This is a genomic window from Kocuria rosea (genome assembly GCF_023715525.1).
Lineage (GTDB): Bacteria > Actinomycetota > Actinomycetes > Actinomycetales > Micrococcaceae > Kocuria > Kocuria rosea_A.
In genome coordinates this window covers 1-176,755 of record NZ_JAMBOG010000007.1, presented here as the reverse complement: position 1 = coordinate 176,755, position 176,755 = coordinate 1, and the positions used below count along the sequence as shown (strand labels likewise).

At 72.0% G+C, this 176,755-nt stretch carries 160 protein-coding genes, 4 tRNA genes, 2 pseudogenes and 2 riboswitches; of the genes and pseudogenes, 39 read left to right on the top strand and 127 right to left on the bottom strand.

Annotated features, from left to right (window positions below; genetic code table 11):
• The 4 genes and pseudogenes from M3185_RS07355 to groES form a co-directional block, all read right to left on the bottom strand.
• A pseudogene (locus tag M3185_RS07355) lies at positions 1–283 on the bottom strand (acyltransferase family protein); the annotation flags it as partial.
• Between the two features lie 158 nt (positions 284–441).
• A complete protein-coding gene (locus M3185_RS07350; protein WP_251333008.1) occupies positions 442–2,511 on the bottom strand; it encodes an acyltransferase family protein in 2,070 nt (689 codons plus the stop codon).
• Positions 2,512–2,667: 156 nt separating this feature from the next.
• Positions 2,668–4,281 carry a chaperonin GroEL gene (groL, locus tag M3185_RS07345; RefSeq protein ID WP_251333007.1) on the bottom strand — a complete coding sequence of 538 codons (1,614 nt, stop codon included), beginning with the start codon at positions 4,279–4,281 and terminating at the stop codon, positions 2,668–2,670.
• A 143-nt stretch (positions 4,282–4,424) separates the two neighbouring features.
• On the bottom strand, positions 4,425–4,721 hold the full coding sequence (groES, locus tag M3185_RS07340) for a co-chaperone GroES (protein ID WP_251333006.1): 297 nt from the start codon (positions 4,719–4,721) through the stop codon (positions 4,425–4,427).
• Positions 4,722–5,152: 431 nt separating this feature from the next.
• On the opposite strand from groES, the gene M3185_RS07335 reads away from it, so the two are divergent.
• The 6 genes from M3185_RS07335 to M3185_RS07310 all read left to right on the top strand — a co-directional run bounded on the left by M3185_RS07335 (position 5,153) and on the right by M3185_RS07310 (position 11,624).
• Positions 5,153–6,115: a siderophore ABC transporter substrate-binding protein gene (locus tag M3185_RS07335; RefSeq protein WP_251333005.1), complete on the top strand. Its 963-nt coding sequence runs from the start codon at positions 5,153–5,155 to the stop codon at positions 6,113–6,115.
• A gap of 148 nt (positions 6,116–6,263) precedes the next feature.
• Positions 6,264–7,352, top strand: coding sequence for an ABC transporter permease (locus tag M3185_RS07330; RefSeq protein WP_251333004.1), 1,089 nt, complete (start codon positions 6,264–6,266; stop codon positions 7,350–7,352).
• On the top strand, positions 7,349–8,362 hold the full coding sequence (locus M3185_RS07325; protein WP_251333003.1) for an iron chelate uptake ABC transporter family permease subunit: 1,014 nt from the start codon (positions 7,349–7,351) through the stop codon (positions 8,360–8,362). Before M3185_RS07330 ends, M3185_RS07325 begins: the two co-directional genes overlap by 4 nt.
• Positions 8,363–8,387: 25 nt before the next feature.
• The gene (locus M3185_RS07320) at positions 8,388–9,146 is read left to right on the top strand and encodes an iron ABC transporter ATP-binding protein (protein ID WP_251333002.1); all 759 of its coding nucleotides are present in this window, start codon (positions 8,388–8,390) and stop codon (positions 9,144–9,146) included.
• Between the two features lie 7 nt (positions 9,147–9,153).
• Positions 9,154–10,407 (top strand): THUMP-like domain-containing protein, encoded by a 1,254-nt coding sequence (locus M3185_RS07315; RefSeq protein WP_251333001.1) that lies wholly within the window; start codon positions 9,154–9,156, stop codon positions 10,405–10,407.
• Between the two features lie 71 nt (positions 10,408–10,478).
• Positions 10,479–11,624, top strand: coding sequence for a glutamate--cysteine ligase (locus M3185_RS07310; protein WP_251333000.1), 1,146 nt, complete (start codon positions 10,479–10,481; stop codon positions 11,622–11,624).
• Positions 11,625–11,650: 26 nt separating this feature from the next.
• On the opposite strand, the gene tsaD is transcribed toward M3185_RS07310, so the two are convergent.
• From tsaD to alr, 5 genes are read right to left on the bottom strand one after another with little or no spacing between them, the layout of a single operon-like run.
• Positions 11,651–12,748 carry a tRNA (adenosine(37)-N6)-threonylcarbamoyltransferase complex transferase subunit TsaD gene (tsaD, locus tag M3185_RS07305; RefSeq protein WP_251332999.1) on the bottom strand — a complete coding sequence of 366 codons (1,098 nt, stop codon included), beginning with the start codon at positions 12,746–12,748 and terminating at the stop codon, positions 11,651–11,653.
• Positions 12,745–13,257, bottom strand: coding sequence for a ribosomal protein S18-alanine N-acetyltransferase (gene rimI / locus M3185_RS07300; protein ID WP_251333017.1), 513 nt, complete (start codon positions 13,255–13,257; stop codon positions 12,745–12,747). The genes tsaD and rimI overlap by 4 nt, the downstream gene beginning before the upstream one ends.
• A 32-nt stretch (positions 13,258–13,289) precedes the next feature.
• Positions 13,290–13,967: a tRNA (adenosine(37)-N6)-threonylcarbamoyltransferase complex dimerization subunit type 1 TsaB gene (tsaB, locus tag M3185_RS07295; RefSeq protein WP_251332998.1), complete on the bottom strand. Its 678-nt coding sequence runs from the start codon at positions 13,965–13,967 to the stop codon at positions 13,290–13,292.
• Between the two features lie 42 nt (positions 13,968–14,009).
• Complete coding sequence (tsaE, locus tag M3185_RS07290) at positions 14,010–14,579, bottom strand: tRNA (adenosine(37)-N6)-threonylcarbamoyltransferase complex ATPase subunit type 1 TsaE (protein WP_251332997.1); 570 nt, start codon at positions 14,577–14,579, stop codon at positions 14,010–14,012.
• Entirely contained in the window at positions 14,576–15,802 is a 1,227-nt protein-coding gene (gene alr / locus M3185_RS07285) for an alanine racemase (protein ID WP_374238477.1), read from the bottom strand. Before alr ends, tsaE begins: the two co-directional genes overlap by 4 nt.
• Before the next feature lie 127 nt (positions 15,803–15,929).
• On the opposite strand from alr, the gene M3185_RS07280 reads away from it, so the two are divergent.
• Positions 15,930–17,219, top strand: a complete 1,290-nt coding sequence (locus M3185_RS07280; protein WP_251332996.1) for a glycosyltransferase — start codon at positions 15,930–15,932, stop codon at positions 17,217–17,219.
• On the top strand, positions 17,216–18,004 hold the full coding sequence (locus M3185_RS07275; protein WP_251332995.1) for a phosphatase: 789 nt from the start codon (positions 17,216–17,218) through the stop codon (positions 18,002–18,004). The genes M3185_RS07280 and M3185_RS07275 overlap by 4 nt, the downstream gene beginning before the upstream one ends.
• 37 nt (positions 18,005–18,041) lie before the next feature.
• Here M3185_RS07275 and M3185_RS07270 read toward each other — a convergent pair whose 3' ends face one another.
• The 12 genes from M3185_RS07270 to M3185_RS07215 form a co-directional block, all read right to left on the bottom strand.
• Complete coding sequence (locus M3185_RS07270; protein WP_251332994.1) at positions 18,042–18,581, bottom strand: hypothetical protein; 540 nt, start codon at positions 18,579–18,581, stop codon at positions 18,042–18,044.
• Positions 18,582–18,788: 207 nt separating this feature from the next.
• Positions 18,789–19,331 (bottom strand): hypothetical protein, encoded by a 543-nt coding sequence (locus tag M3185_RS07265; protein WP_251332993.1) that lies wholly within the window; start codon positions 19,329–19,331, stop codon positions 18,789–18,791.
• A 134-nt stretch (positions 19,332–19,465) separates the two neighbouring features.
• A complete protein-coding gene (locus M3185_RS07260; RefSeq protein ID WP_251332992.1) occupies positions 19,466–20,140 on the bottom strand; it encodes a LysE family translocator in 675 nt (224 codons plus the stop codon).
• 20 nt (positions 20,141–20,160) lie between these two features.
• On the bottom strand, positions 20,161–21,249 hold the full coding sequence (gene mgrA, locus M3185_RS07255; protein WP_251332991.1) for an L-glyceraldehyde 3-phosphate reductase: 1,089 nt from the start codon (positions 21,247–21,249) through the stop codon (positions 20,161–20,163).
• 70 nt (positions 21,250–21,319) lie between these two features.
• A complete protein-coding gene (gene treZ, locus M3185_RS07250; RefSeq protein ID WP_251332990.1) occupies positions 21,320–23,194 on the bottom strand; it encodes a malto-oligosyltrehalose trehalohydrolase in 1,875 nt (624 codons plus the stop codon).
• A 4-nt stretch (positions 23,195–23,198) separates the two neighbouring features.
• Positions 23,199–25,556, bottom strand: coding sequence for a malto-oligosyltrehalose synthase (treY, locus tag M3185_RS07245; RefSeq protein ID WP_251332989.1), 2,358 nt, complete (start codon positions 25,554–25,556; stop codon positions 23,199–23,201).
• A gap of 120 nt (positions 25,557–25,676) precedes the next feature.
• Positions 25,677–27,863 (bottom strand): glycogen debranching protein GlgX, encoded by a 2,187-nt coding sequence (gene glgX / locus M3185_RS07240; protein ID WP_251332988.1) that lies wholly within the window; start codon positions 27,861–27,863, stop codon positions 25,677–25,679.
• A 164-nt stretch (positions 27,864–28,027) separates the two neighbouring features.
• On the bottom strand, positions 28,028–29,611 hold the full coding sequence (locus M3185_RS07235) for an NAD(P)H-hydrate epimerase (protein ID WP_251332987.1): 1,584 nt from the start codon (positions 29,609–29,611) through the stop codon (positions 28,028–28,030).
• The gene (locus M3185_RS07230; protein ID WP_251332986.1) at positions 29,608–29,973 is read right to left on the bottom strand and encodes a holo-ACP synthase; all 366 of its coding nucleotides are present in this window, start codon (positions 29,971–29,973) and stop codon (positions 29,608–29,610) included. The genes M3185_RS07235 and M3185_RS07230 overlap by 4 nt, the downstream gene beginning before the upstream one ends.
• 68 nt (positions 29,974–30,041) lie before the next feature.
• Positions 30,042–31,934 (bottom strand): glutamine--fructose-6-phosphate transaminase (isomerizing), encoded by a 1,893-nt coding sequence (glmS, locus tag M3185_RS07225; RefSeq protein ID WP_251332985.1) that lies wholly within the window; start codon positions 31,932–31,934, stop codon positions 30,042–30,044.
• Positions 31,935–32,107: 173 nt separating this feature from the next.
• A complete protein-coding gene (locus M3185_RS07220; protein ID WP_251332984.1) occupies positions 32,108–33,253 on the bottom strand; it encodes a mannitol-1-phosphate 5-dehydrogenase in 1,146 nt (381 codons plus the stop codon).
• Positions 33,253–35,337, bottom strand: coding sequence for a PTS mannitol transporter subunit IICBA (locus tag M3185_RS07215; protein WP_285859581.1), 2,085 nt, complete (start codon positions 35,335–35,337; stop codon positions 33,253–33,255). Before M3185_RS07215 ends, M3185_RS07220 begins: the two co-directional genes overlap by 1 nt.
• Positions 35,338–35,500: 163 nt before the next feature.
• Between M3185_RS07215 and coaA the strand changes: the two genes are divergently transcribed.
• Both coaA and M3185_RS07205 read left to right on the top strand, forming a co-directional pair.
• Complete coding sequence (gene coaA / locus M3185_RS07210) at positions 35,501–36,457, top strand: type I pantothenate kinase (protein ID WP_251332983.1); 957 nt, start codon at positions 35,501–35,503, stop codon at positions 36,455–36,457.
• The gene (locus tag M3185_RS07205) at positions 36,457–37,263 is read left to right on the top strand and encodes a M15 family metallopeptidase (protein ID WP_251332982.1); all 807 of its coding nucleotides are present in this window, start codon (positions 36,457–36,459) and stop codon (positions 37,261–37,263) included. The genes coaA and M3185_RS07205 overlap by 1 nt, the downstream gene beginning before the upstream one ends.
• 101 nt (positions 37,264–37,364) lie before the next feature.
• Here the strand turns inward: M3185_RS07205 and glmM are convergent, their stop codons facing one another.
• The 61 genes and pseudogenes from glmM to M3185_RS06900 form a co-directional block, all read right to left on the bottom strand.
• Positions 37,365–38,720, bottom strand: a complete 1,356-nt coding sequence (gene glmM, locus M3185_RS07200; RefSeq protein WP_251332981.1) for a phosphoglucosamine mutase — start codon at positions 38,718–38,720, stop codon at positions 37,365–37,367.
• A 238-nt stretch (positions 38,721–38,958) separates the two neighbouring features.
• On the bottom strand, positions 38,959–39,465 hold the full coding sequence (gene rpsI, locus M3185_RS07195; protein WP_251332980.1) for a 30S ribosomal protein S9: 507 nt from the start codon (positions 39,463–39,465) through the stop codon (positions 38,959–38,961).
• A 38-nt stretch (positions 39,466–39,503) separates the two neighbouring features.
• Positions 39,504–39,947, bottom strand: coding sequence for a 50S ribosomal protein L13 (rplM, locus tag M3185_RS07190; RefSeq protein WP_251332979.1), 444 nt, complete (start codon positions 39,945–39,947; stop codon positions 39,504–39,506).
• Positions 39,948–40,206: 259 nt separating this feature from the next.
• Positions 40,207–41,136, bottom strand: a complete 930-nt coding sequence (gene truA, locus M3185_RS07185) for a tRNA pseudouridine(38-40) synthase TruA (RefSeq protein WP_251332978.1) — start codon at positions 41,134–41,136, stop codon at positions 40,207–40,209.
• Between the two features lie 143 nt (positions 41,137–41,279).
• Positions 41,280–42,041 (bottom strand): 50S ribosomal protein L17, sunset domain variant, encoded by a 762-nt coding sequence (gene rplQ / locus M3185_RS07180; protein WP_251332977.1) that lies wholly within the window; start codon positions 42,039–42,041, stop codon positions 41,280–41,282.
• Between the two features lie 66 nt (positions 42,042–42,107).
• Positions 42,108–43,115 (bottom strand): DNA-directed RNA polymerase subunit alpha, encoded by a 1,008-nt coding sequence (locus tag M3185_RS07175; RefSeq protein WP_251332976.1) that lies wholly within the window; start codon positions 43,113–43,115, stop codon positions 42,108–42,110.
• Positions 43,116–43,257: 142 nt separating this feature from the next.
• Positions 43,258–43,662, bottom strand: coding sequence for a 30S ribosomal protein S11 (gene rpsK, locus M3185_RS07170; RefSeq protein WP_251332975.1), 405 nt, complete (start codon positions 43,660–43,662; stop codon positions 43,258–43,260).
• A 91-nt stretch (positions 43,663–43,753) separates the two neighbouring features.
• Positions 43,754–44,122, bottom strand: coding sequence for a 30S ribosomal protein S13 (rpsM, locus tag M3185_RS07165; RefSeq protein WP_251332974.1), 369 nt, complete (start codon positions 44,120–44,122; stop codon positions 43,754–43,756).
• Positions 44,123–44,291: 169 nt separating this feature from the next.
• On the bottom strand, positions 44,292–44,405 hold the full coding sequence (rpmJ, locus tag M3185_RS07160) for a 50S ribosomal protein L36 (protein ID WP_017833320.1): 114 nt from the start codon (positions 44,403–44,405) through the stop codon (positions 44,292–44,294).
• A gap of 66 nt (positions 44,406–44,471) precedes the next feature.
• The gene (infA, locus tag M3185_RS07155) at positions 44,472–44,693 is read right to left on the bottom strand and encodes a translation initiation factor IF-1 (RefSeq protein ID WP_017833319.1); all 222 of its coding nucleotides are present in this window, start codon (positions 44,691–44,693) and stop codon (positions 44,472–44,474) included.
• Positions 44,694–44,945: 252 nt separating this feature from the next.
• A complete protein-coding gene (gene rlmN, locus M3185_RS07150) occupies positions 44,946–46,094 on the bottom strand; it encodes a 23S rRNA (adenine(2503)-C(2))-methyltransferase RlmN (protein WP_251332973.1) in 1,149 nt (382 codons plus the stop codon).
• A gap of 62 nt (positions 46,095–46,156) precedes the next feature.
• Positions 46,157–46,987, bottom strand: a complete 831-nt coding sequence (map, locus tag M3185_RS07145) for a type I methionyl aminopeptidase (RefSeq protein ID WP_251332972.1) — start codon at positions 46,985–46,987, stop codon at positions 46,157–46,159.
• Between the two features lie 116 nt (positions 46,988–47,103).
• Positions 47,104–47,667, bottom strand: a complete 564-nt coding sequence (locus M3185_RS07140) for an adenylate kinase (RefSeq protein ID WP_251332971.1) — start codon at positions 47,665–47,667, stop codon at positions 47,104–47,106.
• 107 nt (positions 47,668–47,774) lie between these two features.
• The gene (gene secY, locus M3185_RS07135; RefSeq protein WP_251332970.1) at positions 47,775–49,085 is read right to left on the bottom strand and encodes a preprotein translocase subunit SecY; all 1,311 of its coding nucleotides are present in this window, start codon (positions 49,083–49,085) and stop codon (positions 47,775–47,777) included.
• A 282-nt stretch (positions 49,086–49,367) separates the two neighbouring features.
• On the bottom strand, positions 49,368–49,844 hold the full coding sequence (gene rplO / locus M3185_RS07130; protein ID WP_251332969.1) for a 50S ribosomal protein L15: 477 nt from the start codon (positions 49,842–49,844) through the stop codon (positions 49,368–49,370).
• Between the two features lie 2 nt (positions 49,845–49,846).
• Positions 49,847–50,056, bottom strand: coding sequence for a 50S ribosomal protein L30 (rpmD, locus tag M3185_RS07125; RefSeq protein WP_251332968.1), 210 nt, complete (start codon positions 50,054–50,056; stop codon positions 49,847–49,849).
• Entirely contained in the window at positions 50,056–50,769 is a 714-nt protein-coding gene (rpsE, locus tag M3185_RS07120; protein ID WP_251332967.1) for a 30S ribosomal protein S5, read from the bottom strand. The genes rpmD and rpsE overlap by 1 nt, the downstream gene beginning before the upstream one ends.
• Positions 50,766–51,137 (bottom strand): 50S ribosomal protein L18, encoded by a 372-nt coding sequence (gene rplR / locus M3185_RS07115; RefSeq protein ID WP_251332966.1) that lies wholly within the window; start codon positions 51,135–51,137, stop codon positions 50,766–50,768. Before rplR ends, rpsE begins: the two co-directional genes overlap by 4 nt.
• A gap of 2 nt (positions 51,138–51,139) precedes the next feature.
• Entirely contained in the window at positions 51,140–51,676 is a 537-nt protein-coding gene (gene rplF, locus M3185_RS07110; protein ID WP_251332965.1) for a 50S ribosomal protein L6, read from the bottom strand.
• Positions 51,677–51,699: 23 nt separating this feature from the next.
• Positions 51,700–52,098: a 30S ribosomal protein S8 gene (rpsH, locus tag M3185_RS07105; protein WP_251332964.1), complete on the bottom strand. Its 399-nt coding sequence runs from the start codon at positions 52,096–52,098 to the stop codon at positions 51,700–51,702.
• 79 nt (positions 52,099–52,177) lie between these two features.
• Positions 52,178–52,747, bottom strand: coding sequence for a 50S ribosomal protein L5 (rplE, locus tag M3185_RS07100; protein ID WP_251332963.1), 570 nt, complete (start codon positions 52,745–52,747; stop codon positions 52,178–52,180).
• Positions 52,747–53,091, bottom strand: coding sequence for a 50S ribosomal protein L24 (gene rplX / locus M3185_RS07095; protein ID WP_251332962.1), 345 nt, complete (start codon positions 53,089–53,091; stop codon positions 52,747–52,749). Before rplX ends, rplE begins: the two co-directional genes overlap by 1 nt.
• 2 nt (positions 53,092–53,093) lie before the next feature.
• Complete coding sequence (rplN, locus tag M3185_RS07090) at positions 53,094–53,462, bottom strand: 50S ribosomal protein L14 (protein ID WP_017833306.1); 369 nt, start codon at positions 53,460–53,462, stop codon at positions 53,094–53,096.
• 375 nt (positions 53,463–53,837) lie between these two features.
• Positions 53,838–54,128, bottom strand: a complete 291-nt coding sequence (gene rpsQ / locus M3185_RS07085) for a 30S ribosomal protein S17 (RefSeq protein WP_308222179.1) — start codon at positions 54,126–54,128, stop codon at positions 53,838–53,840.
• A complete protein-coding gene (gene rpmC / locus M3185_RS17120) occupies positions 54,125–54,400 on the bottom strand; it encodes a 50S ribosomal protein L29 (RefSeq protein WP_285859579.1) in 276 nt (91 codons plus the stop codon). Before rpmC ends, rpsQ begins: the two co-directional genes overlap by 4 nt.
• Positions 54,401–54,402: 2 nt before the next feature.
• A complete protein-coding gene (rplP, locus tag M3185_RS07075; protein WP_058859358.1) occupies positions 54,403–54,819 on the bottom strand; it encodes a 50S ribosomal protein L16 in 417 nt (138 codons plus the stop codon).
• On the bottom strand, positions 54,820–55,668 hold the full coding sequence (rpsC, locus tag M3185_RS07070; RefSeq protein WP_251332961.1) for a 30S ribosomal protein S3: 849 nt from the start codon (positions 55,666–55,668) through the stop codon (positions 54,820–54,822).
• Positions 55,669–56,034 (bottom strand): 50S ribosomal protein L22, encoded by a 366-nt coding sequence (gene rplV / locus M3185_RS07065; RefSeq protein WP_251332960.1) that lies wholly within the window; start codon positions 56,032–56,034, stop codon positions 55,669–55,671.
• Between the two features lie 53 nt (positions 56,035–56,087).
• Positions 56,088–56,369 (bottom strand): 30S ribosomal protein S19, encoded by a 282-nt coding sequence (gene rpsS, locus M3185_RS07060; RefSeq protein WP_017833300.1) that lies wholly within the window; start codon positions 56,367–56,369, stop codon positions 56,088–56,090.
• Positions 56,370–56,381: 12 nt separating this feature from the next.
• The gene (gene rplB, locus M3185_RS07055; protein ID WP_251332959.1) at positions 56,382–57,221 is read right to left on the bottom strand and encodes a 50S ribosomal protein L2; all 840 of its coding nucleotides are present in this window, start codon (positions 57,219–57,221) and stop codon (positions 56,382–56,384) included.
• Between the two features lie 31 nt (positions 57,222–57,252).
• Positions 57,253–57,558 carry a 50S ribosomal protein L23 gene (gene rplW / locus M3185_RS07050; RefSeq protein WP_251332958.1) on the bottom strand — a complete coding sequence of 102 codons (306 nt, stop codon included), beginning with the start codon at positions 57,556–57,558 and terminating at the stop codon, positions 57,253–57,255.
• Positions 57,555–58,178, bottom strand: a complete 624-nt coding sequence (gene rplD / locus M3185_RS07045) for a 50S ribosomal protein L4 (protein WP_251332957.1) — start codon at positions 58,176–58,178, stop codon at positions 57,555–57,557. Before rplD ends, rplW begins: the two co-directional genes overlap by 4 nt.
• Positions 58,179–58,182: 4 nt before the next feature.
• Positions 58,183–58,839, bottom strand: a complete 657-nt coding sequence (rplC, locus tag M3185_RS07040) for a 50S ribosomal protein L3 (RefSeq protein WP_251332956.1) — start codon at positions 58,837–58,839, stop codon at positions 58,183–58,185.
• A gap of 16 nt (positions 58,840–58,855) precedes the next feature.
• Positions 58,856–59,164, bottom strand: a complete 309-nt coding sequence (rpsJ, locus tag M3185_RS07035) for a 30S ribosomal protein S10 (RefSeq protein WP_003803825.1) — start codon at positions 59,162–59,164, stop codon at positions 58,856–58,858.
• 529 nt (positions 59,165–59,693) lie between these two features.
• Complete coding sequence (gene tuf, locus M3185_RS07030) at positions 59,694–60,884, bottom strand: elongation factor Tu (protein ID WP_251332955.1); 1,191 nt, start codon at positions 60,882–60,884, stop codon at positions 59,694–59,696.
• A 160-nt stretch (positions 60,885–61,044) separates the two neighbouring features.
• Positions 61,045–63,159, bottom strand: coding sequence for an elongation factor G (fusA, locus tag M3185_RS07025; protein ID WP_251332954.1), 2,115 nt, complete (start codon positions 63,157–63,159; stop codon positions 61,045–61,047).
• Positions 63,160–63,229: 70 nt separating this feature from the next.
• Entirely contained in the window at positions 63,230–63,700 is a 471-nt protein-coding gene (gene rpsG / locus M3185_RS07020) for a 30S ribosomal protein S7 (RefSeq protein WP_047803917.1), read from the bottom strand.
• On the bottom strand, positions 63,700–64,074 hold the full coding sequence (rpsL, locus tag M3185_RS07015) for a 30S ribosomal protein S12 (RefSeq protein WP_062734959.1): 375 nt from the start codon (positions 64,072–64,074) through the stop codon (positions 63,700–63,702). Before rpsL ends, rpsG begins: the two co-directional genes overlap by 1 nt.
• A gap of 333 nt (positions 64,075–64,407) precedes the next feature.
• Positions 64,408–65,220 carry an IclR family transcriptional regulator domain-containing protein gene (locus M3185_RS07010; protein ID WP_251333013.1) on the bottom strand — a complete coding sequence of 271 codons (813 nt, stop codon included), beginning with the start codon at positions 65,218–65,220 and terminating at the stop codon, positions 64,408–64,410.
• A gap of 21 nt (positions 65,221–65,241) precedes the next feature.
• Positions 65,242–65,925: pseudogene (locus M3185_RS07005) on the bottom strand (3-oxoacid CoA-transferase subunit B); the annotation flags it as partial.
• A gap of 2 nt (positions 65,926–65,927) precedes the next feature.
• Positions 65,928–66,620 carry a 3-oxoacid CoA-transferase subunit A gene (locus tag M3185_RS07000; RefSeq protein ID WP_251332953.1) on the bottom strand — a complete coding sequence of 231 codons (693 nt, stop codon included), beginning with the start codon at positions 66,618–66,620 and terminating at the stop codon, positions 65,928–65,930.
• A gap of 79 nt (positions 66,621–66,699) precedes the next feature.
• A complete protein-coding gene (locus M3185_RS06995; RefSeq protein WP_251332952.1) occupies positions 66,700–67,893 on the bottom strand; it encodes a thiolase family protein in 1,194 nt (397 codons plus the stop codon).
• Positions 67,894–67,924: 31 nt separating this feature from the next.
• A complete protein-coding gene (pcaC, locus tag M3185_RS06990) occupies positions 67,925–68,359 on the bottom strand; it encodes a 4-carboxymuconolactone decarboxylase (protein WP_251332951.1) in 435 nt (144 codons plus the stop codon).
• Positions 68,356–69,192: an alpha/beta fold hydrolase gene (locus tag M3185_RS06985; RefSeq protein ID WP_251332950.1), complete on the bottom strand. Its 837-nt coding sequence runs from the start codon at positions 69,190–69,192 to the stop codon at positions 68,356–68,358. The genes pcaC and M3185_RS06985 overlap by 4 nt, the downstream gene beginning before the upstream one ends.
• Positions 69,189–70,631: a lyase family protein gene (locus M3185_RS06980; RefSeq protein WP_251332949.1), complete on the bottom strand. Its 1,443-nt coding sequence runs from the start codon at positions 70,629–70,631 to the stop codon at positions 69,189–69,191. The genes M3185_RS06985 and M3185_RS06980 overlap by 4 nt, the downstream gene beginning before the upstream one ends.
• A 130-nt stretch (positions 70,632–70,761) precedes the next feature.
• A complete protein-coding gene (gene pcaG / locus M3185_RS06975; RefSeq protein ID WP_251332948.1) occupies positions 70,762–71,346 on the bottom strand; it encodes a protocatechuate 3,4-dioxygenase subunit alpha in 585 nt (194 codons plus the stop codon).
• Positions 71,339–72,166 (bottom strand): protocatechuate 3,4-dioxygenase subunit beta, encoded by an 828-nt coding sequence (gene pcaH / locus M3185_RS06970; RefSeq protein WP_251332947.1) that lies wholly within the window; start codon positions 72,164–72,166, stop codon positions 71,339–71,341. The genes pcaG and pcaH overlap by 8 nt, the downstream gene beginning before the upstream one ends.
• A 190-nt stretch (positions 72,167–72,356) precedes the next feature.
• Positions 72,357–73,553, bottom strand: a complete 1,197-nt coding sequence (locus M3185_RS06965; protein WP_251332946.1) for a 4-hydroxybenzoate 3-monooxygenase — start codon at positions 73,551–73,553, stop codon at positions 72,357–72,359.
• A gap of 112 nt (positions 73,554–73,665) precedes the next feature.
• Positions 73,666–74,430: an IclR family transcriptional regulator gene (locus tag M3185_RS06960; protein WP_251332945.1), complete on the bottom strand. Its 765-nt coding sequence runs from the start codon at positions 74,428–74,430 to the stop codon at positions 73,666–73,668.
• Between the two features lie 134 nt (positions 74,431–74,564).
• Positions 74,565–78,455: a DNA-directed RNA polymerase subunit beta' gene (locus M3185_RS06955; protein ID WP_251332944.1), complete on the bottom strand. Its 3,891-nt coding sequence runs from the start codon at positions 78,453–78,455 to the stop codon at positions 74,565–74,567.
• Between the two features lie 61 nt (positions 78,456–78,516).
• Complete coding sequence (gene rpoB, locus M3185_RS06950) at positions 78,517–82,026, bottom strand: DNA-directed RNA polymerase subunit beta (protein ID WP_251332943.1); 3,510 nt, start codon at positions 82,024–82,026, stop codon at positions 78,517–78,519.
• Positions 82,027–82,301: 275 nt separating this feature from the next.
• Positions 82,302–83,411: a glycine cleavage system aminomethyltransferase GcvT gene (gcvT, locus tag M3185_RS06945; protein ID WP_251332942.1), complete on the bottom strand. Its 1,110-nt coding sequence runs from the start codon at positions 83,409–83,411 to the stop codon at positions 82,302–82,304.
• Positions 83,408–86,299 (bottom strand): aminomethyl-transferring glycine dehydrogenase, encoded by a 2,892-nt coding sequence (gene gcvP / locus M3185_RS06940; RefSeq protein ID WP_251332941.1) that lies wholly within the window; start codon positions 86,297–86,299, stop codon positions 83,408–83,410. The genes gcvT and gcvP overlap by 4 nt, the downstream gene beginning before the upstream one ends.
• Before the next feature lie 42 nt (positions 86,300–86,341).
• A riboswitch (glycine riboswitch) is annotated at positions 86,342–86,458 on the bottom strand.
• Between the two features lies 1 nt (position 86,459).
• Positions 86,460–86,566, bottom strand: a riboswitch (glycine riboswitch).
• Between the two features lie 129 nt (positions 86,567–86,695).
• Positions 86,696–87,079 (bottom strand): 50S ribosomal protein L7/L12, encoded by a 384-nt coding sequence (rplL, locus tag M3185_RS06935; RefSeq protein ID WP_251332940.1) that lies wholly within the window; start codon positions 87,077–87,079, stop codon positions 86,696–86,698.
• 96 nt (positions 87,080–87,175) lie between these two features.
• Positions 87,176–87,700 (bottom strand): 50S ribosomal protein L10, encoded by a 525-nt coding sequence (gene rplJ, locus M3185_RS06930; RefSeq protein WP_251332939.1) that lies wholly within the window; start codon positions 87,698–87,700, stop codon positions 87,176–87,178.
• Between the two features lie 289 nt (positions 87,701–87,989).
• On the bottom strand, positions 87,990–89,138 hold the full coding sequence (locus M3185_RS06925) for a GNAT family N-acetyltransferase (protein ID WP_251332938.1): 1,149 nt from the start codon (positions 89,136–89,138) through the stop codon (positions 87,990–87,992).
• Positions 89,139–89,263: 125 nt separating this feature from the next.
• A complete protein-coding gene (rplA, locus tag M3185_RS06920) occupies positions 89,264–89,971 on the bottom strand; it encodes a 50S ribosomal protein L1 (RefSeq protein ID WP_251332937.1) in 708 nt (235 codons plus the stop codon).
• A 94-nt stretch (positions 89,972–90,065) separates the two neighbouring features.
• A complete protein-coding gene (gene rplK, locus M3185_RS06915) occupies positions 90,066–90,497 on the bottom strand; it encodes a 50S ribosomal protein L11 (protein ID WP_251332936.1) in 432 nt (143 codons plus the stop codon).
• 145 nt (positions 90,498–90,642) lie between these two features.
• Positions 90,643–91,386, bottom strand: a complete 744-nt coding sequence (nusG, locus tag M3185_RS06910; RefSeq protein ID WP_251332935.1) for a transcription termination/antitermination protein NusG — start codon at positions 91,384–91,386, stop codon at positions 90,643–90,645.
• An 82-nt stretch (positions 91,387–91,468) separates the two neighbouring features.
• Entirely contained in the window at positions 91,469–91,747 is a 279-nt protein-coding gene (gene secE, locus M3185_RS06905) for a preprotein translocase subunit SecE (RefSeq protein ID WP_251332934.1), read from the bottom strand.
• A gap of 133 nt (positions 91,748–91,880) precedes the next feature.
• Positions 91,881–91,953, bottom strand: a tRNA-Trp gene (locus M3185_RS06900).
• Positions 91,954–92,238: 285 nt separating this feature from the next.
• Between M3185_RS06900 and M3185_RS06895 the strand changes: the two genes are divergently transcribed.
• A complete protein-coding gene (locus tag M3185_RS06895) occupies positions 92,239–93,444 on the top strand; it encodes a pyridoxal phosphate-dependent aminotransferase (RefSeq protein ID WP_251332933.1) in 1,206 nt (401 codons plus the stop codon).
• Positions 93,441–93,767, top strand: coding sequence for a hypothetical protein (locus tag M3185_RS06890; RefSeq protein WP_251332932.1), 327 nt, complete (start codon positions 93,441–93,443; stop codon positions 93,765–93,767). The genes M3185_RS06895 and M3185_RS06890 overlap by 4 nt, the downstream gene beginning before the upstream one ends.
• Before the next feature lie 71 nt (positions 93,768–93,838).
• On the opposite strand, the gene ppk2 is transcribed toward M3185_RS06890, so the two are convergent.
• Positions 93,839–94,750 carry a polyphosphate kinase 2 gene (ppk2, locus tag M3185_RS06885; RefSeq protein ID WP_251332931.1) on the bottom strand — a complete coding sequence of 304 codons (912 nt, stop codon included), beginning with the start codon at positions 94,748–94,750 and terminating at the stop codon, positions 93,839–93,841.
• A 221-nt stretch (positions 94,751–94,971) separates the two neighbouring features.
• Between ppk2 and M3185_RS06880 the strand changes: the two genes are divergently transcribed.
• Positions 94,972–96,003, top strand: a complete 1,032-nt coding sequence (locus M3185_RS06880) for a 6-phosphofructokinase (RefSeq protein WP_251332930.1) — start codon at positions 94,972–94,974, stop codon at positions 96,001–96,003.
• A 25-nt stretch (positions 96,004–96,028) separates the two neighbouring features.
• Here M3185_RS06880 and ygfZ read toward each other — a convergent pair whose 3' ends face one another.
• The 3 genes from ygfZ to M3185_RS06865 all read right to left on the bottom strand — a co-directional run bounded on the left by ygfZ (position 96,029) and on the right by M3185_RS06865 (position 98,453).
• Positions 96,029–97,126, bottom strand: coding sequence for a CAF17-like 4Fe-4S cluster assembly/insertion protein YgfZ (ygfZ, locus tag M3185_RS06875; RefSeq protein ID WP_251332929.1), 1,098 nt, complete (start codon positions 97,124–97,126; stop codon positions 96,029–96,031).
• A gap of 4 nt (positions 97,127–97,130) precedes the next feature.
• Positions 97,131–97,730, bottom strand: a complete 600-nt coding sequence (locus M3185_RS06870) for a nitrobindin family protein (protein ID WP_251332928.1) — start codon at positions 97,728–97,730, stop codon at positions 97,131–97,133.
• A gap of 117 nt (positions 97,731–97,847) precedes the next feature.
• Complete coding sequence (locus M3185_RS06865; RefSeq protein WP_251332927.1) at positions 97,848–98,453, bottom strand: hypothetical protein; 606 nt, start codon at positions 98,451–98,453, stop codon at positions 97,848–97,850.
• Positions 98,454–98,654: 201 nt separating this feature from the next.
• Here M3185_RS06865 and M3185_RS06860 point away from each other — a divergent pair, with 201 nt between their 5' ends.
• The 9 genes from M3185_RS06860 to M3185_RS06820 all read left to right on the top strand — a co-directional run bounded on the left by M3185_RS06860 (position 98,655) and on the right by M3185_RS06820 (position 107,173).
• Complete coding sequence (locus tag M3185_RS06860; RefSeq protein ID WP_251332926.1) at positions 98,655–99,338, top strand: response regulator transcription factor; 684 nt, start codon at positions 98,655–98,657, stop codon at positions 99,336–99,338.
• Positions 99,339–99,393: 55 nt separating this feature from the next.
• Positions 99,394–100,359 (top strand): mycothiol synthase, encoded by a 966-nt coding sequence (mshD, locus tag M3185_RS06855; protein WP_251332925.1) that lies wholly within the window; start codon positions 99,394–99,396, stop codon positions 100,357–100,359.
• Positions 100,356–102,602 carry an RNA degradosome polyphosphate kinase gene (locus M3185_RS06850; protein ID WP_251332924.1) on the top strand — a complete coding sequence of 749 codons (2,247 nt, stop codon included), beginning with the start codon at positions 100,356–100,358 and terminating at the stop codon, positions 102,600–102,602. The genes mshD and M3185_RS06850 overlap by 4 nt, the downstream gene beginning before the upstream one ends.
• 92 nt (positions 102,603–102,694) lie before the next feature.
• On the top strand, positions 102,695–103,702 hold the full coding sequence (locus M3185_RS06845; RefSeq protein WP_251332923.1) for an NUDIX hydrolase: 1,008 nt from the start codon (positions 102,695–102,697) through the stop codon (positions 103,700–103,702).
• Positions 103,703–103,733: 31 nt separating this feature from the next.
• Positions 103,734–104,570 (top strand): thymidylate synthase, encoded by an 837-nt coding sequence (locus tag M3185_RS06840; RefSeq protein WP_251332922.1) that lies wholly within the window; start codon positions 103,734–103,736, stop codon positions 104,568–104,570.
• A complete protein-coding gene (locus tag M3185_RS06835; protein ID WP_251332921.1) occupies positions 104,567–105,124 on the top strand; it encodes a dihydrofolate reductase in 558 nt (185 codons plus the stop codon). Before M3185_RS06840 ends, M3185_RS06835 begins: the two co-directional genes overlap by 4 nt.
• Before the next feature lie 82 nt (positions 105,125–105,206).
• Positions 105,207–105,599: a GNAT family N-acetyltransferase gene (locus M3185_RS06830; RefSeq protein WP_251332920.1), complete on the top strand. Its 393-nt coding sequence runs from the start codon at positions 105,207–105,209 to the stop codon at positions 105,597–105,599.
• Positions 105,600–105,609: 10 nt separating this feature from the next.
• On the top strand, positions 105,610–106,758 hold the full coding sequence (gene asd / locus M3185_RS06825) for an aspartate-semialdehyde dehydrogenase (RefSeq protein ID WP_251332919.1): 1,149 nt from the start codon (positions 105,610–105,612) through the stop codon (positions 106,756–106,758).
• Positions 106,759–106,762: 4 nt separating this feature from the next.
• On the top strand, positions 106,763–107,173 hold the full coding sequence (locus tag M3185_RS06820; protein ID WP_251332918.1) for a GntR family transcriptional regulator: 411 nt from the start codon (positions 106,763–106,765) through the stop codon (positions 107,171–107,173).
• Between the two features lie 24 nt (positions 107,174–107,197).
• Here the strand turns inward: M3185_RS06820 and M3185_RS06815 are convergent, their stop codons facing one another.
• The 10 genes from M3185_RS06815 to M3185_RS06770 form a co-directional block, all read right to left on the bottom strand.
• The gene (locus tag M3185_RS06815) at positions 107,198–107,593 is read right to left on the bottom strand and encodes a TIGR02611 family protein (protein ID WP_251332917.1); all 396 of its coding nucleotides are present in this window, start codon (positions 107,591–107,593) and stop codon (positions 107,198–107,200) included.
• Between the two features lie 7 nt (positions 107,594–107,600).
• Positions 107,601–108,716, bottom strand: coding sequence for a UDP-N-acetylmuramate dehydrogenase (locus M3185_RS06810; protein ID WP_251332916.1), 1,116 nt, complete (start codon positions 108,714–108,716; stop codon positions 107,601–107,603).
• Positions 108,717–108,726: 10 nt separating this feature from the next.
• Positions 108,727–109,956: an MFS transporter gene (locus M3185_RS06805; RefSeq protein ID WP_251332915.1), complete on the bottom strand. Its 1,230-nt coding sequence runs from the start codon at positions 109,954–109,956 to the stop codon at positions 108,727–108,729.
• Positions 109,953–110,438, bottom strand: a complete 486-nt coding sequence (locus M3185_RS06800; protein ID WP_251332914.1) for a MaoC family dehydratase — start codon at positions 110,436–110,438, stop codon at positions 109,953–109,955. Before M3185_RS06800 ends, M3185_RS06805 begins: the two co-directional genes overlap by 4 nt.
• A 2-nt stretch (positions 110,439–110,440) precedes the next feature.
• Positions 110,441–110,890 (bottom strand): MaoC family dehydratase N-terminal domain-containing protein, encoded by a 450-nt coding sequence (locus M3185_RS06795; RefSeq protein ID WP_251332913.1) that lies wholly within the window; start codon positions 110,888–110,890, stop codon positions 110,441–110,443.
• Positions 110,891–111,027: 137 nt separating this feature from the next.
• Positions 111,028–111,101: transfer RNA gene (locus M3185_RS06790), tRNA-Met, on the bottom strand.
• A gap of 60 nt (positions 111,102–111,161) precedes the next feature.
• Positions 111,162–111,233 (bottom strand) — tRNA-Thr (locus M3185_RS06785).
• A 466-nt stretch (positions 111,234–111,699) separates the two neighbouring features.
• Complete coding sequence (locus M3185_RS06780) at positions 111,700–112,479, bottom strand: hypothetical protein (protein ID WP_251332912.1); 780 nt, start codon at positions 112,477–112,479, stop codon at positions 111,700–111,702.
• 183 nt (positions 112,480–112,662) lie between these two features.
• Positions 112,663–114,525 (bottom strand): DEAD/DEAH box helicase, encoded by a 1,863-nt coding sequence (locus M3185_RS06775; protein WP_251332911.1) that lies wholly within the window; start codon positions 114,523–114,525, stop codon positions 112,663–112,665.
• Between the two features lie 246 nt (positions 114,526–114,771).
• Complete coding sequence (locus tag M3185_RS06770) at positions 114,772–116,217, bottom strand: DUF2079 domain-containing protein (RefSeq protein ID WP_251332910.1); 1,446 nt, start codon at positions 116,215–116,217, stop codon at positions 114,772–114,774.
• A gap of 68 nt (positions 116,218–116,285) precedes the next feature.
• Between M3185_RS06770 and M3185_RS06765 the strand changes: the two genes are divergently transcribed.
• A complete protein-coding gene (locus M3185_RS06765; protein ID WP_251332909.1) occupies positions 116,286–117,278 on the top strand; it encodes a DNA-3-methyladenine glycosylase family protein in 993 nt (330 codons plus the stop codon).
• Positions 117,279–117,346: 68 nt separating this feature from the next.
• Complete coding sequence (locus tag M3185_RS06760; protein WP_251332908.1) at positions 117,347–118,150, top strand: VIT1/CCC1 transporter family protein; 804 nt, start codon at positions 117,347–117,349, stop codon at positions 118,148–118,150.
• Here the strand turns inward: M3185_RS06760 and M3185_RS06755 are convergent.
• Positions 118,080–118,457: a thioredoxin family protein gene (locus M3185_RS06755; protein WP_251332907.1), complete on the bottom strand. Its 378-nt coding sequence runs from the start codon at positions 118,455–118,457 to the stop codon at positions 118,080–118,082. The genes M3185_RS06760 and M3185_RS06755 overlap by 71 nt on opposite strands.
• A 121-nt stretch (positions 118,458–118,578) precedes the next feature.
• Here M3185_RS06755 and M3185_RS06750 point away from each other — a divergent pair, with 121 nt between their 5' ends.
• The gene (locus M3185_RS06750; RefSeq protein ID WP_251332906.1) at positions 118,579–119,616 is read left to right on the top strand and encodes an LLM class flavin-dependent oxidoreductase; all 1,038 of its coding nucleotides are present in this window, start codon (positions 118,579–118,581) and stop codon (positions 119,614–119,616) included.
• Between the two features lie 29 nt (positions 119,617–119,645).
• Here M3185_RS06750 and M3185_RS06745 read toward each other — a convergent pair whose 3' ends face one another.
• The 13 genes from M3185_RS06745 to M3185_RS06680 all read right to left on the bottom strand — a co-directional run bounded on the left by M3185_RS06745 (position 119,646) and on the right by M3185_RS06680 (position 143,277).
• A complete protein-coding gene (locus M3185_RS06745; protein ID WP_251332905.1) occupies positions 119,646–120,314 on the bottom strand; it encodes a class F sortase in 669 nt (222 codons plus the stop codon).
• Between the two features lie 93 nt (positions 120,315–120,407).
• Positions 120,408–121,082, bottom strand: coding sequence for a hypothetical protein (locus tag M3185_RS06740; RefSeq protein ID WP_251332904.1), 675 nt, complete (start codon positions 121,080–121,082; stop codon positions 120,408–120,410).
• Positions 121,083–121,935: 853 nt separating this feature from the next.
• On the bottom strand, positions 121,936–124,035 hold the full coding sequence (locus M3185_RS06730; RefSeq protein ID WP_251332903.1) for a DEAD/DEAH box helicase: 2,100 nt from the start codon (positions 124,033–124,035) through the stop codon (positions 121,936–121,938).
• Between the two features lie 4 nt (positions 124,036–124,039).
• Complete coding sequence (gene brxD, locus M3185_RS06725; protein WP_251332902.1) at positions 124,040–125,377, bottom strand: BREX system ATP-binding protein BrxD; 1,338 nt, start codon at positions 125,375–125,377, stop codon at positions 124,040–124,042.
• Positions 125,377–128,064 (bottom strand): BREX-2 system phosphatase PglZ, encoded by a 2,688-nt coding sequence (gene pglZ / locus M3185_RS06720; RefSeq protein WP_251332901.1) that lies wholly within the window; start codon positions 128,062–128,064, stop codon positions 125,377–125,379. The genes brxD and pglZ overlap by 1 nt, the downstream gene beginning before the upstream one ends.
• Positions 128,061–131,900: a DUF6079 family protein gene (locus M3185_RS06715; RefSeq protein ID WP_251332900.1), complete on the bottom strand. Its 3,840-nt coding sequence runs from the start codon at positions 131,898–131,900 to the stop codon at positions 128,061–128,063. Before M3185_RS06715 ends, pglZ begins: the two co-directional genes overlap by 4 nt.
• Positions 131,901–131,967: 67 nt before the next feature.
• Positions 131,968–135,555, bottom strand: coding sequence for a BREX-2 system adenine-specific DNA-methyltransferase PglX (gene pglX / locus M3185_RS06710; protein WP_251332899.1), 3,588 nt, complete (start codon positions 135,553–135,555; stop codon positions 131,968–131,970).
• Positions 135,552–139,721, bottom strand: a complete 4,170-nt coding sequence (gene pglW / locus M3185_RS06705; RefSeq protein ID WP_251332898.1) for a BREX system serine/threonine kinase PglW — start codon at positions 139,719–139,721, stop codon at positions 135,552–135,554. Before pglW ends, pglX begins: the two co-directional genes overlap by 4 nt.
• A 359-nt stretch (positions 139,722–140,080) precedes the next feature.
• Positions 140,081–140,701 carry a hypothetical protein gene (locus M3185_RS06700; protein ID WP_251332897.1) on the bottom strand — a complete coding sequence of 207 codons (621 nt, stop codon included), beginning with the start codon at positions 140,699–140,701 and terminating at the stop codon, positions 140,081–140,083.
• Between the two features lie 119 nt (positions 140,702–140,820).
• Positions 140,821–141,027, bottom strand: a complete 207-nt coding sequence (locus tag M3185_RS06695; RefSeq protein WP_251332896.1) for a hypothetical protein — start codon at positions 141,025–141,027, stop codon at positions 140,821–140,823.
• Between the two features lie 438 nt (positions 141,028–141,465).
• Complete coding sequence (locus M3185_RS06690) at positions 141,466–142,683, bottom strand: AAA family ATPase (RefSeq protein ID WP_251332895.1); 1,218 nt, start codon at positions 142,681–142,683, stop codon at positions 141,466–141,468.
• Positions 142,680–142,982 carry a hypothetical protein gene (locus M3185_RS06685; RefSeq protein ID WP_251332894.1) on the bottom strand — a complete coding sequence of 101 codons (303 nt, stop codon included), beginning with the start codon at positions 142,980–142,982 and terminating at the stop codon, positions 142,680–142,682. The genes M3185_RS06690 and M3185_RS06685 overlap by 4 nt, the downstream gene beginning before the upstream one ends.
• A gap of 88 nt (positions 142,983–143,070) precedes the next feature.
• Positions 143,071–143,277, bottom strand: coding sequence for a helix-turn-helix transcriptional regulator (locus M3185_RS06680; protein ID WP_251332893.1), 207 nt, complete (start codon positions 143,275–143,277; stop codon positions 143,071–143,073).
• Between the two features lie 125 nt (positions 143,278–143,402).
• Here M3185_RS06680 and M3185_RS06675 point away from each other — a divergent pair, with 125 nt between their 5' ends.
• Together M3185_RS06675 and M3185_RS06670 are read left to right on the top strand one after the other, a co-directional pair.
• On the top strand, positions 143,403–144,023 hold the full coding sequence (locus M3185_RS06675; RefSeq protein ID WP_285859578.1) for a helix-turn-helix domain-containing protein: 621 nt from the start codon (positions 143,403–143,405) through the stop codon (positions 144,021–144,023).
• A gap of 11 nt (positions 144,024–144,034) precedes the next feature.
• Positions 144,035–145,345 (top strand): site-specific integrase, encoded by a 1,311-nt coding sequence (locus M3185_RS06670; protein ID WP_251332892.1) that lies wholly within the window; start codon positions 144,035–144,037, stop codon positions 145,343–145,345.
• A gap of 110 nt (positions 145,346–145,455) precedes the next feature.
• Here the strand turns inward: M3185_RS06670 and M3185_RS06665 are convergent.
• Together M3185_RS06665 and M3185_RS06660 are read right to left on the bottom strand one after the other, a co-directional pair.
• Positions 145,456–145,537 (bottom strand) — tRNA-Tyr (locus tag M3185_RS06665).
• Between the two features lie 139 nt (positions 145,538–145,676).
• A complete protein-coding gene (locus tag M3185_RS06660) occupies positions 145,677–146,000 on the bottom strand; it encodes a hypothetical protein (protein ID WP_251332891.1) in 324 nt (107 codons plus the stop codon).
• A 139-nt stretch (positions 146,001–146,139) separates the two neighbouring features.
• Here M3185_RS06660 and M3185_RS06655 point away from each other — a divergent pair, with 139 nt between their 5' ends.
• Complete coding sequence (locus M3185_RS06655) at positions 146,140–146,631, top strand: YajQ family cyclic di-GMP-binding protein (protein WP_251332890.1); 492 nt, start codon at positions 146,140–146,142, stop codon at positions 146,629–146,631.
• A gap of 724 nt (positions 146,632–147,355) precedes the next feature.
• Here M3185_RS06655 and M3185_RS06650 read toward each other — a convergent pair.
• From M3185_RS06650 to M3185_RS06640, 3 genes are all read right to left on the bottom strand, one after another.
• On the bottom strand, positions 147,356–148,402 hold the full coding sequence (locus M3185_RS06650; RefSeq protein WP_251332889.1) for a hypothetical protein: 1,047 nt from the start codon (positions 148,400–148,402) through the stop codon (positions 147,356–147,358).
• Positions 148,403–149,363: 961 nt separating this feature from the next.
• The gene (locus tag M3185_RS06645) at positions 149,364–149,588 is read right to left on the bottom strand and encodes a hypothetical protein (protein WP_251332888.1); all 225 of its coding nucleotides are present in this window, start codon (positions 149,586–149,588) and stop codon (positions 149,364–149,366) included.
• 343 nt (positions 149,589–149,931) lie between these two features.
• On the bottom strand, positions 149,932–150,234 hold the full coding sequence (locus M3185_RS06640; protein ID WP_251332887.1) for a hypothetical protein: 303 nt from the start codon (positions 150,232–150,234) through the stop codon (positions 149,932–149,934).
• Positions 150,235–150,655: 421 nt separating this feature from the next.
• On the opposite strand from M3185_RS06640, the gene M3185_RS06635 reads away from it, so the two are divergent.
• A complete protein-coding gene (locus M3185_RS06635; RefSeq protein ID WP_251332886.1) occupies positions 150,656–150,922 on the top strand; it encodes a hypothetical protein in 267 nt (88 codons plus the stop codon).
• Between the two features lie 100 nt (positions 150,923–151,022).
• Here the strand turns inward: M3185_RS06635 and htpX are convergent, their stop codons facing one another.
• Positions 151,023–151,904: a zinc metalloprotease HtpX gene (gene htpX, locus M3185_RS06630; RefSeq protein WP_251333011.1), complete on the bottom strand. Its 882-nt coding sequence runs from the start codon at positions 151,902–151,904 to the stop codon at positions 151,023–151,025.
• Positions 151,905–152,103: 199 nt separating this feature from the next.
• On the opposite strand from htpX, the gene M3185_RS06625 reads away from it, so the two are divergent.
• A complete protein-coding gene (locus M3185_RS06625; RefSeq protein ID WP_251332885.1) occupies positions 152,104–152,592 on the top strand; it encodes a Fur family transcriptional regulator in 489 nt (162 codons plus the stop codon).
• 10 nt (positions 152,593–152,602) lie between these two features.
• On the opposite strand, the gene M3185_RS06620 is transcribed toward M3185_RS06625, so the two are convergent.
• Entirely contained in the window at positions 152,603–154,009 is a 1,407-nt protein-coding gene (locus M3185_RS06620; RefSeq protein ID WP_251332884.1) for an SseB family protein, read from the bottom strand.
• Positions 154,010–154,232: 223 nt separating this feature from the next.
• Between M3185_RS06620 and M3185_RS06615 the strand changes: the two genes are divergently transcribed.
• The gene (locus M3185_RS06615; RefSeq protein ID WP_251332883.1) at positions 154,233–155,549 is read left to right on the top strand and encodes a DUF6882 domain-containing protein; all 1,317 of its coding nucleotides are present in this window, start codon (positions 154,233–154,235) and stop codon (positions 155,547–155,549) included.
• A gap of 21 nt (positions 155,550–155,570) precedes the next feature.
• Positions 155,571–156,503: an EamA family transporter RarD gene (gene rarD / locus M3185_RS06610; protein ID WP_251332882.1), complete on the top strand. Its 933-nt coding sequence runs from the start codon at positions 155,571–155,573 to the stop codon at positions 156,501–156,503.
• 175 nt (positions 156,504–156,678) lie between these two features.
• Here the strand turns inward: rarD and M3185_RS06605 are convergent, their stop codons facing one another.
• The 5 genes from M3185_RS06605 to M3185_RS06585 all read right to left on the bottom strand — a co-directional run bounded on the left by M3185_RS06605 (position 156,679) and on the right by M3185_RS06585 (position 161,795).
• Positions 156,679–156,828, bottom strand: coding sequence for a methionine/alanine import family NSS transporter small subunit (locus tag M3185_RS06605; RefSeq protein WP_251332881.1), 150 nt, complete (start codon positions 156,826–156,828; stop codon positions 156,679–156,681).
• The gene (locus M3185_RS06600; RefSeq protein WP_251332880.1) at positions 156,825–158,609 is read right to left on the bottom strand and encodes a sodium-dependent transporter; all 1,785 of its coding nucleotides are present in this window, start codon (positions 158,607–158,609) and stop codon (positions 156,825–156,827) included. The genes M3185_RS06605 and M3185_RS06600 overlap by 4 nt, the downstream gene beginning before the upstream one ends.
• Positions 158,610–158,695: 86 nt before the next feature.
• The gene (locus tag M3185_RS06595) at positions 158,696–159,775 is read right to left on the bottom strand and encodes a polyprenyl synthetase family protein (RefSeq protein ID WP_374238476.1); all 1,080 of its coding nucleotides are present in this window, start codon (positions 159,773–159,775) and stop codon (positions 158,696–158,698) included.
• Positions 159,776–159,786: 11 nt separating this feature from the next.
• Positions 159,787–161,082 carry a geranylgeranyl reductase family protein gene (locus M3185_RS06590; protein ID WP_251332879.1) on the bottom strand — a complete coding sequence of 432 codons (1,296 nt, stop codon included), beginning with the start codon at positions 161,080–161,082 and terminating at the stop codon, positions 159,787–159,789.
• Positions 161,079–161,795: a demethylmenaquinone methyltransferase gene (locus M3185_RS06585; RefSeq protein WP_251332878.1), complete on the bottom strand. Its 717-nt coding sequence runs from the start codon at positions 161,793–161,795 to the stop codon at positions 161,079–161,081. The genes M3185_RS06590 and M3185_RS06585 overlap by 4 nt, the downstream gene beginning before the upstream one ends.
• 114 nt (positions 161,796–161,909) lie before the next feature.
• Here M3185_RS06585 and M3185_RS06580 point away from each other — a divergent pair, with 114 nt between their 5' ends.
• The 5 genes from M3185_RS06580 to M3185_RS06560 all read left to right on the top strand — a co-directional run bounded on the left by M3185_RS06580 (position 161,910) and on the right by M3185_RS06560 (position 166,894).
• Positions 161,910–163,364 (top strand): isochorismate synthase, encoded by a 1,455-nt coding sequence (locus M3185_RS06580; protein WP_251332877.1) that lies wholly within the window; start codon positions 161,910–161,912, stop codon positions 163,362–163,364.
• Between the two features lie 125 nt (positions 163,365–163,489).
• Complete coding sequence (locus M3185_RS06575) at positions 163,490–164,314, top strand: ABC transporter substrate-binding protein (RefSeq protein ID WP_251332876.1); 825 nt, start codon at positions 163,490–163,492, stop codon at positions 164,312–164,314.
• A 46-nt stretch (positions 164,315–164,360) separates the two neighbouring features.
• A complete protein-coding gene (locus M3185_RS06570) occupies positions 164,361–165,197 on the top strand; it encodes an ABC transporter substrate-binding protein (protein WP_251332875.1) in 837 nt (278 codons plus the stop codon).
• Between the two features lie 76 nt (positions 165,198–165,273).
• Positions 165,274–166,068, top strand: coding sequence for an amino acid ABC transporter permease (locus M3185_RS06565; protein WP_251332874.1), 795 nt, complete (start codon positions 165,274–165,276; stop codon positions 166,066–166,068).
• A 10-nt stretch (positions 166,069–166,078) separates the two neighbouring features.
• Positions 166,079–166,894 carry an amino acid ABC transporter ATP-binding protein gene (locus M3185_RS06560; RefSeq protein WP_251332873.1) on the top strand — a complete coding sequence of 272 codons (816 nt, stop codon included), beginning with the start codon at positions 166,079–166,081 and terminating at the stop codon, positions 166,892–166,894.
• Positions 166,895–167,001: 107 nt separating this feature from the next.
• On the opposite strand, the gene menD is transcribed toward M3185_RS06560, so the two are convergent.
• The 3 genes from menD to M3185_RS06545 all read right to left on the bottom strand — a co-directional run bounded on the left by menD (position 167,002) and on the right by M3185_RS06545 (position 172,170).
• Entirely contained in the window at positions 167,002–168,705 is a 1,704-nt protein-coding gene (gene menD / locus M3185_RS06555) for a 2-succinyl-5-enolpyruvyl-6-hydroxy-3-cyclohexene-1-carboxylic-acid synthase (RefSeq protein WP_251332872.1), read from the bottom strand.
• 73 nt (positions 168,706–168,778) lie between these two features.
• Positions 168,779–170,968 carry a PhoX family protein gene (locus tag M3185_RS06550; protein WP_251332871.1) on the bottom strand — a complete coding sequence of 730 codons (2,190 nt, stop codon included), beginning with the start codon at positions 170,966–170,968 and terminating at the stop codon, positions 168,779–168,781.
• 146 nt (positions 170,969–171,114) lie between these two features.
• Positions 171,115–172,170 carry an o-succinylbenzoate synthase gene (locus tag M3185_RS06545; protein ID WP_251332870.1) on the bottom strand — a complete coding sequence of 352 codons (1,056 nt, stop codon included), beginning with the start codon at positions 172,168–172,170 and terminating at the stop codon, positions 171,115–171,117.
• A 122-nt stretch (positions 172,171–172,292) separates the two neighbouring features.
• Between M3185_RS06545 and M3185_RS06540 the strand changes: the two genes are divergently transcribed.
• Positions 172,293–173,141, top strand: coding sequence for a phosphatase PAP2 family protein (locus M3185_RS06540; protein WP_251332869.1), 849 nt, complete (start codon positions 172,293–172,295; stop codon positions 173,139–173,141).
• Here M3185_RS06540 and M3185_RS06535 read toward each other — a convergent pair.
• Positions 173,074–173,967, bottom strand: a complete 894-nt coding sequence (locus tag M3185_RS06535; protein WP_251332868.1) for an MBL fold metallo-hydrolase — start codon at positions 173,965–173,967, stop codon at positions 173,074–173,076. The genes M3185_RS06540 and M3185_RS06535 overlap by 68 nt on opposite strands.
• A gap of 40 nt (positions 173,968–174,007) precedes the next feature.
• Here M3185_RS06535 and gluQRS point away from each other — a divergent pair, with 40 nt between their 5' ends.
• Complete coding sequence (gluQRS, locus tag M3185_RS06530) at positions 174,008–174,946, top strand: tRNA glutamyl-Q(34) synthetase GluQRS (RefSeq protein ID WP_251332867.1); 939 nt, start codon at positions 174,008–174,010, stop codon at positions 174,944–174,946.
• Here gluQRS and aceB read toward each other — a convergent pair.
• Complete coding sequence (gene aceB / locus M3185_RS06525) at positions 174,931–176,607, bottom strand: malate synthase A (protein WP_251333009.1); 1,677 nt, start codon at positions 176,605–176,607, stop codon at positions 174,931–174,933. The two genes, gluQRS and aceB, sit on opposite strands and share 16 nt — an antisense overlap.
• Positions 176,608–176,755 lie beyond the last annotated feature (148 nt).

Genomic DNA, 176,755 nt, shown 5'->3' with positions numbered 1-176,755 from the left:
CGTGCAGCCAGTACCGGCCCAGCCCCAGCGCCCGGCCCGACTCGAGCTTGCGCGTGAAGGACAGGGTGAGGAAGAACGCCGAGATCAGCAAGAAGACGTCCACGCCCCCCGAGACCCGCCCGAGGAACACGTGGTAGACCACCACCAGCAGCACCGCCACCGCCCGCAGCCCCTCGACCTCCGGACGGAACCCCGAGTACCGGGACCCACGCCGCCGGGGCGTCCCGTGGTCCTCGGCGGTCCCGGGCTCCGGCTGCGGAGCGGTGACGTGCACAGTGGCCACGGGGTACCTCCAGGGGACTGCTCCGGCGCGGCCGCGCCGCGTCACGGGGGGGGGGGGGGGGGGAAGAACAGCGGGCGTGAGGGGCGCCCGTCGAGACCCTATCGCACCACCGGCGCCGAACCCGGGCGGACGGGCCCCGGGACCTGCCCCGGGTTCCGTCAGGGCCGGATGCCGCCGTCCGCCAGGGCCGCCAGGAGCCGCTGCCCGAAGGCCGTGGCCGTGCTCTCGGAATAGACCCGGCTCAGGTGGTCGTCGTCCCAGTACACGTAGACGTTGCCGATGACCGGCGGGCACTGACCGTCGGGGCAGATGAGGTCGGTGAGGTCCATGGTCGAGTAGAGGGCCAGCTCCTCCGCGAGCGGGGTCGCGGGATCGGGGGTGCCCACCATGGGGTGGGTGAACGTGCACCGGGGATCGTCCGCCCCGTTCGTGACGGCGCACTCCGCCGGCGCCTCGGGGAAGCGGGGGGTGTCGCGGATCCCGACGACGGGAATGCCGGCGCCGGTCAGCTCGCGCACCCGCTCCTCCAGCCCGGGCCGAAGAGCTTCCTCCCGGGTGTCGGTGAAGGTGGACTGGACCAGCACGAGCCCGGGGCCCACGGAGGCGATCATGTCGTCGGTGCTCTCGAACCACAACCGGCAGCTCTCCGAGCCCGGCTGCTCCTCGGCGGAGGTGTAGAAGCAGCCCGGCTGGATGAAGGTCAGGACCCGCCAGCGGTTGGCCTCGGCGACGGGGCGCAGGGCGGGCAGCCAGTGCTGGAGGTGGCTGTTGCCGACCACGAGCACGGTCCGTTCCGGGTTCTCCTGGGCGACGCTCTCATGGCAGAACCGGCGGTACTGCTCCGCCAGGGCGACGTCCGCGGGGCAGGCGTCGCCGAGGGAGGCCGGCTGCTTCGGCAGGTCCTCGGGCAGGGGCAGGGTCGGGGCGTCGGGGTCGCCCTGGTACTGGAAGCCGGGCTGCAGCACCGCCGCGCCGGGGTTGTTCCGCGCGGCCGAGGCGGCCAGCTGCGCCGCCCGCCGTGCATCGGCCTGCTGCCAGGCGAGCACCGGCACGACCACCAGCGCCAGGCAGACGGCGACGGACAGGGCCAGGCGCCGTTTGCGCTGCTCCGGCCACGCCCAGGCCTTCAGCGGCTTCTCGACCCAGCGGGTCAGCGCCACCGCGGCCACCAGCGAGACCACGATCAGCACCACCCCCGAGCGCGGTCCTGCCATCGGCCGGTCGCGCAGCACCAGATAGGTGATCAGCAGCGGCCAGTGGATCAGGTACAGCGCGTAGGAGGCATCCCCCAGCCGGACCAGCGGCCGCGAGGACAGGACCCGGTCCAGGCCGAACCGGGAGCCGGACTGGCCGGCGACGATGATCGCCGCCGCCGAGGCCAGCGGCCACAGCGCGATCCACCCGGGGAAGGCCCCCTGCACGTCGACCAGCACCCCCACGCTGATCATGCTCAGCAGGCCCAGCCACCCCAGCACCACCCGCACGGGCCGGGAGAGCCGCACGAACGGCACCACCAGGGCCAGCAGGGACCCCAGGGCGAACTCCCACAGCCGGGCCCGGGTGTCGAAGTAGGCGAACTGCTGCTGGGTGGCCGTCGAGTGCACCGACCAGGCCAGCGAGACGACGAAGACCGCCCCGAAGGCCACCGCGAGCACCGGCACCGGCCGCAGACGGGTCCGGCGGGTGATCAGCGCGGCCGCGGCGAAGACCAGCGGCCACAGCAGGAACACCTGCCCCTGCACCGACAACGACCAGAAGTGCTGGAACGGCGAGGCCGTGGAGTCGTCGACCGCGTAGTAGTCCACGGCGTTGAAGGCCAGGGCCCAGTTCTGGACGTAGAGCACCGAGGAGAGGGCCTCCGAGCGCCACTGCCCGATGTCGTAGTCGGGGTAGAACAGCTCGACCAGCACCAAGGTGCCCAGGATGACCAGCACGGCCAGGGGCAGCAACCGCTTGAACACGTGCAGCCAGTACCGGCCCAGCCCCAGCGCCCGGCCCGACTCGAGCTTGCGCGTGAAGGACAGGGTGAGGAAGAACGCCGAGATCAGCAAGAAGACGTCCACGCCCCCCGAGACCCGGTCCAGGAACACGTGGTACAGCACGACCAGCAGCACCGCCACGAAGCGCAGTCCCTGCACCTCCGGGCGGAATCCCGAGTACCGCGCCACCCGCTGCGCCGTCGACGCGTCGAGACCCACGGGGGCGGCCCGTTCGCGAAGGCTGGTCATGGGCATCTCCTGGGAACAGCGTGCCGCCGAGGGGCGCGGGCAGTGGTCGGGCCGACCCCAGCACTCTACCGGAGGCCGCCGAGCGGGGGCCGGACGCAACGACGGACCCGCCCCACCGGTGGTGGAACGGGTCCGTCGGCGCCGCGGGGGCGGAGGTCAGTGCTGGTGGCCGTGCTGGTGGCCGTGCTCCGCGGGCTCGGCGGGCTTGTCCGCCACCAGCGTCTCGGTGGTCAGCACGAGCGCCGCGATGGACGCGGCGTTCTGCAGGGCCGAGCGGGTGACCTTCACCGGGTCGATGATGCCCGCGCCGACCATGTCGACGTACTCGCCGGTGGCCGCGTCGTAGCCGTGGCCCAGCGCGAGGTCCGCCACCCGGGACGCCACCACGGCGCCGTCCTGGCCCGCGTTGTCCGCGATCCAGTACAGCGGCTGCTGGAGGGCGCGGCGGACGATCTGGAGCGCGGTGGCCGCGTCCCCGGTGAGCCCGAGGTCGCTCTCGTCCAGGACCTTCGCGGCCTGGATGAGGGCCGTGCCGCCGCCGGAGACGATGCCCTGCTCGAGGGCGGCGCGGGTCGAGGACACGGCGTCCTCGATGCGGTGCTTGCGCTCCTTCGCCTCGACCTCGGTGGCCGCGCCGACCTTGATGACCGACACGCCGCCGGCGAGGCGGGCGAGGCGCTCCTGGAGCTTCTCGCGGTCCCACTCGGAGTCGGTGCGCTCGACCTCGGCGCGGATCGCGGCGACCCGCTCCTGGATCTGGGCCTCGGTGCCGCCGCCGTCCACCACGGTGGTGGTGTTCTTGGTGACCGTCACGCGGCGGGCGGTGCCCAGCTGCTCGAGGGTGACCTGCTCGAGGGTGATCCCCAGCTCGGTGGTGATGACCTGGCCGCCGGTGAGCACGGCGAGGTCCTGCAGGATCGCCTTGCGGCGGTCGCCGAAGCCGGGGGCCTTGAGGGCCACGACGTCGAGGGTGCCGCGCAGCTTGTTGACCACGAGGGTGGACAGGGCCTCGCCCTCGACGTCCTCGGCGATGATCGTCAGGGGCTTCTTGGCCTGGAGGACCTTCTCCAGCACCGGCATGATCTCCGGCACGGAGGAGATCTTGCCCTGGTACAGCAGCACCAGGGAGTTCTCCATGACCGCTTCCTGGCGCTCGAGGTCGGTGACGAAGGACGGGGAGAGGTAGCCCTTGTCGAACTGCATGCCCTCGGTGACGTCGAGCTCGACCTCGGTGGAGGAGCCGTCCTCGATGGTGATCACGCCGTCCTTGCCGACCGTGTCGAAGGCCTGGGCGATGAGCTCGCCGATGGCCGGGTCCTGGGCGGAGATCGTCGCGACGTGGGCGACGTTGACGCCCTCGACGGGGCGGGCGTTCTCGAGCAGGCGCTCGGAGACGGCCGCGACGGCCGCCTCGATGCCGCGCTTGAGGCTCAGGGGGTCGGCGCCGGCGGCCACGTTGCGCAGGCCCTCCTTGACCAGGGCCTGGGCGAGGACGGTCGCGGTGGTGGTGCCGTCACCGGCGACGTCGTTGGTCTTGGTCGCGACCTCCTTGGCGAGCTGGGCGCCGAGGTTCTCGTACGCGTCGTCGAGCTCCACCTCGCGGGCGATGGTCACGCCGTCGTTGGTGATGGTCGGTGCGCCCCACTTCTTGTCGAGCACGACGTTGCGCCCGCGCGGGCCGAGGGTGACCTTGACGGTGTCGGCGAGCTTGTTGACGCCGTTCTCGAGGGACTTGCGGGCGGCATCGTTGAATGCCAGCTGCTTGGCCATGGACGATGGCTCCTTCTGGGTGGCTGGGGGTCCAGCGGGGAATTCTGGGGACGGGAGCGGCGAAGGGTGCCGGCCGCGGGCCCGCCGGGAAGCGGGGCGCGCGGCGGGCACCCTTCGTCAGGTCTGCGTGGTGTGCGCCGAGCCTACTTCTCGACGACGGCGAGCACGTCGCGGGCCGGGAGCACCAGGTACTCCTCGCCGCCGTACTTGACCTCGGTCCCGCCGTACTTCGAGAAGATCACGACGTCGCCCTCCTTGACGTCGACCGGGATGCGGTTGCCGGAGTCGTCGACGCGACCCGGGCCCACGGCCAGGACCTTGCCCTCCTGGGGCTTCTCCTTGGCGGTGTCCGGGATGACGAGGCCGGACGCGGTGGTCTGCTCGGCCGCGAGCGGCTGGACGACGATGCGATCCTCGAGGGGCTTGATGGAGACCGACACGATCTCTCCCTTTCTGTAGGCGTGCAAAACGGTGGGCGACCGCGGGCGGGGCCCGCTGCCGTGCTTCGGGCCGGTTGGCGCACCAACCGTCGTCGCGGTGCCGATCGATCGCCTGGCCCTTAGCACCCTCACCCGGAGAGTGCCAAGGCCCACTGTAGGAGCGGCCTGGCAGTCGGTCAAGGCGAGTGCCAGCGCGCCGGAGAGTCCGGCGCAGGAGCGGGACCGCCCTCCGAATTAGGACACACCGGAGTTGTCCAATGATTTGCCTCACCCGCGGTACACCCTCTAGGTTGAGTGGTAAGGCAACCCTTACCTCGGCCGAGACACGGTGCCCCTCGCGACCTCCTGCGCGCTGCGCGGGCGGGTCGTGCCCATCGGACCCTCGCCGTCGCCCCGCCCGGGCGCCCGCGACCTCTGTACAAAGGAACACCATGCCCCGCACCCTCCTGCAGCGCTCCACGGCCGCGCTCACGGCCGTCTCGGCCCTCGCCCTCGCCGGCTGCTCGACCTCCGGCGCCGCGTCCGCCGACGCCCCGGAGAGCTCGGCGGCGGAGACCGTCGCCGTGGAGCACGCCCAGGGCACCACGGACGTGCCCGTCGCCCCCGAGAACGTCATCACCTTCGACCTCGGCGTCCTCGACTCGCTCGAGGCGATCGACGAGGACGTGCAGGGCCTGCCCCAGGCCAACCTGCCGGAGCGGTTCTCGCAGTACGCCACGGACGAGTACGTCAATGCCGGCTCCCTCAAGGAGCCGGACCTCGAGGCCGTGGCCGAGGCCGACCCGGACCTGATCATCATCACCGGGCGCACCGCCGACTTCTACGACGAGCTCTCCGAGATCGCCCCGACCGTGGACCTGTCCATCGACGAGGCCGACGCCCTGGCCTCCTTCACCGAGCAGTCCGAGACGCTCGGGAAGATCTTCGGCAAGGAGGCCGAGGTCGAGGAGAAGCTCACCGCGATCGACGAGCGGATCGCCGAGACCAAGGAGCAGGCCGCGGGCGCGGGCTCCGCGATGTTCCTGCTGACCAACGCCGGTGAGGTCAACGCCTACGGCCCGAACTCGCGCTTCGGCAACATCGTCTTCGACGTGCTGGGCGTCGAGGCCGCCGGCGACGTCCGGGCCGAGGGCACCCACGGCGAGGCCGTCTCCTTCGAGGCGATCGCCGACGCCGCCCCGGACCGCCTCTACGTCCTCGACCGCGACACCGCCGTCGGCCAGTCCGGCGGCGAGGCCGCCCAGCAGGTGCTCGACAACGAGCTCGTCGGCGGCACCCCCGCCGCGCAGCAGGACCGGATCACCTACCTGGACAGCTCCAGCTGGTACCTGGTCGGCTTCGGCCTGAACAACTTCCCGTCCATGATCACCGAGATCCAGGACTCCCTCTCCTGATCCCGGCCGACGGGCAGGCCCTCGGGGCGCCCCGCGCGGCGATCGCCGCCGTCCGCGCGGGGCGCCGGGCCCGTTCCCGGCCCCGGCGCCCCGCCCCTAGAATCGGAAGGCCCCCGATGACCGCCAACGCGAAACGATGAGCACCGTCGTGACCACACCACCGACCACCGCGACCGCCTGCCCCGGGCCGGCGGACCCGTCGTCGGCGGGCTCCTCGGCCGGCTCCACGTCCGCGGACCCCCGGGCCGCCGCCGCCCGCGACGCCCGCCGCCTCGCCGCGGCGGGCGTCGCCGTGCTCCTGCTGGCCGTGGTGAGCACGTTCGTCGGCGTCCTCGACGTCACCCCCTGGTCCCTGTGGCACCAGCTCGCCACCGGCGACCTCGAGGGCTTCTGGTCCTCCGTGGAGGTCCTCGCCGTCTCCCGCTTCCCCCGCACCGCCTCGGTGGTCCTCGCCGGCCTGGCCCTGGCCGTGGCCGGGCTCATCATGCAGCTCATGGCCCGGAACAAGTTCGTGGAGCCCTCGACCGTCGGCACCGTCGAGTCCGCGCAGGCCGGCCTGCTCGTGGTGACGCTGCTCCTGCCGGCGGCGCCCCTCATGGTGAAGATGGGCTTCGCCTCGGTGTTCGCCGTCGCGGGCACCGGCCTGTTCCTGCTGGTCCTCCAGCGCATCCCCCTGCGCAACACGCTGCTGGTGCCCCTGGTGGGCATCATGCTCGGCAACGTGATCTCCTCGGTCACGACGTTCTTCGCCTACCGCTTCGACCTGCTGCAGAGCCTCAACGCCTGGATGCTCGGGGACTTCTCCGGCGTGATCCGCGGCCGCTACGAGCTGCTGTGGATCGTCCTGGCCCTGACGGTCGTGGGCTACGTCGCCGCCGACCGGTTCACGGTCGCCGGCATGGGCCAGGAGTTCACCACGAACCTCGGCATCGACTACCGCCGGGTGATGGTGCTGGGCATGACGCTCGTGGCGCTGGTCTCCGCCGTCGTCGTCGTGACGATCGGCTCCGTGCCGTTCCTCGGCCTCGTGGTCCCCAACCTCGTCTCCATGCTCGTGGGCGACAACGTCCGCCGCACGGTGCCCTGGGTCGCCGTCCTCGGCGCCGGGTTCGTGCTGGCGTGCGACATCATCGCCCGCGTGATCCGCTACCCCTACGAGATCCCCGTGGGCACCATCGTCGCCGTCGTCGGCGGCGTGCTGTTCCTCGCCCTGCTGCTGCGCGGGCGCCACCGATGAGCACGCGGACCTCTCCCCTGCCGGCCGCCCCGGTCCTGCGCCGCCGGGGCCCGCGCACGCCCCTGTCCCCGGCCGCCTGGATCGGGATCCTCGCCGCGCTCGCCGCCGCGTCCGTGGCCGTCTACCTCACGGTGGACCTCAGCGGCAGCCTCGACTACGTCCTGCCCCGGCGGGTCAACCGGGTGCTGACGATGGTCCTCGTCGCGTACGCGGTGGGCGTGTCCACCGTGCTGTTCCAGACGATCACCGACAACCGCATCCTCACGCCGTCCATCATGGGCTTCGACGCGCTGTACATGCTCATCCAGACGGTGCTGGTGTTCGTCATCGGCTCCACGGGCGTGGCCGCCCTCGGCGACGGCACCCGGTTCGGGGCCGAGCTCGTCCTCATGGTCGCGTTCAGCTGGCTGATCTACCGCTGGCTGTTCACCGGCAGCGGCAGGTCCCTGCACCTCGTGCTGCTGGTCGGCATCGTCTTCGGCACCGTGTTCCGCGGGATCTCCTCCCTGCTGCAGCGGCTGCTCGAGCCCAGCGAGTTCATGGTCCTGCAGGACGCGATGTTCGCGTCCTTCGGCAACGTGGACGTCGGCCTGCTGCGCCTGTCCGCGCTGCTCATCGGGCTGGCCACCCTCGTGGTCGTGGCGATGCGCCGCCACCTCGACGTGCTGGCCCTGGGCCGGGACACCGCCGTCAGCCTCGGCGTGGACCACACCCGGGTCGTCACCGGGGTGCTCGTGGTCTGCTCCGTGTTCGTGGGCGTGTGCACCGCCCTGGTCGGGCCGATCACGTTCTTCGGCCTGATCGTCGCCAACGTCGCCTACGCGCTGTGCCGCAACTTCCGCCACCGCCACGTGCTGCCCATGGCCGTCCTGCTGGGCGTCGTCGCCCTCGTGGGCGGACAGGTGGTCCTCGAGCAGGTGTTCGCGTTCGACACCGCGCTGAGCATCGTCATCGAGTTCGTGGGCGGCGTGCTGTTCCTGGTCATGCTGCTGCGCGGGACCGTCAGATGAGCGCCACAACGAGAAGGAGTGCACCGTGATCGAACTGACCGGCCTCACCAAGAGGTACGGGTCCCGGACCGTGGTCGACGGCGTCTCGGGGACCATCGAGGCGGGCGGGCTCGTGTCGATCATCGGCGCCAACGGCGCCGGGAAGTCCACCCTCCTGTCCATGGCCGCCCGGCTGCTGCCGATGGACGAGGGCTCGGTCTTCGTGGACGAGCTCGACGTCCTCTCCACCCCGTCCGACCAGCTCGCCCGCAAGCTGTCCATCCTGCGCCAGGAGAACACCCTCAGCGTGCGGCTGAGCGTGCGCGACCTCGTGGCCTTCGGCCGGCACCCGCACACCAAGGGCCGGCCCACCGCCGAGGACCGCGAGCACGTCGAGCGGGCCCTGCGCTACCTCCAGCTCGAGGAGCTCGCGGACCGCTACGTCGACGAGCTCTCCGGCGGGCAGCGCCAGCGCGCGTTCATCGCCATGGTCATCGCCCAGGACACCGACTACGTCCTGCTGGACGAGCCGCTGAACAACCTCGACATGAAGCACGCCGTCGAGATGATGCGCCTGCTGCGGCAGATGGCCCACGACTTCGGCAAGACCGTCGTGCTGGTGATCCACGACATCAACTTCGCGTCCTGCTACTCCGACCGGATCATGGCCATGAAGGACGGGGCCCTGCTCCACCACGGCACCCCCGAGGAGATCATGCGCCCCGAGGTGCTGCGGGAGATCTACGGCATCGACATCCGCGTCGAGGACGTCGGCGGCCACCGCATCGGCATCTACTTCGCCTGAGCCCCCGATGACCTCCGACACCCCCGCGGACCCCCGCGACATCGCGCCCCTGCTCACCGCCGAGGGCATGGCCCTGCTCGACGCGCTCGGGCCCTACGACGAGGCCGACGCCCTGCGCACGGCCTCCCGGCTGCGCGCGGAGGGCCGCTCCCCGGAGCTCGTCTCCGCCGCCCTCACCCAGTCGAAGCTGCGCACCCGCGCCCGCGAGAAGTTCGGCGACTTCTCCGGGCGCATGCTCTTCACCCGGGCCGGGCTCGAGCAGGCCACCCGGCTGCGCGTGGCGGCCCTGCACGCCCGGCGCTTCGCGGCGGCGGGCCTCGCCCACGTCGCGGACCTCGGCTGCGGGATCGGCGCGGACGCGATGGCCCTGGCAGCCCTCGACCGGCGCGTCACGGCGGTCGAGCTCGACGAGACCACCGCCGCGGTCGCCACCCTCAACCTCGTCCCCTTCCCGGAGGCCACGGTCCTGCACGCCGACGCCGCGGCCCTGGACCTGGCCGCCCTGCCGGGCGGGATGCCCGACGGGGTGTGGCTGGACCCGGCGCGGCGCACGACGTCGTCGTCCGGCACCCGGCGGATCTTCGACCCCGAGGCGTTCTCCCCTCCCCTGTCCTTCGTGGAGGCGCTCGCGGCCCGCGGCCTGCCCGTGGGCGTGAAGCTGGGCCCCGGCATCCCCCACGAGGCGGTGCCGCCCGGCTGCGAGGCCCAGTGGGTCTCCGACCGCGGCGACGTCGTGGAGGCGGTGCTGTGGTTCAACGCCGTGGCACGTCCCGGGGTGCGGCGGGCCGCGCTCGTCCTCGGGGAGCACGGCTCCGCGGAGCTGACCAGCCCGCACGACGCCGATCCCGCCCACGAGGACGCCGAGGTGGGCCCGGTGGGCGCGTACCTCCACGAGCCCGACGGCGCGGTGATCCGCGCCGGCCTGGTCGCCGACCTCGCCCGGGACCTCGGGGCGCGGCTGGTCCACCCCCGGATCGCGTACCTGAGCTCGGACGAGCCGGTGCCCACGCCCCTGGCGCGGACCTACCGGGTGCGGGAGGTGCTCCCGCACACCGTCAAGGTGCTCAAGCGGTGGGTCCGGGAGCACGAGGTGGGCACCCTCGAGATCAAGAAGCGCGGCACCGACGTGACGCCCGAGCAGCTGCGCCGCCAGCTCGCGCCCCGCGGCCCGCACCGGGCGACGTTCGTGGTGACCCGCACGCAGGCGGAGCCCGGGGCGCCGGAGCGGCGCGTCGTGCTGGTCGTCGAAACCGTAGACTGAGGGCGCCGCGGGCGATTCCGTCCGCGCTCCGACCGGGCCCCCGCCCGCCGACGCACGTAAGGACCTGCCGCGTGGAGATCTCGTTCGCCCGCTCCGACCAGTCGACGCTGGGCGTCGAGTGGGAAGTCGCCCTCGTGGACGGCACCACCGGTGACCTCGTCCCCCGGGGCCGGGAGACCTACGAGGCGGTCCTCGCGGAGCACCCGGAGTGGGCGGAGGACGGGAACCACCCGCACCTGACGGGCGAGTTCCTGCTCAACACCGTGGAGCTGGTCACCGGGGTGTGCCGGGACGTGGCCGCCTCCACGGAGCAGCTGTCCACGATGATGGACGAGATCCGCCGGGTGGCCGACCCCCGGGGGCTCGAGATCTTCGCCGCCGGCACCCATCCCTTCGCCCGCTGGCAGGATCAGCAGGTCACCGACAAGCAGCGCTACCACAAGCTCGTGGACCGCACCCAGTACTGGGGCCGGCAGATGGTCATCTACGGGGTGCACGTGCACGTGGGCCTGGACTCGCGGGCCAAGGCGCTGCCGGTGCTCGACGGGCTGCTCACCTACTACCCGCACCTGCTCGCCCTGTCGGCGAACTCCCCGTACTGGGCCGGTGAGGACACCGGCTACGCGTCCCACCGCTCGATGATCTTCCAGCAGCTGTCCACCGCCGGGCTGCCCTACCAGTTCGGCTCCTGGGACGAGTACGAGCGCTGCGTCGCCGACATGATCGCCACGGGCATCATCGAGGAGCTCAGCGAGTGCCGGTGGGACGTGCGCCCCGTCCCCCGGCTGGGCACGAACGAGGTCCGCTTCTGCGACGGGCTCTCCACCCTGTGGGAGGTCGGGGCGCTGACGGCCCTCACCCAGTGCCTCGTGCACTCCCTGTCCGCGGACGTCGAGGCGGGCCGGGAGCCGGTCCGCCTGCAGCCGTGGCACGTGCGCGAGAACAAGTGGCGCGCGGCCCGCTACGGCCTGGAGGCACAGGTGATCACCGACTCCCGGAACACGGAGCGGGACCTGTGCGAGGACCTCGCCCTGCTGCTGGACCGGCTCGAGCCGGTCGCCGCGCGGCTGGGCTGCTCGCGCGAGCTCTCCGACGTGGAGCGGATCTTCCGGGACGGCGCCGGCTACCAGCGCCAGCGGGCCGTGGCCGAGGCCCACGGCGGCGAGCTGCGCGCCGTCGCCCTCGACATCGTCCGCCGCACCCGCGAGAACGCCTGACCGGACGGGGCGGTCGGCCGGCGGGCTCAGACCGACACGGTGGTGACCGGCAGCGAGGAGTCCGCCGCGAAGCCCAGGCCGGAGGGCGCCCGGCCCTGCGCGACGACGCGGGCCGCGAGCGCGGCGACCATGGCGCCGTTGTCCGTGCACAGCGACAGCTTGGGGATCACCAGCTCGACGCCGTGCTCGGCGCAGCGCTGGGCGGTGAGCTCCCGCAGCCGGGAGTTCGCGGCCACGCCGCCGCCCAGCAGCAGGGTGGTCAGCCCGTGCTCGGTGCAGGCGAGCATCGCCTTGCGGGTGACCACGTCGGCCACCGACTCCTGGAAGGACGCGGCGACGTCGGCGACGGGGACCCGCTCCCCCCGCGCCTCGAACGCCTCGACGACGCGGGCCACCGCGGTCTTGAGCCCGGAGAACGAGAAGTCGTAGCGGTGCGGGCCCGGCCGGTCGGCGGAGCCCATGTACTTGCCGGCGGTGAGCCCGCGGGGGAAGCGGAAGGCGGTGGGGTCCCCCGCCCGCGCGGCGGCGTCGATCGCCGGGCCGCCCGGGTAGTCGAGGCCGAGCACGCGGGCGACCTTGTCGTAGGCCTCCCCGGCGGCGTCGTCGATGGTCGCCCCGAGCAGGCGCACGTCCCGGGTGAGGTCGTCGACGGCGAGGATCTCGGTGTGCCCGCCGGAGACGAGCAGGGCCCCGAGGCCGCGGGGCAGCCCCTCGTCGAAGGCTCCCCGGAAGCCCTCGACGGCCGAGTCCTCGAGCACGCCCACGCCCACGTGGGCGACGAGGTGGTTGATGGCGTACAGGGGCTTGCCGGTCGCCACGGCGAGCGCCTTCGCGGCGGCGACGCCCACCATGAGCGCCCCGGCCAGGCCGGGCCCGGAGGTCACGGCGATGGCGTCGAGGTCGTCCAGGCCGACGCCGGCCTCCGCGAGGGCGGCGCGCAGGGTGGGGACCATCGCGTCGAGGTGGGCGCGGGAGGCGATCTCCGGGATCACGCCGCCGAAGCGGACGTGCTCGTCCATCGAGGAGGACACGACGTTGGCGAGCAGGGTGCGCCCGCGCACGACGCCCACGCCGGTCTCGTCGCAGGAGGACTCGATGCCGAGCACCAGGGGTCCGTCGGTCATCGGGGGTCCTCCTCGGGGGTGGTCGCGGGGGTGGTCGCGGGGGTGGTCGCGGGGGTGGTCGCGGGCGCCGTGCCGGGGTCCTCCCCGGGGGGCAGGGCGCAGCGCATGATCAGGGCGTCGGCGCCGTCGCGGTAGTAGCGGGGCCGGACGTGGATCTGCTCGTAGCCGAAGCGGCGGTAGAGCCGCTGGGCGCGGGGGTTGTCGGCGCGGACCTCGAGCAGCATCTCCTGGGCCCCCAGCCGCCGCGCCTGCTCGTGCAGGGTGCGCAGCAGGGCGGAGCCGATGCCGCGGCCCTCGTGCTCGGGGACCACCGCGATGGTCTGGACGTCGCCCACGGGGGGGATGCACATCAGCCCCGCGTAGCCGACGATCGCGCCGTCCAGCTCGGCGACCCAGTACCAGCAGATCGGCTGGGCGAGCTCGGCGAAGAACATCTCGAGCGGCCAGGCGTCGACGGGGAACAGCTGCTGCTCGAGGGCGTGCACCGCCCCCACGTCCTCGGCGGTCATCCGGCGCAGGGCCCAGTCGCCCCCGGCCCCGCTCACGCGCCGGCCCGCTTCCGGGGCCCGGGGACCTTCGCGTCGGACTCGCGCAGGTACAGCGGGGTCGTGTCGGGGTCCAGGGCCTCCCCGCGGGCGGCGCGCCGCACGGCGGCCAGCCCCAGCGACGACGCCGTGGGCTGCGCCTCGGCGAACCCGGGCACCACCCGGGCCAGGCGCTCGGCGTAGAGGCCCGCGCCGCGCCCGTAGGCGGGCAGCCCGGGCAGGTCCTCGGCCGCGGCCACGCCCGGTCCCCCGGCCGGCCGGGGGCCGTCCGCGCCGAGGACGAAGCGGGCCCAGTAGACCTCCTTGCGCCGGGCGTCGGTGAGCACGAGGAACTCGTCGTGCCCGGCGTCCCGGGCCGCCGCCGCGGCGTCCTGGGCGACCGCCTCGAGGCTCATCAGCCCGTGCAGCGGCACGTCCCAGGCGAAGGCCAGCGCGCGCGCGGTCGCGATCCCGGCGCGCAGGCCCGTGAAGGGCCCGGGCCCGGTGCCCACGAGCACGGCGTCCACGGCGGCGCCGTCGAGGCCGGCCCCCGCCAGCAGGTCGCGCACGGCCGGGGCCAGGACCTCGGCGTGGGACCGGGTGTCGGGGCTCGCGAAGGATCCGAGGACCTCGCCCCCGCCCGTCACGAGGGCGGCCGAGGCGACGGCGGAGGAGTCCAGGCACAGGAGAAGCACCCGGCCATTGTAGTGCCCCCGCCGCGGGGACGGGCCCGGGGCTCAGCCCTGCCGCGGGGGCGGGCCCAGCCGAGGCGGCCCGTCCGCCCAGCGGGGACCGACGCCGGTGAGGGTGATCCGGCGGGGCTCGGCGTCGTCGTCCTCGCCGTCGTCCTCGCCGGTGAGGCCGTCGGCGGGCTCGCCGGCGTCCCCGGGGGTGAGCGGATCGGCGCCCACGGCGCGCTCGATGGTGATCTCCAGGCGGGAGTCCGCGAGGTGCTCCACCTTGCCCGTGCCCCACTCCACCACGGTCACGGCGGCGTCGAGCGTGTCCTCGAGGTCGACGTCGTCCACCTCCGCCGCCGAGGACAGCCGGTAGGCGTCGACGTGGACGAGGTCCGGCCCGCCGACCAGGCTCGGGTGGCGGCGCACCAGCACGAACGTGGGCGAGATGATCCCCTCGCGCACGCCCAGGCCGCGGCCCAGGCCCTGCGTGAAGGTCGTCTTCCCGGCCCCGAGCTCGCCCGTGAGCACGAGCAGGTCCCCGGCGCGCAGCTGGGCCCCGAGGGTCTCGGCGAGCGCCCGGGTCTGCTCGGGCCCGTCCACGAGCAGGCTCCGCGTCCAGGCGCTCACGGGCGCTGCTCCGTGTCCACGTGCACGCGCGGCACGCGCGGGGAGATCCGGGTGACGATCTCGTAGTTGATGGTCCCGGCCGCGTCCGCCCACTCGCTCGCGGAGGGATCGTCCCCCGCCCCGAACAGGACGGCCTCGGCCCCCAGCAGCCCGTGCTCGGGCGCGGACAGCCCCGGCTCCCCGAGGTCCACGACGATCTGGTCCATCGCCACCCGCCCGACCTCCGGGTAGGTGCGGCCCTGGATCCGCACCGGCCCGCCGGTGCCGGCCCGCGGCACGCCGTCGGCGTAGCCGAGGGGGACCAGCGCGAGGGTGGTGGGCCGGTCGGTGACGTAGCGCAGCCCGTAGGAGACCCCCTGCCCCGCCGGGACCTCCTTGACGGCGCTGACGGTGGTGCGCAGCGTCATGGCCGGCACGAGGCCCAGCTGCTCCGGGGTGCGCTCGGCGAAGGGCGAGAGCCCGTAGACGGACACGCCCACCCGGACCATGTCCAGGAGCATCTCCTCGGGCCGCTCGAGCTGCGCGGCGGAGAACAGCCCGGGCGAGTTCGCCGCGTGCCGCAGCCGCGGGCGCAGCCCGGCGGCGCGGGCGGCGTCGACGGCGGCGCGGAACCGGGCGAGCTGCCGGCCGGTCTCGGGGCGGGCGGGCTCGTCGGCCACGGCCAGGTGGGTGAAGATCCCGACGACGCGCACGAGCCCCTGCGCCTCCGCGGCCGCGGCCGCGCGCACCAGCTGCGGCCACAGGTCCTCCGTGGCGCCGTTGCGGCCCAGCCCGGTGTCGATCTTGAGGTGGATCCGGGCGGTCGTGCCGAGGGCGCGGGCGGCCTCCGCGACCGGGGCGAGCTCCCAGCCGCTGACCCCGAGCTCGACGTCCTGCGCCAGCGCGGCACCGAAGTCCGTGTCCACGGTGTGCAGCCACGCCAGGACGGGTGCGCCGATCCCCGCGGCGCGCAGCTGGAGCGCCTCGGCCACGTGGGCGACACCGAGGGCGTCGGCCCCCGCCCCGAGCGCCGCCCGGGCCACGGGCACCGCGCCGTGGCCGTAGGCGTCGGCCTTGACGACGGCCATGAGCCGTGCGGGGGCCGCGACCTCCTTGATCCGGCGCACGTTGTGGCGCACCGCGGCGAGGTCCACGACGGCGCTGCGCTCGGGCCGGGCGGGAGGGGGGAAGACCGCGGCGGGCGCGGGGGGCTGGAGGGGTTCGGCACGGTTCACGGACCCCATTGTCGCACCGGGCGCGGCCGGGCCCGTCGGGCTCGATCCGCACGGCCACGGTGTCGCCGTCGTCATCGCTCCCGCGCACCCGCACCGGCACCCGGCACCGGCCCCCGGGGCCGACTACAGTGGGTCCGTGCCCGATGCCGCCCTCCACGTCCTCCTCATCAGCCTGCACACCTCGCCCCTGGAGCAGCCCGGGTCCGGGGACGCCGGGGGGATGAACGTCTACGTCCGCCACCTCGCCGAGGGCCTGGTGGCCGCCGGGCACACCGTGGACATGGCCGTCCTCGACCGCTCCCCGGCCGCCCCGGCCGCCCCGGGGCTGCGGACCCGGATCGTGGGCCCGGGGCTGCGGCTGCTCACCGTGACCCTGCCGGGGGCCGCCGGGGCCGACAAGGAGGACCTGCCCCGCTTCGTCGACTGCTTCGCCGCGGTCCTGGGCAGCGTGGACCGGCGCCCCGACGTCGTGCACGCCCACTACTGGCTCTCCGGGGCCGCCGGCCGCCAGGTCGCCGAGGCCTGGGGCGTGCCCCTGGTCCTGAGCCTGCACACCACCGCGCGGGCCAAGAACCTCCGGGCCGCCCGGGGCGAGGGCTCGGAGCCGGAGGCGCGGGCCGCGGCCGAGACCGAGCTGATCGCCCGCGCGGACCTCACGGTGGTCAACACCGACACCGAGGCCACGCAGATGGTGGAGCTCTACGACGCCGACCCCGAGCGGCTCGCCGTCGTCGCCCCCGGGGTGGACCTGCGGGTCTTCCACCCCCCGCACGGCCCCGCGGACCGTCCGGGCGGACCGGCGGACGGGCAGCCGGGCCCCGGCACGCCCGGGCGGCCCCTGCGGCTGCTGTTCGCCGGCCGGCTGCAGGCGCTCAAGGGCCCGCAGGTGCTGGTGGAGGCGCTCGCCCTGCTCCCGGGCCTCGCCCCCGGGCTCGCGGTCGAGCTGGAGATCGCCGGGGTGGGCGCGCCCGGGTTCGCGGCGCGGCTGCGGGAGCGGGTCCGGTCGCTGGGCCTCGGCGGCGCCGTGTCCTTCGCCCCCGCGCTGCCCGCGCCGGAGCTGGCCGAGCGGATGCGCCGCGCCGACCTCGTCGCCGTCCCCTCGTCGTCGGAGACGTTCGGGCTCGTGGCCCTCGAGGCCCAGGCGTGCGGGACGCCCGTGCTGGCCACGGACGTCGACGGGCTGCGCGTCGCCGTCCTGGACGGGGTCACGGGCCGGCTCGTCGCGGACCGCTCCCCGGCTGCCTGGGCGCGCGCGGTCGCTGACCTGGCCCGGGAGCCCGGCGCCCTGCGGCGCGCGGGCGGGGCCGCGGCGTACCGGGCGCGCGCCTACTCCTGGGAGCGCACCGCGCAGATCACGGCCGGGCTCTACGCCCGGGCCGGGATACGCGACGGTAGCCGCGTGTCCCTGAATACACTCGAACGGTGACGACCACCCCCCTCTCCCCCCACGACCTCGCCCGCCACCTCGACGAGCACCGCCTCACCGGACTCGTCGCGACCCGGCGGGAGGCCAACCTGCGCAACATCCAGGGCTTCCTCGACGGCGACCAGCACCAGCACATGGGCGTGGTGCGCACCCGCGAGTGGACCTTCGACGAGGTCTTCGCGCTCATGTGCGAGCGCGTCGGCATCTCCCCCGACCCGGCCCACGTGGAGGGGCAGGACACGATCTCGGCGGCGCTGGCCGTGGCGGGGCTGGAGCGCTACGCGCAGGTCTTCGGGGAGGTCGTCGCCGCCGGCGGGCGCCTGCTCTTCGCCACGGGCCACCCCGCGGGCCTGTTCCCCGTCTACGCGCAGCTGGCGCGCGTGGCCCGCCGGGCCGGGGCCCACCTCGTGCAGGTCCCGGACGGGTTCCCCTTCGAGGACGGCGACGTCCGCCAGATCGAGCACGTCGTGATGGTCGAGCAGTACGGGGGGCTGCGGCACACCCACTTCCCCGGGCCCATGGTCCTCGCCCTGGACAAGCTGCGCCGCGACGGGCAGAACCCGCCCGACCTCGTGGTCGCCGACCACGGCCTCGCGGGCGCGGCCGGCTCCCGCGGGCTGCGGACCGTCGCGATCGCGGACTGCAACGACCCCGGGGTGTTCGTGGCCGAGGCGCAGGGCCAGGTCGAGGTCGCCGTGCCCCTCGACGACAACCTCCCGCCGCGCGTCTACGACCCCGTCACGGCCTTCGTGATCCACCGGGCAGGCCTCGAGGACTACGTCTGAGCCGGCCTCCGGGCCTCCCGGTCCCGGCCCGCCGCGGCTACCGCGGCAGCCTGCGCAGCACGTGCCGGGGCCGCTGCAGCCCGCCGTGCTCGGCCCCCAGCACGATCACGGCGCCGGCGAGCGCGGGGTTGACCCACTGCAGCACCTTGAGCCGGCGCTGGGCGGCGGCCAGCTCGGGCGAGGCACCGGGCCGCGGCTCGGTGGCCCCCTGACCGCCCTCCTCGGCGCGGGCCTCCACCTGGCGTCCCAGGTACCCGGAGTACGCCGAGGCCGCGACGCCGGCCACGGTCACCGCGGCCTGGGCGACGGCGGTCCGCCCGGCGCCCTCGCGGGCGGCGGCCCGGCCCCGGTCGGCCCGGAGCAGCCAGGCGCCGGCGAGCCCGTGGGCGACGAGCGCGGCCGTCTCGACGGGGCGCCACTTCTTCCAGCCCAGCGCGGACAGGCGGGTGCGCTCCCGGGGGTCGCGGGCGGCGCCGGCGGCGCCGTCGACCCCGACGGCGCCCATGAGGGTGCCGCCGAACCAGGCGGCGGCGGTGAGGTCGTGGACGGAACGGGCGAGACGGTCGGCGGTGGTCATCGTGCACTTCCTCGGGGTCGTCGGTGCCGTGGCGGCCGGACGGGCCGGACGGCGGGCGTGGGGGTCCCGTCGTCGCCGAGCAGCGGCGGGAACCGAACGGTCCCCGGGGCGCGACCCGGCCGTTCCCCCACGGACCGGGCCCCCGCACCGGGTGGTGCGGGGGCCCGGTGGGCCGGCGGCGGGCGCCGGGTCCGCCCCGGGGTGGAGCTACTTCTTCAGCAACCCCTGGAGGATGTTGCGGGGACGCTGCATCTCGCCGTGCTTGGCCCCCAGCACGATCACCGTGCCGGCCATCGCCGGGATGACCCACTGCAGGACCTTGAGCTGCTTCTGGGCGGAGGCCAGCTCGGGCGAGGCGCCGGCGCGGGGCTCGGTGGCGCCCTCGGCGCCCTCGTGGGCCAGGGCCTCGACCTTCTTGCCGACCACGCGGGAGTACAGCGTCAGGCCCGCCCCCACGACGGTGACGGCGGCCTTGGAGACGGTGTTGCGCGTGACGCCCTCCTGGCCGGCCAGGCGGCCCTTGTTCTGGTAGATCAGCGCCGCTCCCGCCACCCCGTGGGCGAGCAGCGCGGCCGTCTGCACGGGCGCCCACTTCTTCCAGCCGATGTTCGACAGGCGAGTGCGCTCCTGGGGCAGCTGGGCGGCCGCGGCCGCCCCGTTGACGCCGATGGCGCCCATCAGCGAGCCGCCGAACCAGGCGGCGGCGGTGAGGTCGTGGATGGATCGGGCAAGGTACTCGTTGTCGGACATGTCGCGGGTCCTCCGTGTCGTGTGGACTGGTGGGGTCGAGCATGGGACGTGCAGGACATCAGCGTGCTTACTCTTCTTACCAGCCCAGCGCGCCGAGCTGAACCCCCTGGACCGGAATTACTCGGCCGCCCCGCTCACAGCGCGCCGACCAGCAGGCCCACGGCGAGGGCCAGGAAGAGCGCGCCGGAGCCGAGCTCCACGGCGGCCCCGCGCCGGCGGAAGCCCGCGGCGAGCCGCTCGACGGAGCCCGTCCACGCGACGGCGGTGAACCAGGCCAGGCCCACCGCGAGCAGCAGCACCAGCACGAGCAGCGACTCCCACCAGCGGGCCCCGGCGGGGACCACGTTGGCGAACAGCGCCACGAAGAACACGATGGCCTTGGGGTTGGACAGGTTGGTCACGAGCCCGAGCCCGAAGGCCCGCGCGGGGGTCGGCGCCCGGCCCGGCGGGGACTGCGGCAGTCCCGCTCCCGCGCCGTCCGCGGAACCGGTCCGGGCACCGGCCGGGACGCGGGTGCGGGCGGCGAGGCCCGCCCGCACCCCGCCCACGCCCAGCCAGCCGAGGAACAGGGCCCCGGCCACCTGGAGGACGCGCTGCACCGTGTCGTCCTGGCCGATCAGCACGGTCACGCCCGTGAGGGAGAGCTTGATCCACAGGAGGTTGCCCGTCATCACGCCCACGGCCGTGAGCACCCCGGCCCGGCGGGAGCCCAGCGAGGAGCTGCGCAGGATCACCAGCACGTCCGGGCCGGGGGCGGCGATCCCGGCGATCCACAGCCCGAGCAGGGCGAGGTACTGCGAGAGCTCCATGGGCTAGGGCGTCCCGCCGCTCACTCGTGCTTGGAGTCCTGGGCGCCGGCCCAGATGTTGATCCCCGAGTCCGTGGCGAGCTCGTCGATCGCGTCGAGCTCCTGCGGCGTGAACTCCAGCCGGCGCACGGCCGCGACGTTCTCCTCGACCTGGGCGGGCGAGGAGGCGCCGATCAGGGCGGTGGTGACCTGGCCGTCCGGCTGCTCGCGCAGCACCCACGCCAGGGCCATCTGGGCCAGGGACTGGCCCCGCTCGGCGGCGATCGCGTGCAGGCCGCGGACCTTCTCCAGCGCGGTGTCGGTCAGCCACTGGGGGTCGAGGGACTTCCCCGCGGCGGCGCGGGAGCCCGCGGGCACGCCGTCGAGGTAGCGGTCGGTGAGCATGCCCTGGGCCAGCGGGGTGAACACGATCGAGCCCATCCCCGACCGCGTGAGCGCCGCGAGCAGGGACGTCCCGCCCGCCTGCTCCGAGGGCGCCTCGATCCAGCGGTTGAGCATCGAGTAGGACGGCTGGTGGATGAGCAGCGGGGTGCCGAGCTCGCGCATGAGCTCCTGCGCCCGCAGCGTCAGGGCCGCGCTGTAGGAGGAGATCCCCACGTAGTGCGCCCGGCCCGAGCGCACGATGTGGTCCAGGGCCCGCATGGTCTCCTCGAGCGGGGTCTCGGGGTCCGGGCGGTGGTGGTAGAAGATGTCCACGTAGTCCAGGCCCATGCGCTGCAGGGACTGGTCGAGGGAGGCCAGCAGGTACTTGCGGGACCCGCCGAAGCCGTACGGCCCGGGCCACATGTCCCAGCCGGCCTTCGAGGAGATGACCAGCTCGTCCCGGTAGTGGGCGAAGTCCTGGCGGAGGATCGAACCGAAGTTCAGCTCGGCCGCGCCGGCGGGGGGGCCGTAGTTGTTGGCGAGGTCGAAGTGGGTCACGCCCAGGTCGAAGGCCCGCCGGAGGGTGGCCCGCTGGGTTCCCAGGGGCTTGTCGTCGCCGAAGTTGTGCCACAGCCCCAGGGAGATCGCGGGCAGCTTCAGCCCGGACGCGCCGACCCGGCGGTAGGGCATGGTCTCGTAGCGGTCCTCGGCGGGGACGTAGTGGGCATCGGGTCCGTAGGTGTGCATACCGGTCCTTCGTCGGCTCGGAGGTCGTGGGCGGGGGCGGGCGGGCCGCGCGGCGGCGGCCCGCCCGGCCTCAGTAGCGCAGGACGGCGGCGCCGTGGCCGGGCAGCACGGCGGCGGCGGTCCCGGCCTCCCCGGTGCGGAGCGAGACCTCTCCCGAGCGGAAGAGCACCTCGGCGTCCGCGGGCCCGGTGAACGGCACGGTCGCCTCCGCGGCCGCGAAGTTCAGCAGCACCGCCACCCCGTGCGGGGAGCCGGGGTGCGTGGCCCGCTGGAGCACGAACCAGCGGGCGTCGTCGTCCCGGGCGGTGGCGATCGTCGCGAAGCGCGGGTCGGTGAGCTCGGGCACCGAGCGGCGCAGCGCGATGAGCTCGCGGTAGGCGGCGAGGACCCGGGCGTGCTCGCCCTGCCCGGGCTCGGACCAGTCCAGCTTGGAGTCGGTGAAGGTGGAGGGCGCCTGCGGGTCCGGCACCGTCGACTCGTCCCAGCCCATGGCCGCGAACTCCCCCTTGCGGCCCTTGGCCACGGCCTCGCCGAGCTCGGGCTCGGGGTGGGCGGTGAAGAACTGCCACGGGGTGGAGGCCCCCCACTCCTCCCCCATGAACAGCATGGGGGTGAACGGCTGGGTCAGCAGCAGCGTGGCCCCCAGCACGAGCTGGTCGGCCGAGAGGCTCGCGCTGATCCGGTCCCCGGCCGCGCGGTTGCCGACCTGGTCGTGGTTCTGGATGAAGGTCACGAACTGCCACGGGCGCACCCGCTGCTTGTCGACGGGACGGCCGTGGTGGCGGCCGCGGAACGTCGACATGGTCCCGGTGTGGTAGTAGGCGTCGCGCGTCGCCTTGTCGAGGGTCTCGAGGGAGGCGAAGTCGGCGTAGTAGCCCTGCGTCTCGCCGGTGAGGGCGACGTGCGCGGCGTGGTGGAAGTCGTCGAGCCACTGCCCGGTCATGCCCAGGCCGTTGGCCGAGGCCGGCGTGATCATCCGGGGGTCGTTGAGGTCGGACTCCGCGACGGTGAACAGCGGCTTGCCGGTCTCGACGGCCACCCGGTCCACGCGCTCGGCGATCTCCTCGAGGATGTGCACCGCCCGGTGGTCCTGCAGGGCGTGCACGGCGTCGAGGCGGAAGCCGTCCACGTGGTAGTCCCGCAGCCACATCTCCACGTTGTCCAGGATGTAGTCGCGCACCCCGTCGGAGCCCCAGCCGTCGAGGTTGATGAGGTCCCCCCAGGTGCTGGCGCCGGGCTTGAAGTAGTCGGCGAACAGGGGCAGGTAGTTCCCGGAGGGGCCGAGGTGGTTGTAGACCACGTCCTGGATCACGCCGATCCCCCGCTGGTGGCAGGCGTCCACGAAGCGCTGGTAGGCGGCGGGCCCGCCGTAGGACTCGTCCACGGTGTACCACAGCACGCCGTCGTAGCCCCAGTTGTGCTCGCCGTTGAACCCGTTGACGGGCAGCAGCTCCACGAAGTCCACGCCGAGGTCCACGAGGTGGTCCAGGCGCTCGATCGCGGAGTCGAGGGTGCCCTCGGGGGTGAACGTGCCGAGGTGCAGCTCGTAGAGCACCGCCCCGGCCAGGGTGCGGCCCTTCCACGCGCCGTCGCCCCACGCGTGCTCGGCGGGGTCGAAGGTGCAGGAGAGGTCGTGCACGCCCTGCGGCTGACGGCGCGAGCGCGGGTCGGGCAGGACGTCCGAGACCTGCGTGCGCTCCTTGGGGGTGCCCTCGTCGAACGTCTTGGTGAGCAGGTAGCCGTAGCGCACGGTCCCGGGGGGGACGCCGGCGTCGTCGGGCAGGGTCCACCAGCCGGGGCGGCGGGCCGCGGGGCCCTCGGGGGCGCCCTCGGGCCGGGAGTCGGCCGGGACCATGGGGTGGTCCACGCCCTCGATCCGCACCGTCACGCCCTTGGCGTGGGGCGCCCAGACGTCGAACCGGTTCAGGTGCTCACGGGTCTTCATGGATTCAGGAGTCCTTCCGGCGCAGCAGCGCCACGGGGTAGTCGGCCAGCAGGTCGGAGACGGCCGCGGCACCGGCGTGCGGGCGCCCGGTCAGCACGTCCTCCCAGTCGCCCTCGGGCAGGGGCAGGGCCTCGTCGGCGAACCCGCCGCGCTCGGCCAGGCCCAGCGGGAGCCGGGTGGCCACGGTCACGGCGCCGCCGCGGTCGAACGCGAACACGTGCTCGGCCAGGGGGCCGGTCGCGCTCAGGGGGGTGTAGCCGGTGAACAGCTCGGGGCTGTCCCGGCGCAGCCGCAGGGCCCGGCTCGTGACGAGCAGCTTGGCGGCGGCGTCCGGGCCCACGGCCGGGGTCGCCTCCGGCGTGCCGGGCTGCGCGGCGTCGAGGCGGGCGAGCATCGCGGTGCGCGCCTCGAAGTCCACGGGACGGCGGTTGTCGGGGTCCACGAGGGACTCGGCCCACAGCTCGGCGCCCTGGTAGACGTCGGGGACGCCGGGCATCGTCAGCTGGATCAGCTTGGCGGAGAGCCCGTTGGCCCAGCCGGCCGCGGTGACGTGCTCCGCGAAGCCCTCGACGACGGCCCGCATCTCGGGGTCGTGCAGGACGTGGTCGATGAACCGGAGCAGGCGCTCCTCGAAGTCGGCGTCGCCGTCGACCCACGCGGTGGAGTTGCCCGCCTCGCGGGCGGCCTTGAGGGCGTAGTCCGTGATGCGCTCCTGCTCGACGGGCCACGCGCCCACGACCGCCTGCAGGACGAGGTTCACGAGGGGCCCGTCGCCCACCCGGGTCCCGGACTCCTCGGCCAGCCGCTTGACGGTGCCGACCACGCCCGCCCACTGCTCGGCGGCCTCGGCCAGCACCGTGATCCGGGCCCGCACCGCCTCGGAGCGCTTGGTGTCGTGGGTCGACAGGGTGGTCATGGCCAGGGGCTCGTCGGCGGCGCGGCGGGCCAGCTCGGCGTGCGCCTCGTCCGGCGCCAGGGAGAAGTGGGAGGGGTCGCCGCCCACCTCGGTCAGGGAGGTCAGGCGGGGGAACCGGTAGAACGCCGTGTCCTCGACGCCCTTGGCCATGACCATGCCGGAGGTCTGCTGGAAGCGGCGCGCGAGCTCGCCGAGCTCGGTGTCGTCGCCCGCCTCGACCCCCAGCAGCCGGCCCAGGGAGACGAGCGTGTCCGCGAGGTCGGGCCGCTGCGCGCGGGCGGCGTCGAGGGCGTGGCGCAGGTGCTCGGCGCCCTCGGGCAGGTAGCTGCGGTAGACGGGGAAGTTCGCGAGGACCTCGGCGAGCCCGTCCACGGCCTCGTCGTGGGCGAGGCCGGCGTCGGCGGGCACCAGGCGGGCGAGGCGCTGGACCTCGGCGTGCAGCGCGCCGTCGGCCATGGCGCGCTTCGTGCCGTGGACCATCTCCGCCCAGTTGACGGGCTCCCCGCCGCGCAGCCGGGCGTCGAGGCTGGTGAGGGCGTACTCCCCCGCCGGGTCGGTGAGCAGCCGGTCGATGGTGCCGAGGGCGTCGTAGCCGGTGGTGCCCTGCGTGGCCCAGTCCGCGGGGAGGAGCTCGCCGGGCTCCAGGATCTTCTCGACGACGACGTAGGCGCCGCCGGTGAGCTCCTTGAGCCGGTCCAGGTACTCCCCCGGGTCCCGCAGCCCGTCGGGGTGGTCGATGCGCAGCCCGTCGACGAGGCCCTCGTCGATCCACCGCCGGATCTCCGCGTGGGACTCCTCGAAGACCCCGGGGTCCTCCACGCGCACGCCGGCGAGCGTGGCCACCGTGAAGAAGCGGCGGTAGTTCAGCTCCGCGTCCCCGCGCCGCCAGTTGATCAGCTCGTAGTGCTGCCGGGCGTGGACGTCCCTGGGGTCGTCGCCCGGCGCCCACGTGCCCTCGGCGAGCGGGTAGACGTTCTCGTAGTAGCGCAGCGTGCCGTCCTCGACGCGCAGCTGCTCCAGCTCGCCGTCGCCGTCCCCGAGCACGGGGATGAGCACCTTCCCGCCGCCCGCGGCCCAGTCCACGTCGAAGGCCTGCGCGTAGCGCGAGCCCTGGCCCTCGGCGAGCAGGGACCACCACCACGGGTTCTCCTGCGGGACGGCCACACCCTGGTGGTTGGGGACGATGTCGACGATCACCCCCATCCCCTTCGCGTGGGCGGCGTCCGCGAGCGCCTTGAGCCCGGCCGGGCCGCCCCGGACCGGGTCCACCTCGGCGGGCGAGGCGACGTCGTAGCCGTGGTCGGAGCCGCCGACGGCTCGCAGGATGGGCGAGAGGTAGACCCAGTCGGCGCCGAGGTCGTGGAGGTAGTCCACGAGCCCGGCCGTCCGGTCCAGGGTGAGGTCGGAGGTGATCTGCAGTCGGTACGTCGAAGTCGGTGTGCGCACCGGACCAGTCTGTCGGGACGGCCCGGAAAAAGCCAGTAGGCTTCCCACCCGTGTCCGGGCCGGAAGCCTACTGGTGGGGCGCGGTGCGGCGGGACGCCCCGGGGGCGCCCCGCCACCGCGTCACTGGTCCTGCGGCGACTTCGCGTAGGCGGCCACGGAGGCGGCGACCGACGCGTCGGGCTCCTCCTCCGGCTCCTCGTAGGCGCGCAGCACCACCATGGACCGGCCGTCCAGGGTGATCGAGCTGCGGGCGTTGCGGATCTGCCCGTCGGAGTGCTGGCCCGCGGTGTCCAGGACCGCCTCCCAGCGCCGGCCGTAGCGCACCGGGGGCAGCTTGAACTTCACGGCCTCCGGGGCGGAGTTGAAGTACATGATGAAGTTCACGTCCGTGATGGACCGCCCGCGCGTGTCCACCCCGGCGATGCCGTGGCCGTTGAGCCACATGCCCATGGCCCGGGACAGCGGCTCGTCCCAGTCCGTCGGGCGCATCGGGGAGCCGTCGGCGTTGAGCCACGCGATGTCCGGCATGGGCCGGCGGGTGTCCTCCTCGTCCATCTCCACGGGCCGGCCGTCGAAGAAGTCGGAGCGGCGGAACGTCGGGTGGGCGTGGCGCAGGTGGATCACGGCGGAGACGAACTCGGTCAGCGGGCCGTCCATGGTCTCCCAGTCGATCCAGGAGAGCTCGTTGTCCTGGCAGTACGTGTTGTTGTTGCCGCCGGTGGACCGGCCCAGCTCGTCGCCGTGCAGGACCATGGGCGTGCCCTGGGACAGCAGGAGCGTCGCGAGGAAGTTGCGCTGCTGGCGGGAGCGCAGGGCCAGGACCTCGGGGTCGTCCGTGGGACCCTCCACGCCGCAGTTCCAGGAGCGGTTGTGGGACTCGCCGTCGTTGTTGTCCTCGCCGTTGGCCTCGTTGTGCTTCTCGTTGTAGGACACGAGGTCGCGCAGGGTGAAGCCGTCGTGGGCGGTGACGAAGTTGATCGACGCGAACGGCCGGCGGCTGCTGTGCTCGTAGAGGTCCGCGGAGCCCGTGATGCGCGAGGCGAACTCGCCGAGCGTCGCGGGCTCCCCGCGCCAGAAGTCGCGCACGGTGTCGCGGTACTTGCCGTTCCACTCGGTCCACTGGGGCGGGAAGTTGCCCACCTGGTAGCCGCCGGGGCCGACGTCCCACGGCTCGGCGATGAGCTTCACCTGGGACACGACCGGGTCCTGCTGGACGAGCTCGAAGAACGTGGCCAGCCGGTCCACGTCGTAGAACTCGCGGGCCAGGGCGGAGGCGAGGTCGAAGCGGAAGCCGTCGACGTGCATCTCGGTCACCCAGTAGCGCAGGGAGTCCATGATCAGCTGCAGCGAGTGCGGGTGCCGGACGTTGAGGGTGTTGCCGGTGCCCGTGTAGTCCATGTAGTACTTCTGGTCGCCCTCGACGGTCCGGTAGTACGCCTGGTTGTCGATGCCCTTCATGGACAGCGTGGGCCCCATGTGGTTGCCCTCGGCCGTGTGGTTGTACACCACGTCGAGGATGACCTCGATGTCTGCCTGGTGCAGGGCCTTGACCATGGCCTTGAACTCCTGGACCTGGCCGCCGAGGTCGTTGGTGGAGTTGTACTCGTTGTGGGGGGCGAAGAACCCGATGGTGTTGTAGCCCCAGTAGTTGCGCAGGCCCTTGTCGAGCAGCGTGCTGTCCTGGACGAACTGGTGCACGGGCATCAGCTCGATGGCCGTGATCCCCAGCTTCTGCAGGTGGGCGATGACGGCGGGGTGGGCCACGCCGGCGTAGGTGCCGCGCTGCTCCTCCGGGACCTCGGGGTGCTGCTCGGTGAGGCCCTTGACGTGGGCCTCGTAGATCACGGACTTGTGGTACGGGGTGCGCGGGGTGCGGTCGCCCTCCCAGTTGAAGAACGGGTTGATCACCACGCCCATCGCCATATGGGGGGCCGAGTCCTCGTCGTTGAACGAGTCCTCGTCGCCGAAGTTGTACGAGAACAGCGGCTGGGCCCAGTCGAACTGGCCGGCGACGGCCTTGGCGTAGGGGTCCAGCAGCAGCTTGGACGGGTTGCAGCGCTGCCCCTGGGCGGGGTTCCACGGCCCGTGCACGCGGTAGCCGTAGCGCTGGCCCGGCTGGACCTGCGGCAGGTAGCAGTGCCACACGTAGCCGTCCTGCGCGCCGACCTCGATCCGGGTCTCGGTGCCGTCCTCCTCGAAGAGGCACAGCTCGACCTTCTCCGCGATCTCGCTGAAGAGGGCGAAGTTCGTGCCGTTGCCGTCGAAGGTGGCTCCGAGGGGGTAGGGCTGTCCTGGCCAGACTTCCATGCGTGTTCCTCCTGTCGAGTCCGCCGGGCGGGGGCCCGGCGGACGGGGATGTAGCGGCGTGGGGTTAACCGTAACCCGGCTGAGGATTTCCTCCACCCTCGGACCAGCGCCGACGGCCGCGGGATCGCCCGCCGCGAACACGGGACGGAGCGCTCCGGGGTGGCTCAGCGGCCGAAGCGCAGTACGGAGCGCACGGCCGCCGACAGCGCGGTGGGCGGCACGGGGCCGAGCCCGTCGGCGCGGGAGGCGTAGCCGTGCACGGCCACCGCGAGCGCCGCGGCCACGGCGAAGCGGGCGTCCCCGCGCGCCCACTCGCCCGCGGCGGCGAAGAGGTCGGGGTGCTCCGCGCAGTGCGCGAGGGCCGTGCCCATGATCCCGGCGAGGGTGTCGCCGCTGCCGGCGGTGGCCAGCCAGGGGCTGCCGTCGGCCTGCGAGAGCACCAGTCCTCCCGGGTCGGCCACGAGCGTCGTGGCGCCCTTGAGCACCACCACCGCCCCCGTGGCCCGGGCGGCCGCGCGTGCCCAGCGCAGCGGCTCCGCCTCGACCTGGGCCCGGTCGGGGGCGTCCTCGCCCACGCCCAGGGCCGCGAGCCAGGCCAGGACCTGGGCCAGCTCCCCGGCGTGCGGGGTGAGGACCTTGCCGGGGCCCAGCGCGCCGTCGGCGGCGGCCCGGGCGGCCGCGGTGAGCGCCCCGGCGTCCACGACGGCCGGGTGCGGGCCCGTGAGCACCGCGTCGATCCGGGCCTCCTGGGCCGGGTCGCCGACGGCGCCGGGCCCGACGACCCAGGCCTGCACGCGCACGTCGTGGGGGTGGTCCTCCGAGGCGACGACCTCGGGGCTGGTGAGGCAGACCAGGGCGCGGGTGGCGCTGTCGCCGAGGTGGCGGACCATCCCGGCGCCGGCGTCCACCGCCGCGCGCGTGCACATCAGCGCCGCCCCGGGGTAGGTGGGCGAGCCGGCGACGACGCCCACGACGCCCCGGGAGTACTTGTGCGCCCCGGCCGCGGGCCGCGGCCACAGCGCGGCCACGTCGTCGCGCTCCAGGCGCCGCAGGCCCGGCGCGGGCAGGGCGGCCTCGATGCCGAGGGGGACCGTGCGCACGCGCCCGCAGAGCTGCTCCCCGGGGGCGCTGAACTGGCCGGCCTTGGCCGCGCCGAAGGTCACGGTGACGTCCGCGGGCAGCACGGGCGCGGAGACGGCGCCCGTGTCCGCGGACACCCCGGAGGGAACGTCGCAGGCCACGACGACCGGCGCCCCGGTCCCGGGCCACCGCTCGAGCACCGTCCGCACGAGCCCGGCCGCGGCCCCGCGCAGCCCGCCCCGCGCCCCGGTGCCGAGCACCGCGTCGAGGACGAGGTCGGCGCGCAGCACGTGCTCGGCCGCCCGGGCGAGGGCGTCCCCGGCGGCCGGTCCATCGGTCCCGTCCAGCCGCAGCACCCGGCCCCCCGCCGCGGCGAACGCCGCGGCGCCCTCGGGGTGCAGGCGCTCGCCCACCGCGACGGCGAGCGCCGCCGCGCCCCGGCGGGCGAGCTCCGCGGCGGCCCACAGCCCGTCCCCGCCGTTGTTGCCGGTCCCGGCCAGGACCACCACCCGGGCCCCGGCCACGGCCCCGCGCCGGTCGCGCAGCTGCTCCGCGCCCGCGAGCGCCAGGCCGTGGGCGGCACGGCGCATGAGGGCCGGGCCCTGCCCGGCCGCCAGGAACGGGGCCTCGGCCGCGCGGACCTGCTCGCCGGTGAAGGCCTCGATCATGCCCGCTCCTCGTCGCGCTCGGCGATGACCATGGCCATGGCGATCCCGCCGTCGTGGGTCATGGTCAGGTGCCAGCGGTCGATCCCCTGCCGGCGGGCCTCCTCGGCGACCGTCCCCTCGGTGCGCAGCACCGGGGCGCCCGCCGGGTCCTTCTCGATCCAGCAGTGCTGCCAGATCATCCCGGGCGGGGCCTTGAGGGCCTTGGCCGCGGCCTCCTTCGCCGCGAAGCGTGCGGCCAGCGACCGCACGTGCAGGCCGCGCTCGGCGGGGGTGAACAGCCGGTCCACGAGGCCGGGGGTCCGCGCGATCTGCGCCTCGAAGCGGGTGATGTCCACGACGTCGATGCCGGTGCCGATGATCATGCCCCCAGCCTAACGACCGCCGGCGGGGACGCCGGGCCGGGGGCGGTCCGGGCGGGGTGCGCCCGGGCCTACTCGACGGTGACGGACTTGGCGAGGTTGCGCGGCTGGTCGACGTCGTAGCCCTTCGCGGTGGCGAGCTCGCACGCGAAGATCTGCAGCGGGACCGTGGCGAGCAGGGGCTGGAGCAGGGTCGGGGCCTGCGGGACGCGGAAGACGTGGTTCGCGTAGTCGGCCACGGACTCGTCCCCCTCCTCGGCGATGACGATGGTCACGGCGCCGCGGGCCCGGATCTCCTGGATGTTCGAGACCACCTTGGCGTGCAGCGAGTCGCGGCCCCGCGGGGACGGCACGATCACGAACACGGGCTGGCCCTCCTCGATCAGGGCGATCGGGCCGTGCTTGAGCTCGCCCGCGGCGAAGCCCTCGGCGTGGATGTACGCGATCTCCTTGAGCTTGAGCGCGCCCTCCAGGGCCACCGGGTAGCCGACGTGGCGGCCCAGGAACAGCACCGAGCTCGCGTCCTTCATCGCCTGCGCGAGCTCCTTGACCCCGGCCTGGTCGTCGATGACCTGCTGGATCTTCGCGGGCATCGCCTCGAGGTCAGCGAGGATCTCCGCGATCTCGTCCTTGAACTTGTTGCCCCGCAGCTGGGCGAGGTACAGGCCCAGGAGGTAGGCGGCCGTGATCTGGGCGAGGAACGCCTTGGTGGAGGCGACCGCGATCTCCGGGCCGGCGTGCGTGTACAGCGCGGCGTCGGCCTCGCGCGGGATGGTGGAGCCGTTGGTGTTGCAGATCGCCACGACCTTGGCCCCCTGCTCCTGGGCGTGCCGCACGGCCATCAGGGTGTCCATGGTCTCGCCCGACTGGGACAGGGCGACGACGAGGGTCCGCTCGTTGACGATCGGGTCGCGGTAGCGGAACTCGTGGGCGAGCTCCACCTCGGTGGGGATCCGGCACCAGTGCTCGATCGCGTACCGGGCGACCTGGCCCGCGTAGGCGGCGGTGCCGCAGGCGACGACGACGATCTTGTCGACGGAGCGCAGCATCGACTCGTCGATCTTCAGCTCGTCGAGCACGAGGTTGCCGTCCAGGTCCGTGCGGCCCATGAGGGTCTGCTCCACGGCGGCGGGCTGCTCGTTGATCTCCTTCTCCATGAAGGAGGGGAAGCCGCCCTTCTCGGCGGCGGCGGCGTCCCAGCGGACCTCGAAGTGCTTGCCCTCGGCCGGGCTGCCGTGGAAGTCCGTGATGCTGTAGTCGTCCGCGGTGAGGGTGACGACCTGGTCCTGGCCGAGCTCGACGGCGTCCCGGGTGTAGTCGATGAACCCGGAGACGTCGGAGCCCAGGAACATCTCGCCCTGCCCCACGCCCACGACGAGCGGGGAGTTGCGGCGGGCGGCCACGACGCGGCCCGGGTGGTCGACGTGCACGGCCAGGAGGGTGAACGCGCCCTCGAGCCGGCGGCACACGGCCTGCATGGCGGCGGTGAGGTCCTGGTCGCCCAGGTCGTTGTAGGTGTCGGCGAGCAGGACGGCGGCGACCTCCGTGTCCGTCTCGGAGACGAACTCGTGCCCCTGCTCGCGCAGCTCCTTCTTGAGCTCCGCGAAGTTCTCGATGATGCCGTTGTGGATCATCGCCAGGCGGCCGCCGTCGACGACGTGCGGGTGGGCGTTGCTGTCGGAGGGCCCGCCGTGGGTGGCCCAGCGGGTGTGGCCGATGCCGGTGGCCGCGGAGGGCAGGGGGTGCTCGCGCAGCTCCTCCTCCAGGTTCAGCAGCTTGCCGGCCTTCTTGCGGTGGCCGATCGCCCCGTCGGCCACGACGGCGACGCCCGCCGAGTCGTAGCCGCGGTACTCCAGCCGTCGGAGCCCCTCGACGAGGACGTCGAGGGCGTCGTGCCCGGAGCTCGCGCCGGCCTCGGCCGGGCGCTGGGGGGCCGGTCCCACATATCCAACAATTCCACACATGCGCCTCAGGTTACCGCATGGCCCAGAGGCCCCCGGGCGCGCCGCGCGGGCCGCGCTGTCGGCTCTTCCGGGGGCATCCGTCCCGCCCCGCACGTCCCGTGGAGCGGCCCGGGACGACCGGTCCGGGGCCTGCCGCGGCGGGCCCCGGACCCGTCTGCGGGCAGGTCCGGGGCTCAGCCGCGGCGCTCCTGGGCGGCCGCGGCCACCAGCTCCTCGACCGGCGGGAAGAGGGGGTGCTCGGGGGCCAGGCCGGTGATCTCCTGCACGGCCTCGGCCGGCGGGAGGGTGTCCAAGATCTCCCCCAGCCGGGCGACGTCGGGGTCGCCCTCCGCGTCGAAGCGCAGGGCCGCCGCCATGGCCGCGCGCAGCCCCTCGGTGCCCATGCCCCGCTCGGCGAGCGCCGCCGCGGGCCCGACGAAGCGCTCGTGGCGGCCGAGCTTGCGCAGCGGGGCGCGCCCGACGCGCTCGACGGTGTCGGGCAGGTGCTCGTTGGCGAAGCGTCCGAGGATCTTCTGGACGTAGCCGGCGTGCTCCTGCGGGTCGAAGCCGTGCTTGGCCACCAGCAGCGCCTGGGTCTCCCCGAGCGCCGCCGCGACCCGGCTGCGGATCGACGGGTCGGCGACGGCCTCGGCGATGCGGTGCTTGCCCGCCTGGTGGCCGAAGTAGGCGGCCGCCGCATGGCCCGTGTTGACGGTGAACAGCTTCCGCTCGATGTACGGGATCAGGTCGTCCACGTAGGTGGCGCCCTCGATGGGCGGCTCCTGCCCGCCGAAGGGGCTCCGGTCGATGACCCACTCGTGGAACTGCTCCACGACGACGTCGAGACCGGCGCCCTCCTGCTGCGGCACGATCCGGTCGACCGCGGTGTTGGCGAAGACCGCCCGCCGGTCGAGGTCCTCGCCCTCGTAGTGCTCCCGCACCGCCTCGGCGAGCAGGTCCGTGGCCGAGATGGCGTTCTCGCACGCCATGACCGCCACGGGCGCCGCGTCCGCCGCGCGGGCCGCGAGGCCGCGGGCGACCAGGGGGGCGAGGAACTTCAGGACGTTCGGGCCCACGGCGGTGGTCACCACGTCCGCCGTGGCGATCTCCGCGACGACCGCCTCGGGCTCCGCGGCGGAGTTGACCGCCCGGTACCCGTCCACGGTGGTGTCCCGGGAGCCGGCGCCGACCTCGTGCACCGTGTAGCTGGGGGTGGTCTGCAGCGCCTCGATCAGGGGGACGGCCACGTCGGCGAAGACCACCTCGTAGCCGGAGCGGTGCATCAGCAGCCCCACGAACCCCCGGCCGATGTTCCCGGCCCCGAAATGCACGCACTTCATCAGTCGTTCACCTTCCCCAGCAGGTCCAGGACCTCGTCGGCCGTCCGCGCCTCGTTGAGGCGGCGGACCTGCTCCTTGTTGCCGAAGATCTTGGCGATCCGGGACAGGATACCCAGGTGCTCGTTGTCCTTGCCGGCGATGCCCACGACCCAGGTGACCGGCTTGCCGTTCCAGTCCAGGCCCTCCGGGTAGCGGACCACGCACAGGGCCGAGCGCCGGATGGCGTCCTTCGCGGCGTTGGTGCCGTGCGGGATGGCCAGCCCGTTGCCCATGAACGTGGACACCGACTGCTCCCGCTCGTGCATCGAGCGCACGTAGTCGTCCGTCACGGCCCCGGCGGCCACGAGCAGGCCGCCCGCCTCGTCGATGGCCTGCTGCGCGTTCTGCGCGCCGCCGTCCATCAGGATCCGCTCGCGCGTGAGGACCGCGGCCTCGGCGGGTCCCGACGAGCCGTCGGCCTCCGCCGGGCGGTGGGCCCCGTCGCCGCCGGCCGCGGGCCCGCCCGTCGCGGCCCCTGCGTCCGCCGCCGTCGCCGCGGTCCCCGCCGCCGCCGGCACGGTGGCCCCGTTGCGCCGGCGGACGGCCTCGACGATCTCGTCGTAGCGGGGGCTGCCCATGAAGTTGTCGACCGTCACGAGGGAGGCGCTGGGCACCCGGGGACGGGCGCGCGGGGCGAGGTCCTGGTGGGTGACGACGATGTCGAAGTCGTCGGTGAGGTTCATGATGGCCGCGTTGGTGACCTTCACGTCGCCGAACCCGGCCGCCTTGACCTTGTTGCGCAGCACCGAGGCCCCCATGGCGGAGGAGCCCATGCCGGCGTCGCAGGCGAAGACGATCTTCTGCACCGGCCCGCCGGCGGCCAGCCCGTCGGCGCCGGCCTCCCCGGCGTCGGCGCCGCCGCTGGTGCCGACCAGGGCGGAGGTCACGGAGCTCTTCTTGCCCTTCATCGACTCCATGCTCGCGGTGGCCGCCGCGAGGTCGCCCTCGCCCTTGTCCTTGGAGGCCTTGAGGATGACCGCGGCCACCAGGAAGGACACCACCGTGGCCACCAGCACCGCCAGGGCCACCCCCAGGTAGCTGCCCGGAGGGGTCTGGGCGAAGACCGCCAGGATCGAGCCCGGCGCGGCCGGGGCGCGCAGCCCGGCGTTGAACAGCGTCAGGGTGAAGATCCCGGACGCCCCGCCGGCGATGGCCGCCAGGATCAGCGCCGGCTTCATCAGCACGTAGGGGAAGTAGATCTCGTGGATGCCGCCCACGAAGTGGATCAGCGCCGCCCCCGGGGCCGAGGCGCGGGCCGCACCCCGGCCGAAGACCGTGTAGGCGAGCAGGATGCCCAGGCCGGGGCCGGGGTTGGCCTCGAGCAGGAACAGGATGGACTTGCCCTGCTCCAGCGCCTGGGCGGTGCCCAGCGGGGTGAGGATGCCGTGGTTGATCGCGTTGTTGAGGAACAGGACCTTGGCCGGTTCGATCAGGATCGAGGTCAGCGGCAGCAGCCCCCGGGAGACCAGGAAGTCCACCACCCCGGCGGCGGCGTTGGAGAAGGCCAGCACCGCCGGGCCCACGACGAAGAACCCCACGATGGCCATCAGCGCGGCGAAGATGCCGGCGGAGAAGTTGTTGACCAGCATCTCGAAGCCGGGCTTGATCTTCCCGTCCCAGATGCTGTCGATCTTCTTCATCAACCACGCCGTGAGCGGGCCCATGATCATCGCCCCGATGAACATCGGGATGTCGGTGCCCACGATCACGCCCATGGTCGCGATCGCCCCGACCACCCCGCCGCGCACGTCGTAGACCATCCGCCCGCCGGTGTAGGCGATCAGCAGCGGCAGCAGGTAGGTGATCATCGGGCCCACCAGACCGGTGTGCGGATTGCCCTCGGCGTCCGTGCCCCACCCGCCCAGCGGGCCGTAGGGGGTGAAGCCGGCCTCGATGAAGAAGGCCGTGATCAGCCCCCAGGCGATGAACGCCCCGATGTTGGGCATGATCATCCCGGAGAGGAACGTCCCGAAGCGCTGAACGTGCGCCCGGGTGGCGGCCTGCCGGGATGGGGCCGCGGTCTCTGTCGTGGCGGTGGTGGCCATGGTGCCGTCCTGACTCTCGAACGAGGTGGCGGCCACCGGCGGCGCGGACGAGCGCTCCGTCGTGTGAGCCGCATGACTTACCCTGCCGGGGTGCGCACAAATCTACACCGGGGCGTAGCTTCTGTCGCGGACTCCCGGCTTCGAGGCGTCTAGACTGGGTCCGATGACCGCCTCAACGCTGAGCGAGCGCACCTCGCCGTTCGTGGAGCTCGACCGGCAGACCTGGTCGAGGCTCTCCCACGAGATCGACGTGCCCCTCACCTCTCGGGAGATCGAGAACCTGCGCGGCCTCGGCGACCGGCTCGACGTCGCGGAGGTCCGCGAGGTGTACCTGCCGCTGTCCCGGCTCCTCACCCTCTACGACTCCTCGGCGAACGGGCTCAACGCGTCCACCAACGCCTTCCTGGGCGAGGAGCACGCCCGGACACCGTTCGTCATCGGCATCGCCGGGTCGGTGGCCGCGGGCAAGTCCACCACGGCCCGCCTGCTGCGCGAGCTGCTCTCCCGCTGGCCGTCGACCCCGGACGTCCAGCTCGTGACCACCGACGGGTTCCTCTACCCCAACGCCGAGCTGCGGCGCCGGGGGCTGATGGACCGCAAGGGCTTCCCCGAGTCCTACGACCGCCGGGCGCTGCTGCGCTTCGTCGCGAAGATCAAGTCGGGGGTGCCGGAGGTCCGCGCCCCCCGCTACTCCCACCACACCTACGACATCGTCCCCGGCGAGGAGATCGTCGTCAGCCGCCCCGACGTCGTCATCGTGGAAGGGCTCAACGTGCTCGCGCCGGCCAAGGTGGGTCCCGGGGACCGGGCGGCCCTCGCGCTGAGCGACTTCTTCGACTTCTCGATCTACGTGGACGCGCGCACCGCCGACATCGAGCGCTGGTACGTGGAGCGCTTCCAGGCGCTGCGCTACTCGGCGTTCTCCGACCCGGGCTCCTACTTCCACCGCTACGCCGACCTCTCCGACACCGAGGCCGAGGCCACGGCACTGGGCATCTGGCGCCGGATCAACGAGCCCAACCTCGTGGAGAACGTCCTACCCACGCGCGGGCGGGCCCGCCTGATCCTCTCCAAGGACTCGGACCACTCGATCCGCCGCGTGCTGCTGCGCAAGAACTGATGCTCGCGCACCGGGCCGGGGCGGTCCTGCTCGCCCTCGCACTGCTCACCGGGTGCGGTCCCCGTCCCGGCATCGGCTCGTCCCCCGCTCCCCCGGGGTCCTCCCCGGCGACCTCGCCGGCCGCTGCGACCTCCGCCCCGGCCCCGGCGGGGTCCCCGTCACCGGGCCGGTCCACGGCCCCGCCGACCCCCGCACCGGTCCCCTCGCCGCCCCCGAGCGCCACGGCGGACCTCGGCGACCCCGCCTCCCTCGCGGTGGTCGTCAACAAGCGCCGCCCCCTGGAGCCGCGCGACTGGGCCCCGCGGGACCTCGAGCAGGTCGAGGGCCGGCGGCTGCGCCCGGAGGCCGCGCGGGCCGCCCGGGAGCTGCTCGCTGCGGCGCGGGCGGACGGCGTGCGGATCGTGCTCGTCTCCGGCTACCGCTCCTACGACGAGCAGGCGGCCACCTACGCCGGGTGGGTCGCCCAGCAGGGGCAGGCGGCGGCGGACACCGCCTCCGCCCGGCCCGGCCACTCGGAGCACCAGACCGGCCTGGCGGTGGACGTCGGCGAGGGCTCGGGCTGCGACCTGCAGGTGTGCTTCGCGGACACCGCGGCGGCGGCGTGGGTCGCCGACCACGCCGCCGAGCACGGCTTCGTGGTCCGCTACCCCCGGGGGGCGCAGGCGGTCACCGGGTACTGGTACGAGCCCTGGCACCTGCGCTACCTCGGCGCGCAACGGGCCCGGGAGCTGGTGCGCTCGGGCGCCGCCACCCTCGAGGAGTTCTCGGGCCTGCCCCCGGCCCCGGACTACGCGCCCGTCCGCTGACCCGGCGCCGCCGGCGCGAGGACGGGACTGGGGACGACGCAGGCCCGCACCGTGGCGGTGCGGGCCTGCGTCGTCGCCGGACCCTGGTCGGGCCTTCGGCGTCACACGGTGAGGGAGAGCTCCTGCTCCACGACGGAGGCCAGGTACTCGGCCTCCTCCTGGGCGGTCTCCTGCGTGGCGGCCTCGACCATCACGCGGACCACGGGCTCGGTGCCGGAGGGGCGCAGCAGCACCCGGCCGGTCTCGCCGAGGCGCTGCTCGACCGCGCTCACGGCGGCGAGCACGGCCCCGTTGGACGCCACGGCCGCGCGGTCCACGCCCCGGACGTTGAGCAGGACCTGCGGCAGGCGGGTCATCACGGTGGCGAGCTCGGCCAGCGGCGTCCCGGTCTGCGCGACGCGGGACGCGAGCATGAGCCCGGTGAGCAGGCCGTCACCGGTCGTGGCGTAGTCGGACATGATGACGTGCCCGGACTGCTCCCCGCCCAGGTTGTAGCCGTGCTCGGTCATGGTCTCGAGGACGTAGCGGTCTCCCACGGCGGTCTCCCGCAGCTCGATCCCGGCCTCCCGCAGCGCGATCTTCAGCCCCAGGTTGCTCATGACGGTGGCCACCAGGGTGCCGTCCACCAGCCGGCCCGACTCCTGCAGGGCGAGGGCGAGGATCGCCATGATCTGGTCGCCGTCGACCTCCCGGCCGGTGTGGTCCACCGCGAGGCAGCGGTCGGCGTCGCCGTCGTGGGCGATCCCGAGGTCCGCCCCGAGGTCCCCGACGGCGCGGCGCAGGGGGTCCAGGTGGGTCGAGCCGCAGCCGTCGTTGATGTTCAGCCCGTCGGGCTCCGCGCCGATGACGTGCACGGTGGCGCCCGCCGCGCGGAAGGCGTCCGGCGACACGGCGCTCGCGGCGCCGTTGGCGCAGTCCAGGACGACCGTCAGGCCCTCGAGGCGGTGCGGGATCGCCCCGACCAGGTGCAGGACGTAGCGGTCCTCGGCGTCGCTGAAGCGGCTGACGCGTCCGACGCCGGCGCCCGTGGGGTGCTGGAAGCGGCGCGCCTCGTAGACGGCCTGGATCTCGTCCTCGACCCGGTCCGGCAGCTTCTTGCCGCCGCGGGCCAGGAACTTGATCCCGTTGTCCGGGGCCGGGTTGTGGGAGGCGGAGATCATCACGCCGAAGTCGGCGTCGAGATCGGCCACGAGGTAGGCCAGGGCCGGGGTCGGCAGCACGCCGGCGTCGCGGACGTCGACTCCGGAGCCCGCCAGCCCTGCCGTGACCGCGGCGCTGAGGAACTCCCCGCTGGCGCGGCCGTCCTGCGCGACGACCGCGGTGGGCCGGCGGCCCCCGGGCGCCCGGCCGTGGCCGAGGACGACGGCGGCCGCCTGGGCCAGCTCCAGGGTCATGTTGGCTGTGAGGAGGTCGTTCGCGAGCCCGCGCACGCCGTCCGTTCCGAATAATCTAGACATCGTTCCCCATCCTATGTTCTGTCCGGCGCGACCCGCAGGCATGCGCCGCCGGCGGCCGTCTCCCCGCGGCCAGGCGTGTGCTAATGCTAACTCTTCTGGGGCCGGCGATCACCCCTGGCGGTCCGGGCGGCCCCGGAACGACGGAACCCCGCCCGCGCCGGGGCGCGGACGGGGTCCGACTGCTGCAGGGGCGGCCCGGGCACGGCGCCGAGACGCGGTGCCCGGGCAGGTCCGCCGATCAGCGCTTGGAGTACTGCGGGGCCTTGCGGGCCTTCTTGAGACCGGCCTTCTTGCGCTCGGTGACGCGGGCGTCACGGGTGAGGAAGCCGGCCTTCTTGAGCGACGGGCGGTTGTTCTCCACGTCGATCTCGTTCAGGGCACGGGCCACGCCGAGGCGCAGGGCGCCGGCCTGGCCGGAGGGGCCACCGCCGTGGATGCGGGCGATGACGTCGTAGGCGCCCTCGAGCTCCAGCAGCCGGAAGGGCTCGTTGACCTCCTGCTGGTGCAGCTTGTTGGGGAAGTAGTTGTCCAGGGACCGGCCGTTGACGATCCACTGGCCGGTGCCGGGGACGACGCGCACGCGGGCGACGGCCTCCTTGCGGCGGCCCACGGCCTGGCCGGAGACGGTCAGGGCCGGGCGCTCGGCGGCGGCGGGGGCCTCGGTCGCGGGGGCGGACTCGGAGGTGTAGCTGGTCAGCTGCTCCTCGCCCTCGGCGGTGTACTGCTCGTCAGTGTTCTGAGCCACGATTCTCCTAATTCAGTTCTTGTCTCGTAGGCCCGGAATTACTGGGCGACCTGGGTGAACTCGAAGGCCTGCGGCTGCTGGGCACCGTGCGGGTGCTCGGGGCCGGCGTAGACCTTCAGCTTGGACATCTGCTGGGAGGCCAGCTTGTTCTTCGGCAGCATCCCGCGGATGGCCTTCTCCACGGCGCGGACCGGGTTCTTCTCGAGCAGCTCGGCGTAGGAGGTCGAGGTCAGACCGCCCGGGTAGCCGGAGTGGCGGTAGGCCCGCTTCTTCTCGAGCTTGGAGCCGGTCAGGGCGACCTTCTCGGCATTGACGATGATGACGAAATCACCGGCGTCCACGTGGGGAGCAAAGGTCGGCTTGTGCTTTCCGCGCAGCAGCGTTGCGGTCTGGCTGGCAAGACGACCCAGGACGACGTCGGTGGCATCGATGACGTGCCACTGGCGCTGAATGTCACCGGGCTTCGGGGTGTACGTACGCACGTTAGTTTGCCTTCGTTCGGGTTCTCTCGGTGGCGCTAGTTGGGATCACGCCGTTACTCGGTGTGCCGTCCGGGGCTCGGGTGAGGACCGAGCTGCATCCGGTGCCCGAGACCCCGGTGCACCGGACCGCCATGCGTCCTGCAACTGGACGGCGGAGCCGGGTACACGTGAACCGAGGCGGGACACGCACAACAGCACTCCACGTTACCGGATGCACCGCCCAAACACCACTCGGGCATACACCCGCGACCTGCGGCCGTCAATTCTGGGGGCCGGCCGGCCCCGGGTGCAGCGGGTCCCGGCGGGCCCGGGTCAGCTCGGCCCGCTCCCGCAGGGCGGCGTCCCCGGGATAGCGGACCTCCTCGAGGACCAGCGCGTGGGCGGGGGCCATGAGCACCCCGGCGTCGCGCACCCGGTCCGCCAGCCGCCGGCCGAGCCAGCCGGGCTCCTCCCGGCCGGCCCCGACCCGGGCGGCGGCGCCGACGATCGAGCGGACCATGTGGTGGCAGAAGGCGTCCGCCTCGATGCCCAGCACCACGAGCCCGCCGGCGTCGCGCTCGACCGTCACGTCCAGGACCTCCCGCACGGTCGTGGCGCCCTCCCGGGGGCGGCAGAAGGACAGGAAGTCGTGCAGGCCCACGAGCTCCTGCGCGGCCGCCGCCATGACGTCGGCGTCGAGGACGTCCTTCGTCCACCACGTGAGGTGGCGGGTGAGCGGATCCCGGCCGGCGGCGCCGTCGTCGATCCGGTAGCTGTAGCGCCGGGCCACGGCGGAGAAGCGGGCGTCGAAGCCGGCGGGTGCGGCGGCGGCGCGCCGCACGACGATCGCGCCCGGGCACTCGGGCAGCCCCTGCTCGCGGCGGGCCCGGCCCAGCACGTGCGCGAGGGCGCCGCTCAGGCGCCGCCCGAGCGCCGTGGCCGGCTCCTCGGCGCGGCCGCGCGCGAGGGCGGTCCACTCCCCCGCCGTCAGGTCGAGGTGGACGACCTGCCCGCGCGCGTGCACCCCGGTGTCCGTGCGCCCGGCCACGACCACCCGGACCTCGCGGCGCACGAGCACCGCCAGGGCGTCCTCGAGGGCCCCCTGGACCGTGGGCAGGACGGGCTGGCGAGCCCATCCGGAGAAGGGCGCGCCGTCGTAGGCGAGGTCGATGCGCACGCGCACGGGTGCGTCGGGCACGGTCCCGGTCACGGGCGGCTCCTGTCGGCGTCGGGGCCCGGGTCGCGGGCCCGCGGGGTGGGGCGGGGGCGGGCGGACGGTGCCCGGGCACGGCGACGCCGCCGGGGACGAGGTCCCCGGCGGCGTGCGCGGTGTCTGTCCGGAGGGTGCTCCGGTCAGCGCAGCTTCTGCGCGGCGGAGCCACCGGCCGGCTGGAAGCCGGCGGCCTCGGCGTTGGCCGGCGAGTCGAACCAGATCTCCGCGGTGGTGCCCGCGTACCAGCGCGAGCCGGGCACGTGGTACTTCATGGAGTTCTTGTTGCCCTTGATGGTGAAGCCCTCGGGGGTCTCACCGGACTCCAGCGGCGCGTGCGAGCCCGGGAACCCGGCCTCGGCGTTGTCCGCGGCGACCGCGGCGGCCTGCTCGGAGCCGACCTCGGGGGCCTGCTCCGCGGCGGGGATCTCCTCGGCGGAGACCTCCTCGAGGGTGCTGTCCGCCGGGGTGTCGACCGGGGCGGCGGGCGCCGGGGCGGCCTGGGCGGTGGCGCGCTCGGCCTCGGCCACGGTGGCCTTGGTCGCGACGGGCTCCATCACGAGCTCGATGACGGCCATGGGGGCGTTGTCGCCCTTGCGGTTGCCGATCTTGGTGATGCGGGTGTAGCCGCCGTTGCGGTCCTCCATCGCCGAGGCGATGGTGGTGAACAGCTCGTGCACCACGGACTTGTCGGTCAGCTGCGCCAGCACGCGCCGGCGGGCGGCCAGGTCACCGCGCTTGGCGAAGGTGATCAGGCGCTCGGCGTAGGGGCGCATGCGCTTGGCCTTGGTGACCGTGGTGGTGATGCGCTTGTGCTCGAACAGCTGCTGGGACAGGTTCGCCAGCATCAGGCGCTCGTGGGCGGGGCCGCCTCCGAGACGGGGACCCTTGGTGGGAGTAGGCATGGTTGTTGATCTCCTGGAAGTTCGTCCCCTCCGGTCCGGGCGGCCGGCGGGACGGAGCGGGAAGGATTACTGGTCGACGTCGTCGAACGGGTTCTCGTCGTCGATCGCGGCGGCACGGGCGGCGAGGTCGAACCCGGGGGGCGAGTCCTTGAGGGACAGCCCGAGGTCGACGAGCTTGGCCTTGACCTCGTCGATCGACTTGGCGCCGAAGTTGCGGATGTCCATCAGGTCCGCCTCGGAACGGCCCACGAGCTCACCCACGGTGTGGATGCCCTCGCGCTTGAGGCAGTTGTACGAGCGCACGGTCAGCTCGAGGTCCTCGATCGGCAGCGCCATGTCCGCGGCCATCGCCGCGTCCGTCGGCGACGGGCCGATCTCGATGCCCTCGGCGGCCGTGTTCAGCTCGCGCGCCAGGCCGAACAGCTCGACCAGGGTGGTGCCGGCGGAGGCCACGGCGTCCCGGGGGGAGATGGCCTCCTTGGTCTCCACGTCCAGGACCAGCTTGTCGAAGTCGGTGCGCTGCTCCACACGGGTGGCCTCCACACGGAAGGTCACCTTCAGGACGGGCGAGTAGATCGAGTCGACCGGGATCCGGCCGATCTCGGCGTCCCCCGCCTTGTTCTGGGCGGCGGAGACGTACCCGCGGCCGCGCTCGATGGTCAGCTCGAGCTCGAGCTGGCCCTTCGCGTTGAGGGTCGCGATGTGCAGGTCCGGGTTGTGGATCTCCACACCGGCCGGGGCCGTGATGTCCGCGGCGGTGACGACGCCCGGGCCCTGCTTGCGCAGGTAGGCGACGACGGGCTCGTCCTGCTCCGAGGAGACGGCGAGCTTCTTGATGTTGAGGATGATCTCGGTCACGTCCTCCTTGACGCCCTCCACGGTGGAGAACTCGTGGAGCACGCCGTCGAGCCGGATGCTGGTCACGGCGGCACCGGGGATCGAGGACAGCAGGGTGCGGCGGAGGGAGTTGCCGAGGGTGTAGCCGAAGCCGGGCTCGAGCGGTTCGATCACGAAGCGCGACCGGTTGTCGGCCACGACCTCTTCAGAGAGGGTGGGGCGCTGTGCGATGAGCACTGATGTTTCCTTTCAGCGGGCATCCGCTATATGACGCGCGCAGGTGGTGGAAAACAGTTGATGGGTGCGGACCGGTGCGCGGTCCGTTGTCGGCACGCCGACCGGGCCCCGTGTGCCACGGGACCCGGTCGGCGCACTCGCATCAGACGCGGCGGCGCTTCGGCGGGCGGCACCCGTTGTGCGCGCTCGGGGTGACGTCCGAGATGGAGCCGACCTCGAGGCCGGTGGCCTGCAGGGAGCGGATGGCGGTCTCGCGCCCGGAGCCCGGGCCCTTGACGAACACGTCGACCTTGCGCACGCCGTGCTCCTGCGCGCGCTTGGCGGCGGCCTCGGCGGCCATCTGGGCGGCGAACGGGGTGGACTTGCGCGAGCCCTTGAAACCCATCTCGCCGGCGGAGGACCAGGAGAGGACGGCGCCGGTGGGGTCGGTGATGGTGACGATGGTGTTGTTGAACGTCGACTTGATGTGGGCCTGGCCCTGGACGACGTTCTTCTTGTCCTTGCGACGGGGCTTGCGAGAAGCCGCTGCGCGAGTCTTCGGGGGCATGGAGTTCTCCTACAAAGTGTTCAGGAAGAGCGAAGAGTGGTGGTGGGCCGCTCGGGGGACCCGCGGGTCCGGTCGCACGAGCGGCAGCCGGCTACTTCTTCTTGCCGGCGACCGTGCGCTTCGGGCCCTTGCGGGTGCGCGCGTTGGTCTTGGTGCGCTGACCGTGCACCGGCAGGCCGCGACGGTGCCGCAGACCCTGGTAGCTGCCGATCTCGACCTTGCGTCGGATGTCGGCGGCCACCTCGCGGCGGAGGTCGCCCTCAACCTTGTAGTTGCCCTCGATGTAGTCGCGCAGCTCCACGAGCTGGGCATCGGTGAGCTCGCGCACGCGCAGGTTGCCCGAGATGCCGGTGGCCTCGAGGGTTTCGTGCGCGCGGGTGCGGCCCACGCCGTAGATGTAGGTGAGCGCTACTTCCAGCCGCTTCTCACGGGGAAGGTCAACGCCTGCGAGACGAGCCATATCGGCGGTTCTCCTTGTTGTTCTCCAGAGGTCTTGAGCATCGCTGCCCGGTCGCGGACGTCGTGTCCGGCCGCCGGTCCCCGGCCTCTGTACCGGGGGCACCCGCCTGGATCTCTCCGGTCGGGAGCGGTGCCTTCGTCAATCCACTTGCGTGGGACAGGTCGGGGGCTCAGCCCTGACGCTGTTTGTGGCGCGGGTTCTCGCAGATCACCATGACCCGGCCGTTGCGGCGGATCACCTTGCACTTGTCGCAGATCGGCTTCACGCTCGGTTGGACCTTCATCGCATTCCTTCGCGTCGTTCTCTTGAGTGGTGGTGCGTAGGACGGCCGGTTGCCCGACCGCCGGTCCTACTTGTAGCGGTAGACGATACGACCGCGGGTGAGGTCGTACGGGCTCAGCTCCACCACCACACGGTCCTCAGGCAGGATCCGGATGTAGTGCTGGCGCATCTTGCCCGAGATGTGGGCGAGGACCAGGTGACCGTTGTTCAGCTCAACGCGGAACATCGCGTTGGGCAGAGCCTCGACCACAGTGCCTTCGATCTCGATGACTCCGTCTTTCTTGGCCATATCCTCCGCTAACTTCAGGTGCCCCCCGCCGGGGCGACGGGCAGGTTTTCAGGTCTTCCAGTTCGTTAAACGCCGCAACGGACCCGTACGCGTGCACCATCACCGTTCGTGGAGCGGAGAGGGGTCGGCGTGGTCCGAGAAGTGCGGAATCGCTTGAGCACAGACAACCAACAGAACACTCTACGCGATCACGGGCGCCCGCCGCAACGCGGCGGGCTCCCGCGGTCGCCCCGCCCGGCGGGGCGGCGACGCTCAGACGGTCGCGGCGAGCTGTCCGCACGCACCGTCGATGTCGGAGCCGCGGGTGTCGCGCACGGTCGTGGGGATCCCGTGGGCGCGCAGCCGCTCCACGAAGTTCTGCTCGACGCCGGGGCGGGAGGCCGTCCACTTGGACCCGGGGGTGGGGTTGAGCGGGATGGGGTTGACGTGCACCCAGCCGGTGCCGCGGGCGTTGAGCTTCTCCCCCAGCAGGTCGGCGCGCCAGCCGTGGTCGTTGATGTCGCGGATGAGCGCGTACTCGATGGACACGCGCCGGCCGGTGGCGTCGTAGTAGTCGCGGGCGGCGTCGAGCGCCTCGTCGACCTTCCACCGGGTGTTGATGGGGATGAGCTCGTCCCGCAGCTCGTCGTCCGGGGCGTGCAGGGACAGGGCGAGCGTGACCGGCAGCTTCTCCTGGGTGAACTTCCGGATGCCGGGCACCAGGCCCACGGTGGACATGGTGATGCCGCGGGCCGAGAGGCCGAGGCCCTCCGGGGACGGGTCGATGAGCCGGTGCACGGCCCCGATCGAGGCCTTGTAGTTGGCCAGCGCCTCCCCCATGCCCATGAACACGATGTTGGACACGCGCAGCGGCTCCTGCTCCGCCCGCCCCACGCGCCCGCCGCGGAGCAGGCGCGCGCCCTGCACGACCTGCTCGACGATCTCGGCGGTGGAGAGGTTGCGGGTCAGCCCCGCCTGGCCGGTCGCGCAGAAGGGGCAGTTCATCCCGCACCCGGCCTGGGAGGAGATGCACATCGTCACCCGGTTGGGGTAGCGCATGAGCACCGACTCGACGGTGGCGCCGTCGAAGAGCCGGTGCACGCTCTTGAGCGTGGCCCCCTGGTCCGCCTCGAGGGTGCGCACGGTCGACAGCAGCGGCGGCATGGCCTGGGCGACGAGCTCCTCGCGCCCCTCCGCCGGCAGGTCGGTCATGTCCGCGGCGTCCACGGCGAGCCGGTCGAAGTAGTGCCGGGAGAGCTGGCCGGCGCGGAACGGCTTGTGCCCCAGCTCGGCCAGGAACTCGCGGCGCCCGGCCATGTCGAAGTCGGCGATGTGCCGGGGCGGCTTGCCGCGGCGGGGCGCGGTGAAGGTCAGCTGGCCGGGCTTCGGGCGGACCGTGAGCTCGATGGGTGTCGCGGACACGTGGTTCTCCTCGTGCGGTGGTGGCTCGTGCGGTGGTGGCCCCCGGTCGGGCGGTGGGCCGGTCAGTCCTCGGGGACGGGGACGGGCGTGACGCCGAGAGGCTCCAGCTCGGAGGCGCCGCCGTCCTCGGCGGTCAGCACCCAGATGCCCTCGGTGTGCAGGGCGACGGAGTGCTCCCACTGGCTGGAGCGGGCGCCGTCGGTGGTGACCACGGTCCAGTCGTCGTCCAGCACGCGCGTGCCGATCCCCCCGCGCACGAGCATGGGCTCGATCGCCAGCGCCATCCCGGCCTTCAGCCGGGGCCCGCGGTCGTTGCTGCGGAAGTTGAGGACGTCGGGAGCCATGTGCATCTTGGAACCGATCCCGTGGCCCACGTATTCCTCGAGGATGCCGAAGCGGTGCCCGGAGACCTCGCGCACGTAGTCCTCGACGGCCGCGCCGATGTCGCCCACGTGGGTGCCGGTGGCCACGGCGGCGATCCCGCGCCACATGGCCTGGCGGGTGACCTCGGACAGCTCGGCGTCCGCGGGGTCGGCCCGGCCGAGGAGCACGGTGCGCGCCGAGTCCCCGTGCCAGCCGTCGACGATCGCGCCGCCGTCGATGGAGAGGATGTCCCCCGCGGCGAGCACCTGCTCCCCCGGGATGCCGTGGACGACGACGTCGTTGACCGACACGCACACGGTGGCGGGGTAGCCGAAGTAGCCGAGGAAGTTCGAGGTGGCCCCGTGCTCCTCGAGGACGGAGCGGAACACCCCATCGAGGGAGGCGGTGGTGGCCCCGGGCACGGCGGCGGCCACGGCGGCGTCGAGGGCACGCGAGGTCACCACCCCGGCGCGCTGCATGGCGCGCAGCTGAACGTTGGTCTTGTACTCGATCCGGCGGCGGCCGAACATGCGGTGGTCCTTCCCGTCCGCCGCCCCCGGGAGCCGCGGGCGGACGGTCGTGTGTTAAACGTGAGACCCCCGGGTCGGTCCGGGGGTGTCACGGTGCGGTCAATGCGGGGCGGCTCTCAGGAGAGCACCGCCATGATGCGGTCGGTGACCTCGTCGACGGACCCGAGCCCGTCGACCTCGCGGACGATCCCGCGCTGGTCGTAGAGGTCGACGACGACAGCGGTCTCGGCGTCGTAGACATCGAGTCGGTGGCGGATGACGGACTCGGTGTCGTCGGTCCGCCCCTCCTTCTGCGCGCGGCCCAGCAGCCGCTGCACGAGCTCGTCGGTGTCGGCGGTCAGCTGGAGGACGACGTCGAGGTCGTGGCCCAGCTCGGCGAGGATCGAGTCGAGCTCCGTCACCTGCGCGGCGTTGCGCGGGTAGCCGTCGAGCAGGAAGCCGTCGGCGGTGTCGGTCTCCGCGAGGCGGGCGCGCACCATGCGGTTGGTCACGGAGTCGGGCACGAGGTCGCCGGCGTCGATGTAGCCCTTGGCCTCGCGCCCGAGCTCGGTCTGCTCCTTGATGTTGGCCCGGAAGATGTCACCGGTGGAGATCGCCGGGACGCCCAGCTTCTCCGAGATGCGCACGGCCTGGGTGCCCTTGCCTGCGCCGGGGGGGCCGATGATGAGCATGCGGGTCATGGAGTCTCCTTGCGGTCGGTGATGGCTGCGGGCCCAGTCTAGCGGCCGGTCCGCGACCGGCCCGGGCCGCCCGGACTCCGCGCGGGCCGGACCGGGCGCCGTCCGGCTCAGCGCAGCAGGCCCTCGTAGTGGCGCTGCTGCAGCTGGGCCTCGATCTGCTTCACGGTGTCCAGGCCCACGCCCACCATGATCAGCAGGGAGGGCCCGCCGAACGGGAAGTTCTGGTTGGCGTCGACCACCACGAGGGCGATCAGCGGGATCATCGACACGATGCCGAGGTACAGGGCCCCCGGGAACGTGATGCGGCTCAGCACGTACTGCAGGTACTTCTCGGTGGGCCGCCCGGCGCGGATCCCCGGGATGAACCCGCCGTAGCGCTTCATGTTGTTGGAGACCTCCTCCGGGTTGAAGGTGATCGACACGTAGAAGTACGTGAAGAACACGATCATCAGGAAGTACAGCGCCATGTAGACGGGGTGGTCCCCGGAGACCAGGTAGGTGTTGATCCAGTTGACCCAGCCGGGGACGTCGCTGCCGTCGTCGGGCATCCCGAACTGGGCGAGCATGCCCGGAAGCATCAGCATCGAGGACGCGAAGATGATCGGGATGACGCCGGCCATGTTGACCTTGAGCGGGATGTAGGTCGTGGTCCCGCCGATCGTGCGGCGGCCCACCATGCGCTTGGCGTACTGGACGGGCACGCGGCGCTGGGACTGCTCCACGAACACGACGCAGGTGATCACCACGAGCCCCACGGCGAGCACGGTGAGGAACACGCCCCACCCCCGGGTGCGCAGGATCTCGCCGAGCGCGGCCGGGAACGTCGCCGCGATGGACGTGAAGATCAGCAGGGACATGCCGTTGCCGACGCCCCGCTCCGTGATCCGCTCGCCGAGCCACATGATGATCGCGGTGCCCGCGGTCATGGTGATGACCATGATGACCACGGTGAGGACCGTGTCGTCCGGGATGATCGGCAGGGGGCAGTTGCCCAGCAGCGCGCCCGAGCGGGCGAGCGAGACGACGGTGGTCGCGTTGAGCAGCGCCAGCCCGATCGTCAGGTAGCGCGTGTACTGGGTGAGCTTGGTCTGGCCCTGCGCCCCCTCCTCGTGCAGCTCCTGGAAGCGCGGGATCACCACGCGCAGCAGCTGCACGATGATGCTCGCCGTGATGTAGGGCATCACGCCCAGGGCGAAGATGGACAGCTGCAGCAGGGCGCCGCCGCTGAAGAGGTTGACCATGTCGTAGACGCCGCCCGTGGTGGTCCCCAGGTCGAGGCACTGCTGCACGTTGGCGTAGTCCACGCCCGGCGCCGGGATGAACGTGCCCAGGCGGTAGAGCACGATGAGGGCGAGGGTGAACCCCAGCTTGCGTCGCAGGTCGGGGGTTCGCAACGCCCGTCCGAAAGCGCTGAGCACATGTCCTCCTAGAGACTGGGTCCGACCGGGATCCGGCCGCGTAGGTGGTGTGGGCGGGAGCTCGGTTCCCGTCCGCGCGCGGGCGGGCACGGACGACTCCGGGCCAAGTCTAGCGAACGCACCGCGCACGGGCCCCCGGCCGGAGGTGCGCGTCGGCGCGGCGGGCCGCGGCGCGAGGGGCGCCGGCCCGCCGGTACGGGTCAGGCCCCGCCCACGCTGGCGTGGACGGGGCCTGACCCGCGCGCCGCGGGACCGGGGCGCGCCCGGTCCCGCGGCCCGCGCTCACAGCGCGGTGGTGCTGCCGCCGGCGGCGGCGATCTTCTCGGCGGCGGAGCCGGAGAAGGCGTGCGCCTTCACGTTGACCGCGACCGCGATCTCGCCGGAGCCCAGGACCTTGACGGGCTGGTTCTTGCGGACCGCGCCCTTGGCCACGAGCGAGTCGACGGTCACGTCGCCGCCCTGCGGGTACAGCTCGGTGAGCTTGTCCAGGTTGACCACCTGGTACTCCACGCGGAACGGGTTCTTGAACCCGCGCAGCTTCGGCAGCCGCATGTGCAGCGGCAGCTGCCCGCCCGCGAAGCCCGCCTTGACCTGGTACCGGGCGCTGGTGCCCTTGGTGCCGCGGCCGGCGGTCTTGCCCTTGGAGCCCTCACCGCGACCCACACGGGTCTTCGCGGTCTTGGCGCCCGGTGCCGGACGCAGGTGGTGCACCTTCAGTGCGTGCACCTTCTCGTTGTTCTCAGCAGTGTTCTCTGCCATGGTTACTTGGCCTCCTCGACCTTGACCAGGTGGGCGACGGTGTTGACCATGCCCGCGGTCACGCCGTCGGCCTTGCGGACGACCACGTGGCCGGGCCGCTTCAGGCCGAGCGAGCGCAGGGTCTCACGCATGTTCTGCTTCTGGCCGACCACGGAACGGATCTGCGTGATCCGCAGCTCCGCGCCGTCGGGCTGGATACGCTTGCCGGACATCAGGCACCTGCCTTCTGGATCGAGCGCAGCAACGGACCGGGAACGACCTCGTCGATGGGCAGGCCGCGGCGCGCCGCGACGGCCGCCGGCTCCTCGAGCTGACGGAGCGCCTCGATGGTTGCGTGCACGATGTTGATCTGGTTCGACGAGCCCAGGGACTTGGAGAGCACGTCGTGGATGCCGGCGCACTCGAGCACGGCGCGGACCGGACCACCGGCGATCACACCGGTACCCGGGGTGGCCGGGCGCAGCATGACGACACCGGCAGCGGCCTCGCCCTGCACACGGTGCGGGATGGTGCGGTCCTCGATGCGGGGGACGCGGAAGAAGTTCTTCTTCGCCTCCTCGACACCCTTGGAGATCGCGGCCGGCACCTCCTTGGCCTTGCCGTAGCCGACACCGACCATGCCGTTGCCGTCGCCGACGACGACGAGGGCGGTGAAGCTGAAGCGACGGCCGCCCTTGACGACCTTCGACACGCGGTTGATGGTCACGACGCGCTCGAGGAACTTGTCCTTCTCCTCCTCGCGACCGCCGCGGCCACCACGACCGCCGCGCTCACCGCGACCGCCGCGCTCGCCCCGGCCCCCGCGGTCGCCGCGGGAGTCCTGGGAGCGGTTGGCGTCGGTGCTCTGCTGGGCCCCGGTCGCCTCCGTGGAGGCAGTGCTGGCTTCGGTCACCTGGGTTTCCTTCTCGTTGTTCTGCTCGCTCACAGTGCCAGACCTCCCTCGCGGGCGCCGTCGGCGACGGCCGCCACGCGACCGTGGTACTTGTTGCCGCCGCGGTCGAACACGACGGCCTCGACACCGGCGGCCTTGGCGCGCTCGGCCACGAGCTCGCCCACGCGCTTCGCCTTCGCGGTCTTGTCCGCGTCGGCGCCGCGCAGGTCGGCCTCCATGGTGGACGCCGAGGCGACGGTGACACCCTTGGTGTCGTCGACGACCTGGACGAACATGTGGCGGGCCGAGCGGTTGACCACCAGGCGCGGGCGGGCCGCGGTGCCGGTGAGGTGCTTGCGCACGCGCACGTGGCGGCGGCTGCGGGCGGCAGCCTTGGACTTGCCCTTGATCTTCAGAGCCATGATTACTTACCAGCCTTTCCGGCCTTGCGGCGGATCTGCTCGCCGGCGTACCGCACGCCCTTGCCCTTGTAGGGCTCGGGGGCACGCAGCTTGCGGATGTTCGCGGCGACCTCGCCGACCTGCTGCTTGTCGATGCCGTTGACGGTCAGCCGGTTGACGCCCTCGACCGTGAACGAGATGCCGTCCGGGGCCTTGAAGGTGATCGGGTGGCTGTAGCCGAGGGCGAACTCGAGGTCCTGGCCCTTGGCCGCCACGCGGTAGCCGGTGCCCACGATCTCGAGGCCCTTGCTGTAGCCCTGCGTGACGCCCTGGATCATGTTGGCGATCAGGGTGCGGGTGAGGCCGTGCAGCGAGCGGGACTCCCGCTCGTCGTTCGGCCGGGTGACCGTGAGGGTGCTGTCCTCCAGCACCACGGCGATGGGGCTGGCGACGGTGTGCCGCAGCTCGCCCTTGGCGCCCTTGACGGCGACGACGTTGCCGTCGACCGTGACCTCCACACCGGCCGGCACAGAGATGGGGAGACGTCCGATACGTGACATGTTCTCTTCCTTTCTGTTCCGGGTTACCAGACGTACGCGAGGACTTCGCCGCCCACGCCCTTCTTCGCGGCCTGCTTGTCGGTCAGCAGCCCGGAGGAGGTGGACAGGATGGCGATGCCCAGGCCGCCCAGAACCTTGGGGAGGTTGGTGGACTTGGCGTAGACGCGCAGGCCCGGCTTGGAGATGCGCCGGACGCCCGCGATCGAGCGCTCACGGTTGGGGCCGAACTTCAGGGACAGGGTGAGGGTCTTGCCGACCTCGGCCGGCGCCTCCGTCCAGTCCGCGATGTAGCCCTCGGCCTTGAGGATGTCCGCCACGCGGGCCTTGAGCTTGGAGTACGGCATGCTCACGGAGTCGTGGTAGGCGGAGTTGGCGTTGCGCAGACGCGTCAGCATGTCCGCAACAGGATCTGTCATTGTCATTTTGGGGGCACGTGCCCTTCCTCGTCCCGGTTTCCGCCGGCGCCGGGGGCGCTCGGTGCGGACCTGGAACGTAGCAGGATTAGTTGGTCTTGAAGGGGAACCCGAGCGCCTTCAGCAGCGCACGGCCCTCGTCGTCGGTCTTCGCGGTGGTGACCACCGTGATGTCCATGCCGCGGACGCGGTCGATCCGGTCCTGGTCGATCTCGTGGAACATGGACTGCTCGGTGAGGCCGAAGGTGTAGTTGCCGTTGCCGTCGAACTGGCGGTCGGACAGACCGCGGAAGTCGCGGATGCGCGGCAGGGCCAGGGTCACCAGGCGGTCGAGGAACTCCCACATGCGGTCGCCGCGCAGCGTGGTGTGCGCGCCGATCGGCATGCCCTCGCGCAGCTTGAACTGCGCGATGGACTTCTTGGCCCGGGTCACGAGCGGCTTCTGGCCGGTGATCGCGGTGAGGTCGCGCACGGCGCCGTCGATGAGCTTGGAGTCCTTGGCGGCGTCACCGACACCCATGTTCACGACGACCTTGACGACGCGCGGGATCTCCATGACGTTGGCGTAGGAGAACTGCTCCTGCAGCGCGGGAACGACGGTCTCCTGGTACTTGGCCTTGAAGCGCGGGGACACGCTGATCTCGGTGGTTTCGCTCATCACAGGTCCTTGCCGGTGCTCTTGGAGACGCGGACGCGGACGGTCTTCTGGCGCCCGTCGCGCTCCACGGTCTCGGTGCGGTAGCCGACGCGGGTCGGCTTCTTGGTCTCCGGGTCCACGAGCGCCACGTTGGACACGTGGATCGGGGCCTCGACCTTCTCGATGCCGCCGGCCTCGCCCTGCATGGAGGCCTTGCGGTGGCGGGTCACGACGTTGATGCCCTCGACGAGCACGCGGGACGTCTCCGGGAACACGCGCAGGACCTTGCCCTGCTTGCCCTTGTTGTCCTTGCTGCCCGAGATGACCTGCACCAGGTCACCGGTCTTGATCTTGAACTTCGCCATGGTCAGAGCACCTCCGGAGCCAGCGAGATGATCTTCATGAACTTCTTGTCGCGCAGCTCGCGGCCCACGGGGCCGAAGATGCGAGTGCCACGGGGGTCCCCGTCGTTCTTCAGGATCACTGCGGCGTTCTCGTCGAACTTGATGTAGGAGCCGTCCGGACGACGGCGCTCCTTCTTGGTACGGACGATGACGGCCTTGACCACGTCGCCCTTCTTGACGTTCCCGCCCGGGATCGCGTCCTTGACGGTGGCGACGATGATGTCGCCGATGCCTGCGTAGCGACGTCCGGATCCACCGAGAACGCGGATGGTCAGGATTTCCTTCGCACCCGTGTTGTCGGCGACCTTCAGTCGCGACTCCTGCTGAATCACTGATTACTCCTGTCGTCACGCCGGTTCCAACACCGATCGAGAGCACGGTGCGGGCCTTGCGGAACAGCTTGTCGGATGATGTGCCCTCCCCCGGCGTCGCACGCCGGACCGGGCCCAGCCCTCCATGCCAGGAGCATCTGAACCCGCCACCAGGTGGCACGGGGGCGCCCTGCACGCGGTCATTATGCGCTGGCACGAAGAGCTGTGGGTCGTACGGGCAGACGAATTGGCCCATACAAGCTCACCAGCCTAGCACAGACCGGAGGGCCTGTGCGCGGCCGGCAACGGACGACGGCCCGCCCCTCGGAGGAGGAGCGGGCCGTCGTGCCGGGGCGGTTCCAGCGGGGCCGGAGCCGCCTGCTTGTCCTGCTTGGCCTACTTGGCCTTCTCGATGATCTCCACGATCCGCCACCGCTTGGTGGCGGACAGCGGACGGGTCTCGGAGATCAGGACGAGGTCGCCGACGCCGGCCGTGTTGGCCTCGTCGTGGGCCTTGACCTTCGACGAGCGGCGGATGACCTTGCCGTACAGGGCGTGCTTGACGTTGTCCTGCAGCTGGACGACGACGGTCTTGTCCATCTTGTCGGAGACCACGTAGCCGCGGCGGGTCTTGCGGTCACCGCGCTCGGCGGCCTGCTCGGCGCCGGTGTTGATCTGCTCGGTCACTTGGCGTCCTCCTCGGAGGTGTTCTCGGCGGTCGTCTCGGCGGACTCGGCCTGGGGCCGGATGCCGAGCTCGCGCTCGCGCAGCACCGTGTAGATGCGGGCGATGTCGCGCTTGACGGCCTTGAGGCGGCCGTTGTTCTCGAGCTGACCGGTTGCGGACTGGAAGCGGAGGTTGAACAGCTCCTCCTTGGCCTTGCGCAGCGCCTCACCCAGAGAGTCGTTGTCGAGGGCCGCGAGGTTCTCGATGTTCAGATCCTTGGATCCAACAGCCATTCTCATTCACCACCTTCGCGACGCACGATACGTGCCTTCATCGGGAGCTTGTGGATCGCCAGGCGCAGGGCCTCGCGTGCGACCTCTTCGGAGACACCGGAGAGCTCGAACATCACGCGGCCGGGCTTGACGTTGGCGACCCACCATTCGGGCGAGCCCTTACCGGAACCCATGCGGGTCTCGGCGGGCTTCTTGGTCAGGGGACGGTCCGGGTAGATGTTGATCCAGACCTTGCCGCCACGCTTGATGTGGCGGGTCATGGCGATACGGGCGGCCTCGATCTGACGGTTCGTCACGTAGGCCGGCGTGAGCGCCTGGATGCCCCACTCGCCGAAGGCGACGGTGGTGCCGCCCTTGGCAGCACCGGACCGCTTGGGGTGGTGCTGCTTGCGGTACTTCACACGACGTGGGATGAGCATTTACTTACCACCCTCTGCGTTGGTCGCCTCGGCGGCCGGGGCCTGCGAGGCGGTGGCGTCGGGACGCTCACGGCGCCCGCCACGGTCGTTACGGTCGGTGCGACGGCGCTCACCGGCGCCGCCGCGGCGCTCCCCGGGGCCGCCGCGGCGGTCGCGGTCGCCGCCGCGGCCACGGGACGGGGCGGCGGCCTGCTGGGCCGCCAGTTCCTTCGAGGTGAGGTCGCCCTTGTAGATCCAGACCTTCACGCCGATGCGGCCGAAGGTGGTCTTGGCCTCGAAGAACCCGTAGTCGATGTTCGCGCGCAGGGTGTGCAGGGGCACACGGCCTTCGCGGTAGAACTCCGAGCGGCTCATCTCGGCCCCGCCGAGGCGGCCGGAGCACTGGATCCGGATGCCCTTGGCGCCGGCGCGCTGCGCCGACTGGATGGCCTTCTTCATGGCGCGGCGGAACGCCACGCGGGAGGCGAGCTGCTCGGCGACACCCTGCGCGACCAGCTGGGCGTCGATCTCGGGGTTCTTGACCTCGAGGATGTTCAGCTGGATCTGCTTGCCGGTGAGCTTCTCGAGCTCGCCGCGGATGCGGTCGGCCTCGGCGCCGCGGCGGCCGATGACGATGCCCGGGCGGGCGGTGTGGATGTCCACCCGCACGCGGTCACGGGTGCGCTCGATCTCGACCTTGGAGATGCCGGCGCGCTCCATGCCCGTGGACATGAGCTGGCGGATCTTCACGTCCTCGCGGACGTAGTCCTTGTAGCGCTGGCCCTCCTTGGTGGAGTCCGCGTACCAGTGCGACACGTGGTCGGTGGTGATGCCCAGCCGGAACCCGTGCGGGTTGATCTTCTGTCCCACTTAGCGGACCTCCTCGATCTCCGGGGTCGCCACGATCACGGTGATGTGGCTCGTGCGCTTGTTGATGCGGAAGGCGCGCCCCTGGGCACGCGGCTGGAACCGCTTCATGGTCGGGCCCTCGTCGACGAAGGCCTCGCTCACGAAGAGCTCCTCCTCCTTGAACGGCCGGCCGTCACGGTCCGCCAGCTGCCGCGCGTTGGCGACGGCCGACTGGAGGACCTTGAACACCGGCTCCGAAGCGCCCTGGGGGGCGAACTTCAGAATCGCCAGAGCCTCATTCGCCTGTTGGCCACGAATCAGGTTGACGACGCGCCGGGCCTTCATAGGCGTCACGCGGATGTAGCGCGCAGATGCCTTGGCTTCCATTGCTTTCCTTCTCTCGTCTTCTCGAAGTGCTCACGCTGCGCGATCCGTGAGGATCAGCGGCGCTTGCCCTTCTTGTCGTCCTTCACATGGCCGCGGAAGGTCCGCGTGGGAGCGAACTCGCCGAGCTTGTGCCCGACCATCGACTCGGTGATGAACACGGGGATGTGCTTGCGTCCGTCGTGCACGGCGATCGTGTGCCCGAGCATGTCGGGGACGATCATCGAGCGGCGGGACCACGTCTTGATGACGTTCTTGGTGCCCTTGTCGTTCTCCTTGGCGACCTTCAGGAAAAGGTGCTGATCGACGAAAGGGCCCTTCTTCAGGCTGCGTGGCATGTGTCAGGCTCCTTAGCGCTTGTTCTTGCCGGTACGACGACGGCGGACGATGAGCTTGTCGCTCTCCTTGTTGGGGCGACGGGTGCGGCCCTCGGGCTTGCCGTTGGGGTTGACCGGGTGGCGGCCACCGGAGGTCTTGCCCTCACCACCACCGTGCGGGTGGTCGACCGGGTTCATGACCACACCACGGACGGTCGGGCGGATGCCCTTCCAGCGGTTGCGGCCGGCCTTGCCCCAGTTGATGTTCGACTGCTCGGCGTTGCCGACCTCGCCGACGGTCGCGCGGCAGCGCACGTCGACGTTGCGGATCTCGCCGGAGGGCAGACGGAGCTGGCCGTACTTGCCCTCCTTCGCGACGAGCTGCACGGACGCGCCGGCCGAGCGGGCCAGCTTGGCGCCGCCGCCCGGGCGCAGCTCGACGGCGTGGATCACGGTGCCGACGGGGATGTTGCGCAGCGGCAGGTTGTTGCCGGGCTTGATGTCGGCACCGGGGCCGGACTCGACGATGTCGCCCTGGGACAGCTTGTTCGGCGCGACGATGTAGCGCTTGGAGCCGTCCACGTAGTGCAGCAGCGCGATGCGCGCGGTGCGGTTCGGGTCGTACTCGATGTGCGCGACCTTGGCGTCGACGCCGTCCTTGTCGTGGCGACGGAAGTCGATGACGCGGTACTGGCGCTTGTGCCCGCCGCCCTTGTGCCGGGTGGTGATGCGGCCGGCGTTGTTGCGCCCGCCCTTCTTGGGCAGCGGCCGGACCAGCGACTTCTCGGGGGTCGTGCGCGTGATTTCTGCGAAGTCGGCAACGGACGAGCCGCGACGGCCCGGGGTTGTCGGCTTGTGCTTGCGGATAGCCATGGTGTCAGTTCCTCGTTAAAGTGGTCTCCGCTCAGGCGAGCGGACCGCCGAAGATGTCGATGGTGCCTTCCTTGAGGGTCACAACGGCACGCTTGGTGCCCTTGCGCTGACCCCAGCCGAAGCGCGTGCGCTTCCGCTTGCCGGCACGGTTGATGGTGTTCACGGACTCGACCTTGACGCCGAAGACCTGCTCGACGGCGTACTTGATCTCGGTCTTGTTCGCGTCGGTCGCCACGAAGAACGTGTAGCGACCCTCGTCGATGAGCCCGTAGGACTTCTCCGAGACGACGGGGGCGATGATGACGTCGCGGGGGTCCTTGATGCTGGTCGCGCTCACTTGGCGTCCTCCTGCTTCTTCTTGCTGGCCGCGGCCACGAAGGACTCGTAGGCGGCCCGGGTGAAGACCACGTCGTCGGAGACCAGCACGTCGTACGTGTTGAGCTGGTCCGCGTAGATGGTGTGGACGTCGGCCAGGTTGCGGATCGACAGGGCGGCCGCGTCGTCCGTGCGGGCCAGGACGACCAGCAGGTTCTTGCGGTCGGTCAGCCCGCGCAGCGTCGCCTGGGCGGCCTTCGTGTTCGGGACGGTGCCCTCGACGATGGACTCCACGACGTGGATGCGGTTGTTGCGCGCCCGGTCGGACAGGGCACCGCGCAGGGCGGCGGCCTTCATCTTCTTGGGGGTGCGCTGGCTGTAGTCGCGCGGGGTCGGGCCGTGCACGACGCCACCGCCGGTCATGTGCGGGGCGCGGATCGAGCCCTGGCGGGCGCGGCCGGTGCCCTTCTGCTTGAAGGGCTTGCGGCCGGCGCCGGAGACCTCGGCGCGGTTCTTGGTCTTGTGCGTGCCCTGGCGGGCCGCGGCCAGCTGAGCGACGACGACCTGGTGCAGCAGCGGCACGTTGGTCTGGACGTCGAAGATCTCGGCGGGCAGGTCGACGTTGACGGTCTGAGTTGCCATGGTGTCAGGCTCCCTTCACTGCGGTGCGGACGAGGACGACCGAACCCTTGGGGCCCGGCAGGGCGCCCTTGATGAGCAGCAGGGAGTTCTCGGCGTCCACGGCGTGAACGGTGAGGTTCTGGGTCGTGTGCCGCGCGTTGCCCATGCGGCCCGCCATGCGCATGCCCTTGAACACGCGAGCGGGGTAGGACGCGCCGCCGATGGATCCCGGCTTGCGGTGGTTCTTGTGGGCACCGTGGGAGGCGCCGACGCCGGAGAAGCCGTGACGCTTCATCACACCGGCCGTGCCCTTGCCCTTGGTGGTGCCGATGACGTCGACCTTCTGGCCGGCCTCGAAGAGCTCGACGGAGAGCTCCTGGCCGAGCTCGTACGACTCGGCGTCGGCCGTGCGCAGCTCGACGACGTGGCGGCGGGGGGTCACGCCGGCCTTCTCGAAGTGACCGGCCAGCGGCTTGGTCACCTTGCGGGGGTCGATCGCACCGTACCCGATCTGCACGGCCGAGTAGCCGTCACGGTCCTGGTTGCGCAGCTGGGTCACGACGTTGGAGTCCGCCTTGACGACGGTCACCGGCACGAACTTCCCGTTCTCGTCCCAGACCTGGGTCATGCCGAGCTTCGTGCCCAGCAGGCCCTTCACCTGGCGTTCGAAAGTGGTAGTCATTGGGATGCGATCCTCTTTACAGCTTGATTTCGATGTTCACGTCGGCCGGCAGGTCGAGCCGCATGAGCGAGTCGACGGCCTTCGGCGTGGGGTCGATGATGTCGATCAGCCGCTTGTGGGTGCGCATCTCGAAGTGCTCACGGCTGTCCTTGTACTTGTGCGGCGAGCGGATGACGCAGTACACGTTCTTCTCCGTCGGCAGCGGCACGGGGCCGACCACCGTGGCGCCTGCGCGCGTCACCGTCTCAACGATCTTCCGGGCCGAGACGTCGATGACCTCGTGGTCATAAGACTTCAGCCGGATGCGGATTTTCTGTCCCGCCATGGCGTCGTGACTCTCTTTCTTCAAGTACTTCCCTGTGACGGAGCTCGCGCTCCTTGTACATGGCGCCGAGGTGCGGGCGCCGCTCCACGCAGGCTGAATCCGGGGAACCCGGGTTCCTCACCCTGCTGGAGCACCGACCCCCGAACTCGGGCGTGTCGCCTCGTGCAGCACACGAGGGCGCACCGGATCCATCTGTCGGGGCGGGCTGTATGTGGTCCGTACGTGGCAGCGTCTCGGGCTGCTGGCCCTCGGTTCTGCTTCGGAGGCCCGTCCTGGGGACTCGCCGGTTCGAACCGCTGAGAGCACACGTCGGCGCTTGAACAACGTCGTCCATCCTGCCAGAGATCCCGGCCCGGTGCAAACGCACGCCTCCCCCGCCGGCGGCGGCAGCGGCGGGGCGCCGGCGCGCCGGGGCCGGCAGCCGCACGCACGGCCGGCGGCACGGGCCGTGCGGGTCCGGACGTGCGAGAACCCCCCGCCGCGCGAGGCGACGGGGGGTTCTGCCGATCGTCGGTGAGCCCGGGAGGACCTACTTGATGATCTTGGTCACGCGGCCGGAGCCGACGGTGCGACCGCCCTCGCGGATGGCGAAGCCGAGGCCCTCCTCCATCGCGATCGGCTGGATGAGCGCGACGGTCATCTCGGTGTTGTCACCGGGCATGACCATCTCGGTGCCCTCCGGCAGGGTGATGACGCCGGTGACGTCGGTGGTCCGGAAGTAGAACTGCGGACGGTAGTTCGAGTAGAACGGGTTGTGACGGCCGCCCTCCTCCTTGGAGAGGATGTAGACGTTCGCCTCGAAGTCGGTGTGCGGGGTGATGGAACCCGGCTTGCACACGACCTGACCGCGCTCGACGTCGTCACGCTTGAGACCGCGCAGCAGCAGGCCGCAGTTCTCGCCCGCCATGGCCTCGTCCATCTGCTTGTGGAACATCTCGATGCCGGTGACGGTGGTCTTCTGGACCGGGCGGATGCCGACGATCTCGACCTCGGAGTTGATCGGCAGGGTGCCGCGCTCGGCACGGCCGGTCACCACGGTGCCGCGACCGGTGATGGTGAAGACGTCCTCGATCGGCATGAGGAACGGCTTGTCCATCTCGCGGACGGGGTCCGGGACGGACTCGTCCACGGCGTCCATGAGCTCCTCGATCTTGGAGACCCACTCCGGGTCGCCCTCGAGGGCCTTGAGCGCGGAGACGCGCACGACCGGGGCGTCGTCACCGTCGAAGCCCTGGTCGGAGAGGAGCTCGCGCACCTCCATCTCGACGAGGTCCAGCAGCTCCTCGTCGTCGACCATGTCGGACTTGTTCAGGGCCACGAGCAGGTAGGGCACGCCCACCTGGCGGGCGAGCAGCACGTGCTCGCGGGTCTGGGCCATGGGGCCGTCGGTGGCCGCGACCACCAGGATGGCGCCGTCCATCTGCGCCGCACCGGTGATCATGTTCTTGACGTAGTCGGCGTGGCCCGGGGCGTCCACGTGGGCGTAGTGCCGCTTCTCCGTCTGGTACTCGATGTGCGCGATGTTGATGGTGATACCGCGCTGCTTCTCCTCCGGAGCGGAGTCGATGGCGCCGAAGTCGCGCTGCTCGTTGAGGTCCGGGTACTTGTCGTGCAGGACCTTGGAGATGGCAGCCGTGAGCGTCGTCTTGCCGTGGTCGACGTGGCCGATGGTGCCGATGTTGACGTGCGGCTTGGTGCGCTCGAACTTGGCCTTCGCCATGGTTGTTCCTCCTAGAACATGTGTGGAAACTTGCTCAGCATGTCCCCGCCGCGTGGGTTCCGGGGGGATCTGAGGCGATCAGCAGTACTGAAACCTCTGCAAGTCTACGTGGGCTGTGGTTGTTTGATGAAATTCCCGGCCGGAGCCGAGGGGTGGTGCCTTACTCGCCGCGGTTCTTCTGGACGATCTCCTCGGCGACGGCCTTGGGGACCTCCGAGTAGCTGTCGAACTGCATCGAGTACACGGCGCGGCCCTGGGTCTTGGAGCGCAGGTCGCCGATGTAGCCGAACATCTCGGACAGCGGCACGAGCGCCTTGACCAGCTTCACGCCGGTGACGTCCTCCATGGACTGGATCTGGCCGCGGCGGGAGTTCAGGTCGCCGATGACCTCGCCCATGTACTCCTCGGGGGTGCGCACCTCGACGGCCATCAGCGGCTCGAGCAGAACCGGCTGGGCCTTGCGGGCGCCCTCCTTGAAGACCATGGAGCCGGCGATCTTGAACGCCATCTCGGAGGAGTCGACGTCGTGGTAGGCGCCGTCGAGCAGCGTGGCCTTGACGCCCACGACCGGGTACCCGGCGAGGATGCCGAGACGCATCGCGTCCTGGATGCCGGCGTCCACGGAGGGGATGTACTCGCGCGGAACGCGGCCACCGGTGACCTTGTTGTCGAACTCGTAGAGCTCCTCGGCGTCCAGCGGGATCGGCTCGAAGGCCACCTGCACCTTGGCGAACTGGCCGGAGCCGCCGGTCTGCTTCTTGTGCGTGTAGTCGATCTTGTCGACGGCCTTCTTGATCGTCTCGCGGTAGGCCACCTGCGGCTTGCCGACGTTCGCCTCGACCTTGAACTCGCGCTTCATGCGGTCCACCAGGATGTCCAGGTGGAGCTCGCCCATGCCGCCGATCTCGGTCTGGCCGGTCTCCTCGTTGAGGGACACGGTGAACGTGGGGTCCTCGGCGGAGAGCTTCTGGATGGCGACGGACAGCTTCTCCTGGTCGCCCTTGGTCTTCGGCTCGATGGCCACGGAGATCACGGGGTCCGGGAAGGACATCGACTCGAGCACGATCGGGTTCTGCAGGTCGCACAGGGTGTCACCGGTGGTGGTGTCCTTGAGCCCGATCGCGGCGTAGATGTGACCGGCCTGGATCGTGTCGACCGGGTTCTCCTTGTTGGAGTGCATCTGGAACAGCTTGCCGATGCGCTCCTTCTTACCCTTGGTGGAGTTCAGCACCTGGTCGCCGTTGCCGGCCTTGCCGGAGTAGACGCGGATGTAGGTCAGCTGCCCGTAGAACGGGTGGGTGGCGACCTTGAACGCCAGGGCCGAGAACGGCGCGCTGGCGTCGACCGGACGGGTGAGGATCTCCTCCTCGTCGTTCAGGGCGTGGCCCTCGACGTTCGGGACGTCCAGCGGGGACGGCAGGAAGTCGATGACGGCGTCGAGCATCGGCTGCACACCGCGGTTCTTGAACGCGGAGCCGCACAGCACCGGGTAGGCCTGCGAGGAGATCGTGAGCTGGCGGATGCCGGCCTTGAGCTCCTCGACGGTGAGCTCCTCGCCGCCGAGGTACTTCTCCATGAGCTCGTCGGTGGACTCGGCCACCGTCTCGACCAGCTGGTTGCGGTACTCCTCGGCCTTCTCCTGGAGGTCGGCCGGGATCTCCTGGATCTCGTACTTGGCGCCCATGGAGACGTCGCCCTTGGCGTCGCCCGGCCACACGAAGGCCTTCATGGTCAGCAGGTCCACGACGCCGGTGAAGGCGGACTCGGAGCCGATCGGCAGCTGCATCACCAGCGGCTTGGCACCGAGGCGGTTGATGATGGTGTCGACGGTGAAGTAGAAGTCGGCGCCCAGCTTGTCCATCTTGTTGACGAAGCAGATGCGGGGGACGTCGTACTTGTCGGCCTGGCGCCAGACGGTCTCCGACTGGGGCTCGACGCCCTCCTTGCCGTCGAAGACCGCGACGGCGCCGTCGAGCACGCGCAGGGAGCGCTCGACCTCGACCGTGAAGTCCACGTGACCGGGGGTGTCGATGATGTTGATCTGGTTGTCGTGCCAGTAGCAGGTCGTCGCGGCCGACGTGATGGTGATGCCGCGCTCCTGCTCCTGCGCCATCCAGTCCATGGTGGAGGCACCATCGTGGGTCTCGCCGATCTTGTGGGAGATACCGGTGTAGAACAGGATGCGCTCGGTGGTGGTGGTCTTGCCGGCATCGATGTGGGCCATGATGCCGATGTTGCGGACCTTCTTGAGGTCGGTAAGCACGTCAAGTGCCACGGTGTTTCCCTTCAGGTGATGGTGCCGGCGGCCTGTCGGCCCGGGTGGGGCCGACAGGCCGAAGAAGATTCTACCAGCGGTAGTGAGCGAAGGCCTTGTTGGACTCCGCCATCTTGTGGGTGTCCTCGCGGCGCTTCACGGCGGCACCGAGACCGTTGGACGCGTCCAGGATCTCGTTCTGCAGACGCTCCGTCATGGTGTTCTCGCGGCGGAGCTTGGAGTAGCCGACCAGCCAGCGCAGGGACAGCGCCTGGGCACGGCCCGGCTTGACCTCGACGGGGACCTGGTAGGTCGCGCCGCCGACGCGGCGGGACTTGACCTCGAGGGCCGGCTTGACGTTCTCCAGGGCCTTCTTGAGCGTGGCCACCGGGTCGGCGCCGGTCTTGCCGCGCACGCCCTCGAGGGCGCCGTAGACGATGCGCTCGGCGGTGGACTTCTTGCCGTCCTGGAGGACCTTGTTGATCAGCTGCGTGACGACCGGGCTGCTGTAGACCGGGTCGACGACGAGCGGGCGCTTGGGAGCGGGACCCTTACGAGGCATTACTTCTTCTCCTTCTTGGCGCCGTAGCGGGAACGGGCCTGCTGGCGGCCCTTGACACCCTGGGTGTCGAGCGCGCCGCGGACGATCTTGTAGCGGACACCGGGGAGGTCCTTCACGCGACCGCCGCGGACGAGCACGATGGAGTGCTCCTGCAGGTTGTGGCCCTCACCGGGGATGTAGGCGGTGACCTCGATGCCGCCGTTGAGCTTCACGCGGGCGACCTTGCGCAGCGCGGAGTTCGGCTTCTTCGGGGTGGTGGTGTACACGCGGGTGCACACACCGCGCTTCATGGGGCTGCCCTTGAGCGCGGGAGCCTTGGTCTTGACGACCTTCGGGGTCCGGCCCTTGCGGACCAGCTGCTGGATTGTAGGCACAGTGTCTCCTGGTTGCGCGGGCCGCGGACGGCCCGCTGGGATGTTCCGCTCCCCCACCCTCCGGCCGGGGCCGGGAACGGGGCGGGGGCTGACGATAAGCCTGGCGGACGAGTACCACGGTCGCGGCGCCGGGAGCACCTGGGCAGACGAAAAGAATGGCATTCAGGCACACACCGCGTGCCAGAGGACCGAGTCCGTTCTGCCATTGATCTTCCCGGCCCCGTCGGCGTGTCGAGCGCCGACGCATGACCGTGCAATTCCTCGACAGCCTATCAGACCGCGGCCGGCCGGGAAAGCCGGGGCCGCCCCGCCGGTGCCCGGGCCGGCGGGGGGTCAGCGTCCGGTCGCGGCCAGGTCGGCGGAGATCCGCCCGGCGCACTCGAGCAGCGGGGGGACGACGTCGCGCACCGGGTCGCCGGCGCTGGCGCCGGGCATGCCCACGCGCATGGACACGTTCACGGCGGCGACGACCCGCCCCGCGCTGTCGGTCACGGGCGCGGCCGCCGAGCGCAGCCCGACCTCCAGCTCCTGGTCCACGATCGCCCAGCCCTGGGCGCGCACGCGCCGCAGGTCGGCCTCGAGGCGCTCCCGGTCCGTGAGCGTCAGCTCGGTGAAGGCCTCGAGGGTGGTCGTGCGGAAGTAGTGCTCCAGCTGCGCGGGCTCCAGCCCGGCGAGCAGGACGCGGCCCATCGACGTCGCGTGGGCGGGGAAGCGGGTGCCGACGGCGATGGCGACGGTCATGATCCGGTGCGTGGAGACGCGGGCCACGTAGACGATCTCGGAGCCGTCGAGCACGGACGCGGAGGTGGACTCCTGCAGCCGCTCGGAGAGCGCCTCGAGGTGGGGCGTGGCCAGCGCGGGTAGCGACAGCGAGGAGAGGTAGGAGTAGCCGAGCTGCAGCACCTTGGGGGTGAGCTCGAACAGCCGCCCGTCGGTGCGCACGAAGCCCAGCTCCTCGAGGGTGAGCAGGAACCGGCGCGCGGTGGCGCGGGTGAGGCCGGTGCGCCGGGCGACATCGCTGAGGCTCATGCGCGGGTGCTGGGCGTCGAACGCGGAGATTACCCCGAGCCCGCGGGCCAGGGACTGCACGAACTGTCCCGCCGGGCCCCGCTCCCCCTCGGGGGCGGTCGGGTCCTGCTCGGTCATGGGGATCTCCTCGGGGCCTGGGGCGGGCCGCAGCGGGATGCCGACGATCTGCTGGATCTGGGCGAAGCTCGTGCCGAAGGTCTCGCGCACCGCCACGCCGTCGGCCTCGATCAGGAACACGGCCTGGTCGGTGTAGACGCGCGAGACGCAGCCCACGCCCGTCAGGGGCATGGTGCACTGCGCCACGAGCTTGGACGCACCCTTCTTCGTCTGCAGGGTCATCATGACGAAGGTCTGCCTGGCGCCGGTGGCCAGGTCCATGGCCCCGCCCACCGCCGGGATGGCGTCGGGCTTACCGGTGTGCCAGTTGGCGAGGTTGCCCTGGGCGTCGACCTGGAACGCCCCGAGCACGCAGCAGTCCAGGTGGCCTCCGCGCATCATGGCGAACGAGTCCGCGTGGTGGAAGTAGGAGCAGCCCGGTGTCTCGACCACGGGGATCTTCCCGGCGTTGATCAAATCGGGGTCCACCGCCTCGCCGTGGGCCTCCGGGCCCATGCCGAGCATGCCGTTCTCGGTGTGCAGGGTGACGTCGTCCTCCGTAGAGAGGTAGTTCGACACCAGGGTCGGCTGGCCGATGCCCAGGTTGACGTAGGACCCGGCGGGGATGTCCCGGGCGACGAGGCGGGCGAGCTCCTCGGGGGTCAGCGGGGCCTCGGACGTCCTGGGCACGGTGCCGGTCTGCTCGGTGCCGGTCTGCTCGCTCATGATCACAGCTCCTCTCGGGGGTCGGCCTGGGCCTGGCCGTCGACCTGCACGACGGTGTCCACGTAGATGCCCGGCGTCACCACGGTCTCGGGGTCGATCCCGCCGCGGTCGACGATGCGGGCGACCTGGACGATGGACGTGGTGGCGGCGGCGGCCATGATGGGGCCGAAGTTGCGCGCGGTCTTGCGGTAGACGAGGTTGCCCGCCCGGTCCGCGACGTGGGCCTTGGTCAGGGAGAAGTCCGCCTTGATCGGGTGCTCCAGGACGTAGTGGCGGCCGTCGATCTCGCGCACCTCCTTGCCCTGCCCCAGCGGGGTGCCGTAGCCGGTGGGGGTGAAGAAGCCGCCGATCCCGGCCCCGGCCGCACGGATGCGCTCGGCGAGGTTGCCCTGGGGCACGACCTCGAGCTCGATCTGCCCCGCCCGGTACTTCGCGTCGAAGTGCCAGGAGTCGGACTGGCGGGGGAAGGAGCAGATGATCCTGGCCACCCGGCCGAGCTGGATCAGCTTGGCCAGGCCGACGTCGCCGTTGCCGGCGTTGTTGTTCACCACCGTCAGGCCGGTGGCGCCGGTCTCAATGAGCGCGTCGATGAGCTCCACGGGCTGCCCGGCCACGCCGAAGCCGCCGATCATGACGGTCGCGCCGTCGTGGATCGGCGCCACGGCTTGCGCGCAGCTGGCTGCGATGTTCAGCATGCGGGGTGCCTTCCTGGGGTGGTCTTCTCCGGGGTGGTCTTCTCCGGGGTGGTCCGGTGCGCGGGTTCCGTCACGGGGCTCACGCGTTCTGGTTCTCGAGCACGACGGCCAGGCCCTGGCCCACGCCGATGCAGATCGCCGCCACGCCCCAGCGGGCCCCCGAGGCGCGCAGGGACTTGGCCAGGGTGCCGAGGATGCGGGTGCCGGAAGCACCCAGCGGGTGGCCGATCGCGATCGCCCCGCCGTGCCGGTTGACGATGCCCGGGTCGATCCCCCAGGCATCCACGCAGGCCAGGGACTGGGCGGCGAAGGCCTCGTTGAGCTCCACGGCCGCGACGTCTCCCCACGTGATCCCGGCCCGTTGCAGCGCGAGGTTCGCGGCCGCCACCGGGGCGTAGCCGAAGTACTGGGGCTCGTTGGCGGCCGCACCCCGCCCGGCGATGCGGGCGATCGGCGTCAGCCCGGTGAGCTCGGCGGCCCGCGCCGAGCCCAGCAGCGCCGCCGAGGCGCCGTCGTTGAGCGGGGAGGCGTTGCCGGCGGTCACGGTGCCGCCCTGCTCCTGGGCGCGGAAGACGGTCTTGAGCCCGTTCAGCTTCTCGACCGTGGAGGAGGCGCGCACGGACTCGTCGCGGGTCAGCTCGGTGCCGGGCACCTGAACGGTGAGATCGTCGTAGAAGCCCGCCTCCCAGGCCTGCTGGGTGCGCTGGTGGGAGGTGAACGCGAACTCGTCCATCCGCTCGCGGGTGATCCCGTGGCGTTCGGCCAGCTGCTCGGTGGCCTCCCCCAGCGAGACCGTCCAGGCCGGGTTCATCCTCTTGTTGACCAGGCGCCAGCCCAGTGTGGTGGAGGCCAGGGCCATGTCCCCGGCCGGGTAGGGCCTCTCCGTCTTGGGCAGCACCCAGGGGGCCCGGCTCATGGACTCCACCCCGCCCACGAGCACCACCTCGGCCTCGCCGGCGTTGATCTGGCGGGAGGCGATGATCGCCGCGTCCAGGGAGGACCCGCACAGGCGGTTGACGGTGGTGCCGGGCAGCTGAACGGGCAGTCCCGCCAGCAGGGTGGCCATCCGGGCGACGTTGCGGTTCTCCTCCCCGGCGCCGTTGGCGTTGCCCAGCACCACCTCGTCGATCGCCGCCGGGTCCAGCCCCGGGGCGCGCCTCACCTGCTCGCCGACGACGAGGGCGGCCAGGTCGTCCGGGCGCACGCCCGCCAGCGCACCCCCGAACCGGCCGAACGGGGTGCGGACGGCGTCGTAGATGTAGGCCTCGGTCATGGTGCTCCTCGCTTGCGTCGGTGCTCGTCGGTCACGGGCGGGTGGGGTCCGCGGCGGCGCGCCCGCCCTCGGCGTCGAGGGCGTCGAGGACCTGCCGGGCGTGCTTGAAGGCGTTGTTGGCGGCGGGCACGGACAGGTAGATCGCCGACTGCAGCAGGATCTCCTTGATCTCGTCGCGCGTCAGGCCGTTGCGCAGCGCGGCGCGCACGTGCATCTCGAACTCCTCCCAGTGCCCGGCCGCGATCAGCGCCGTGAGGGTGATGGCGCTGCGCATCCGGCGGTCCAGGCCGGGGCGGGTCCAGATCTCGCCCCACGCGTAGCGGGAGATGAAGTCCTGGAACTCGGCGGTGAACTCGTCCTTGGTCGCCTCGGCGCGGTCCACGTGGGCGTCGGAGAGCACCTCGCGGCGCACCACCATGCCGTCGGCGTGGGCCTGCCGCTCGGTGCGGGAGGGGTTGCTGCTCATGCTCGTGCTCCTTCGGTGCCGCGGCAGAGGTGGGGGCTGAAGTGCTCGGCCAGCAGGCGGGCCACGTCCTGCGGGGCCTCGGCGGGGATCAGGTGCGCGGCGCCGGCGAGCACCACGGCGCGCCCGCCGGTGGCCTCGGCGACGCCGGCGACGGCCTCGGGCGGGGTCGCGACGTCGTGCGCGCCGGCCACGGTCAGGACCGGGGTGCGGACCCCGCCCAGACGCCCCCGCAGGTCGAACGCGCCGAGGGCCTCGCAGGCGCGGGCGTAGGAGAGCCGGTCGGCGTCCTGGAGGTCGTGGAGCAGTCCGGTGGTGGTGACGGCGTCCTGCTCGATGAAGCCGGGGGCGAACCAGCGCTGCGCGGAGCCGGTCACCTGGGTGGGCGTGCCGGCGGCGGCCACGAGCTGCGCGCGCTCGGCCCACGCGGCGGGCTCGCCCACCCGGGCGGCGGTCCCCAGTAGGACCGCGGCGTGCACGCGCTCCGGCGCGTCGAGCAGCAGCTGCTGGCCGACGCAGCCGCCGATGGAGTTGCCCGCGTAGCAGAACGGTCGTTCGACCGGCTCGCCGAGGGACCGGAGGTGGCCGTCGACGGCGGCGAGCACGCCCCGGGCGAGCTCGGCGATCGTGAACGGGTCGTCCGTCGGGGCGGAGCCGCCGTGGCCGGGCAGGTCCCAGCCGACGACGCGGAGGTCCCCGGCGAGCCGCCGCGCGACGCCGGACCAGAGGGAGGCCGCGGACGTGCCCAGCGACGGGCCGAGCACCACGAGGGGCGCCTGCGACGAGGGGGCGGGCCGGTCGGTGAACTCGACCAGGGCCAGGACGGGGACGGTCATGCGGGGTCTCCTGGAGTGGTCCGGGACGTGGACGGACGATCGTTCGCGCCGCGGCGGTGCCGCTCGAGCACCTGGTCGATGAGCAGGTCGTTGGCGCCGAGGTAGCCGGCGGGGTCGAGCAGCCCGGCCACGAAGGACTCGTCGACGGGGCGCCCGCCGGGCAGGGCGGCGCCCTCCGCGAGGCGCACGAGGGCCCGGGCCATGCCGGCCCGGTCGGTGGCGTGCTCCCGCACGACGGCCTGCACCCGCTGCTTGCCCGTGGCGCCGTCGGCGGTGGGCAGCAGGGGGGCGAGCGCCGCGCTGATCCGCTCGGCGAGGACGGCCGGGCCCGAGGCGTCGAGGTTGGCACGCATCCGGGCCGGGTCCACGACGAGGCCCCCGGTCAGCTCGGCCGCGTGCGACGAGGCCGCGACCGCCAGGCGCGCGAGCTCCCGCAGCGCGGGCCACTCGGTGTGCCAGGAGCCGTCGGGGCGCTCGTCGACGACGAGGGACGCGGCGACGTGGAGCTGGGCGGCGAGCTGGGGGGCGCTCAGGGCGGTGCGCTTGAGCAGCACCGACAGGACGGGGTTCTGCTTCTGGGGCATCGCGGAGGACACGCCGCGGCCCTCGGCCGCGGGCTCGCGCAGCTCCCCCAGCTCGGGGCGGCTGAGCAGCAGGACGTCGTTGGCGATCCGCCCCAGCGCCGAGCAGACGGCTGCGAGGGTGTCCCCGGCCCGCAGCACGGGCCAGCGGGCGGTGTGCCACACGTGCGGGGGCAGGTCGAGGCCGAGCTCCCCGGCCCAGCGCCGGGCCAGGTCGAGGGCGCGCACGTCGGCGTCGGGGGCGTCCGGGAACAGGGCGAGGCTCGCCGCGAGGGAGCCCGCGGCCCCGCCGTAGGAGACGGGTAGGCGGCGCAGCCGCCCGAGGTCCTCCTCGAGGTCCTGCAGGCCGGCGAGCCAGTGCGCGGCCTTGAGCCCGAAGGTGGTGGGCAGGGCGTGTTGGGTCAGGGTCCGGGCGGCCTGGACGGTGCCGCGGTGGGCGGCGGCGAGGCGGGCGAGGGACTCCTGGACGGCGGCCAGCTGCCGGGTGAGCGGCTCGGCGGCGCGGTGGACCAGCAGCATCAGGGCGGTGTCCATGACGTCCTGGCTGGTGAGGCCGCGGTGGACGAAGCGCACGGCGGCGGGGTCCAGCTGTCCCAGCCGGTGGCGGTAGTCGGCGAGCAGCGGGATCACGGGGTTGCCGCCGCCCTCGGCGCGCAGGGCCACGTCCGCGGCGTCGTAGTCGGCGGCGCGGGCGGCGGCCCGTGCGGAGGCGGCGGCGCCGGCGGGGGCGAGACCGGCCGAGGCCTGGGCGGCGACCCACGACGCCTCGGCGTCGAGCAGCGCCTGGAGCACCGCGGTGTCGTCCGTGTGCTCGGCGCCGCGGTGGGCCCCGGGGCTGAGCAGCCCGACGTCGCTCATGCGCGTCCTCCTGGGAAGTCGTCCGGACCGCGGTCCGGGTGGTCGTCGTGTGCCGGTCCGCGGACGCCGTCCGCGGCCGCACCGGGGGTGCAGGGGCCCCGGCCGTGCGGCCCGGGCCCCTGCACGGGCGTCACCGCTCGAGGTTGGGGTAGGTGAGGAAGACCGTCTCCCCCTCCCCCTGGAGCCGGATGTCGAAGCGCAGGGAGCCGTCGGCCTCGCGCTCGGCGATCAGCGTGCGCCGCCGCTGCTCCGGCAGGGAGCTCAGCAGCGGGTCGCTCGCCAGCGCCTCGGCGTCCTCGGGCAGGTACACGCGCGTGAACAGCCGGTTGGTCACCCCGCGGCCGAAGAGCGTCAGGGCGATGAAGGGGGCCTTGCCCGGCTCGGTGGGGCCCGGGTTCAGCGTGGTGAACGTGTAGTGCCCGGCGTTGTCCACGGCGGCGCGGCCGAAGCCGGTGAAGGTGTAGCCGTCGCGCACGAGGGAGCCGTCCGCGGTGGGGACGCCGCCCTGCTCGTCGGCCTGCCAGATCTCGAGCAGCGCGTCGGGGACGACGGCGCCGGCGCCGTCGGTGACCACGCCGTGCAGGCGCACCGCCCGCGGGTGCCCGAGCGGCACGAGCTGCTCGCCCTTCTCGTAGGGCAGCGCGTAGCCGAAGAAGGGGCCGACGGTCTGGCCGGGAGTGGCCACGAGCTTGGTGGTCGAGGAGTTCTCAGACATCGGAGTCGCCTTCCGTCCAGGTGCGGTGGGAGCCGCTGAGCACGATGTCCCAGCGGTAGCCGAGCAGCCACTCGTGCTCGGAGATCCCGTGGTCGTACGCGGCCACGAGCCGCTCGCGCGCCTTGGGATCGACGATGGACTGGTAGATCGGGTCCAGGGCGAACAGCGGGTCGGACGGGAAGTACATCTGGGTGATTATCCGCTGGGTGAAGTCCGTGCCGAACAGGGAGAAGTGCACGTGCGCGGGCCGCCAGGCGTTGTGGTGGTTCTTCCAGGGGTACGGGCCCGGCTTGATGGTGAGGAACTCGTACGAGCCGTCGTCACCGGTGAGGCACCGGCCCACGCCCGTGAAGTTCGGGTCGATCGGGGCCGGGTGCTGGTCCCGCTTGTGGATGTAGCGCCCGGCGGCGTTGGCCTGCCAGATCTCCACGAGCTGGTTGCGCACGGGCCGGCCGTCGCCGTCGAGGACGCGGCCGCGGATCTTGATCCGCTCGCCGATCGGCTCCCCGCCGGACTGGATGGTCAGGTCGGACTCGAGCGGGTGCACGTCCCGCTGCCCGAAGGCCGGGGCGTGGAGCTCGATGGTCTCCGGGTCCGCGTGGTGCGGGTCCTTGGTGGGGTGGCGCAGGATCGAGCTGCGGTACGGGGCGTAGTCCAGGCGCGGCTGCGTCTCGACGGCGCCCGAGGCCTCGTAGTCGGCGACGATCCCGGCCATCTCCCGGTCCAGGTCGGCCTGGGTCTCGGCGGCGTCGTCGGCCCCCTTGCTCCAGGCGACGGGCACGAAGGCGCTCTCGATGTCGCTCCGGTCTTCCTCTGCCATGGTCGGCTCCTCTGTTCTGCAGCAGTGGCGGGTGGGTCGTGGCGGGCGCGGCGGCCGGCCGGGGGTGCGCTGCGGGAGAACTCTCCGACCATAGCGCACCCGTACAGCATCCGTACAACTGTTCGCAGAGCGAACACCTGTGACGCAACACTGGGATCCGGGACGGCCGCCGGGGCGGCCGGGTGGTGGGTCAGTCGTCGGGCCAGCCCGTGTACGACTCGGCGAAGTAGGCGGAGCCGTGCTCGGAGGAGGTGATCGCGCGGAACTCGCCGAGCCGGCGCTTCTGGTTGAAGGGGTTCTCCCCCGGCTGGACGTGCATGAGGTTGGTGGCCCAGTAGGAGAAGTTCTGGGCCTTCCAGATCCGCTCCAGGGCCTTGGCCGAGTACCCGGCCAGACCGGACGCGTCCCCGTGCCGGAAGTGCTCGACCAGGGCCGGGGCCAGCACGCGGACGTCGCAGAACGCGAGGTTGAGGCCCTTCGCGCCCGTCGGGGGAACGGTGTGCCCGGCGTCGCCGACGAGGAACATGTTGCCGTGGCGCAGGGGCTCGCACACGTAGGAGCGGAACTTCAGCACCGTCTTGTCGAAGATCGGCCCGCGCTGCAGCTGCAGCCCGTCCGGCCCGTCGACGCGGCGCTGCAGCTCGGCCCAGATCCGCTCCTCGTCCCAGTCGTCGACGTTCTCCTCGGGGTCGCACTGGAAGTACATGCGCTGGACCGTCTCGCTGCGCGAGGAGATCAGGGCGAAGCCGTGCTCGGAGTTGGCGTAGATCAGCTCCGGGGCGCTCGGCGGGGCCTCGGCGAGGATGCCGAACCAGGCGAAGGGGTACTGGATGAAGTTGTCGGTGCGCTCCTCCTGGGGGATCGCCCGGCGGCAGATGCTCTGGGAGCCGTCGGCGCCCACGAGGATCTCGCACCGGACCTCGACCGGGGTGCCGTCGGCGTCGGTGAAGCGGATCTTCGGCCGGTCGGTGGCGAGGTCGGCGACCTCGGTGTCGGCGACCCCCCACCGGACGTCGCCGCCGTCGCGCTCCCGCGCGCCGGCGAGGTCCCAGAACACCTCGTTCTGGGGGTAGAGCCACACGGACTGGCCGACGAGCTTCTTGAAGTCGATGCGGTGGCTCCGTCCCTGGAAGCGCAGGACGGTGCCCTCGTGCTCGTGGCCCTCGGTGAGGACGCGCCCGTCGACGCCGGAGTCGGTGAGCATCCGCACCGTGCCCGACTCGAGGATGCCGGCCCGGTGGGTGTTGTGGATCGTGTCCTTGTCCCGCTTCTCGACGACGATGCTGTCGATCCCGGCGCGGCCGAGCAGGTGCGCGAGCATCAGGCCGGCGGGGCCGCCGCCGACGATGCCGACTTGGGTGGTGACAACGGTGCGCGATGCGCCCATGAGTGCTCCTGGTGATACGGCGATGGACCGTGTCCAGTGTCTCAGCGCCCTGTGGGCGGCACCACACTCGTCCCGTTCAACGGGATCGGGGTCGGTGCCGGGCCGCCCGGGCTCAGCGCCCGGTCTCGCGCAGCGTCCGGCGGATGCCGTGGGCGGCGGTGTGCAGGGCCTGGACGATGGCGCCCGCGCGGGCGGCGGGATCCCCGGCGCGGGTCACGACGCCGAGCCCGGCGACGACCTGGTCGCCGCGCCCGCGCACGGGGACCGCGATGCCGGTCGTGTCGGGCTCGAGGTAGCCGGTCTGCACGGCGTGGCCCTGGACCCGGATGCGCTCGAGGTCGGCGGCGAGCACCGCGGGGTCGGTGGGCGAGAGCCCGGTCACCGAGGAGAGCGGGGCCTCCAGGTAGGCCTGCTGGTGCTCCCGCGGGCCGTGGGCGAGCAGCACCAGCCCCGTGGCCGACAGGTGCAGGGGCAGCCGCCCCGCCACGGACGCCCGCACGGGCACGGCGCCGGGCTGCGAGAGCCGCTCGACGAGGAGCACCTCGCGGCCGTCGACGATGCCGAGCTGCACGTGCTGGCGCAGCGCGGCGTGGATGTCGCCCATGAACGGGCGGGCCGTGCGGGCGAGGTCGAGCTCCCGGGAGGAGCGGTTGGCCAGCTCCCACAGCCGGGTGCCCACCACGTAGTGGCCGCCCTCGACCCGCTCGAGCCAGCCCCGGCGGGCCATGTCGCGGGCCAGCCGGTGGGCCGTGGCGGTGGGCAGGCCGGTGAGGGCAGCGATCTGCCCGCCCGTGAGCCGGGAGTCCTCCGCGGTGAACGCCGCGAGGATCCGGTCCACCCGCTCGAGCACGGACTCCCCGGTGGGTGAGTTGGCCATGGTCCTCCGACCTCTCGTGGGGGCCGGGGGCCCGGTCGGGGCCGCCCGGCCCCCGGGACGGCGGCAGCCCCGTCCCGGACCGGGGTCCGGGGCGGGGCTGCCGTGGTGATCATGCGGTGATCACGACGCCGGCGTCAGTTCGAGCCGAAGTCGTAGTCCTCCAGCGGGATCGCCTGGAACTCGGCGGGCGCGTGCCCGGAGTTCTCCTCGGCGTAGCTGAAGTCCGAGAACGCGCCCGGCTCCGTGAACAGCGAGGCCTTCGCCTCGTCCGTGGGCTCCACGTCGATGTTGTTGTACCGCGCGAGCCCGGTGCCGGCCGGGATGAGCTTGCCGATGATGACGTTCTCCTTGAGCCCCACCAGCGGGTCGGACTTGCCCTCCATGGCGGCCTGCGTGAGCACGCGGGTCGTCTCCTGGAAGGACGCGGCCGACAGCCACGAGTCGGTGGCCAGGGAGGCCTTGGTGATGCCCATCAGCTCCGGACGGCCGGCGGCCGGGCGGCTGCCCTCGGCGACGGCCTTCCGGTTCGCCTCCAGGAAGCGCACGTTCTCGACGAGCTCGCCCGGCAGGAGGTCGGTCTCGCCGGACTCGATGATCGTCACGCGGCGCAGCATCTGCCGCACGATGACCTCGACGTGCTTGTCGTGGATGCCCACGCCCTGGGAGCGGTACACGCGTTGGACCTCGTCCACGAGGTGCTTCTGCGCCTGCCGCGGACCGCGGATGCGCAGCACCTCCTTGGGGTCGACCGCGCCGGAGACCAGCTGCTGGCCGACCTCCACGTGGTCGCCCTCGGCCACCAGCAGCTTCGCGCGGCGCAGCACCGGGTAGGCGATCGCCTCGTCCCCGTTGTCCGGGGTCACGACGAGCTTCAGCGCCTTCTCGGTGTCCTCGATGGTCACCCGGCCGGCGACCTCCGAGATCGGGGCGACGCCCTTCGGGGTGCGCGCCTCGAACAGCTCCTGGATACGGGGCAGACCCTGGGTGATGTCACCGTCCGAGGACGCGACACCACCGGTGTGGAAGGTGCGCATGGTCAGCTGGGTGCCGGGCTCACCGATCGACTGGGCCGCGATGATGCCCACGGCCTCCCCGATGTCCACCAGCTGGTTGGAGGCCAGCGAGCGGCCGTAGCACGACGCGCACACGCCGACCGCGGACTCGCAGGTCAGCACGGAGCGCACGCGCACCGTGTCGACGCCCGCGGTGAACAGGGCGTGGATCAGCGCGTCGGAGAGGTCGGCACCGGCCTCGGCCACGATCTCGCCGTTGGCGTCGGCCACGTCCACCGCGAGCACGCGCCCGTGCACCGTGTTCTCGATGTCCTCGTGCAGCGTGCGCGCCCCGGAGCCGGCCACGTCCGCGATCGGCAGGACCAGGCCGCGCTCGGTCATGCAGTCCGCCTCGCGCACGATGACGTCCTGCGAGACGTCCACGAGACGACGGGTGAGGTACCCGGAGTTCGCGGTGCGCAGCGCGGTGTCGGCCAGGCCCTTGCGGGCGCCGTGGGTCGCGATGAAGTACTCCAGCACCGACAGGCCCTCGCGGTAGGAGGACTTGATCGGGCGGGGCATGATCTCGCCCTTGGGGTTGGACACGAGCCCGCGGATGCCGGCGATCTGGCGGACCTGCATCCAGTTGCCCCGGGCCCCGGAGGACACCATGCGGTTGATGGTGTTCAGCGCGGTCATGTTGTCGCGCATCGCCTGGGCGACCTCGTCGGTGGCCTTCGTCCAGATGTCGATCAGCTCGGAGCGGCGCTCGTCGTCGTCGATCAGACCCCGGTCGTACTGGCCCTGGATCTTCGCGGCCTGCGCCTCGTAGCCCTCCATGATGGCGGGCTTCTCCGGCGGGGTCGCGATGTCAGAGATCGCCACGGTCACGCCCGAGCGGGCCGCCCAGTGGAACCCGGCGTCCTTGAGCTCGTCCAGCGTGTGCGCGACAGTCACCATCGGGTACCGCTCCGCGAGGTCGTTGACCAGCGCCGAGAGGTGCTTCTTGTCGGCGACGGCCTCGTCCCAGGGGTAGTCCTCGGGCAGGGTGTCGTTGAACAGCACGCGGCCCAGGGTGGTCTGCACGACCACCGGCCGGCCCGGCTCCCAGCCCTCAGGGGCCTCCCAGCCCTCGAACGGCACGAAGTCGTCCAGCTCGATCCGGCACAGCGCGTTGAGGTGCAGCTGCCCGGCGTCGTGCGCCATGATCGCCTCGGCCACCGAGGAGAACGACCGGCCCTCCCCGACCTCGCCCTCGCGGACGGTGGTCAGGTGGTACAGGCCGATGATCATGTCCTGCGAGGGCAGGGCGATCGGCTTGCCGTCCGAGGGCTTCAGGATGTTGTTCGAGGACAGCATCAGGATGCGCGCCTCGGCCTGGGCCTCCGGGGACAGGGGCAGGTGCACGGCCATCTGGTCGCCGTCGAAGTCGGCGTTGAACGCGCCGCACACGAGCGGGTGGAGCTGGATGGCCTTGCCCTCGACGAGCTGCGGCTCGAACGCCTGGATGCCCAGGCGGTGCAGGGTGGGGGCGCGGTTGAGCAGCACCGGGTGCTCGGTGATGACCTCCTCCAGCACGTCCCACACCTGCGGGCGGTAGCGCTCCACCATGCGCTTGGCCGACTTGATGTTCTGCGCGTGGTTGAGGTCCACCAGGCGCTTCATCACGAACGGCTTGAACAGCTCGAGGGCCATCTGCTTGGGCAGACCGCACTGGTGCAGCTTCAGCTGCGGGCCGACCACGATGACCGAACGGCCCGAGTAGTCGACGCGCTTGCCGAGCAGGTTCTGGCGGAACCGGCCCTGCTTGCCCTTGAGCATGTCGGACAGCGACTTCAGGGCGCGGTTGCCCGGGCCCGTGACCGGGCGGCCGCGGCGGCCGTTGTCGAACAGCGAGTCCACGGCCTCCTGGAGCATCCGCTTCTCGTTGTTGACGATGATCTCGGGGGCGCCGAGGTCCAGCAGCCGCTTGAGGCGGTTGTTGCGGTTGATCACGCGCCGGTAGAGGTCGTTGAGGTCCGAGGTGGCGAAGCGGCCGCCGTCGAGCTGGACCATCGGGCGCAGCTCCGGCGGGATCACCGGGACGGCGTCCAGGACCATGCCCAGCGGGGAGTTGTCCGTGGTGAGGAACGCGTTGACGACCTTGAGCCGCTTCAGGGCGCGGGTCTTGCGCTGGCCCTTGCCGGTGGCGATGGTCTCGCGCAGGGACTCGGCCTCGGCCTCGAGGTCGAAGGTCTCGAGGCGCTTCTTGATCGCCTCGGCGCCCATGGAGCCCTCGAAGTACATGCCGTAGCGGTCCACCATCTGGCGGTAGAGCGCCTCGTCGCCCTCGAGGTCGTTGACCTTGAGGTTCTTGAACCGGTCCCAGACCTGCTCGAGGCGGTCGATCTCCACGTTGGCGCGCTTGCGCACGTTCGCCATCTGGCGGTCGGCGGAGTCGCGGAGCTTGCGCTTCTCCGCGGCCTTGCCGCCCTCCTCCTCGACGCGGGAGAGCTCGGTCTCGAGGTCACGGGCGATCGCCGCGATGTCGGCGTCGCGGGTGGACTCCAGCTGCGCCTTCTCCCGGTCCACGGCGGCCTGCAGGTTCGGCAGGTCGTCGTGGCGGGCGGCCTCGTCCACCGACGTGATCATGTAGGCGGCGAAGTAGATGACCTTCTCCAGGTCCTTCGGCGCCAAGTCCAGCAGGTAGCCCAGCCGGGAGGGGACGCCCTTGAAGTACCAGATGTGGGTCACGGGGGCGGCGAGCTCGATGTGGCCCATCCGCTCGCGGCGCACCTTGGCGCGGGTCACCTCGACGCCGCAGCGCTCGCAGATGATGCCCTTGTAGCGCACGCGCTTGTACTTGCCGCAGTAGCACTCCCAGTCCCGGGTGGGGCCGAAGATCTTCTCGCAGAAGAGCCCGTCCTTCTCCGGCTTCAGGGTGCGGTAGTTGATGGTCTCCGGCTTCTTGACCTCGCCGTAGGACCAGGTCCGGATGTCCTCGGCGGTCGCAAGACCGATCCGCATGAGTCCGAGTGAAGATTCGTTGGACATGAGGGTCCTTTATCTCTTTCTCTAGAAAGCTTGACGTCTCGTCGGGGTGGAGCGGAGGGGCTCAGACCTCTTCGACCGAGCTGGGCTCGGAGTGGGAGAGGTCGATGCCGAGCTCCTCGGCCGCCCGGAAGACCTCGTCGTCCGAGTCGCGCATCTCGATCGTGTTGCCGTCGGCCGAGAGGACCTCGACGTTCAGGCACAGGGACTGCATCTCCTTGATGAGCACCTTGAAGGACTCGGGCACGCCCGGCTCGGGGATGTTCTCGCCCTTGACGATGGCCTCGTAGACCTTCACGCGCCCGTGCACGTCGTCGGACTTGACCGTCAGCAGCTCCTGCAGTGTGTAGGCCGCGCCGTACGCCTCGAGGGCCCAGACCTCCATCTCGCCGAAGCGCTGGCCGCCGAACTGCGCCTTACCGCCCAGCGGCTGCTGGGTGATCATGGAGTAGGGGCCGGTGGAGCGCGCGTGGATCTTGTCGTCCACGAGGTGGTGCAGCTTCAGGATGTACTGGTAGCCCACGGAGATCGGGTCCGGGAACGGCTCGCCGGAGCGGCCGTCGAACAGCCGCGCCTTGCCGGAGCGGTCGATCAGGCGGACGCCGTCGCGCGTCGGGTTGGTGTGGTCGAGCAGGTCGAAGATCTCCTCCTCGCGGGCGCCGTCGAACACCGGGGTCGCCACGTTGGTGGGACCGGACTGCGTCGGGAAGTTCGGCAGCTTGTTCAGCCACTCCGGGCTGCCCTCGATGTTCCAGCCCTGCTTGGCCAGCCAGCCGGTGTGCACCTCGAGCACCTGCCCGAGGTTCATGCGGCCGGGCACGCCCAGCGGGTTGAGGATGATGTCCACGGGGGTGCCGTCCTCCAGGAACGGCATGTCCTCCAGCGGCAGGATCTTCGAGATGACGCCCTTGTTGCCGTGGCGGCCGGCGAGCTTGTCGCCGTCGGTGATCTTGCGCTTCTGGGCCACGTAGACCCGGACCACCTGGTTGACGCCGGCGGGCAGGTCGTCGTCCTCGTCGTCCCGGTCGAACACGCGCACGCCGATGACCGTGCCGGACTCGCCGTGGGGCACCTTCAGGGAGGTGTCGCGGACCTCGCGGGACTTCTCGCCGAAGATCGCGCGCAGCAGCCGCTCCTCCGGGGTCAGCTCGGTCTCGCCCTTCGGGGTGACCTTGCCGACCAGGATGTCGCCCGCCTGGACCTCGGCGCCGATGTGGATGATGCCGCGCTCGTCGAGGGCGGACAGCACCTCCTCGGACACGTTGGGGATGTCGCGGGTGATCTCCTCGGCGCCCAGCTTGGTGTCGCGGGCGTCGATCTCGTGCTCCTCGATGTGGATCGAGGTGAGCACGTCCTCGGAGACCATGCGCTGGGACAGGATGATGGCGTCCTCGTAGTTGAGGCCCTCCCAGGACATGTAGGCGACCAGCAGGTTCTTGCCCAGGGCCAGCTCGCCGTGGTCGGTGGAGGGGCCGTCGGCGATGACCGAGCGCTCCTCGACGCGGTCGCCCTCGGAGACGATGACGCGCTGGTTGTAGGTGTTGCCCGGGTTGGAGCGCACGAACTTGTTGATCGGGTAGACCGTGGTCGTCCCGTCGTCGTTGAGCACGCGCACCAGGTTGGCGGAGACCTCCTCGACCACGCCGGCCTTGCGGGCCAGCACGGAGTCCCCGGCGTCGAGCGCCGCGTAGCGCTCCATGCCGGTGCCCACCAGCGGGGCCTCGGACTCGAGCAGCGGCACGGCCTGGCGCTGCATGTTCGCGCCCATGAGCGCGCGGTTGGCGTCGTCGTGCTCGAGGTACGGGATGAGGGCGGTCGCCACGGACACCATCTGTCGCGGGGAGACGTCCATGTACTGCACGGCGCTGGGGTCGACCAGCACGGCCTCGCCCGAGCCGTCGGAGGCGCGCGCGAGCACGGCGTCCTCGGCGAAGCGGTTCTCGTCGGTCAGCGGCGCGTTGGCCTGCGCGATCGTCACCCCGCGCTCGTCGTCGGCGGTGAGGTACTCGACCTGGTCGGTCACCACGCCGCCCACGACTTTGCGGTACGGGGTCTCGATGAAGCCGAACGGGTTGATCCGCCCGTAGGTCGCGAGCGAGCCGATGAGACCGATGTTGGAGCCTTCAGGGGTCTCGATCGGGCACATCCGGCCGTAGTGCGACGGGTGGACGTCACGGACCTCCATGCCGGCGCGGTCGCGGGAGAGACCGCCCGGGCCGAGCGCGGACAGGCGCCGCTTGTGGGTCAGGCCCGCGAGCGGGTTGTTCTGGTCCATGAACTGCGACAGCTGCGAGGTGCCGAAGAACTCCTTGATCGCCGCCACCACGGGGCGGATGTTGATCAGGGTCTGCGGGGTGATCGCCTCGACGTCCTGGGTGGTCATGCGCTCGCGCACGACGCGCTCCATCCGGGACAGGCCGGTGCGGATCTGGTTCTCGATCAGCTCGCCCACCGCGCGGATGCGGCGGTTGCCGAAGTGGTCGATGTCGTCGACGTCCACGACGATCTCGCGGGGCTCGCCGTTGCGCACGCCCTGGATCGTCCCGCCGCCGGCGTGCAGGGTGACGAGGTAGCGGATCATCGCCACGATGTCGTCGACCGAGAGCACGGAGGCGTCGTCGTCGTCGAAGGACTTGTCGAGACCCAGCTTCCGGTTGAGCTTGTAGCGGCCCACCTTGGCGAGGTCGTAGCGCTTCGAGTTGAAGTACATGTTGTCGAGCAGCGCCTGCGCGGCGTCGACCGTGGGCGGCTCCCCCGGGCGCAGCTTGCGGTAGATGTCCAGCAGCGCGTCCTCGCGGGACTCGACGGTGTCCTTCTCGAGGGTGGCGCGGATCGAGTCGTAGTCCCCGAACTCCTCGAGGATGCGGGCCTCGGTCCAGCCCAGGGCCTTGAGCAGCACGGTCACGGACTGCTTGCGCTTGCGGTCCAGGCGCACGCCGACCTGGTCGCGCTTGTCGATCTCGAGCTCGAACCAGGCACCGCGCGAGGGAATGATCTTCGCGGAGTAGATGTCCTTGTCCGAGGTGCGGTCCTGGCCGCGCTCGAAGTAGGCGCCCGGGGAGCGCACGAGCTGGGACACGACGACACGCTCGGTGCCGTTGATGACGAACGTGCCCTTCTCGGTCATCAGCGGGAAGTCGCCCATGAACACGGTCTGCTGCTTGATCTCGCCCGTGTTGTTGTTCATGAACTCGGCCTTGACGTACAGCGGCGCCGAGTAGGTGGCGTCGCGGTCCTTGCACTCGTCCATGGTGTACTTGGGCTCGTAGAACTCGGGCTCCGAGAAGGACAGGGACATGGTGCCCTGGAAGTCCTCGATGGGGGAGATCTCCTCGAAGATGTCCGCCAGGCCGGAGGTCGTGGCGATGCCCTTCTCGCCGTTCTCGAGGGCCTGCTGGACGCGTGCCTGCCAGCGCTCGTTGCCGACGAGACGGTCGAAGCTGTCCGTCTGGAGGGCCAGCAGGTTCGGCACGTCCAGCGGTTCGTGGATCTTGGCGAAGGAGATGCGGCGCGGGATGTTCCCGTCGGCCGGTCGGTTAGCGGTTACGTTCGAATCGGTGCTCGAGGCGACCAAGATGGATTCCTTCCACAGACCTGCAGTTGAATCGCGCAGTTCCCGATCGGGTCTACGGGAGCGCGAGGACCAGCGTCCTGATCTGCTGGTTCGCTTCCCGGGGGCGCCCACCGCTATATGAAGGCACGCAGAATGAGGGACAACGCAAATGTCCAGCATAGGCGCCGTCCGCCGATCTGTCCACACGGCCGGTGGACGCGAGCGCCCACCGGCCGTAGGATGAGGAATTTCGTGTCCTGGATCTCAGCGGCCCCGCGGGGCCGCCCGCGGAGGCCTCAGTCCCGCCGGTAGAACGGCAGCCGCGCGAGTTCGACGGGGGCGCGCCGGCCCCGGACGTCCACCTCGAGGGCCGTGCCCGCCCCGGCCGCGTCGGCGCGCACGAGGGCCATGGCGACCGGGTGCCCCAGCGTCGGGGAGGGCACTCCGGAGGTGACCTCCCCGACCACGTCCCCGGCCGCCAGCACGGGGTTGCCTGCGCGCACGGGGCGGCGGGTGAGGCCCCGCAGGCCCACGAGCACCCGCTGCGGCGGCGCCGCGGCCTGCGCCTCGAGCGCCGCCCGGCCCGTGAACTCCTCCTTGGTCCGCAGCGCCGTCTCGACGATCCGGCCCAGGCCCGCCTCGAACGGGGTGACCCCCGGGCCGAGCTCGTGGCCGTAGAGCGGCATCCCGGCCTCCAGGCGCAGGGAGTCGCGCGCGGCCAGCCCCGCCGGGACCGCGCCGTGCTCCTCCCCCGCCGCGAGCAGCGCGTCCCACACGGTGCGCGCGTGCTCGGGGGTGGTGTAGAGCTCGAAGCCGTCCTCCCCCGTGTACCCGGTGCGGGCCACGAGCGCGGGGACCCCGGCCACCCGGGTGGGCACGCACGCGTAGTAGCGCAGCCCGCGCACGGCGTCCGGGTCGGCGCAGCCGGCGGCGAGCAGGACGTCCTGGGCCGCGGGGCCCTGCACGGCGACGAGCGCCGTGGCGTCCGTGCGGTCCTCGACGGCGACGTCGAAGCCGGCGGCGCGCTCCCGCAGGGCCTGCAGCACCACCGCCGTGTTCGCGGCGTTGGGCACCACGAGGTAGCGGTCCTCGGCGAGGCGGTAGGTGATGAGGTCGTCGAGCACGCGCCCGGCCTCGTCCACCAGCAGGGAGTACTTCGCCCGGCCCAGCGCCAGGGTGCTGAGCCGGGACACGAGGGCGGCGTCGAGGAACGCCGCGGCCTGCGGGCCCTCCACGGCGACCTCGCCCATGTGGGAGAGGTCGAAGAGCCCGGCGGCCCGGCGCACCGCGTGGTGCTCGGCGACGTCGTTGGCGTACTTCAGCGGCATCTGCCAGCCCCCGAAGTCCGTGAACACGGCGCCGGCCTCGCGGTGGGCCGCCTCCAGGGGGGTGGTCCGGGCGCTCATCGGGCCGCCTCCGCGTTCTGGGCGGCGCCGGCGGCGAACGCCTCGACGGGCGGGCAGCTGCAGACGAGGTTGCGGTCCCCGGCCGCGTTCTCGACCCGTCCCACGGGCACCCAGTACTTGGCCAGGCGCAGCTCGGGCAGCGGGTAGGCGGCCTGGGAGCGCGGGTAGGCGCGCCCCCACTCGTCGGCGGTCAGCGCCTCGGCGGTGTGCGGGGCGTGGCGCAGCACGGAGTCCTCCAGCGCGACCTCGCCGTCGGCCACCGCGGCCATCTCGGCGTGGATCGCGCGCATGGCCGTCACGAACCGGTCGAGCTCCGCGAGGTTCTCGGACTCCGTGGGCTCGACCATGAGGGTCCCGGCCACGGGGAACGCGAGGGTGGGGGCGTGGAAGCCGTAGTCGATGAGGCGCTTGCACACGTCCTCGGCGGTCGCCCCGGAGGTCTTGGTGAGCGGGCGCAGGTCCAGGACGCACTCGTGGGCCACGAGCCCGCCCGGACCGGTGTACAGGGTCGGGAAGACGTCCGCGAGCCGCGCCGAGACGTAGTTCGCGGACAGGATCGCCGTGCGCGACGACGCGGTGAGGCCCTCGCCGCCGGTCATGGCGATGTACATCCACGAGATGGGCAGCACCCCGGCGGAGCCGTAGCGGGCCTGGGAGATCGGGAACGCGTCGGCGTCCGGGTCCCCGGCCACGGCCGCGGCGTCCTCGGGCAGGAAGGGCACGAGGTGCTCGGCCACGGCCACCGGGCCGACGCCGGGCCCGCCGCCCCCGTGGGGGATGCAGAAGGTCTTGTGCAGGTTCAGGTGCGAGACGTCCCCGCCGAAGCGCCCCGGCCGGGCCAGGCCCATCAGGGCGTTGAGGTTGGCGCCGTCCACGTAGACCTGCCCGCCGGCGTCGTGCACCGCCGCGCACACCTCGGTGACCTGCTCCTCGAACACGCCGTGCGTGGAGGGGTAGGTGATCATGATCCCCGCGAGCTCGTCGCCGACCGCGGCGATCTTCGCCCGCAGGTCCTCGAGGTCCACGGAGCCGTCCGGGGCGGTGGCCACGACGACGACCTTCAGGTCCGCGAGCACCGCGGAGGCCGCGTTGGTGCCGTGGGCCGAGGACGGGATGAGGATCGTGGTGCGCTGGGCGTCCCCGCGGGAGAGGTGGTAGCGGTGGATCGCCAGCAGCCCGGCGAGCTCCCCCTGGGAGCCCGCGTTGGGCTGGACGGAGACCGCGGCGTAGCCGGTGATCTCGGTCAGCCACGCCTCGAGCTGGGCGATGAGCTCGCGCCAGCCGAGGGTCTGGTCCTCCGGGGCCAGCGGGTGGATCCCGGCGAACTCCGGCCAGCTGATGGGCTCCATCTCGGCGGCGGCGTTGAGCTTCATCGTGCACGAGCCCAGGGGGATCATGGTCCGGTCCAGGGCCAGGTCCTTGTCCGCGAGGGAGCGCAGCCAGCGCATCATCGCGGTCTCGGAGCGGTGCAGGGTGAACACCGGGTGGACGAGGTAGGAGTCGGTGCGCAGCAGCGCTGCCGGCAGCTCCCACGCCGCGTCGGGCGCGGTGCCGGGCGCGGCGTCCGGCCCGGTCTCCGGCCCGGCGGGGGCGGCGCCGAAGGCGGCGAGCACGGCGTCGACGTCGCGCTCGTCGTGGGGCTCGCCCACGGACACGGAGACGTGGTCGGCGTCGACCCCGCGGACGTTGATCCCCCGCTCGGCCGCGGCGGCCACGACCGCGTCGGCCCGGCCGGGCACCTCGGCCAGGACGGTGTCGAAGAACCGGTCGTGGACCACGGTGGTGCCGGCCGCGCTCAGCCCGGCGGCGAGGCGCGCGGCGAGTCCGTGCAGGCGCTCGGCGATCGCCCGCAGCCCGTCGGCGCCGTGGTACGCGGCGTACGCCCCGGCGACGATGGCCAGCAGCGCCTGGGCCGTGCAGATGTTGGAGGTGGCCTTCTCGCGGCGGATGTGCTGCTCGCGGGTCTGCAGCGCCAGCCGGTAGGCGGGCCGGCCCGAGGAGTCGACCGAGACGCCCACGAGGCGCCCGGGCAGGTTGCGCTCGAGGCCCTTGCGGCAGGCGAGGAACGCGGCGTGCGGGCCGCCGAAGAACAGGGGCACGCCGAAGCGCTGCGCGGAGCCGACGGCGATGTCCGCGCCCTGCTCCCCCGGGGAGCGCAGCAGGGCCAGGGCGAGCAGGTCGGTCGTCACCGTGACGAGGGCCCCGGCGGCGTGCGCCTCCTCGGTGCGGTCGGCGAGCCCGGCGACGTCGCCGTCGACGCCCACCTGGGCGAGGACCACGCCGAAGCACCCGCCCTCGGGCAGCCCCGCGGCGAGGTCCGCGACCACGAGCTCCACGCCCACGGCCCGGCAGCGGCCCCGCAGCACGGCGAGGGTCTGCGGGAGGGTGCGGGAGTCCACCACGACGCGCCGGCTCGTGGACTTCCGGTTGGCCCGGCGCATCATCAGCACGGCCTCGGCCACGGCGGTGGCCTCGTCGAGCAGGGACGCGTTGGCGAGGTCGAGGCCGGTGAGGTCCATGACGGCGTTCTGGAAGGTCAGCAGGGCCTCGAGGCGGCCCTGCGAGATCTCCGGCTGGTACGGGGTGTAGGAGGTGTACCAGGCCGGGTTCTCGAGGATGTTGCGGCGCAGCACGGGCGGGGTGACGGTGTCCGCGTAGCCCTGGCCGATCATCTGGGTCATCACCCGGTTCTTGGCGGCGATCCGGCGCAGCGCGCTCAGCGCCTCGTGCTCGGCCATCGGGGCCGGCAGCCGCAGGGGCCGGTCCGCGGCGATGGTGGCGGGCACGGCGCGGGCGACGAGCTCGTCGAGGTCGGCGGCACCGACCGTCTCGAGCATGATCCGCGCCTCGGCCGCGTCCGGTCCGATGTGGCGTGACAGGAAGGACAAGGTCAGCTCCTCGTGGTCGGAGGCCCGGTGGGGCCCGTCCTGCCTCCCCGCTCTGTTCACTGACCTGAGAGTTTTCGCCGGCTCCGCACGGGAGGGGCTTGCACCGTCGGTGGCCCGGACCCGGCCGGCGGCCGGGGAGGACGGACCTCTTCAGAGTGGCCTGCTCGCAGCGGTACGGGGGCCTGAGAGATTCCCGGGGAGGATTTGCTCCTTCGGCGCCGGCGTCGTCCGGCAGCGGACGACGACGGACTCTCCCGCCGCGGGTGGACGGCCGATGTGGTTGTGCCTCCAGTGTCCCACATCCGGGAACGGCGCGAGGCCCCGGACGGCGTGCGTCCGGGGCCTCGCAGGAAGCGTTCGCGAGAACGCGTTCCGGGTGAAGCGGTTCCGAGGAACTTACTTGAGGGTGACGGTGGCGCCGGCGCCCTCGAGGGCCTCCTTGGCCTTCTCCGCGGCCTCCTTGTTGGCGCCCTCGAGGACGGCCTTGGGGGCGGAGTCGACGAGGTCCTTGGCCTCCTTCAGGCCGAGGGAGGTCAGCGCGCGGACCTCCTTGATGACCTGGATCTTCTTCTCGCCGGCGGCCTCGAGGACGACGTCGAACTCGGTCTGCTCCTCGGCCTCCTCGGCGGCGGCGGCCGGAGCGGCGGCACCGGCGACGGCCACGGGGGCGGCGGCGGTGACGTCGAAGGTCTCCTCGAACGCCTTGACGAACTCGGAGAGCTCGATGAGGGAAAGCTCCTTGAAGGCGTCGATCAGTTCGTCGGTGGTGAGCTTGGCCATGGTTGTGGCTCCTTTTCGATGTGGTGCCCCGACCGGGTTCGTCGGCGCGGGACGTTCTGGTTCCGTGGTGAGAATGTGCCTCGCGGCGGGGGCTGGCTAGGCTGCCTGCTCCTCGACCTTGGCGCGCAGCGCCTCGGCCGTGCGGACCGCCTTGGACAGCGGGGCCTGGAACAGCGCGGCGGCCCTGGACAGCGACGCCTGGGTGACACCGGCCACCTTGGCGAGCAGCACCTCGCGGGACTCGAGGTCCGCGAGCCGCGTGATCTCGGCCTCGCTGAGCGCCTTGCCCTCGAGGTAACCGCTCTTCAGGACGAGCTGCGGGTTCGCCTTGGCGAAGTCACGCAGGCTCTTGGCGGCCTCGACGGGGTCTCCCGAGATGAAGGCGATGGCGCTCGGCCCGGAGAGGTGGCCGTCGAACGCGTCGATGCCCATCTCCTTGGCCGCGATCGCGGTCAGCGTGTTCTTCACCACGGCGTATTCGGCGTTCTCACCGAGCGAGCGGCGCAGCTCCTTGAGCTGGGCCACGGTGAGACCGCGGTACTCAGTCAGGACAGCAGCGTCCGAGTTGGAGAACAGCTCCTTCAACTCGGCGACCGCGGCTGCCTTTTCCGGGTTCGCCATGGTACTCCTTCCGGTCTTCGATGCCGGGCGCTGCCGGAAGGGCTCGGGCACAGAAAAAGCCCCGCGCAGATGCCCGGGGCTCGACGGCACGGTCCGTGCAGGACGGAGCGTGCTGGCTGTGCTGGATCACCTGCGCTGGCCGTTCCTGGCGGAACTCTTACGGCTGCTCCCCCGTCCTGCGCCTCCCGAACGGGACGCGACGGGCAGGGGGAACCACGACCGGCGGTCTTTGGTACGCCCCAGGCTACCCTACGTCCCCGCCCCGGCCAAATCGGGGCGGGGACGCCCGTCAGGGGGCGGGGACCTCGCGGGACCAGACGCCGCTGCGCCCGGCCACGCGGAAGCCGAGCCGGTTGTTGACCCGGTTCATCCGGTCGTCGCCGCTGTGGCTCCACGAGTAGAGCGTGCGCACGGACGGGGCCGTGCGGGCGAGCTGCTGGAGGTTGGCCAGCTTGAGCCGGGTGCCCAGCCAGCGGCGGCGGTGCTCGCGCAGCACCACGGTCTCGTCCTGCATCCCGATGGCGGGCTCGTCGCCCGTCAGGACGATCTCGGTCATCCCCACGAGCCGGCCCGTGGCCTCGTGCTCGGCCACGGCGAACAGCGAGCGGTGGCCGGCCTCGGCGCGCAGCTGCTCGGTGCGGCGCACCCGCTCGGCGTCCCAGGGGTCGGGGTGGGCGGCGACGGGGGGCAGGAAGGTGTCGGCGGCCATGCGCGAGTGCAGCACGGCGAGCTGGTCGAGCCACCGCTCGGGGGCGGGCCCGTCCCAGGTGTGGATCCGGTAGGCCTCCGGCGGGGGCGAGGCCGTCGTCTCGCGCAGCAGCGCCTCCTCCCGCGCGGGCGGGAGCGGGACCTCGAGGACGGCGAAGTCGCTGACCGACTCGAGCCGGTAGCCGGCGTTGAGGGCGAAGCGGGTCTGCCGGTTGGACACGGGCAGCCGGCCGGAGCCGTCGGCGGCGTCGACCCACTCGACCATCCCGGGCGTGATGACGGGGAAGACGCCGGTGACGCTGCCGTCGCCCTCGATCTCCTCGGGGCCGGGGTGCTCGGTCTGGATCCGGATGTGCCGGCGGGACTCGCCCACGGCCAGCTGCTCGGCGGCGGCCAGCAGCTCGCTGCCGGTGCCCTGGGAGGTGACCTCCGGGTCGACGTCCACCACGACGTGCGCGGAGCCGGTGAAGCTCACGAGCGGCAGGCGCACCTCGGCGCGGCCCGCGAGCCGGCCGTCCGTCCAGGCCAGCAGGATGACGACGCGCTCGAAGGGGTCCTTGAGGTCGCGGTAGAGCTCCTGGGCGTCACCGGTGAGATCGGAGATCCCCCAGACGTGCTGCCGGGAGCGGCGCACGAGGTCCGCGACCCGGCCCAGCAGGCGCTGCGCGTCGTCGTCGAACTCGTCGGGGATGCGCATCTGCTCGATGCGCACCGGGAGGTGCTCGGTCACGGGGAACTCCCTTCCGGAGGCGCAGGCGCACTCCGCGGGCTCAGGCGGGGCGGAACGGCAAGGGGCCCGGCCGCAGCGGCCGGGCCCCCACCCGTGGGACTCTCGAGGGGTCCCGGATCACGGCGTCACGCGCCGACGACGACCTCGGTGGCGTTCGGGTCGACCGGGATGCCCGGGCCGAACGTCGTGGAGACGGTCGCCTTGGTGATGTAGCGGCCCTTGGACGCGGACGGCTTCAGGCGCAGGATCTCCTCGAGCGCCGCGGCGTAGTTCTCCGCGAGTTTGGCGGTCTCGAAGGACGTCTTGCCCACGATGAAGTGCAGGTTCGAGTGCTTGTCGACGCGGAAGTCGATCTTGCCGCCCTTGATGTCGGCGACGGCCTTGGCGACGTCCATGGTCACGGTGCCGGTCTTGGGGTTCGGCATGAGGTTGCGGGGACCGAGCACCTTGCCCAGGCGCCCGACCTTGCCCATCATGTCCGGGGTGGCCACGGCGGCGTCGAAGTCGGTCCAGCCGCCCTGGATGCGGGCGATCAGGTCGTCCGAGCCGACGTAGTCCGCACCGGCCTCCTCGGCGGCGGCGGCCTTGTCGCCGGTCGCGAAGACGACGACGCGGGCGGTCTTGCCGGTGCCGTTGGGCAGGTTCACGGTGCCGCGGACCATCTGGTCGGCCTTGCGGGGGTCGACGCCGAGGCGGAGGACGACCTCCACGGTGGAGTCGGTCTTGGCGCTGTCGATCTCCTTGGCCAGGGCGACGGCCTCGGCCGGGGCGTAGAACTTGCCCTCCTCGATCTTGGCGACAGCCGCCTGGTACGCCTTGCTGCGCTTTGCCATCTGCTTCTTCTCCTTGTGCAGTTGTGGTCTGCGGGCCGCGCTCGGCCCTGCCACGGGGAATTCGGTGGGTGGGTGGGTGATCAGCGGACGCTGATCACTCGACCTCGATGCCCATGGAGCGGGCGGTGCCGGCGATGATCTTCGCCGCGGCGTCGATGTCGTTGGCGTTGAGGTCTTCCTTCTTGGTCTCGGCGATCTCCCGGACCTGGTCCATGGTGAGCTTGCCGACCTTCTGGGTGTGCGGGACACCGGAGCCCTTGGCGACGCCGGCGGCCTTCTTGATCAGCTGCGCGGCGGGCGGGGTCTTCGTGACGAAGGTGAAGGAGCGGTCCTCGTAGACCGTGATCTCCACGGGGATGATGTTGCCGCGCTGGGATTCCGTGGCCGCGTTGTAGGCCTTGCAGAATTCCATGATGTTGACGCCGTGCTGACCGAGAGCCGGACCCACGGGAGGCGCCGGGTTGGCGGCGCCTGCCTGGATCTGCAGCTTGATCAGGCCGGAGACCTTTTTCTTCTTGGGAGCCATGTGCTGGTCCTTCTCTTGCTGGACGTACCGGCGCACAGGAGCGTACGGCGGCGGGTGGCCGCCGTGGCGCGGCGGCCGGTCGGCCCCCTCGGCGAAGCGTGCGCCGCGGAGGCCGGGACTGGTGGGCGGGCGGTGCCCGCGGGGGTCAGATCTTGGAGACCTGGTTGAAGCCGAGGGTCACGGGGGTCTCGCGCTCGAAGATCGACACGAGCACGACGAGCTGCTGGGACTCGACCTTGATCTCGGAGATCGTGGCGGGAAGGGTCTCGAACGGGCCCTCCTTGACGATCACGGACTCGCCGACCTCGAAGTCCACGTCGATCTGCGGCTGCGCGCTGGGCTGGGCCGCGGCCTCGGTGCCGGCGGGGGCCTCGAAGGTGGGGTTGAGCATCTCGAAGACCTCGTCGAGGCGCAGCGGGACGGGGTTGTACGCGTCCTGGCCGACGAAGCCGGTCACGCCGGGGGTGTGGCGCACGGCGCCCCACGAGGCGTCGGTGAGGTTCATCCGCACCAGCACGTAGCCCGGGATCCGCACGCGGCGGACGGTCTTGCGCTGGGCGTTCTTGATCTCGACGACCTCCTCCATCGGCACCTCGATCTGGAAGATGTCGTCCTCCATGTTGAGGGACTGGATGCGGGTCTCGAGGTTCGTCTTCACGCGGTTCTCGTAGCCGGCGTAGGTGTGGATGACGTACCAGTCGCCCTCCTGCCGGCGCAGCTTGGCCTTGAACTCCTCGACGGGGTCCACGGCCGGCTCGGCGGCGTCCTGGGCGGGGGCCTCCTCGGCGCCGAGGTCCTGCTCGGGGGCCGCGGCCTCCGGGGCCTGCTCGTCGACGTCGGCCGCCGCCTCGGCGGTCTCGATGCCGTTGTCGAGCTCGTGCTCGGTCACTGGATCTCCCTGCTCTCTGTGGATGTCGTGCTCTGGTGTGCCGCGGCGCCCGGTCCGCGCCGGCCGGTGCACTCCCCGGGGGTCAGCCGCCGGCGGCGTCGCTCCCCTGCCCGAAGATCCACAGCGCGGCCTGCCCGAACGCGAGGTCCAGGACGGAGATGAGCACCATCATGAACGCGACGAACACGAGCACGACCAGCACGTAGTTGACGAGCTCGCGCCGGGTGGGGGTGACGACCTTCTTGAGCTCGCCCACCACCTGGCGCAGGAAGAGGAAGAGCCGCCCGAAGAGCCCGCGGGGGCTCTCGGCGTCCCGCCCCGAGGGCTGACCCGAGGCCTTGCCGGCGGTGGTCTGCGACATCGGCTCTCCCTGTGTGGACTCGTGCGTGCCGTGCGGCGACGCCGTCTCGCCCGGACGGCGGCACCGGTGCCCGGGCCGCCGCGGGCCGGGCCCGGCGCTCCACGGGGAGCGCCGGATCCGACCCGGACTGGAGCAGGGCAGACAGGACTCGAACCTGCAACCTGCGGTTTTGGAGACCGCTGCGCTACCAATTGCGCCACTGCCCTTCGTGCCTCGCGAGGGCTCCCGGCGTGCGCACGCCGGGGTCGATCGCTCGGACCCGGTCACCGACTCTACCATCCGGCCCCGCGGCAACGGCGCGGCCGGGCAGGCGTCGGCGACACCAGTGGACCATCCTAGGGGACGGGGGCGCGGGCGTGCAATCCGGGCCCGGCCCGGGCGCGGCGCCCCCGGCCCGTCCCGGGGGCCCCCGAGTAGCATGGGCCCCACGCCAGCCCACCTGCTCCCGCCCCGGCGGGACCCGCCCGTCCCCTTCCAGGAGGCCCCCGCTCATGACCTCACCCCGCATCTCCCGGCGCGTCGGCGCCATCGCAGAGTCCGCGACGCTCGCGGTGGACGCCAAGGCGAAGGCGCTCAAGGCCGCCGGCCGGCCCGTGATCGGCTTCGGCGCCGGGGAGCCCGACTTCCCCACCCCGCAGTACATCGTGGACGCCGCGGCGGCGGCCCTGCAGGACCCGGCGAACTTCCGGTACACCCCGGCCGCGGGCCTGCCCGAGCTGCGCCGGGCGGTCGCCGAGCAGACCGCCCGGGACGACGGGTACACGGTCGACCCGTTCCAGGTGCTCATCACCAACGGCGGCAAGCAGGCCGTCTTCCAGGCCTTCGCCACGGTCGTGGACGAGGGCGACGACGTGCTGCTGCCCGCCCCCTACTGGACCACCTACCCGGAGGCCGTCAAGCTCGCCGGCGGCAACCCCGTGGAGGTCTTCGCCGGCCCGGAGCTCGGCTACAAGGTGACGCCCGAGCTGCTGGAGGCCGCGTACACGGAGCGCACCAAGGCCCTGCTGTTCTGCTCCCCGTCCAACCCCACGGGCGCGGTGTACTCCCCCGAGGAGACCGCGGCCGTGGGCCGCTGGGCGGCCGGGAAGGGCATCTTCGTGCTCACCGACGAGATCTACCAGCACCTGACCTACGACGGCGTCCCGTTCACCTCGATCGCCGCCGCGGTCCCGGAGCTGGGCGAGAACGTGGTCGTCCTCAACGGCGTGGCCAAGACCTACGCCATGACCGGCTGGCGCGTGGGCTGGATGATCGGCGCCCCCGACGTCGTCAAGGCGGCCACGAACCTGCAGTCGCACCTGACCTCGAACGTCAACAACGTCGCCCAGCGCGCGGCGCTCGCGGCCGTGTCGGGCCCGCTCGACGAGGCGCACCGGATGCGGGAGGCCTTCGACCGCCGGCGCCGGGCCATGGTCGAGGCGCTCAACGCGATCGAGGGCGTGGAGTGCCCCGTCCCGACCGGGGCGTTCTACGCCTACGCGGACGTGCGCGGGCTGCTCGGCAAGCGCTTCGGCGACGCCGTGCCGCAGACCTCCGCGGAGCTCGCCGAGCTGATCCTGGAACGGGCCGAGGTGGCCGTCGTGCCCGGTGAGGCGTTCGGCCCGTCCGGCTTCCTGCGCCTGTCCTACGCCCTGGGCGACGACGACCTCGCCGAGGGCCTGGGCCGGCTCCAGGACTTCCTGGGCGGCGCCGCGTGAGCGCGGCCACGACGGCCCTGGACGCCGTCCCCGCCTCCGCGGCCGTCACCGCGGGCCTGGTCGGCGGCTACGCGACCGCCCGCGCCACGGGCAACCGCCCCCTGGGCGGGGCCGTGCTGGCGGGCGCCGGGGCCGTGGCCGCGCACTCGTGGTGGCACCGGCGCGGGCCGGCCACGGCCGCCGCGCTCGGCGGGCTCTACGTCCTGGGCTTCGGGCTCTCCCACCCGCTGGCGAAGCGGATCGGCGCGTGGCCGTCCGTGCTCGCCGTCACCGCCGTCAACGCCGCCGCCGGCTGGGCCCTCGTGGACCGCGCCGGCCGCTGAGCCCGGACCCGGCCACGCACGACGCCGCCCGCCCCCGGCCGGGGGCGGGCGGCGTCGTCGGAGGCCGGGGCTCAGTCGCCCACGGCCTCCCGGCCGCGGCGCACCAGCAGCGGATCGGGGCCGTAGACCACGGAGGGGTCCTTGTCCTCGTAGTCGAACTGGTTCAGGAACCAGCGCATCGCGTTGAGCCGCGCCCGCTTCTTGTCGTTGGACTTGATGGTGATCCAGGGGGCGTGGTCGGTGTCGGTGCGCAGGAACATCTCCTCCTTCGCCTCCGTGTAGTCCTCCCACCGGTCCAGGGACGCCAGGTCCATGGGCGAGAGCTTCCACCGCCGCACCGGGTCGATCTGGCGGATCGCGAAGCGGGTGCGCTGCTCGTGTTGGGTGACCGAGAACCAGAACTTGGTGAGGTGGATCCCGGAGTCCACCAGCATCTTCTCGAACACCGGGGCCTGCTCCATGAACCGGTGGTACTCGTCGTCGGTGCAGAAGCCCATCACCCGCTCCACGTTGGCGCGGTTGTACCAGGAGCGGTCGAACATCACGATCTCCCCGGCGGTGGGCAGGTGCTGGATGTAGCGCTGGAAGTACCACTGGCCGCGCTCGCGGTCCGAGGGCTTCGTCAGCGCCACCACCCGGGCCGCACGGGGGTTGAGGTGCTCGGTGAAGCGCTTGATGGTCCCGCCCTTGCCGGCGGCGTCGCGGCCCTCGAACACGATCACGTGCTTGAGGTCGTGGTCCTGGCCCCAGTACTGGAACTTCAGCAGCTCGATCTGCAGCTGGTACTTCTCCAGCTCGTAGTCCTCCCGGGACATCCGCTCCGGGTACGGGTAGTCCTCCCGCCAGGTCTCCACGGCGGAGCCCCCGGGGTCGATGAGGTCGGGGTCCGGGGACTGCCCGTCGCGCACCGTGTACCCCTCGTCCACCAGCTTGTCGATGAACTCGCGCAGGTTCTCCCGGACCGGCTCCATGTCCTCGGCCATCGCGGACCTCCTTCCGGCCCGGACGGGCCCTCCAGGGAAGTGTAGGCACGACGGGGCCGCGCGCGTGCTGGTCCGCCGCGGAGGCCGACTCACTAGACTGGCCGTGCCGGGTGCGCCCGGCACGGCCGGACCCGCACGACCCCGCCACCACGACCGCCACCCACGACCGGCGCCCACCCACCGGTGGCCCGCGCCCGGCGACCTCGGAGGAGACTGCACGGATGAAGATCGGACTGCTGACCAGCGGCGGGGACTGCCCCGGGCTCAACGCCGTGATCCGCGGCGCGGTGCTGCACGGGATCAAGACCTACGACCACGAGTTCGTCGGCTTCCGCGACGGCTGGCGCGGGGTGCTCGAGGGCGACATCATGGACCTGCCCCGCACCAAGGTCCGCGGCCTGGCACGGGAGGGCGGGACCATCCTGGGCACCTCCCGCACCAACCCCTTCGACGGGCCCCTCGGGGGCCCGGAGAAGATCTCGGTGATGCTCGAGCGCCACGCCGTCGACGCGATCGTGGCCATCGGCGGGGAGGGAACCCTGGCCGGGGCCAAGCGCCTGGCCGACGCCGGGCTGCCGGTGGTGGGGGTGCCCAAGACCATCGACAACGACCTGCAGGCCACCGACTACACCTTCGGCTTCGACACCGCCGTGCAGATCGCCACCGACGCCATGGACCGGCTGCGCACCACCGGGGAGTCCCACCACCGGTGCATGGTCGCCGAGGTCATGGGCCGCCACGTCGGGTGGATCGCCCTGCACTCGGGGATGTCCGCCGGGGCCCACGCGGTGCTGATCCCGGAGCAGTCGGTGTCCATGGAGCAGGTCTGCGAGTGGGTCTCGGAGGTCTACGAGCGCGGCCGGTCCCCGCTGGTGGTCGTGGCCGAGGGCTTCATCCCCGAGGGCTTCGACCAGGTGGTCGCCGAGAAGGGCGCGGAGGCCTCCGGCCGCCCGCGCCTGGGCGGGGTCGGGGAGTACGTCACCGAGGAGATCGAGCGGATGACCGGGATCGAGACCCGCAACACCACCCTGGGCCACATCCAGCGCGGCGGGGCCCCGACCGGCTTCGACCGGGTGCTGGCCACCCGCTTCGGGATGGCCGTGGTGGACCTGGTGCACCAGAAGCAGTGGGGCAAGATGGTCGCCCTGCGCGGCACCGACATGGTGCGGGTGGACTTCTCCGAGGCCCTCGACGGGCTCAAGACCGTGCCCCAGCACCGCTGGGACGAGGCCCGCGTCCTCTTCGGCCGCTGACGCGCCGCCCCGCGGGGCGCGGCTGCTACGGGCGCGTCCCGCGGGGCCCGCGCAGGAAGCCGTCCTGGCGGCGGCCGACGACCTGCCCGGCGTCGGGGGCCACGATCACCTGCTGCGCGGCGGCCCAGCGGTCCTCGCCGTCCGCGACCACGAGCGCGGCGGCGGGATCCACCGAGCGCTTGAGCACGGCCAGGGCGATGGGACCTTCCTCGTGGTGCAGCTGCACCGAGGTGACCCGCCCGACCGTGCGCTCCCCGGCGAGCACCGGGGAGCCCGCGGCCGGCAGCCCGTGCTCGGAGCCGTCGAGGTCAAGCAGGGCCAGGCGGCGCGGGGGGTGGCCGAGGTTGTGCACGCGCGCGACCGTCTCCTGGCCCTTGTAGCAGCCCTTGGCCAGGTGCACCGCGGTGCGCAGCAGGTCGAGCTCGTGCGGGATGGTCTTCTCGTCGGTCTCGGTGCCCCAGCGCGGGCGCCACGCGGCGATGCGCAGGGCCTCCGCGGCCCAGGAGCCCGCGAGCGGGAGGTCCTCGGTGATGCGGGCGAGGTCGGCGCGCGGCACGAGCCGCTCGTACCAGGTGCGCTCCTCCCCGGGGTGCGGACCGTCGAGCAGGGCGTAGCTCCACCCGCCGGGGGCCACCTGCGGCCAGGGGTCGCGCCAGGCGACGCCCTCGACGCCGGGCACGGGGCCGGTTGAGCCGAGCACGGCCCACTCGTCCGTGCGGTCGGCGATCTCGACGCGCAGGGCGAAGCGCATGGACTGCAGCCACGCCACCAGGGGGGCGGTCTCGTCGGCCTCCGTGAGGAGCCACGTGGTGGCGCCGTCGTCGACGACGTGCGGGGCGGTCTCGATGCGGCCCTGCACGGACAGGAAGAGGGTCTCGGTGCCGCGGCCGGGCTCGAGACCGGTGAGCACCTGGGAGGAGAGCGTGGTGAGCCAGCTGAGCCGGTCGGGACCGCCGACGGTGACGACGCCCTTGTGGGAGAGGTCCACCACGGTGCCGGTCACGCGCACGAGGGCGCGCTGCTCGCGCACCGGGTCGCCGTAGTGCGCGGCGACCCCGCGGTCGGGACCGGCGGCCTCGACGGCGCCGGGCCGGCCCAGGAGGGGTGAGCGGTGCTCGCCCACGGGCTCAGCCCACCTTCTTGAGCTGGGCGGAGGCGTGCGTGGCCAGCGGTGCGCCGAAGGCGGCCATGTCCCACGCCCAGAAGAGGTCGCCGTGCACGAGCCCGTACATGCGGGTGGACGCGGCGTACTCCTTGGCCCCGCGGGCGCGGACCACGGCGTCGGTCGCGAGGTCGATCCGCGGGCCCTTGATCTGCCCGACGTAGAGCTCCGCGACGCCGCCGGGGTGGGTGAGGGTGACGAGGATGTCGAAGCCGCCGTCGGCGTTGCGCAGCCGCTCCACGTCCTCGGCGCCCTTGAGCACCGGCACGACGTCGGCCGGGAGCATCCCGGGGCCGACGTCGCCGTCCTCGAGCGTGCGGTCGATCTGCCAGAAGCCCTGCTCGACGGTGGCCGGGCGCATCGGCTGCCCCTCCTCGTCGAGGAGCGTCGCCTCCGCCCGGTACTGCAGGAACGGCAGGCCGTTCTGCTCGAACGTCACGCGCTGGCGGAAGGGTCTCTGCTCGGCCTCGCCGTAGCCCAGGAAGCCGTCACCCTCCCACTCGCCCAGCAACCAGGCGAAGGGGACGAGCTCGGGGGTCAGATCCGAGGGGATCTCGATCGGCACGGAACTAGTGCTGGCCCTTGAACAGACCGGTGATCACCTTCCAGGAGATCCCGAGGATGAACAGGCCGGCGATCCCCAGCAGGACGAGGTAGAAGATCTCGAGTGCAAGCATGGTCCCTAAGCTACCACGGTGCTCACCAGCCGGGCCGTGAAGAGCGCCCCCACGCCGAGGAACGCCACGGGGCTCACGCCCAGGGCCACGACCCCCCGCTTCGGGGAGCGCTTCGGGGCGGCCGCGATCACGCGGGCGCCCACCAGGGCCACCACCCCGGCGAGGACCGCGCCCACCACGACGAGCAGCCGAGGGTCCGCGCCGCTGGCCCGGTAGTCCTCCGCCAGGGCGATCCACCCGGAGGAGCTGACGGCCGCGAGCATCCCCGCCGTCGAGGCGACCGCGGACTCCAGCCGGTGCCCGGCGCCCTCGCCGCGGGCGAGCTCCGCGGCGAACACGGTCATCAGGGCCACGCCCACCACCGCGGGCAGCCACACGAGCTGCTGTCCCGGTCCGAGCTGGACGACCGCCGCCGCGACGATCCCGGCGGCGCTCATGATGACGGTGTGCCGGTGCCGGGCGGCGATGCCGGTGGCCGCGGGCCACCCCACGCCGATCACCACGGACATGCCGACGGCCAGCAGCAGCGGGGCGGGCGGGCCGACCACGACCGCGGTGAGGCCCGCCGCGAGGCTGAGCACGCTGCAGGCGGCGATCATGGCGTATCTCATGGGGCGGATGTTCCTGCACTGGTCGGGGTCGGGGCCGGTGTCCGGGGACGGGGCACGGGGCCGGACACGTGCAACGATAGCCGCTCGCCCCGCGGGAGCTCCCGGGGCGACGCTCCTGCGCCGCGCCGCGCCCGCGCGGGGCGACGGGACCCGGGACTTATACTGACAGCTCAGTCCGTACGCAAGAGTGGAGAAGTCTGAGTGTTCCAGATCCTGATGCTGACCGACGCGGACGGACCTTCGGCATCGGTGCTGCCGGCCCTCGACCTGCTCAACCACAAGGTGGCCGTCGCGCCCACGCGCACGGCCTCGGGCAGCCTCGACGGGCACGAGCCCGACGTGGTCGTCCTGGACGGCCGCACGGATCTGATCACCGCCCGCAACCTCGCCCAGCTGCTCACGGCCAAGGGCCTGGCGGCCCCGCTGCTCATGGTGCTCACGGAGGGCGGGATGGCGGCGGTGGCCGCCAACTGGATGGTCGACGACGTCGTGCTCGACACCGCCGGGCCCGCCGAGGTCGAGGCCCGCCTGCGCCTGGCCTCCTCGCGCACCGCCGAGGAGCCGGAGGACGACACGCGGATCCGCGTGGGCTCCGTGGTCATCGACGACGCCGCCTACTCCGCCCACGTCAACGGCCACCCCCTGAACCTGACGTACAAGGAGTTCGAGCTGCTGAAGTTCCTGGCCCAGCACGCCGGCCGCGTCTTCACCCGCGCCCAGCTGCTGAGCGAGGTCTGGGGCTACGACTACTACGGCGGCACCCGCACGGTGGACGTGCACGTGCGGCGGCTGCGCGCCAAGCTGGGCGCCGACCACGAGCACCTGATCACCACGGTGCGTAACGTGGGCTACAGCTTCACCACGGGCCGCGGCCGGGAGGACTGACCCGCCCGTCCGCCCCGTCCCGCCGCACCGCCCGCCCCGTCCTGCAGGAGGCCCCATGTCCCGGTCCGCGCCGTACGTCCTGGAGCGCCCCGCCGCGCCGCCGGTCGAGGAGATCACCGCGCTCGCGTCCCGCGCCGCCGCCGCCGACGGCGACCCGCCCTTCTCCGACCAGACGCTCGTGGACCTGCGGGCCGCCGGCGACCGGGTGCGCACCGTCCTCGCCCGCTCCTCCGAGGGGGAGCTCGTGGGGGCGGCCGTGCGCGTGCGCGAGCCGGACGAGGACGGTGTCCCCTCGCACCTGCTGGAACTGGTCGTGGACCCCGCCCACCGCCGCCGCGGGGTCGGCGGGTCCCTGGCCGCCGCGCTGGCCGAGGACCTCGCCGGGACGGTGCACGCGTGGGCGCACGGCGGCCACCCCGGCGCGGTGGCGCTGGCCGCCCGCCACGGACTGGCCCCCGTCCGGGACCTGCACCGGCTGCTGCGCCCGCTGCGGGGCGCGGAGGACGTCCCCCTGCCGGAGACGATGCCCGCCGGCTTCCGGCTGCGGGCGTTCGAGCCCGGCCGCGACGAGCAGGAGTGGCTGCGGGTCAACGCGGCCGCGTTCGCCGCGCACCCCGAGCAGGGCCGGATGAGCCTCGAGGACCTGCGGCAGCGGGAGGCCGAGCCCTGGTTCGACCCCGCGGGCTTCCTCCTGGCCGTCCCGGAGGCGGAGCCCGCGAGGGTGGCCGGTTTCCACTGGACCAAGGTCCACCCCGGCGACGGCGAGCACGCGGCGCTGGGCGAGGTCTACGCCGTCGGCATCGCCCCGGAGCACCAGGGCACCGGCCTGGGCCGGGCGCTGACGGCCGCGGGCGTCAACCACCTCGCGGCGCAGGGCCTGGCCGAGGTCATGCTCTACGTGGACGGGGACAACACCCCGGCCATGCGCCTCTACGAGCGCCTCGGCTTCCGCCCGTGGCACCTCGACGTCATGTACGCCGGCACCGTCACCCCCTGCCCCGACCAGACAGGACCGTCATGACCACGAAGCAGCAGGAAAGCCCGGAGCCCGCGCCCGCCCCGGAGACCCCGGGCGCCGCGCGGGCGTCAGCGACCGGGCCCGGCGGGGCCCACGGGGACCGGGACCGGATCGGCGACCCCGTCCCCGCCGTCCCGCAGGTCCTCGAGGGGCTGCACGGCCCCGAGCGCTTCCTCGACCGCGAGGCCAGCTGGATCGCGTTCAACTCCCGGGTCCTGGAGCTCGCCGAGGACCCGGAGCTCCACCTGCTGGAGCGGGTGCAGTTCCTGTCCATCGTGGCCTCCAACCTGGACGAGTTCTTCATGGTCCGGGTCGCCGGGCTGAAGCGGCGGATCGCCACGGGCATCGCCCGCCCGGCCGCCTCCGGGCTCTCCCCCGCGGAGCAGATGGAGGCGATCAGCCTCCGCGCCCACGAGCTCCAGGACCGCCACGCGCGCGCCTTCCACGAGCTGGTGCGCCCGGAGCTGGCCCGCGAGAGCATCCACCTGGTCGGCTGGGGCGACCTCGACGCCGCCACCCGGGAGCGGATCACCCGGGACTTCCACCAGCGGGTCTTCCCGATCCTCACCCCGCTGGCCGTGGACCCGGCCCACCCGTTCCCGTACATCTCGGGGCTCAGCCTCAACCTCGCCGTGATGGTGCGCAACCCGCAGTCCGGCAAGCGGCTCTTCGCCCGCGTCAAGGTCCCGGACCAGCTGCCGCGGCTGCTGTCCGTGGACGGCCCGCGGGCCCGGCACGCGCCGGGCCAGGAGGCCCGGTTCATCCCGCTGGAGGACGTGATCGCCCAGCACCTGGACGACCTGTTCCCGGGGATGGACGTCGAGGAGCACCAGGTCTTCCGCGTCACCCGCAACGAGGACCTGGAGGTCGAGGAGGACGACGCCGAGAACCTCCTGCAGGCCCTCGAGAAGGAGCTGCTGCGCCGCCGCTTCGGCCCGGCCGTGCGGCTCGAGGTCACCGACAGCATCAGCGGGGAGGTCCTGGAGCTGCTGGTGTCCGAGCTGGGCATCGACGAGTCCGAGATCTACCGGCTCCCCGCCCCCCTGGACCTGCGGGGCCTGGGCGTGATCGCCGGGATCGACCGCCCGGAGCTGCACTACTCGCGCCACGTGGCCCACACCTCCCGCTACCTCAACGCGGCGGAGACCGCGAAGGCCGCCGACGTCTTCGCCGCGACCCGCGCCCGCGACGTGCTGCTGCACCACCCCTACGACTCCTTCGCCACGAGCGTGCAGGCGTTCCTGGAGCAGGCCGCGGCGGACCCGAAGGTGCAGGCGATCAAGCAGACCCTCTACCGCACCTCGGGGGACTCCCCCATCGTGGACGCCCTCATCGACGCGGCCGAGGCCGGCAAGCAGGTCCTCGCCCTGGTGGAGATCAAGGCCCGCTTCGACGAGCAGGCCAACATCACGTGGGCCCGCAAGCTCGAGCAGGCCGGGGTGCACGTGGTCTACGGCATCGTGGGGCTGAAGACCCACTGCAAGCTCTCGCTCGTGGTGCGCCAGGAGGAGCACGGGCTGCGCCGCTACGTGCACATCGGCACCGGCAACTACCATCCCTCCACCGCGCGCTTCTACGAGGACCTGGGGCTGCTCACCTGCGACCCGGAGGTCGGGGAGGACGTCTCGAGGCTGTTCAACCAGCTCTCCGGCTACGCCCCGAAGACCGAGTTCCAGCGCCTGCTCGTGGCCCCGCGCTCGGTGCGCTCCGGGCTGGTGGGCCTCGTGGAGGCGGAGATCCGCAACCACCGGGCGGGCCGGCCGGCCCGGATCCAGCTCAAGTGCAACTCGATCGTGGACGAGGCGGTGATCGACGCCCTCTACCGGGCCTCGCAGGCCGGGGTGCCGGTCGACGTCGTGGTCCGGGGCATCTGCGCCCTGCGCCCCGGGGTCCCGGGCCTGAGCGAGACGATCCGCGTGCGCTCGGTGCTGGGCCGGTTCCTGGAGCACTCCCGCATGTTCACGTTCTGCAACGCGGGCGACCCCCTCGTCTACATCGGCTCCGCGGACATGATGCACCGCAACCTGGACCGCCGCGTGGAGACGCTGGTGCGGATCACGGACCCGCACCAGGCCGCGGCGCTGGTGCGGATGCTCGAGCGCTACGTCTCGGACGCCACGAGCAGCTGGCACCTGGACGCGCACGGCGAGTGGACCCGTCACCACCGGGACGCCGAGGGGCGGCCCCTGGAGGACATCCAGGACTACCTGCTGCGCAGCCGGGCCACCGGGCTGCGGACCCTCTGAGCACCGGTACCATCGTGGGGGCGCGACCCGCCGGCCCCGGCCGCGGGTCCGCGCCCGCCCACGCACCACGGACAGGGGACGAGAGAGCCGCCATGCCCAAGACCGCCCAGAAGAGCACCGAGAAGAGCACCGAGAAGACCGCCGAGAAGAGCAGCGAGAAGCCCACCGGCCGGGGCTCCGCGGACGTCCTCGCGGCCGGGTGCCTGTGCTGGCGGCGGGCGGGCGACGGCGTGGAGGTGCTCCTCATCCACCGGCCCCGCTACGACGACTGGTCCTTCCCGAAGGGCAAGCAGGACGCCGGGGAGACCCTGCCGGAGACCGCCTACCGGGAGGTGCAGGAGGAGATCGGGCTGCTCGCCCGGCTCGGCGTGCCCCTGCCCACCATCCGCTACGAGGTCAAGGACGGGGTCAAGGACGTGCACTACTGGGCCGCGGAGTTCGGCCCCGGGGCGCGCCCGACGCCGGACGGCCGGGAGGTCGACGAGGTCCGCTGGGTGAGCCCCGACGAGGCGCGGCGGATGCTCACCAACCGCTCCGACCGCGAGCCCCTGGCCGCGCTCGTCGAGCTGCACGGGCGCGGTGACCTGGCCACCCGCCCGGCGATCGTGGTGCGCCACGCCAAGGCGAAGCCGCGCTCCGCGTGGTCCCGCGCCGAGGGCGACCGCCCGCTGGCCGCGACGGGCAAGCGCCAGGCCCTCGCCGTGACCCGCCTGCTCCAGGTCTGGTCCCCGGAGCGCGTGATCACCTCGCCGTGGCTGCGCTGCCTGTCCACCGTCGTGCCCTACGCCCGCAAGGCCGGCGTGAAGGTGCGCGAGCGCCCCCAGCTGACCGAGGCCGCGCACAAGCGCCACCCCCGGCGGGCGGCCGCCGTGGTGGAGACGATGTTCGACAAGGACGCGCCCGTGGCCCTGTGCACCCACCGCCCGGTGCTGCCCACGGTGCTCAAGGTCCTCGCCCGGCACATGCCCCAGGAGCTGGCCGGGCAGCTCCCCGCCAAGGACCCGTACCTGTCCCCCGGGGAGATGATCGTCCTGCAGGTCGCCCGCCGGGACCGCCGGCGCGTGGTCTCCGTGGAGCTCGTGAAGCCGTACGACGACTGACCACCCACGACCCCCTCCCGAGGAGTCCCCGATGACCGTCCCCTCCCGCGCGCCCGTGCCGACCCCCTACGAGGACCTCCTGCGCGAGGTCCTCGCCGAGGGCGTGCACAAGGCCGACCGCACCGGCACCGGCACCCGCAGCGTGTTCGGCCGCCAGATCCGCTTCGACCTCGCCGAGTCCTTCCCGCTGCTGACCACCAAGCGGGTGCACTTCAAGTCCCTGGCCCTCGAGCTGCTGTGGTTCCTGCGCGGGGACTCGAACGTGCGCTGGCTGCAGGAGCGCGGCGTGTCCATCTGGGACGAGTGGGCCGACGAGAACGGGGAGCTCGGGCCCGTCTACGGCGTGCAGTGGCGGTCCTGGCCCACCCCCGGCGGCGGGTCGATCGACCAGATCGCCAAGGTCGTGGAGTCGATCCGCACGAACCCCGACTCCCGCCGCCACGTGGTGACCGCCTGGAACCCCGCCGAGGTGGACGAGATGGCCCTGCCGCCGTGCCACGCCCTGTTCCAGTTCTACGTCGAGCCCCGGCCCGAGGGCCCGGGACGACTCTCGTGCCAGCTCTACCAGCGCTCGGCGGACATGTTCCTGGGCGTGCCGTTCAACATCGCCTCCTACGCCCTGCTCACGGTGATGGTGGCCCAGCAGACGGACCTGCTGCCCGGGGAGTTCGTGTGGACCGGCGGCGACTGCCACGTCTACGACAACCACCTGGACCAGGTCGTGGAGCAGCTCTCGCGCGAGCCCTTCCCCTACCCCCGGCTGCGCCTGGCGCGGCGGCCGGCGTCGGTCTTCGACTACGAGTACGAGGACTTCGAGGTCCTCGACTACCGCCACCACCCCGCGATCAAGGCCCCGGTGGCGGTGTGAGCGCCGGCGAGCAGCGCCCCGCGGACCGGCCCGTGATCGGCGCGATCTGGGCGCAGACCACGAACGGGGTCATCGGCCGGGACGGCGGGATGCCCTGGTCCCTGCCCGAGGACATGGCCTTCTTCCGGCGCACGACGACGGGCCACCCCGTGATCATGGGCCGGCGCACCTGGGAGTCCTTCCCCGAGCGGTTCCGCCCGCTGCCCGGGCGCACCAACATCGTCGTCACCTCCGCCCCGGAGCGGGTCACGGCCGGCGCGGCCCCCGGCGCCGTGCTGACCGCCGCCTCCTGGGCGCAGGCCGTGGAGCTCGCGCTGGACAGCCCCGGGGCGGAGCGGATCTGGGTGATCGGCGGCGGGGAGCTCTACCGGCACGCCCTCGCGGACCCCGGGCACCCCGTGACGGAGGCCCTCGTGACGGTCATCGACCTGGACACCGACGGCGACACCCACGCCCCCGGGCTCGGCGGGGAGTGGGCCGCGGAGCCGGTCGTGGCGCCGTCGGTCTCCCGCACCGGGCTGGGCTACCGCATCGACCGGCGCACCCGCCGCTGAGCCCGGGGCCGGGGGCGGGGCGCTGTTCCGTCCGCGGGGGCCCTCCGGTAGCGTGAGCCCCACCACGAGCAGGAGGCCGACCGTGACCCAGCAGCACCCCCAGCCGCAGATCCACGACGACCCGCGGCTGCGCGTCGTCGACAACGCCGACCGGGAGCGCTACGAGCTGTGGCGCGGGGAGGACTTCGTGGGCTTCGAGGAGTACGAGAAGCGCCCGGACGGCACGGTGGAGCTGCGCAACACGATCATCGGCGAGCGGTTCGGCCGGCAGGGCTACGCCCGGACGCTGGTCACGATGCTCCTGGACCGCTTCCGCGAGGAAGGCGTGCCCGTGCGCCCCGTCTGCCCCTACGTCCAGGACTACCTGCACCGCTTTCCGCAGTACCAGCAGCTGATGGCCCCCGGTGTGGAGCTGCCCCCGGTCCAGTACGTGAAGGAGAAGCGCCGGCGCCGGCTGTCATTTCGCGCCCACTAGACTGGGGGCCATGACTTTTCGCTCGGGTGATTCGGTAGGGTTCGTCGGCTGGCGGGGCATGGTGGGCTCCGTGCTGATGCAGCGCATGCAGGAGGAGGGGGACTTCGCGGGCATCGCCCCCGTCTTCTTCTCCACCTCGAGCGCGGGCCGGCCGGCCCCCTCCTTCCCCGGCGCCGGGGACACCGGCACGCTGCAGGACGCCCACGACCTCGAGGCCCTCGCCAAGCTGCCGATCGTCGTTACCGCCCAGGGCGGGGACTACACCAAGGACGTGCACGGGAGGCTGCGCGCCGCCGGGTGGGACGGGCTGTGGATCGACGCCGCGTCCACCCTGCGGATGAACGACGACGCCATCATCGTGCTGGACCCCGTCAACCGCGACGTCATCGACGCGGGCCTCGCCCGCGGCGTGAAGGACTTCGTGGGCGGCAACTGCACCGTCTCCTGCCTGCTCATGGGCCTCGGCGGGCTGTTCCGCAACGACCTCGTCGAGTGGGCGACGTCCATGACCTACCAGGCGGCCTCCGGCGGCGGGGCCCGGCACATGCGGGAGGTCCTGCGGCAGTTCGGCGACCTCCACGGCGTGGTGGCCGACGAGCTCGCCGACCCCGCCTCCGCGATCCTCGACATCGACCGCCGGGTGCTCGAGGCCCAGCGCGGCGACGCCCTGGACTCCTCGATGTTCGGCGTGCCCCTCTCCGGCTCCCTCATCCCCTGGATCGACGCGGACCTCGGCAACGGGCAGTCCCGCGAGGAGTGGAAGGCCGCCGCGGAGACCAACAAGATCCTGGGCCGCACCGACGAGTACGCCCAGGACTGGGTGCCCATGGACGGGCTGTGCGTGCGCATCGCCACGATGCGCTCCCACTCCCAGGCCCTGACGGTCAAGCTGCGCGAGGACCTGCCGGTCGAGGAGATCGAGCGGCTCATCGACGCCGACAACGAGTGGGCCACCGTGGTGCCCAACACCAAGGAGGACTCGATGCGGGACCTCACCCCCGTGGCGACCTCCGGGACCCTGCGCATCCCCGTGGGCCGGATCCGCAAGCTGTCCATGGGGTCGGGCTACATCAGCGCCTTCACCATCGGCGACCAGCTGCTGTGGGGGGCGGCGGAGCCGCTGCGCCGCATGCTGCGGATCGCCACCGGCACCCTCTGACCCGGTGAGCGACAGCCCCGGCAACGACCGCCCCGTGGACGGCCCCGCGCTCCCGCCGGGGCTCGCGGTCGACCCCGCCGACCCGCACCCGCCGTACGAGCAGATCAAGCGCGCCGTGCTGCGCGGGCGGGAGGACGGCGGCCTGCCCGCCGGCACGCGGCTCCCGCCGGTGCGCCGGCTCGCGGACGGCCTCGGCCTGGCCGCCAGCACGGTGGCCAAGGCCTACCGCGAGCTCGAGGCCGCCGGCGTGATCGAGACCCGGGGCCGGCAGGGCAGCTTCGTGCGGGCCGCGGACCGGACCGAGGACCTGGCCGTGCAGGCCGCCGAGCGCTACGCCGCCGAGGCCCGCGCCCTCGGGCTGGCCCCCGACCGCGCGGTCGCGCTCGTGGCGGCCGTGCTGGGCCGCCTCGCCTGAACCGCCCCGGGCGGACGGCGGGCCTCAGGGGCGGGTGGCGCGCAGGTGGCGCGGCCCGGGCACGAGGTCGCCGGGCCCCGCGAGGGCGCGGCGGTGGCGCCGCTCGTCCAGCAGGTGCTGCGACCGGCGCCACCAGCTCATCACCTGGCGCTTGGCCCACCGGTTGAGCCGGCGCGCCCAGTGGAACTCGGTGCCCAGGATGCCGAGGCCCAGGAAGATCGCGAGCCACCCCGGGCCGGGGAGCACGAGCATCGCGATCCCCAGCAGCACGAAGAGCACGCCCAGCACCGTGACGACCGTCTTGTAGACGACGCGCAGCACGGGGTGGTGGACGGTCCAGCGCCGGAAGCGCGCGAGCCACCGGTGCATCCGCCCCTGGGTCCGCTCCCCCTGGGCGATCTCCTCCTCGAGGCTGCTCACGGCGGCCTCAGACCGCCGTGCCCACGATGACCGGCTCGGCGACGAGGTCCACCCCGTAGACGGAGGCGACGCCGTCGCGCACGGTCCGGGCCAGGAGCATGAGGTCCTCCGCGGAGGCCCCGCCCCGGTTGGTCAGCGCGAGCGTGTGCTTGGTGGACAGCGACGCCCGGCCGCCGGCGACCGCGGCGCCGTCGAGGCCCAGGACCTCGTTGCGGGTCCCGGGCAGCCCGAAGCCCTTGCCGAACCCGGCGTGGTCGATCAGCCACGCGGCGGAGAGCTTCACCCGGTCCTCGAGCAGGCGCCCGGCGGCGTCCGCGACGGGGAAGCGGGGGGCGTCGGCGGGGACCCGGTCCCCCAGCAGGTCCGCGGGCAGGATCGGGTTCGTGAAGAACGAGCCGGTGCTGTAGGTGTCCCGGTCGGCGGGGTCGAGGACCATGCCCTTGCCCGCGCGCAGGGCCAGGACGGTGTCCCGCACCGCAGCCAGCGGGGCGCGCTCCCCCACCGCGACGCCCAGGCGCCGGGCGAGCTCGGCGTAGCGCACCGGGGCGCTCTCGGCGCCCCGTGCGAGCCGGAAGCGCACGGCGAGGACCACGAACCGGGGCGAGCCCTCCACGGTGGTGCGCTTGAGCACCGAGTCCCGGTAGGAGAACGCCAGCTCGGCGGGCGTGAACTCGCGCACGCGCGCCTCGTGCCGGTCCCAGGCGCGCACGAGCTCGACGGTCTGCGCCACCTCCTGGCCGTAGGCCCCGACGTTCTGCACGGGGGTGGCCCCGGTCGTGCCGGGGATCCCGGAGAGCGCCTCGATGCCCACCAGGCCCTGCGCCACGGCGGCGGCGACGAGGTCGTCCCACGGGTGGCCGGCCTGGACCTCCAGGACCGCGGCCCCGGGCTCCTCGGCCACGACGTCGGCGCCCCGGGAGGCCACGTGCACGACGGTGCCCGCGAAGCCGGCGTCGGCCGCGATGAGGTTCGAGCCCCCGCCCACGACCAGCACGGGGCGGCCTTCGGCGTCGGCGGCCGCGACGGCGTCGACGACGTCCTGCTCGGCGTCCGCGCGCACGTAGTGGTGGGCGGGTCCGCCCACGGCGGCCGTGGTGAGCTCTGCGATGCGAGGGGAGTCCATGGCCGCCAGTTTATCGGCCGCGGCCGGCCGGCCGGTGCGCCGTCGCCGGCGCGCGCAGGGCGGGGACGAGCAGCAGGGACACGACGACGAGCGCCGCGACGGCGGCCAGGGCGTACCGCACGCCGACGGCCTCCCCGAGCAGGCCCAGCAGCGGCGGCCCGCCCAGGAACGCCCCGTAGCCCAGGGTGGAGACCACGGAGACGTTGGCCGCGGCGTTGTGGCGGTCGTCCGAGGCCGCGGACATGCCCACGGGGAAGCCGAGGGAGGCGCCGAGGCCCCACAGGAACAGACCCGCGATCCCCAGTTCCAGCCACGGGGAGACGATGAAGACCGCCAGGCCCACGAGGGCCAGCGAGCACGCCGCGCGCAGGATGGCGACCCGCCCGAACCGGTCGAGCAGCGGCGTCCCGGCGAGCCGGCCCGTGGTCATGGCGGCGACGAAGACCCCGTAGCCGACCGCGCCGAGCGCCTCGCTCGTGCCGTAGCCGGTGGTCAGGGCGAGGGCCACCCAGTCGTTGGCGGCGCCCTCCGCGAGGGCCACGCCGAGGGTGAAGACGCCGATGAGGACGGTCCGCGGATCGCGCCACGCCGCCCGCATCCCCCGGGCGGGGCGGTCCGCGGCCAGCGCCGCGAGGTCGATCGAGCCGGTGTCCGTCCGGGGCTCCTCCGGCCGGACCCGGGTGCCCTCGCCGCGCAGGAACGGCAGGGAGCCCCACACCAGGGCGAGGACCACCGCGGCCATGCCGCCGACGTGCCACACGACCGGCACGCGCGCGGCGGAGGCCAGGGCACCGACGGCGGCGCCGAGCACGGTGCCGATCGAGAAGAACGCGTGCATCACGGGCATGACGTGCTTGCCCAACCCGCTCTCAAGCGCTGCGCCCTCCACGTTGGCGGCCACGTTCCAGGTGGCCGACCCGAGACCGAACAGCAGCATCCCGGCGACCGTCACCGGCAGCGACGCGAACACGGACACGCCGAGGCCGATCAGCACGAGCCCGGCCACGACGACCGCCGACGTCAGCCGCAGGGTCAGGGACGCGCCGAGGCGCAGCACGGTCATCCCGGACGTGGAGACGGAGACGAAGGCGGCGACGGTCTGGGTGAGCAGCACGGCGCCCAGCGTGGCCGGGGACAGCCCGAGAGCGTCCGCGATGGCGGGCAGGCGGGTCAGCCAGGCGGAGACCGCGAGCCCCGATGCCAGGTACCCGGCGAGGACGGCGTTGCGCCAGGCCCTCACGCCAGCCGCACCACGGCCTGGGCCTTGACCAGCACCTTGAGGGGGGCCGCCGTCGCCGGGTCGGCGCCGGGGGCGGAGAGGTCGGGGGCCGTCACCGTGAGGTCGACGCGCGCGGTGCGCGCCGCGTCGTCGAGCGCACCGATCCTCCCGGAGACCGTCAGGGCCGTGGAGGGCTCCACCGCGGTGCCGTACCGGTTGGGCACGACGACCGGCTTGGTGAAACGGGTCTGGTAGTCGACGACGGCGCCCGGGTCGCCCGCCCAGTCGACGACGAGCTGGACGGCGGCGCCCATCGTGAGCATGCCGTGGGCGATGACGTCGGGCAGGTCCACGGAGCGGGCGAACTCCTCGTTCCAGTGGATCGGGTTGAGGTCCCCGGACGCGCCCGCGTACCTCACGAGGTCCGCCCGGGAGAGCTCGATGCGGCGCTCGCCGATGTCCTGGCCCTTCTCGAGGCCGTCGAAGGCAATGGTGGTGTGCACGGTCACTGGTCCTCTCCGCGTACCAGCAGGGACGAGACGGTGGTGGCGACCGGCTCCCCGGCCACGGTGCTGATCTCGGCGCGCGAGGTGATCATCGCCCCGGAGCCCATCGCGCGGACCTGGTCCACGTGCAGCTCGGCCACGAGCTCGTCGCCGGCGACGATCGGGCGGTGGTGGGTGAAGCGCTGGTCGGCGTGGACCACGCGCGAGAAGTCGATGCCGGCCTCGGGGTCGGCGATCAACGCCGCGTCGGCGCGCTGGGCCACGACGATCGCGAAGGTGGGGGGTGCGACGAGGTCCGCGTGGCCGAGGGCGCGGGCGGCGTCGACGTCGTGGTGCGCGGCGTGGCCGGCCTGCACGGCGCGGGCGAACTCGCGGATCGCCTCCCGGCCGACGCTGTAGGTCTCGGCCGGCGGGTACGTCCGCCCGACCAGGTCGGGGTTGACGGGCATGGCAGCTCCTCGGGGACGGGGCCGCCCGCCGGGCGGCGGGCGCCCGACCAGTCTACGGCGGAGCCCCACGGCACCGGGGGAACGGGCGGGGGAACGACAAAAGCCCGTGACCGGCAAGGATCACGGGCTTGTCGCCGTAGCGGTGGACGGGCTCGATCCGTCGACCTCACGATTATGAGTCGTGCGCTCTAACCAGCTGAGCTACACCGCCAGGTAGATGAGAACCCGTGGGAACCGGCCGGAGGGCCGGGCCACGGGAGCTCATCATGAGAGCCCCGACCGGGAATCGATCCCGGGACCTCCATCTTACCAAGATGGCGCTCTACCACTGAGCTATCGGGGCAACGACGAAGACTCTACCAGCACGTTTCGGCAAAACAAAAATCGGCCCGGGCGTCCCCGGCGGGGGCCCCCGGGGACCCGGACCGGTCCCGACCAGGACCTCAGCCGTCGTCCCCGTCGCTGACGGGCGGAGCGGGCCGCACGGGCACCGGCACCTGCGCCGGTGGAGCGGGAGGTGCCGCAGGCGCGGCCGGCCCGCCCGTCGCGCCCGTCGCGCCCGTCGCGCTCCTCGCCCCGACCGGGGACGGGCCCCCGGACGGGTCCGCGCCGGGGGCGGCGGAGCCCCCTGCCGTCCCGGGCAGCCTCCGGCGAGCCGTCCGGGGAGCGGTCCGGGGAGGATCCGGGTGCGCCCGTGACGGCGACCCCGTCGCGCACGACCTCGACCCGCTCCGTGCCGGTGGCGGCGCCCCACAGCAGCACCGCGAGGACCGTGACGACCACGAGGGAGAGGGCCGGCCAGAGGATCTTCATGGCGCCCGGTGTCCCGGAACGGCGTGAGACGGGCATGAGAACATGCGGGCCCCCTCACCGGCGGGAGGTCCGCCCGCGAGGAGGTCGTCGAGCAGCTGCTGGGCCAGGCCCCGCCGGCGCGGGCGGAAGGTGCAGACGCACGCGGGGCGCAGGCGGGTGACGGGGGCGGTGACCCGGCCGACCATGACACAGGCGGCCGGCCCGGCGACGACCATCGTCAGCCCCGCGATGACGAGGTAGCGCCACAGGGACGCCAGCACGATGTCCCGCTGGGCGCTCATGTCGAAGCCCACCACGAGGTAGCCCTGCCGGGGGTCCTCGTCGAGGCGCACGGAGATCACCCCCAGGCGCAGCGCGCGCCCGTCCTGCTCGTGGTCGAAGACGACCGTCCGGCCCGGGCGGGCGCGCTCGGCGACCGCGGCGACGGTGGCCGGGGCGTCGAGCTGGAATCGGGACCGGTGCGCGTGCTCGAAGGCCGGCTTCCCGTCGACGAGCACGAGGATGCTCTCGTGCTCCCCCGGCACGGTCGTGGTCATGAACGTGCAGAACAGCTGGGCGACGTCGGTGAACGGCTCCTCGGCCGTGGCGTCGAGGTCCTCGGACGGGGACGCGTCGGGGCCCAGCGGACCGCGCTGGGCCAGCCGCTGCAGCTCCCCGGCCTCCTGCACGATGTCCTGGCGCACGGACTCGTCGAGGTCCACGAGCCGCAGGTAGTGGGTGAGCCCGCCCACCAGGAGCAGGGCCGCGGCGAGGAAGCCGAGGGTGGTGGCCAGCACGCGGGAACGGACGGACCTCAGCTCCGTCCGCGGCCTCTCCCAGCGTGCGCCCGCCATGCGCCTCACCCCGGCGGCGGCGTGTGAGCGGCAGATGAAGGAACCGGACGAGGGGGACGGGCCGCTCGGCCCGTCCCCCTCGTCCTGTTCCCGTCGCCGTCCTCGGGGCGCGCTCGCGCCGCCGGGTCAGTACTTCTTCTGGCGCGGCTTGCGGAAGGGCCGGTCGCCGTCGCGGTCGGCCCGCTTGCCCTGGTAGCCGCCGCGGGAATCCCCGCCACGGGACTCCCCGCCGCGGGCGGGGGCGTTGCGGCGCGGCCGGTCCTGGTAGGAGGAGGTGCCCTTCGGGCGGGGACGCCCTCCGGCGGCCGGGCCGTGGTCGGCCTCGAGGTGGATCAGCTCGCCGTTGATCCGGGTGCCGGCGAGACGGTCCAGGGTCGAGGCGGGCAGGTTCTCGGGCAGGCCCACGAGGGTGTGGGTGGAGCGGATGTCGATCGCGCCGATCTGGCCGCCGCTCAGGCCGCCCTCGTTGGTGAGGGCGCCCACGACGGAGCCGGGCGAGACGCGGTGGCGGTGGCCGACGGCCAGCCGGTAGGTGGCCATGCCCTTCTCCACGCGCGGCTCCCGGCGCGGGCGCTCGTCGCCGTCCCGGCCGCGGTCGCGGGTGCGCTGGACCGGCTCGGGGAGCTCCTCCACGAAGAAGGGCCGCCCGTCCTGGGCCATCACGGCGATCGCGGCGGCGATCTCCACCGCGTCGACGTCGTGCTCGTCCTGGTACTGCTCCACGAGCTCGCGGAACTGGGTGAGGTCCTCGGACTCCATGGTGTCGGTGATCTGCTGCGCGAACCGGTCCTTGCGGGTCTGGTTCACGTCCTCGGTGGAGGGCATGCGCATGAGCTCCACCGGCTGGCGGGTGGCCTTCTCGATGGCCCGCAGCAGGTACTTCTCCCGGGGGGTCATGAACAGGATGGCCTCACCGGAGCGCCCGGCGCGGCCGGTGCGCCCGATCCGGTGCACGTAGGACTCGGTGTCGTGGGGGATGTCGTAGTTGACCACGAGGGAGATCCGCTCGACGTCGAGGCCGCGGGCGGCGACGTCGGTGGCCACGAGGATGTCGATCTTGCCGTCGCGCAGGGCCTCGACGGTGCGCTCGCGCATGTTCTGCGGGATGTCGCCGTTGATGGCGGCGGCGGTGTAGCCGCGGCTCTTGAGCCGGTCGGCGACCTCCTCCGTGGCGGCCTTGGTGCGCACGAAGACGATGACGCCGTCGTAGTCGCCGACCTCGAGGATGCGGGTCATGGCCTCCATCTTGTGGGAGCCCATCACCTGCAGGTAGCGCTGGCGGGTGTTCGTGCCGGTCGTGGTCTTGCCCTTGACCGCAATCTCCTGCGGGTCGCGCAGGTACTGCTTGGCGATCTTGCGGATGGCGGGAGGCATGGTCGCGGAGAACAGGGCGACCTGCTTCTCGACGGGCGTCTGGGAGAGGATCTCCTCGACGTCCTCGGCGAAGCCCATGCGCAGCATCTCGTCGGCCTCGTCGAGGACCACGTACTGCAGGTGGGACAGGTCCAGGGAGCCCTTCTTGAGGTGGTCGATCACGCGCCCGGGAGTGCCGACGACGACCTGGGCGCCGCGGCGCAGGCCGGCCAGCTGGGGGCCGTAGGGCGAGCCGCCGTAGACGGGCAGGACGGTGAAGTCCTCGAGGTGGGTGGCGTAGGAGGAGAACGCCTCGCCGACCTGGAGGGCGAGCTCGCGGGTCGGGGCGAGCACGAGCACCTGGGTGTCGCGGGAGACGCCGTTGACGTCGGCGAGCTCGGCGAGCCGGGACAGGGCGGGGATCGCGAACGCGGCGGTCTTGCCGGTGCCGGTCTGGGCCAGGCCCACGACGTCGTTGCCGCGGAGCAGCACCGGGATGGTGGCTTCCTGGATCGGCGTGGGCGTCTCGTAGCCGAGGTCCTCGACGGCGGAGAGCACGCGGGGGTCGATGCCGAGGTCGGCGAACGTGGTGGTGGGCTCGTCGGCGGTCTCGGGGGTGGCGGGGGTGTCGGACATGCAGGTTCCTCGTTCTGTGCGGGTGGCGGCCCGGGCGGTACCGGGTGGGGTGCCGGGGGCTGCGGCCACGGTGGGTGTCCGGACGTCCCTGCCAACCACTGGGTTCCCGCCTGCGGCGGGAGCGTCGGACACGGCGCGCGCGCGGCGCGGCCGAACACGATGCGCCTGGAGCGGCATCGCGTTGCACGAGAAAGTGAGGGAGTGACCGGATTCGGTCCTGTCAGTCTATCGCACGGGGGGCCCGGCTCAGCCCTGCCGCCGCACGACCACGAGGTGCTCCTCGTCACGCACGACGGCGTAGGGCGCGCCGTAGGCCTCCGTCGCGTACGCGGCGACGTCCCCGGGCGGGTTGCCGCCCCACGCGGCGCCCAGCCGGTCCACCACCACGTAGTCGGGGGGCGGGTCCCCCGCGTTGCCGATCCAGTGCACGTCCGTGGTGGGCACCAGGTGGTGGAGCAGCGTCAGGTCCGTGCTCACGCTGGCCCCCTGGGGCAGGGCCGCGACGACCGCGGCCTTGGCCGCGGCCCGCGGGTCCGCCCGGTAGGCGGCCGGGTCGGCGAGGTCGCCGAGCGGGCGGCCGGGGACCAGCAGGAGCGCGACGGCGAGGGCCGCCCACGGGGCGGCCCTCGCCGCGCGCCGCAGCGGCCGGTGCGGGCCGCGGCGCAGCCGGAGCACCGCGTCGACCAGGGCGGCGAGCACGACCGGCATGACCACGGCGTTGTAGTGCCACTCCGTGCCCCAGTAGCCGTGGTTCGGGGAGAGCATCCGCCACAGCAGGGTCGGCAGGGCCACGAGCGCCAGCGGCGAGCGGAGCACGACCCCCACGCCCACGAGCAGCGTGGTCAGCCAGGTCAGGGCCTTCTGCGCGGGCACGACGAGGGAGACCACGGCGGCCAGCGGGTCGGCGAGCGCGGCCCCGGCGTCGAGCCGGTCGGCGTAGGCGAACTCCCCCGCGGGGTTGAGGGCGGGCAGCACCACGGCCACGGCGAGGACGGACCACGCCGTGCCCCAGGCCGCGAGCACGAATCCCAGTGCCGCCGCGCGGCGGTCCCCGGGGGCCTCCCGGCGCGCGCGCCAGGCCAGGACGAGCCCGAGCACGGCGACCGTGACGCCGAGGTCCTCCTTGACGAACGCGACGGGCGCGGCCCACGCCGCCGCGCCCGTCCAGCGCCGCTCCACGAGCGCGCCCAGGGACAGCGCGAGCAGGGGCAGGGCGAAGGCCACCTCGTGGAACTGCACGGCCACGGCCGCCTGCACCCCGAAGCTCAGCCCGTAGGCGAGGCCCAGCGCGGTGCCCGGCGCAGCCCCGAGGGCGCGCACCGCGCACCGGGTCAGGGCCCACGCCGAGACGGCCACGAGCACGTCCTGGACCACGAGCAGCGTCAGGGCCGAGGGGAACAGCGCGTAGACCGGCCCCAGCAGGACCAGCAGCGGATGGAAGTGGTCGCCCAGCAGGTTGTAGCCGTGGCCCTTGATGTCCACACGGGGACCCTCGCCGGCGGCGTAGGACTTCGCGAGCTGCGTGAAGATGCCCAGGTCCCAGGACGGCACCTCCCAGCGGTGCCACTGCAGCAGCGACCACCAGAGGTAGAGGACCAGCACGAGGACGCCCACGGCCGCCGGCAGCAGGCGCGCCCCGCGGCCCGGGGCGGTCGCGGGGCCCGCGGGGCGCGGGAGGGCGGTGGCGGGCATGGCGCGGGGCTTCCTCGGGGACCGTCCGGGGGCGCACGGACGTCGGACAGGACTGCCATCATGGTCTCATGCCCTCCTCCGCCTCCCCCGCGCCGGCCGCGCCCGCGCGCCCGGCCGCGGACGGCGAGCTCGTCTGGGACCCGGACGGTCCCGTGCACCTGGGCCAGACCCTCGGGGTGCTCTCCCGCGGCGCCGCGGACCCCCTGGTGCGGGTGCTCGCCCCCGACGTCGTGTGGGTCGTGGCCCGCACCGCCGCCGGGCCGGTCTCGGCGCGCTTCTCCCGCGCCGGGACGGGGTCCCCGCTGCACCGGCCCGTGCTCGTGCGCACGTGGGGCCCGGGGGCCGAGCAGTTCCTGGCGGAGGCCCCGCGCTGGGCCGGGGCGGAGGACTCCTGGGCGCGCTTCGAGGCCTCCGAGGCCTTCCGCGCCCTGCCCCACCGGCTGGTCGCCGCCCGGCACCACCACCCCGGGCTGCGGCTGCCCTCCACGGGCCGGGTCCTGGACCGCGCCGTGGTCTCGGTGCTGGAGCAGCGCGTCACGGTCCGGGAGGCCGTGGCCGCCCACCGGCAGCTCGTGCGCCGGTACGGCGAACCCGCCCCGGGGCCCGCCCCCGGCGGGATGCGCGTCCCGCCGACCGCCGGGGCGTGGGCGGCCGTGCCCGTGTGGGAGTGGCACCGCGCCGGGGTCGACGGCGCCCGTGCGGCCACGGTGCGGCGCGTCGCCGAGCGGGCGGCGGCCCTGGAGCGGCTGGGCCGGGCGCCGCTGGACGCGGACCTGCACCGCGGCCTGCGCTCGATCCCCGGCCTGGGGCCGTGGACGGTCGCCGAGATCGTCCAGTGCACGCACGGGGACCCGGACTCGGTGAGCGTCTTCGACTTCCACCTCGCCACGTGGGTGTGCTGGTTCTTCGACCGCCGCCCCGGCGACGACCGCCGGATGCTCGAGCTGCTCGAGCCGTGGCGGGGCGACCGGCAGCGGGTCGTGCGGCTGCTGCGCGCCTCGGGCTTCCGCAAGCCGTCGTTCGCGCCGCGGCTGCACCCGGAGGACCACCGGAGGCGGTGAGCCCCCGGGCAGGTGAGGCAATCCTGTCCTTGCTGGCACGGTCCCGCCCACGGGCGTTGAATGGTGCCATGACCCAGGACCACCTCCTCACCGAGCCCCACGCCACCGGCTACACCGAGCGGATGAACAAGCTGCGCGCCGGGGTGCTCGGCGCCAACGACGGCATCGTCTCGGTCGCCGCGGTCGTGGTGGGCGTGGCCGGTGCCACGACGAGCACCGGCGCGATCCTCGTCGCCGGGACCGCGGCCCTGGTGGGCGGGGCCCTGTCCATGGCCCAGGGCGAGTACGTGTCGGTCTCCAGCCAGTCGGACTCCCAGCGGGCCCTGATCGCCAAGGAGAGGCGGGAGCTGGCGGAGATGCCCGAGGCCGAGCTCGAGGAGCTCGCGGAGATCTACGAGGCCAAGGGCCTGTCCGCCGAGACCGCCCACCGGGTGGCCCGGGAGCTCACCGCGCACGACGCCCTCGCCGCGCACCTCGACGCCGAGCTGAACATCAGCGAGGAGGACGTCGTCAGCCCGTGGAACGCCGCGGTCGCCTCCGCGCTGTCCTTCTTCCTCGGAGCCCTGCTGCCCATGCTCGCCATCCTCCTCCCGCCCGACGCGTGGCGGATCCCGGTGACGTTCGTCGCCGTGCTCGCCGCGCTCGGCCTCACAGGCTGGCTGGGCGCCAGGCTCGGCGAGGCCCCCCAGCGCGGCCGCGCGGCCCTGCGCATGGTGGTGGGCGGGGCGCTCGCCCTGGTCGCCACGTTCGCCATCGGATCGCTGCTCGGCGTCACCGCCGTCGTCCGGGGGCGGGGGCCGCTCAGGCGCCCGGCGCGTCCGGGGACTGCTTGGCGACCTCGGCGCGGACCTCCTCCATGTCGAGGCCCTTGACGGCGTCGATCACCTGCTCGAGGGCGGAGGCGGGCAGCGCGCCCGGCTGGGAGAAGACGAGGATGCCCTCGCGGAAGGCCATCAGGGTGGGGATCGAGGAGATCTGCGCGGACGCGGCGAGCATCTGCTGGTCCTCGGTGTCGACCTTCCCGAACACGACGTCCGAGTGCTTCTCCGAGGCCGCCTCGTAGGTGGGGGCGAACTGCTTGCAGGGGCCGCACCAGTCGGCCCACCAGTCGAGCAGGACGATGTCGTTCTCGGCGATGGTCTGGCCCAGGGTGTCCTGGGTGATGTCAACGGTAGCCATGCCTCCAGCGTAGGCGCCGGGCCGCGCGCGGGCACAGCATTTCACTCGTGGCACAAGGCCGGCCCGCCGGGCGCGAGGCGCGCTCCCTAGACTGGAGACCGGACCCGCGTTCGGAGGCGCCATGAGCTTCGAGATCGGCATCTTCTCCCTGGGCGAGGTCGCCCCGGATCCCGTCTCGGGCGCCCGCCCGGACAGCCGGCAGCGCCTGCGGGACATCATCGAGCAGGCCGAGGCCGCCGAGGACGCCGGGCTGGCCGTGATGGGCGTCGGGGAGAACCACGGCACGGACGTGGTGGCGGCCTCCCCCGTGGTGCTGCTGTCCGCGATGGCCGGGCGCACCCGGCGGCTGCGGCTGACCACCGCCGTCTCCGTGCTCCCGGCCGGTGACCCCGTGCGGCTCTACGAGCAGATCGCCATGCTGGACAACATCTCGGGCGGGCGCGCCGAGATGATCGTGGGCCGGGGGGCGTCCGAGAGGGTGCTGCGGGCGCTGGGGCTCGGGGGCCAGGACCCCGACGCCCTGTTCGAGGAGAAGCTGCTGCAGCTGCTGCAGGTGCTCGAGACGAGCCCCGTCACCTTCGACGGCGCCCTCACCCGTCACGCCGCGGAGCTGGACATCGAGCCGCGGCCCCTCCAGGAGGGGCTGCCCCTGTGGGTCGCCTCCTCCGGGAACCTGCGCTCCGTCGTGCGCGCCGCCGCGCTCGGCCTCCCCCTGGCCCTGCTGCGCACCCACGGCCCGTACGCCGAGGCGGTGGAGACGGTGGCCGTCTACCGCCGGTCCCTGGGCGAGTTCGGCCGCGACACCGCCACACCGGTGAGCCTCAACGTGCCCGGGTTCGTGGCCCGCACCACGGAGCAGGCACGGGAGGCGAGCTATCCGTACTTCGCCGCCGGCGCCCGCAGCCACGGGCCCATCGTGCCGGAGGACCCGCGCTGGAGCCGGGCGGAGTACGACCGGGAGTGCGCCCCCGAGGGGTCCCTCGTGGTGGGCGACGTCGACGAGGTCGTGGCGAAGATCGTGGCCCAGCAGCGTGCCCTGGGGCACGAGCGGCTGCTGCTGCGGATGGACGCCGGCGGGGTCCCGCACCCCCTGACGATCGACGCGATCGCCCTGCTCGGGACGGAGGTGCTCCCGCGCGTGCGCTCGGCGCTGGGCTGAGCCGGCCCCGCCGGCTCAGGGGATCCGGGTCAGCGGGCGGGGGACGCCGTGACGACGACGTTGCGGCCCCACAGGTCCTCGGTGTAGCAGCTGATGATCACGAGCCGGTTGGGCACGACGTTCCAGATGTCGCTGTCCTTGAGGGTGTCCTTGTCGTGGGTGACCACGGAGTCCACCACGTAGTCCACCGTCCCGGTCTCCGTGCGGACCTGGACCTCGCTGCCGATCAGGGACGGGTCGCTCAGGGCGTTGAAGGGGGCCTCGCGGCCCTCGAAGCTGTGCCCGGCGATGTAGGTGGTGTTCCGGGAGCCCGCGCCGGGCGTGCCGTACGGGGTGAGCCAGTAGCCGTCGGGCGTCTCCGGCGGGACCAGGGACTGGGCGGCGAGGTCCTGCTCGGTGGGGGTGAGCGGCAGGACGGGGACGTCGAGGCCCGCGTCCGGCACGCTGAGCCCCACGGGCGCGGCCGCCCGCGGCGCGTCCCCCGGGGGCTCCGGCGCGGTCGTCGCCGAGGTCCCGCCCGGGCCGGGCGTCCGGCTCGCGGACACGGACGGCGCCGCGGGGTCGGCGGCGGAGGGCTCCCCCTCCCAGGGCTGGGCCACGAGGACGGCGGCGCCCAGCGCGAGCGCGCCCAGGGCCGCGGCGGGGGCGGCCCAGCGCGGGCGGCGCGCCGGCGGTTCCGTGGGCTGTGCGGGATCCATGCGGACGGCTCCTGGGGCAGGGGTGGGGGTCGGGGACAATGCTATGCCCCGGTGCCGCAGGGCAGCGGCACCGGGGCGGTCGGCATCGTGGGATCAGACGCGCGCGCGGCGGCGCATCCGCAGGGCCACGGCGGCGGAGGCTGCGGCACCGGCGGCCAGGAGGGCGGCCAGCGGGGCGGCGTCGGTCTCCTCGGCCTGGGCGGTGTCCACGTTCAGACCGGTGTTGGTGCCGGTGTCCGTGCCGCTCCCGTCGTCCTCGCCCGAGTCGACGGTGCCGGCCGGGGCCAGCCCGCCGCAGCTCGCCTCGAACAGCGCCACGAGGTCGGCGCCGTTCTCCATGAACACCAGGCCCTCGGCGCGGGCGTCCAGGGCGACGGCCTGGAAGTGGGCCGCGGCGGCGGCGGAGGCCGCGTAGGCGTCGTCGACCGCCGGGTCGTCGGTGGACTCAGCGTAGGACTGCTGCAGGTCCGCGATCGCGGTCCAGGCACCCTGGGCGCGGTCGAGGGTGGAGTCGTTCACGATGGCGTCCTCCAGCACGGCCTGCTGGGCCTGGAGCTGCGCGAGGACGCCCTCGTCGGCCACGAGGGAGTTGAAGTGCACGCCCGTGTCGTGGAGCTCGTCGGCGGCGGTGATCAGGTTGCTCACCGTGGTCCCGGCCCCGGGAGCGGTGCAGGTGTCGGCGTAGGCGGCCGGGGTGCCCAGGAACAGGCCTCCCGCCAGGACAGCGGCCGACGAACCGGCGGCCACCCATTTCTTCACAGCAGTCATGTCGGTGTATCTCCTCAGTCGTGTCGGCCCCCTGGGCCCGCCCGCAGGCGGCAGCGCCCGGCAGACCGACCCATGGCGTCCCGGGCGCGCACCAGGGACCGTCGCAGGAGTCGTCGTGCTGCCGGTCATCCGGTGCGGGGGGTTCCCACGGTCAGCTCGGCGATGCTGAACCGTGCCCGGATGACTGCTGCACTCCCCAACATATAGGAAATCTCATACTGTTCGCATCGGTTAACGCAGTGTTTGCACAGCGTCGCGTCACAGTCGGGGCCGTCACCGCCGGGGTTCCGGGCCCCACCAGGGCCGTCACCCCTCACCGGACGGAAGGCGCCGCGCCCGGGCGAGGAGGCGGCCCGCGCCGCGACGGGACCCAGCGTCCCGGAGGGGAGGGACCGCGCGGGCACGGCCCCGGCGCCGCGGCACGGCTTCGGCGCTGCGGGGCCCTGGGAAGACAGAAGCACCCCGGACCGGTCGTCCGGGGTGCTTCGCGATGTCCTGCGACATCACCCGTGGCAGATGAGGGATTCGAACCCCCGTAGGCATTGCCAGCTGATTTACAGTTCGCTAACTCCCGTGCTTTGCTGGATCATCTTAAGCTAAGTTATGCTATCGCACCTGGTCAGATTGGGTTTTCGCACTTTTTAGTACTGGCCGGTGATGGCGAAGACTGCCGAATCCTCTAACAATTCCCTACCACTCAGACGTGGACCAGCAGATCGGGCCGCGGACATCGGGAACTTGGACAGCGTTGCGGGTCCTGCTGGCCGCCCGACTGCAGATGGATCATCAGCGCACCGCCAACCGCAACGCACTCACCGCGCTGCTACGCGGCCTCGACCTGGACATCGACGCTTCAGGACTCGCTCCGATCGGCCACGTGGGTCTTGTGCTCCGCTGCAGCCGTTGCTGCACCTACCCGGTCAGCGAAACGCTCCGAAAGCGTCTTCACAGCGGTCGCTTCTGGCAGCGCTGCCGAGAACTTCAGCTTCTCGACCATCTCCACAGGGACGCGCGGTAACACGTCGTCGAACGAAATATCTGCGAGCTGCCACAGATCCCCCGCATCGCGCAGAATCATGACGTCGTTGTACGACGGCCCCTCCGCCCCTCCAAGGCCGGCGCGCAGTGTCTCGTTGGCCTTGAGCCCGGCCCAGGTCCACAGGTGCGTGTCGTGCCCCGACCGTTCGAGGACGATCCCGTCCCCTGAGACCTGGTTGAACCGCATCTCGCGGACGAGGTCCAGCCGCTCGCTCGCTCGCCGTGACAGCGGCACATCTGGCGTCTCGCCGAGGACCACATCGCGTTGCGCTCGCATCATCTCGAACGACAGCGCGATTGCATCACTATGCCATCGGACGTCGCCCTTGTAGGTCACCGGGCTGACGACGACTTCGAACCGTTCCCAGTTCACGTGCTCGACGCGCCAGGCCCGACCGTTCATGAGGATGGGCTTGGCGTCGAGCTTCTCGGAGCCCTCGCGCGGCAACGCGAGTGGTGAGATGAACCCAAGTTCCTTGTTCCCACTCACGACGCGCAGTTCCTTCTCGGCGTCGAATGAGGTGAGCAGCTCCATGAAGTGGCGGCGGCCGAACGCCTTCTCGGCGGCCGGCCCAATCATCAGCAGTCCGCCGTCCTCGACGAGGAAGCCTTCGTCTCGCAGGTATGCGAGCACTTCATCGCCGTCGTCCATCAGTTCCAGTGATCCCCACCATTCCCGCCAGGTGTGGGCCCCGTAAGCGCCTTCTTGCAACGCGAGCGCCAGAAGCTGCTGGGCGGTGAGGTGCCGCGGGTGTGGCGGTGGCGTGATGGGCTCGACGAAGCCGCGCTTCCACAACAGAAGGAGGCCTGCGGCCTCGAGGAACGTGTCCGAGCTGGTGGCGAGGAACAACATGTTGCGCCTCGTCCCGGCCCGGCGTCCCGTGCGCCCGAGCCTCTGGAGGAATGAGGCAACAGTTCGGGGCGCGTCGATCTGGATGACACGGTCGAGATCTCCAATGTCGATGCCCAGCTCGAGCGTGGAGGTGGCGACGATGACGGTGTTCTGAGCCTCAGCGAATGCCTGCTCGGACCTGCGCCTCTCCTCTGCGGAGAGCGACGAGTGCGACACGAACGTCTCGACCCCGAGCGCGCGCAGCTCGAAGGCAAGCTGCTCGCTGACACGGCGTGACTCGCAAAAGACGAGCCGCTTCTCACCGCGGTGAAGTGCTGTGACGACCTTCGCCGCGTTCGCCACCGAGCCGACATAGTCGAGCAGCACCTCAGGCTCGGGAGCAGACGCCGCATTCTCCTCAAAGACCACCCGAAGTTTCCGTTCCCCCAGCCTGGTTGTGGTCTGGCCACTTTGTAGCCAGCGCCCGATCGCCTGTGGGTTGCCGACCGTCGCCGACAAGCCGACCCGCTGGATCGGCCGCCCTGCTATCCGTTCCAGGCGAGCCAGAACGCCGAGCAAGTGCCACCCGCGGTCAGAGGCCGCGAACGAGTGCAGTTCGTCGACGACGATGGCCCGCAGCCCTGGGAACAACCGGTTGTGGTCCACACGTCGCGACACGAGCATCGCTTCGATCGACTCGGGTGTGGTCAGCAGGATGTCCGGCGGGTCGGCGAGGATACGCCTGCGCGCGGTGTCGCTGACGTCGCCATGCCACAGTCCGACGCGGCGGCCAAGCCAGTCGCCGTACTTGGTGATGCGTGGGTGCAGGTTGTTCAGCAACGCCCGTAGCGGTGTCACGTAGAGGACGGACAGGCCGTGCCACTCTTCCTGGACCATTGAGGAGAGCAGCGGGAAGACGGCGGCCTCAGTCTTGCCACCGGCCGTGGGTGCAATGAGCACGCAGTCGGCGCCCGATCGCACGGGCTCGACGGAGGCCGCCTGCAGGGGGCGCAGGTTGGACCATCCCAGCGAGTTGACGACGTGGTACTCGATGGCCTCGTCGAGGCCGGTGCCGCTTGTCATGGCGCTAGAAGCCTAGATCGACGTCGTCGACCGACACCGCGGCGCGCAGGTCGCCCCGTGTCTGCGCTTCCCGCTCGACGTCGGTGAGCTCGGAGGCGCTAAGCGTGAGCTCGTAGTGCTGGCGCGGGTCGAAGTCCGGGAACTGATCGACGCGATCGAGTACGTCGGCGACCAGCTTCTTGAGGAAAACCCGAGGCGCCACCCCGGTCCGGCTGCCGAGTTCCCCAGCGACTGCACCGGCGAGGTCAGCGATGTAGGCGTCATCGACGACTGCGTGGATGCGCTCGGCCGCCTCGGTCCCCGCGGCGTAGATGTCGCGGACGCGGCTGCCGATCTCTACCAGCGACTCAGGCGTGAACCCGTGCAGGCGGATCTGCGTCGCCCGCGGGTTGTCGAATCGTACGTCGGTCGCGAAGTCGGTCTGCACCCGCTGGGCGAGAGGCGCAAGTCGTTGGACGCCCTGATGGCCGTCGTAGAAGGCGGGCGTGCCCGTCATGAGGAGGTAGAGACCCGGGAAGCGCCCGCTGTCGACCTCGTCCATGAGCTGGCGCAGCGCGTTGAGCGACTTCTCGCGCACGTCGGATCGCATGCGCTGAAGGGTCTCGACCTCGTCCAGGACGAGTACGAGTCCCGCGTAGTCCGAGTCGCGCAACACGGTCAGGAGCCCTTGGAGGAACCCGAGCGCGCCAAAGTGGTCGAGCTCGCCTCGCACGCCGGCCGACCGGCGTGCACTGGCAGAGACGTGCGGCTGGCCACCGAGCCACGCCAGCAGGGCATCCGCCTCGGCGTTCTTCGCGCTTGCGCTCATCTGGCGGTAGGCGCGCAGTGCCATGGCGAACGCGGGCGCTTCCTTCGACACCGATGCAAGGCGCTTTTCGAGCAACTCATCGGTCCGATGCTGGATGTCAGCAGAGTCGACGGTGCCGGCCGCCTGGACGTCCTGTCCGAGAACGTACAGCCAGCCGTCGATGACGTCGCGGAAGGCTCCGCTGGAGACGGTTGGCGTCGAAAGGTTCTCGACGATGCGCCGGTAGACCTTCTCGAGCTTGTACAGCGGCGTCTCGGTCTCGGAGATCTGGATCTCGGCGGTCGCGAAGTTCTTCTTCTTGGCCCGCTCGGTGAGCCAGCGGGAGAAAAACGTCTTGCCGGAGCCGTATTCACCCCGGACCGCTTTGAACTGAGCCGCGCCTTGCTTGACTGCGTCCAGCTCGCCGTCAATCGCGGTCTCGAATCTGCCGAGCCCTACGGCCAGGACATCAAGCCCTTGCTGCGGCACGGTGCCGCGGCGTAGGGCGTCGATGATCTCCCTGCGCCGCCGCGGGCTGATCGCAACATCCGCCATCACACCACTCCGAACTGGTCCTTGAGCATGTCGACGTCGAGCCGCAGGGTCTCACCATCGCTGTCGTAGGACAGGATGTCGTAGCCCTCGACGTTCAGGACGCGTTTGACCACGGCCAGCCCTTGCCCAATGCCGGCGTAAGGCAGCCCGGCGGCCGACGCGACCGTGTCCTGGTGCGCTCGCCCACCGCGGTGCACGAGAGTGCGTAGCACCGTCTCCACGAGCGGTCCGGCCCCGGTGGCTGCGCGCCCGGCGAGGCCCATCTGGTCAGAGTAGACCGACGACGCAAGCACTCTGGTAACAAGGTCGTCCGTCTTTGCCGCCACGGGAGTCTGCGGCTCGTCGACCTCGAACAACGTGGGCGCCGCCTTGCCGACGGCAGGCTTCTTGCGCGCCTTCGTCGCCGGAGCAGCCGTAGGCGCGGGTAGCGTCTCAACGACCGGGTCGTTCCACCACGCGGGCGCCTGCGGTGGCGCCGCCTCCCAACCGTCTGGCGCCGACTGCGCCAGCGACCGCTGGTAGACCAGCACTGGCACGGTCAGCTCGGCCAACGACGCGCCACCGTGGTACCCAGCCCGAGTCGGCCCGTACCGTGCGTCGTCGCGCCACAGGAGGATCGCCTCGCCGGCGTCGAGCGCAACGCGCGGCCCGCTCACCAGCACCTCGCCATCTCGGACCGGGCCCGAAGTTGCCGGTCGCCAGCGCGCATCGCCTCCAGCCACGGCGGGAAGCATCTCGGTCTGCCTTTCAACGACGTGGCCGTGGTCGGAGGTGAGCACGACGGCGCGTCCGGCGATCGACGCGGCATTGAGCAGCGCTCGCAGCGGCTCTAGGTCGCCCATGGCCCAGGACCGGCCGGCAGTGTCGTTCTTGTGCGTCGCGTCGTCGATGGCGTTGATGACCACGCCGACCACCGGTACGGTCGGGTCGGCGATCGCCAACCCGACGTCTTCCGCGAGCTGGGCCCCACCTGTGGCTCGTAACTCGCCCTTGTGGAACACCCGCGCGCCAGGGAACGCCATGGCAAGTCCGGACTTCTCCGTCGCCGAGTTGCCTCGGCGAATCTCACCGCAGAACAGGCTGGTTCGTGAAAGCCCGGTCATCGACGGCAACGATGCCACAGCGGCAAGGCGGCGCTTGGTCACTGCAGGGACCCACTCGACGAGACCTGAGCGACCGACCTCGGTAGCGAGATCGACCGCCACTGTGCCGCTCATCCCGTCCAAGACCACAAGCAGCACTCCGCCGTAAGACTTCCACGGATTGACTACCGTGCGCAGGACGTCCTCGATGCCCAGGGGTGGTCCGTCATTTAGTAGATCTGCCAGCGAACGCATCACCCCAGAGTCGGCGAGGTGCGCCGCAGCGACCTCGTCGCGCTTGCGACGCCGGTCGCGCACATGCTCAATCAGCCGCCCGTACGCGGCACCCACCTCAGCGTCAGACGAGCCGCTCCACAACACACCGATCGCGGAGTCGACCCATGCGCCATCGTCGAGCTGCCGCTGGAGATCTCCCCCGAGACTGTGGACCTCGGACTCCGGTGAGGCCAGCCAACGGGAGAGCCGGACGGCCATCCGCGGTGCAAGGTCCTGGCCGGCGAGGGCTGCCTCGCGGTGGTCGAGAACTGCCGCCAGTGCTTCCTCAGCACTAGAACCCTCGTCGAGTGCCTTGCCAAGCGCGCGCAGGCGGGCTGTGAATCCGGGGCGCAGGATCGACGAGCGCTCGGCCCCGGCGGGCCAGCCGAGATTGTCGCGCAGCAGCGCCTCGGCCTGATCGAGTACCACGCCGAGCCGTCCCTCGGGGTCACCCTCTCTCGACAGGCGCAGCACAGCGGACACCGAGGCGTTGGCGATCTCCCGCGCCTGCAGCGGTGTGATGGATCTGCCGCCCACGTAGCGCTCGAGCAACCGGGTGCGCGCGGCAACCTGCTCTTCGGTGAGATCGCCGGCAGGGTGAGGCCACAGCACGTCGATGGCCAGCCCGAGCGCGAGGGGCTTGACGAGTCCGCCCGGGGAAGCGGTCGTGCGGAGCGCGAACCCCGCGGCGGTGCCGTACTGCTGCTCGGCCCACTCGATCAGGTGCTCCTGCAGCTCTGGACCCACCGCAGACCAGGGAGCGCGGGACCCGTTGCTCAGCGTGGTGAGGATGACGGCGCCGTCCAGATCGCCTGAGTCAAGCTCCAACAGGTGCGCCAACAGGCCGCCGATGGCGTGCTCGGCCGTCACGGCGAGATCGGTCGACGGTGCCCATCCCTCGGCAGGCTCGTGGTCGAGCAGTGCAGTTGCTGCCCAGTCAAGCCTGCGCAGCTCGCGGCTAACTTCACGCGCCCCACGGAACAGCGCCGGGACACTCCCCCACTCGTCAGGGTCCTCGATCTGCTGGCGGTAAGCGCGGGCAAGCACCGTGTCACCGAGATCAGTGCGTGGCCGGTCGGTGAGTACTACCAGGTACTCGTCATCGGACTGCGCGGCGTAGGCGTCAAGGATGGCCAGCTGGGAGATGCCCTCGACCACCCGGACGCGATAACCGTCGACCGCCAGCTCACCGCCGTGCCAGTGCGGTTGGGCACGGATCACAAGCACGCGCGAGTCTCCCCCCTTGGCGATGAGCTCGGCTGCGCGCGACCGCACGAGCGCCTCAGAGACGGCGACGGTGCGCGCTGCTTCGGTCGGAGAGCTGGTCACTCCCACCTCCAGCTCACTCGCAGTTTCTTGCCCGGAACCGGGTTGGCCAGCTCGTCGCTGATCTTCTGCCCTATCTCTTGGACCTCGACGACGCGCGCGACCACCCGGCTCTTCTCAGCTGTCCGCCGCCGCTGACGCTCCTCCTCTTCTAGGCGGATGCGGTTAAGCTCGGCGAGCTTACTGGCGATCTCCGCCTCGCGCTCCTCCTGCTCGCGGCGCTGGGCCTCGAGCCGTTCTTGCTCACGCTGGAGCTGCGCCTCACGAGCCGCGCGCTCCGCGGCCGCCTTGCGCTCGGCCTCTTCTCGCTGCCGTTGGGCTTCCTCCTCGCGGAGACGCCGCTCCGCTTCCTCCCGTCGACGCCGCTCGATCTCGTCCGGGTCGTCAACCAGAGCCGTGGTCGCCTCACGCGCTGCAACGTCGAGGGCCGGCTTGAGCGGGGCGTGCAGTTCTGCCTGCCGTGCGACCTCTCGCAGCTGCGCCAGCGCGCGGGCCGCGCGGTCGCCGCCAAGCGCGGGCAGCTTGTTGATCAGCTCCCAGTTCGCGCCGCGCAGCGCGGCTACAACGTCGCCGGACGCGCTGATCGATCTAGCGATGGACTGCGACTCGGCAGGGAGGTCGAACTGGGCAAGTGCCTCGATCCTTGCCACTGGTCCATCGGCCGCGGCAAGGACGGCGACCAGATCCCGTGCGCGCGTCACCGTCTGCCACCGCGGCGCGGTCTCGTCCAGCCCCAGAGTCTCGGAGTGCGCAGACAGCTCCGCCGCGGCGTCCTCCGTCGTGTGTAGCATCGGACGGACCTTGCCCTTGAGCGCGTCGCTCACGCGCTGCAGCGCGGCGGTCGAGAGGTGGTACTCGTCAGCTCCCACGCCGAACAGCGCCTTGGCCCGAGTCAGCGCAACCTTCCATTCCTCCTCGGACGGCAGCACGGGCTCGCGCAGGAGCATGTCCGCAGTGAGCGCACCGATGCCAGGCTCGGATGTGCGGGCGCCAGCACGGTACCACTCGCGGTCGGTGACCTTGGCCCACGCCAGAACAAGCAGGTCCATGGCATCGGTCGTCATGCCACGCTCAGCCAACAGGCCGCGCAGAGTCCCGATGGTCACGTCGCCGGTGCCCGCGGCGCGGGTGAACTCGTCGAAGAACGCGAAGTGCTGGGCGTCGAGCGCGTAGGTGGTCTCGCGCAAGGCTCCAACGCCGTAGGCAGTCACCACACGGCGCACGCGGGTCCCGGTGGCACGGTCAATGTTGGCCAGACGTCCACCTGCGTCCACGGCTCTGCGCGCCAGGTCGAGCACGGCGTTCAGCTCGGCCCGGCGCACCTCCTCGGTGCCACGCTCGATTTCCGGGTGCTTGGGGTAGCGGGCGGTCAGCGCCGAGCCGAGTACGCCGACGACGGCGTCGCGCAATGTCGCCACCGAGGGCTGCGTCGGTGTGAACCCGTCGGCGAGGGTGACGAAGTTGGTCCCAGCGACTAAGGTCCCGAGGTTTTCTTCGTTCTTGGCGTCGATGCCGTAGGCCTGGCGCAGGAGCGCGGCCAGCTGGCTGCGCAGCGAGTCGCGCTGACCCGTCAGCAGCCGGCGCGCTGGCTCACGGTCGTTGACCGGCAGGTTCGCGGCGTACTGGTCGAACCGGTCGCCGGTGAGCAGGTACTCGAGCTGAACTAGCTTGCCCACGTCCTCCATGCGCTGCGTGGTCAGGAAGTGCGGCACCCACGCGATCGTGTCACTGAGGATTCCTTCCTGCCGAAGCGTGTAAATGCGCTCGACGTCGTCGGACGGTCCGCGGTCATCCATGTCGTCGAACGGGAAGTCGACCACGAGCTTCCACCGCCCGTCCGACGCCTTGAGTGCCTCGACGGGGAGCGCGACCTTGTCCCGGACGTTCCCGAACACGACGTCGACCGTCTGCTTTTGGCCCCGCCAGATGTGCTCGACCATGTACTCGCCTGCGTACGAACCAGTGACGACGGCGCCGATCTCGGCGACGAGCGTGTCGCGGATAAGTCGACGGCGGTTCGCGTGGGAGTCCTCCTGCGTGACGTGCGCGAGGATCGCGTCGAAGTCCACGCCCGTCAGCTGCAGGCTGATCACCGGGTCCGCGGTCGAGCTGACGGTGATCTCGGAGAACTTGGCCTGCCACTCAGTGGCCAGGGTCACGACCTGCCCGGACACATTCCCGCCGAACATCGACACGACGCTGCCGAAGTTGAGTGCGGCGAGCTTGGACGCCGTCAAATCTTTCAGCGACGTGGCCCCGGGTGCGATCGCCGCGACAAGGAGGGTCTTGGCGAGGCGGTCCTCGCGGCGGAACACGTGGTTGCGGTCGAGAGTCCGGGCGTCCGCGTCGGTGACGTGGTGCTTGTCCAGCAGGTACGGGCGCATCTTGCCGCGGTAGAAAGAGGCGGCCGCCTCGAAGACCTTGACCATGTCGTCAGTCAGCGGCTTGGCATCACCGAGCACGACAACGTCGAACAGGTCGCCGACTGGAATGACGTCTCCGACGGTGAGTTCTTCACGTCCGCGGTACAGCAGCTCGCTCATGATCTTCAGCGCGGTGCGCTCGCGCTGCATGATTGCCGACAGCGCGACCATCGCGTCCACGAGCGCCGGGGAGAACGGGTACACCTTCTCGAAGTCAACGGCGCCCGAGCCGGCCGCATCCGTCAGCAGGTGCCTCCAGTCCGTCGGGTTGGCACGCACGCGGGCGACGGCAGCGGCAAGTGCGGTCGCGCCGGCCTCCGACGTGGGCGTCAGCAAGCGCTTGTTGACGATCTCTGGAAGGTCGGCGGCGGCAAGGGTGATCTTGTCGAATCGGTCTTCCCACCACTGAAACGAGTCCTCGAGCGCGACTTGCTCGGCGCCGACGTTGCCCCCACCAAGGAACTCCTTAAGTGCTCGCTGCCGCGCGACGAACGAAATCATCGGGACCGCCATCTGCCCCGACCCGGTCTCGACTAGTTTGGCTACCTTGGAGGTCTCGTTCTGGATGAACGCCGAGTCGCGCAGGTGGTTGGCTAGCCACAGCACCAACTCGTCCAGGAACAAGACCAGTCCGTCGTAGCCCAGGTCTTTGGCGTGGGCGGTCATGATCCGCAGGCCCTGGTCGATCGGTAGCCAGGCCGAAGTGGAGGTGTAGGCCGGGAAGTAGGTCTCCACAAGCTTCACAGTCACCGCCTGCCGGTCGCGGTCGCTCGCTGTGCCATTGGCGGCCGCGTCGAGCTCGACGGGGGTCAACCCGCCCTCGCTGAGGGTGCCGAGCACGGGATCGAAGTCAGCCTCAAACTTCGAGAAGAAAAGCTCGTCGCCTATCTGCGCCCGCAGCGCTTGAGCATTCTGGAACAACAAGTCGCTCTGGTGGAGCACAGGGGCGGCAGCCTCCGGATGCTTCGCCTTGACAGTGTTGATGTACCCAGAGAACAGAGCACTTTCGAAGGACTCGGCCCCGATGAGGTGATAGTCGACCGCGAGGAACCTCCTTGCCATGACGTCCGCATGCTCGGCCACGACGTCTTGCAGCCCCTCCAGCGCACGCGCGTGCGGGTTTCCGGTCAGGAGCAAGTGCATCACAGCCATGTAGTGCGACTTACCGGCACCGAACGAGCCGTGGATGAACGCACCCTTGGCGTTGCCGCGAGTGAGCGCGGACTTCACCAAGGTCAGGCCCTCACCGAACGCCTCGGCGATTTTCTCCGTGACGACATAGTCCTTGAGGGTCTGCTCGGCGGCAGGGACGCCCTCATGGATGCGCATGACGAAGTCGTCGTCGTGGACGGCTCCGGGCACGTGAATCGCGTCGCGCAGCATCATCGCCAGGGCGCCCGCAGTGGGGGTGCTCATCGGTAAAAAACTCCGTTCATCAAGTACGTCACCTCTCGTCTACTACGGCGTGTGAAACCACGGTCGATCAGGCGCTGCGACGTCGCCCTCGCGTCACCGCCGGCGGACGCCACGCGTTCACGGCATCGCGGGTCATTTGCAACTGGGCCAGGAACTGGTCGATCTGACTGGTGACCGCTTGCGCCGCACTGGACCCGAACTCCGGTTCGAGCTCGGTGTGCCATTGGTGTAGCCACGGCTCCAGCTCGACGAGCCCAGCAACCATGGGTACCAGGGCTTCGTTCGACGCACCGAGGGCCTGCTGGTTCATGATCTCGCGAACCAGGGCAACCGCTTGGTCACGGTGGCTCCAGCCGGCCCAGCCGAGCACGAGGCTGTTGTCTCCCTCTCGCCCGACGCCCGGATACAGCACAAACCGCTCTTTAGGCACGTCGAGCTTGCCGCGGGCCTTCCAGTACTCAACTTTGTGAAAGTCCGTCGTCGAGTACTTCGGTGGAACCGGGATCGTCACCCTCTCCCCCGCGTCCTCGCGCCGCTGCAGATCCCAGACCGCCTGCCACTCACGGAACTTCTCTATGCCTGAGGGCTTGTACCGGTAGGCCGCGAGATAGGCAACCCCTTCCGTCGGCGCAAGCGAACCGATGACTGCCCGGAGATCAGGCTCGGCGCTACCAGTCAGAACTCGTGCGAGTTCGAGCAGGACGTCATCGTTTCGCAACAAATCCGCCAGCTCAGTTACCGAACGTGTGCTCGGCCCCTGGTAGTCGCGCCACAGCTCCGCGTCCTCAAGTCGTTCGAGAATCACAGCCTTCAGTGCATCTTGGAGGCGCTTGTCCCATGGCACGAAGTCCCAGGGCCGCTTGAAATCTGGCGTCTCAAGGAGCCGTATCGCGCGGTCACTATCGATCAGTTCCAGACGCGCTCGCACTAGGTCGCAATAGTCTGAGGGCCACCAATTCGGGATGGTGGTGGTTGTTACCTCCGCAAAGTCGCTAAACCACCTCGTCTTCACCTCCCCTCTCGACACCTTCTGCGCGAGCGAAATCTCGAACGCCCTCTCACCCACTGACAGTTCTCCGAAATTGCCGTGATACACGAGGTTCGACGTTCCAATATTGAAATGCTCGTAAATCTCCCAGTCGAGTTCTTCCTGCTGAAAGATCATTCGACGGCGGATGGATTTCCATCGCTCCGCGGCTGCTACGAGTTGGGCCTCAAGATTTCCAGTCCCCACATCGTTGAGCCACTTTGAGATGACTACCCGAGGCGACTGCTCCTCCATATCTCGAGCGAGCGAATCAAGCTTAGCCGCTCGATCCCTCGGCAAGGTGGCGGGCAGCGGGAAGTCCTGAAGCTTCGTACCTGTGAACTCATAAAAGTCACGCCACTTCTCGTCCTTCGAACTGCCACCACCAGGGCCGCCCTTGTTGTGGCTCACCTGCTTGAGCCAGAAACACGCCACCGAGCTATTGAGCACGGCAAGCAGCTGGAGATGCTGCTCCTCCGTCGCACCCTCTGGCAGCTTGATTACGGGTGCCGACTGCTTGAACACCTTCCCGCCCCAGTCCAGCACGAAATGGTTGTGCGTTGCGACGAACGCTAGAGTGATAACCGGTCCATCAACGCGGTCGAGGCCGAGCTGATGCCATTCCCACCAAGTGCGTCCTTCTTCACGGTAGGTCTTCTTGGAGAACGTTGCTCGGTTCCAAGCCTCCGTACGTACGGGCCACACCCACCTGTACGCGCCAGGGAATTTATGAATGTCGAGCAACCCCCGTGAGGTATACGGAAAGAAGACGTGATCGCCACCGTTGATGCCATAGTCGCGGACGAGGTCTCCCGTTACCAGGTAGCGAACAAGGTCGGGCTCGACCCGCCTCCTAGCGAACGCCTCACGCGGCGCTAGAAATGCGTCGTCGATATTGGTCATCCCCATCACTCCGACGAGTCGGATTACTGCCGCGAGCGGTTGAGCGGCCCCGTCGTCGAGGGCCTTCTTCAGGTCGCTGGCACCACCGCCGCTCAGCGACCACGGGAACGTAAACATGGTCTCCCGAGCGAGGTCAGCGACACTCACGTACGTGCCGTCGAAGCCCGGATTGTCGATATGGGCGACCAGTTCACTCCAGACGAGCCCCTTCGTCGGATCCTCCGGGGTGCCCGGCTCGCCACGGACGCCGAGGACTGCCCGCACCTTGCTGGCGACGGGCCGACGTCGCCGTCCGATGAGGATGACGGTCGGTGTGCCGTGGCCCGGAATGTAGGCGCCCGAGGTGTCGATGACGTGGGTGAGGTCGACAGGGTTGTCGAGGTGGTATCCCGCGAAGAGGTCCTCGATGACCTTCTTGCCGAACTCACGTTTCATGAACGAGTTGGACGTGATCTTCCCGACGTGCCCGGCGCCCTGTCCCGGTCCGCCCTTGACTGCGAGACGAAAGAACAGTTCCATGAACGGCACCGACAGCGCATACTTGCCGGCCGCCGTTGTGTAGGCCTTTCGGTAGATTTGGTTGAGGACTTTGTCCTTGACGGTGATGTAGGGCGGGTTGCCCACGACGACGTGGTACCGCCCGGGCTTGAGGATGTCGGTGTGATCGCCCAGGTCCTCGGTGTCATAGGTATACGTACCGTCGCCGAAGAGAGCTTTGGTGCCGCCTTGCTCGCCGAGGAGCGAGTCTCCGATAGCCAGGTGGAATCCCCACTCCTCGACGCCGACCAAAGAGGTCTCGCCTGCGGCCAGAATTCCCGCGACACTAAGGCGGAAGCGGGCGATGGCGACGGCGAAGGGATTGAGATCTACGCCATGGATGGAGTTCATCGCCTTGCGCACGCGCTGCTTGGGGTCCATGCCGGGCGCCTCGCCGGCCCACTGTTGGTTGAGGCGCTCGAACGCTCCGAGCAGGAAGTGGCCGGATCCGCAGGTCGGGTCGATCAACTTGAGCCCGTCAACACCAAATTCGGCGATTGCGGGCATCAAGGTGCGATCGAGGATGAACTCTTCGACGAACACCGGCGTCTGCAGCAGCGCGTAGGTCTTCTTTGCGTGGTCGGACAGGTCCTGGTACAGGTCACCGAGGAAGCGGGTGTCCAGGTTGGGGTCGGTGAAGTCGTGCACCAGCGCGCCGTCGTCGTCAGTGCGGCGCCAGAAGTCGACGAGACCCTTGGCGGCCTCGGCGCTGATCTCTGCGGTCCAGACCGGGTTGTGCTGGGGATCAACGAGCGATGCTCCGGCGGGCTGGGCTGCCAGCACGCGGAAGGACTGCTGGAGCCAGTCACGGTCGTGGTGGCTGGTGTTAACGCGGAAGTAGGCGGTCTGGTTCTCGCGTGCGCGGAGGATACGGTCGCCGGGCCCGGCGATCCAGCCGACTGGGACGGGCATTCCGTCGAGGGTGGCGCCGACGAGCAGGTCGTTATCCTCGCAGAACCGGACAAACGTCGTCGCGACGATCCATGCGACGGCCGCCTGATCGACTTCATTGTCTCGCCACGCACCCCAAGACAGCCCTGTGCGCTCGCGCTGCAGTGCTTCGGCGTACTCCCGCTGGAGAGCTCCACCCCAAGTGGTGGTTGGGTCGTCGGCGCGCTCCTTCAAGTCGGCCTGCAGGATCCGCCGCTGTACCTTGAGGGCGGCGAGGAGGGCAAAAGAGTCGATCATGCACAGTCTCCGGGATTGCTGGATTGAAGTTCGGTGGTCTTGTCGTCAGCGAGCTGGGCCATTTCGCGCGGAAGGTCTATCCAGCCGCTCGGGCCCAGTGGTACCGACCGACTTTCCAAGAGTGGGGCGCGGGCGTCGCCAGCCTTAGCGACCAGCAGCCAGCGGGCGGCAGGCCGCCTGGTGCCGGTATCCAGCAAGGTGGCAAGCAGCGAGGTCATGCCGTAGCGCACCAGCGGGCCGGCGTTCGTCAGCAGAAGCGGTCGGTGTGCGCTGAGTCGTTCTGCCCAGACGGGTTCGACCGACCTCTGGACGACACCCTCGAGTGCCTTCCACTGCTTGCTGTCATGGTCCAGGGAGTCATAGACGAGCAGACCGCTCCAGATACCACCGGCCTGCTCGATTTGCTCCTTGGTAGCGCTGATGACGAGCTCGGCGACGTCGAGCACATCTATATCGAACTTCGAGGCCAGCGCCCTCGCGGCGGCGACGTACCGCTTGGGCGTGACGGTGAGAGTGAGCGCCGAGTGCCTTTCGAGCGACTCAGTGAGCTTGCGCGCGACCTCAGTGGCAGGTGTTGGCGCGAACTGCGTCGTCGAGACCGTGCCCGTGGTGTACAGCCCGGTGTTCTTGGGCGCATAGATACCGTTCCGGTTCACCAGCTCGGGGTACAGCTCGCGCATGAGCGCGTTGAGCCGGTCGGAACTCGGCAGCGGCTCGGTCAGGTGCGGGAACCGCGCACTGAGCGTGCGCCGCACCGCCATCTGGCTGATTGAGCGGCCGGGCTTGCCGCGCATCGCGTACCCCAATGCCTCCTTGATGGGCAGTGCCCGTGGGTACAGCTCCTGAAACCCCGACACTGCCGCCGTCTGGCTCGCAGCCGCGGCCAATCGCAGGATGCGTGCATCGGTCACCTGCCACTGGCCGGTACCATCGAGGTCGTCGACGACGCCACGGAGCGCGGTGATCGCCGTACTGGCGGCGACGACGCCATCGGCAACCAGGTCGTCGGCCATGCTACCGAGCTCGCCGGCCAGGTCGGCGAGCAGGTCTGCAGGCGGGACAACTCCGCCGTCCTCCGCGGTCGCGGCGTGCTCGCTCAGTGCCAACAGGTCTACCTTGGCGCCGGCACGGCGGCGCAGCACGAACACAGGATGGGTGTCGCGTGCGTCGAACTCGACGATCGCCCGAACGAGCGCAGTGCCGTAGGTTAAACGTTCGGCGCCGTCAAGCGTGGAGCCGCGCAAGGTAAGGAGCGCGGCGACCGCCTCACGCAAGGTCATGACGCGCCCGGCGTTCGCAACGATGTTGGTCAGCTCGCTGCGCGCGGCGAGGAACGGCTTGTCCCTCGACCACTCGCCGACTGCGTCGTCGAGCATGCTGGTGACGCGTTCGCGCGTGGTCTGGAAGCTGGCCGCAACCTCGGCCGCCGTGGGCCACGACGTGCCGTCGCCGAGGCCGAGTAGGCCATGCGCAAGCGGCTTGTCCGCCGCTGGAAGCATTTCGAGCAGGTTGTCGATCACGCGGTCGACGCCGAGCGCTACCTCAACCCCCGGAGCAGGCTCGGCGGAGCCCAGTGCGGTGCGCCATTGCGCGATACGGGCCTGGATCTCCTTGCGGTAGGTCTCCCCCAGCCCGCGGATGCCGTTGATCTTGACCGGGTGCACGCCCAGCACGTCCGCGACCGTGACCACGCCGTCCAGGCGGCGCAGGGCGGACAGGGCCTGCGCGGACAAGCCTGACTGCTCCAACGGCGTCTCCAAGGTGACCTTGGAAGCGAGCTCATCGTCCTTCCGCCGGGCGTCCTCGTCCAGTGCAAGGCTCGCAAAGGCCTCGCCCCAGGCGTGCAGCAGGTCTTCGACGTTCCCGAACCGCTCCTTAACGTCGGGCGACAGGGCCTTGCGGAACAGCTCGGTGAGGCGCGCGCTCACAGCAGGGTCGAACGACGTCGGCTCCACCACCGGACGGTCCGTAGCGGAGGCAGGTGCGCCCGCGCCATTGGGCCACCACGGCAGCACACCAGTCGCCATCTCGAACAACGTTACCGAGATCGCCCATAATTCCGCCGCCCGGTCATAGCGGGTGCGACGTCCCTTTCCCAGGTATGGGTCGAGGTATCCGGGCGTGCCGGAGGAGACGTTGTCCAGAGGCTCGCGGGCGAGCGAGAAGTCAAAGAGCGTCAGGTGTGGTTTGCGATAACCGGGGTCCGGGGCGATACCGAGGTTCGCGGGCTTGATGTCGCGGTGGAAGACGCCCTTGACGTCCACCAGGTACGCCATGGCCTCCAGCAGGTCGGTGCCCCACCGCTGCAGCTGCTCCAGGGTCGACTGGCCTTCCTTGATCAGGCGCGTGGCGAGGGTCTCCTTGCCGGCGTCGGACATGAGCAAGGCACTTCGGCCACCGAGTTCGAGCGTCTCGATGAATCGGACGACGCGCGGGTGCTCAAGCCCTGCGAGCACCTCGGCCTCGATGTCGAGCCTGCGACCCGCGGCGTCGTCGCGAGCGACCTTGAGAATGAGCTCCCTGTCGTCGCCTGCTTCGTCATCCAGCACGGCGAGGGCCACGCCGGACGATCCCTCGCCGCGGCGACCGGCCACGAGGAAGCGGCCACCGATCATGTCGCCGGTTTGGGCGTCGAGCGGGTCCATGATCTCCGCGGGCGGGGCTTGGTCGTCCGGTCGGCGCACCTCGTCCCACGCGATGCGGACCAGCTCGAGCGCGTCCTCGACCGACGCCGGCCGCTCGGCCTCGTCGACAGCCGTCAGGTCGCCCACAACCTCGGCGAGGGAGTCCGGCAGTCCGGCGGTGACTGCGCGCAGGTCGAACCGTCCAGCCTGCTGCTGGATCTCCTGGACATCAGCGATCGTCGTGGCCGGTGCCTTTCCGGTCAGGATGAGGAAGGCCACGGCTCCAAACCCGAAGACATCCAGAGGCGCACCAGGTACGTCGGTGACTGACTGTCGGGCTTCGGGAGCGAGCCACACCAGGTCCTCCGCGCCCGCGACACCGAGCAGGTCTGTCACACCGCGGCTGATGACGGTCCACCGGGTCGTTGCGGCCGTCTCACGGTCCTTCTGCGCCGAATACCAGTCGCGAACTTCCAAGCGCGGGCCGTTAGGCGATGGTCGAACCCATACACGCTGCGGCGACAGCGCTCGGTGGAACAGGTGACGGTTGTGGGCGTACCGAAGGATGTCGCCGAGCTGCTCGACCATCGCGACCCGGTGGTCGAGCGTCAACGCGGCACCCTCGTCGGCGAGGAACGCGTCGAGCGGTCGTTCAGCGTCTTGGTATTCGAAGACCAGCGCCGGGCCGTCATCGGTCACCAGGAACTGCTGCGGGACGGCGATGCCCTCGTGGCGGATCCCGAAGGTGAGCTGGTACTCGCGCTGGGCGAGTTGCTCGATGCGCTTGCGCTCCGACGCGGATGCCCTGGGGTGCACGTCGTACAAACGCAGTCGTTGCTTGATCTTTGGCAGGTTCGGGTGCGTGACCACCACGTCCTGCCAGTCGACTCCTTCAGCGACGGGATCGGACTCGGCGACAGCGAAGTCGCCCACCATCCGCGTCTTCGGCGTCGGGCGGAAGTCCGCCTTCTCGCACAGGTGCCGCACGAGTTGGGCACGCTGCGGGTCGATGTTGTCCTTCGGATTCGCCGGCGGAGTAGCGAGGAAGTCGCTGAGCCGGAGCAGCGGAGGCTTGGAGCTGACGGAGTATCCGTCAAGCTTGACCACACCGGCGCGGCCGGAGGCGTCGACCGCGAACGTGGAGCCCTCGCCGTGCAGCACGACGAGCGCTTTGACCCAGGGGACGCGCTCCATCAGCTGGCCCGACGCGTACGACTTGAGTAGCGAGGCGAGGCGCTTGCTCTTGCGGTCGGTGACCAGGAACGGGTTCAAGTGCGTTTTGCCCGGCTGGTACCAGCGCTGGGAGTTGCCGGTGATGGTCCCGTGCCAGCCCTTGAGCTCGACGCAGAACAGGCCCACCGGCGTCAGGAGTAGGACGTCGACCTCGGCGGTGCGGTTGTTGGTATCAATGAAGGTCAGGTTGACCCACGCAGTCGTGCGCCCGTCGTCGGGCAGAACCTCGCGGAAGGCTTCGAGGGCGGCCGCCTCCTCCGCCGTCGCGGGCGGGCCCATCACCTTCCAGTTGGGCGAATCAGCCTTCATCGGTTTATCGGTGCTCCAGGGATTGCGGCGTGGGGGGGTCCTGCAGGCCAGTGTGCTGCACCGTTAGCCTAGTCCGAGGCGTCAGCGCGCGCGGTTCACAACACCCGAGGATGCGCCAATGTCGCCATCCAAGTAACTCACCGTGGCGCCAACCAGCTGCAGCTTGTCGGTCGGACCACGCCCGCTTCGCCAGGCTCTGAGCGAGTTCTGCTCAGCGTCGACGCACGCCTGTGGTTTCGGCGGAGGTCGGTGGGACAAATCACCGAGCAGACCAAACCTTTAGCAGTCCCCATGTCATATCCCTTGGACAGGACAGTTGGAAGCCAAAGAAATGCCCTTGATGCGCTCGACCATGGATTTCAGGACTGTTGCCGCCAATCCAGCCATGGGCTGAGGTTAGAAGCTGTGAACAGGATGTTGCCTCGCAGCAGCCTTCCCTCTTCCCCGAAGGAGTACGCCGCGTCGGGCTTCCAATTGGGGCTGAGGAAGACGAGGGATGCGTGCCTGGGAACTTGACCGACCGGCTTCAGGTCCGTGGGAAGGAACTCCACTGGGGTGTCGTCGAGCGACATGACGGTGAGGATCCCCGGTCCGGCATCCGGAGTCGCCCCATTGTCGCTGCTACCTGATCCCGCCGCTGCGCTTCCGCTGTGACCGAGAATCTTGGCGCGGGACTCAATCAGCTTCCGCCGCAAATCCAGGGCCCGGAGGATGTCACCCACCCCGACCCCGGGTGCGGTGACAACGGTGGCAACCGCGGCATCTACCTGGTCGAGCTGTTCCAGGGACAAGGCCACAAGCTCGTCGGCACCGAGCGTGGCGCGGCGCTCCAGCCCCCGCCGCAGAGCTTTGGCGACTCCGGAACGGGTGGTGATGCCCACTGTGGGGTCGCGGGCAATCTGCTCCAGAGTCTTACCTTGGGCGCGGAGCTCGAGGACGCGGGCCTCGTTCTGCAAGGCGATCTCCTGGTGCCTGCGCATGCTTGGGTCCTCCCTTAGGTGTCCCGGTTCGTGTCCTGGTGGGCGATAAGCTGCAGCTCTTGCTTTCGCGGAATCGGCACCACTTCGCTGATGGCCGCCGTCGCGCCCTTGGCGATCCCTCATCCTTCCTCCCTCCGGATTCCATGAGCGAGCACGATGTCGGCGTACCGCGCGGGATCGATGGCTTGGAAGTTTTCGTCCATGGCGCGAAGGTCACGATGGGCGCCACCGCGGTCAAAGTCCTCAGGATCGAGACCACGAGTGACGAGCCATTGGTAGAGGTGAGTCAGTTGCTTGAGGTCGCGCGAAAACGGGGCTGTGGTCATGGTGGGGTTCTCCTGGGAGAGATGGCTGGCGTGGATGTGGTGGAAGCGCCGCACGGTGACCTAATGTGCAGGCCGAACACAGGTACTTGCCACAGGAGAGGTGACAATAGGAGGTCGTAGCCCATGCTGGCCGCAGCCCTGCGAGGCCACTGGGAACCAAAACGAAGCAAGCGGTGAGTGCGCCGATCGCCGTGACGGATAGGGGTAGCCCGCGGTTCCCCACCGGGTCTCCCGGAAGTGCACAGGGAGTGCTCGGGGCCGCAAAGGACCGGGCGGAGCCGAGATCGACAGATCGGATACCACTGTCCGGTGATCGGAATGTCGTGACCGCAATGATCAGTGACGCAGCGGAGGTCAGTGAGGGGATCTGTGTCACGTTGTCCCTGCCGTTCGGCGTGGCACTGCGAGCATGGGAGCCAGATGGCGCCGTGGGGACAGTCAACGGGTGACGCCCTGTTCCTGCCTTAGCGGCCCCTCCAGGTTCCTCTCCCCCATGGACTCTTCATGGATCCCATGGATTCCTTCGTGCCAGGCGCGAGAATCCATGGGATCCATGGAGCTGTCAGTGGGATCCATGGGTGCGACGACAGGGACCTTGATTGCCCAGACGTACTTCGCCCCCTTGCCGTAGCCGCTCCGCCCGGTCGTGACCTCCGGATTTTTCATCTCTTTCCGGCGCCTCTGCAGGGTCTTGACGTTGAAGCCAGCAGCGGCTGCTGCCTTCTGCACTTCAGCGGCCGGCGCCGTGCCGCCTTCTTCGCTCAGGTACTCAATGATGAAGCGTTCGTAGATGTCACGATCATCCCCAGCGTCCTCCCGATGGCCCTCACGGTGGAGCAGTTCGGCCACGGTCACCTCAGACTCTCCGAGAAACCGAACTCGAGCCACGCTGGTCGGCCCGTCGCTGGTGGGCACATCGACCGATTCAAGGGCGAACCGGTAGGAGCCACTGCCAGTGCCGTAGTTGTTCTTGTCCTGGCTGAGGATTCGTTCCCCGCTCTGCTCGTCGGTGGCGAAGGCCAGGTAGGAGCGGGTGACGTCGCGCCAGGCGTGGGAGCCGGAGAGCCTGTTGCTCACCGAGCCGGCAGCCTTGCCGAAGTGGTTGATCAAAACCATGGCGGCTTGGTACTTCTGAGCGAGCGCCATCAGCGGTCCGTAGGCCGCACGGACGTCCTGGACCTTGTTCATGTCGCCGTACATCAGAGCAGGGGCTGGATCGACGAGGACCAGGCGCGCCCCGGTCTCCGACATGGCAATCTCGAGCTGAACAGAATCTAGGGGGAAGCGCAGTTCCCGCCGCATGGCCAGGGTGTCCGTGACAGTTTCCACCTCGATGGCGTACACGTGGTCGAGGTCGGCGCCGGCGGCGAGGAGGCGGGGCACCATGATGGAGTCCCAGTCGTCCTCCGGCCCAAGGATGATCACAGTGCCACGGGTCCCGTAGAGGTCACCGGGTAGCTCACCGCGGGTAAGTTGTGCCGCGAGATCCAACATGAAGGTGGTCTTGCCCTCCCCGCCCTTGCCGGCACAGATGGTCCCTGTGCCCAACGGGATCACGCCAGCATCCCCAGGCGCCCAGAACCACTTCTGCCGACGCGGGGTGATCATGGACGCCGGGGTCAGGAGGAGACGCTCGGTGGCTTCCTGCGCCGTCACGCGACCGGCCCCCTTCTCAAGTAGGCGGTCTGGGGCGGGAGCGGGCGAGACTCGTTGTTCTGGTCCTCAGCCAGGCGCTCCAGGAAGTCGTCGGCCGCGAGCGCGGCTTTTCCCCCTGCCTGATGCTCTCCGTCCGCAAAGCCGTGGTGGCGACCATGCTGATATGCCGCACAGACGACGGGATCGGCAGCCCAGATCAGCTTCTCGGCAAGATGGGTCACGGCGATTTCGGCGCGCACGACAGCTTCGACTCGGAGATCGCTGGAGACAGAAGTCTCGGAAGACTTCGAGATTGACATCGTAGTGATCCTGTTCAGGGGACAGAGTCGTCGGATTCCGACTGTGGCCGGACGGCGGCGCTCGAGCGCAGGAATGGTCACCGAAGGCTCACGCTTCGTCGTGCGGGTCGACGCCGAGGAAGTGGTAGAGCTCGGCGGTCGGGACCCGGAGCTTGCGTCCGAGACGGAGAACCCGAATGGGAAACTGCCCCAGCCTGACGAGCTCGTAGGCGGTGGAACGGCCGATGCCGAGAGCTTGGGCGGCATCGGGCCATAGGGGGATGGTGAGGGGCCGAGGACCGATCTGGTGCTTCATGTACACAACCTCCGAGTTGATGACCCGCAGGATGTCAGCGAGTCGCTCCAGAAGTACCACATCGTGCTGGACGATGCCACTTTCTCCATGTAGCGTGCACTGCAAGCACAACGAAGGGTGATTCCATGACTGAGTGGGCGACTGAGACCACACATCGGATCGGGCGTAACGTCGCCCTCGCACGGAACCGCAGGGGAATGTCCGCTCAGGAGCTGGCCGAAGTGTGTACCCAGCTGGGAGTGCCAATGAAACGGACATCCATTGCCAATCTTGAGAACGGGCGACGCGACAGCATAAGCGTGACTGATCTCATCGCTATCGCTAACGCCTTGGACGTCCCTCCCATTACCCTCATCTATCCCCACGATCAAGCAGGGGCAAAGATTGAGGCAGTACCCGGCTTACCTGTCATGACCTTCGACGCGCTGACGTGGTTCAGTGGAGAAAGACCGAGCTTGTTTGGTGGGGGTGACGCCGCTTCGGACCCGGAGTACTCCATACTCCGGAACCTCCGCAACATCCTGGCGGCCGAAGCTTCGGCGCGCCATTTTCTTCGTCACGAAACAGACGACTTCGAACTGCAGAAGCAGATGGTGAAGCACGCCGTCTCTGCCCTGCGGGGGGCGCTCTCCTACCGGGAAACATGCAACCAACTACTCGCCCATCCACTTCCAATCCCTGATGATCTGGCCCTGGTGTACATCCAGGCCAAGGCACACGAATTCAGCAGCCCGGAGGTTCTCTAATGGCCGGGTCCGTGTTCAAGCGCTGCACGTGCACCGCACTGGCTCTGACCGATCCGAAGAGTGGAAAAAGGCGGGTCTGCACTAAGTCGCACGGGTCCTGGTACTTCAACGTGCTCACCGGTACCACCGATCCCATCACCGGGAAGCGGAAACAAGTCGTCCGCAGTGGATTCAAGACCAAGCGGGAAGCTGAAGCAGCGCTCGTCGATTTCGTGTCCCAAATGAACGCCGGCACCTGGACCGACGATCGGGGCCTGACCACGGGAGCGTGGCTGAACACCTGGCTGGAGCGGAAGGTCGAAAACGGCCTTCGCCCTGCCACGGAGCGGCTCTATCGGCAGCATATTGACGACTACCTCATCCCGGGCCTCGGGAGTCTGCGATTGCGGGACTTGCGTCCCGGCCACGTGTCCGACTTCCTGGCCCACCTCCAGGCGACACCGGGGCGATGCGGGAGGCCATTGTCCGCAAACACGGTGACGCGGGTGCACGCCTGCCTCCGCTCTGCCCTGGCGACCGCGCTGAAGATGCGACTGGTCAGCTTTAACGCGGCCCGGGACGTGGAGTTGCCCAAGGTGCAGCGGGCCCGAGTGCGGCCATGGGAGCCATGGGAGCTGGGGGCATTCTTGGACGGAGTGCAGGGTGACCGGCTGGCACCGCTATTCGAGGTAATCGCCGGCACTGGGTTACGACGCGGCGAGTCCCTGGGATTGCGGTGGGAGGACGTCGACCTGACCAAGGGTGTGGTGACGGTCCGGCAGCAATTGACGGAGCGCTCAGGAACTGAGGTCGAGTGCCTCAGCTGCGAGTCGGTGCATCGGGGGTTGAGATTCGGGACGCCAAAGACGGATTCGGGCGAGTATCGGCGAATCGAGCTGGATGCCGGAACCACTGGCGTGCTACTCAGCCACCGCCTCACCCAGGACTGCGAGCGCCAAGAGTGGGGCTCGGAGTACGCGGATCACGACCTGGTCTTCTGTGCCGAGGACGGCAATCCCCTACGTCCCGAACGGGTGGACCGGCTGTTCCACCGGCTGACGGAGACGGTTCTGGTCCCCGCCAACCGCGATGACCCGAATGGGCCGAAGGTACCTCTACGGAAAGTACGGTTGCACGATCTCCGCCACGGACAGGCGAGCCTGCTCATGGCCGCAGGCGTGGACATGAATGTTATTTCCAAGCGACTTGGGCACTCCCGGTCGTCATTCACAGCGGACGTGTACGCGCACTTGCTGGAAGGGGTGGGGCGGGACGCAGCAGAGCGCGCGGCGGCGTTGATTCCGAGGCGGTCCTCGGCTGCTACCCCTGACGGGCAGTTCTAACATCCTTCTAACAAATCGGTCCCCGGGAGCCGCGGGGGGAGTGTCGCCTGACAGCAGAAAACCCCGGTTCCTAGGTGTTTCTCCTAGTGAACCGGGGTTTTCCCGTGCCGTGGCAGATGAGGGATTCGAACCCCCGTAGGCATTGCCAGCTGATTTACAGTCAGCCCCCTTTGGCCGCTCGGGTAATCTGCCGGGGTTGCACTGCCGGGCCTCGCGGACCGGCAACGGCGGCCCCCGCATGCGGGAGCACTTCAACAGTACAGAAGATCGGGCGGGATGCGAAATTGCCGCCGCGCCCCGCGGCGGGCCCGTCGGCCCGGCCGTCGACCCCTCAGCCGGCGATCCTGCGGCTCACCTGCTGGAGGAACGCCGCGGCCTGGAGCTCGGTGATCTCGCCGTGGGTGATGGCCTCCGCCAGGTCCTGGGCCACGCCCGCGAGCCGCTCCGCCACCTCGGGGTCCAGCTCTCCCGCCCCCGTCGGCGCGGAGCCCGGGGCTCCGTACGGGGACGCCGTCAGGGTGGCCGTGGCCATGGCCGGGGACAGGCCCAGGCCCGTCAGCAGGAGGACCGCCAGGGCGGTCGCCGCGACGGCGGGGCCGCGCCGGGTCCGGGAGGAACGGGGCACCACGTCGTCGGGATCCGTCGCTCTGCTCATGCCGCCATCCTCGGAGGCCGACCTGGACGGACCCTTGGGCGAAGGTCACGAAACGGTGACGGGACGCTCCCGGTAAACTGGAGGGCGAGTCCGGCGGGCACCCACCGGCCGCCCGCATCCCCGCAGCACAGGAGGCAGCATGGCCAGCGATTCCTCGTTCGACGTCGTCAGCAAGGTCGACAAGCAGGAGGTGTCCAACGCCCTGAACCAGGCGCAGAAGGAGATCGCCCAGCGGTACGACTTCAAGGGCGTCGGCGCCGACATCGACTTCTCCGGCGAGAAGATCCTCATGAAGGCGAACTCCGAGGAGCGCGTGAACGCCGTGCTGGACGTCTTCCAGTCCAAGCTCGTCAAGCGCGGGATCTCCCTGAAGTCCCTCGACGCCGGCGAGCCCTTCGCCTCCGGCAAGGAGTACCGCATCGAGGCGTCCGTCAAGGAGGGCATCGCCCAGGACCAGGCGAAGAAGATCACCAAGCTCATCCGCGACGAAGGGCCCAAGGGCGTCAAGGCGACCATCCAGGGCGACGAGCTGCGGGTCTCCTCCAAGTCCCGCGACGACCTGCAGGACGTCATCGCGCTGCTCAAGGGCTCGGAGCTCGAGGTCGACCTGCAGTTCATCAACTACCGCTGATCCGGGGCATCAGCCCCGGTCGGCGACGCGGGACCTCCCCGGAGTCCGCACGGAGTCCGCAGGAGCTCCGAGAACCTGCTGACCCATGGGGCCGGCGGCATCCCCGCGCGTGGTGTCCTCCGCGGTCGGCCCGGAGGCGCACAAGTGCCGGAGGTCGTGCAGTGGAGCGACCCCCGTCGGCCGGACCGGGGTGACGCTGGTTCCGTGGAGTCCCGTTTCTGCATTCCTGGGCCAGGGTGGTGTGCGCCCGTTCGCACGCAACCGGTGAGACCCGGCCCAGCGCGCAGTGGCGCCTGCGCCGGCTCCCGAGGTGGTCGGAGATCGCGTTGGCCCGCTCGAGCCTCGCCCTCCAGCGGTGCCGGTCGAGCAGCTCGACCGGCACGCGCGACCCGGAGCTCTCCCTGAGACCGTTGCCGCAGCAGCCAGCGATCGATCCCCTCGAGGGAACGAGCCCGGACTCCCCGGCCCGCTGGATGAACGCCCGGGAGCCAATCTGCACTGACGTGCTCGGCAGGGGATCACCATCCCCCGCCGCCGGGGTGCGGTTCTGCACGGCCATCGACATCGCACTGATCCTCGGCGCGGCGGACTCCTGCGGCACCGCCTCCCGGATCGGCTCCACGGCCCGCGGGTGCTTGCCGTTCCGAGGGGCGGACACCGGCGCCCGCCCACCGCGCGATCCCTTCCACCGGCGGTGTCCCTGCCGGCCGGCCGGCTCCTCGGATCACCGCAGCCGCGCCTGCACCGTGCTCCCCGGCTGGCCGGAGAGCAGGCCCAGTTCCGCGCCCGGCCCGGTGAGGTAGCGGTGGAGACCGTGGGCGACGATGGTGTTGCCCAGTGCGTTCAGATGTCGGCGGTCACTGCCGACGATCGACCGCGGAGGCAGGCCCATCGCCAGCCACCGCCGGTCGTGGCGCGACGCACCGATGCGGTACGGGCGCAGGGCAGGCAGGTCCCACAGCTCCGGATCGCGCAGGTCGGCCATGACGTCGTGGTACTGCGCCCCGTACCGGCGGCGGTGGGCGGCGTTGACCTCCTGCACCCGGTCCCAGCCGACCGTGCCGCGCCGGTCGGTGTAGGTGCACCACTGGCCCATGACCACCGAGGTGGCCGGCTCCACGGCATGGGTCGCCGCGGTGTCCGCGAGGACCCGGGGAATGTCCTCGATGTTGTTCTTGCCCATCCACAGCAGGTGCAGCCGGCCGCGGTCGGCTTCCTCCAGGCCGGTGTGCCACCGGACGGCCGCGCCCGGCTCCAGCGCGACCTCGTCCCCCGGCACGTCGCGGTGCAGGAACACCGCGCCGCTGCGGCCCGGCACCGACTGGATCGAGCAGCGCACCCCTGCGACCGTGCCCGGGATCGGCCCGCACCTGCCGGGCACGCGCCCGTCGGCGCTCGCCACGGTGACCGAGCCCCGGCCCGGCAGGCTTCCGGTCCCCGTACCGGAGGCCAGGTCCAGGACGTAGGGGTGGTCGTGGCTGCGCATCGACAGGGTCTGCCACGAGACGTCACCGCTGACCGCCCGCGTGGTGCCGGGCACGTCGAGCAGTTCGGACAGCAGGCCCTCGATGCGCACGGGGCGGTAGCCGGGCGGGTGCTGCCGGGCCAGCTGGCTGGCGGCGGAGGACGATCCCCACAGCACGAACCCGTGGGGTGGCGCGCTGGGCGCCGGGAGGCGCCCCCCCAGGACCGTGACGGCCGCGAGCAGCACCCCGCCACTGAGCAGGGCCCGACGCGACGTCGCCGCGCCCCCCGGTCCGTTGCCGGACATGCGGTGCTTCGGTCCGTGCGCAGTATTGCGCGCTGCGAACGGCTCGGCGAACTCCCCTGACACGACGCCCCCTACGATTCCCCCCGACCATGCTGTTAACTATGGTGAATTATTGAGGTGGCCCCGGCTGTCCACTCTTCTGCCCCGCGCCCGCCGGTGTCGCGCTCTCCTCTGCCACGCCCTCGGTCTCCTCGTCCCCGCACGGGCGCTCCAGGGACTGGCGCCCCGGACCATCGGCGGGCGACCCGAGGCCGTGTTGCGGCCACCAGCACCCGGCTCCAAGGCCCGTGGGAGACGGGCCATGGGCGCGCCCCGACGAGATCGCAGCAGGGCCCGCCGCTCGTGGCGACGGGCGTTCGCCATACCCGGCGACTGGTCCCCTGGTCGGTGCCGTCCCGGTGGGACGTCCATGCGGAGGCTCCGGGAGGCGGGGCCGTGACCGCAGGAGCCGACATCGGCCGACGGAGCGCTCCGGTGGAACACGGCCCCGCCATCCTGGGCCGAACCGGGCCGGCGGACCCTTCACGGGCTCTGCGGCCCGGCCGAGGACGGAGCCACCGACGACGGCGTGGCTGCCGCAGCCCCGGGGAACTCGCCCTCCACCGTGCCGTCCGTGGAGCACCCCCGGTGGACCGCTGCTGCACACCGACCCCGGAGCATCCGGCACCCATGGCGGCGCACTCCCCTGAGCCACCTGCGTGACATCTCGACGCTGCACGCCCACGGTGACGGCATGGTCGGCCCGGGTCCGGGACGAGGCGCCACCGTGGCGTGCGCCGGCTCCGCCGCCCCGACCACAGGCTGCGGCCTCCGGCGGACCGTCAGGGCTTCTCCACCACGTCCTCGTCGTCACGCAAGGCACTGTGAACCACTCCCCCGGCGGACGGGCAACGACGGATCAGCTCCCGGAACCCCACCTAGGGGCAGACCGGGTGGTGGCCCCTGGGGTGCGCGTGGCCGTTCAGTAGATCGGCCACGGGTCGCCCTGGAGGTCGTCGAGGGCGCCCGGGGCATCCTCGCCCGGCTCTCCCGCTGGTGCAGCGCGGTGCTCGGCAGTGGAGTGGAGACCGGCTCGCACAGGGAAGTAATAGACGAGGACGACAGCGCACAGCAGCACCAGGGCATAGACACAGGCGACGCCGGTCGGAGCGTCCAAGAACGAAAACGATGTTTGCAGGGCCCCCATGGTGGTCAGTATGTGCGCGTTTCCATGCAGGGCGCGTCCGCTCTGCAGCCCACAAGGAGTGGGGCGCCCACCGGTCCCCGGACGGCAGGAGGACCGGGCGGACCCCTGGGGATCGTGCATCCGCGGGCTCACCGGCTCCGCAGCGAGTCCGCGGACGACCGGTCACGGCAATCCCCGAACCACGCGGCCGGGAGGCGTCGGCAGGAACCGCCGAGCGCCCGGACCCGGCTCGCCGACGACCGCTGATCCGAGCCGTCCGCCCCGGTCGGCGAAAGCTCCGGGAGCCTGCCCCAGCACGGCCGGCCCGCGCGGCACCGGCGCCCGGGGACATGTCCAAACGGCCTCAGGCGACGTGGGGCGCCTGTCGCACGGCGGCGAGACGGCGCAGCTGCGCCAGCGCCTCGTTGTCGCCGACGCCGAACCCGCGCTCCCACTGCGCGGCGCACTCCGCCGCCTCGTCCTCGGTGACGTCGGCCTGCGGGTACACCCCGGGCGCCCAGGGGTTGACGCGGATGGCCGCCAGGAGGGCGCTCCACTGCCCGGCCGGCCGGTCGAAGTCGTTCATCAGCATCCGGTGGTTCCATCCGGCGCGGCGGCCCATCCTCTGCGCGTCGGTGATGCGGGCGATGTGCATCGGGGTGGTCATCGGTACCAGCCTCCAGGGATCGGATGGACCGGACACCCGCCCGTCAGGGACGAGCGCCCGTCGTGCTCGACCGTCCACCTGCCGCCCACGTCCCCTGCGCGCATCGACACTGCACGACGCGCGGATCCGTGCGAGCCGGCAGGAACCGGTTCATCTGTGCCTCCAGCAAGCCAGAACGCCGGTGAGCGCGGAAGCCCCCAGAAATGCCCCGTTGCCTGCGCCCGGAAGCGCGGCGAAGATCGGAGCAACCACGGCCACCTGTGCCGAAGCGAGCGCCGACGCGGGCACTGCTCCCCGGACACCCCTCCGGCCGCGCACCATCGGCGTCACAGTCGCGAATACCGCGGGTCCACGCCTTATCTTTAGTAACACTGGATCACACGGCCGGGGGGCAACTGTGAAGGCATGGAAGAGGACAGCGGTGGGGGTGCTGACGTCCGGCGCGCTCGTGGCCGGCGCCTGGGTGACGCCGGCGGCCGCGGCGGACGGCAAGGTCGACGTGGCCGTCGGCACGAAGGTCGTCCTGGAGAACGCGAGCATCAAGCGCGCCGCGGCCCGGGCCGCGCGCCTGTGCGGGGGCGAGGCCAGCGATTTCACGGAGGCGGCGCACAAGGCAGACCGCACCGGCAAGCACGTGATCGTCTGCACGGCCAAGGGGTCGAAGAAGCACGTGTCCTTCAGGTCCTGACCTGCCGCCCGCCCGGGCCGGGGAACCCGGACCCCGACGACGATGACGGCGCCCCTCACCTTCCGTGGTCAGGGGCGCCGTCGCCTCGTCGGGGTGCGCGTCAGCGGCGCAGGCCGGCCATGCCCTCGAGCCGCGCCACCCGGTCGGCCGTCGGCGGGTGGGTGCGGAAGAGGCCCGCCACCCCGCCGCCGCGGAACGGGTTGGAGATCATCAGGTGGGAGGTGTTGACCAGCTTCTGGTCGGCCGGGTCCAGCGGCCGGGCGCTCGTGCCCATCTCGATCTTGCGCAGGGCCGAGGCCAGGGCCAGCGGGTCGCCGGTGAGCCGCGCGCCGTCCTCGTCGGCGTCGTACTCGCGCGTGCGGGAGACGGCCAGCTGGATGACGGTGGCGGCGACGGGCGCGAGGAACGCCATGAGCAGCCCCACCAGGGGGTTGCCGCGCTCGTCGCCCCGGCCGGCGCCGAAGATGGCCGCGAACTGCAGGGCCTGGGCCGCGGACGTGATGATGCCGGCGACGGCCGCGGCGATCGACGACGTCAGGATGTCCCGGTTGTAGACGTGCATCAGCTCGTGGCCGAGCACCCCGCGCAGCTCGCGCTCGTCGAGGATCTGCAGGATCCCCTCGGTGACGCACACGGCCGCGTTCTGCGGGTCGCGCCCGGTGGCGAAGGCGTTCGGGCTCATCGTGGGGGCGATGTACAGGCGTGGCATCGGCCGGTCCGCCCGCTGGGAGAGCTCCCGCACGATCCGGTAGTACCCCGGCGCCTGCTGCTCCGTGACGGGGATGGCCCGCATGGAGCGCAGGGCGATCTTGTCGCTGTTCCAGTAGCTGTAGGCGGTCGAGAGCAGCCCGATCAGGGCGAAGACCCAGATGAAGAGGCTGCTGCGCATGCTGCTCGCGACGACCCAGCCGATGGCGAGCAGCACCGCCCACATGCCGCCGAGCAGCAGGACGGTCTTGAGTCCATTGTTGTGGTGGTGCATCACGGGCACGGCTCCTTCTGCCGGTGGCGTGGGGTCTGCGCTCAGCACAACGGCGGCGGAGGGCGCCGTCTTCCCGCTCCACCGTCCGCGCAGGCAGTTCCCAGGTCATTCCGAGCGTGTGTCCGGGCCCACCCCGTCCCGCCGCCGGAGGACCCGCCTCGCTATTGTGAGTCCGTCGTGATAACGCTACGGTGGGGGCATGCAGACAACGGATCGTCCCGCACCCGCGGACTCCGGCCGGGCTGCGACGTGGTCGGACCGGCTGCGCTCCTCCGGTCGCCGCGTCACCAAGCAGCGGCTGGCCGTCCTCGACGCGGTCGACCGCCGTCCCCACTCGACCGCCGAGGACGTCGTCGCGGCGGTGCGCGAGGTGCTGCCGACGATCACGGTGCAGTCCGTGTACGTGGTGCTGTCCGATCTCACCGCCGTCGGGATGCTGCGCAAGTTCGAGCCGCCGGCCTCCCCGGCGCTGTACGAGACCCGCACCGAGGACAACCACCACCACGCGTACTGCGTGCGCTGCGGCGCGGTCTCCGACGTCGACTGCGCCGTCGGCCGCACGCCCTGCCTCACGCCCTCCGACGCCCACGGGATGCGCATGCTCTCCGCCGACGTGGTCTACCGCGGCATCTGCGCGAGCTGCCTCGCCGCCGAGGGCGAGCCCGCCGGCGGGCTCCCCGCCGCCTGAGCGGCCCCGCTCAGCCGCGTCCGGCGCCCCCGCCGGCGTCCTTCTCCGTGCCGGCCGCCGGGTCCGCGCCCGCGGCCGGGTCCGTTCCCGCGGTCCGGTCGACCAGCGCCAGCAGCTCGCGCAGCTGCTCGGCCGTCAGTGTGGCCACCGGGGGCCGGGCGTTGAGGCAGATCTTCTTCGCCCCGGCGTCGAGGGCGAAGCGCAGCGCCTGCCGCGACGGCGCGGAGCGCACCTCCAGCGCCGGGTCCAGTGCGGCGATCTCCGCCGCGGACGTGAACAGCAGCAGGGTGTCCGGGGCCGCGCCCTCCTCCTCCGGCTTCGCGTAGACGGGCACCGCGCGCCCGCCCCGCACCCGGGCCCCGAGCAGCAGCACCGCGTCGGGGGCGAGCAGCCCCGCGAGCAGCTGCGGCATGCTGTTGTCGAGCAGCGCGGCCTTGACGGCGTCGTTGCGGGGCGAGCGCATGGCCCACTCCACCTGGGGGCGCCCGATCCGGCAGCCCTGCCGCGCCGGGTCGATCACGAGGTGGTCGTACTGGGCGTCGTCCACGAGCATCTGCAGGACCTTCACGGCGGGCTCGCGCAGCAGCACGGGCTGCCCGCCGCCCTCGTGGTGGCGCTCGAACATGGCCTGCGCCTCGGCGGCCGAGGTGTAGGCGGCCAGCGAGCGCGTCCCGTCCGCCTCGCCGAGCGTCTGGACCCGCAGCTGGGAGCCGGGGCCCACGGTCTCGCCGCCGGGACCCTCGACGAGGGTGCTCGCCGTGACGTCCAGCAGCAGGGACCCCGCCATGCACTGCCGGACGACCTCGATCATCCCGGCGTCGTCCGGGGCGCTCGCGAACCGGTCGATCGCGGCCCGCACCAGGGGGTGGACCACGCCCTCGCGCTCCGCCGCGCGCTCGGCGCCGGGCTCGAGCACCGGCAGCTCCACACCGTCCCGCCGCGCGAGCTCGCCCGCCCACGCGGGAGTCCGGGCCCGGGTGCGCGGAAACCGCTCCAGGTGCTCGAGCAGGTCCCGCGCCGTGTAAGGCCCCTCCGTGCCCCACGTGCCGGGCTCGCCGTCGAAGTCGTAGGTCCCGCCGATCCGGTAGGCGGGTTCGGGCCAGCCCTGCGCGAGGATCGCGACGGTCGCGGTGAACCAGGTCCCGCGGCCCGGCAGGTAGGAGCGCTCCCGCAGTTGCCGGACGGCGGGGATGACAGCGCTGTCCTCCTTGACGGGGCCCGCGGTGCCGGGGACCACCTGCTCGCCGCGCTGCTCGCGCACGCGCAGGTGCACGCGCCCGCCCTGGACCTTGAGGTCCACGATCATCCGGTCCCACCCCGGCTCGGTGCGCAGCACCGACAGCACCCACGAGCCGATGGTGTTGAGCAGCTCCTGCTGGCTGGGGCCGGAGGTGGCAGCGGCGGGGTTCTCGCTCATGCGGTGGCTCGTTCCCGGCCCGCACGGGGCCTGTTCGGATCGGGTGGACACGGGGCGGGGGCGGGCGGCCGGGCACGGCGGCGCCGGTCCGCACGCCTCGCGCCCACCCTACCGAAACGGGTGCCGCCCACCCCGGGCCGGGCCCGTGTCCCGGGGGCCGGGGACGCACCGGGCGCTTCCGCGGTGACGCCGGGGCGCGCGGGAGAATTGCTAGCCTTGGCGCATGACGAAAACGCTGCAGGACCTGATCGACGAGTCGATCTTCATCTCCACCGAGTACCAGGCCAGGCTGGCCGAGCTGACCCAGGGCGCCGGGTGGGACGTCGACTTCTCCGCGCCAGCGTTCACCCTGCAGACCGAGCCCCCCGTGACCCTGACCCCGTACCTGCTGGGCACCGACTCCGCCTCCCGCGGGTCGTGGATCTGGTCCTGGCAGGAGCTGGGGCACTTCCCCGCCGCCGTGGTCTCCGCCGCGGTCCAGGCCCGGGAGGCCGGCACCCGGCTGGGCGTGGCGGAGCTGTCCACCGACGAGCTGCCCGTGGCGGAGGGCCTGGCCCGCCGCCTGACCCTCGCGGCGAAGGCCGTCACGGGGATCTACGCGCACTACCCGGCGACCGCCGGCGGCGGGGTGACCGCGTGGCTGCTGCTGGAGGGGCCCGAGTTCGAGCTGCCCGAGCTGACCGTGGAGCGGATGATGCGGGTCATCGCGGAGGCCCTCACCACGGACACCGCCGTGGACCACAACCTGGCCGTGGACTCCTACGCCAAGCTGCGCGGCGCCCACATCGAGTGGGACACCGAGGCCACGTGCGTGGTGACCGTCGCCGACGGCGCCCAGCGCTTCTGGTTCGACGACCACCAGATCTCGGGCGTGGAGCCGGCCGAGCCGTCGGTCGGCCCCGAGATCCTCGCGGACCTCGCCGCGGACGCCCGGGCCCGCGCCGCCACCCTGCGCGAGGACCGCGCGGCGGCGGAGGCCACGGCCGCCCGCCGGGAGGCCGAGCCGCAGCGCGCCGCCGCGCCCGCCGAGGCGCCGGCCCCGCAGCCCGCCGCGCCGGTCGAGCAGACCGTGCCGGCGTCCCCGGAGCAGCCCGAGCCGCTCGAGGTGCCGGACTTCGTGGAGACCGAGCACGCCGAGCGCCCGGCCGAGCGGGAGCCGGAGGAGCAGCCGGCGGCCTACGCCGGGGCGGCCGAGGCCGACCTGCCGTTCGATCAGGAGCCCTCGGACCGCGACGTGCGTCCCGGCCGGGTGAGCACCACCGTGGTGCCCGGCCCCGAGCCCGTCCGGGCGGAGCCGGCCCGGGCGGCCGCCCCCGAGCGGGTGGCCGAGCCCGTCGCGGAGCCCGTCGCGGAGCCCGTCGCGGAGCCCGTCGCGGAGCCCGTCGCCGAGCGGGAGGTCGAGCGCGAGGTCGTCGCCGGCCCCGGTGTCCCCGGCAGCGCCACCGCGGAGCCCGTGGTGGACGGCGAGGAGGCGGCCGAGGAGCGCGAGGAGCAGGCCGAGCGCAAGAAGGGCTTCTTCAGCCGGTTCTTCGGGCTCTGAGCCCGGGCGGTACCCTCGAGCGTGACCGCATACAACACCGCACCCGGCCCGGGTCCCGACGCGCAGGCGAGGACCCGGGCCGGACTGCTGTCCGGGTTCGGCGCCTACGGCATCTGGGGCCTGTTGCCCCTCTACTTCGTGCTCCTCGAGCCAGCCACCCCGGTGGAGATCGTGGCGATGCGCGTGCTGTTCTCCCTCGTCTTCTGCCTGGCCGTGCTCGCCCTCACCGGCGGGCTGGGCCCGCTGGGCCGGGTGCTGCGCTCGCCCCGCACGATCGGGGCCCTGACCGTGGCGGGCCTGCTCGTGGGGAGCAACTGGTTCCTGTACACGGTCGCCACGACCACGGGCAACACGCTGGAGGCCTCCCTGGGCTACTTCATCAACCCCCTGGTGGCCGTCCTGCTGGGCGTGGTCGTGCTGCGCGAGCGGATGCGCCCGCTGCAGTGGGCGGCCGTGGGCGTGGGCCTCGCCGCCGTCGTCGTCATGGCGGTCTTCTACGGCGAGGTGCCGTGGCTGTCGCTGGGCCTGGCGTTCTCCTTCGGCTTCTACGGGCTCGTGAAGAACATGGTGGGCGGGGCCTACCCGGCGATCGTGACGCTCACGGTCGAGACGCTGGCCCTGGCCCCCGTCGCCGCCGCCGTCGTCGGGTCGCTGGCGGCCCGGGACCGGCTGAGCCTCGCCACGGAGGGGACCGGGCACTTCCTGCTGCTGCTCTCGTCCGGCGTGATCACCGCCGTGCCGCTGATCCTCTTCGGCGTCGCCGCGACCCGCCTGCCCCTGAGCACTGTCGGCATGATCCAGTACGTGGCCCCGATCATGCAGTTCCTCCTCGCCGTGCTGGTGCTCGGCGAGCGGATGCCGTTCGTGCGCTGGGTGGGCTTCGGGTTCGTGTGGTGCGCCGTGCTGCTGCTGGTGCTCGACGCGGTGCGCGCCCCGCGGGCCGTCCGCGCCTGACGGCGAGCCCGCCCCGGCCACGGGCGGTGACCGACCACGAGGAAGGACCGACCACGAGGAAGGACCGGGCACGAGGAAGGACCGGGCACGAGGAAGGGCCGGGCACGAGGAAGGGCCCCCGGCGCGGTGCGCCGGGGGCCCTTCCTGCGTTCCGGGCCTGGGGCCCGGGAGCGGATCAGGTGGTGCGGACGTAGTCGTCGGCACCGAAGCCCTGGTCGTCGTCGGGGACCTCGGGGGTGCGCCTGAGGTGCACCAGGGCGGCGACGAAGCCGCCCCACACCGTCAGCACGGCGATGAGCATCATGACGATCGCGACGGGGGTCATCGGGGGTCCTCCTCGGTCCGGGTGGGGGTGGTGGCGCCTTCGGCGCCGGACGTCCAGGGCGCGGTCTCGGAGGGCTCGGCCGCCGCGTGCCGGCCGGAGGAGGACGCGACGGTCCCCTCCTGGACGGTGCGGTAGGAGAACTCCTGGTCCAGGGCGGGCGTGCGCAGGGCGGAGTCCGACCAGCGGGACAGCGGACTGCCGTGGCGGAGCCGGTGCCGGTCGACGTGGGCGTCGAGGATCGCCGGGGACGGGCTGAGCTCGGACGCCCGGGAGGCCGCCGGCCAGGGGAGCTTCGAGAGCAGGTACGCGATCACGACCAGCCCGATGGCCATGCCCCAGCCGAACGTGCCGACGAACCACGTGGGCATCCCGCCGTAGCCCTCCGCGATGGTCGTGGTGAGCGTGTCGATGAGGATGTAGCCCAGCACGATCGGCGTGATGCCACCGGCCACGACCATCCACGTGCGGCCCAGCTTGAAGGACGACACCGAGTTGAGGTGGTCCCGCAGGGTCGGCAGGGCGGAGAAGCCGGCGGTCAGCAGCATCACGGAGACCAGGGCCGCGGCGACGATGCCGAAGTTGTTGACGAAGGCGTCCGTCACGTCCAGCAGGTTCAGCCCCGTGGTGGTCGGGAACAGCAGCAGGGAGATCACGGTCATCGGCAGGACCACCCCGATCACCGCGGTGCGCCGGCGCAGGCCCAGCTTGTCCTGGACCCCGGCCACGACGACCTCCGCGATCGACACGAGCGAGGTAAAGCCGGCGAAGGTCAGGGAGGCGAAGAACAGCACGCCGATGAGGGTGCCGAAGGGCGCCTCGGCGATGATCGTGGGGAACGCGATGAACGCCAGGCCGATGCCCGAGGTGGCGACGTCGCCCACGGCCACGCCCGCCGTCGAGGCCATGAAGCCCAGCGCCGCGAAGACGCCGATGCCCGCGAGGATCTCGAAGCTCGAGTTGCCGAAGCCGACCACGAGCGCCGAGCTGGTGAGGTCCGTCTTGGGCTTGAGGTAGGACGAATAGGTGATCATGATGCCGAAGCCCACCGACAGCGAGAAGAAGATCTGCCCGTAGGCGGCGACCCACACGGCGCTGTCGCCCAGCGCCGCCCAGTTGGGCGTGAAGAACGCGTTGAGTCCGTCCGTGGCGCCGGGCAGGGTGAGCGCGATGACCACGATCACCAGGAACATGACCACGAGCAGCGGGATGAGGATCAGGTTGACCCGGCCGATGCCGTTCTGCACGCCGAGCAGCAGCACGACGAGCAGCGCGATCCAGGCGATGCCCGTGGCGAGGAGCACGCTGGGGATGAAGTCGAAGCCGACCGTGACCTCCTCGGAGACCTGCATGAAGTCGGACATGAAGAACGCGGCGGGGTCCGCGCCCCAGGCCTTGTTGAACGAGAACAGCGTGTAGAGCATCGCCCAGCCCAGGATGAGGGCGTAGTAGACGGCGATCACGAAGCTGATGCCCATCTGCCACCAGCCGATCCACTCGGTCTTGGGGTGCAGGCGGCGGAAGGCCAGCGGCGCCGAGGCGCGGAAGCGGTGGCCGACGCCGTACTCGAGCATGAGCAGCGGGATGCCGGCGGTGAGCAGCGCGACGAGATAGGGGATGATGAACGCGCCGCCGCCGTTCTCGTAGGCGACGTAGGGGAAGCGCCAGATGTTGCCGAGGCCGACGGCGGAGCCGATGGCGGCGAAGATGAAGACCGTGCGGCTGGAGAACGCCTCGCGAGACGTGTTCTTGGCGACGGGTCCGGGTGGGGCTTGTTGGCTCATGGGTCGTCCTCGGGTGCGGTGGATGGTACGAATGCACCCAGGTTAGTCGCGTGCGGCCGTGCGCCGCACCGGAGGACGGAGGCGGGTCAGGCCTCGCGGTGGACGACGGCGTGCGCGAAGGCCACGAGCGCCCGCTTGGCCACGGAGTCGGGCAGGGGCGCGAGCGCCGCGATGGCCTCGTCGGCCCAGTGCCGGGCGATCCGCCAGGCCTCCTGGGTGGCCGGGTGCGCGGCGAGCGCGGCGACCGCCCGCGCGAGGGCCTCGTCGGAGGTCAGGTCGCAGTCGAGCAGCTCGACGGCGGCCCCGGCCTCGGCGTCGCCCTCGGCGGCCATCCGGCGCAGGATGAGCACGGGCAGCGTGGGCACGCCCTCGCGCAGGTCCGTGCCGGGCGTCTTGCCGGAGACCTCGTCCGCGCCGACGACGTCGATGACGTCGTCGGCGAGCTGGAACGCGATGCCGACCTTCTCGCCGTAATCCACCATGACGTCGACGACGTCCTGCTCGGCGCCGGCCAGCGCCGCCCCGAAGTGCCCGCACGCCGCGATGAGGGAGCCCGTCTTGCCGGCGAGGACGTCGAGGTAGTGCTCGAGCGGGTCCTGGCCCTCGCGCGGGCCGACCGTCTCGTGCAGCTGGCCCAGGACCAGGCGCTCGAAGGTGTCGGCCTGGATCTTGAGGGCGCGCTGGCCGAGCTCGGAGACCATGGAGGAGGCGCGCGCGAAGATGAGGTCGCCGGTGAGGATGGCGACCGAGTTGCCCCACACGGTCTGGGCGGTCGCCACGCCCCGGCGCAGCGGCGCGGAGTCCATGACGTCGTCGTGGTAGAGGGTGGCGAGGTGGGTGAGCTCCACGACGGCGGCGGCCTCGAGCACGGCGTCGTTGATCCCGCCGCCGATCTCCGCCGCGAGCACGGTCAGGAGGGGACGCACCCGCTTGCCGCCAGCCTGGAGCAGGTGGCGGGAGGTGATGTCGGCGAGCTGGTCGGCGCTGCGCACGGCGTCGTCCAGGCGCTCCTCGATCCGCGCGAGCGCCCGGAGCACGACCGGGCCGAGCCGCTCGTCGGACGCGATGAGGTCGAAGCCGGCGGGCAGCTTGACCTGATCGGCGCCGAGGCCCGTGCCGAGGCCCGCGCCGGGGCCGCTGGAGCTCGGGGAGGAGGATTCAGTCACGGTCCACCACTCTAGCGAGTTTTCGGGGGGCGGGTGTTGCCGGTGGGGGGCGTCAGGGCGTCCAGCAGGGCGATCACCCGGTCCTCCCACGTGTGCGGCGGGCGGTCGGCGAGCTCGGTCATCACCCGGACCACGAAGCGCATCAGCGCGGGCACGGCCATGCCCGTGCGCACGGCGGCCTTCATCACGGCCGGGCTGCCGATGAGCTGGGCGAGGACCCGGCCCTGCGTGAAGTGGGCGCCCCACTCCTGCCGCACCCGCTGCGGGTAGCGGGCGAGCACGAGCTCGCGCTGGGCGGGCCCGTGGGCGGCCGCGGCGGCCACGACGTGCTCGGCGGCGTAGCGGGCGGACTCCATGGCGTTGGAGATCCCCTCCCCGTTGAACGGGGACACGAGCCCCGCGGCGTCGCCCAGCAGCAGCATCCCGGGCACGTGGTGGGGCGTGCGGTTGAACGCCATGGGCAAGGCGGCGCTCAGCACGCGTCCCCGGCGGTGCTCCTCGTCGAAGGCCCACTCGGCGGGCATGGACGCGGTCCACCCGGCGAGCACCCTGCGGTAGTCCAGCGCCCCGAAGGCCGGGGAGGTGTCGAGGATCCCGAGGCCCACGTTGGCCGTGCCGTCGCCGACGCCGAAGACCCAGCCGTAGCCGGGCAGCAGCGCCCCGCGCGGGTCGTGGCCGTCGGTGAGCTCCAGCCACCCCTCCATCCAGTCGAGCTGCGAGCGCGGGGACTCGTAGTACGCACGCACCGCGACCCCCATGGGCCGGTCCTCCCGGCGGTGCAGGCCCGCGGACACGGCGGCGCGCGCCGAGTTGCCGTCCGCGGCGAGCACGACGTCCGCCCGGTGCTCCTCGGCCCGCCCGGTCCGGCGCCCGGCGTCGTCGACCACGGCGGCGCGGGCGCCGACGACCCGACCCGCCCCGTCGCGCAGCACCCCGGTCACGGCGCGCCGCTCCAGCACCCGGGCCCCGGCCGCCCGGGCGTGCTCGGCGAGCTGCTGGTCGAAGCCCAGGCGGGTGCGCACGAGCCCGTAGGAGGGGAAGTCGGTGAGCTCGGGCCAGGGCACCTCGACGCTGCGCTGCCGGGCCACGAGGCGCAGGCCCCGGTTGCGGGCGTAGCCGAGCCCGGGCCCGTGCGGCAGGCCCATGAGCTGCATCTCGCGCACGGCGCGGGGGGTCAGCCCGTCCCCGCAGACCTTCTCGCGCGGGAACGCGGTCTTCTCCAGCACGGTCACCTCGATCCCGGAGGCGGCCAGCCAGTACCCGGCGGTGGCGCCCGCCGGCCCGCCCCCGAGGACGAGGGCCCTCATCGGGTGGTGGAGGCGCCCGCGGCGGGCTTGAGCGCGCGGTGCACGGCCACGATGCCGCCCGTGAGGTTGCGGTACTGCACCCCGGTCCAGCCGGTCGCGGCGATCTCGGCGGCGAGGGCCTCCTGGTCCGGCCACGCCGCGATGGACTCGGCGAGGTACTGGTAGGCCTCGGGGTTGGACGCGGCGCGCGCGGCGATCCCGGGCAGGGCCTTCATGAGGTACTCGGTGTAGACGGTGCGCAGCGGCCCGAACGCGGGGGTGGAGAACTCGCAGATCACGAGCCGCCCGCCGGGGCGGGTGACGCGCAGCATCTCGGCGAGGGCGCGCTGGTGGTCCTGGATGTTGCGCAGCCCGAAGGAGATGGTCACGACGTCGAAGCTCTCGTCCGCGAAGGGCAGCCGCGTGGCGTCCGCCTGGACGAACTCGATGTCGGGGCGGCGGGCGCGGCCCACCTCGAGCATCCCGAGCGAGAGGTCCGCGGCGACGACGTCGACGCCCGCGTCCGCGTACGGCTCGGACGAGGTCCCGGTCCCGGCGGCGAGGTCCAGCACCTTCTCCCCCGGCACCGCGCCGACGGCCTCCGCGACGACCTTGCGCCAGCTCCGGGCCCGGCCCAGGGAGAGGATGTCGTTGACGAGGTCGTAGCGGGGCGCCACGTCGTCGAACATGGCGGAGACTTCGTGCGGCTGCTTGGACAGGTCTGCTCGGTTCACCCGCACATTGTCGCACCTCCCCCCGACGCCCCCTCGCGGCCGGGCGGGCCCCGGCCCGTGCCCGGTCCGGGGCCCGCACGGGCCTGTCGGCCGTCCGGCTTAGACTGGGGGGCGATGTCTGCCACCGACCCCGCCGTCGCCCCGCCGGTCCCCGTCCTGCACGCGCTCACGGTCTTCCTGTCCGAGCTCGGTGCGGGCCCCCTGCCGGACCTGCGGGACCTGCTGGCCGGCCCGGAGCTGCTCACGTGGACCGTGGACGGCCGCGGCCTGGTGGCCCACGGCCGCGCCGCGGAGCACGCCGTGCGCGGCGCGGACCGGTTCACGGCCGCGCGCGTGTGGTGGGACGACGTGGTCGCCGCCGCCGAGGTCGAGGACCGGGTGGGCGCCCCCGGCACCGGGCTGACCGCCTTCGGCGCGTTCACGTTCGCCGCGGACTCCGCGGCCGCGTCGGGCCTCGTGGTCCCGGAGCTGCTCGTGGGGCGCCGGGACGACGCCGCGTGGGTCAGCCTCGTCGTGGCGGTGGCCCCCGGCACGCCCTTCACGCTGAGCACCGACGACGTCGCCGCCGCCTGGGTGCGCCGGTTCGGCGCGGCCCCCGGGCGCGTGCCCGCCGGCGACGCCCCGGCGGGTCCGCCCGCCGCCGCGCACCTGCTCCCCGGGACCCTCGACGAGCGGGAGTGGACCGAGGCCGTGCGCGAGGGCGTCGGGCGGATCCGCGAGGGACGGCTGGAGAAGCTGGTGCTGGCCCGGGACGTCGTGGCCCGGCTGGACGCGCCCCTCGACCCCGTGGCCGTGGTCCGCGACCTCGCCCACCGCTACGAGCAGTGCTGGACGTACTGCGTCGGCTTCGGCGACGACGCCGGGACGGGGACGGGCCGGCTGGTGGGGGCGACCCCGGAGATGCTCGTGCAGGTGTTCGACGGCGTGGCCCACGCCCGGGTGCTCGCGGGCACGCTGGACCGGGACGCGGTGCCGGCCGCCGAGGACCCGCAGGCCTTCGCGGCCCGCGTGCTCGGCGAGTCCGAGAAGCAGCAGCACGAGCACGGCTTCGCGATCGACTCCCTGGTGGCGTCCCTCGCCCCGTACACGGAGGTCGTGACGACCTCGCCGGAGCCGTTCATCCTCGAGCTGCCCAACGTGTGGCACCTCGCCTCGGACGTCACCGCCGTGCTGCGCCCCGGGCCCGCGGGGGACCCGCCGTCCTCCCTGGAGCTCGCGGAGGCCCTGCACCCCACGGCCGCCGTGTGCGGGACTCCCACCGCCGTGGCGGCGGCCACGATCCCCGAGCTCGAGCAGATGGACCGGGGCCTGTACGCGGGCCCCGTGGGCTGGCTCGACGCGGCCGGCAACGGCGACTGGGGCATCGCCCTGCGCGGCGCGGTGCAGGAGGACGAGCACACCGTGCGGCTCTTCGCCGGCTGCGGCCTCGTGGCCGCGTCCGACCCCGAGGCGGAGCTCGCCGAGACCTGGGCGAAGCTGCGGCCCATGCTCCAGGCCCTGGGCCTGCGCCCGGCGGCCGCGGCCGCAGCGGCCGCCGGGCGCGGGGCCCCGGAGGCCTCCGCGCTCTAGCCCGTGCCCCCGGCGTCCCCGGGCCCGGTCGGCGGGGCGCGGGGGCGCGGACCACGGCGGTCGCGGCGGCACCGTATCCTTGTGACCCGAACACCGTCGGGGCTACCGCCCCGTAGGGCGGCGCCGTGCCGGTGCCGCCGAGCACCCCCGCGCCCACCGGCGCCGACGAGGAGAACCCGCACACGATGCCCGCCGTCCCCCGCCCCGTTCCCGCCCTGGCCCTGCTCGCCGCCGCTGGGCTCGCCCTCACGGGCTGCACCTCCACCGCGGAGGGCGCGGACTCCGCGACCGCCGACGGGCTGACCGTGTGCACCAACTCCCCCTACCCGCCGTTCGAGCTCGAGCGGGACGGGAGGATCGTGGGCTTCGACATGGACCTCGCCGACGAGATCGCCGCGGACCTGGGCGTCGGGAAGACCGTGGTGCAGGCCAACTTCGAGACCCTGGAGTCGGGGGCGGCCCTGGACACCGCCCAGTGCGACGTGGCGATCGCCGGCATCACGGTCACGGACGAGCGCGCCTCCGTCATGGACTTCTCCGAGCCGTACTTCAACGACGAGCTCGCCCTGCTCACGGCGCGGGACTCCGGCGTCGACGGCTTCGCCGGGCTCGGCGGGGCCGCCGTGGGCGTGCAGCAGGGCACGTCCGGCGAGGACCACGCGACCGACCAGGGCTGGGAAGTGCAGCAGTACGAGGACGTCGAGCTCATGTTCCAGGCGCTCGAGACGGAGGGCGTGGACGCCGTCGTCGGCAACGTCTCCGCCCTCGGCGAGCGCGCCGCGGCCTCCTCCGACCTCGAGCTGGTGGAGACCCTCGACAACGGCGAGGAGCTCGCCGTGGCCGTACGGAAGGGCAACACCGAGCTCCTCGCGCAGGTCAACACCACGCTGGAGCGCATCCAGGGCGACGGCACCCTCGAGCGGATGCGTGCCGACTGGATGGGCCTGTAGCACCGACGACCCCGACCCCGCACCGCACACCCCGGAGGAGATCCGCATGACCCATCCGACGTCCCGCCCGCACCGCGCGCACGCCGCCGCGGCCCTGGCCGCGCTGGCCGCCCTGGCCCTGGCCGGGTGCTCGTCCGGGAGCGCCCCGGAGGACGCCGCCGGGGAGGGCGCCGGCGCGTCGGCCTCCCCGGCCGTGGCCCTCGTGGAGCCCGGCAGCCTGACCGTGTGCTCCGAGTCCAACTACCCGCCCTTCGAGATGGAGCAGGGCGGCGAGATGGTGGGCCTGGACATGGACCTCGGCCGGGAGATCGCCGCGGACCTCGGCGTGGAGATGAAGAACACCACGCTGGGCTTCGAGTCCATCGAGTCCGGCGTCGCGCTGGACACCGGGCAGTGCGACGTCGCGATCTCCGCGCTGTCGATCACCGAGGAGCGCCGCACCGTCATGGACTTCTCCGACCCCTACTACGACAACGAGGTGGGGCTCGTGACCGACGGCGAGGACGGGGTCGACTCGATCGAGACGGCCCGCGAGGAGCAGGTCCCGGTCGGCGTCATGCAGGGCACCGTGGGCGAGACCCAGGCCCAGGAGCTCGGCCTCAACGCGGTGCAGTACGAGGACGCGACCACGCTGTTCACCGCGCTCAGCACGGGCGGCGTGGAGGCCGTGCTCGACGACGTCACCGCGATCGCCGAGCACGCCCAGGACGACCCCGACTTCGTGGTCCGGGACACCGCGGACCTCGACGACCAGCTCGGCATCGCGGTGAAGAAGGGGAACACGGCCATGCTGGAGCAGGTCGACGCGACCCTGGACCGGATCGAGCAGGACGGCGCCCTCGACCGGATCGTCGAGCAGTGGATCCCCGCGCACGAGAACTGACCGACGCGCCGGCGCCCCGGGCCCGGGGCGCCGGCCGAGCCACCGACCACCCGTACCAGCGAGAACGGACCCATCCATGGCCATGACCATGCACCAGAGAGCCCGGGTCAGCCGGGGCATCCAGTACGTCCTGCTGATCGTCGCCGTGATCGTGCTGATCGCGATCGCCGACTGGCCCCTGCTGATCGAGAAGGTGTTCAACCCGGACATCGCCGCCCAGCAGTTCCCCGGCATCATCGCCGTCGCGCTGAAGAACACCCTGATCTACACGCTGCTCGGCTTCGTGGTGGGCCTCTCCGGGGGCATCGTCCTCGCCCTGATGAAGCTCTCGTCCGTGGCGCCCTACCGGTGGCTCGCGACCCTCTACATCGAGTTCTTCCGCGGCGTGCCGGCCCTGCTCGTGTTCCTGGCCTTCGGCTACGGCATCCCCCTGGCCTTCGGCGTGCGCTTCAACCACTACGTGACCGTCATGATCGCCCTCGGGCTCGTGGCGGCGGCGTACATCGCCGAGTCGCTGCGCGCGGGCCTGCAGGCCGTCCCCAAGGGCCAGTACGAGGCCGCCCGCTCCCTCGGGATGTCCCACGCCCGGGCCATGGTCACCATCGTCATCCCGCAGGCGCTGCGGATCGTGCTGCCGCCGCTGACCAACGAGGTCATCCTGCTGACCAAGGACTCCTCGCTCGTGTACCTGCTCGGCATGGGCGTGGCCCAGTACGAGCTCACCAAGTACGGCCGCGAGGCCATCTCCGGGGCCGGCGCCGGGCTGACCCCGCTGGTCGTCGCGGGCGCCTGCTACCTCATCATCACGGTGCCCCTCGGCATCCTGACCCGCCGCTTCGAGTCCAAGACCGACCGCATGAAGAAGTCCTAGGAGCCCACCGATGAGCACCGCACACCCCTCCACGCCGCAGCCCGGGCCCGCCGACGGCCTCGCGGGCGCCGCCTCCGTCGTCGTCGAGGACCTGCACAAGTCCTACGGCTCCCTGGACGTCCTCAAGGGCATCTCCCTCAGCGTCGGGGCCGGCCAGGTGGTCTGCCTCATCGGCCCGTCGGGCTCGGGCAAGTCCACGCTGCTGCGCTGCGTGAACCTGCTCGAGGTCCCGCAGCGGGGCCGGATCACGATCGGGGACTTCGAGGTCACCGACCCCGAGGCCGACGTCGACCGGATGCGCCGGCACGTGGGCATGGTCTTCCAGCAGTTCAACCTCTTCCCGCACCTGAACGTGCTCGAGAACTGCACCGTGGCCCAGGTCAAGGTGCTCAAGCGGGACCGCGCCGAGGCCGAGCGGGTGGCCCGCGGCAACCTCGAGCGCGTGGGCCTGGCCGAGAAGGCCGACAGCATGCCCGGCCAGCTCTCGGGCGGGCAGCAGCAGCGCGTGGCCATCGCCCGCGCCCTGTCCATGGACCCGGCCCTGATGCTCTTCGACGAGCCGACGTCGGCCCTCGACCCCGAGACGGTCGGCGACGTCCTGGCCATCATGCGTGACCTCGCCGCCGAGGGCATGACCATGCTCGTGGTCACCCACGAGATGGCGTTCGCCCGCGACGTCGCCGACAAGGTCGTGTTCATGGACGGCGGCGTCGTGGTCGAGGAGGGGCCGGCCGCGGAGCTGATCGGCAGCCCGAAGGAGCCCCGCACCCAGAGCTTCCTGTCCCGGGTGCTGAACCCGACCCAGGTCGAGACCCCGGAGCACTGACCGCTCCCTCGGCACCGACCGCGCTCCACCGGCCACGGGCCCGTCGTCCTCGGACGACAGGCCCGTCCTCGTCCCCGGCCCGCCGGGCGGCTCCCCGGGGCGGGGCCTCAGGCGCCGCCGGCCTCGACCGCGGCCCGGATCCGGGCGTGCAGCCCGCGCAGCCCGCGGCGCTGCACCGGGACCTCCACGACCGAGCGGCCCCGCACGGGCGCGGCCAGCGCCTGCTCGAGGTCGGCGAGGGTCTCCGCGCGGCGGTGGGCCACGCCGTAGCCCGCGCACAGGGCCTCCAGCCGCGCCGTGTGCGGGGTGCCGAAGAAGCGTTCGACGGTCTCCCGGTACTCCTCCTGCTCCCCCAGCTGCCCGTGCTCGAGGGTCGCGAAGATCCCGCCGCCGCCGTCGTTGAGCACCACGACCTGCAGGTCGGGCTCCCGTTCGCCGGTGCCGAGCAGCAGGGAGGAGGCGTCGTGCAGGAAGGTGAGGTCCCCCAGGAACGCCCGGACGGGCCGGCCCGTGCCGAGGGCGGCGCCGGCGGCCGTGGCCACGGTCCCGTCGATCCCGGCGAGGCCGCGGTTGGCGACGACCGTCGGGGACGCGCCCGCGGGGCGCGCGGCGAGGTCGAGGTCCCGCACGGGGTTGGAGGAGCCCGCCACGAGCACGGCCCCGTCCCGCCGGCAGGCCTCCCACAGCCGGGCGGCCACGGCGGGACCGGTGGGCGGGCCGGCGGCGAGCAGCCGCTCGAGGGCCCCGTCCGCGGCGGCCCCGGCCTGCTGCCAGGCGGCGAGCCACCCGGGGGCGCCCCGGCCCGTGAAGGCGGCCGCCGCCGCCCAGTCCGCCAGGGGCCGCTCGCGCCGGCGGCCGGGCTCGTACCAGGCCACCGGCCCGGGCTGGAGGACCGCGGTGGCCACGCCGGGGCGGGCCAGCAGCGCCGCGACCGGGCGGGACAGGGTGGGCCGCCCGACCAGCAGGACGCGCTCGATCCTGCCCCCGAGGGCGGTGCCCAGCAGCAGCCGGTACGCGGCCGGGGCGTTCGGGCCCGAGCGGGCGTTCGACGACGGCTCCGCCAGCAGCGGCAGCCCGAGGGCCCCGGCGAAGCGGGCGGCGTCCGGGCCGGCCCCGTCACCGGCCACGACCACGGCGCGGCGCTGCTCCGCCCCCGGGTCCGGCTCCGGGACGGGACCGGCGGCGACGTGCGAGGGGGCCGGGGTCCCGGGCGCAGACGCCGGCAGGACGTCCGCCCAGGCCGCGAGCACGGGACCGTCCTCGGGGCCGGGGTGCAGGGGCTCGCGCAGGGCCACGTTGAGGTGGACGGGGCCCACCGGGGCAGGACCGCCGGGGCCCCGGCCGGCCAGGGCGGCGACGGCGGCCGCGAGGCGGGCGGGCCCGTCGTCGTCCCCGGGGACGAGGTCGACGGCGGCGCGCACGTGGTCCCCGAAGATCCCCGGCTGTCGGGTGGTCTGGTTGGCGCCGGTGCCGCGCAGCTCGGGCGGCCGGTCGGCCGAGACCACGACGAGGGGCACCTCGGCGTGGTCGGCCTCCATGACCGCGGGCAGCAGGTTGCCCACGGCGGTGCCCGAGGTCGTCACGACACCGGCCGGTCGCCCGGTCGCCCGGGCGATGCCGAGGGCGGTGAAGGCCGCGCCGCGCTCGTCGACGCGCACGTGCACCTCCAGGGCCCCGGCGGCGTGGGCGGCCGCCGCGGCGTAGGCCAGCGGGGCGGAGCGGGAGCCGGGGGCGACCACGAGGTGGCGCAGGCCCGCGGCCGCGAGCCGGTCGAGCACGGCGCGGGCGGTGTCCAGGGAGGGAGTGCTCACAGTGGTCCAGGGTAGCCCCGGACGCACCCGGTCCCCGGCCGGCCGACGGGCGGACCGGGGACCGGGGCGGCGCTCAGTAGGAGCGCCCGGCGGCCTTCGCGGCCTTCTTCGTCTCCGGGGTCGCCTTGCCGCGGTAGCCGCGGTAGCGGGGCCCGCGCTCGCCGTTCTTGCGGCGCTTGCCCCGGTTGCGGGACCGGCCCGGGGCGTCGGAGATCTCCCCCGGGAACTGCGGGTCGCGGCCCGCGGCGAAGACCTGCGCCACGGACGGGCGCGGCAGGGCGAACTCCCCGTCGGCCTGACGGGTCGGGAGCACGTAGTCGGGGAAGTACGAGCGGGGCTGCTCGAACGTCCCGTCCTCGCCCGGGTGCTGGACGGACACGTAGACCATGCCCTCCCGGTCGTGGATGACCGGCCCGGAGGTCTCCGCGTCCTGCGGGACGGCGAGGAACTGCCGGACGTTGCCGCGCTCGCCGCCGGTGAGGCCGACCCGGTACAGCCCGTCGTTGTAGCCGATGGTCCCCGGGGCGCCGTCGGTGGAGATCCAGAGGTTGCCCTGCGAGTCGAACGCCAGGTTGTCGGGGCAGGAGATCGGGGAGACCTTGTCCGCGGGGAACCCGGAGAAGTACACCGAGGGGTTCTTGGCGGGGTCCCCGGCCACCAGCAGGATGTTCCAGTCGAACTCGGTGGCGTCCGCGCGGTTGCCGCGCTCGGTGAGCTCGACGATGTGCCCGTCCCGGTTCTGCGTGCGGGGGTTGGCCTCGTCGGGCCCGGCCTTGCCGGCGGTGCCGCGCTGGGTGTTGTTGGTCAGCGCCACGTAGACCTTGCCGGTGTGCGGGGACGGCTCGACGTCCTCGGGGCGGTCCATCTTGGTGGCCCCGGCCTTGTCCGCGGCGAGGCGGGTGTGGACGAGGACCTCCTCGACGGACATGCCCTCGACCGCGGACTCGCCGCCCACCACGAGGGGCAGCCACTGCCCGGCGCCGTCGAACGCGCCGTCGGAGGGCAGCCGGCCCGAGCCGTCGATCTCGGCGGCGGTGTCCCCGGTGAACTTCGCAACGTAGAGGTCGCCCTCGGAGAGCAGCGTCATGTTGTGCGCCCGGTCGCCCTCGCGGTACGTCTTCGCGGAGACGAACTTGTAGAGGTAGTCGAAGCGCTCGTCGTCGCCGGAGTAGGCCACCACGGTGCCGTCCTCGGCCACGCGCACGTTGGCGCCCTCGTGCTTGAACCGGCCGAGGTTCGTGTGCTTGACCGGGGTGGAGTCCGGGTCCTGCGGGTCGATCTCGACGACCCAGCCGAAGCGGTTGGGCTCGTTCTCGTAGCCGGGCAGGGTGGAGTCGAAGCGGGGGTCGACCTCGTGCCAGCGGCGGCTCGGGGCCTCGGTGGAGATGCCGTAGCGCTTCTGCTCGGCGGAGCCGTTGCCCTTGAAGTACTGGTTGAAGTTCTCCTCGCCGGACAGGACGGTGCCCCACGGGGTGGTGCCGCCGGCGCAGTTGTTCTGCGTGCCCAGGACCAGGGTGCCGGTGGGGTCGTCCTTGGTCTTCAGCAGGTCGGAGCCGGCGGCCGGGCCGTCCACGCGGAACGGGGTGCTCAGGGTGATGCGCCGGTTGCGCTTCCCGCCGCGGACGTAGGACCAGGGCTGGCCGACCGCGGTGCGGGCGATCTCCACCACGGACATGCCGTGGGCGGCCATGGCCACCCCCACCACGCGCTGCAGGTCGCCCTGCTGCTCGGCGGGGAACATGATGTTCTCGTTGGTGTACTCGTGGTTGTTCACGAGCACGCCGGTGCGCCCGCCGCGGTCCGGGATGATGTCCAGGTAGTCGGAGTTGTAGCCGAACTGGCCCGCCTGCGCCGCGGCGGTCTGGTTGCGGGGGTCGAACTCCGGGGTGTCCGTGAAGAGGGGGTCGCCCCAGCGGATGATCGGGGACCAGTCGAAGCCCTCCGGGACGGTGAGGTCGTCCACGGTGTTGGGCACCGGGGCGATCGGGGTGAAGGAGAGCCCGGAGCGGCCGCGGCCGGCCTGGGCGGCCTCGGGGGTCGCACCGACGATCCCGATCGTCACGGCCGCCGCCGCGCCCAGGCCCAGGGCGGAGCGGCGGGTCAGGGCGGCGCTCGCGATGTCGCGGAAGTAGCCGTTGTCGGAGTGGTTGCACTCCGCCATGGCGCAGGCGTTGCCGCACTTGAGCTGGCAGGTGAGCGGGCTGCGCTTGCCGCGGGCGTGGCCCAGCATCGGCAGGAAGGTGCGCTTGGCGGTTTCGGTCATGACTCCCCTGGGGATCGGGTCCGCGGACGACCGCGGCCGGGAAACGGTGCACCGACACTGCACCACCGCCCGGTGAGGTCCCGGGAGCGGCCGGGGAAATGCCGGGTTAACGGCGGGTGTCCGCCCGGGGACGGCCGGGGCCCCGCTCAGCCGCCCGGTGGCCGGGTCCCCGGACGGGCCTCCGGGCGGGCCTGCGGGTCGGCCCGGGCGAGCAGCGCGTGCACCCGCCGGACCCGGTCCAGCCACCACCGCCGGCGCGGCGCGGGCACCGCATGGCGGGCCAGCAGCTGCGGGTCCGGCACGGCGTCCCGCAGCTCGAGGAACCCGTCCACGGGCCGCAGGGGCTCCCGCAGCACGTCGTCGCGCATCAGGGAGACGGTGCCCAGCCCGCAGGCGTACGGCAGCTCCGGCAGGGCGGCGGCGAGGGCCAGGCCCGCCCGGATGCCGACCGACGAGTCCAGCGCCGAGCTCACCACGGCGGGCAGCCCGGCCTGCGCCACGATCCCGAGGGCCCGCCGGACCCCGCCCAGGGGCGCCGCCTTCACCACGATCAGGTCCGCCGCTCCCGCCCGGGCCACCGCGAGCGGGTCGGTCTCCTTGCGCACCGACTCGTCCGCCGCCACGAGCACCGGGATGCCGCGGGCGGCGAGGCCCTCACGGACGGCGGCGAGGCCGGCGACCGTGGGCACGGGCTGCTCCGCGTAGGCGAGCCGGTGCTCGGCGAGGCGCTCCAGGGCCGCCAGCGCCCGGGCGACGTCCCAGCCGCCGTTGGCGTCCACCCGCAGCTCGGCGTCCGGGAGCAGGGCCCGCACGGCGGCGACGCGGGCGACGTCGTCGTCGAGGTCCTGGCCCCGCTCGGCGACCTTGACCTTCACGGCCCCCACCCGGCCCGCGAAGCCGGCGAGCACCGCGGCGACCCCGGAGACCGGCACGGCCGGGACCGTGGCGTTGACGGGGATCCGGGAGCGCACCGGGGCGGGGAAACCGTGCCACGCGGCGTCGACGGCGCCGCGCAGCCACGCCGCGGCCTCCGCGTCCCCGTACTCCGGGAAGGGGCCGAACTCGGCCCAGCCCGCCGGCCCGCGCAGCACCACGGTCTCCCGCACGTCCACCCCGCGGAAGCGCACGCGCAGGGGCAGGGCGACGACGTGGGCGTCGGCGAGCAGCTCGTCGAGCTCCGGCAGCGGCGGGGGCGGGCTCATGCGCCCCAGCCTATGCCCGCTCTCAGCCGCCCTTGATCCCGGCGTGGAATGATGGGGCTCCGCCGGGACCGCCCCGGCGCCGCCCGAGCGGGCCCGACCGCGCCCCGACCGCCAGGAGACCCATGACCGCGACCGCCCACCGTCCGGCCCCGACCGTCCTCGACGTGCTGGCCCACGTGCTCGGCGCCGCCCTCCCGTGGGCCGGTGCCGTGCTCGTGGGGATCGCGGCACTGACCACGACGACCGGCCAGTGGCTCGACGAGCGGGCCTTCCAGCAAGCCCACGGCGCGTTCCCGGACCTGTCCGCCCAGTCCCGCCAGCTGCTGGACCTGCTGCCCTGGGCGGTGGGCGTGGTCTCGGCGGTGTGCCTGGCCGTGCTCGTGGCCCGCTCGCGCCGGATCACCCCGGCCGTGACGGGGGCCGCGGTGGTCGTGCTGTCGAACCTCACGGTGCAGCTGCTCAAGCGGGTGTTCGTCGAGAAGCCGGACCTCGGCGTCCAGGAGGCCGTGGGCAACTCGTTCCCCTCCGGGCACACCGCCGCAGCGGCGGCGGCCGTGGCGGTGGTGCTGCTCGCGGCCCCGGCCCGGCTCCGTCCGCTCGTCGCGCTCGCCGGGGCGTGCGCGACCACGGCGACGGGGGTGGCGACGCTGCTCAACGGCTGGCACCGGCCCTCGGACGTGGTGGCGTCCCTGCTCGTCGTGGCGGGCTGGGCGGCGCTCGGCGGACTGGTGCTGCGCCTGACCGGGCCCGTGGAGCACCCCGCCCCCGGCGGGTGGCTCACCGCGGCGCTGGCCGTGGCCGGGGCGGGCGCCCTGGCCCTGGGGCTGCTGCCGCTGTGGGCGGCCCTGCGGATCCCCGGGGGCGGGTTCGCCGCGGCCGCCGGGTGCGCCGCGATCCTGGGGGTCAGTCTGCTGACGGCTGCGGCACTGGCAGCGCTGCAAGCTCCGCGGTCACGGCGTCCTCGCTCCTGATCCGCTCCAGGCGGTCCAGCAGGACGCGGGCGGCCCCCGGGCCGTAGGGCAGGCGGAACATCGACGCCGTCACGGGGCGCACGCCCCCGGACGCGGCGGCGGTGTTCGCGCTCGCGTCCACCCGCTCGATCGCGGTGCGCATCAGCTGGGCCTGCTGCCGCACGAAGCCGCGCTCCACCGGGTGCCCGTGGCCGGGGACGAACACGCTGTACCGGTCCAGGCCGGCCAGGTGCTCGAGCGCCGTGGCCCAGCCGCGGGGGAAGGAGTCCTCGAAGCTGGGGTCGGCGCCCTGCTCCACGAGGTCCCCCGTGAACACGACGTCGTCGGCGCCCACGCACACGTCGTTGTCCGTGTGCCCGCGGCCGAGCGCGAAGAGCACCGCGCTGCGCTCCCCCAGCTCGATGCGGGCCAGCGCGGGCCGGCGCCCCGTGCCCGGCAGGTGCCGGTTGGGCACGACCAGGCCGGTGTCCGGGCCGTCCGCGGCGGCCATCTCGGGCTCGTGCGTGCCGACGAAGGAGCGGTGGTAGTCGCCGTGCCGGAGGATCGCCTCGGCGCAGCCGCGGTGGGCCCAGAACTCCGAGGCCCCCTCCCGCTGGAAGACGGCGTTGCCCATGTAGTGGTCGTGGTGGGCGTGGGTGTTGACCACGGTCAGGGGCAGCCCCGTCAGGGAGCGCACGGCGTCGAGGATCTCCCGGCCCTGGCGCGGCCCGGCGCCGGTGTCCACCACGAGGGCGCGGCGGGTCCCGAGCACGACGCCGGAGTTGAGCCTCCAGTTGTCCGTGCTCACGGCGAAGACGCCGTCGCGGAGTTCGTTGATGCGCGCCACCCGTCCAGGGTACCGACCACGGCTGGCTATCCTGTCACGCATGACGTCCACCCGTCCGGGGGATGCGGCGGCGGGCGCCGGCCGCTACGCCCCCTCGCCCTCCGGGGACCTGCACCTGGGCAACCTCCGCACGGCGCTGCTGGCGTGGGCCTTCGCCCGCTCGAGCGGGCGGCGCTTCGTGCTGCGGGTCGAGGACCTCGACCGGGTCCGCCCCGGCTCCGCCGAGCGCCAGCTCGAGGACCTCGCCCGCCTCGGTCTGGACTGGGACGGGGAGCCGCTGCTGCAGTCCACGCGGGAGCCCGTCCACCGGGCCGTCGTGGAGGCGCTGACGGCGCAGGGCCGCACCTACGAGTGCTACTGCACGCGCCGGGAGATCCAGACGGCGGCGAGCGCGCCCCACGGGGCCCCCGGCGCCTACCCGGGCACGTGCCGCGGCCTGGACGGCGCCGAGCGGGCCCGGCGCCGGCGCGAGCGCCCGCCCGCGGTGCGGCTGCGCGCCGAGGTGCGCTCGCTCACGGTCGTGGACCGGTGGGCGGGCGCGTACACCGGGCTGGTGGACGACTTCGTGCTGCTGCGCAACGACGGGCGCCCCGCCTACAACCTGGCGGTGGTCGTCGACGACGCCCACCAGGGCGTGGACCAGGTGGTGCGCGGCGACGACCTGCTGCCCTCGACCCCGCGGCAGGCCCACCTGGCCGCGGTGCTCGGGCTGCCGCGGCCCGAGTGGGTCCACGTGCCCCTCGTGCTCAACCCGCACGGGCAGCGCCTCGCCAAGCGCGACGGCGCCGTGACCCTCGCGGAGCTCTCGGCCGCCGGCCACGGCCCGGCCGAGGTGCTGGGCCTGATCGGGCGGTCCCTGGGCCTGCCCGGGCCGGTCCGGACGGCGCAGGACGTCCTCGCCGTGTTCGACGAGGACGTCCTGCCGCGGGGGCCGTGGGTCGTGGACCCGGCCGGCTGGGCGGTTCAGCGGGCGGTCTGAGCCGCGCGGGGCAGGACCTCCTCGGGCTCGTGCGGGTCCTCCGGCTCGGCCAGGAACCGCGCGTAGGCGGGGGTGGTCAGGAACGCGGGGTACTCGTCGGCCAGAGCCACCTCCTCGAAGATCGACCGGGCGTCGTCGAAGCGGTCGCCCTCGGCGCGCTCGAGGGCCGCGAACTCCTCCTCGAACAGCTCCCGCACCCACTCGCGGGTGATCTCCTCGCCCTCGTCCGTGATGGCGCGCGTGTTCACCCACTGCCAGATCTGGGACCGGGAGATCTCCGCGGTCGCGGCGTCCTCCATGAGGTTGTGGATCGCGACGGCCCCGCTGCCGCGCAGCCAGGCCTCGATGTAGCGGATGCCGACCTCGATGTTGTTGCGGATCCCGGCCTCGGTGATCCGGCCCTCGGCCGAGGCGACGTCGATGAGCGCCTTGTCGTCGGGCACCACGTCCTCCCGCCGCCGGCCGAGCTGGTTGGGCCTGTCGCCGAGGACCGCGTCGAAGACCTCCTGGCACACCGGCACGAGGTCGGGGTGGGCCACCCAGGAGCCGTCGAAGCCGTCCTCGGCCTCGCGGGTCTTGTCGGCGCGGACCTTCTCGATGGCGGTGCGGTTGACCTCCTCGTCGCGCCGGCTCGGGATGAACGCCGCCATCCCGCCGATGGCCATGGCCTGGCGGCGGTGGCAGGCCCGCACCAGCTGCTCGGTGTAGGCGCGCATGAACGGCTGCGTCATGGTCACCGCAGCGCGGTCCGGCAGGATGAACCGGGGCCCGCGGGTGCGGAAGTTCTTGATGACGGAGAAGATGTAGTCCCAGCGCCCGGCGTTGAGGCCCGCGGCGTGCTCGCCGAGCTCCCAGAGGATCTCCTCCATCTCGAACGCGGCGGTGATGGTCTCGATGAGCACGGTCGCACGGATGGTGCCGCGGTCCACCCCGAGCATGGACTCGGCGCGGGTGAAGATGTCGTGCCACAGCCGGGCCTCGCGGTGGCTTTCGAGCTTGGGCAGGTAGAAGTACGCCCCCAGGCCGAGCTTCTGGAGCCGGCGGACGTTGTGGAAGAAGTACAGGCCGAAGTCCACGAGCGCGCCGGCGACGGGCTCCCCGCGCACGGACAGGTGCTTCTCCTCGAGGTGCCAGCCGCGGGGGCGGACGACGATCGTGGGATTGGCCCGGGCGTCCTTGTTCTCGAGCGCGTACTTCCTCCCGTCGGGGCCGGTGTGCTCGATGGTGCCCTCGAGGGCGTCGACGAGGTTGAGCTGGTTGGTCACGACGTTGGTCCAGTGCGGGGTGTTGGCGTCCTCCATGTCCGCCAGCCACACCTTCGCCCCGGAGTTGAGCGCGTTGATGGTCATCTTCCGCTCGGTGGGGCCGGTGATCTCGACCCGGCGGTCCTCGAGGCCGGGCGGGGGCGGCGGGACCCGCCAGCAGTCGTCCTCGCGGATCTGCCGGGTCTCCGGCAGGAAGGCCGGGTCCGTGCCGCGGGCGATCGCCCGGCGCCGCTCCTCGCGGGCGGCCAGCAGACTGCGCCGGCGCGGCTCGAACTCCCGGTGCAGCGCCGCCAGGAAGCCGAGCGCGTCGGGGCTGAGCACGCTGTTCTGCCGGGGCACGTGGTGGCCGGTGAGGGTCACGCCGTTGATCGTCACGGGGTCGCTGCTCATCGTCATCATGGCTTGTTCCTCGCCTGTTCCTCGCCTGGTGGACTCTGGGGTGGTGGGTGGCGCCGCGCCCGGCGGCGTCGTCGCCCTGCCGGGTGCGGCGCGGCCGGGGGCCCGGGCGGGGCCCCCGGCCGGGGGGGGCGGGGCGGGGGGGGGG

What these genes read in the sequence shown, in the direction of transcription:
- M3185_RS06580 (WP_251332877.1), top strand. Translation starts at nt 161,910, where the DNA reads ATGTCTGCCACCGACCCCGCCGTCGCCCCGCCGGTCCCCGTCCTGCAC.
- M3185_RS07265 (WP_251332993.1), bottom strand. Translation starts at nt 19,331, where the DNA reads ATGTCCGACAACGAGTACCTTGCCCGATCCATCCACGACCTCACCGCC.
- M3185_RS07315 (WP_251333001.1), top strand. Translation starts at nt 9,154, where the DNA reads ATGACCTCCGACACCCCCGCGGACCCCCGCGACATCGCGCCCCTGCTC.
- tsaD (WP_251332999.1), bottom strand. Translation starts at nt 12,748, where the DNA reads ATGACCGACGGACCCCTGGTGCTCGGCATCGAGTCCTCCTGCGACGAG.
- M3185_RS06985 (WP_251332950.1), bottom strand. Translation starts at nt 69,192, where the DNA reads ATGACCGTCCCCGTCCTGGCCCTGGTCGAGTTCACCGACCGGCCCGCC.
- tuf (WP_251332955.1), bottom strand. Translation starts at nt 60,884, where the DNA reads ATGGCGAAGGCCAAGTTCGAGCGCACCAAGCCGCACGTCAACATCGGC.
- M3185_RS06775 (WP_251332911.1), bottom strand. Translation starts at nt 114,525, where the DNA reads ATGTCCGACACCCCCGCCACCCCCGAGACCGCCGACGAGCCCACCACC.
- M3185_RS06760 (WP_251332908.1), top strand. Translation starts at nt 117,347, where the DNA reads ATGACCCAGGACCACCTCCTCACCGAGCCCCACGCCACCGGCTACACC.
- M3185_RS06545 (WP_251332870.1), bottom strand. Translation starts at nt 172,170, where the DNA reads ATGAGCCCGCCCCCGCCGCTGCCGGAGCTCGACGAGCTGCTCGCCGAC.
- rpsG (WP_047803917.1), bottom strand. Translation starts at nt 63,700, where the DNA reads ATGCCTCGTAAGGGTCCCGCTCCCAAGCGCCCGCTCGTCGTCGACCCG.
- map (WP_251332972.1), bottom strand. Translation starts at nt 46,987, where the DNA reads ATGTTCGGCCGCCGCCGGATCGAGTACAAGACCAACGTTCAGCTGCGC.
- rpmC (WP_285859579.1), bottom strand. Translation starts at nt 54,400, where the DNA reads ATGGCTGTTGGATCCAAGGATCTGAACATCGAGAACCTCGCGGCCCTC.
- glmS (WP_251332985.1), bottom strand. Translation starts at nt 31,934, where the DNA reads ATGTGTGGAATTGTTGGATATGTGGGACCGGCCCCCCAGCGCCCGGCC.
- pcaC (WP_251332951.1), bottom strand. Translation starts at nt 68,359, where the DNA reads ATGAGCAGCAACCCCTCCCGCACCGAGCGGCAGGCCCACGCCGACGGC.
- glmM (WP_251332981.1), bottom strand. Translation starts at nt 38,720, where the DNA reads ATGTCTAGATTATTCGGAACGGACGGCGTGCGCGGGCTCGCGAACGAC.
- rplP (WP_058859358.1), bottom strand. Translation starts at nt 54,819, where the DNA reads ATGCTCATCCCACGTCGTGTGAAGTACCGCAAGCAGCACCACCCCAAG.
- pcaG (WP_251332948.1), bottom strand. Translation starts at nt 71,346, where the DNA reads ATGTCTGAGAACTCCTCGACCACCAAGCTCGTGGCCACTCCCGGCCAG.
- M3185_RS06850 (WP_251332924.1), top strand. Translation starts at nt 100,356, where the DNA reads ATGACCACGAAGCAGCAGGAAAGCCCGGAGCCCGCGCCCGCCCCGGAG.
- M3185_RS06650 (WP_251332889.1), bottom strand. Translation starts at nt 148,402, where the DNA reads ATGTCCGGCAACGGACCGGGGGGCGCGGCGACGTCGCGTCGGGCCCTG.
- M3185_RS07220 (WP_251332984.1), bottom strand. Translation starts at nt 33,253, where the DNA reads ATGAAGTGCGTGCATTTCGGGGCCGGGAACATCGGCCGGGGGTTCGTG.
- M3185_RS06810 (WP_251332916.1), bottom strand. Translation starts at nt 108,716, where the DNA reads ATGGACTCCCCTCGCATCGCAGAGCTCACCACGGCCGCCGTGGGCGGA.
- M3185_RS06995 (WP_251332952.1), bottom strand. Translation starts at nt 67,893, where the DNA reads ATGACCGAGGCCTACATCTACGACGCCGTCCGCACCCCGTTCGGCCGG.
- M3185_RS06745 (WP_251332905.1), bottom strand. Translation starts at nt 120,314, where the DNA reads ATGGATCCCGCACAGCCCACGGAACCGCCGGCGCGCCGCCCGCGCTGG.
- rpsJ (WP_003803825.1), bottom strand. Translation starts at nt 59,164, where the DNA reads ATGGCGGGACAGAAAATCCGCATCCGGCTGAAGTCTTATGACCACGAG.
- M3185_RS06605 (WP_251332881.1), bottom strand. Translation starts at nt 156,828, where the DNA reads ATGACCCCCGTCGCGATCGTCATGATGCTCATCGCCGTGCTGACGGTG.
- M3185_RS06880 (WP_251332930.1), top strand. Translation starts at nt 94,972, where the DNA reads ATGAAGATCGGACTGCTGACCAGCGGCGGGGACTGCCCCGGGCTCAAC.
- glgX (WP_251332988.1), bottom strand. Translation starts at nt 27,863, where the DNA reads ATGGAAGTCTGGCCAGGACAGCCCTACCCCCTCGGAGCCACCTTCGAC.
- rplC (WP_251332956.1), bottom strand. Translation starts at nt 58,839, where the DNA reads ATGACTACCACTTTCGAACGCCAGGTGAAGGGCCTGCTGGGCACGAAG.
- M3185_RS07235 (WP_251332987.1), bottom strand. Translation starts at nt 29,611, where the DNA reads ATGATCGAGGCCTTCACCGGCGAGCAGGTCCGCGCGGCCGAGGCCCCG.
- M3185_RS06615 (WP_251332883.1), top strand. Translation starts at nt 154,233, where the DNA reads ATGACGAAAACGCTGCAGGACCTGATCGACGAGTCGATCTTCATCTCC.
- mgrA (WP_251332991.1), bottom strand. Translation starts at nt 21,249, where the DNA reads ATGCACACCTACGGACCCGATGCCCACTACGTCCCCGCCGAGGACCGC.
- M3185_RS06750 (WP_251332906.1), top strand. Translation starts at nt 118,579, where the DNA reads ATGAGCTTCGAGATCGGCATCTTCTCCCTGGGCGAGGTCGCCCCGGAT.
- M3185_RS06955 (WP_251332944.1), bottom strand. Translation starts at nt 78,455, where the DNA reads ATGTCCAACGAATCTTCACTCGGACTCATGCGGATCGGTCTTGCGACC.
- M3185_RS06700 (WP_251332897.1), bottom strand. Translation starts at nt 140,701, where the DNA reads ATGCGCAGGCACCAGGAGATCGCCTTGCAGAACGAGGCCCGCGTCCTC.
- M3185_RS06675 (WP_285859578.1), top strand. Translation starts at nt 143,403, where the DNA reads ATGACTGAGTGGGCGACTGAGACCACACATCGGATCGGGCGTAACGTC.
- rpmJ (WP_017833320.1), bottom strand. Translation starts at nt 44,405, where the DNA reads ATGAAGGTCCAACCGAGCGTGAAGCCGATCTGCGACAAGTGCAAGGTG.
- M3185_RS07350 (WP_251333008.1), bottom strand. Translation starts at nt 2,511, where the DNA reads ATGACCAGCCTTCGCGAACGGGCCGCCCCCGTGGGTCTCGACGCGTCG.
- infA (WP_017833319.1), bottom strand. Translation starts at nt 44,693, where the DNA reads ATGGCCAAGAAAGACGGAGTCATCGAGATCGAAGGCACTGTGGTCGAG.
- M3185_RS06625 (WP_251332885.1), top strand. Translation starts at nt 152,104, where the DNA reads ATGCAGACAACGGATCGTCCCGCACCCGCGGACTCCGGCCGGGCTGCG.
- coaA (WP_251332983.1), top strand. Translation starts at nt 35,501, where the DNA reads ATGACCGCCTCAACGCTGAGCGAGCGCACCTCGCCGTTCGTGGAGCTC.
- M3185_RS06590 (WP_251332879.1), bottom strand. Translation starts at nt 161,082, where the DNA reads ATGAGGGCCCTCGTCCTCGGGGGCGGGCCGGCGGGCGCCACCGCCGGG.
- M3185_RS06740 (WP_251332904.1), bottom strand. Translation starts at nt 121,082, where the DNA reads ATGACTGCTGTGAAGAAATGGGTGGCCGCCGGTTCGTCGGCCGCTGTC.
- mshD (WP_251332925.1), top strand. Translation starts at nt 99,394, where the DNA reads ATGTCCCGGTCCGCGCCGTACGTCCTGGAGCGCCCCGCCGCGCCGCCG.
- M3185_RS06840 (WP_251332922.1), top strand. Translation starts at nt 103,734, where the DNA reads ATGACCGTCCCCTCCCGCGCGCCCGTGCCGACCCCCTACGAGGACCTC.
- M3185_RS06845 (WP_251332923.1), top strand. Translation starts at nt 102,695, where the DNA reads ATGCCCAAGACCGCCCAGAAGAGCACCGAGAAGAGCACCGAGAAGACC.
- M3185_RS06565 (WP_251332874.1), top strand. Translation starts at nt 165,274, where the DNA reads ATGGCCATGACCATGCACCAGAGAGCCCGGGTCAGCCGGGGCATCCAG.
- M3185_RS07230 (WP_251332986.1), bottom strand. Translation starts at nt 29,973, where the DNA reads ATGATCATCGGCACCGGCATCGACGTCGTGGACATCACCCGCTTCGAG.
- rplX (WP_251332962.1), bottom strand. Translation starts at nt 53,091, where the DNA reads ATGGCGAAGTTCAAGATCAAGACCGGTGACCTGGTGCAGGTCATCTCG.
- treZ (WP_251332990.1), bottom strand. Translation starts at nt 23,194, where the DNA reads ATGAAGACCCGTGAGCACCTGAACCGGTTCGACGTCTGGGCGCCCCAC.
- M3185_RS06755 (WP_251332907.1), bottom strand. Translation starts at nt 118,457, where the DNA reads ATGGCTACCGTTGACATCACCCAGGACACCCTGGGCCAGACCATCGCC.
- aceB (WP_251333009.1), bottom strand. Translation starts at nt 176,607, where the DNA reads ATGACGATGAGCAGCGACCCCGTGACGATCAACGGCGTGACCCTCACC.
- groL (WP_251333007.1), bottom strand. Translation starts at nt 4,281, where the DNA reads ATGGCCAAGCAGCTGGCATTCAACGATGCCGCCCGCAAGTCCCTCGAG.
- gcvT (WP_251332942.1), bottom strand. Translation starts at nt 83,411, where the DNA reads ATGAGCGCCCGGACCACCCCCCTGGAGGCGGCCCACCGCGAGGCCGGC.
- rplE (WP_251332963.1), bottom strand. Translation starts at nt 52,747, where the DNA reads ATGAGCGAAACCACCGAGATCAGCGTGTCCCCGCGCTTCAAGGCCAAG.
- M3185_RS06600 (WP_251332880.1), bottom strand. Translation starts at nt 158,609, where the DNA reads ATGAGCCAACAAGCCCCACCCGGACCCGTCGCCAAGAACACGTCTCGC.
- M3185_RS07010 (WP_251333013.1), bottom strand. Translation starts at nt 65,220, where the DNA reads ATGACCGAGCAGGACCCGACCGCCCCCGAGGGGGAGCGGGGCCCGGCG.
- rpmD (WP_251332968.1), bottom strand. Translation starts at nt 50,056, where the DNA reads ATGTCCGGCAAGCGTATCCAGCCCGACGGCGCGGAGCTGCGGATCACG.
- rplD (WP_251332957.1), bottom strand. Translation starts at nt 58,178, where the DNA reads ATGGCAACTCAGACCGTCAACGTCGACCTGCCCGCCGAGATCTTCGAC.
- M3185_RS06895 (WP_251332933.1), top strand. Translation starts at nt 92,239, where the DNA reads ATGACCTCACCCCGCATCTCCCGGCGCGTCGGCGCCATCGCAGAGTCC.
- alr (WP_374238477.1), bottom strand. Translation starts at nt 15,802, where the DNA reads ATGGGGTCCGTGAACCGTGCCGAACCCCTCCAGCCCCCCGCGCCCGCC.
- rpsH (WP_251332964.1), bottom strand. Translation starts at nt 52,098, where the DNA reads ATGACAATGACAGATCCTGTTGCGGACATGCTGACGCGTCTGCGCAAC.
- M3185_RS07260 (WP_251332992.1), bottom strand. Translation starts at nt 20,140, where the DNA reads ATGGAGCTCTCGCAGTACCTCGCCCTGCTCGGGCTGTGGATCGCCGGG.
- M3185_RS07335 (WP_251333005.1), top strand. Translation starts at nt 5,153, where the DNA reads ATGCCCCGCACCCTCCTGCAGCGCTCCACGGCCGCGCTCACGGCCGTC.
- htpX (WP_251333011.1), bottom strand. Translation starts at nt 151,904, where the DNA reads ATGCACCACCACAACAATGGACTCAAGACCGTCCTGCTGCTCGGCGGC.
- asd (WP_251332919.1), top strand. Translation starts at nt 105,610, where the DNA reads ATGACTTTTCGCTCGGGTGATTCGGTAGGGTTCGTCGGCTGGCGGGGC.
- pglX (WP_251332899.1), bottom strand. Translation starts at nt 135,555, where the DNA reads ATGATCGACTCTTTTGCCCTCCTCGCCGCCCTCAAGGTACAGCGGCGG.
- M3185_RS06620 (WP_251332884.1), bottom strand. Translation starts at nt 154,009, where the DNA reads ATGAGCGAGAACCCCGCCGCTGCCACCTCCGGCCCCAGCCAGCAGGAG.
- M3185_RS06660 (WP_251332891.1), bottom strand. Translation starts at nt 146,000, where the DNA reads ATGAGCAGAGCGACGGATCCCGACGACGTGGTGCCCCGTTCCTCCCGG.
- M3185_RS06960 (WP_251332945.1), bottom strand. Translation starts at nt 74,430, where the DNA reads ATGGCCAACTCACCCACCGGGGAGTCCGTGCTCGAGCGGGTGGACCGG.
- M3185_RS06550 (WP_251332871.1), bottom strand. Translation starts at nt 170,968, where the DNA reads ATGACCGAAACCGCCAAGCGCACCTTCCTGCCGATGCTGGGCCACGCC.
- rplR (WP_251332966.1), bottom strand. Translation starts at nt 51,137, where the DNA reads ATGGCTCTGAAGATCAAGGGCAAGTCCAAGGCTGCCGCCCGCAGCCGC.
- rplF (WP_251332965.1), bottom strand. Translation starts at nt 51,676, where the DNA reads ATGTCACGTATCGGACGTCTCCCCATCTCTGTGCCGGCCGGTGTGGAG.
- ppk2 (WP_251332931.1), bottom strand. Translation starts at nt 94,750, where the DNA reads ATGGCCGAGGACATGGAGCCGGTCCGGGAGAACCTGCGCGAGTTCATC.
- rimI (WP_251333017.1), bottom strand. Translation starts at nt 13,257, where the DNA reads ATGACCGCCGAGGACGTGGGGGCGGTGCACGCCCTCGAGCAGCAGCTG.
- M3185_RS06730 (WP_251332903.1), bottom strand. Translation starts at nt 124,035, where the DNA reads ATGACAAGCGGCACCGGCCTCGACGAGGCCATCGAGTACCACGTCGTC.
- M3185_RS06560 (WP_251332873.1), top strand. Translation starts at nt 166,079, where the DNA reads ATGAGCACCGCACACCCCTCCACGCCGCAGCCCGGGCCCGCCGACGGC.
- M3185_RS06640 (WP_251332887.1), bottom strand. Translation starts at nt 150,234, where the DNA reads ATGACCACCCCGATGCACATCGCCCGCATCACCGACGCGCAGAGGATG.
- M3185_RS07325 (WP_251333003.1), top strand. Translation starts at nt 7,349, where the DNA reads ATGAGCACGCGGACCTCTCCCCTGCCGGCCGCCCCGGTCCTGCGCCGC.
- M3185_RS07270 (WP_251332994.1), bottom strand. Translation starts at nt 18,581, where the DNA reads ATGACCACCGCCGACCGTCTCGCCCGTTCCGTCCACGACCTCACCGCC.
- M3185_RS06645 (WP_251332888.1), bottom strand. Translation starts at nt 149,588, where the DNA reads ATGGGGGCCCTGCAAACATCGTTTTCGTTCTTGGACGCTCCGACCGGC.
- M3185_RS06695 (WP_251332896.1), bottom strand. Translation starts at nt 141,027, where the DNA reads ATGACCACAGCCCCGTTTTCGCGCGACCTCAAGCAACTGACTCACCTC.
- gluQRS (WP_251332867.1), top strand. Translation starts at nt 174,008, where the DNA reads ATGACGTCCACCCGTCCGGGGGATGCGGCGGCGGGCGCCGGCCGCTAC.
- M3185_RS07140 (WP_251332971.1), bottom strand. Translation starts at nt 47,667, where the DNA reads ATGACCCGCATGCTCATCATCGGCCCCCCCGGCGCAGGCAAGGGCACC.
- rpsM (WP_251332974.1), bottom strand. Translation starts at nt 44,122, where the DNA reads ATGGCTCGTCTCGCAGGCGTTGACCTTCCCCGTGAGAAGCGGCTGGAA.
- rplL (WP_251332940.1), bottom strand. Translation starts at nt 87,079, where the DNA reads ATGGCCAAGCTCACCACCGACGAACTGATCGACGCCTTCAAGGAGCTT.
- M3185_RS06685 (WP_251332894.1), bottom strand. Translation starts at nt 142,982, where the DNA reads ATGTCAATCTCGAAGTCTTCCGAGACTTCTGTCTCCAGCGATCTCCGA.
- rplA (WP_251332937.1), bottom strand. Translation starts at nt 89,971, where the DNA reads ATGGCAAAGCGCAGCAAGGCGTACCAGGCGGCTGTCGCCAAGATCGAG.
- M3185_RS06570 (WP_251332875.1), top strand. Translation starts at nt 164,361, where the DNA reads ATGACCCATCCGACGTCCCGCCCGCACCGCGCGCACGCCGCCGCGGCC.
- M3185_RS06865 (WP_251332927.1), bottom strand. Translation starts at nt 98,453, where the DNA reads ATGAGATACGCCATGATCGCCGCCTGCAGCGTGCTCAGCCTCGCGGCG.
- M3185_RS07000 (WP_251332953.1), bottom strand. Translation starts at nt 66,620, where the DNA reads ATGCTGAACATCGCAGCCAGCTGCGCGCAAGCCGTGGCGCCGATCCAC.
- M3185_RS07205 (WP_251332982.1), top strand. Translation starts at nt 36,457, where the DNA reads ATGCTCGCGCACCGGGCCGGGGCGGTCCTGCTCGCCCTCGCACTGCTC.
- M3185_RS06795 (WP_251332913.1), bottom strand. Translation starts at nt 110,890, where the DNA reads ATGCCCGTCAACCCCGACCTGGTCGGGCGGACGTACCCGCCGGCCGAG.
- M3185_RS06770 (WP_251332910.1), bottom strand. Translation starts at nt 116,217, where the DNA reads ATGCCCGCCACCGCCCTCCCGCGCCCCGCGGGCCCCGCGACCGCCCCG.
- rplB (WP_251332959.1), bottom strand. Translation starts at nt 57,221, where the DNA reads ATGGCTATCCGCAAGCACAAGCCGACAACCCCGGGCCGTCGCGGCTCG.
- rpsK (WP_251332975.1), bottom strand. Translation starts at nt 43,662, where the DNA reads ATGCCCCCGAAGACTCGCGCAGCGGCTTCTCGCAAGCCCCGTCGCAAG.
- M3185_RS06655 (WP_251332890.1), top strand. Translation starts at nt 146,140, where the DNA reads ATGGCCAGCGATTCCTCGTTCGACGTCGTCAGCAAGGTCGACAAGCAG.
- rplV (WP_251332960.1), bottom strand. Translation starts at nt 56,034, where the DNA reads ATGGAAGCCAAGGCATCTGCGCGCTACATCCGCGTGACGCCTATGAAG.
- pcaH (WP_251332947.1), bottom strand. Translation starts at nt 72,166, where the DNA reads ATGGCAGAGGAAGACCGGAGCGACATCGAGAGCGCCTTCGTGCCCGTC.
- M3185_RS06980 (WP_251332949.1), bottom strand. Translation starts at nt 70,631, where the DNA reads ATGAGCGACGTCGGGCTGCTCAGCCCCGGGGCCCACCGCGGCGCCGAG.
- M3185_RS06965 (WP_251332946.1), bottom strand. Translation starts at nt 73,553, where the DNA reads ATGGGCGCATCGCGCACCGTTGTCACCACCCAAGTCGGCATCGTCGGC.
- brxD (WP_251332902.1), bottom strand. Translation starts at nt 125,377, where the DNA reads ATGGCGGATGTTGCGATCAGCCCGCGGCGGCGCAGGGAGATCATCGAC.
- rplJ (WP_251332939.1), bottom strand. Translation starts at nt 87,700, where the DNA reads ATGGCGAACCCGGAAAAGGCAGCCGCGGTCGCCGAGTTGAAGGAGCTG.
- rplQ (WP_251332977.1), bottom strand. Translation starts at nt 42,041, where the DNA reads ATGCCTACTCCCACCAAGGGTCCCCGTCTCGGAGGCGGCCCCGCCCAC.
- rplK (WP_251332936.1), bottom strand. Translation starts at nt 90,497, where the DNA reads ATGGCTCCCAAGAAGAAAAAGGTCTCCGGCCTGATCAAGCTGCAGATC.
- M3185_RS06765 (WP_251332909.1), top strand. Translation starts at nt 116,286, where the DNA reads ATGCCCTCCTCCGCCTCCCCCGCGCCGGCCGCGCCCGCGCGCCCGGCC.
- M3185_RS06680 (WP_251332893.1), bottom strand. Translation starts at nt 143,277, where the DNA reads ATGAAGCACCAGATCGGTCCTCGGCCCCTCACCATCCCCCTATGGCCC.
- rpsS (WP_017833300.1), bottom strand. Translation starts at nt 56,369, where the DNA reads ATGCCACGCAGCCTGAAGAAGGGCCCTTTCGTCGATCAGCACCTTTTC.
- secE (WP_251332934.1), bottom strand. Translation starts at nt 91,747, where the DNA reads ATGTCGCAGACCACCGCCGGCAAGGCCTCGGGTCAGCCCTCGGGGCGG.
- pglW (WP_251332898.1), bottom strand. Translation starts at nt 139,721, where the DNA reads ATGAAGGCTGATTCGCCCAACTGGAAGGTGATGGGCCCGCCCGCGACG.
- M3185_RS06540 (WP_251332869.1), top strand. Translation starts at nt 172,293, where the DNA reads ATGACCGCGACCGCCCACCGTCCGGCCCCGACCGTCCTCGACGTGCTG.
- rplO (WP_251332969.1), bottom strand. Translation starts at nt 49,844, where the DNA reads ATGGCAGAGAACACTGCTGAGAACAACGAGAAGGTGCACGCACTGAAG.
- M3185_RS06715 (WP_251332900.1), bottom strand. Translation starts at nt 131,900, where the DNA reads ATGAGCACCCCCACTGCGGGCGCCCTGGCGATGATGCTGCGCGACGCG.
- M3185_RS07215 (WP_285859581.1), bottom strand. Translation starts at nt 35,337, where the DNA reads ATGGCCACCACCGCCACGACAGAGACCGCGGCCCCATCCCGGCAGGCC.